The 223,962-nt window shown below is 73.9% G+C and carries 211 protein-coding genes, 6 pseudogenes and 1 riboswitch (2 of these 218 running past the window's edge); of the genes and pseudogenes, 110 read left to right on the top strand and 107 right to left on the bottom strand.

Going from position 1 to position 223,962, the window contains the following annotated elements:
• The 3 genes from ACIQD7_RS11050 to ACIQD7_RS11040 all read left to right on the top strand — a co-directional run.
• A protein-coding gene (locus ACIQD7_RS11050; protein WP_402441325.1) for a cryptochrome/photolyase family protein crosses the window boundary here: on the top strand, nt 1-1,194 show its 3' portion. It extends 180 nt beyond the left edge of the window; only the last 1,194 of its 1,374 coding nucleotides appear in the window; its start codon lies off the left edge, out of view; its stop codon occupies nt 1,192-1,194.
• Between the two features lie 163 nt (nt 1,195-1,357).
• Nucleotides 1,358-2,032 carry a sigma-70 family RNA polymerase sigma factor gene (locus ACIQD7_RS11045; RefSeq protein WP_402441324.1) on the top strand — a complete coding sequence of 225 codons (675 nt, stop codon included), beginning with the start codon at nt 1,358-1,360 and terminating at the stop codon, nt 2,030-2,032.
• Between the two features lie 429 nt (nt 2,033-2,461).
• Nucleotides 2,462-3,118 (top strand): alpha/beta hydrolase, encoded by a 657-nt coding sequence (locus ACIQD7_RS11040; protein ID WP_121833039.1) that lies wholly within the window; start codon nt 2,462-2,464, stop codon nt 3,116-3,118.
• Nucleotides 3,119-3,145: 27 nt separating this feature from the next.
• Here the strand turns inward: ACIQD7_RS11040 and ACIQD7_RS11035 are convergent, their stop codons facing one another.
• Both ACIQD7_RS11035 and ACIQD7_RS11030 read right to left on the bottom strand, forming a co-directional pair.
• On the bottom strand, nt 3,146-4,459 hold the full coding sequence (locus ACIQD7_RS11035; protein ID WP_402441323.1) for a MerR family transcriptional regulator: 1,314 nt from the start codon (nt 4,457-4,459) through the stop codon (nt 3,146-3,148).
• Between the two features lie 38 nt (nt 4,460-4,497).
• A complete protein-coding gene (locus tag ACIQD7_RS11030) occupies nt 4,498-5,229 on the bottom strand; it encodes an adenosylcobinamide amidohydrolase (protein WP_402441322.1) in 732 nt (243 codons plus the stop codon).
• A 226-nt stretch (nt 5,230-5,455) separates the two neighbouring features.
• On the opposite strand from ACIQD7_RS11030, the gene ACIQD7_RS11025 reads away from it, so the two are divergent.
• Both ACIQD7_RS11025 and ACIQD7_RS11020 read left to right on the top strand, forming a co-directional pair.
• Nucleotides 5,456-6,109, top strand: a complete 654-nt coding sequence (locus ACIQD7_RS11025; protein WP_402441321.1) for a fasciclin domain-containing protein — start codon at nt 5,456-5,458, stop codon at nt 6,107-6,109.
• A gap of 274 nt (nt 6,110-6,383) precedes the next feature.
• The gene (locus tag ACIQD7_RS11020) at nt 6,384-8,375 is read left to right on the top strand and encodes a hypothetical protein (protein WP_402441320.1); all 1,992 of its coding nucleotides are present in this window, start codon (nt 6,384-6,386) and stop codon (nt 8,373-8,375) included.
• Nucleotides 8,376-8,395: 20 nt separating this feature from the next.
• Here ACIQD7_RS11020 and ACIQD7_RS11015 read toward each other — a convergent pair whose 3' ends face one another.
• Nucleotides 8,396-8,914, bottom strand: a complete 519-nt coding sequence (locus tag ACIQD7_RS11015; protein WP_402441319.1) for a helix-turn-helix domain-containing protein — start codon at nt 8,912-8,914, stop codon at nt 8,396-8,398.
• 542 nt (nt 8,915-9,456) lie between these two features.
• Between ACIQD7_RS11015 and ACIQD7_RS11010 the strand changes: the two genes are divergently transcribed.
• Genes ACIQD7_RS11010 through ACIQD7_RS11000 form a run of 3 tightly spaced genes read left to right on the top strand, consistent with a single transcriptional unit; the run spans nt 9,457 to nt 12,993 of the window.
• Nucleotides 9,457-10,581, top strand: a complete 1,125-nt coding sequence (locus ACIQD7_RS11010) for an aryl-sulfate sulfotransferase (protein WP_402441318.1) — start codon at nt 9,457-9,459, stop codon at nt 10,579-10,581.
• On the top strand, nt 10,578-11,924 hold the full coding sequence (locus ACIQD7_RS11005; RefSeq protein WP_402441317.1) for a uracil-xanthine permease family protein: 1,347 nt from the start codon (nt 10,578-10,580) through the stop codon (nt 11,922-11,924). Before ACIQD7_RS11010 ends, ACIQD7_RS11005 begins: the two co-directional genes overlap by 4 nt.
• A 58-nt stretch (nt 11,925-11,982) precedes the next feature.
• Complete coding sequence (locus ACIQD7_RS11000) at nt 11,983-12,993, top strand: LacI family DNA-binding transcriptional regulator (RefSeq protein WP_053649021.1); 1,011 nt, start codon at nt 11,983-11,985, stop codon at nt 12,991-12,993.
• Nucleotides 12,994-13,222: 229 nt separating this feature from the next.
• On the opposite strand, the gene ACIQD7_RS10995 is transcribed toward ACIQD7_RS11000, so the two are convergent.
• Entirely contained in the window at nt 13,223-13,498 is a 276-nt protein-coding gene (locus tag ACIQD7_RS10995) for a hypothetical protein (protein ID WP_402441402.1), read from the bottom strand.
• 27 nt (nt 13,499-13,525) lie between these two features.
• Here ACIQD7_RS10995 and ACIQD7_RS10990 point away from each other — a divergent pair.
• The 9 genes and pseudogenes from ACIQD7_RS10990 to ACIQD7_RS10950 all read left to right on the top strand — a co-directional run.
• Nucleotides 13,526-14,145: pseudogene (locus ACIQD7_RS10990) on the top strand (carbohydrate ABC transporter permease); the annotation flags it as partial.
• Between the two features lie 120 nt (nt 14,146-14,265).
• Nucleotides 14,266-14,745 (top strand): annotated as a pseudogene (locus tag ACIQD7_RS10985) (alpha-amylase family glycosyl hydrolase); the annotation flags it as partial.
• A 4-nt stretch (nt 14,746-14,749) separates the two neighbouring features.
• Nucleotides 14,750-15,631, top strand: coding sequence for a HipA family kinase (locus tag ACIQD7_RS10980; protein WP_402441316.1), 882 nt, complete (start codon nt 14,750-14,752; stop codon nt 15,629-15,631).
• The gene (locus tag ACIQD7_RS10975; protein ID WP_030214460.1) at nt 15,628-16,011 is read left to right on the top strand and encodes a DUF3037 domain-containing protein; all 384 of its coding nucleotides are present in this window, start codon (nt 15,628-15,630) and stop codon (nt 16,009-16,011) included. Before ACIQD7_RS10980 ends, ACIQD7_RS10975 begins: the two co-directional genes overlap by 4 nt.
• Before the next feature lie 178 nt (nt 16,012-16,189).
• Nucleotides 16,190-16,951, top strand: coding sequence for a 3-oxoacyl-ACP reductase FabG (fabG, locus tag ACIQD7_RS10970; protein ID WP_121831375.1), 762 nt, complete (start codon nt 16,190-16,192; stop codon nt 16,949-16,951).
• 34 nt (nt 16,952-16,985) lie between these two features.
• Nucleotides 16,986-17,753: an SDR family oxidoreductase gene (locus ACIQD7_RS10965; protein ID WP_121831374.1), complete on the top strand. Its 768-nt coding sequence runs from the start codon at nt 16,986-16,988 to the stop codon at nt 17,751-17,753.
• Between the two features lie 148 nt (nt 17,754-17,901).
• The gene (locus ACIQD7_RS10960; protein ID WP_121831373.1) at nt 17,902-19,482 is read left to right on the top strand and encodes an ABC transporter substrate-binding protein; all 1,581 of its coding nucleotides are present in this window, start codon (nt 17,902-17,904) and stop codon (nt 19,480-19,482) included.
• A gap of 114 nt (nt 19,483-19,596) precedes the next feature.
• Nucleotides 19,597-20,280 carry a uracil-DNA glycosylase gene (gene ung / locus ACIQD7_RS10955; RefSeq protein ID WP_402441315.1) on the top strand — a complete coding sequence of 228 codons (684 nt, stop codon included), beginning with the start codon at nt 19,597-19,599 and terminating at the stop codon, nt 20,278-20,280.
• A 69-nt stretch (nt 20,281-20,349) separates the two neighbouring features.
• The gene (locus tag ACIQD7_RS10950; RefSeq protein ID WP_121831386.1) at nt 20,350-20,823 is read left to right on the top strand and encodes a hypothetical protein; all 474 of its coding nucleotides are present in this window, start codon (nt 20,350-20,352) and stop codon (nt 20,821-20,823) included.
• Nucleotides 20,824-20,854: 31 nt separating this feature from the next.
• On the opposite strand, the gene ACIQD7_RS10945 is transcribed toward ACIQD7_RS10950, so the two are convergent.
• Together ACIQD7_RS10945 and ACIQD7_RS10940 are read right to left on the bottom strand one after the other, a co-directional pair.
• Nucleotides 20,855-21,346 (bottom strand): hypothetical protein, encoded by a 492-nt coding sequence (locus ACIQD7_RS10945; protein WP_402441314.1) that lies wholly within the window; start codon nt 21,344-21,346, stop codon nt 20,855-20,857.
• Nucleotides 21,347-21,503: 157 nt separating this feature from the next.
• Nucleotides 21,504-22,040, bottom strand: a complete 537-nt coding sequence (locus ACIQD7_RS10940; RefSeq protein ID WP_402441313.1) for a DinB family protein — start codon at nt 22,038-22,040, stop codon at nt 21,504-21,506.
• 180 nt (nt 22,041-22,220) lie between these two features.
• On the opposite strand from ACIQD7_RS10940, the gene ACIQD7_RS10935 reads away from it, so the two are divergent.
• Nucleotides 22,221-23,126 (top strand): Gfo/Idh/MocA family protein, encoded by a 906-nt coding sequence (locus ACIQD7_RS10935; protein WP_402441312.1) that lies wholly within the window; start codon nt 22,221-22,223, stop codon nt 23,124-23,126.
• A 38-nt stretch (nt 23,127-23,164) separates the two neighbouring features.
• On the top strand, nt 23,165-23,758 hold the full coding sequence (locus ACIQD7_RS10930) for a flavin reductase family protein (protein WP_402441311.1): 594 nt from the start codon (nt 23,165-23,167) through the stop codon (nt 23,756-23,758).
• Nucleotides 23,759-23,801: 43 nt separating this feature from the next.
• Here the strand turns inward: ACIQD7_RS10930 and ACIQD7_RS10925 are convergent, their stop codons facing one another.
• Entirely contained in the window at nt 23,802-24,674 is an 873-nt protein-coding gene (locus ACIQD7_RS10925; RefSeq protein WP_121833487.1) for an undecaprenyl-diphosphate phosphatase, read from the bottom strand.
• Nucleotides 24,675-24,813: 139 nt separating this feature from the next.
• Complete coding sequence (locus tag ACIQD7_RS10920; protein ID WP_402441310.1) at nt 24,814-25,569, bottom strand: TVP38/TMEM64 family protein; 756 nt, start codon at nt 25,567-25,569, stop codon at nt 24,814-24,816.
• Between the two features lie 96 nt (nt 25,570-25,665).
• Here ACIQD7_RS10920 and ACIQD7_RS10915 point away from each other — a divergent pair, with 96 nt between their 5' ends.
• The 3 genes from ACIQD7_RS10915 to ACIQD7_RS10905 are packed head-to-tail and all read left to right on the top strand — an operon-like array spanning nt 25,666 to nt 28,217.
• A complete protein-coding gene (locus ACIQD7_RS10915) occupies nt 25,666-26,469 on the top strand; it encodes a DNA alkylation repair protein (protein ID WP_402441309.1) in 804 nt (267 codons plus the stop codon).
• Nucleotides 26,466-27,320 (top strand): patatin-like phospholipase family protein, encoded by an 855-nt coding sequence (locus ACIQD7_RS10910; protein ID WP_402441308.1) that lies wholly within the window; start codon nt 26,466-26,468, stop codon nt 27,318-27,320. The genes ACIQD7_RS10915 and ACIQD7_RS10910 overlap by 4 nt, the downstream gene beginning before the upstream one ends.
• A 51-nt stretch (nt 27,321-27,371) precedes the next feature.
• Nucleotides 27,372-28,217, top strand: a complete 846-nt coding sequence (locus ACIQD7_RS10905) for a spermidine synthase (protein WP_402441307.1) — start codon at nt 27,372-27,374, stop codon at nt 28,215-28,217.
• Here the strand turns inward: ACIQD7_RS10905 and ACIQD7_RS10900 are convergent.
• Nucleotides 28,179-29,555, bottom strand: a complete 1,377-nt coding sequence (locus tag ACIQD7_RS10900) for an MFS transporter (protein WP_402441306.1) — start codon at nt 29,553-29,555, stop codon at nt 28,179-28,181. The two genes, ACIQD7_RS10905 and ACIQD7_RS10900, sit on opposite strands and share 39 nt — an antisense overlap.
• Before the next feature lie 259 nt (nt 29,556-29,814).
• Complete coding sequence (locus ACIQD7_RS10895) at nt 29,815-30,990, bottom strand: hypothetical protein (RefSeq protein ID WP_402441305.1); 1,176 nt, start codon at nt 30,988-30,990, stop codon at nt 29,815-29,817.
• 133 nt (nt 30,991-31,123) lie between these two features.
• Between ACIQD7_RS10895 and ACIQD7_RS10890 the strand changes: the two genes are divergently transcribed.
• Both ACIQD7_RS10890 and ACIQD7_RS10885 read left to right on the top strand, forming a co-directional pair.
• Nucleotides 31,124-31,561, top strand: a complete 438-nt coding sequence (locus ACIQD7_RS10890) for a DUF4442 domain-containing protein (protein ID WP_030214413.1) — start codon at nt 31,124-31,126, stop codon at nt 31,559-31,561.
• 233 nt (nt 31,562-31,794) lie between these two features.
• Nucleotides 31,795-32,463 carry a DedA family protein gene (locus ACIQD7_RS10885; RefSeq protein WP_402441304.1) on the top strand — a complete coding sequence of 223 codons (669 nt, stop codon included), beginning with the start codon at nt 31,795-31,797 and terminating at the stop codon, nt 32,461-32,463.
• Between the two features lie 67 nt (nt 32,464-32,530).
• On the opposite strand, the gene ACIQD7_RS10880 is transcribed toward ACIQD7_RS10885, so the two are convergent.
• A complete protein-coding gene (locus ACIQD7_RS10880) occupies nt 32,531-33,058 on the bottom strand; it encodes a gamma carbonic anhydrase family protein (RefSeq protein ID WP_402441303.1) in 528 nt (175 codons plus the stop codon).
• 135 nt (nt 33,059-33,193) lie between these two features.
• Between ACIQD7_RS10880 and ACIQD7_RS10875 the strand changes: the two genes are divergently transcribed.
• Both ACIQD7_RS10875 and ACIQD7_RS10870 read left to right on the top strand, forming a co-directional pair.
• Nucleotides 33,194-33,952, top strand: a complete 759-nt coding sequence (locus ACIQD7_RS10875) for an acyltransferase (RefSeq protein ID WP_402441302.1) — start codon at nt 33,194-33,196, stop codon at nt 33,950-33,952.
• A 170-nt stretch (nt 33,953-34,122) separates the two neighbouring features.
• Entirely contained in the window at nt 34,123-34,686 is a 564-nt protein-coding gene (locus ACIQD7_RS10870; RefSeq protein WP_402441301.1) for a YbaK/EbsC family protein, read from the top strand.
• A 5-nt stretch (nt 34,687-34,691) separates the two neighbouring features.
• On the opposite strand, the gene ACIQD7_RS10865 is transcribed toward ACIQD7_RS10870, so the two are convergent.
• Nucleotides 34,692-35,135, bottom strand: coding sequence for a CoA-binding protein (locus ACIQD7_RS10865; RefSeq protein WP_161372348.1), 444 nt, complete (start codon nt 35,133-35,135; stop codon nt 34,692-34,694).
• Nucleotides 35,136-35,260: 125 nt separating this feature from the next.
• Here ACIQD7_RS10865 and ACIQD7_RS10860 point away from each other — a divergent pair, with 125 nt between their 5' ends.
• The 3 genes from ACIQD7_RS10860 (at nt 35,261) to ACIQD7_RS10850 (ending at nt 40,222) form a co-directional block, all read left to right on the top strand.
• A complete protein-coding gene (locus ACIQD7_RS10860) occupies nt 35,261-35,887 on the top strand; it encodes a YigZ family protein (RefSeq protein ID WP_161372349.1) in 627 nt (208 codons plus the stop codon).
• 115 nt (nt 35,888-36,002) lie between these two features.
• Nucleotides 36,003-37,181: an exonuclease SbcCD subunit D gene (locus ACIQD7_RS10855; RefSeq protein ID WP_402441300.1), complete on the top strand. Its 1,179-nt coding sequence runs from the start codon at nt 36,003-36,005 to the stop codon at nt 37,179-37,181.
• The gene (locus ACIQD7_RS10850; RefSeq protein WP_402441299.1) at nt 37,178-40,222 is read left to right on the top strand and encodes an AAA family ATPase; all 3,045 of its coding nucleotides are present in this window, start codon (nt 37,178-37,180) and stop codon (nt 40,220-40,222) included. The genes ACIQD7_RS10855 and ACIQD7_RS10850 overlap by 4 nt, the downstream gene beginning before the upstream one ends.
• Here the strand turns inward: ACIQD7_RS10850 and ACIQD7_RS10845 are convergent.
• From ACIQD7_RS10845 to ACIQD7_RS10835, 3 genes are all read right to left on the bottom strand, one after another.
• A complete protein-coding gene (locus ACIQD7_RS10845) occupies nt 40,212-40,670 on the bottom strand; it encodes an Lrp/AsnC family transcriptional regulator (protein WP_383402937.1) in 459 nt (152 codons plus the stop codon). The two genes, ACIQD7_RS10850 and ACIQD7_RS10845, sit on opposite strands and share 11 nt — an antisense overlap.
• A gap of 66 nt (nt 40,671-40,736) precedes the next feature.
• Nucleotides 40,737-42,440 (bottom strand): DUF885 domain-containing protein, encoded by a 1,704-nt coding sequence (locus tag ACIQD7_RS10840; RefSeq protein ID WP_202527687.1) that lies wholly within the window; start codon nt 42,438-42,440, stop codon nt 40,737-40,739.
• Between the two features lie 49 nt (nt 42,441-42,489).
• Nucleotides 42,490-42,987, bottom strand: a complete 498-nt coding sequence (locus tag ACIQD7_RS10835; RefSeq protein WP_053649087.1) for an Lrp/AsnC family transcriptional regulator — start codon at nt 42,985-42,987, stop codon at nt 42,490-42,492.
• Nucleotides 42,988-43,046: 59 nt separating this feature from the next.
• Here ACIQD7_RS10835 and ACIQD7_RS10830 point away from each other — a divergent pair, with 59 nt between their 5' ends.
• The gene (locus ACIQD7_RS10830) at nt 43,047-44,264 is read left to right on the top strand and encodes a PLP-dependent aspartate aminotransferase family protein (protein ID WP_121831763.1); all 1,218 of its coding nucleotides are present in this window, start codon (nt 43,047-43,049) and stop codon (nt 44,262-44,264) included.
• Here the strand turns inward: ACIQD7_RS10830 and ACIQD7_RS10825 are convergent.
• From ACIQD7_RS10825 to ACIQD7_RS10805, 5 genes are all read right to left on the bottom strand, one after another.
• Nucleotides 44,185-45,618, bottom strand: a complete 1,434-nt coding sequence (locus ACIQD7_RS10825; RefSeq protein WP_402441298.1) for a GNAT family N-acetyltransferase — start codon at nt 45,616-45,618, stop codon at nt 44,185-44,187. The genes ACIQD7_RS10830 and ACIQD7_RS10825 overlap by 80 nt on opposite strands.
• 88 nt (nt 45,619-45,706) lie before the next feature.
• Nucleotides 45,707-48,412, bottom strand: a complete 2,706-nt coding sequence (locus tag ACIQD7_RS10820) for a DUF6493 family protein (RefSeq protein ID WP_402441297.1) — start codon at nt 48,410-48,412, stop codon at nt 45,707-45,709.
• A gap of 92 nt (nt 48,413-48,504) precedes the next feature.
• Complete coding sequence (locus tag ACIQD7_RS10815) at nt 48,505-49,878, bottom strand: SWIM zinc finger family protein (RefSeq protein ID WP_402441296.1); 1,374 nt, start codon at nt 49,876-49,878, stop codon at nt 48,505-48,507.
• A gap of 112 nt (nt 49,879-49,990) precedes the next feature.
• On the bottom strand, nt 49,991-51,613 hold the full coding sequence (locus ACIQD7_RS10810) for an alkaline phosphatase D family protein (protein WP_402441295.1): 1,623 nt from the start codon (nt 51,611-51,613) through the stop codon (nt 49,991-49,993).
• Between the two features lie 202 nt (nt 51,614-51,815).
• On the bottom strand, nt 51,816-53,297 hold the full coding sequence (locus tag ACIQD7_RS10805; protein ID WP_402441294.1) for a PLP-dependent aminotransferase family protein: 1,482 nt from the start codon (nt 53,295-53,297) through the stop codon (nt 51,816-51,818).
• On the opposite strand from ACIQD7_RS10805, the pseudogene ACIQD7_RS10800 reads away from it, so the two are divergent.
• Nucleotides 53,288-54,181: pseudogene (locus tag ACIQD7_RS10800) on the top strand (EamA family transporter); the annotation flags it as partial. The gene ACIQD7_RS10805 and the pseudogene ACIQD7_RS10800 overlap by 10 nt on opposite strands.
• Nucleotides 54,182-54,226: 45 nt before the next feature.
• Here the strand turns inward: ACIQD7_RS10800 and ACIQD7_RS10795 are convergent.
• Nucleotides 54,227-55,057, bottom strand: a complete 831-nt coding sequence (locus ACIQD7_RS10795; protein WP_402441293.1) for an alpha/beta fold hydrolase — start codon at nt 55,055-55,057, stop codon at nt 54,227-54,229.
• 134 nt (nt 55,058-55,191) lie between these two features.
• On the opposite strand from ACIQD7_RS10795, the gene sigJ reads away from it, so the two are divergent.
• Nucleotides 55,192-56,073 carry an RNA polymerase sigma factor SigJ gene (gene sigJ, locus ACIQD7_RS10790; RefSeq protein WP_402441398.1) on the top strand — a complete coding sequence of 294 codons (882 nt, stop codon included), beginning with the start codon at nt 55,192-55,194 and terminating at the stop codon, nt 56,071-56,073.
• A gap of 74 nt (nt 56,074-56,147) precedes the next feature.
• Here sigJ and ACIQD7_RS10785 read toward each other — a convergent pair whose 3' ends face one another.
• Nucleotides 56,148-56,870, bottom strand: a complete 723-nt coding sequence (locus tag ACIQD7_RS10785) for a S1 family peptidase (protein ID WP_402441292.1) — start codon at nt 56,868-56,870, stop codon at nt 56,148-56,150.
• 482 nt (nt 56,871-57,352) lie between these two features.
• On the opposite strand from ACIQD7_RS10785, the gene ACIQD7_RS10780 reads away from it, so the two are divergent.
• Nucleotides 57,353-58,093: a GntR family transcriptional regulator gene (locus ACIQD7_RS10780; protein ID WP_121831755.1), complete on the top strand. Its 741-nt coding sequence runs from the start codon at nt 57,353-57,355 to the stop codon at nt 58,091-58,093.
• A gap of 51 nt (nt 58,094-58,144) precedes the next feature.
• On the opposite strand, the gene ACIQD7_RS10775 is transcribed toward ACIQD7_RS10780, so the two are convergent.
• The 4 genes from ACIQD7_RS10775 to ACIQD7_RS10760 all read right to left on the bottom strand — a co-directional run bounded on the left by ACIQD7_RS10775 (nt 58,145) and on the right by ACIQD7_RS10760 (nt 62,488).
• Nucleotides 58,145-59,302, bottom strand: coding sequence for an ROK family transcriptional regulator (locus ACIQD7_RS10775; protein WP_121831754.1), 1,158 nt, complete (start codon nt 59,300-59,302; stop codon nt 58,145-58,147).
• A 311-nt stretch (nt 59,303-59,613) separates the two neighbouring features.
• Entirely contained in the window at nt 59,614-60,111 is a 498-nt protein-coding gene (mug, locus tag ACIQD7_RS10770) for a G/U mismatch-specific DNA glycosylase (RefSeq protein ID WP_383416213.1), read from the bottom strand.
• Between the two features lie 62 nt (nt 60,112-60,173).
• The gene (purB, locus tag ACIQD7_RS10765) at nt 60,174-61,616 is read right to left on the bottom strand and encodes an adenylosuccinate lyase (protein WP_205613897.1); all 1,443 of its coding nucleotides are present in this window, start codon (nt 61,614-61,616) and stop codon (nt 60,174-60,176) included.
• A 74-nt stretch (nt 61,617-61,690) separates the two neighbouring features.
• Nucleotides 61,691-62,488 carry an SGNH/GDSL hydrolase family protein gene (locus ACIQD7_RS10760; RefSeq protein ID WP_402441291.1) on the bottom strand — a complete coding sequence of 266 codons (798 nt, stop codon included), beginning with the start codon at nt 62,486-62,488 and terminating at the stop codon, nt 61,691-61,693.
• 64 nt (nt 62,489-62,552) lie between these two features.
• Here ACIQD7_RS10760 and ACIQD7_RS10755 point away from each other — a divergent pair, with 64 nt between their 5' ends.
• Complete coding sequence (locus ACIQD7_RS10755; protein ID WP_402441290.1) at nt 62,553-63,572, top strand: maleylpyruvate isomerase N-terminal domain-containing protein; 1,020 nt, start codon at nt 62,553-62,555, stop codon at nt 63,570-63,572.
• Between the two features lie 82 nt (nt 63,573-63,654).
• Here the strand turns inward: ACIQD7_RS10755 and ACIQD7_RS10750 are convergent, their stop codons facing one another.
• The 7 genes from ACIQD7_RS10750 to bioB all read right to left on the bottom strand — a co-directional run bounded on the left by ACIQD7_RS10750 (nt 63,655) and on the right by bioB (nt 71,045).
• Nucleotides 63,655-64,674 (bottom strand): hemolysin family protein, encoded by a 1,020-nt coding sequence (locus ACIQD7_RS10750; RefSeq protein WP_121833761.1) that lies wholly within the window; start codon nt 64,672-64,674, stop codon nt 63,655-63,657.
• Nucleotides 64,671-66,011 (bottom strand): hemolysin family protein, encoded by a 1,341-nt coding sequence (locus ACIQD7_RS10745; protein ID WP_402441289.1) that lies wholly within the window; start codon nt 66,009-66,011, stop codon nt 64,671-64,673. The genes ACIQD7_RS10750 and ACIQD7_RS10745 overlap by 4 nt, the downstream gene beginning before the upstream one ends.
• 226 nt (nt 66,012-66,237) lie before the next feature.
• Entirely contained in the window at nt 66,238-66,690 is a 453-nt protein-coding gene (locus ACIQD7_RS10740; protein ID WP_402441288.1) for a GNAT family N-acetyltransferase, read from the bottom strand.
• Between the two features lie 66 nt (nt 66,691-66,756).
• The gene (locus tag ACIQD7_RS10735) at nt 66,757-67,422 is read right to left on the bottom strand and encodes a class I SAM-dependent methyltransferase (RefSeq protein ID WP_402441287.1); all 666 of its coding nucleotides are present in this window, start codon (nt 67,420-67,422) and stop codon (nt 66,757-66,759) included.
• Between the two features lie 321 nt (nt 67,423-67,743).
• Entirely contained in the window at nt 67,744-68,472 is a 729-nt protein-coding gene (gene bioD / locus ACIQD7_RS10730; RefSeq protein WP_402441286.1) for a dethiobiotin synthase, read from the bottom strand.
• 19 nt (nt 68,473-68,491) lie between these two features.
• On the bottom strand, nt 68,492-69,772 hold the full coding sequence (locus ACIQD7_RS10725; RefSeq protein ID WP_161371456.1) for an adenosylmethionine--8-amino-7-oxononanoate transaminase: 1,281 nt from the start codon (nt 69,770-69,772) through the stop codon (nt 68,492-68,494).
• Nucleotides 69,765-71,045 carry a biotin synthase BioB gene (gene bioB / locus ACIQD7_RS10720; protein WP_402441285.1) on the bottom strand — a complete coding sequence of 427 codons (1,281 nt, stop codon included), beginning with the start codon at nt 71,043-71,045 and terminating at the stop codon, nt 69,765-69,767. Before bioB ends, ACIQD7_RS10725 begins: the two co-directional genes overlap by 8 nt.
• A gap of 175 nt (nt 71,046-71,220) precedes the next feature.
• Here bioB and ACIQD7_RS10715 point away from each other — a divergent pair, with 175 nt between their 5' ends.
• From ACIQD7_RS10715 to ACIQD7_RS10700, 4 genes and pseudogenes are all read left to right on the top strand, one after another.
• Nucleotides 71,221-72,399, top strand: coding sequence for an 8-amino-7-oxononanoate synthase (locus ACIQD7_RS10715; RefSeq protein WP_402441284.1), 1,179 nt, complete (start codon nt 71,221-71,223; stop codon nt 72,397-72,399).
• A gap of 162 nt (nt 72,400-72,561) precedes the next feature.
• On the top strand, nt 72,562-73,002 hold the full coding sequence (locus ACIQD7_RS10710) for an ATP-binding protein (protein ID WP_402441283.1): 441 nt from the start codon (nt 72,562-72,564) through the stop codon (nt 73,000-73,002).
• 108 nt (nt 73,003-73,110) lie between these two features.
• Nucleotides 73,111-73,956: pseudogene (locus ACIQD7_RS10705) on the top strand (Tn3 family transposase); the annotation flags it as partial.
• On the top strand, nt 73,930-75,210 hold the full coding sequence (locus ACIQD7_RS10700; RefSeq protein WP_402441397.1) for a barstar family protein: 1,281 nt from the start codon (nt 73,930-73,932) through the stop codon (nt 75,208-75,210). The pseudogene ACIQD7_RS10705 and the gene ACIQD7_RS10700, both read left to right, overlap by 27 nt.
• A 46-nt stretch (nt 75,211-75,256) precedes the next feature.
• On the opposite strand, the pseudogene ACIQD7_RS10695 reads toward ACIQD7_RS10700, so the two are convergent.
• From ACIQD7_RS10695 to ACIQD7_RS10675, 5 genes and pseudogenes are all read right to left on the bottom strand, one after another.
• A pseudogene (locus tag ACIQD7_RS10695) lies at nt 75,257-75,463 on the bottom strand (site-specific integrase); the annotation flags it as partial.
• Nucleotides 75,464-75,476: 13 nt separating this feature from the next.
• Nucleotides 75,477-75,870: pseudogene (locus ACIQD7_RS10690) on the bottom strand (DUF6000 family protein); the annotation flags it as partial.
• Between the two features lie 243 nt (nt 75,871-76,113).
• Nucleotides 76,114-76,590: a C40 family peptidase gene (locus ACIQD7_RS10685; protein WP_121833612.1), complete on the bottom strand. Its 477-nt coding sequence runs from the start codon at nt 76,588-76,590 to the stop codon at nt 76,114-76,116.
• Nucleotides 76,591-76,593: 3 nt separating this feature from the next.
• A riboswitch (cyclic di-AMP (ydaO/yuaA leader) is annotated at nt 76,594-76,724 on the bottom strand.
• Nucleotides 76,725-77,123: 399 nt separating this feature from the next.
• On the bottom strand, nt 77,124-77,420 hold the full coding sequence (locus ACIQD7_RS10680) for a hypothetical protein (RefSeq protein WP_402441282.1): 297 nt from the start codon (nt 77,418-77,420) through the stop codon (nt 77,124-77,126).
• A gap of 7 nt (nt 77,421-77,427) precedes the next feature.
• A complete protein-coding gene (locus tag ACIQD7_RS10675) occupies nt 77,428-78,039 on the bottom strand; it encodes an ATP-dependent Clp protease proteolytic subunit (protein ID WP_402441281.1) in 612 nt (203 codons plus the stop codon).
• Nucleotides 78,040-78,097: 58 nt separating this feature from the next.
• Between ACIQD7_RS10675 and ACIQD7_RS10670 the strand changes: the two genes are divergently transcribed.
• The 8 genes from ACIQD7_RS10670 to ACIQD7_RS10635 all read left to right on the top strand — a co-directional run bounded on the left by ACIQD7_RS10670 (nt 78,098) and on the right by ACIQD7_RS10635 (nt 84,854).
• On the top strand, nt 78,098-78,376 hold the full coding sequence (locus ACIQD7_RS10670) for a type II toxin-antitoxin system Phd/YefM family antitoxin (protein WP_121833609.1): 279 nt from the start codon (nt 78,098-78,100) through the stop codon (nt 78,374-78,376).
• Between the two features lie 182 nt (nt 78,377-78,558).
• A complete protein-coding gene (locus ACIQD7_RS10665) occupies nt 78,559-78,861 on the top strand; it encodes an urease subunit gamma (RefSeq protein WP_121833608.1) in 303 nt (100 codons plus the stop codon).
• 13 nt (nt 78,862-78,874) lie between these two features.
• Nucleotides 78,875-79,228 (top strand): urease subunit beta, encoded by a 354-nt coding sequence (locus tag ACIQD7_RS10660; protein WP_402441280.1) that lies wholly within the window; start codon nt 78,875-78,877, stop codon nt 79,226-79,228.
• Complete coding sequence (locus ACIQD7_RS10655) at nt 79,221-80,942, top strand: urease subunit alpha (RefSeq protein ID WP_402441279.1); 1,722 nt, start codon at nt 79,221-79,223, stop codon at nt 80,940-80,942. The genes ACIQD7_RS10660 and ACIQD7_RS10655 overlap by 8 nt, the downstream gene beginning before the upstream one ends.
• Nucleotides 80,942-81,607, top strand: a complete 666-nt coding sequence (locus ACIQD7_RS10650; protein ID WP_390755961.1) for an urease accessory protein UreF — start codon at nt 80,942-80,944, stop codon at nt 81,605-81,607. The genes ACIQD7_RS10655 and ACIQD7_RS10650 overlap by 1 nt, the downstream gene beginning before the upstream one ends.
• A gap of 70 nt (nt 81,608-81,677) precedes the next feature.
• Nucleotides 81,678-82,355, top strand: a complete 678-nt coding sequence (ureG, locus tag ACIQD7_RS10645; RefSeq protein ID WP_402441278.1) for an urease accessory protein UreG — start codon at nt 81,678-81,680, stop codon at nt 82,353-82,355.
• Nucleotides 82,352-83,095 (top strand): urease accessory protein UreD, encoded by a 744-nt coding sequence (locus ACIQD7_RS10640; protein WP_402441396.1) that lies wholly within the window; start codon nt 82,352-82,354, stop codon nt 83,093-83,095. The genes ureG and ACIQD7_RS10640 overlap by 4 nt, the downstream gene beginning before the upstream one ends.
• A gap of 178 nt (nt 83,096-83,273) precedes the next feature.
• Complete coding sequence (locus ACIQD7_RS10635; RefSeq protein WP_402441277.1) at nt 83,274-84,854, top strand: alpha/beta hydrolase; 1,581 nt, start codon at nt 83,274-83,276, stop codon at nt 84,852-84,854.
• 48 nt (nt 84,855-84,902) lie between these two features.
• Here the strand turns inward: ACIQD7_RS10635 and ACIQD7_RS10630 are convergent, their stop codons facing one another.
• Both ACIQD7_RS10630 and ACIQD7_RS10625 read right to left on the bottom strand, forming a co-directional pair.
• Nucleotides 84,903-85,946 (bottom strand): NAD-dependent epimerase/dehydratase family protein, encoded by a 1,044-nt coding sequence (locus ACIQD7_RS10630; RefSeq protein WP_402441276.1) that lies wholly within the window; start codon nt 85,944-85,946, stop codon nt 84,903-84,905.
• A 64-nt stretch (nt 85,947-86,010) separates the two neighbouring features.
• Nucleotides 86,011-86,751: a lysophospholipid acyltransferase family protein gene (locus tag ACIQD7_RS10625; protein WP_383406120.1), complete on the bottom strand. Its 741-nt coding sequence runs from the start codon at nt 86,749-86,751 to the stop codon at nt 86,011-86,013.
• A gap of 146 nt (nt 86,752-86,897) precedes the next feature.
• Here ACIQD7_RS10625 and ACIQD7_RS10620 point away from each other — a divergent pair, with 146 nt between their 5' ends.
• On the top strand, nt 86,898-87,881 hold the full coding sequence (locus ACIQD7_RS10620) for a DUF3048 domain-containing protein (protein ID WP_402441395.1): 984 nt from the start codon (nt 86,898-86,900) through the stop codon (nt 87,879-87,881).
• Nucleotides 87,882-87,896: 15 nt separating this feature from the next.
• On the opposite strand, the gene ACIQD7_RS10615 is transcribed toward ACIQD7_RS10620, so the two are convergent.
• The 5 genes from ACIQD7_RS10615 to ACIQD7_RS10595 all read right to left on the bottom strand — a co-directional run bounded on the left by ACIQD7_RS10615 (nt 87,897) and on the right by ACIQD7_RS10595 (nt 92,568).
• On the bottom strand, nt 87,897-88,139 hold the full coding sequence (locus tag ACIQD7_RS10615; RefSeq protein ID WP_121829980.1) for a hypothetical protein: 243 nt from the start codon (nt 88,137-88,139) through the stop codon (nt 87,897-87,899).
• 174 nt (nt 88,140-88,313) lie between these two features.
• Nucleotides 88,314-89,264: a cytochrome c oxidase assembly protein gene (locus tag ACIQD7_RS10610; RefSeq protein WP_121829981.1), complete on the bottom strand. Its 951-nt coding sequence runs from the start codon at nt 89,262-89,264 to the stop codon at nt 88,314-88,316.
• Between the two features lie 124 nt (nt 89,265-89,388).
• A complete protein-coding gene (locus ACIQD7_RS10605) occupies nt 89,389-90,414 on the bottom strand; it encodes an ATP-dependent 6-phosphofructokinase (protein WP_391054740.1) in 1,026 nt (341 codons plus the stop codon).
• Between the two features lie 158 nt (nt 90,415-90,572).
• A complete protein-coding gene (locus ACIQD7_RS10600) occupies nt 90,573-91,301 on the bottom strand; it encodes a type 1 glutamine amidotransferase (RefSeq protein ID WP_030214258.1) in 729 nt (242 codons plus the stop codon).
• Nucleotides 91,302-91,320: 19 nt separating this feature from the next.
• Entirely contained in the window at nt 91,321-92,568 is a 1,248-nt protein-coding gene (locus tag ACIQD7_RS10595) for a MurT ligase domain-containing protein (protein WP_121829983.1), read from the bottom strand.
• Nucleotides 92,569-92,694: 126 nt separating this feature from the next.
• Here ACIQD7_RS10595 and def point away from each other — a divergent pair, with 126 nt between their 5' ends.
• Nucleotides 92,695-93,255, top strand: a complete 561-nt coding sequence (gene def, locus ACIQD7_RS10590; RefSeq protein ID WP_121829984.1) for a peptide deformylase — start codon at nt 92,695-92,697, stop codon at nt 93,253-93,255.
• 105 nt (nt 93,256-93,360) lie between these two features.
• On the opposite strand, the gene ACIQD7_RS10585 is transcribed toward def, so the two are convergent.
• Nucleotides 93,361-94,008, bottom strand: a complete 648-nt coding sequence (locus ACIQD7_RS10585; RefSeq protein ID WP_121829985.1) for a TetR family transcriptional regulator — start codon at nt 94,006-94,008, stop codon at nt 93,361-93,363.
• A gap of 192 nt (nt 94,009-94,200) precedes the next feature.
• Here ACIQD7_RS10585 and ACIQD7_RS10580 point away from each other — a divergent pair, with 192 nt between their 5' ends.
• On the top strand, nt 94,201-95,415 hold the full coding sequence (locus ACIQD7_RS10580; RefSeq protein ID WP_402441275.1) for an acyl-CoA dehydrogenase family protein: 1,215 nt from the start codon (nt 94,201-94,203) through the stop codon (nt 95,413-95,415).
• 58 nt (nt 95,416-95,473) lie between these two features.
• Here ACIQD7_RS10580 and ACIQD7_RS10575 read toward each other — a convergent pair whose 3' ends face one another.
• The 6 genes from ACIQD7_RS10575 to ACIQD7_RS10550 all read right to left on the bottom strand — a co-directional run bounded on the left by ACIQD7_RS10575 (nt 95,474) and on the right by ACIQD7_RS10550 (nt 101,594).
• Complete coding sequence (locus ACIQD7_RS10575; RefSeq protein WP_121830013.1) at nt 95,474-96,019, bottom strand: flavoprotein; 546 nt, start codon at nt 96,017-96,019, stop codon at nt 95,474-95,476.
• Nucleotides 96,020-96,070: 51 nt separating this feature from the next.
• Nucleotides 96,071-97,282, bottom strand: a complete 1,212-nt coding sequence (locus ACIQD7_RS10570) for a helix-turn-helix domain-containing protein (RefSeq protein WP_161374714.1) — start codon at nt 97,280-97,282, stop codon at nt 96,071-96,073.
• 216 nt (nt 97,283-97,498) lie between these two features.
• Complete coding sequence (locus ACIQD7_RS10565) at nt 97,499-98,443, bottom strand: hypothetical protein (protein WP_402441274.1); 945 nt, start codon at nt 98,441-98,443, stop codon at nt 97,499-97,501.
• A gap of 53 nt (nt 98,444-98,496) precedes the next feature.
• Complete coding sequence (locus tag ACIQD7_RS10560; RefSeq protein ID WP_402441273.1) at nt 98,497-100,128, bottom strand: DUF6801 domain-containing protein; 1,632 nt, start codon at nt 100,126-100,128, stop codon at nt 98,497-98,499.
• Nucleotides 100,129-100,214: 86 nt separating this feature from the next.
• On the bottom strand, nt 100,215-100,850 hold the full coding sequence (locus ACIQD7_RS10555) for a hypothetical protein (RefSeq protein WP_402441272.1): 636 nt from the start codon (nt 100,848-100,850) through the stop codon (nt 100,215-100,217).
• Nucleotides 100,851-100,952: 102 nt separating this feature from the next.
• Nucleotides 100,953-101,594, bottom strand: coding sequence for a hypothetical protein (locus ACIQD7_RS10550; protein ID WP_402441271.1), 642 nt, complete (start codon nt 101,592-101,594; stop codon nt 100,953-100,955).
• Nucleotides 101,595-102,304: 710 nt separating this feature from the next.
• Here ACIQD7_RS10550 and ACIQD7_RS10545 point away from each other — a divergent pair.
• The 13 genes from ACIQD7_RS10545 to ACIQD7_RS10485 are packed head-to-tail and all read left to right on the top strand — an operon-like array spanning nt 102,305 to nt 114,526.
• Entirely contained in the window at nt 102,305-103,318 is a 1,014-nt protein-coding gene (locus ACIQD7_RS10545; protein WP_402441270.1) for an ABC transporter ATP-binding protein, read from the top strand.
• Nucleotides 103,315-104,079, top strand: coding sequence for an ABC transporter permease (locus ACIQD7_RS10540; RefSeq protein ID WP_053645526.1), 765 nt, complete (start codon nt 103,315-103,317; stop codon nt 104,077-104,079). The genes ACIQD7_RS10545 and ACIQD7_RS10540 overlap by 4 nt, the downstream gene beginning before the upstream one ends.
• A gap of 5 nt (nt 104,080-104,084) precedes the next feature.
• Nucleotides 104,085-104,891, top strand: a complete 807-nt coding sequence (locus ACIQD7_RS10535; RefSeq protein WP_053645523.1) for an ABC transporter permease — start codon at nt 104,085-104,087, stop codon at nt 104,889-104,891.
• A 1-nt stretch (nt 104,892) separates the two neighbouring features.
• Nucleotides 104,893-106,146: an MCE family protein gene (locus tag ACIQD7_RS10530; RefSeq protein WP_383410432.1), complete on the top strand. Its 1,254-nt coding sequence runs from the start codon at nt 104,893-104,895 to the stop codon at nt 106,144-106,146.
• The gene (locus tag ACIQD7_RS10525; protein WP_402441269.1) at nt 106,143-107,198 is read left to right on the top strand and encodes an MCE family protein; all 1,056 of its coding nucleotides are present in this window, start codon (nt 106,143-106,145) and stop codon (nt 107,196-107,198) included. The genes ACIQD7_RS10530 and ACIQD7_RS10525 overlap by 4 nt, the downstream gene beginning before the upstream one ends.
• On the top strand, nt 107,195-108,244 hold the full coding sequence (locus ACIQD7_RS10520; RefSeq protein ID WP_402441268.1) for an MCE family protein: 1,050 nt from the start codon (nt 107,195-107,197) through the stop codon (nt 108,242-108,244). The genes ACIQD7_RS10525 and ACIQD7_RS10520 overlap by 4 nt, the downstream gene beginning before the upstream one ends.
• Complete coding sequence (locus ACIQD7_RS10515) at nt 108,241-109,278, top strand: MCE family protein (RefSeq protein ID WP_402441267.1); 1,038 nt, start codon at nt 108,241-108,243, stop codon at nt 109,276-109,278. The genes ACIQD7_RS10520 and ACIQD7_RS10515 overlap by 4 nt, the downstream gene beginning before the upstream one ends.
• Nucleotides 109,278-110,591: an MCE family protein gene (locus tag ACIQD7_RS10510; RefSeq protein WP_402441266.1), complete on the top strand. Its 1,314-nt coding sequence runs from the start codon at nt 109,278-109,280 to the stop codon at nt 110,589-110,591. The genes ACIQD7_RS10515 and ACIQD7_RS10510 overlap by 1 nt, the downstream gene beginning before the upstream one ends.
• On the top strand, nt 110,588-111,868 hold the full coding sequence (locus ACIQD7_RS10505) for an MCE family protein (protein WP_402441265.1): 1,281 nt from the start codon (nt 110,588-110,590) through the stop codon (nt 111,866-111,868). The genes ACIQD7_RS10510 and ACIQD7_RS10505 overlap by 4 nt, the downstream gene beginning before the upstream one ends.
• Nucleotides 111,865-112,395: a hypothetical protein gene (locus tag ACIQD7_RS10500; RefSeq protein WP_402441264.1), complete on the top strand. Its 531-nt coding sequence runs from the start codon at nt 111,865-111,867 to the stop codon at nt 112,393-112,395. The genes ACIQD7_RS10505 and ACIQD7_RS10500 overlap by 4 nt, the downstream gene beginning before the upstream one ends.
• Entirely contained in the window at nt 112,392-113,147 is a 756-nt protein-coding gene (locus ACIQD7_RS10495; protein WP_402441263.1) for a hypothetical protein, read from the top strand. Before ACIQD7_RS10500 ends, ACIQD7_RS10495 begins: the two co-directional genes overlap by 4 nt.
• Before the next feature lie 32 nt (nt 113,148-113,179).
• Nucleotides 113,180-113,722 carry a nuclear transport factor 2 family protein gene (locus ACIQD7_RS10490; RefSeq protein ID WP_121830001.1) on the top strand — a complete coding sequence of 181 codons (543 nt, stop codon included), beginning with the start codon at nt 113,180-113,182 and terminating at the stop codon, nt 113,720-113,722.
• Nucleotides 113,723-113,773: 51 nt separating this feature from the next.
• A complete protein-coding gene (locus ACIQD7_RS10485; RefSeq protein WP_402441262.1) occupies nt 113,774-114,526 on the top strand; it encodes a hypothetical protein in 753 nt (250 codons plus the stop codon).
• A gap of 162 nt (nt 114,527-114,688) precedes the next feature.
• Here the strand turns inward: ACIQD7_RS10485 and ACIQD7_RS10480 are convergent, their stop codons facing one another.
• Nucleotides 114,689-115,474 carry a putative protein N(5)-glutamine methyltransferase gene (locus ACIQD7_RS10480; protein ID WP_402441261.1) on the bottom strand — a complete coding sequence of 262 codons (786 nt, stop codon included), beginning with the start codon at nt 115,472-115,474 and terminating at the stop codon, nt 114,689-114,691.
• Complete coding sequence (locus ACIQD7_RS10475; protein ID WP_121830004.1) at nt 115,467-115,949, bottom strand: glutathione peroxidase; 483 nt, start codon at nt 115,947-115,949, stop codon at nt 115,467-115,469. Before ACIQD7_RS10475 ends, ACIQD7_RS10480 begins: the two co-directional genes overlap by 8 nt.
• Nucleotides 115,950-115,991: 42 nt before the next feature.
• Here ACIQD7_RS10475 and ACIQD7_RS10470 point away from each other — a divergent pair, with 42 nt between their 5' ends.
• Together ACIQD7_RS10470 and ACIQD7_RS10465 are read left to right on the top strand one after the other, a co-directional pair.
• Nucleotides 115,992-116,219, top strand: coding sequence for a DUF6011 domain-containing protein (locus ACIQD7_RS10470; RefSeq protein ID WP_121830005.1), 228 nt, complete (start codon nt 115,992-115,994; stop codon nt 116,217-116,219).
• A 110-nt stretch (nt 116,220-116,329) separates the two neighbouring features.
• Complete coding sequence (locus ACIQD7_RS10465; protein WP_402441260.1) at nt 116,330-117,400, top strand: RNA ligase (ATP); 1,071 nt, start codon at nt 116,330-116,332, stop codon at nt 117,398-117,400.
• Nucleotides 117,401-117,416: 16 nt separating this feature from the next.
• On the opposite strand, the gene ACIQD7_RS10460 is transcribed toward ACIQD7_RS10465, so the two are convergent.
• Nucleotides 117,417-118,280 carry an acyl-CoA thioesterase gene (locus ACIQD7_RS10460; protein ID WP_402441394.1) on the bottom strand — a complete coding sequence of 288 codons (864 nt, stop codon included), beginning with the start codon at nt 118,278-118,280 and terminating at the stop codon, nt 117,417-117,419.
• A 14-nt stretch (nt 118,281-118,294) separates the two neighbouring features.
• Nucleotides 118,295-120,808 (bottom strand): DEAD/DEAH box helicase, encoded by a 2,514-nt coding sequence (locus tag ACIQD7_RS10455; protein ID WP_402441259.1) that lies wholly within the window; start codon nt 120,806-120,808, stop codon nt 118,295-118,297.
• Between the two features lie 131 nt (nt 120,809-120,939).
• Between ACIQD7_RS10455 and ACIQD7_RS10450 the strand changes: the two genes are divergently transcribed.
• Nucleotides 120,940-121,731, top strand: a complete 792-nt coding sequence (locus ACIQD7_RS10450) for a metal-dependent hydrolase (protein ID WP_121830008.1) — start codon at nt 120,940-120,942, stop codon at nt 121,729-121,731.
• A gap of 71 nt (nt 121,732-121,802) precedes the next feature.
• On the opposite strand, the gene ACIQD7_RS10445 is transcribed toward ACIQD7_RS10450, so the two are convergent.
• The 12 genes from ACIQD7_RS10445 to ACIQD7_RS10390 all read right to left on the bottom strand — a co-directional run bounded on the left by ACIQD7_RS10445 (nt 121,803) and on the right by ACIQD7_RS10390 (nt 135,935).
• The gene (locus tag ACIQD7_RS10445) at nt 121,803-123,584 is read right to left on the bottom strand and encodes an ABC transporter ATP-binding protein (protein WP_121830009.1); all 1,782 of its coding nucleotides are present in this window, start codon (nt 123,582-123,584) and stop codon (nt 121,803-121,805) included.
• A complete protein-coding gene (locus ACIQD7_RS10440; RefSeq protein WP_402441258.1) occupies nt 123,581-125,422 on the bottom strand; it encodes an ABC transporter transmembrane domain-containing protein in 1,842 nt (613 codons plus the stop codon). Before ACIQD7_RS10440 ends, ACIQD7_RS10445 begins: the two co-directional genes overlap by 4 nt.
• 362 nt (nt 125,423-125,784) lie before the next feature.
• Nucleotides 125,785-126,669, bottom strand: a complete 885-nt coding sequence (locus ACIQD7_RS10435) for a hypothetical protein (protein WP_402441257.1) — start codon at nt 126,667-126,669, stop codon at nt 125,785-125,787.
• A gap of 512 nt (nt 126,670-127,181) precedes the next feature.
• Nucleotides 127,182-129,017, bottom strand: coding sequence for a PQQ-binding-like beta-propeller repeat protein (locus ACIQD7_RS10430; protein ID WP_402441256.1), 1,836 nt, complete (start codon nt 129,015-129,017; stop codon nt 127,182-127,184).
• A gap of 5 nt (nt 129,018-129,022) precedes the next feature.
• On the bottom strand, nt 129,023-129,436 hold the full coding sequence (locus tag ACIQD7_RS10425) for a hypothetical protein (protein ID WP_402441255.1): 414 nt from the start codon (nt 129,434-129,436) through the stop codon (nt 129,023-129,025).
• A 300-nt stretch (nt 129,437-129,736) separates the two neighbouring features.
• Nucleotides 129,737-130,774: a serine hydrolase domain-containing protein gene (locus tag ACIQD7_RS10420; protein WP_402441254.1), complete on the bottom strand. Its 1,038-nt coding sequence runs from the start codon at nt 130,772-130,774 to the stop codon at nt 129,737-129,739.
• A gap of 54 nt (nt 130,775-130,828) precedes the next feature.
• Nucleotides 130,829-131,932 carry a glycosyltransferase family 4 protein gene (locus ACIQD7_RS10415; protein ID WP_402441253.1) on the bottom strand — a complete coding sequence of 368 codons (1,104 nt, stop codon included), beginning with the start codon at nt 131,930-131,932 and terminating at the stop codon, nt 130,829-130,831.
• A complete protein-coding gene (locus tag ACIQD7_RS10410; protein WP_402441252.1) occupies nt 131,929-132,465 on the bottom strand; it encodes a dCTP deaminase domain-containing protein in 537 nt (178 codons plus the stop codon). The genes ACIQD7_RS10415 and ACIQD7_RS10410 overlap by 4 nt, the downstream gene beginning before the upstream one ends.
• Entirely contained in the window at nt 132,462-133,001 is a 540-nt protein-coding gene (gene dcd, locus ACIQD7_RS10405) for a dCTP deaminase (RefSeq protein ID WP_402441251.1), read from the bottom strand. The genes ACIQD7_RS10410 and dcd overlap by 4 nt, the downstream gene beginning before the upstream one ends.
• Nucleotides 132,998-134,212: a metallophosphoesterase gene (locus ACIQD7_RS10400; protein ID WP_402441250.1), complete on the bottom strand. Its 1,215-nt coding sequence runs from the start codon at nt 134,210-134,212 to the stop codon at nt 132,998-133,000. The genes dcd and ACIQD7_RS10400 overlap by 4 nt, the downstream gene beginning before the upstream one ends.
• Nucleotides 134,209-135,528: a UDP-N-acetylglucosamine 1-carboxyvinyltransferase gene (locus ACIQD7_RS10395; protein WP_402441249.1), complete on the bottom strand. Its 1,320-nt coding sequence runs from the start codon at nt 135,526-135,528 to the stop codon at nt 134,209-134,211. Before ACIQD7_RS10395 ends, ACIQD7_RS10400 begins: the two co-directional genes overlap by 4 nt.
• Entirely contained in the window at nt 135,525-135,935 is a 411-nt protein-coding gene (locus ACIQD7_RS10390; RefSeq protein ID WP_402441248.1) for an ATP-binding protein, read from the bottom strand. Before ACIQD7_RS10390 ends, ACIQD7_RS10395 begins: the two co-directional genes overlap by 4 nt.
• Nucleotides 135,936-136,153: 218 nt before the next feature.
• On the opposite strand from ACIQD7_RS10390, the gene ACIQD7_RS10385 reads away from it, so the two are divergent.
• Both ACIQD7_RS10385 and ACIQD7_RS10380 read left to right on the top strand, forming a co-directional pair.
• Nucleotides 136,154-137,440, top strand: a complete 1,287-nt coding sequence (locus tag ACIQD7_RS10385) for a helix-turn-helix domain-containing protein (RefSeq protein WP_402441247.1) — start codon at nt 136,154-136,156, stop codon at nt 137,438-137,440.
• Nucleotides 137,437-137,964, top strand: a complete 528-nt coding sequence (locus ACIQD7_RS10380) for a flavoprotein (RefSeq protein WP_402441246.1) — start codon at nt 137,437-137,439, stop codon at nt 137,962-137,964. Before ACIQD7_RS10385 ends, ACIQD7_RS10380 begins: the two co-directional genes overlap by 4 nt.
• 231 nt (nt 137,965-138,195) lie before the next feature.
• Here the strand turns inward: ACIQD7_RS10380 and ACIQD7_RS10375 are convergent, their stop codons facing one another.
• The 3 genes from ACIQD7_RS10375 to ACIQD7_RS10365 all read right to left on the bottom strand — a co-directional run bounded on the left by ACIQD7_RS10375 (nt 138,196) and on the right by ACIQD7_RS10365 (nt 143,420).
• Nucleotides 138,196-139,620 carry a Gfo/Idh/MocA family protein gene (locus ACIQD7_RS10375; RefSeq protein ID WP_402441245.1) on the bottom strand — a complete coding sequence of 475 codons (1,425 nt, stop codon included), beginning with the start codon at nt 139,618-139,620 and terminating at the stop codon, nt 138,196-138,198.
• A 236-nt stretch (nt 139,621-139,856) separates the two neighbouring features.
• The gene (locus ACIQD7_RS10370) at nt 139,857-142,781 is read right to left on the bottom strand and encodes an FAD-binding and (Fe-S)-binding domain-containing protein (RefSeq protein WP_402441244.1); all 2,925 of its coding nucleotides are present in this window, start codon (nt 142,779-142,781) and stop codon (nt 139,857-139,859) included.
• 39 nt (nt 142,782-142,820) lie between these two features.
• The gene (locus ACIQD7_RS10365; protein ID WP_402441243.1) at nt 142,821-143,420 is read right to left on the bottom strand and encodes a MarR family winged helix-turn-helix transcriptional regulator; all 600 of its coding nucleotides are present in this window, start codon (nt 143,418-143,420) and stop codon (nt 142,821-142,823) included.
• An 89-nt stretch (nt 143,421-143,509) separates the two neighbouring features.
• Here ACIQD7_RS10365 and ACIQD7_RS10360 point away from each other — a divergent pair, with 89 nt between their 5' ends.
• Both ACIQD7_RS10360 and mltG read left to right on the top strand, forming a co-directional pair.
• On the top strand, nt 143,510-145,360 hold the full coding sequence (locus ACIQD7_RS10360) for an ABC transporter ATP-binding protein (RefSeq protein ID WP_402441242.1): 1,851 nt from the start codon (nt 143,510-143,512) through the stop codon (nt 145,358-145,360).
• A 92-nt stretch (nt 145,361-145,452) separates the two neighbouring features.
• Nucleotides 145,453-146,313, top strand: a complete 861-nt coding sequence (gene mltG, locus ACIQD7_RS10355) for an endolytic transglycosylase MltG (RefSeq protein WP_402441241.1) — start codon at nt 145,453-145,455, stop codon at nt 146,311-146,313.
• 50 nt (nt 146,314-146,363) lie between these two features.
• Here mltG and ACIQD7_RS10350 read toward each other — a convergent pair whose 3' ends face one another.
• From ACIQD7_RS10350 to ACIQD7_RS10330, 5 genes are all read right to left on the bottom strand, one after another.
• Nucleotides 146,364-147,497, bottom strand: a complete 1,134-nt coding sequence (locus ACIQD7_RS10350) for an NAD(P)-binding domain-containing protein (protein WP_402441240.1) — start codon at nt 147,495-147,497, stop codon at nt 146,364-146,366.
• A gap of 105 nt (nt 147,498-147,602) precedes the next feature.
• On the bottom strand, nt 147,603-148,814 hold the full coding sequence (locus ACIQD7_RS10345; protein WP_402441239.1) for an LLM class flavin-dependent oxidoreductase: 1,212 nt from the start codon (nt 148,812-148,814) through the stop codon (nt 147,603-147,605).
• Nucleotides 148,814-149,842, bottom strand: coding sequence for an ABC transporter substrate-binding protein (locus ACIQD7_RS10340; protein ID WP_402441238.1), 1,029 nt, complete (start codon nt 149,840-149,842; stop codon nt 148,814-148,816). Before ACIQD7_RS10340 ends, ACIQD7_RS10345 begins: the two co-directional genes overlap by 1 nt.
• A 134-nt stretch (nt 149,843-149,976) precedes the next feature.
• The gene (locus ACIQD7_RS10335; RefSeq protein ID WP_121831234.1) at nt 149,977-150,708 is read right to left on the bottom strand and encodes an ABC transporter ATP-binding protein; all 732 of its coding nucleotides are present in this window, start codon (nt 150,706-150,708) and stop codon (nt 149,977-149,979) included.
• Nucleotides 150,681-151,556 (bottom strand): ABC transporter permease, encoded by an 876-nt coding sequence (locus tag ACIQD7_RS10330; protein WP_402441237.1) that lies wholly within the window; start codon nt 151,554-151,556, stop codon nt 150,681-150,683. Before ACIQD7_RS10330 ends, ACIQD7_RS10335 begins: the two co-directional genes overlap by 28 nt.
• Nucleotides 151,557-152,001: 445 nt before the next feature.
• On the opposite strand from ACIQD7_RS10330, the gene ACIQD7_RS10325 reads away from it, so the two are divergent.
• From ACIQD7_RS10325 to ACIQD7_RS10305, 5 genes are all read left to right on the top strand, one after another.
• A complete protein-coding gene (locus ACIQD7_RS10325; protein ID WP_402441236.1) occupies nt 152,002-152,433 on the top strand; it encodes a hypothetical protein in 432 nt (143 codons plus the stop codon).
• A 59-nt stretch (nt 152,434-152,492) separates the two neighbouring features.
• Nucleotides 152,493-153,341, top strand: a complete 849-nt coding sequence (locus ACIQD7_RS10320; RefSeq protein ID WP_402441235.1) for a hypothetical protein — start codon at nt 152,493-152,495, stop codon at nt 153,339-153,341.
• The gene (locus ACIQD7_RS10315) at nt 153,341-155,038 is read left to right on the top strand and encodes a hypothetical protein (RefSeq protein ID WP_402441234.1); all 1,698 of its coding nucleotides are present in this window, start codon (nt 153,341-153,343) and stop codon (nt 155,036-155,038) included. Before ACIQD7_RS10320 ends, ACIQD7_RS10315 begins: the two co-directional genes overlap by 1 nt.
• A gap of 361 nt (nt 155,039-155,399) precedes the next feature.
• Nucleotides 155,400-155,954: an FABP family protein gene (locus ACIQD7_RS10310; RefSeq protein WP_402441233.1), complete on the top strand. Its 555-nt coding sequence runs from the start codon at nt 155,400-155,402 to the stop codon at nt 155,952-155,954.
• Between the two features lie 32 nt (nt 155,955-155,986).
• Entirely contained in the window at nt 155,987-158,071 is a 2,085-nt protein-coding gene (locus tag ACIQD7_RS10305; protein ID WP_402441232.1) for a prolyl oligopeptidase family protein, read from the top strand.
• On the opposite strand, the gene ACIQD7_RS10300 is transcribed toward ACIQD7_RS10305, so the two are convergent.
• A complete protein-coding gene (locus ACIQD7_RS10300) occupies nt 158,019-159,005 on the bottom strand; it encodes a LuxR family transcriptional regulator (RefSeq protein WP_161371992.1) in 987 nt (328 codons plus the stop codon). The genes ACIQD7_RS10305 and ACIQD7_RS10300 overlap by 53 nt on opposite strands.
• Before the next feature lie 158 nt (nt 159,006-159,163).
• On the opposite strand from ACIQD7_RS10300, the gene ACIQD7_RS10295 reads away from it, so the two are divergent.
• The 8 genes from ACIQD7_RS10295 to ACIQD7_RS10260 all read left to right on the top strand — a co-directional run bounded on the left by ACIQD7_RS10295 (nt 159,164) and on the right by ACIQD7_RS10260 (nt 167,750).
• A complete protein-coding gene (locus ACIQD7_RS10295) occupies nt 159,164-160,576 on the top strand; it encodes an aminopeptidase P family protein (protein ID WP_402441231.1) in 1,413 nt (470 codons plus the stop codon).
• Between the two features lie 81 nt (nt 160,577-160,657).
• Entirely contained in the window at nt 160,658-161,068 is a 411-nt protein-coding gene (locus ACIQD7_RS10290) for a nuclear transport factor 2 family protein (protein ID WP_351973007.1), read from the top strand.
• Nucleotides 161,069-161,210: 142 nt separating this feature from the next.
• Nucleotides 161,211-161,636 (top strand): STAS domain-containing protein, encoded by a 426-nt coding sequence (locus ACIQD7_RS10285; protein ID WP_402441230.1) that lies wholly within the window; start codon nt 161,211-161,213, stop codon nt 161,634-161,636.
• 57 nt (nt 161,637-161,693) lie between these two features.
• A complete protein-coding gene (locus ACIQD7_RS10280; protein ID WP_163013870.1) occupies nt 161,694-162,209 on the top strand; it encodes a PadR family transcriptional regulator in 516 nt (171 codons plus the stop codon).
• A 149-nt stretch (nt 162,210-162,358) separates the two neighbouring features.
• Complete coding sequence (locus ACIQD7_RS10275) at nt 162,359-163,561, top strand: DUF2306 domain-containing protein (RefSeq protein ID WP_402441229.1); 1,203 nt, start codon at nt 162,359-162,361, stop codon at nt 163,559-163,561.
• Nucleotides 163,558-164,454: a hypothetical protein gene (locus ACIQD7_RS10270; RefSeq protein ID WP_402441228.1), complete on the top strand. Its 897-nt coding sequence runs from the start codon at nt 163,558-163,560 to the stop codon at nt 164,452-164,454. Before ACIQD7_RS10275 ends, ACIQD7_RS10270 begins: the two co-directional genes overlap by 4 nt.
• A gap of 66 nt (nt 164,455-164,520) precedes the next feature.
• Entirely contained in the window at nt 164,521-165,114 is a 594-nt protein-coding gene (locus ACIQD7_RS10265) for an isochorismatase family protein (protein ID WP_121831222.1), read from the top strand.
• Between the two features lie 140 nt (nt 165,115-165,254).
• A complete protein-coding gene (locus ACIQD7_RS10260; protein ID WP_402441227.1) occupies nt 165,255-167,750 on the top strand; it encodes a hypothetical protein in 2,496 nt (831 codons plus the stop codon).
• Nucleotides 167,751-167,759: 9 nt separating this feature from the next.
• Here ACIQD7_RS10260 and ACIQD7_RS10255 read toward each other — a convergent pair whose 3' ends face one another.
• The 3 genes from ACIQD7_RS10255 to ACIQD7_RS10245 form a co-directional block, all read right to left on the bottom strand.
• Nucleotides 167,760-169,475 (bottom strand): hypothetical protein, encoded by a 1,716-nt coding sequence (locus ACIQD7_RS10255; RefSeq protein WP_402441393.1) that lies wholly within the window; start codon nt 169,473-169,475, stop codon nt 167,760-167,762.
• Between the two features lie 240 nt (nt 169,476-169,715).
• Nucleotides 169,716-170,519, bottom strand: coding sequence for a hypothetical protein (locus tag ACIQD7_RS10250; protein ID WP_402441226.1), 804 nt, complete (start codon nt 170,517-170,519; stop codon nt 169,716-169,718).
• A 41-nt stretch (nt 170,520-170,560) separates the two neighbouring features.
• Complete coding sequence (locus ACIQD7_RS10245) at nt 170,561-172,411, bottom strand: serine/threonine-protein kinase (RefSeq protein WP_402441225.1); 1,851 nt, start codon at nt 172,409-172,411, stop codon at nt 170,561-170,563.
• A gap of 328 nt (nt 172,412-172,739) precedes the next feature.
• Between ACIQD7_RS10245 and ACIQD7_RS10240 the strand changes: the two genes are divergently transcribed.
• On the top strand, nt 172,740-174,800 hold the full coding sequence (locus ACIQD7_RS10240; protein WP_402441224.1) for a SpoIIE family protein phosphatase: 2,061 nt from the start codon (nt 172,740-172,742) through the stop codon (nt 174,798-174,800).
• A gap of 19 nt (nt 174,801-174,819) precedes the next feature.
• On the opposite strand, the gene ACIQD7_RS10235 is transcribed toward ACIQD7_RS10240, so the two are convergent.
• From ACIQD7_RS10235 to ACIQD7_RS10225, 3 genes are all read right to left on the bottom strand, one after another.
• Nucleotides 174,820-175,215, bottom strand: a complete 396-nt coding sequence (locus tag ACIQD7_RS10235; RefSeq protein WP_161371999.1) for a molybdopterin-binding protein — start codon at nt 175,213-175,215, stop codon at nt 174,820-174,822.
• Between the two features lie 83 nt (nt 175,216-175,298).
• Nucleotides 175,299-175,778 (bottom strand): Lrp/AsnC family transcriptional regulator, encoded by a 480-nt coding sequence (locus tag ACIQD7_RS10230; protein ID WP_402441223.1) that lies wholly within the window; start codon nt 175,776-175,778, stop codon nt 175,299-175,301.
• Nucleotides 175,779-175,852: 74 nt separating this feature from the next.
• A complete protein-coding gene (locus tag ACIQD7_RS10225; RefSeq protein WP_402441222.1) occupies nt 175,853-176,224 on the bottom strand; it encodes a hypothetical protein in 372 nt (123 codons plus the stop codon).
• Between the two features lie 420 nt (nt 176,225-176,644).
• Here ACIQD7_RS10225 and ACIQD7_RS10220 point away from each other — a divergent pair, with 420 nt between their 5' ends.
• Nucleotides 176,645-178,147: an FUSC family protein gene (locus ACIQD7_RS10220; RefSeq protein WP_402441392.1), complete on the top strand. Its 1,503-nt coding sequence runs from the start codon at nt 176,645-176,647 to the stop codon at nt 178,145-178,147.
• A gap of 125 nt (nt 178,148-178,272) precedes the next feature.
• Nucleotides 178,273-179,337: a lactonase family protein gene (locus ACIQD7_RS10215; protein WP_402441221.1), complete on the top strand. Its 1,065-nt coding sequence runs from the start codon at nt 178,273-178,275 to the stop codon at nt 179,335-179,337.
• 85 nt (nt 179,338-179,422) lie between these two features.
• Here the strand turns inward: ACIQD7_RS10215 and ACIQD7_RS10210 are convergent, their stop codons facing one another.
• On the bottom strand, nt 179,423-180,346 hold the full coding sequence (locus ACIQD7_RS10210) for a sirohydrochlorin chelatase (protein WP_402441220.1): 924 nt from the start codon (nt 180,344-180,346) through the stop codon (nt 179,423-179,425).
• A gap of 166 nt (nt 180,347-180,512) precedes the next feature.
• A complete protein-coding gene (locus tag ACIQD7_RS10205; protein ID WP_402441219.1) occupies nt 180,513-181,517 on the bottom strand; it encodes an N-acetylglucosamine kinase in 1,005 nt (334 codons plus the stop codon).
• Between the two features lie 84 nt (nt 181,518-181,601).
• Here ACIQD7_RS10205 and ACIQD7_RS10200 point away from each other — a divergent pair, with 84 nt between their 5' ends.
• Nucleotides 181,602-182,279 carry a uracil-DNA glycosylase gene (locus ACIQD7_RS10200; RefSeq protein ID WP_121832056.1) on the top strand — a complete coding sequence of 226 codons (678 nt, stop codon included), beginning with the start codon at nt 181,602-181,604 and terminating at the stop codon, nt 182,277-182,279.
• A gap of 22 nt (nt 182,280-182,301) precedes the next feature.
• On the opposite strand, the gene ACIQD7_RS10195 is transcribed toward ACIQD7_RS10200, so the two are convergent.
• A complete protein-coding gene (locus ACIQD7_RS10195) occupies nt 182,302-183,384 on the bottom strand; it encodes a WD40/YVTN/BNR-like repeat-containing protein (RefSeq protein ID WP_402441218.1) in 1,083 nt (360 codons plus the stop codon).
• Nucleotides 183,385-183,482: 98 nt separating this feature from the next.
• A complete protein-coding gene (locus tag ACIQD7_RS10190; RefSeq protein WP_402441217.1) occupies nt 183,483-184,565 on the bottom strand; it encodes an NADH:flavin oxidoreductase/NADH oxidase in 1,083 nt (360 codons plus the stop codon).
• 138 nt (nt 184,566-184,703) lie between these two features.
• Between ACIQD7_RS10190 and ACIQD7_RS10185 the strand changes: the two genes are divergently transcribed.
• Nucleotides 184,704-185,075: an ArsR/SmtB family transcription factor gene (locus ACIQD7_RS10185; RefSeq protein WP_402441216.1), complete on the top strand. Its 372-nt coding sequence runs from the start codon at nt 184,704-184,706 to the stop codon at nt 185,073-185,075.
• Between the two features lie 76 nt (nt 185,076-185,151).
• Here ACIQD7_RS10185 and ACIQD7_RS10180 read toward each other — a convergent pair whose 3' ends face one another.
• The gene (locus ACIQD7_RS10180) at nt 185,152-185,796 is read right to left on the bottom strand and encodes a DUF305 domain-containing protein (protein ID WP_402441391.1); all 645 of its coding nucleotides are present in this window, start codon (nt 185,794-185,796) and stop codon (nt 185,152-185,154) included.
• A gap of 179 nt (nt 185,797-185,975) precedes the next feature.
• On the opposite strand from ACIQD7_RS10180, the gene ACIQD7_RS10175 reads away from it, so the two are divergent.
• Entirely contained in the window at nt 185,976-187,502 is a 1,527-nt protein-coding gene (locus ACIQD7_RS10175; RefSeq protein ID WP_161372004.1) for a hypothetical protein, read from the top strand.
• On the opposite strand, the gene ACIQD7_RS10170 is transcribed toward ACIQD7_RS10175, so the two are convergent.
• The 4 genes from ACIQD7_RS10170 to ACIQD7_RS10155 form a co-directional block, all read right to left on the bottom strand.
• Entirely contained in the window at nt 187,490-188,161 is a 672-nt protein-coding gene (locus ACIQD7_RS10170; RefSeq protein ID WP_402441213.1) for a TetR/AcrR family transcriptional regulator, read from the bottom strand. The two genes, ACIQD7_RS10175 and ACIQD7_RS10170, sit on opposite strands and share 13 nt — an antisense overlap.
• Nucleotides 188,162-188,290: 129 nt before the next feature.
• Nucleotides 188,291-189,004, bottom strand: a complete 714-nt coding sequence (locus ACIQD7_RS10165) for a phosphatase PAP2 family protein (RefSeq protein ID WP_402441211.1) — start codon at nt 189,002-189,004, stop codon at nt 188,291-188,293.
• Nucleotides 189,005-189,086: 82 nt separating this feature from the next.
• Nucleotides 189,087-190,022: a M56 family metallopeptidase gene (locus tag ACIQD7_RS10160; RefSeq protein WP_121832072.1), complete on the bottom strand. Its 936-nt coding sequence runs from the start codon at nt 190,020-190,022 to the stop codon at nt 189,087-189,089.
• A 135-nt stretch (nt 190,023-190,157) separates the two neighbouring features.
• Complete coding sequence (locus ACIQD7_RS10155) at nt 190,158-190,739, bottom strand: DUF5134 domain-containing protein (protein ID WP_402441209.1); 582 nt, start codon at nt 190,737-190,739, stop codon at nt 190,158-190,160.
• Nucleotides 190,740-190,910: 171 nt separating this feature from the next.
• Between ACIQD7_RS10155 and ACIQD7_RS10150 the strand changes: the two genes are divergently transcribed.
• From ACIQD7_RS10150 to ACIQD7_RS10130, 5 genes are all read left to right on the top strand, one after another.
• Nucleotides 190,911-191,462: a GNAT family N-acetyltransferase gene (locus ACIQD7_RS10150; RefSeq protein WP_390755936.1), complete on the top strand. Its 552-nt coding sequence runs from the start codon at nt 190,911-190,913 to the stop codon at nt 191,460-191,462.
• 201 nt (nt 191,463-191,663) lie between these two features.
• Nucleotides 191,664-193,070 carry a DUF6421 family protein gene (locus tag ACIQD7_RS10145; protein WP_402441207.1) on the top strand — a complete coding sequence of 469 codons (1,407 nt, stop codon included), beginning with the start codon at nt 191,664-191,666 and terminating at the stop codon, nt 193,068-193,070.
• Between the two features lie 53 nt (nt 193,071-193,123).
• Nucleotides 193,124-193,885 (top strand): SDR family NAD(P)-dependent oxidoreductase, encoded by a 762-nt coding sequence (locus ACIQD7_RS10140; RefSeq protein ID WP_402441205.1) that lies wholly within the window; start codon nt 193,124-193,126, stop codon nt 193,883-193,885.
• Nucleotides 193,882-194,961, top strand: coding sequence for a low specificity L-threonine aldolase (locus ACIQD7_RS10135; protein ID WP_121832082.1), 1,080 nt, complete (start codon nt 193,882-193,884; stop codon nt 194,959-194,961). Before ACIQD7_RS10140 ends, ACIQD7_RS10135 begins: the two co-directional genes overlap by 4 nt.
• 74 nt (nt 194,962-195,035) lie before the next feature.
• Nucleotides 195,036-195,653, top strand: coding sequence for a transglutaminase family protein (locus ACIQD7_RS10130; RefSeq protein ID WP_402441203.1), 618 nt, complete (start codon nt 195,036-195,038; stop codon nt 195,651-195,653).
• Here the strand turns inward: ACIQD7_RS10130 and ACIQD7_RS10125 are convergent.
• On the bottom strand, nt 195,640-196,359 hold the full coding sequence (locus ACIQD7_RS10125; RefSeq protein WP_402441201.1) for a lysophospholipid acyltransferase family protein: 720 nt from the start codon (nt 196,357-196,359) through the stop codon (nt 195,640-195,642). The genes ACIQD7_RS10130 and ACIQD7_RS10125 overlap by 14 nt on opposite strands.
• A gap of 247 nt (nt 196,360-196,606) precedes the next feature.
• Between ACIQD7_RS10125 and ACIQD7_RS10120 the strand changes: the two genes are divergently transcribed.
• The 5 genes from ACIQD7_RS10120 (at nt 196,607) to ACIQD7_RS10100 (ending at nt 201,215) form a co-directional block, all read left to right on the top strand.
• Nucleotides 196,607-196,918, top strand: coding sequence for a thioredoxin family protein (locus ACIQD7_RS10120; RefSeq protein WP_121832088.1), 312 nt, complete (start codon nt 196,607-196,609; stop codon nt 196,916-196,918).
• A 293-nt stretch (nt 196,919-197,211) separates the two neighbouring features.
• Nucleotides 197,212-197,736: a flavin reductase family protein gene (locus tag ACIQD7_RS10115; protein WP_121832090.1), complete on the top strand. Its 525-nt coding sequence runs from the start codon at nt 197,212-197,214 to the stop codon at nt 197,734-197,736.
• Nucleotides 197,737-197,935: 199 nt separating this feature from the next.
• Entirely contained in the window at nt 197,936-198,721 is a 786-nt protein-coding gene (locus ACIQD7_RS10110) for an electron transfer flavoprotein subunit beta/FixA family protein (RefSeq protein WP_121832092.1), read from the top strand.
• Between the two features lie 89 nt (nt 198,722-198,810).
• Nucleotides 198,811-199,773, top strand: a complete 963-nt coding sequence (locus tag ACIQD7_RS10105; protein WP_402441198.1) for an electron transfer flavoprotein subunit alpha/FixB family protein — start codon at nt 198,811-198,813, stop codon at nt 199,771-199,773.
• A 152-nt stretch (nt 199,774-199,925) separates the two neighbouring features.
• Complete coding sequence (locus tag ACIQD7_RS10100; RefSeq protein WP_402441196.1) at nt 199,926-201,215, top strand: DUF6986 family protein; 1,290 nt, start codon at nt 199,926-199,928, stop codon at nt 201,213-201,215.
• 47 nt (nt 201,216-201,262) lie between these two features.
• Here ACIQD7_RS10100 and ACIQD7_RS10095 read toward each other — a convergent pair whose 3' ends face one another.
• On the bottom strand, nt 201,263-202,297 hold the full coding sequence (locus tag ACIQD7_RS10095; protein ID WP_121832097.1) for a LacI family DNA-binding transcriptional regulator: 1,035 nt from the start codon (nt 202,295-202,297) through the stop codon (nt 201,263-201,265).
• A 152-nt stretch (nt 202,298-202,449) separates the two neighbouring features.
• On the opposite strand from ACIQD7_RS10095, the gene ACIQD7_RS10090 reads away from it, so the two are divergent.
• Entirely contained in the window at nt 202,450-203,439 is a 990-nt protein-coding gene (locus ACIQD7_RS10090) for an ROK family protein (protein ID WP_402441193.1), read from the top strand.
• Between the two features lie 105 nt (nt 203,440-203,544).
• On the opposite strand, the gene ACIQD7_RS10085 is transcribed toward ACIQD7_RS10090, so the two are convergent.
• A complete protein-coding gene (locus tag ACIQD7_RS10085) occupies nt 203,545-203,781 on the bottom strand; it encodes a hypothetical protein (protein WP_163014041.1) in 237 nt (78 codons plus the stop codon).
• A 146-nt stretch (nt 203,782-203,927) separates the two neighbouring features.
• Between ACIQD7_RS10085 and ACIQD7_RS10080 the strand changes: the two genes are divergently transcribed.
• A complete protein-coding gene (locus ACIQD7_RS10080) occupies nt 203,928-204,962 on the top strand; it encodes an NUDIX domain-containing protein (protein WP_402441191.1) in 1,035 nt (344 codons plus the stop codon).
• Between the two features lie 62 nt (nt 204,963-205,024).
• Here the strand turns inward: ACIQD7_RS10080 and ACIQD7_RS10075 are convergent, their stop codons facing one another.
• Nucleotides 205,025-205,723: an MBL fold metallo-hydrolase gene (locus ACIQD7_RS10075; protein WP_402441189.1), complete on the bottom strand. Its 699-nt coding sequence runs from the start codon at nt 205,721-205,723 to the stop codon at nt 205,025-205,027.
• A 96-nt stretch (nt 205,724-205,819) separates the two neighbouring features.
• Nucleotides 205,820-207,184 carry a dipeptidase gene (locus tag ACIQD7_RS10070; protein ID WP_402441187.1) on the bottom strand — a complete coding sequence of 455 codons (1,365 nt, stop codon included), beginning with the start codon at nt 207,182-207,184 and terminating at the stop codon, nt 205,820-205,822.
• Nucleotides 207,185-207,347: 163 nt separating this feature from the next.
• On the opposite strand from ACIQD7_RS10070, the gene ACIQD7_RS10065 reads away from it, so the two are divergent.
• Nucleotides 207,348-208,913 (top strand): geranylgeranyl reductase family protein, encoded by a 1,566-nt coding sequence (locus tag ACIQD7_RS10065; RefSeq protein WP_402441185.1) that lies wholly within the window; start codon nt 207,348-207,350, stop codon nt 208,911-208,913.
• A 196-nt stretch (nt 208,914-209,109) separates the two neighbouring features.
• Here ACIQD7_RS10065 and ACIQD7_RS10060 read toward each other — a convergent pair whose 3' ends face one another.
• Nucleotides 209,110-209,592 (bottom strand): nitroreductase family deazaflavin-dependent oxidoreductase, encoded by a 483-nt coding sequence (locus ACIQD7_RS10060; protein WP_121834010.1) that lies wholly within the window; start codon nt 209,590-209,592, stop codon nt 209,110-209,112.
• A 209-nt stretch (nt 209,593-209,801) separates the two neighbouring features.
• Between ACIQD7_RS10060 and ACIQD7_RS10055 the strand changes: the two genes are divergently transcribed.
• Nucleotides 209,802-210,497, top strand: a complete 696-nt coding sequence (locus ACIQD7_RS10055) for a TetR/AcrR family transcriptional regulator (RefSeq protein WP_121834011.1) — start codon at nt 209,802-209,804, stop codon at nt 210,495-210,497.
• Between the two features lie 106 nt (nt 210,498-210,603).
• On the opposite strand, the gene ACIQD7_RS10050 is transcribed toward ACIQD7_RS10055, so the two are convergent.
• Nucleotides 210,604-212,172 (bottom strand): MFS transporter, encoded by a 1,569-nt coding sequence (locus tag ACIQD7_RS10050; protein WP_402441182.1) that lies wholly within the window; start codon nt 212,170-212,172, stop codon nt 210,604-210,606.
• An 88-nt stretch (nt 212,173-212,260) separates the two neighbouring features.
• Between ACIQD7_RS10050 and ACIQD7_RS10045 the strand changes: the two genes are divergently transcribed.
• From ACIQD7_RS10045 to ACIQD7_RS10030, 4 genes are all read left to right on the top strand, one after another.
• Nucleotides 212,261-212,659 carry a MarR family winged helix-turn-helix transcriptional regulator gene (locus tag ACIQD7_RS10045; RefSeq protein WP_402441180.1) on the top strand — a complete coding sequence of 133 codons (399 nt, stop codon included), beginning with the start codon at nt 212,261-212,263 and terminating at the stop codon, nt 212,657-212,659.
• A 29-nt stretch (nt 212,660-212,688) separates the two neighbouring features.
• Entirely contained in the window at nt 212,689-212,811 is a 123-nt protein-coding gene (locus ACIQD7_RS10040; protein WP_402441178.1) for a hypothetical protein, read from the top strand.
• A gap of 41 nt (nt 212,812-212,852) precedes the next feature.
• Nucleotides 212,853-213,116, top strand: coding sequence for a hypothetical protein (locus ACIQD7_RS10035; protein ID WP_402441176.1), 264 nt, complete (start codon nt 212,853-212,855; stop codon nt 213,114-213,116).
• Nucleotides 213,117-213,223: 107 nt separating this feature from the next.
• On the top strand, nt 213,224-213,553 hold the full coding sequence (locus ACIQD7_RS10030) for a deoxyxylulose-5-phosphate synthase (RefSeq protein ID WP_402441174.1): 330 nt from the start codon (nt 213,224-213,226) through the stop codon (nt 213,551-213,553).
• A 28-nt stretch (nt 213,554-213,581) separates the two neighbouring features.
• Here the strand turns inward: ACIQD7_RS10030 and ACIQD7_RS10025 are convergent, their stop codons facing one another.
• Together ACIQD7_RS10025 and ACIQD7_RS10020 are read right to left on the bottom strand one after the other, a co-directional pair.
• A complete protein-coding gene (locus ACIQD7_RS10025) occupies nt 213,582-214,070 on the bottom strand; it encodes a VOC family protein (protein ID WP_402441172.1) in 489 nt (162 codons plus the stop codon).
• A 95-nt stretch (nt 214,071-214,165) separates the two neighbouring features.
• Nucleotides 214,166-215,398 carry an MFS transporter gene (locus ACIQD7_RS10020; protein ID WP_402441170.1) on the bottom strand — a complete coding sequence of 411 codons (1,233 nt, stop codon included), beginning with the start codon at nt 215,396-215,398 and terminating at the stop codon, nt 214,166-214,168.
• A 555-nt stretch (nt 215,399-215,953) separates the two neighbouring features.
• Here ACIQD7_RS10020 and ACIQD7_RS10015 point away from each other — a divergent pair.
• Nucleotides 215,954-217,180 carry an ROK family protein gene (locus ACIQD7_RS10015; RefSeq protein ID WP_399756877.1) on the top strand — a complete coding sequence of 409 codons (1,227 nt, stop codon included), beginning with the start codon at nt 215,954-215,956 and terminating at the stop codon, nt 217,178-217,180.
• A 22-nt stretch (nt 217,181-217,202) separates the two neighbouring features.
• Here ACIQD7_RS10015 and ACIQD7_RS10010 read toward each other — a convergent pair whose 3' ends face one another.
• Nucleotides 217,203-217,667: an SRPBCC family protein gene (locus ACIQD7_RS10010; protein ID WP_402441167.1), complete on the bottom strand. Its 465-nt coding sequence runs from the start codon at nt 217,665-217,667 to the stop codon at nt 217,203-217,205.
• Between the two features lie 149 nt (nt 217,668-217,816).
• Between ACIQD7_RS10010 and ACIQD7_RS10005 the strand changes: the two genes are divergently transcribed.
• Nucleotides 217,817-218,593: an SAM-dependent methyltransferase gene (locus ACIQD7_RS10005; protein WP_402441165.1), complete on the top strand. Its 777-nt coding sequence runs from the start codon at nt 217,817-217,819 to the stop codon at nt 218,591-218,593.
• Nucleotides 218,594-218,614: 21 nt separating this feature from the next.
• Here the strand turns inward: ACIQD7_RS10005 and ACIQD7_RS10000 are convergent, their stop codons facing one another.
• Together ACIQD7_RS10000 and ACIQD7_RS09995 are read right to left on the bottom strand one after the other, a co-directional pair.
• Nucleotides 218,615-219,214, bottom strand: coding sequence for an ATP-binding protein (locus ACIQD7_RS10000; protein WP_402441163.1), 600 nt, complete (start codon nt 219,212-219,214; stop codon nt 218,615-218,617).
• 205 nt (nt 219,215-219,419) lie between these two features.
• Entirely contained in the window at nt 219,420-219,794 is a 375-nt protein-coding gene (locus tag ACIQD7_RS09995) for a hypothetical protein (protein WP_402441161.1), read from the bottom strand.
• A gap of 211 nt (nt 219,795-220,005) precedes the next feature.
• Here ACIQD7_RS09995 and ACIQD7_RS09990 point away from each other — a divergent pair, with 211 nt between their 5' ends.
• Entirely contained in the window at nt 220,006-221,169 is a 1,164-nt protein-coding gene (locus tag ACIQD7_RS09990; RefSeq protein ID WP_121830874.1) for a PLP-dependent cysteine synthase family protein, read from the top strand.
• Here ACIQD7_RS09990 and ACIQD7_RS09985 read toward each other — a convergent pair.
• The 3 genes from ACIQD7_RS09985 to ACIQD7_RS09975 form a co-directional block, all read right to left on the bottom strand.
• Complete coding sequence (locus tag ACIQD7_RS09985; RefSeq protein ID WP_402441159.1) at nt 221,129-221,629, bottom strand: SRPBCC family protein; 501 nt, start codon at nt 221,627-221,629, stop codon at nt 221,129-221,131. The two genes, ACIQD7_RS09990 and ACIQD7_RS09985, sit on opposite strands and share 41 nt — an antisense overlap.
• Before the next feature lie 257 nt (nt 221,630-221,886).
• A complete protein-coding gene (locus ACIQD7_RS09980) occupies nt 221,887-222,327 on the bottom strand; it encodes an SRPBCC family protein (RefSeq protein ID WP_402441157.1) in 441 nt (146 codons plus the stop codon).
• Nucleotides 222,324-223,142: a DeoR/GlpR family DNA-binding transcription regulator gene (locus tag ACIQD7_RS09975; RefSeq protein ID WP_205613862.1), complete on the bottom strand. Its 819-nt coding sequence runs from the start codon at nt 223,140-223,142 to the stop codon at nt 222,324-222,326. Before ACIQD7_RS09975 ends, ACIQD7_RS09980 begins: the two co-directional genes overlap by 4 nt.
• A 147-nt stretch (nt 223,143-223,289) precedes the next feature.
• Here ACIQD7_RS09975 and ACIQD7_RS09970 point away from each other — a divergent pair, with 147 nt between their 5' ends.
• Nucleotides 223,290-223,962: the 5' portion of a hypothetical protein gene (locus ACIQD7_RS09970; protein ID WP_402441155.1), read on the top strand. The gene runs 1,727 nt beyond the window's last position; only the first 673 of its 2,400 coding nucleotides appear in the window; the start codon lies at nt 223,290-223,292; its stop codon lies off the right edge, out of view.

Below are 223,962 nucleotides of genomic sequence, written 5' to 3'. Positions count from 1 at the left end.
CTGGACACCGGGCTGCGGCGGCGCGGCGGGCGGCTCGTCGTGCGCACGGGCGACACCGTGGCCGAGGTGTGCGGAACGGTGCGGCGGTCCGAGGCCGACGAGGTCCACATGGCCGCCGGGTACTCGGCCTTCGCCCGCGCCCGGGAGGAACGGCTGCGGCAGGCCCTGGAGGAGGACGGCCGCCGCCTCTACGTCCACGACGCCGTGACCACCGCCGTACCGCCCGGCGACGTCACCCCGCAGGCCTCCGACCACTTCGCGGTCTTCACCCCGTACTTCCGGCGCTGGTCGGGCGAGCCGCTCCGGTCGCCCCTCGCGGCCCCCCGGGCGGTACGGGTCCCGGACGGCCTGCGCTCCGACGAACTGCCCGCGCGCTCCTCCGTGCCGGGCGTCTCCGAGGGCCTGGCGAAGGGCGGCGAGGAGGCGGGCCGCCGCAGGCTCGGCGCCTGGCTGTCCCGGCACGCCGACGCCTACGAGACCGGCCACGACGACCTCGCGGGCGACACCACCTCGCGCCTCTCCCCGTACCTCCACTTCGGCGCGGTCTCGGCCACCGAGGCCGTCCACCGGGCGCGGGCGCGCGGCGGCCCGGGCACCGAGGCCTTTGTACGGCAGCTGTGCTGGCGGGACTTCCACCAGCAGATGCTCGCCGCGCGGCCCGCGGCGGCCGTCGAGGACTACCGGCCCCGGCACGACCGCTGGCGGCGGGGCGCGGAGGCCGAGGCGGACCTGCGGGCCTGGCGGGAGGGCCGGACCGGCTACCCCGTGGTGGACGCGGCCCTGCGCCAACTCGCCCACGAGGGCTGGATGCACAACCGGGGCCGGCTGCTCACCGCCTCCTTCCTCACCAAGACGCTCTACCTCGACTGGCGGGAGGGCGCCCGGCACTTCCTGAGCCTCCTCGTGGACGGCGACGTCGCCGAGAACCAGCTCAACTGGCAGTGGGTGGCGGGGACGGGCGCCGACACCCGGCCCAACAAGGTCCTCAACCCCGTGCTCCAGGGCAGGCGTTACGACCCCGACGGCGCCTACGTACGCCGCTGGGTCCCCGAACTCGCCGCCCTGTCCGGCGCGTCGGTCCACGAGCCCTGGAAGCACAAGGACCGGGACCGGGTCGCGGGCGACTACCCCGAACCGCTCGTCGGCCTCGCCGAGGGCACCGCCCGCTTCCGGCACGGCAGGGGTCTGGAGTAGGGCGGGAGGGACGCGAGACGGGAGGGGCGGGAGGGTGAAACGGGAAGCGCTGCGCCGGGAGGGGAGAGACGATGCACAAACGATGCGAGTTGTTCCGCTCCGCTCCCCGGCCGGAGGCTGAGGGAGCCGGGGGCACGGAGCCCCAGCGAGGAGGAGCTTCGCCATGAACGCAGCCCGTACGGCCGTCCTCGGCCCCGCCCCCGCCCACGAACCGATTGCCTCGCCCCACCCCGCGGACCCCCGGAGGGACGGGGAGGCGGACCTTCCCCTCGGCCTCTCCGACGCCGAGGTCGGCCAGGGGCTCGTCCGGGGCGACGAGCGCTGCCTCGCCCTCGCCCACCACCGCTGGGCACGCCTCGTGCACACCCTGGCCTCCCGCGCCCTGGGCGACCCGCGCGAGGCCGAGGACGTCACCCAGCAGGTCTTCCTCGCCGCCTGGCGCGGCCGCGCCGGATACCGTCCCGAGCGCGGCTCCGTACCCGCCTGGCTCGTCGGCATCACCCGGCGGAAGATCGCCGACGCCCTCACCGCCCGCACCCGCCGGCTCGACCTGGTCGCCGCCGCCGGAGCGGCCCTGCCCCCGTCCGACGGCACCGGCGAGGGCCCCGACCACGTCCTCGACCGGATCGTGGTCACCCGCGAACTCGCCCGCCTGCCGCGCGTCCAGCGCGACGTCCTGGCCCTCGCGTTCTTCGGGGACCTGACGCAGACGCAGATCGCCCACCGGACGGGCCTGCCCCTCGGCACGGTCAAGAGCCACGCGCGCCGGGGCCTCCAGCGGATGCGCCGCAGCCTCGCCGTCGCCGAAGCGTCCACCGGCCGGGCGGCCACGGCCTGACCCCGGGCCCTGCCCGACCCAGGCCCCGCCTGATCCCGGCCACGGCCTGACCTCGGGCCCTGCCCGACCCCGGGCACCACCTGAATCCGGCTACCGCCTGAACCCGGCCACCGCCTGACCCCAGGCCCGGCGACCTGACGTTCTCCGCCCCGCGCGAGCCCCGTACGAGCCCCGCGCGCCCGGCGCCCGGACCGCTCCGGGGCCCTCCCGTCCGGTGGGGCCCGTATCTGACAACCCGTGGGACCTGGCAGACTGCGGGCCTCACGGTCGTCTCCCCCTCGTCATGAGCGGACCGCTCATCCGGGGAAGCGGCAAGCGACTCCTGGAGGCCCCCATGGCACAGCGGCCCGGACACGCGGCCCACGAGGCCCGCGCGAGCGGTCCCTCCCCCCGGCCGGCGCGCCGCCGCGCGGGCGGGACGGCCGCGCGGTGAACGTCTGCCGTACCCGGCGCGCCGAGACCGGCGCCCTCCTCGTCCGCAGCGCCCCCGCCGCTCCCGCCACCCCCACCGCCGCCGTCCTGCTGCTCCACGGCGGCCGCGCCGACGGGCCCGAGCCACCGCCCGCCCTCAACCTCCCCGCGCTGCGGATGCGCCCCTTCGCCGCCGCCGTGACCCGTGCCGTCCGGGGCCGCGGCGTCCTCGTCGCCGAGGTCCGCTACCGCCACCGCGGCTGGAACGGGGCGCGCGCCGACGCCGCCAAGGACGCCGAGACCGCCCTGAACGACCTCCGGGAGCGGATCGGGTCCGTGCCCGTCGTGCTCCTCGGCCACTCCATGGGCGGCCGCGCCGCGCTCCGCGCCGCCGGCGACCCCGCCGTGCGCGGGGTCGTCGCCCTCGCGCCCTGGTGCCCGTCCGGCGAGCCCGTCGAGCACCTCGGCGGGCGGCGCCTCTACCTGCTCCACGACGAGACCGACCGGGTCACCTCCGCCCGCGAGTCCTGGGACTTCGTCCGCAGGGCCAGGGCGGCGGGAGCCGACGCGGTCGGCATCCCGATGCGGATCGGCGGCCACGCCATGCTCCGGGGCGCGGACCTCTGGCACCGCCGGGCGGCCGAGCTCACGGCGGCGCTGCTGTCGCACGGCTGAGACCGCCGGTTCCCGTCCCGCGCCCGGTCACACCGGGAGGGCGGCCCGTACCCCCGCGTGGTGGGAGAGCGCGTCGAGCGCCTCCCGCAGGCCGCCCGGGCGCAGCGTCCCCGGTTCCGGCCTCCGGCCCGCCCAGCCGGGACCGGCCAGGAGCATCAGCGGACGCGTCCGCGCCCCCTTCACGCCGAACGAGCTCCCGGCGACGTGCCGGGCGAGGGCGTGGTTCGCGGTGGAGCGCGCCTGCGACCAGAGCACGACCGCGGCCGGGCCCATGCGCCGCACGGCGGCGTCGAGCGCCTCGGCGGGAACGGCCGCGCCGAACATCCGGGTCGGCAGGCCCCGTTCGGAGAGCCCCGCCGCCAGCGCCTCCAGCGGCAGGGTGTGCTGCTCGCCGGGCACACAGGCCAGGAGCACCGGCGGTACGGAGGCCACGGAGCCGTGTCCTGCGGGCACGACCTGCCGGAGCGCGGTCGACACGTGCCAGGACAGCAGGTGCTCCACCTCGACGTAACGGTCCCCGGACGACTCCCACTTGCGCCCCACGGCGTGCAGGGTGGGGGCCATCACCTCCTCCCAGGCGGTGACGAGCCCGTGGTCCGCGACGGCCTCCCGGAGCAGGGCGTCCAGGGCGGGGCTGTCGAGCCGCACGGCGGCCCGCGCGAGCCCCCGGCACTCCCTCCGTACGTCACCGAGCGGAAGCCCGTTGCCGGACCCGGGCTGCCGCTGCCGGGCGGGCCTCGCCCCGTCCACCGGCCGCGACCGCCCGTCCGGGGCGTCCGGGGTACGGGGCCGGGCGTCCGGCTCCTCGTCCCGGTGGTCCTCCGGCCCCGGGGAACGGACGGGACCGGCCGCTTCGGAACGATCCGGCTCCGGACCCCCACGACGGCCCGGGTACGGCTCCGTGGCCCGGCCCCGCGTCTCCGGAGCCGTACGACCGGGGTCCGCGCCGGGACCCGTACTGGAACCCGTACCGGGACCCATTTCGGAAGCCGCGCCGGAGCCCGTCTCGGGGGCCGGGCCGGAGCCCGCGTTGGAAGCCGTTCCTGAGCCCGGTTCGAGACCCGCGCCCGGGCCGAGACCCGCGCCCGGATCCGCGCCCTCCGTCCTGCTCGCCCGCGCGATCCGCGCCGCCTCCGCCGGAGGGGCGCCCGAGGCCGTCAGCCGGCACATCTCCTCCAGCATCGCGACGTCCTCCGGGGCCCACCGCCGGTGCCGCCCGTCCTCGCGGGCGGCGGGCCCGATCCCGTACCGCCGGTCCCACGAGCGCAGGGTGGTCGGGGACACCCCGAGGCGCCGCGCCATCGCCCCGGTGGTGATCCCGTACGTCGCCGAGTCGTTCATACGGCCAGGTTACGACGCACGAACGATGCGAGTGCGCCTCAGACGGCGGAACCGGTGCGCTCGGCGGCCAGCAGGCCCGCGCAGGCCTCCCGGGTCGCCCGGTGCACGGCCCGGGCGAGCCGCGCGCCCCAGAGCGAGCGGGGTCCCGCGAAGGATTCGGCGAGCGGCCCGTCCCCGTCCCCTCCGGGGGAGGGCGCGGCCACGCAGACGGCGTCCGTCGGGGTGCCGGAGGCGTCGGCGCCCAGCTCGACCAGGGCCTGCGTCTTCGCCTCGGTGGCGGTGGCCACCGCGTTCACGAGGGCCGCGTCCGTCAGGGGCACGGGCAGCGACACGATGATGTTGATCGTCCCGGGGCGCGGGACCGCGACCCCGCCGACCCCCGGAGCGGCGGCCCAGCCCCGCACCCCGATCCCGGCCGTGACCACCGCGTGCGCGCCGCCGTCCACCGCGTGGCGCCGGTCCGCGACCGAGGCCGCCGTCATGAGGCCCACGCCCTCGCCCGCGAGCCCCGCGCCCGAGGCGAGTTCGCGGAGGTGGGCGACGGGGTCGAGCCGGTCGTAACCGGGCGGCACCTGGGCGTTGACCACCCACTCCCGCTCCCCGATGCCCCCGCCGAGCACCGCGCTCGACACCATCCGCACGCCCGGCCCCGGGGCCCAGACGAGGAGGGGCCACGCGCGCCCCCGTTCCGTGTGGCCGAGAAGGACGGCGTCGGCGAGGGACGGGTGGGCGGCGAGGGAAGGGCGGGCGGGGAGGGTCCGGGGAAGCACCCCACACCCTAACGCGCGGCCTTTTCTCACTCGAACGGGTGAAAGCCGCCTTCGGACCCATCCGGTCGGCGCCCGGTTCCGAATCACCCGTGACAGCAGGGCCGGAAGCGACCGATTCGCCGCGGACGGCCCGGACGCGCCACCGCGCTCCCCGCAAGGGAGGCGGTGCCGTCTCCTCATACACGTGCGCAGTCCTCTACGCATCCGGACCAAAGAGGTTCCTCCCATGACCACTTCCCGCATCCGCCGCGTCGCCGTCGCCGTGGCCGCCGCGGCCGTACTGCCCTTCTCCCTGGCCGCCTGCTCGGACTCCGGAAAGAACGAGGCGTCAGGGTCCGGTGCCCAGGCCTCCAGCGCGCCGGCGCAGGAAACCTCCTCGGCCCCCGCCGACTCGGACATGACGCCCGACGGTCCCTTCGGCCCGGCCTGTGCCGGCGTGCCGAAGGAGGGCGCCGGTTCCTTCGACGGCATGGCGAAGGACCCCGTCGCCACGGCCGCCTCGAACAACCCGGCCCTGTCCACCCTGGTGACCGCCGTCAAGCAGGCGGGCCTGGTCGACACCCTCAACAACGCCCAGAACATCACCGTGTTCGCGCCCACCAACGACGCCTTCGCGAAGATCCCGAAGGCCGACCTGGACAAGGTCCTCGCCGACAAGGAGATGCTCACCAAGATCCTCACGTACCACGTGGTGGGCCAGAAGCTGACCCCGAAGCAGCTGGAGAACGGCACCTTCGAGACCCTCCAGAAGAGCACCCTGACCACGAAGGGCTCCGGCGAGGAGTACACGGTCAACGACTCCTCGAAGGTCGTCTGCGGCAACGTCCCGACGGCCAACGCGACCGTCTACATCGTCGACACCGTCCTCATGCCCAAGTAGGCGCCCCACGCGCGCGTGGAACCTGCGGCGGGGCGGCCGCGGGACGGACCGAACGGGATCGGTCCCCACGCGCGCGGTACGGCGGGGCATCCGCAGGGCACTCACACGCGGGACCACCGGACTTGGGGCCGGTGGTCCCGTCGCCCTGTCTTCCTTCGTCCCCTCCTGCCCTGCCCTGCCTCGCCGTTCGCTCCCGCCCGCCGGGCCGTCACCGAAGGCGTGGACCCGCCACGGGGGTGGAGTGACGCGGGCCCGCCACACTCGTTTGCCGGTCATGCCGTCCCGTCACGCCACCCCCGGCTCCTCGATATCCGCCCACCGCCCGGCCCGCGAGGCCGCCGAGGCCGCGCTCGTCGAGCACTACCCCGCGCTCGTACGGCTCGCCTACCTCGTCCTGCCGCCCGCGCTCGGCCGCCACCGCCGCGTCCTCGCCGCCCACGCCCTCGTCCAGAACTCCCTGGCCGAGGCGGCCGGTCGGGCGAGATCCGGGACCTCCCGGACCGGGACGCCGCCCGCCGGGGCCGCCCTGCCAGGACAGCGTTCCGGCGAGCGCCCCGCGCACGCGTGGCTGCGGGCGACCGTCGTCCGCGCCGCGCTCCGCCCGCCGCGCCGCTTCGGGCCCCCGTTCCCCCTCGTCCTCGGCCTGCGGCTCTTCCCCCGGGCCGGAGGGACCGACGAACTCGCCCTCGACCGGGCCCTGGCCGAGGCCGCCCCCGCCACCCGGGCCGCGCTCGCTCTGCGGACGCTCGAAGGCCTCCCCGCCGACGCGACCGCCCGGCTCCTCGCCTCGGCCGGCGTCGCGGACCCCGCCGCCGCCCTCCGCGCCGCCGAACGGATCGGCGCGGCGTCCGGCACCGACGTCGAGACGCTCCTCCGCAGCGCCGAGTTCGACCCGTGCACCGTCCACACCCGCCCCACCGACCTCCTGCGCCGCCGCCGGCACACCCGGCTCGCCGCCCTCGCCGGCGCGCTGCTGCTCGTCACGGCGGGCGCCGCCGTCACCGCCGGGATCCGCGTCGGTACGGAACCGGAACCGGTCGCCTCCCCGGTCGCCCCCACCCGGGCGCTCGACCCCACCGCCCTCCTCCGCACGCCCGCCGACCGCTGGGCCGACACCGGCCGCGTCGACCTCACCGCCTGGCCCGCACGCGGCGCCGGGACGGGGGACACGGCCCTGCTCCGGCGGGCCCTGGACACCTGGGCCCGGGGCCCCGGGGACGGCGTCCGGCGGACCGCCACCCCGGGCACGCCCGTCTCGCCGCCCGCCGAACCGCCCCGGCTCCTCTTCGCGGGCACGGTCGACGGCGCGGGCGTGGTGCTCCTGTACGACGGAGCCAGGCTGGCCCGGTACGCCGAACCCCGCGACGGACGCGGGCCCGCCGCCCTCGACCTCGCGCGGGCCGACGACGCCGACGTCACCACCGGCGCCGCCGTGGTCCTCGCCCGCACCCCCGGACGGGCGCGGTACCTCCTCGCGCCCTGGATCGCCGAGGCGGCGGTACGGGACCTCGGCGCGCCCGGCACCGCGGCCCGCCCCCTGGACGTCACCCCGGACGGCGTGACCGGCCCCGTCCCGTACGACATCCCGTCCACCGCGGGGGCCCCGGGGCGTGCGCCCGGCGCGTGCGCGGGCGTGACCGCGCTCCAGCTGCGCTCCTCGTCCCTGATCGTCGAGGACCACGCCTTCCTCCTCGCGGACCTCGGGGAACTCGCCCCGGCGCACCTCACGTGGACGCCCCCGCCGGGCGCGGGCGCCCCGGCCCGCGCGCCCCGCGAGGCGACCGGCGCACGCGGGCTCGCGGCCTGGGCGCGCTCGGCCTGCTCCCTGGCGGCGCTGCACGGCGCCGGGGTCCGGTCGGCCAACCGCTGGGAGTACGCCGAGCAGACCCTGCCCGAGCGGGCGGGCCGGGCCCGGTGGGTCTGCTCCCGCGTGGACACCTGGGAGGGGAGCGGCCGGGCGGCCGTCTCCTTCGAGGCCCCGGGCGGCGGCGCGCCCCGGCCCGTGGCGGAGCTCCCGGACACGGCTGCCTGCGGCCGCTTCGGCCAGCACGTCCTCGCGGGCACGTACTGGACGGCCCGCTCGGGCACGCGCTACCTGCTCGCGGCGGGCAGCCGCCGGCTGACCGGCGTCACCGCCGGGGGAGCGGTCACCGCCACCGCGCGCGGCCCGTTCCTGACGGCCAGGGCCACCGGGGAAGGCCCGGTGCGCCTCACGGGCCGGCTTTCCGACGGCTCCGCCCTCGCGGGACTCACCGGCCTCCCGTAGGGGTCCGGTCGCCGGCCGCGTCAGGGTTCCAGGACCTCCACGTGGTCGGCGACCGCCACCACCAGGACGCGCGCGCCGGGGCCGACGGTCCGCCAGCGGTGGCGCACCCCGCCGGACATCAGCAGCGTGTCCCCGCGCCCGAGCCGGTGGACCCTGCCCTCCGCCTCCACCTCCACCGCGCCGTCCGCGACGTACAGCAACTCGTCGTTGCGGTGCAGGAACTCGCGGTCCGCGTCGTGCTCGCCGGTGAACTCCAGACCGTGCACCTGATGGCGGCCCCGGACCACCGGGCGCACCCGCGCGCCGTCCCGCAGACCGCTGTCGTCGCCCGCGCGGACGACGTCCACCGTGCGGGTCTCGTCCGACGCGGCGAGCAGCCGGACGGCGGTCGTGTCGAGCGCGTCGGCGATCCGCTGGAGCGACCGCATACTCGGGCGGGCCCGGTCGTTCTCGATCTGGCTGAGGAAGGGCGAGGAGAGCCCGCTGCGCTCCGCCACGTCGGCCAGGGTCAGGTCGAGCGACCGCCGCCGCCGCCGCACGGCCGCTCCCACGCGCGGCGGACCGGCCTCCTTCCCCTCCCGGCCCCCGTCTGCCGAGCCCTCCGGCCCTCCACCGCGTGACACGCCCGCCGTCGCTCCGGGCCCCCGGCCGCCCGGCGCGCCCGCCTCCCCGGCCGTTCCCCGGCTCCCGCCAGGGGACGCGCCCGCCGAGGCCTCCGCCCCTTCGCCACGCGGCACGTACCCCGCCGCTCCCGGCCCTCCGCCGCCCGGCGCGCCCGTCTCCCCGGCCGTTCCCCGGCTCCCGCCGTCCGGCGCATCCGTACGCCCGCTCCTCCTCCGGCTCCCGCCGCCCGGCTCCCTCGCCTCCATGGTCGTCCCCGTCCCTCTCCGCCCGGCGGTTCCTGCCGCGATCTTCGCTGCTCCCGGCACCCTACGCGGCGGTCGTGACGGGATCCGGGCACGGTTTCGCACTCCCGACACACGCCCGTCACATGACGCCTCTAGTTTCAAAGCCAGTTGCTCCAGTCAAAGAAAGTTTGACGACGAGCCCCGCAGCCGACCCGGAACGCAGGAGCCCCGCCATGCCCGCGATCGACCAGAACTCCCGCCGCCGACGACCGACCGGTCTCCTCGCCCTGGACGAGACCGCCGCCTACGCCGGCCACACCCTCTACGCCCCGCTCACCGGCACCGGCGAGGTGTACCTCGTCGACCTGCGCGGCGAGACCGTCCACCGGTGGGACCTGCCCTACCGCCCCGGCCGCCACGCCCGCCTCCTCGCCGACGGCACCCTCGCCTACAACGGCGTCCTGCCCGGCGAGGACGCCCTGTTCCCGATGTGGCACAAGTACCGGGGCGGCGTCATGCTCCACGCCGCCCCCGACGGCACGGTGCTGCGCGAGCACCGCGACCCCCTCCAGCACCACGACGCCCACCACCTCGACGACGGCCGGATCCTCTACACCGCCCTCGAACCCCTCCGGGGCGCCGACGCCGAGGCCGTACGCGGCGGAGTGCCCGGCTCCGAGGCCGGCGGCGACACCGTCTGGGCCGACACCATCCGCGAGGTCGGACCCGACGGCGAACTCCTCTGGTCCTGGCGCGCCTCGGAGCACCTCGACCGCGACGCGTACCCGCTGCACGAGGCGTACGCCCGCGAGCACTGGCCCCTGATCAACAGCGTCACCCCGCTCCGCGACGGCAACGTCCTCGCCAGCCTGCGCAGCGTCTCCGCCGTCGTCGTCATCAGCCGCGAGACCGGCGAGATCCTGTGGCGCAGCGCCCCCGGCACCACCAGCCAGCAGCACGCTCCGACCGAACTCGACGACGGCCGGTTCCTCGTCTTCGACAACGGCGTCTTCCGGCCGCACCACGACGTCCCGTACTCCCGCGTCGTCGAGATCGACCGCGAGACCGGCGCGATCGCGTGGGAGTACCACGACCCGGCCCGCGAGTTCTTCTTCGCCCCGTTCATGGGCTCCGCGCAGCGCCTCCCCAACGGCAACACCCTCGTCACCGACTCCCCGTCCGGCCGGCTCTTCGAGGTGACGAAGGACGGCTACCTGTGCTGGGAGTACGTCGTCCCGCACTTCGCCGGATACCGCGAGAGCGAGGTCCGGGGCCTCTTCCCGTCCGAGCCCAACGCCGTCTTCCGCGCCTACCGTTACGCGGCCGCCGACATCCCGTGGCTGGGGGCCGGCGCGTGAACCCGACCACCGCTCCCGCTCCGGCCGCCGAGTCCGGCACCGCCCCGGTCGACGCCCGCGTCCCGGCGCGCCGGCTCCTGCCGCTCGCCGCGCAGCACGTCCTCGCGATGATCGCCGCGCCCGTCTCCACCGTCTTCCTCACCGCGGGCACCCTGCGCCTCGCGCCCGGCACGACGGCCTCGCTGCTCAGCGCCGTCCTGATCCTGTGCGGGGCGGGCGCCCTGCTCCAGTCCCTCGGCGTGTGGCGGATCGGCGCCCGGCTGCCGTTCGTCATGCTGCCCGGCGGCGCCGCCACCGCCCTCTTCCTCCAGATCGCCCAGGACCACGGCACGCCCACCGCCGCCGGTTCCGTCCTCCTCGCGGCGGCGCTGCTCATCGCCGTGCTCCCGCTCTACGCGCGCGTGGTCCGGCTCTTCCCGCCGCTCGTCATGGGCGTCACCGTGCTGCTCATCGGCATCGCGATGATCCGGGTCGCCGCCCGGCTCGTGACCGGACCCGACGGCGAGGGCGAACCTCGCGCCGTGCTCCTCGCGGGCCTCACCGTCGCCGCCACCGTCGGCGCGTACGTCCTGCTGCGCGGGGTCTGGCGGCAGACCGCGATCCTCACCGGCATGGCGGCCGGCGTCCTGCTCGCCGTCGTCACCGGCCTCGGCACCTTCGCGCCCGCGCCCGGCAGCGGCTTCTCGCTCCCCGCCCCCCTGCCGTACGGCACCCCGGTGTTCGACGTCCTGGCCGCCCTCCCGCTGCTGGTCTTCAGCCTCACCACCCTGGCCGAGATCACCGGCCAGACCGTGCTGAACAGCGAGACCGTCGGCCGGACCCCCGACCCCGGCAGGGACGTCCCCCGCGTCGCCCGCGCCGACGCGCTCGTCTCCCTCGTGGGCGGCCTCTTCGGCACGTCCCTGATGGTGACCAGCGCCGAGAACATCGGCATCGGCCGGCTCACCGGGGTCCGCAGCCGCTTCGTCACCGCGGGGGCCGGGGTGCTCCTGATCGGCGTCGGCCTGGCGACCCCGGTCTCCCGCGCCCTCGCCGGCATCCCGGAGGCGGTCGTGGGCGGCTCCTCGCTCGTCGTCTACGCGGTGATCGCCGTGATGGGCGTCGAGATGCTCCGCCGCGCCGAACTCTCCGGCACCGGCACGGGCACCATGGTCGCCGCCCTGGCCCTCGCGGCCGGTCTGCTGCCGCTCCTGACCCCGGGCCTGTACGACGGCTTCCCCGGCTGGGCCCGCACGATCCTGGGCAGCGGCGTCGTCGCCGGCACCCTGACCGCCGTCCTCCTGACCGCACTCCTCGGCCGGTTCGGCCGCCGGGACGGACCACATGACGACGTACGTCCGTGACGCAATCACGGCAAGAAACATGTAACTTCATGACTCCTTTTGCGCTAGAGTTGCGTTCGTGACGCGACGACTTGCTCTGGTAGCGAAAAAAGTGGGAGTCAGCGAGGCCACGGTCAGCCGAGTTCTCAACGGCAAGCCGGGGGTCTCGGAGGCCACCCGCCAGTCCGTGCTCAGCGCACTGGACGTCCTTGGCTACGAGCGCCCCACGCAGCTGCGCGGGGAGCGGGCCCGGCTGGTGGGCCTGGTCCTGCCGGAGCTGCAGAACCCCATCTTCCCGGCCTTCGCCGAGGTCATCGGCGGTTCGCTCGCGCAGCAGGGCCTCACGCCGGTGCTCTGCACGCAGACCAAGGGCGGGGTCTCGGAGGCCGATTACGTCGACCTCCTCCTCCAGCAGCAGGTCTCCGGGGTGATCTTCGCCGGAGGGCTCTTCGCGCAGGCCGACGCACCGCACGAGCACTACCGGCAGCTGGCGGAGCGCAACATCCCCGTCGTCCTCGTCAACGCGCCCATCGAGGAGCTCGACTTCCCGTGCGTCTCCTGTGACGACATCGCCGCGGTGGAGCAGGCCTGGCGCCACCTCTCCTCGCTGGGGCACGAGCGCATCGGCCTGGTCCTCGGCCCCGAGGACCACATCCCCTCGCGCCGGAAGCTGACCGCCGCGCGGACGGCCGCCGCGGCGGCGGGGACGGAGCTGGCGGAGGAGTTCGTGGAGCGCTCCATGTTCTCGCTCGAAGGGGGACAGGCCGCCGCGGGCCGGCTGTGGGACCGGGGCGTCACCGGGGTCATCTGCGCGAGCGACCCCCTGGCCCTGGGCGCCATCAGGGCCGCCCGCAGGCGCGGGCTCACCGTTCCCACCGACGTGTCCGTGCTCGGATTCGACGACTCGGCCTTCATGAACTGCACCGAGCCGCCGCTGTCGACGGTGCGGCAGCCGATCGAGGCCATGGGGCGGGCGGCCGTCGACCTCCTGTGCGCCCAGATCCAGGGGACGCAGGCGCACCCCGGCGAGCTGCTCTTCGAGCCGGAGCTCGTGGTGCGGGGCTCGACCGCTCCGCCCTCCACCGCCTGATCCGCACCGCTCGCCCACCGGCGCGCTCCCCGCGACGATCCCCAGGGCCAGACCTGACGGTCTGGCCCCTTTGTCGTGCCTGTTCGCCGTGCCTGTTCGCCGTGCCCGCCGCCCGCCCTCCTAACGGTCCAGTCGTGTCAGTCCTATGGGCGAAGACGTGGCCTGCTGGAAATCTGCCATTCAGTAATCACAAAAAACTTACTGAGTCACTCAAAAAACTTGCTGACACTCAAATATTCCGATTTGGACATGAAAGGTGTCGTAGTACCCGATGGTCCGGGAGTTCTTCCTCGTCTTCCGGAAGACCGAGGACGGCCGCACCACCTGGGTCGGCCTCGACAACCTGAACACGGTCGTCAACGGCCCGGCCCTCTGGCGGGCGCGGGGCAACACCGCCCTGTTCACCGTGCTCGCGCCGGTCCTCGGCTTCGCGGTGCCCCTCCTCGTCGCGGTGGTCGTCAACGAGTTCCACCACGGCCAGGGCTGCCTCCGGCTCCTCGTCCACCTGCCCGTCATGCTGCCGCCGGTCGCCTCGGTCCTCCTCTTCAACACCCTGTACCACGCCTTCCAGCTCGCCCTCGACGTCGCCGCCGCCTACTCCCTCTCCAAGCTGCGGCCCGTCTTCGGCAAGGCGATCCTCGGCATGATGCTCGCCACCCTGATGATCCCGGCGACCGTCCTCGTCGTCCCCGGTGCCTCACCGTGCTCGACGTGCCCGTCATCGAGCGCAACCTGCTCAACACGCCCTGGGCCATCTGGCTCCCGGCCGTCACCAACGCCTTCGACATCTTCCTGCCGAAGCGGTTCTTCGACTCCATCCCCAAGGAACTGCTCGACGCCGCCTCGATGGACGGGGCCTCGCCCCTGCGGATCCTGTGGTCGATCGTCCTGCCGATCTCCCGGCCCATCCTCGGCATCGTGTCGATCTTCGCGGTCGTCGGGGCGTGGAAGGACTTCCTCCGGCCCGTGCTCACCCTTCCCGACCCGTCCAAGCAGACGCTCGACGTCGGCATCTACTCGCTCTCCAACGGTGCCCCGGTGAACGTGCTGATCGCCGTGCTCGCCATCGCCTCCCTCCCCAGACTGCTGATCCTCCTGGCCTTCCAGCGGAACATCACGAGCGGTCTCACCGCCGGCGGCCTCAAGGGCTGAACAGGCCCGCACCCCCTCCCCGTCACGAGCCCGCACCCACAAGCCTTCGTTGCCGGCCCCTCCGCCGTCCCGCTGTCCGGGCCGGCGGTGAAGAACCACCCTGCCCGAAAGGACCGTCCCGTGGCGGCCCCTCATCCGCCCCGTACCGACGACTGGTGGCGCGACGCCGTCATCCACCAGGTCTACCCGCGCAGCTTCGCCGACGGCGACGGCACCGGGGACCTCGCGGGCGTCCGGGCGGGACCGCCCCATCTCGCCGAACTCGGTGCCGACGCCCTCTGGTTCACCCCCTGGCACGCCTCCCCGATGGTGGGCGGCGGCTACGACGTCGCCGACTACCGGGCCGTAGACCCGGCCTTCGGCACCCGCAACGAGGCCGAGAAGCTCATTGCCGAAGCCGCCGAAGCCACCGAAGCCGCCGAACCGGGCCTGCGCGTCATCGTCGACATCGTCCCCCACCACGTTTCCGACCAGCACGCCTGGTTCCGCGCGGCCCTCGCCGCCGGCCCCGGCAGCCCCGAACGGGAACGCTTCCACCTCCACCCCGGCCGGGTGGCCCGGAAATCCGGGCCGCCGGGCTCGTTCAGGCGGTTAACCTGGGGAAATGCTGACAGAAGTGACAGCGACCCGCTACGTCACGCCCCTGCGTGAAGGCGGCTCGCTCCCCGGGATCGTCGAGGCCGACGACCTCGGTACGTACGTCATGAAGTTCACCGGTGCGGGGCAGGGACGCAAGACCCTGGTCGCCGAGGTGATCTGCGGGCAGCTCGCCCGCCGGCTCGGACTGCGGGTGCCCGAGCTCGTCACCATCCAGCTCGACCCGGTCATCGGGCTCTCCGAGCCCGACCAGGAGGTGCAGGAACTGCTCAAGGCGAGCGGCGGGCTCAACCTGGGCATGGACTTCCTGCCCGGGTCGCTGGGCTTCGACCCGCTGGCGTACGAGGTGGACCCGGCGGAGGCGGGCCGGGTCGTCTGGTTCGACGCCGTGATCAACAACGTCGACCGGTCCTGGCGCAACCCGAACATGCTCGTCTGGCACGGCGACCTGTGGCTCATCGACCACGGCGCCACCATGATCTGGCACCACAACTGGAAGGGCGCCCAGGCGTCGGCCGCCAAGCCGTACGACGCCTCCGACCACGCGCTCGCCCCCTTCGCCCCCGACGTCGCCGCCGCGGCCGCCGAGCTCGCGCCGCTCGTCACGCGCGAGCTCCTCGACGAGGTCGCCGCCGACGTGCCCGACGAGTGGCTGGTGGACGAGCCCGGCTTCACGGGCCCGGACGAGGTGCGCGCCGCCTACGTCGAGGCGCTGCTGCCCCGCGCCGCCACCATCCACGAGCGGATCACGCTCGGACCGCGCACCGAGAACCGGCCCCAGCAGCCGCCCGGCTGGCTCGCCGAGCGCCTCGCGCCCCGGCCGCACCCCACCCAGGAGGCCACTCAGAAGGCCATCGAGAAGGCCATCGAGAAGGACGGCACCACGTGAGCGACCGTGACGTCTTCGAGTACGCGCTGCTGCGCGTGGTGCCGCGGGTCGAGCGCGGCGAGTGCTTCAACGCGGGCGTGGTCGTCTACTGCCGCGCCCGCTCCTTCGTGGCCGCCCGCACGCACCTGGACGAGGCCAAGCTGACGGTGCTCGACCCGGCGGCCGACGTGACCGGGGTGCGGGCGGCCCTCCGTGCCGTCGAGGGGGTCTGCCTCGGCGGGGACGCGGCCGGCCAGGCCGCGCGCGACGACGCGGGGCGCCGCTTCCGCTGGCTGATCGCGCCGCGCTCCACGGTCGTGCAGCCGGGGCCCGTGCACACGGGCCTCACCGCCGATCCCGAGGCCGAGGTGGAACGCCTGCTCGATCTCCTCGTGCGCTGAGCGTCCGCGCCCGGACGGAGCGTGACCAGGTGCACCCGGTGGGCCGTTGACACCGGGTGCCAGGGCTTCTAGCGTCTCGCCTGCGGACGATACTAAGCGGTCGCTCATGTGCGGGACGCAGGAGCGGGCGACGGTCCGGCCGCCACCAGGGACGATCCAAGGGCGAGGAGAACCAAGCATGTCCACCACCGAGCAGCGCGTAGCCGTCGTCACGGGTGCCGCACGGGGCATCGGCGCGGCCACCGCGCTCCGCCTCGCGGCCGAGGGCCGCGCCGTCGCCGTACTCGACCTCGACGAGGCGGCCTGCAAGGACACCGTCGAGAAGATCACCGCCGCGGGCGGCACCGCCCTCGCGGTCGGCTGCGACGTCTCCGACGGCGCCCAGGTGGAGGCCGCCGTCGCGCGCGTCGCCGCCGAGCTCGGGGCGCCGACGATCCTCGTCAACAACGCGGGCGTGCTCCGCGACAACCTGCTCTTCAAGATGTCCGAGTCGGACTGGGACCTCGTCGTGAACGTGCACCTGAAGGGTGCCTTCCTGATGGCGAAGGCCTGTCAGAAGCACATGGTGGACGCGGGCTTCGGCCGGATCGTCTCCCTCTCCTCCTCCTCGGCGCTCGGCAACCGCGGCCAGGCCAACTACTCCGCGGTCAAGGCCGGTCTCCAGGGCCTCACCAAGACCCTCGCCAAGGAGCTCGGCAAGTTCGGCATCACCGCCAACGCCGTCGCCCCGGGCTTCATCGTCACCGAGATGACCGCGCAGACCGCCGAGCGCGTCGGCATGGGCTTCGAGGACTTCCAGGCCGCGGCCGCCTCCATGATCCCGGTCCAGCGGGTCGGCCGCCCCGAGGACGTCGCCAACGCGATCGCGTTCTTCACGGGCGACGACGCCGGCTTCGTCTCCGGCCAGGTCATGTACGTGGCCGGCGGCCCGCTCAACTGACGACCGGCAGCCACAGGAGCAGGAGGAGACGGACATGAGCACCAAGGAGCAGCCGGAGCCGTCCGGCAAGGTCGCCCTGGTCACCGGGGCGAGCCGGGGCATCGGCTACGGCATCGCCGAGGCGCTGGTCGCCCGCGGCGACCGGGTCGTCATCACCGGACGCGGCGAGGAGGCCCTCAAGGAGGCCGTCGAGCGGCTCGGCGCCGACCGGGCGATCGGCGTCCCCGGCAAGGCCCACGACGAGGCCCACCAGGCCGCCGCCGTCGAGGCGGCGATGGACGGTTTCGGCCGGGTGGACTTCCTGATCAACAACGCCGGTACGAATCCGGTCTTCGGCCCCATCGCGGACCTGGACCTCAATGTGGCCCGCAAGGTCTTCGAGACCAATGTGGTCTCCGCGCTCGGCTTCGCCCAGCGGACCTGGCACGCCTGGCAGAAGCGGAACGGCGGGGCGATCGTGAACATCGCCTCGATCGCCGGCGTATCCGCCTCGCCCTTCATCGGGGCGTACGGAATCAGCAAGGCCGCGATGGTCAATCTGACCCTTCAGCTGGCGCACGAATTCGCGCCGGTCGTACGGGTCAATGCGATCGCCCCGGCCGTTGTCAAGACCAAATTCGCGCAGGCGCTCTACGAGGGCCGCGAGGCGGAGGCGGCCGCCTCCTATCCGCTCGGCCGGCTCGGCGAGCCGGAGGACATCGGCGGGGCCGCCGCCTTCCTCACCTCCTCCCAGTCGGAGTGGATCACCGGCCAGACGCTCGTGGTCGACGGCGGGATTTTCCTGAACGCCGGAGTCGGGTGACCGATAACCGGACACTTTCCGGAATTCGTGTCCGGATTGAGCCCGGTTCTGCATCGAATGCCTCAAGTGCCCCGTCGGGCTCGAACATTGACCTGACGGGGTGCTGCGGTATCGTCGGCCGACCCATGGCTGAACGAGGAGCGTGCACGTGTTCAACCGGACCAGTCTGCAGGCAGCTGCAGCCCTTGTGTCCATATCCCTGGTGACCGGATGCGGTGTCTTTTCGGACAGCGAATCCCCCGGGGATCAGAGGCTCGTGATCGGCACGACGAGTTCTCCCACCACGCTTGATCCAGCCGCGTCCTGGGACAATTCCTGGGAACTCTTCCGGAACGTCTTCCAGACTCTGGTGAGTTTCCCCACGGGCAGCACGACGCCGCAGTCGGACGCCGCCGACTGCAAGTTCACGGACACCGCCAGCCGGGTCTTCGAGTGCAAGCTCATTGACGGCCTCACGTTCTCCAACGGGCACAAGCTGGACGCCAAGGCCGTGCAGTACTCGATCGAGCGCATCCGCACGATCAACCACAAGGGCGGCCCCAACGGGATGCTCGGCTCCCTCGGCAAGATCGAGACCGTCGGCGACCGCACGATCGTCTTCCGCCTCAACAAGCCGGACGCCACCTTCCCCTTCGTCCTCGCCACCCCCGCCATGTCCATCGTGGACCCGGCCGACTACCCGGCCGACCGGCTCCGCTCCAAGGACGGCAAGGTCAGCGGCTCGGGGCCGTACGTCCTCGACGGGTACACCGAGGGCGAGACGGCGGAGCTGACGAAGAACCCGACCTACAAGGGCTTCGCGCACCTCAAGAACGGGGGGGTGACCATCAAGTACTTCAAGGAGTCCGAGGCGATGGTCGCGGCACTCCGGAAGAAGGAGATCGACGCCACCTACCGCGGCCTCACCGCCGAGGAGGTCATCTCCCTCCAGGACGACAAGCCCGAGAACAAGGGCCTCCAGCTCGTCGAGTCCACCGGCGCCGACATCCGCTACCTCGTCTTCAACACCCAGGACCCCTCGGTCGCCAAGCTCCCCGTCCGCAAGGCCATCGCCCAGCTCGTCGACCGCGACGAACTGGTCAACCGGGTCTACCAGGGCACCGCCGAACCCCTGTACTCCATGGTGCCCAAGGGCATCGCGACCCACACCACCAAGTTCTTCGACCGCTTCGGCACGCCGAGCGCCGAGAAGGCCACCAAGATCCTCCGCGAGGCCGGCATCGACGAGCCCGTCAAGCTGAGCTTCTGGTACACCACGGACCGCTACGGCTCCTCGACGGCCGCCGAGTTCGCCGAGCTCAAGCGGCAGCTGGAGGAGTCCGGGCTCTTCGAGGTCACCCTGAACGGCAAGCCCTGGACGGAGTTCCAGGCGGCCTACCAGAAGGGCGAGTACCCGGTCTTCGGCCGAGGCTGGTTCCCCGACTTCCCGGACCCGGACAACTTCGTCGCGCCCTTCGTGGGCAAGGAGAACGTCCTCGGCACGCCCTACCTGAGCCCCCGGATCACCGACGAGCTCCTCCCGAAGTCCCGCCGCCAGAGCGACCGCGGGACCGTCACGGACGAGTTCGTGGCGGCCCAGGAGATCATGGTCCAGGACGTCCGCCTGCTGCCCCTGTGGCAGGGCAAGCTCTACATCGCGGCCCGCGAGGACATCGGCGGCGGCGAGCGCGCCCTCGACCCGCAGACGGTCATGCAGCTCTGGGAGCTGCACCGCCGGGCCAGCTGGTAGCGGACACGGAGGGACCGGGAGCGGACACGGTCCGAAGACCTGCGGGGGTCACTGTCAGTGGCCCCCGGTAGGTTCTGGGGCGTAGACAGGAACGTCCACCGGAGGTTGTTGACCGTGACCGACACCAACATGCTGCCCGAGTCCTGGCGGGGTGTCCTCGGCGAGGAGCTGCAGAAGCCGTACTTCGCCCAGCTCACCGAATTCGTCGAGGAGGAGCGCGCCAAGGGACCGGTCTTCCCCCCGAAGGACGAGGTGTTCGCCGCCCTCGACGCCACCCCGTACGACAAGGTGAAGGTCCTGATCCTCGGTCAGGACCCCTACCACGGCGAGGGCCAGGGCCACGGCCTCTGCTTCTCCGTCCGCCCCGGCGTGAAGACCCCGCCCTCCCTGCGGAACATCTACAAGGAGATGAACGCCGAGCTCGGCCTGTCGATCCCGGACAACGGCTATCTGATGCCGTGGGCCGAGCAGGGCGTCCTCCTGCTCAACGCGGTGCTGACCGTCCGCTCCGGCGAGGCGAACTCGCACAAGGGCAAGGGCTGGGAGAAGTTCACGGACGCGGTGATCACCGCCGTCGCCTCGCGCCCCGACCCGGCCGTCTTCGTCCTGTGGGGCAACTACGCGCAGAAGAAGCTGCCCCTCATCGACGAGGAGCGGCACGTCGTGGTGAAGGGCGCCCACCCCTCGCCCCTGTCGGCGAAGAAGTTCTTCGGTTCGCATCCCTTCACACAGATCAACGAGGCCGTGGCGGCCCAGGGCCACGAGCCGATCGACTGGCGCATCCCGGACCTCGGCTGAGCCTCGGCCCGATCCGGGCCGGGTACGGCTAGCGTCGGCCCTCCCAGTGGTGATCTTGTGGAGGTCGCGGTGACCGAGCAGCAGCAGGTGTCGGACGACGGGGTCATGACCAGGATCGGGCAGGCCCTGATGCTGCTCCACGGCGGCGACCGCGAGGAGGCCCGCAACCGCTTCGGGCTGCTCTGGCAGCAGATCGGCCCGGACGGGGACCCCCTGCACCGCTGCACCCTCGCGCACTACATGGCGGACGCCCAGGACGACCCCGACACCGAGCTGGCCTGGGACCTGCGGGCGCTGAGCGCGGCCGAGGACCTCACGGACGAGCGGCTCGCCGCGCACGACGCCTCGGCCGCGGTCCGGGCGCTGTACCCCTCGCTCCACCTCAACCTGGCCGCCGACTACGCGGGCCTCCACCGGCCCGACGCCGCGCGCGCCCATCTCGACCGGGCCCGCGCGGCGTCGGCCCACCTGGACGACGACGGCTACGGGAACGGGGTGCGGGCCGCGATCGAGCGCCTGGAGCTGCGGCTGCGGGGGCGGTGACGGAGGGCCGGCCCGGACGGGCGTCCCCGGTTCACCGGCCGTACGGCTCCGGACAGATCCCCGACCGGTCGCCGCCGGGGCCCAGCGCCCCGTACCGCTCGCCCAGCGCGCAGACGTCGGCCCGGGAGAGCGGCGGGTCCCCCGGCAGGTCCGTCGCCGGCCGGAGCGGTCCGGCCGACGCGGACGGCCCGGCGGGCGCGGACGGACCGGGCGGGTCCGGTACGAACAGGCCCGGCCGTGCCGCCGGGCGCGGACGTGCGCGCGGGGGCGGTACGACGCCGGGGCGCGGGGCCTCCGGGAGCGCCGGGGCCGCCGCCCTCCGGCCCGGCCCGTCCGCGGGGGCCGCGCGGGGCGCGGCGGACGGCGGGGGAGCGGGCAGCGCCGCTTCGAGGGCCTCGCGGGCCGGGCCGTCGACGATCTGCGGCGCGACGTCCTTCCCGGGCCGTACGGGCTCCGCCGCCGGAGCGGGGACGGGCGCCGTCATCGGCGCGTCCACCGAGACGCAGCCGGTCAGGGCGGCCATCGCCGCCCCTAACAGGATCTTCGCTGTGGTTCGGGTTCCATGCACCCGCGCCACTCTGCTGCTCCGGCGGCGATCTTCGCGCCCCTACCGGCGGGGAATGCCCCGCACGGGTGAGCCGGCGCGTGCCCGCTCTTGACCCCGGGGCCGGCCGGGCGGCTCAGTCGCCGGTCGCGCCGTCGATCCGCTCCCGGAGCAGGTCCGCGTGGCCGTTGTGACGGGCGTACTCCTCGATCATGTGGAGGTAGATCCAGCGGAGGTTGAACCTCGTCCCGCTGTGGTGCTTGCCGGAGTCCAGGTCGTCGAGGCCGCGGGTCGCCGCCAGGGCGCGGGCGTGGGCGATCTCGGCCTGCCAGGTGGCGAAGGCCTCCTCGTAGGTGTCCCCCTCCTTGGTGTGGATGTCCCCGTCGTGATCCTCCTCCGACGAGTAGATCCAGTCGGCCTCCTCGCCCGCCAGGGTGCGGCGGAACCAGCCGCGCTCGACCTGGGCCATGTGCCGGACGAGACCGAGCAGGTTGAGGTCCGACGGCGGGGCGGATGGGGTGCGCAGCTGGACGTCGTCGAGCCCCTCGCACTTCCTCGCGAGGGTCGCGCGGTGGAAGTCGAGCCACTGCTCCAGCGCTTCGCGCTCGCCCGAGGTGGTGGACGGGGAGACGCGCGGGGTGGTGTCGATCTGTTCGGTGGTCATGCCGGGCATCGTTCCCCATGGCCGCGGGGCGATGCCACCGGATTCGGCTCTGTTCGGATCGGGTTCGGTTTTCGGACCGGGGCCGCTCGCGACGCTCTCCGCGCGGCGGCCCGACCGGTCCCGCGTAAGCTGACCGGCGCGAACGGCCCGTACCGGCGGGGCCGGCGAACGACGACAAGGGAGACTCCCGTGAAGGTTGGCTGCATCGGACTCGGCGACATCGCGCAGAAGGCCTACCTTCCCGTCCTGGCCACCCTCCCCGGGATCGAACTGCACCTGCAGACCCGCACCCCCGCCACCCTGGCGCGGGTCGCCGACACCCTGCACCTGCCCGCCGCCCGGCGTCACACCACCCTCGACGGGCTGCTCTCCGCCGGGCTCGACGCTGCCTTCGTACACGCGTCGACCGCCGCGCACGCCGAGATCGCCGAGCGGCTCGTCGAGGCCGGCGTCCCCACGTACGTCGACAAGCCGCTCGCCTACGAGTACGCCGACTCCGAGCGGATCGTGGAGCTCGCGGAGAAGCGCTCGGTCTCCCTCGCCGTCGGCTTCAACCGGCGCCTCGCCCCGAGCTACGCCCAGTGCCTGGACCACCCGCGCGACCTGATCCTGCTCCAGAAGAACCGGATCGGCCTGCCCGAGGACCCCCGCACGCTGGTCCTCGACGACTTCATCCACGTCGTCGACACCCTGCGCTTCCTGCTGCCCGGCGAGACCGAGCACATCGACGTGCGGGCCCGGGTCCGCGACGGGCTCATGCACCACGTGGTGCTCCAGCTCTCCGGCGACGGCTTCACCGCCATCGGCATGATGAACCGGATGAACGGCTCCACCGAGGAGATCCTGGAGGTCTCGGGCCGGGACGCCAAGCGGCAGGTCCTCAACCTCTCCGACGTCGTCGACCACAAGGGCCAGCCGACCGTCCGCCGGCGCGGCGACTGGGTGCCGGTGGCCCGGCAGCGCGGCATCGAGCAGGCGGTGCTCGCCTTCCTCGACGCGGTCCGCGAGGGCCGGGTGCTCAGCGCCCGCGACGCCCTCCTGACCCATGAGCTGTGCGAGCGCGTCGTACGGGAGTCCCTGACCCAGGCGTCCTGACGCACGGGGGCACCGGACCTCCGGCCATACTGTCCGACATGCGCGTGAACGTGGATCCCGAGTCGACCGACGGCACCTCCTTCTACCGGCTGCTCACCGCCACCGTGGTGCCCCGGCCGATCGCCTGGGTCTCCACGAGGTCGGCCGACGGGACGGACAACCTCGCCCCGCACTCGTTCTTCACGATCGCGGCGGTCACGCCGCCGGTCGTGCAGTTCACCTCGGTCGGACGCAAGGACTCGCTGCGGAACGTCGAGGAGACGGGGGAGTTCGTGGTCAACCTCGCCCCCGAGCCCCTCTTCGACCGGATCAACGCGACCGCGACGGACTTCCCGCGCGGCGTGAGCGAGTTCGACGCGTGCGGCATCGAACGCGAGCCGAGCCTGCGGGTGAAGCCGCCCAGGGTGGCGCTGTCCCCCGTGGCACTCGAATGCGAACTGCACAGCACCCTGCGGATCGGCGACTCCACGGTGGTCTTCGGCCGCGTCGTCCACGCGGCCGTCACCGACTCGGTCCTCGTGGACGGCCACCCCGAGACCCCCCTGATGCGCCCCCTGTCCCGGCTCGGCAAGAACGAGTGGGGCACCCTGGGCGGCATCGAGGAGATGGCCCGGGTGCCCTACCGGTCCTGAGGACCGGTCCCGAAGGCGGTGTTCGAAGGCCGCTCCCGGGGCGTCAGCCGGCCGACTCGCCCGCGTGCGGGCTCAGGACGTCCGTGCCGACCAGGACGAAGAGCAGGATGCCGAGCAGGATGCGGTAGATCACGAAGGGCATGAAGCTCTTGGTGGTGATGAAGCGCATGAACCAGGCGATGACGGCGTATCCCACCACGAAGGCGACGATCGTCGCGAAGATCGTCGGGCCCCAGGAGACGTGTCCCTCGCCCGCGTCCTTCAGTTCGTACGCGCCCGAGGCGAGGACCGCCGGGATCGCGAGGAGGAAGGAGTAGCGGGCCGCCGACTCGCGGGTGTAGCCCATGAGCAGGCCGCCGGAGATCGTCGCGCCCGAGCGCGAGACGCCGGGGATCAGGGCCATCGCCTGGCAGACGCCGTAGATCAGGCCGTCCCGGACGCCGAGGTCCTTGAGGGTCTTGCGCTCGCGGATCGCCCGGTGGCGGCCGCCGATCTCGTCCCGGGCGGCCAGCCGGTCCGCGACGCCGAGCACGACGCCCATGACGATCAGGGTGGTGGCGATGAGCCGCAGGTCCCGGAAGGGGCCCTCGATCTGGTCCTTGAGCGTGATGCCGAGGACGCCGATCGGGATCGAGCCGACGATCACCAGCCAGCCCATCTGGGCGTCGTGGTCGGACCGCATCGCCTTGTCGGTGAGGGAACGGAACCAGGCCGAGACGATCCGCGCGATGTCCTTGCGGAAGTAGATCAGGACCGCCGTCTCCGTACCGATCTGGGTGATCGCGGTGAACGCCGCCCCCGGGTCGTGCCAGCCCGCGAACGCCGCCGTGAGGCGCAGGTGCGCGCTGGAGGAGATGGGGAGGAACTCCGTCAGCCCCTGGACGAGTCCCAGGATGAACGATTCGAACCAACTCATGGGGCCAGGGCCGTCCCGTTTTGTACGTGTGTGGTCAGAAGGTCGTGCGCAGCGTACCGCTCCGAGGTGAAGAATCCCCCGACGGAGCATGTACGCGAAGTAGCGCCCGCCCCACGCGCCGGGACGTCGTCGGCGGGCCTCAGCGGGCGCTGCCCGCCAGCTCCGGTTCGGGCGTGTCGTCCCGTACGGGGGCCGGGGCCCGCAGGCCGTGCCGCTTGCGCCAGGCCACCACCGCGGCGCCGAGCCCCGACAGGACGATGAAGCCCGCCGAGAAGAGGAAGGCCGGCGAATCCGGCGAACCGGCCTGGGCGCCCGCCACCACGTACGCCGCCGTGTTCGGGACCGTTCCGATCCCGGTCGCCAGGAGGAACGGCACGTACTTCATCCGGGAGACCGCCGCGCAGTAGTTGGCCGCCGCGAACGGCACCCCGGGGAACAGCCGGATCGCCAGCATCGAACGGAACCCGTGCCGGCTCAGCTGCCCGTCCGCCGCCGTCAGCAGACGGCCCCGCAGCAGCGGCCGCAGCGCGTCCTGCCCCAGGTACCGGCCGAGGGTGAACGAGATCCCGGCGCCGAGCACCGTCCCCGCGACCGCCCCCGTCAGACCGGCGGCCGAGCCGAAGAGCGCGCCCGCCGCCAGGTTCAGGACGGGGCGCGGCACGAAGGCCGCCGTGCACACCCCGTACGCCAGGGCGAACAGCAGCACCGCGTCCGCGCCGCTCGTCCGCGGCGGCCAGCCCGAGGCCAGCAGGCGCTGCGGCTCGTAGAGCACCACGAGGGTGGCCGCCGTGAGCAGCAGCAGCGCGAGCAGCGAGAGCCGCGAGCGGGGAGCGAGGAGGGCCCGGGAGCAGCGGACGGCGAGGGAGCCCGGCGGCCGGGGCACGGGAGCGAGCATTCGGGGAGAGTAACGGACCCGGGTGTAGGAGCGCCGTAATGTGCGTCATGTCCGTCCGGGCCGGGTTCCGGAACGCGCCACGACCGAGGAGCCCTCATGACGACCGATCCCGCGCCCGGGGGAGCCCCGGCCGAGAGGCCCCCGGCGACCGGACCCGTGCCCGGCGAAGTCCCCGACAGCGCGCTCGCCGACACCGTCCTCGAACGGCTCGCCGTCGTCTACCCGGCCGCCGGGAACCCCTTCCGGGCGCAGGAGATGGTCGCGTACATGAAGGGCGTCGCACCCTTCCTCGGGGTGCGGACGCCCGAGCGGCGGGCCCTGTCCCGGACCGTCCTCGACGGCACCCCGCGCCCCGACGAGGACGACTGCGCCGCGATCGCCCTGCGCTGCTTCGCGCTGCCCGAGCGCGAGTACCACTACTTCGCCGTCGACTACCTCCGCCGCCACGTGCGGCGCTGCTCCTCCGGCTTCCTGCCCGTCGCCCGCCGCCTCGTCACCACCGTCTCCTGGTGGGACACGGTCGACCACCTCGCCGCCCACGTCGTCGGCGGCCTGGTCGCCGCCGACCCCGCCCTCGCCCCCGAGATGGACGCCTGGATCGAGGACGAGGACCTGTGGGTCGCGCGCACCGCCCTCCTCCACCAGCTCCGCTTCAAGGGGGACACCGACGCGGACCGCCTCTTCGCCCACTGCCTGCGCCGCGCCGACCACCCCGACTTCTTCGTCCGCAAGGCGATCGGCTGGAGCCTGCGCGAGTACGCCAAGACCGCCCCCGCCGAGGTCCGCGCCTTCGTCGCCGCCCACGGGTCCCGGCTCTCCCCGCTCTCCGTGCGGGAGGCCCTCAAGAACCTCACCCCGCCCCCCGGCCTCCCCAACCACCGCGCCAGAATGGGGACATGACACGGGAGACGGAGAAGCGGACGGCACTGGTACTGGGCGCGGGCGGCATGGTCGGGGCCGCCTGGGAGACCGGAGTGCTACGGGGACTCCTCGACGCCGGGCTCGACGTGACCGGGGCCGACCTCGTCGTCGGCAGCTCCGCCGGCGCGGTCGTCGGGGCACGGCTCGGCGCGCTCGGCCCCGACGCGCTGTACGAGCGGGAGCTCGGCGACGAGGACGCGGAACCGGCCGCGCGGCTCGGCGTCCCCGTCCTCCTCCGGTACGCCGTCGCCGTCCTGCGGTCCCGCACCCCGGAGGAGTACGGACGCAGGCTCGGCCGGATGGCCCTCGGGGCCCGCACGGCGGACGGGGCGGCCCGCCGCGAGACCGTGGTCCGGCGGCTCGGACCGGCCACGGAGTGGCCCGGCCGCCCGCTGCTCGTCACCGCCGTCGACGCCGCCACCGGCGAGCTCGTCGCGTACGGCGCCGACGCGGGCGTCCCCCTGGCCGACGCCGTCACCGCGAGCTGCGCCGTCCCCGGCCTCCAGCCCCCGGCCACCGTCGGCGGGCGCCGTCTGATCGACGGCGGCGTCCACTCCACGGCCAACGCCCACCTCGCCGCCGGGTACGAGAGGGTCGTGGTCGTCGCCCCCGACGGACGCGGCAGCAAGGTGATCCCCTCGCCGGACCGGCAGGGCGCCGACCTCGCCGCCGCGGGGGCCCGCGTCGAGGTGATCACCCCCGACGCCGCGTCCCGCGCGGCCTTCGGGCGCAACGCGCTCGACCCCGCCCACCGGGCCGCCGCGGCCCGCGCCGGACGCGCCCAGGCCGCCCGCCACGCGGAGGCCGTCGCCGCCGTCTGGAACGGCTGACCGCCCCCCCCACGAGTCGGGCGGTCGGCCCCGCCCCCTCACAATGGGAGCGTGAACGAGCACATCCCCGTCGTCCGCGAGGTCGACCAGGGCACCGCGCGCCTGATGCCCGACGTCGACCGGGAGCGGGCCTGGCTCCTGACGGTCGACGGCGCGCCCCAGTCGTACGTGGACCTGGACGACCCGGCACACCTGGAGTTCGAGTACGCGCGCCGGCTCGCCCACGTCGTCGACGGCGCGGCTGGCGAGGGCGAACCGCTGGACGTCCTGCACCTCGGCGGCGGGGCGCTCTCCCTGCCCCGGTACGTGGCCGTCACCCGGCCCGGCTCGCGCCAGGACGTCGTGGAGGCGGACCGCGGTCTGCTCGCCCTGGTCACGGAGCACCTGCCGCTGCCCGGGGGCTCCGGGATCGCCGTGCACGGCGCGGACGCCCGGCGCTGGCTGGAGGCGGCCCCCGCCGCCTCGGCCGACCTGATCGTCGGCGACGTCTTCGGCGGCTCGCGCGTGCCCGCCCACCTGACCTCCGTCGAGTACGCGCGCGAGGTCGGGCGCGTCCTGCGGCCCGGCGGCGTCTACGCGGCCAACCTGGCCGACGGCGCCCCCTTCGCCTTCCTCCGCTCCCAGCTCGCCACCTTCGCCACCGTCTTCCCCGAGCTCGCGCTCGTCGCCGAACCGGGGGTCCTGCGCGGCCGCCGCTTCGGGAACGCCGTCCTGGTCGCCTCCGCCCGCGCGCTCGACACCGCCCGCCTCGCGCGCCGGGCCGCGGCGGACGCGTTCCCCGCGCGCGTGGAGCACGGGGACGCGCTCGCCCGGTTCACCGGGGGCGCGGAGCCGGTCGGGGACGCCGGGGCCGTACCGTCACCCGTTCCCCCGGACGGGGCTTTCGGCATCGGCTGAGCGGGGGCTCGGGACGGCCGGGAGTTCCTTTCCGGTGGGCTCGGCCGGCGCGTGCGGGCGCCGGGTCAGGTTCCGTACGTCCGGGACCAGCAGGACGAGGGCGGTGACGAGCACCATCAGCGCCGCCGCGCCCCACAGCGCCCCGCTCCGGCCGAACGCGCCCTCCGCCGGGCCCGTGAGCGCCGTCGTCAGCGGCAGCAGGGCCGTCGAGCCGAACCAGTCGTAGGCGGAGACCCGGGACAGCTTCTCCTCGGGGATCTCCTGGTGCATCGTCGTCATCCACGAGACGCCGAACACCTCGATCGCCACGCCGCTCACGAACATCGCGGCCGTCAGACCGCCCGCGGGCAGCGGCACCGCGAGCGCCGCCGAGGGCAGCGCGATCGGGAAGACGCACAGCGTCCCGACGAACAGCATCCGGCGCGGTTTCCACCGGGTCATCAGGACGGCGCCCGCGACCGTCCCCGCGCCGAACGCGGCGAGCGCGAAGCCCCAGGGGCGCGCGCCGCCCAGCTCCTCCCGGGCGACCAGCGGCCCGTACACCGCCTCGACCGCGCCGATCAGGCCCACCACCACGGAGAACTGCGCGACGATCGACCACAGCCAGGGGCGGCCGGTGAACTCCTGCCAGCCCTCGCGCAGGTCGGCGAAGAGCCCTCCGCCGGGGGCGCGCTCGGGGACGCCCTTCACGTCGAGGAAGGCGCGCATCCCGCCCGCGACGGCGAAGGCGACGGCGTCGACCGCCAGGACCCAGCCCGGCCCGACGAACGCGACGAGCGCGCCGCCGAGCGCGGCACCGCCGATGGAGGCGCCGTGCATCGCCATCCGGAAGACGGCGAACGCCCGGCTCGCCTGCTCCCCGCTGACGGTGGCCAGGAGCATTCCCTCGGCCGCCGGGTTGAAGAAGGCCTGGCCGGTGCCGCAGAGCGCGGTGAGCACCATCATCTGCCAGATCCGGGCCTCGCCGGAGAGGACGAGGGCGGCGAAGACGGCCTGCGAGACGCAGTTGAGGACGTTGGCGGCGACCATCACCCGGTGCCGGGGCAGCCGGTCGGCGACGGCGCCGCCGATGAGCAGGAAGAGGACGAGCGGCAGGAAGCGCGCCATCGCCACGAGACCCACGTCGCCCGCGTCGCCGCCGGAGTCGAAGACCGCCCAGGTGGTGGCGATCAGGGCGCCGTGCGTGCCGAGGTTGGTCACGACCGTGGCGGCGGTCAGCAGGAGGTAGTTGCGCCCGGCCCACTCGGGCCGGCGGGAGCGGGCCGGAGCGGGGGCGGGGGAGACGGGCGAGGGGGAGACGGGCGAGGGGGAGTCGGGGGAGTCGGCGGGTGATGTCACCCCGGGACTATCCCCGCCACCCACCCGAAGTGCCAAACCGATATCCGGACAGACGGTGGCGCCGGACAGGTCGTGACGCCGGGCAGGTCACGGCGTCGGGCCGGCCGTGGCACCGGACGGGCCGTGCCACCGGCCCGGCGGCCCATCCGTCCGCCGGCCCATCCGTCCGCCGGGCCACCGGGACGCCAGGGCCAACGGGACGGTGGGTCCCGGTGGTCCCGGCGGTCAGAAGGTCCCGGCGGTCAGAAGGTCCCGGTCGTCACGAGTCCTCCGCGAGGCGGACCGTGGAGAGGATCTGCCGGATCGTGGCGTCCGGCAGCTCGTCCGCGACGCCGTCGGCCGCGTTGAGGACCCAGGTCGAGAAGTCGTTCTTCGCGTTCTTGAAGGTGAAGGCGATCGCCTTGCCGTCCGACTCGCACTTGTTGCGCTTCTTGACGCCCGGCGCCGTGGCCGTCGACATGCTGCCGGTGAGACCGGACTTCGTCGTGTACGGCACGGCCTTGGTGATCTTGATGGTCTTCTGCGGCATGTGCTGCGCGTAGCCGCCCCACACCCACGTGCCGGCCTCGTTGTACGCGGCCTCGCCCGTGCTCTTGGCGCCCTGGCCGCCCTTGGTGCCGGCCGACGCCAGGCTCCAGGACTCCTCGCTGCCGTCCTTGTTCGTGTCGTAGGTGCACCACTTGCTCTTGAGGTGCGTGGGCCCCGACATCGTGACGAGCGGGCTGCCGTCGCCCTTCTTCTCGTCCTCCAGGAAGCTGATCGTCCCGGGCTTCGACACGTCCCACTCCGGCGGCACGTCGAAGAGGGTGCCGTACTTCGGGTTGTAGACGACCTTCCAGCCGGGGATCGTCGGCTGCCGCGCGGCGTCGTCGCGCGGGTTGTCGAGCTCGGACGACTGGCTCGGCTCGGGCGCCGGGATCGCCGACGGGTCCGCGGGGGCGGTGGCCGTCGCGGACGGCTTCGGGTCGGCGGCGGCCGGGTCCTTGTCGTCGTTCTTGTTCAGCACCAGGAAGCCGGTGACGCCGGCCGCGACGACCACGGCGGTCGCCGCGACGATCGCCACGGCGGTGTTCTTCTTCTTCCCGCCGACACCGCCGACACCGCCGGGACCGCCCGGCCCGCCCGGCTGCCCCGGCCCCGGGACCGCGTACTGCTGCGGCACGGTCGGCTGCTGGTACGGGTTCGGCTGCCCCGGCTGCGGGCCGTACCCCGGCTGCGGGTACCCCGGCGGGGCCGGCGGCTGCTGTCCGTACCCCGGCTGCGTCGGCGGCTGCTGCGGGTACCCGGGCTGGGCCGGCGGCTGCTGCGGGTACCCGGGCTGGGCCGGCGGCTGCTGGTACGGGTTCGGCTGCTGGTACCCCGGCTGCTGATACGGGTTCTGACTCTGGTCCTGCGGGTTCTGCTCGCCCCCGGGCGGCTGCTGTCCTGGCCACATGGCCAGTAACCATAGAGGTGCGGAGGCCGTCCGACCACGCCCGCCCCCGGTCCCGGGAGACCGCGACGGACGCGCGGGGGATGGCCAAGACATCTACCCGTGAGTAACATCGGGTTCCATGAGCGCAGACCAGATGACCGTCGGCGAGATGCTCGCCGCGACGGTGCCCATGGCCGGGACCCTGAACCTGGAGTTCCTGGAGACCACTGCCGAGCGCGCCGTCGTGCGCCTGCCGGACCAGCCCGCCTACCACAACCACGTCGGCGGCCCGCACGCCGGAGCGATGTTCACCCTCGCCGAGTCCGCCAGCGGCGCCATCGTGCTCGCCGCCTTCGGCGACCAGCTGAGCCGCGCGGTTCCGCTCGCCGTCAAGGCCGAGATCGGCTACAAGAAGCTGGCCATGGGCGTCGTCACGGCCACCGCCACCCTGGGCCGCCCCGCCGCCGAGGTCGTCGCCGAGCTCGACGCCGGACAGCGCCCGGAGTTCCCGGTGCGGATCGACATCACCCGCGAGGACGGCGCCGTGACCGGCGAGATGACCGTCGTCTGGACCCTGCGCCCGAACGCCTGACCCGGCCCGGAACACCGCGCCCCCGCCCCCGTACCCCTTCCGGTGCGGGGGCGGACGCGTTCCCGGCGTCCGCCACGGGGCCGGAGGCGAAGGCCGGCCCCGTCCTCGGCGTCGAGGTCCGCCCTCCCCGACCGGGTAGGCTGCCCCGGCGTGCCCGCCGAGGCGCGCACCGGCGCCGCGCCCCCGACCACGGGCGGGGCGCGACAGGGGAGCCGAAACGGGAGGAAGCCGCGTTGCACGTCCAGGAGTGGCTGGAGACGATCCCCCCGATCGCCGTCTACCTCCTCGTGGGGGTGGTGATCGGCCTCGAAAGCCTGGGCATCCCGCTGCCCGGCGAGATCGTCCTCGTCAGCTCGGCGCTGCTCGCCTCGCAGCACGGCGACATCAATCCGTACGTGCTCGGCGCCTGCGCCACCGCCGGCGCGATCATCGGGGACTCGATCGGCTACGCCATCGGCCGCAAGGGCGGCAGACCCCTGCTCGCCTGGCTGGGGAAGAAGTTCCCGAAGCACTTCAGCGAGGCCAACGTCGGACTCGCGGAGAGCTCCTTCCAGAAGTGGGGCATGTGGGCGGTCTTCTTCGGCCGCTTCGTCGCCCTCCTGCGCATCTTCGCCGGTCCGCTCGCGGGCGTGCTGCACATGCCGTACTGGAAGTTCCTCGTCGCCAACGTCTTCGGCGGCATCCTCTGGGCCGGCGGCACCACGGCCGTCGTCTACTCGGTCGGCGTCGTCGCCGAGGCGTGGCTGAAGCGCTTCTCCTGGCTCGGCCTCGTCCTGGCCGTCCTGATCGGCCTCACCTCGATGCTCGTCATCAAGAACCGCGCCAAGAAGGCGGCCGCCGAGCGGGCCTCCGCCGCCCCTGCCGCCGCCGAGGCGAAGCCGGAGCCGGTCCTGGCGGACTGAGCCCGTCCCGTACGGCGAGGAGGACGGCACCCCGACCGGGGCGCCGCCCTCCGCCTCTTCACGGCGCTCAGTCCGCGAAGGCCTCCGCGTGGCCCTTGGCGAGGTGCAGGTACATCTCGGCGTTGAGCCGGATGCCCGCCCGCTCCTCCTCGGTCAGCGGGCGGCGCACCTTCGCCGGGACGCCCGCGACCAGCGAGCCCGGCGGGACCTCCATGCCCTGCGGGACGAGCGCCTGGGCGGCGACCAGCGACCCGGCGCCGATCCGGGCCCCGTTGAGGACCGTGGCGCCCATGCCGACGAGCACGTCGTCCTCGATGACGCAGCCGTGCACGGTGGCGTTGTGGCCGACGGTCACCCGGTCCCCGATCGAGACGGGGAAGCCGGGGTCGACGTGGACCGTGCAGTTGTCCTGGACGTTGGAGTCCTCGCCGATCTCGATCGGGCCGCAGTCCGCCCGCAGCACCGCGTGGTACCAGACGCTCGCGCGGGCGCCGAGGGTGACCTCGCCGAGGACCACCGAGGTCGGGGCGGTGAAGGCCGTCGGGTCGATCCGCGGCTCCTTGCCGCCCACGCCCTTGATCAACGCCTCTGTCATGGTTCTTCGCTCCTGATCGTCAGCGGTCGTGTCGCGCCCGGGGGTGCCCCCGTGCCGCACCCTATGCCGTGCTCATGACGGACATCACAGCGCACGGCGGTGATCGGGCGCGACGGCGCCGACTACCGTGGCCGGGTGCCCAGGAACAGAAACACGTTCTCGTCCCTCGCCGCCCGGCGGCGCCGGATCGTCGCGCACGCCCTCCAGGGCGCCTGGCGCTGGGTGCAGCAGGCCGGTGCCGTCACCGCCGAGCACCAGGGGCGGCTGCGCTTCCGCCGGCTCGGCGAGGGCACCCGGCTCGCCTTCCCGCAGGGCACGGTCTTCGGCGAGCGGTGGATCGAGATCGGGGCGTGCTGCATCATCGCCGAGCAGGTCACGCTGACGGCCGGGATGCTGCCGGACCTCGACCTCGGCACGGAGACGGTCCTGGCCCTCGGCGACGGGGTCGTCCTCGGCCGGGGTAGCCACGTCATCGCCGACGCGAAGGTGACGATCGGCTCGGACACGTACTGCGGCCCGTACGTCTACATCACCTCGACGAACCACAGCTACGACGACCCGGACGAGCCGGTCGGCCGCCAGTGGCCCCGCTCGGCGCCGGTCTCCATAGGCCCCGGCTGCTGGCTCGGCACCGGCGCGGTGGTCCTGCCCGGCGCGCGCCTCGGCCGGAACGTGGTCGTCGCGGCGGGCGCGGTGGTGCGCGGCGAGGTCCCGGACCACTCGGTCGTGGCCGGCGCCCCGGCGAGGGTGGTCCGCAGCTGGGACCCGGAGAAGGGCTGGCAGCCCCCGCTCCGCACCCCCGCCCCCGTCCCGATCCCGGAGGACGTCACCCCCGAGCAGCTCGCGGCGCTCGCGGCGTGGGAGGTCGAGCAGGCGGGCACGGCGGCGTCCTGACGGACGTACGGCCGGACAGACGCCAGACATCGCACACGCACGCCGCCGCACACGGACAGGCGCCGCAGACATACGCCGCCGCACACGGACAGGCGCCGCACACGCACGCCCCCGCCCGCACTCCGAGACGGCGCCCCGTCCGCCCGGCGCCGGTTGTTAGCGTGGCGGACATGCGCGCACCCATCGGAGACTTCACCGACGCCCGGCCCGCCCCGGACGTCCTCGACCTCCTGACCGGACCCGTCGCCGACGCCGTCCGGGCCTGGACCGGTCCCGTCCCGGCCGACCAGGTGCTGTACGTCGACACCGACCCGGCCATCGCGGACACCGCCGTCTTCGTCGAGCACCACGGCGCCGACCTTCTCGACGCCTCCGCGAACTGCGTGGTCGTGGCGGCCAAGCGGGGCGGCGACACGACCCTCGCCGCCTGCGTCGTCGGCTCCGCCACCCGCGTCGACGTCAACGGGGTGGTGCGCCGTCACCTCGGCGCCCGCAAGGCCTCGTTCGCCCCGATGGACACGGCCACCGGCGAGACCGGCATGGAGTACGGCGGCATCACCCCCGTCGGCCTTCCCGCCGCCTGGCCGCTCCTCGTGGACGCCGCCGTGGTCGACATGCCCTGGGTCCTCGTCGGCAGCGGCCGCCGCCGGGGCAAGCTCATCCTCCCCGGCAAGGCCCTCGGGCAGTTCCCCGGCGCGGTCGTCCTGGAGGGCCTCGGCGTCCCCGCCGCCTGATCCCCTCAGCCCAGGCGCGGAATCTCGATCGCGGGGCAGCGGTCCATCACCATCTCCAGGCCCGCTTCACGCGTCCGCGCGAAGGCGGCCTCGTCGATCACGTCCAGCTGGAACCAGACCGCCTTCGCGCCGATCGCCACCGCCTCGTCGGCGACTCCGCCCGCCAGCTCGCCGTTGACGAACACGTCGACGACGTCGACCGGGAAGGGGACGTCCGCGAGGGACGCGTAGCCCGGCTCGCCGTGGACCGTCTCCGCCTTCGGGTGGACGGGGACGATCCGCTTGCCGAAGCGCTGGAGGACGGCCGCGACCCCGTAGGCCGCCCGCGCCCGGTTGTTCGAGAGGCCGACCACCGCCCAGGTGTCGCCCGCGGACGTCAGGATCCGCCGCACCGCCTCCGCGGCGGAGTACTCGGCGGGGCCGGTGGTGGTCGTGCTGTCGGCGCTCATCGTCTCTGCTGCCTCTCCTCGGCGCGGTCCGTCTCCCGGGAGAACGAGCCGCGCCGACCCCTGATTCCCGCCGCCCCGACCGGCCGCCGGAAAGCGCCGGGCCGCACGGAACGTAGGCTGGCCGGATGCAGGAGCAGTACCGCACCCCGGCCCGCGAGGGCGTGCACGAGACCGAGATCAACCGCTCGCGCTTCCTCTGCGCGCTCGCGCCCGTCGCCGACGAGCGGGAGGCGCAGGAGTTCGTGGCGAGGATCCGCCGCGAACACCCCACGGCGACCCACAACTGCTTCGCGTACGTCATCGGCGCCGACGCCTCCGTGCAGAAGGCCAGCGACGACGGCGAACCGGGCGGCACCGCCGGCGTCCCCATGCTCCAGATGCTGCTGCGCCGCGAGATGCGGTACGTCGTCGCCGTCGTCACCCGCTACTACGGCGGCGTGAAGCTCGGCGCGGGCGGTCTGATCCGCGCGTACGGAGGAGTGGTCGGCGAGGCGCTCGACGCGCTCGGCACCGTGACCCGGCAGCGCTTCCGGCTCGTCACCGTCACCGTCGACCACCAGCGGGCGGGCAAGCTGGAGAACGACCTGCGGGCGACCGGCCGCGCCGTCCGGGACGTGCGGTACGCCGACGCCGTCACGATCGAGATCGGCCTCCCGGACGCTGACGTCACCGCCTTCCGCGCCTGGCTCGCCGACGTCACGGCGGGCACGGCCACGTGCGAACTCGGCGGCGAGGCGTACGGCGACGCGTGACGCACGTCCCGGTGACGGGGCACCGGGACGGCCGCGCCCACGCCCCCGCTCGGGATAGCGTGGTGGACGCACACGGACGGGAACCGGGCGGGACCGGTGGGGGAGGGACGGCGACGTGAGGCTCCTGCACACCTCGGACTGGCACCTCGGCCGGTCCTTCCACCGCGTCGGGCTCCTCGGCGCCCAGGCCGCCTTCCTCGACCACCTCGTGGCCACCGTCCGCGAGCAGCGGGTCGACGCCGTCCTCGTCGCCGGGGACGTCTACGACCGGGCCGTGCCCCCGCTGCCCGCCGTCGAGCTCTTCGACACCGCCCTGCACCGGCTCGCGGAGGCCGGGGTCCCCACCCTCATGATCTCCGGCAACCACGACTCGGCCCGCCGCCTCGGCGTCGGCGCCGGACTCATCGAACGGGCCGGCATCCACCTCCGCACCGACCCCGACGGCATCGGCACCCCCGTCGTCCTCGCCGACGCCCACGGCGACGTCGCCCTCTACGGCCTGCCCTACCTCGAACCCGCCCTCGTCCGCGAGCGGCTCGGCGCCGGGAAGGCCGGCCACGAGGCCGTGCTCGCCGCCGCCATGGACCGGGTCCGCGCCGACCTCGCCGGCCGGCCCGCCGGGACCCGTTCCGTCGTCGTCGCCCACGCCTTCGTCGCCGGCGGCACGGCCAGCGACAGCGAGCGGGACATCACCGTCGGCGGCGTCTCCGCCGTCCCCGCCGGGATCTTCGACGGCGTCGACTACACCGCCCTCGGCCACCTCCACGGCAGCCAGACCCTCACCCCCCGGGTCCGCTACTCCGGCTCCCCCCTCGCGTACTCCTTCTCCGAGGCCGACCACCGCAAGACCATGTGGCTCGTCGACCTCGGCCCGGCGGGCCCCGACGGCGCGGAGCTCGACGCCGAACGCCTCGACTGCCCCGTTCCGCGCCCCCTCGCCCGGCTCCGGGGCCGGCTCGACGACCTCCTCGCGGACCCCGCGCACGCCCGGCACGAAGACTCCTGGGTCGAGGCCACCCTCACCGACCCCGTCCGGCCCGCCGACCCCATGAACCGGCTCGCGGAACGCTTCCCGCACACCCTGAACCTGGTCTTCGACCCCGAGCGGACCGAGGACGACCCCGGCGCCTCCTACGCCCGGCGGCTCCGGGACCGCAGCGACCAGCAGATCGCGGAGGACTTCGTGGCCCACGTGCGCGGCGGCGCGGCACTCGACGGAGCGGAACGGGCCGTCCTGTACGGCGCCTTCGACGACGTACGCGTCGACACGGCCGCGCGCGAGGTGGACCGGTGAGGCTGCACCGCCTGGAGATCACCGCGTTCGGCCCGTTCGGCGCCACCCAGACCGTCGACTTCGACGCCCTGTCCTCCGCCGGGCTGTTCCTGCTCCACGGGCCGACCGGCGCGGGCAAGACCTCCGTCCTCGACGCCGTCTGCTTCGCCCTCTACGGAAGCGTGCCCGGCGTCCGCCAGACCCCCGGCGCCTCCCTGCGCAGCGACCACGCCCCCGTCGGCACGTACACCGAGGTCCTCCTCGAACTGACCGTGGGGGACCGGCGGCTGGAGATCACCCGCCGCCCGGCCCAGCAGCGGCCCAAGAAGCGCGGCGGCGGCTTCACCACCGAGAAGGCCCAGACCTGGCTGCGTGAATACGACCCCGCCACCGGCGCCTGGAACGGACTCAGCCGCTCCCACCAGGAGATCGGCGAGGAGATCACCCAGCTCCTCGGCATGAGCCGCGAGCAGTTCTGCCAAGTCGTCCTCCTGCCGCAGGGCGACTTCGCCCGCTTCCTGCGCGCCGACGCCGAGGCCCGGGGCAAGCTCCTCGGCCGCCTCTTCGACACCCGCCGCTTCGCCGCCGTCGAGGAACGCCTGGCCGACCTGCGGCGGGTGGCCGAACAACGAGTGCGGGAGGGGGACGAGCGGCTGCTCGCCCTCGCCCACCGCATGGCCCAGGCCGCCGGCGGCCTCGACGCGGCCCGCACCCCCGTCGAGGGCCGGCCCGGCGAACCCGGACTCGCCGCGTCCGTCCTCACCTGGGCCGCCGTCGCCCGCACCGAGGCGCGCGAGGCCCTCGACATCGCGGACGCCCGGCTCGCCGCCGCCGAACTCCGGCGGACCGGCGCGCGCGCCGCCCTCGACGCCGAGCGCGACCTCGCCGGCCGCCAGGCCCGCCACACCGACGCCCTCCTGCGCCGCGAGCGGATCGCCGGGCGGGCCCCCGAACGCGACCGCCTCCGGGCCGCCCTCGACCGGAGCCTCCGGGCCGACCGGGTCGCCCCCGCCCTGGCCCTGCGCCGGGACGCCGAACGCGAGCACGCCACCGCCCTGTCCGCCCTCGCCCGCTCCCGCGCCCAACTGCCGCCCGACCTGGCCGACGCCGGGACCGCCCAGCTCTCCGCCCTGGGCGACCGGCTGCGCGAGGAGCTCGGCGGACTCGAAGCGGCCCGCCGCGCCGAGCGCCGCGCCGCCGCCGTCGCCGAGGAACGGGCCGCACTGGCACGGGAGGCGCGCGCCGACGAGGACGTCCTGCGGGACGCGGCCGACTGGCTCGCCGGCTGGGAGCCGCGCCGCGCCCGGCTCACCGGGCACGCCGAGGCCGCCCGGGACGCCGTCGCCCGCACCGAGCACCTCGCCGGACGCCTGGAGCCCGCCCGCCGGAGGCTCGACGCCGCCCGCCGCCGCGACGCCCTCGCCCGGGGCGCCGAAGCCGCCGAGAGCCGCCTCGCACGGGCCCGCGAGCGGCGGAACGACGCCCACGAGACCTGGCTCGACGTCAAGTCCCGCCGCCTGGAGGGCATCGCCGCCGAACTCGCGGAGGCCCTCGACCCGGGCGCCCCCTGCCAGGTCTGCGGCTCCACCGCCCACCCGGCCCCCGCCCGCACCGGCGCGGACCACGTCGACCGCGCCGCCGAGGACGCCGCCTACACGGCCTATACCGACGCGGAGGAGACCCGTACGGCCGTCGAGCGCGAGCTGGCCGTCACCCGCGAGTCCTGGACGGCGGCCCGCGCGGAGGCCCGGACCGGACCCGACGACGACCCGGCCGCCGCCGACCCCACCGTCGAGGAACTGGCCGGTGGGGTCGAGGAGCTGACCCGCCTCCACGCCGACGCCCACGCGCTCGCCGGACAGGCGCACGCCGCCCGCCAGGCGCTCGCGCGGGCCGAGCGGGAGCACGAGGAGCGGGTGGCGGCCCAGCGGGAGGCCGAGCGGCGGGTCGCCGCCCGGACCTCGCGGCGCGAGACGCTGGACCGGGAGCGGGCCGCGCTCGACGAGGAGATCGCCCGGGGACGCGGCGCGTTCGCCACCGTGGCCGAACACGCCGACCGGCTGGAGCGGCGGATCGCCCTCCTCGCCGACGCGGCCGGCACCGTGCGCTCCGCCGAACTCGCCGACCGGCGCCTCAAGGAGGCCGACGCCCTCCTCGCCGACGCCGCCTACAAGGAGGGCTTCGCCACCCCCGACGAGGCCGCCGACGCGTTCCTGGCCGAGCGGGCGCGCCGCGAGCTCCAGGACCGCCTGGACGCCTGGCAGGCCGAGGAGGCCGTCGTCGCGGACCGGCTCGCCGAACCGGCCACCGCGGCCGCCGCCGCGCTCCCGCCCGCCGACCCCGCCGCCGCCGAGGCCGCCCACACGGCGGCCGAACGCGCCCTGCGCGAGGCCGACTCCGCCCTCGCCGCCGCCCGCGAACGGGTCGCGGACCTCGCCGGACTCTCCCGGCGGGCCGCCGCCGAGGTCCACCGCCTGGGGCCGCTCCGCGAGGAGTACGAGCGGGTGGCCCGCCTCGCCGCCCTCACCGCCGGCACCTCCGCCGAGAACGAGCGCCGGATGCGCCTGGAGTCGTACGTCCTGGCCGCCCGGCTCGAACAGGTCGCGGCCGCCGCGACCGCCCGCCTCCTGCGGATGTCCTCGGGCCGCTACACCCTCGTCCACTCCGACGCCCGCTCCGGCGCCAAGCGGGCCGGGCTCGGCCTGCACGTCGTCGACGCCTGGACCGGCAACGAGCGCGACACGGCCACGCTCTCCGGCGGCGAGACCTTCTTCGCCTCCCTGGCCCTCGCCCTCGGCCTCGCCGACGTGGTCACGGACGAGGCGGGCGGCGTCCGGCTCGACACCCTCTTCATCGACGAGGGCTTCGGCAGCCTCGACGAGCAGACCCTCGACGAGGTCCTCGACGTCCTCGACTCGCTGCGCGAGCGGGACCGCAGCGTCGGCATCGTCAGCCACGTCGGCGACCTGCGCCGCCGGATCCCGGCCCAGCTGGAGGTCGTCAAGGCGCGGCACGGCTCGGCGGTGCGGCTGCGCACCGGCGGGGACGCGCTCAGCGGCTGAGGGAACGCCGGGGCAGCGGCGAGGAGTAGACGACGCTGGTCGTCACCGAGCCGAGCCCGGAGATCTTCCCGGTGATCGTCTCCAGGTCCCTCATGGAGCGCGCCGCGACCTTCAGGACGAAGCAGTCGTCCCCGGTGACGTGGTGCGCCTCCAGGACCTCCGGTGTGGTGTCGAGCAGGTCGTGGAACGGCTTGTAGTTGCCGTGCGGATAGCGCAGCCGGACGAAGGCCAGGATGGGGAGCCCGAGCCGGTCCTGGTCGACGAGCGCCGTGTACCCGGTGATCACCCCGGCCTCCTCCAGGCGCCGCACCCGGTCGGTCACCGCGGACGGCGACATCGACACGGCGCGCGCGAGTTCGGCGAAGCTGGCGCGGCCCTCGGACTGGAGGGCCTCGAGGATGCGCCAGTCGGTGGCGTCCGGGGTGTGAGCGGTGTGAGCGGTGGTCATGGGGGAGGGATAGCAGGGGAATCCCCGGCCGATCAAGTGGACGGCCGGGGCTGCCCCGCCCCGCGCTCAGAGCCGTGAGATCTCGTCCACCAGGTCGTCCAGGCCGAGCGGCCCCTGCGAGAGGGCCGCCATGTGCCAGGCCTTCGCGTCGAACGCCTCGCCGTGCGCCGCCCGGGCGTTGGCGCGGCCGATCAGCCAGGCGCGCTCGCCCAGCTTGTAGCCGATCGCCTGGCCCGGCACCGACAGGTAGCGGGTCATCTCGCTCTCCACGAAGGCCGGCGGGCGGCTGCTGTGCAGCTGGAAGAACTCCTGGGCCAGCTCCGGGGTCCACCGCTCGCCCGGCCGGAAGGGGGAGTCCGCCGGGATCTCCAGGCCCAGGTGCATCCCGATGTCCACGATGACCCGGCAGGCGCGCATCATCTGGGCGTCGAGGTAGCCGAGGCGCCGCTCCGCGTCGGGCAGGAAGCCGAGCTCGTCCATCAGGCGCTCCGCGTACAGCGCCCAGCCCTCCATGTTGGCGCTGACCTTGCCGATGGTCGCCTGGTAGCGGGAGAGCCGGTCGGCGACGTGCACCCACTGCGCGGTCTGGAGGTGGTGGCCCGGCACGCCCTCGTGGTACCAGGTCGACACCAGGTCGTACACCGGGAAGCGGGTCGTGCCGTCCACGGGCAGCCAGGTGCGGCCGGGGCGCGAGAAGTCCTCGGACGGGCCGGTGTAGTACGGCGCGGCGGCGCCGCCCGGCGGGGCGATCCGGGACTCCACCCGCCGCACCCGGTCGGCGAGTTCGAAGTGGGTGCCGTCGAGCGCCTCGATGGCCTCGTCCATGAGCCGCTGGAGCCAGGCCCGCACCTCGTCGACGCCCTCGATGTGGGTGCCGTGCTCGTCCAGGTGGGCGAGCGCCTCCCAGGGGTCCGCGCCGGGCAGGATCCGCTCGGCCTCGGTCCGCATCTCGCCCAGGAGCCGGTGGTACTCGGACCAGCCGTACGCGTAGGCCTGGTCGAGGTCCAGGTCGGTGCCGTTGAAGAAGCGGGACCAGCGGCGGTAGCGCTCGCGGCCCACCGTGTCCGGGGCGTCGGCGACGGCCGGGGCGTACACGTCCCGCATCCAGTCCCGCAGCGCGCCCACGGCCGCGGTGGCCTCCCCGCCCGCCGCCGCCAGTTCGCCGCGGAGCCCTTCGGGGAGCGTGCCGGGCCCGGCGGCGGCGAACTCCTCGAACCAGCCGGGCCGTCCGTCCTCCCCGCCCGCCCACTCGGTGAGCTGTCCGACGAAGGTGGCGGTGGGGCGGGGGCCCGCGAACAGCTTGCGCTCCAGGCCCAGGGCGAGCGAGGAGCGGTAGCCTTCCAGGGCGGCCGGCACCGCGCGCAGCCGGGCCGCCACCGCCGTCCAGTCCTCCTCGGTCTCCGTCGGCATCACGGTGAAGGCGATGCGGACGCTGTGCGCGGGCGAGCGCATGTTGCTGACGGTACAGAGGCCCTCCTCGGCCTCGTGCACGGCCAGTTCCGCCGTCAGGCGCTCCCGCAGCAGCCGGGCGCACCGCCGCTCGGCGTCGCTGTCGGCCCCCGGCGTCCGCTCGGCCGCGTCGAGCCGGGCGAGCGTGCGACGGGCGAGGTCGGCCACGGCCCGCTGGCCGGCGGGCGAGAAGTCGGGCAGCAGTCCGGCGCTCTCCCTGACGCCCAGATACGTACCGACGATCGGGTCGAGGGCGATGAGTGCGTCGACGTGGTCGTCGGCGACCTGGCGGGGCAGCGGGCTGCTGGAAATCTCTGGCATGGGGGCCATCCTGGCCTCTCCGGCGGGCCGCCGTCACCCTCGTCAGGGCTCAGACGGCTGACAAGGAGGGGCCCGCCGAAGGGGGCAGGAGCGGCCCGCACTCCCACTGCTGGAAGATCAGCCGGGTCTCCACCCGGGCCACCTCGCGGCGGGAGGTGAACTCGTCCAGGACGAGTCGTTGCAGGTCGGTGGGGTCCGCCACGGCGACGTGCACCAGATAGTCGTCGGGCCCGGTGAGGTGGAACAGCGCCCGGGACTCCGGCAGGGCCCGGATCCGGTCGACGAACGGACCGATCAGTTCCCGCCGGTGCGGGCGGACCTGGACGAGGAGGAGCGCCTCGAGCCCACGGCCGAGTTTGGCCGGATCCAGACGTAGTTGGTGTCCGAGGATCACGCCCGTGCGCCGCAGCCGGGCCACCCGGTCCAGGCAGGTCGAGGGAGCGACGCCGACCTCGGCGGCGAGCTCGCGGTAAGTGGTCCGGGCGTCGTTCTGCAGGAGGCGAAGAATGTGCAGATCGACCGGGTCCAGTACGACGGAATCGGCCATCCGCCGAACGTAGCACGGCGATTCCGCGCTACTTGCCGGTATCCGTTCACAGTGCCGCCATGGACGCCATGGATCTCGGCCCCTCGGCCACCCCGAGGGCCCTTGCCACCGAAGCCGTGCACGCGGGCCGCGAGGATCTCGCCGGGCTCGGACTGCACGCCCCGCCGATCGACCTGTCCACCACCTACCCCTCGTACGACGCCCGGGCCGAGGCCGCCCGGATCGACGAGTTCGCCACCACCGGCGCCCGGCTCGACGGCCCGCCCGTCTACGCCCGGCTCGACAATCCGACCGTCGCCCGCTTCGAGGAGGCCCTCGCCCGTCTGGAGGGCACCGAGGCGGCCGTCGCCTTCGCCAGCGGCATGGCGGCCCTGACCGCCGTCCTGCTCGCCCGGGCGAGCCAGGGCCTGCGGCACGTCGTCGCGGTCCGCCCGCTGTACGGGTGCAGCGACCACCTGCTCGACGCCGGCCTGCTCGGCACCGAGGTGACCTGGACCGACCCGGCCGGCATCGCGGAGGCGATCCGGCCCGACACCGGCCTGGTCATGGTCGAGTCGCCCGCCAACCCCACCCTCGCCGAGGCCGACGTCCGGGCCCTCGCCCACTCCTGCGGCTCCGTGCCGCTCCTGGTCGACAACACCTTCGCCACCCCCGTCCTCCAGCGGCCGGTCGAGCAGGGCGCCCGGATCGTGCTGCACAGCGCGACCAAGTACCTGGGCGGCCACGGCGACGTCATGGGCGGGGTCGTCGCCTGCGACGAGGAGTTCGCCCGCGTCCTGCGGCAGGTCCGCTTCGCCACCGGCGGGGTGCTCCACCCGCTCGCCGGGTACCTGCTGCTCCGCGGCCTCGCCACCCTGCCGGTCCGGGTGCGGGCGGCGTCCACGACGGCCGCCGAACTCGTCCGGCGGCTCGCCACCGACCCCCGGATCGCCCGCGTCCACTACCCCCGGATCGGCGGCGCGATGATCGCCTTCGAGGTGTACGGGGAGCCGCACGACGTGATCGCCGGGGTACGGCTCATCACCCCGGCGGTCAGTCTCGGCAGCGTCGACACCCTCATCCAGCACCCGGCCTCCATCAGCCACCGGATCGTGGCCGAGGGCGACCGGCGCTCGGCGGGCGTCAGCGACCGCCTGCTGCGGATGTCGGTCGGCCTGGAGGACGTCGAGGACCTCTGGCGTGACCTGACGCAGGCGCTCAGCGCTCCGCCGGCCGGGTCCCCTCGTGCCGCTGCGTCCGGGCGCCGGGGCGCCGTACCGGGGCCAGCCGGGCGGTGATCACCAGGGTGCCCTCCTCGATCTGGTAGTCGAGGGGCAGGTTGAGCGCCCGCATCGCGGCCACCATCCCCGTGTTGGACGACTGGGTCACGGCGTACACGCTGTCGCAGCCGGCCTCCTCGGCCATCGCCACGAGCCGGCCGAGGAGCTCGCCGCCGATGCCGCGCCGCTGCCAGTCGTCCTCGACCATCAGCGCGACCTCCGTCTCGTCCCCGTCCCACAGCAGGTGGCCCAGGGCGACGAGCCGGCCGGAGGCGGTCTGCACGGCGAGGGTGCGCCCGAAGCGGGGGCTGAGCAGGTGGTCGAGGTAGCGGTCGGCGTCGCCGACCGGACCGTGGTAGCGCAGGCCCAGGGTGCGGGCCGAGCAGCGGTCGTGCATGGCCCGCGCGGCCGTCAGGTCGCGCTGGTCGGCGCGGCGGACGGTGATCTCGTTGCCCTCGGGCAGGGTCAGCACGTCCCGGCCGCGCGGGAGGCGCGGGCCGAGCCGGGCGTCGAGCTCCACCAGGGCGCGCGCCCGGGCGAACTCGGTGGGGGTGAAGGGGAGGTAGGGGCGCTCGACGATGAGCGTGCCGCCGTGCGGGTCGCGCAGCCGCATCACGGTCTCCTCCAGGACCCCTTCGACCGGGGCCTGTTCGCCGGTGGGGCGCCCGGTGAGCGAGACGGCCGGCACGGAGTGGAGGGTGCAGCGGCCGAGGAGCTGGCGCAGCGCGAGCGGCAGTTCGGCCGCGTCGAGCGCCGTGCGGGTGGCGAGCCCGAGGACCCGGGTCGGCGTGTCCACCAGGTCGTGGGCGTCGGCCCGCTCGGTCCAGGTGTCCCGGCCGCCGGCCGCCGCGACCTCGCGGGCCAGCTCCTGGGCGGAGAGGCCGGCGGGGGCGCGCAGCAGGAACTCGTCGACCGTGCCGTCCGCCAGCGGGTGGGTCTGGAGGGTGAGGATGTCCACGTCCAGGCGGGCGAGGACCGTGCACAGGGCGGCGAGGCTGCCCGGGGTGTCCGCGACGGTGGTCCGCATCCGCCACAGCGAGGTCCCGGCGGCCCGGCCGGACTCCTCGTCCGTCCCCGCGCCGGGCTCCGGCCGCGCCGCGGGGACGGCGGTGCGGCGCCCGCCGGGATCACCGGCGGGCGGGGCATGGCTTGCATGACTGCGCCTCCGCGCCCACCAGGTGTGGAAGGTGGCGGTGGCGACCAGCGCGATCGCCGAGAACACCAGCAGGTAGGGGCCCTCCGGGCCCTTGGCGATGGTCTTGGCGATCGTGTCGGCCACCACCACGGCGGTGAACAGCGCGGCCAGCTCGATCAGGTCGTGCCGCCAGTGGTGCGGATGGCGGGCACTCTTCGAAGACGTCACATCGGTCATGACTTCACTGTGACCCAGTGGTGTTGCGTGATCACGAACGCTTTGTGACTGACGGGTTAAGCGCCCGGCTGGCGGCTTAACGGCTGATTCAGGCCTTTTCTGTCGGAGTCTGATCGGCCTTCTGACGGAGTGCGTTCAGCAGCCGCCGGGCCTGCATCACCAGCTGCGAGGAACCCCGCGCCGAGGCCACCGCGTCGAGCCCGGCGACCTCCCCCCGGGCCCCGCACCGCTCCGCGCAGTCGGCCGCGACCGCGAGCAGCTCACCGAGCCCCCGCACCGGCTTCTCCGCGCCGAGCAGCCCCGGCAGCGCCGCCTCCAGGACCGCCCAGACCGTCCCGTACGCCCCGGTGGCCGCCGCCGTCCGGGCCGCGTCCGCCAGCCGGTTCGGCTTGAGCGACCCCTCCGCCACCAGCCACGTCAGCTCCGCCCCGAGCGCCCGCGCGTTCAGCTCGCCCCGCGACGCCAGGACGAGCAGCGCGTCCACCGCGCGCAGCCGGTCGTCGGAGTCGACGCCGCCCAGCCCGAACGCCAGGGCCAGGTGCACCGCACGGCCGACCGGACCCCCGGCCTCGGCCAGCGCGGTCAGCGGCTCGGTCGTCCCGCGCTGGTCCCCGTCGACGGAGTACGCCATGGCCGGAAGCAGACAGGCCGCCAGGACCTCGCGGTCGGCCGGGAGCACCGGCGCCCACTGCGCCCGGTCCCCGATCCAGTGGTAGCAGTGCCGGGGAGTCGCCCGCACGGCGCCGCCCAGCCAGTGGAAGGCTGGCGGGAACTCCTCCCGGACCACGGCACGCTTTCCGAACTCCACCACGGTCCGGTCGATCAGCCACCACTTCCCCGAGAACTGCTTGGCCCCCCGGGGGAAGAACCGCACGGTCGCCCGCAGCGCGTCCTCGTCCCGCAGCCAGGCCGCCAGCCGCAGACCGGCCGGAGTGCCGAGCGCCGCCGCCTCCCCGGCCGCCCGCCCCGCCGACGGGTCGGCCCGCAGGACCCGGACCAGGGCCTGGGCGAGATCCACCGGGGCGGGCTCCACGCCCGCGTCCCGGTAGGCCCGCAGCCGCTCCACGAGGACCAGCGGGTCGATCCCGCCGGTGTGCAGGGTCGGCGTGGCGAGCAGGAACGGCAGCCCGTCCGTGCCCACCAGGGCGGCGGCCTCCCACAGCCGCGCCTGGAGGACGCCCGACAGGCCCTCGTGGGCACAGGAGTCCCGGTCGGGCACCTGCGCCCGGTGGGCGTCGATCACCGACCGCGGCACGAGGCCGAGCAGCGCCGCGAGCACCACGTGGATGCCGTGGCTGTAGTGCGTGAAGTGGTGGGGAGCGTCCCAGGACGCCTTCGGGAACGCCTCTCGCACCGCCTCCGCCACCGCCGCCCGGTCCCGGTGCGCGTGCCGCACCACACCGTCGAGCGCCCGCTCGAACGCCACGGGGTCCTCCATGAGCCCCTTCGCCACCAGCTCCTCCACCAGCGCCCCGACCGTGGCCGCCGAGGGCGCCACCGGCTCCGGCCCCGGCACCGGCGGCAGGATCTCCTCGTACGGCCCGGAGTCCACCGCCACCAGCGCGTCCCCGAACACCTCCGCGGCGGCCCGCCGGTGCGCCGGACCCAGCAGCCCGGCCGCCTCGGCCAGCTCCGCCCGCACCTCCGGGTCGACGGCGGACAGATACCGGCCCACCAGCTTCAGCGCCCGCTCCTGGACGCCGGTGTCCTCGTGCCCGAAGGCCTCCGCGACGGCGGGCAGCAGCTCGCCGGCCGCGCCCCGCTCCCGCGCGAGCACCTTGCCGACCAGGGTCAGCTGGGCCCGCACCAGCTTCTTCTCGGTCCGGAAGAGCACCGCGCCCGTCATCTCGGCCAGCGCCCCGACCGGCAGCCTCCCCGCCCCGGCGAGCCCCGCGAGGACCTCCTGCGCGTACCCGGCGACCGGCGACGGCGCGTCGGCCGTCATCCCGATCCAGTCCGGTATCCGCTCCCGCAGCTCCTCCTCGGTCGGCGCGAGGAGCCGCAGCACCTCCAGCGGGAACTTCAGGTCCCGCGCCCGCCCGCCGCGCAGCAGCCGGGACGCGCACAGGTCCATCACCCCGGCCCGGTCGAGCACTCCCTCCGCGACGAGCGTCGTGAGCGCCGTGGGCCAGTGCGTCGGCGCCTCGGGACCGACCGACCAGACGAGTCGGTCGGGGGTCTCGCCCATCGACAGCGCGTGCGCCACCAGGACCGGCGTCTGCGGGTCCGCGCGCAGCCGCTCCAGGAGCCGCTTGTCGGTGACCTTCCGCGTCCAGCCCAGGACGTAGCCGTCGGTCGCCGGGACCGGACAGCCGGAGCGCACCACGAGCCCGTGGACCAGTTCGTAGGCGCTCTCCGCGACGTTCCGCCGCTTGGCGAGCCGTCCCGCCACGTCCGCCAGCCAGGCCGGGTCCCGGTCGGCGAGCACCGCCAGGACCGGGGTCGCGTCCTTGAGGTCCCAGCCCAGCATGTCGCTGCCGGCCAGCCAGGTCGCGGCCGCCGCCGCGCCCGTGTGGCACCCGGCCCCCGCCACGTACAGGCCGCGCCGGATCCGGGCCGCCTCCTGTCCCCGCTTCCAGTCCCAGGAGCGGACCTCGGCGCGCAGCGCCTTCAGCCTCCCGAGGGCCTCCTTGCGCGCGGCGGCGTCCAGCGGCTCCAGGAGCTTCGGCACCTGCCGGGCCTGCCCGGCGCGCACCGCGTCGAGCAGCCGCCCGACCGCCGCTCCGCCCGGGGCCGCGCCCCGCGCTCCGTCCTCCACCGACACCGCCGCACCGCTCTCCGTACCGGTTCCCACGCCTGCCCCCATTGTCTTCCGTCCCGCCCCTTCGACCCGTGCCCTGATCCCGGCCGCCGCTCCGGCCGCCCACTCCCCAATTCCGATCCCGGTCACGGCGCCGCCCCGGCCGCGACCACCGCGCCCCGCCGGGCCATCCGCACCGCGAGCGCGTGCTTGCACGGCCCCCGGCGCCCCCGGTAGTCCGCCCACCACTGGCAGGTGCAGCTCAGGACCCCGTCCGACTCCCGCACCCGGTAGCGCCGGTCGCCCGAGGCCACCGCCGCCGACTCCCCGTCCAGCTCCACGGCGCCCTCCGCGACCAGTCGGCGCGCGCTCACCAGACGCGGGTTGTGGCGCTCGGCGCGGTCCGCGTCGTAGGGCAGCTCCCGGTGGAAGTAGGCCGCGTCCGCCACGTCGTACCCGACCCGGCCGGCCGTGCCGAGCCGGGTCAGCGCCGCCCGCACCCGGTCGGCCGTCAGGCCCGCCTGCGCCGCGAGGTCGGCCGGGTCGATCCGCGGCTCCCAGGCGAGCAGCACCGCGACCAGCTCGGCGTCCCGCTCCGCCTCCTCCGTCGCCAGCGCCTCCAGGACGCCGCCCTCGCCGGAGAAGCCCCGCGCCGGGTCGGGCGACAGCGTCAGCGTCAGCCGCATCCCCGGCAGGGTCACCTCCCAGGTGCTCGCCGCGGCCGTGCCGTCCGGCACCGGGCCGTACACCCGCAGCCCCGTCGCGTACCGCAGCACCCGCTCCAGGGCGACCAGCCGGTCCGGCCCCGGCAGGCACACCGCGCCCGCGCCCGGCCGGGTCGTCGGGCGCAGGGTCCGGCCCGACTGGACGATCCACAGCGGACCGCGCCCCCGGGACTGCGCACGCGGCAGGGACCGGAGGAACCGCACGGCCTCCGCCCCCGTCAGCTCCGCCCGCAGGTCGAACCGCGCCGAGGCGACCTGGGCCTCGGCGAACCCCCGCAGCCAGCGGTCGGGCAGCGGCACCTTCTTCTCCACGACCGCGCCCGCGAGGGTGCTCACCGCCATCTCGTCGGGGCCGACCCGCAGGTGCAGCGGATCGTCCCCCGTCATCCGCGACAGCGCCTCGCGCAACGGGTCGTTGACGTCGACGTTGGTGGTGCCGTGTCCCGTCTCCGCGCCCGCGAGGCCCTCGTCGAGCACGTCCAGACGCGCGTACACCCCGCCGCAGCCGGAGAAGGACTCGAACCGCAGCCGGTCCCCGTTCCCCGTCACCACCGGATCCAGCGAACCCGGCCGTATCCGCTGGTAGTAGCGGGCCGCCGCCACGTCGGCGACCGCGAGCAGACCGCGGGCGGCGACCTGCGGCGAGGCCAGGAACCCGGAGAAGAAGCGGGGATGGGCCTCGGCCCCGCGGGGCGTGAGGCCGCCCGCCGTCTCCAGACCGAGCAGCCGGCCGGAGCCCGTGGACTCCAGGGCGGACGGGCGTGCGTAGGCGAGTGCCTGTACGGATCGCGTCATGGAAAAACCGTAGGACCCACCACTGACAACGCCCCTGAACAGGGCTTTTCACACCGGGGACCGCCCCTGGCCGGCGTCGTTCGACGACCCTGTGTCACCGGACGCCCCGGCGTCACTGCCCGACGCGCCCCGGCCGCAGCACCTTGCTGAACAGGACCTTCCCGCCCTCCGCCCGCAGCCGCACGGTCAGGTCGCCGCTGTGGCCGTCGATGTCGACCTCGCCGAAGTACGAGGGGCTCTCCATCGGCGACAGGTTCCCCCGCTCCGGAGCCCGCACGAACACCCGGTCGGGCCCGAAGGTCCCGTCCAGAGCGCTCGCCGGGAACGCGCCCGCCGCCAGAGGCCCCGTCACGAACTCCCAGAAGGGGGCGAAATCTTTGAAGGCCGCCCGCTCCGGCGCGTAGTGCTGCGCCGAGGTGTGGTGCACGTCCGCCGTCAGCCACAGCGTGCCGGTGATCCGCCGGTGCTTGACGAACCGCAGCAGCTCCGCGATCTGGAGCTCCCGGCCCAGTGGCGCGCCCGGATCGCCCTGCGCGATCGCCTCGAAGTCCGTCGCCCCGTCCGGGACGACCAGGCCGATCGGCATGTCGGCCGCGAGCACCTTCCACACGGCCGTGGACGCGGCCAGCTCCCGCTTCAGCCAGGCCAGTTGCTCCGCGCCGAGGATGCCGGTGGTGTCCTCGGCCTGCCGGTTGGGCGAGTTGGGGTTCCGGTACGAGCGCATGTCGAGCACGAACACGTCGAGCAGCGGCCCGTACCGCACCACCCGGTGCACCCGCCGCCCGCGCCCGCCGTGACCACCGCGCCCGCCGGGCACGTGGAGGGTGGACACCGGCGTGTACTCGCCGAAGGCGCGCGCCGCGCGGGCGGCGAGGACGTCCACGTCCTTCTCCGTGTACCGGGGGTCGTCCAGGATCTGCCCCGGATACCAGTTGTTCCGCACCTCGTGGTCGTCCCACTGCACGATCGACGGCACGCGCGCGTTGAACGCCCGGACGTTGTGGTCGAGCAGGTTGTACCGGAAGTTGCCCCGGTACTCGTCGAGGGTCTCGGCGACCTTCGACTTCTCCGGCGTCGTGACGTTCCGCCAGATCCGCCCGTCCGGCAGGGTCACGCTCGGCTCGATCACCCCGTCCGCGTAGATCGCGTCGCCGCTGCACAGGAAGAAGTCCGGGTCGAGCCGGCGCATCTCGTCGTACGCGCGGAAGCCGCCGACGTCCGGGTTGATGCCCCAGCCCTGCCCGGCGATGTCCCCGGACCACAGGAACCGGACGCCGTCGCGCCGCCGGTCGGGGGCCGTGCGGAACGTGCCGGTGACCGGCTCGCCCGTACGGCGCGGGTCGTCCGGGTCCGCCAGGGTGACCCGGTAGTGGATCTGCTCGCCGGCCGGCAGGCCGCGCAGGGCGGTGGTGCCGGTGAAGTCCGTGCCCGCCCCGAGCAGCGGCCCGTGGTGGCGGCGCGCCCGCCGGAAGGACTCGGTCGCGGAGGTCTCGACGACCATGCGCGCCGGACGGTCGGAGCGCACCCACACCAGCCCGGAGGAGGCCGTGACGTCGCCCGTCTGCACGCCCCACGCGGCCCGGGGCCGGCCGGAGAGCGCGAACGCGGGGGCCGCGAGGCCGGCGCCGCCGAGGGCGAGCGCGGCCGAGGCGGCCAGCGAGCCGCGCAGGACGCCGCGCCGGGCGGGGGCGGCCGGTACGGGGGAGGGGGAGGGGCCGGACACGGGATGGGACATGGAAGGGCCTCCGGGAGGTGGTCGATTCCGGTCGTGGGCGGTACGCCGCCCCATGCCTAACGGCCGGGAACGGCGCCCGCGCGAACCCCGCGTGAACAGATCGTCCCGCCGGTCCCGTCCCGTCCGGGCCCCCCGTGTGAAGAGCCCACCCCACCGGTCCCGTCCGGGCCCCCGCGTGAACAGTCCACCCCGCCGGCCCCGTTCAGGCCCCCACCGCCCCCGCCAGCAGCCCGACCCCCTCCGCGACCGCCGACGGCGACAGGTGCGCGTAGCCGATGACGAGCCGTACGTCCCCGTCCGAGGGCCGGGCCGTGCCGTACTCCTCCAGGGACCGCAGCGCCACCCCCGCCTCCGCCGCCCGCGCCAGGAACCGCTCCGGCGGCCCGAAACGCGCCGGTACGCGCGCGATGACGTGCAGTCCGGCCGCGATGCCGCTCACCTCGGTGCCGGGGAGGCGCGCGGCGAGGGCGGCGAGCAGCGCGTCCCGCCGCTCCCGGTAGGCGCGCTGGCAGTGGCGCAGCTGCCGGTCGTACCCGCCCCGCGTCACGAACTCCGCGAGGACGGCCTGGTCGAGCACCGGATTGCCCAGGTCCATCGTCCGCTTCCGCTCCACGACCTCGTCGAGCAGCGCCTCCGGGACGAGCATCCAGCCGAGCCGCAGCCCGGGCGCCAGCGACTTGCTGACCGACCCGGCGTAGACGACCCGTTCCGGATCGAGGCCCTGGAGCGCGCCGACCGGCGCCCGGTCGTACCGGAAGTCCCCGTCGTAGTCGTCCTCCAGGACGTAACCGCCGATCGTCCGCGCCCAGTCGAGGAGCGCGGCGCGGCGCTCCGCCGACCAGCCGATCCCGGACGGGAACTGGTGCGAGGGCGTCACGACCACGGCCCGCACCCCCGAGGCGGCGAGCGGCTCCGGCCGCAGTCCCTCCCCGTCCAGCGGCAGCCACACCGTCTCCATGCCGGTCGAGGCGAAGAGCCGCCCGTGCTCCGGGCTGCCGGGGTCCTCGACGCCGACCGTGCGCAGCCCTCGCGCCCGCAGCACGAACCCCAGGAGCGTCGACGCCTGGGCCACGCCCGAGCAGACCACCAGCCGTTCCGGATCGGCCACCACGCCCCGGCGCCGCGCCAGCATCCCGGCCAGCGCCCCGCGCAGTTCGGGGAGGCCGCGCGGGTCGGGGTAGCCGAGGGCCCGGTGGGGGAGCCGCGCCAGGACGGACCGCTGCGCCGCCGCCCACGCGCTCCTCGGGAACAGCGACAGGTCCGGGGTCCCCGGCCGGAAGTCCACCCGCACGTCCGGCGCCCCGGCGACCGCGTCACGGCCCCCGGGCCCGGCCGCCGCCGCGCCTCCCGTCCCGGTCGCGGCGCCGACGCGACCCGCCCTGACCGCCCCGCCCACCCAGGTCCCCGCGCCCCGTTCGCCGCGCAGGTACCCCTCGGCGGTCAGCTGCTCGTACGCCTCGGTGACGAGCCCCCGGGAGACGCCGAGGTCGGCCGCGAGCTCACGGGTGGAGGGCAGCCGGGTCCCGGCCGCGAGCCGCCCCGAGCGGACCGCCTCCCGCAGGGCCTCCTGGAGCGCCCGGCCCCGCCGCCGCGCCGGTGCTCCGGCGGCCGGGAGCAGCAGCTCCCACGCGGGCTGCCCGGCGGGGCCCGGAACCCCGCCCGAAGTGGTCCCCGATGGTGTCATGGAAGTGGACCTTAACCGGGGCCGCGAGGATTCCTAGCGTCGGAACCATGAACGCGAACTCCCTGCGCGGGGTCCTCCTCGTGACCCTCGCCTATGCCCTCGTCGGCGCCTCCTTCACCGCGAACAGCCTGCTCGGCGCCTACCCGTACGCGGGCGGACAGGCCCTCCGCTACGGCGCCGCCTGTCTGCTCCTGCTCCCGCTGCTCGGACGCGGCGGACTCGCCCCGCTCCGGCTCCTGACCCCCCGTCACTGGCTGCGGCTCGCCGCCCTCGCGGCCGTCGGCATGGTCGGCTTCAACCTCGCCGTCCTGGCCGCCGAGCGGACCGCCGAACCGGCCGTCCCCGGCGTCCTGGTGGGCTGCGCGCCGGTCGTCGTCGCCGTCCTGGTCCCGCTGGCCGAGGGCCGCAGGCCGGCCCGCGCCGTGCTGTACGGGGCGCTGCTCGTCGCAGCCGGCGCGTTCACCGTGCAGGGCTGGGGGCGGACGGACGCGGCCGGGATCGGCTGGTCGGTGGCGGCGCTCGCGGGCGAGGTCGGGTTCACGGTCCTCGCCGTCCCGGTGCTGCGGATCCTCGGCCCGAAGCTGCTCACCGCCGCCGTCTGCGGGGTCGGCGCGGCCGAGGCGGCGCTCCTCGGGCTGCTCGTGGACGGCGCCGGTTTCGTACGGACGCCGACGGGCGTGGAGGCGGCGGCGCTCGTCTGGCAGGCGGCCCTGGCCACGGTCGTCGGCTTCGTCCTCTTCTACATGGGCGTGCAGCGGATCGGCATGGAGCGGGCCACCCTCTTCACCGGGGCGATCCCGGTCGCCGCCGCGCTGAGCGCCGTCCTGGTCGCGGGCGCCGCCTTCGGCCTCCCGCAGGCGGCCGGCAGCCTGCTGGTGGGGGCCGGCGCCGCCCTGGGCACCGGCCTGTTCACCCGTACGGGGAAGGCCTCAGCGGCTGCCGTCGAGGATCACGCGCGCGACGAGGGCCGGGTCGTCGTTCATGGGCACGTGGCCGCAGCCGGGCAGCCGGACGAGCCGCGCGCCGGGCAGCGCCTGCTTGGCGCGGACGCCCTGGCGGCGGAGGAGCAGCCGGTCGCGGGTGCCCCAGGCGACGGTGACCGGGACCGCGGACACGTCCTCGCGGAAGAGCACGGTCCGGCCCGCCGCCAGGGTCTGGTGGAAGCCGGTCGCGCCGCGCAGCGCGAGGGTCTCGGCGACGACCGCCTCGGGTGAACGCCGCGCGGGCCGGGCGTAGATGGTGCTGGTGAGGGCGGTGCGCCCGGCGGGCGTGCGGGAGAGCCGCCGGATCACCGGCACGGGCAGCGACAGGGCCGCGCCCCGCATGGCCCGCAGCGTCCCGAAGGCGTACCGGCGCTCGGCCTCCGTCCAGAAGCCGGCGGGGGAGAGGGCGGTGACCGAGCGGACCAGCTTCTCCCGGCCGAGCTCCAGCGCGAGCAGTCCGCCGAGCGAGTTCCCGGCCACGTGCGGCCGCTCCACGCCGAGGGCCCCGCAGAAGGCGCCGAGGACGGGGACGACGGTGGACAGGTCGTACGGGGCGCCCTCCGGGAGCGCGTCGGAGGCGCCGAAGCCGGGCAGGTCGACGGCGATCACGTCCCGCTCGGCGGCCAGGACGTCGAGGACGGGCTCCCAGGCCTGCCAGTGGTGCCCGATGCCGTGGAGGAGCAGCAGCGGCTCGCCCGCGCCCCTCCTCTCGTACGTCAGGGACGTCGTCCGGGGACCCGTGGGGGTCTCGATCGTGAACGTGATCCGTGCGGACATGAGGACTCCCTGTCGTGACACCTCTTAGACGACCCGTCAGTAAGAATTACCGGTCGGTAGCCGGGAGTTCAAGAGCCCGGCCCGAACTGGACAGGCCGGAGGCGGTGGGCTGGGATGGGCGGGTGCCCACCGACATCCCCACCGACACCCTGACCGAACTCTTCGAGGAGCACCGCCCGATGCTCCTCGGCGTCGCCTACCGGATGCTCGGGCGCGCCGCCGACGCCGAGGACGTCGTCCAGGAGGCCTGGCTGCGCTGGACCGCCGGGGACCGGGCCGCCGTCCGCGAGCCCCGCGCCTTCCTCGTGCGGATCACCACCCGCCTCGCCGTCGACCGGCTCCGGCTCGCCCACACGCGCCGCGAGACCTACGTCGGCCCCTGGCTGCCCGAGCCCGTCGTCACCGACTTCGGCCCGGCCGCCCCCGACACCGCCGAGCGCGCCCTGCTCGCGGACTCCGTCTCGCTCGCGGTCCTCGTCGTCCTCGAATCCCTCTCGCCCCTGGAGCGGGCCGTCTTCGTGCTGCGCGAGGCCTTCGGCTTCCCGTACGGGGAGATCGCCGCCGTCCTGGACCGCTCCGAGGCGGCCGTGCGCCAGCTCGCCGGGCGGGCCCGGCGCCACGTCGACGAGGGCAGGCCGCGCTACGACGTCGACCCGGCCGAGCGCCGCGACCTCACCGAGCGCTTCCTCGCCGCGGCCGCCGGCGGCGACCTGGGCGAACTGCTCGCCCTGCTCGCCCCGGACGTGCGCCTCGTCGGCGACAGCGGCGGCAAGTCCAAGGCGCCGCTGCGGATCATCGAGACCGCGTCCAAGGTCGGCCGCTTCCTCCACGCCGTGTCCGCGGACGCGGGCCTCTACGAGTACCGCCTCGTCGAGCTCAACGGCGCCCCGGCCCTGGTCGCGTTCGCCGACGGGCGCCCCGACACGGTGATCCAGCTCGAGGCGAGGGACGGACGCGTCCAGACCGTCCACATCATCCGGAACCCCGACAAGTTCCACGGCCTGAAGGGCGCCTGACCCTCCGGGCACGGCGACGGGCCTCCCACCGCACCACGGTGGGAGGCCCGTCGCCCGTCGGGGACGGAGACGCGTCACACGCCCGCTATCGACCTGATCCAGGAGCGGTACGCCGTGACGTTGGTGTACGCCGTGGTGGTCTGGCGGTCGCTGGTGGAGGCCACGCCGACCTGGACGCCGGCGGCCATCATCGGGCCGCCGGAGTCGCCGCCCGCGGTGATGCCGTCGCCCCGGCGGGCGCAGATCGCGGAGCCGCCGTAGGCGTCGGTGCAGCCGCTGGTGACGGTGACGTTGGCGACCTTCAGGTAGCGGGACTGGCAGTTGGCCTCGGAGCCGCACTGGGACGTGGCGCCCCAGCCGTACACCTGGACGTTCTGGCCGACGCGCACGGTGCCCGGCTGGCCGAGCGTCGCGTAGGTCGCCGAGACGGAGCGGTCCAGGCGGACGAGGGCCAGGTCCGAGCCGTGCGTGTAGGTCTGGGCACCGTTGGCCAGGGTGCCGCCGCTGTGCTGGTCGAGGCTGCCGATGCGGAACGACAGGCCGCCGCCGGTGACGCAGTGCTTGGCGGTGAGGATCCAGGTCGGGGCGATGATCGTGGCCGAACAGGTCTCCCGGCCGTTCGAGAGCAGCCGGGCCGCCCACGGGGCGTTGGAGGCGTAGCCGCCGCCGATGATCGGCTGCACGGCCTGGACGGCCGGGGGCGCGGGCGCGGGTGCCGCGGAGGCGGTGGGGGAGAGGAGGGCGAGGACGGAGACCGCCGCGGCCGCGAGGGCGGGCACGAGCCGTGAGATGCGCAAGGTTCCTCGATTCGGTGGGCGCGCCCGGCGGGCGCGTGTGGGGGGCCGGCGGCCCGGAGGGGCCGCGCACATGCCGGGGTCCCGCCGGCGGGGCGGTGGTTCGGCATGGACATGACCCATGATTCCGAAGGGAAGGGCGCGCGGGGTAATAACACTTGGCCATAACACGGCGCTCTCTCCCGGAAGAGCGCGCTCCGCCGCCGCCCGGCACCGCACGAACGCCCGCCCCCGTCACCCGGCGCCGTACGAACACCGGCCCCCGCCGTCCCGCGACGGGGGTTTTCCGCTACCGGAGCCTCACAGGGGTGCGAACGTCCTGTGAACGATCTAGGTCAGAGGGTCACATTCCGGGGTTTTCGACGGAGGATTGGTCTTGACCAAGGGGGTGGCTCGCCTTATGGTCGCAGAGTTAGTGCAGGAACCTTTAATAAACAAGGGCGCGGAAAAACGCCGCGGGACACGGCGAATTGCGGAGGATCAGGGTGGGGACCACGCAGCTGGCATCGGTACCGGAACCGAAGTACCAGCACCTCAAGACAGTGATCGGCGAAGCGCTCGACTCGGACTTCGCCGTCGGGGAGATCCTCCCCAACGAGCGCGAGCTCGCCGCCCGCTTCGGCGTCGCCCGGGCCACGCTCCGGCAGGCCCTGGAGCAGCTGGAGCTGGAAGGACGCCTCCAGCGCCGCCGCGGCGTCGGCACCACGGTCGCCCCGCCGCGCGTCGGCGTGGACGTCTCCACCACCCAGCACGCCTGGCCGGGCGTCGGCGACGAGGCCTGGCAGTCCCTGGACTCCGCCTCCGACGTCCCCCCGGCCGCCGTCGCGCGCGTCCTGGAGACCGGCGCCGAGGACCGGGTGCACGTCGTCCGCCGCCTCCGCGTCACCCAGGGCCAGCCGGTCGCCGCCGAACTGCTCTACGTCCCGGCCGACTCCGTCCCGGGCCTCAGCGGCATCGACGCCCCGGCCGGCCCCGCCCGCGCCCGCGCCGTGCTCCGCGAACTCCAGCACCTCGCCCTGGACGGCCAGGACCGCTCCGTCGAGCTCGGCTCCGCCCGCGCCGACGACGCCAAGGAGCTCGACCGGCTGCCCGGCGCGCCCGTCCTCGTCGTGACGACCCGCTATCTCTCCGGGGGCCGTACCGCCGCCGTCTCGGTGGCCACCTACCGCGCCGACACCTGCCGCCTCACCTTCGGCGACTCGGTCGACCTGGTCATGGCCTCGTAGCCCGCGCCCCCGACAGGCACCGGCCCGCCCCGGGACCGCCCCTCAGGCGGTTCAGCGGCGGGCCGTCACCGTTCCGTCGACCGCGAAGAGCTGCTCCTCGACGTGGTCGAGAGCGAGCCGCAGCGCCCCCGTGCCCACCGCGGCCTCGCCGAGCAGGGAGAGCACCACCCGGGGCGGCCGCAGGCAGAACCGCGCCAGCTCCTCGCGGAGCGGCTGGAGCACCCCGTCGAGACCGGCCGCCCAGCCGCCCACCACGACCAGCTCGGGGTCGATGGCCAGGACGAGGGCCGCCACGTCGTGCACGAGCCGCTGGATGAACCGCTCCACCGCCGCCCCGGCCCGCGCGTCGCCCTTCTTGGCCAGCGCGAAGACCTCCGCCACCGCCTGCTCGTCCAGCGGGTGCAGCGGCTCGTCCGTCGTCGAGAGCAGGTGCTCGGGGGTGACGTCCCGGCCGAGCAGGTGCAGGGCGCCGATCTCCCCGGCCGCCCCGCCGAAACCGCGGTGCAGCCGGCCGCCGATCAGCGAACCGGCCCCCGGGCTCAGCCCGGCCAGGACGAACACGATGTCGTCGGAGTCGGTCGCGGCGCCCTTCCAGTGCTCGGCCACGGCCGCCGCGTTGGCGTCGTTCTCCACGATCACCGGGCAGCGGAAGGAGCGCCGCAGCCGCTCGCCGAGCGCGAGGCCCGTCCAGCCGGGCAGCGCCGTGCCCAGGCGCACCGTCCCGTCGGCCTCCACGATGCCGGGCGTGCCCACGCCCACGGCCCGCAGATTGGACCGGGCGACCCCGGCCCTGCGCAGCACGTCCGCGACCACCGTGCGCACCCGGTCCAGACGCTCGTCCTCGGGCGCCGTCTCCGACACCTCGCGGGACCCGGCGCCGATGATCCGCCCGTCGAGACCGGAGAGCAGGGCGGCCACCCGGTGCGGGCCGATCTCGATGCCGAGCAGATGACCGGCCTCCGCGCGGAAGCGGAACCTCCGCGCCGGACGCCCCTGCCGCCGGGCCTCGCCCTCCTCGGGCGCCGACTCGACGACGAGCCCGCCCTCCATGAGGCCCTCGACGACCCCTTCGACCGTGGGCCGCGACAGACCGGTGATCCGGGTCAGATCGGTCAGCGTGGGCGCGTCGGCGCCCCGCAGCGCATGGAGTACCACCGCGGAGTTGATCCGCCGCAGCAGAGACGGATCCCCGCCGGTCAGCCGCCCCACCGTGTGTCCTCCCAGCTCGTGAGCCATTCAGCCGGATGGTACTCAATGGGCCTCGCTGCGGCGAGTGCCGCCCCCGTCACGCTTGGGTGACGGTCCGCCCCCGCGGCCCCGCCGCCCCCGCCGACGAACGCGCACGTCAGGCGGGAGGCGGGGCGGAACCCGAAGCGGAACGGGCCGTACGGGGCTCCCGCTCCGCCGCGCGTACGGCCCGCAGCCCGTCGTCGGTACGGGGGCCCCGCCCGCCGCCGGTACGGCCCCGTCGTACGGCGCGCGGGCCCCGGCTCCGGGCCCCACCCCGCCGGACAGGCGCCCTACGCCTCCGCGACCCCCGCCGCCTCGCGGAGCCGGGCGAACTCCTCGGCCATCGCCGCCGTCGACCAGTGGGCGTTGAGACCGCTCGGGCTGGGCAGCGCCCAGATCCGGGTGGTGCCGATCGTGCGCTCCTGCGGCCCGATGACCGCCTTCGGCTCGTCGAAGGCCGCGCGGTACGCGGTGACGCCGGCGATCGCCAGCCAGCGCGGCCTCAGCCGCTCCACCCGCGCGGCGAGCAGCCGCCCGCCCTCCCGGTACTCCTCGCGGGTCAGCTCGTCGGCCCGCGCGGACGGCCGCTCCACCACGTTCGTGATCCCGAGGCCGTACGTCAGGAGCTCCTCCTGCTCGTCCGGCCGCAGCTGCCTCGGGGTGAACCCCGACAGGTGCAGCACCGGCCAGAACCGGTTGCCCGGCCGGGCGAAGTGGTGCCCGGACGCCGCCGTCATCAGACCCGGGTTGATCCCGCAGAAGAGCACCGAGAGGCCGTCCGCGACCACGTCCGGAACGACGCGGTCGCGAGCGGCCTCCAGCTCCTGCCGGCTGAACCGGGGAGAGGGGGTCAGAGGATCGCCCCGGGGGTGTAGGCGGCGGCCTCCGGGTGCTGCTTGAGGATCTCCTCGACACGGGCGACCACGGAGGCGACCTGGTCGGCGGCGGCGCCCGTGAAGGACAGCTTGTCCGCCATCAGCTCGTCGAGCTGCGCCCGGTCCAGCGGGATGCGCTCGTCGGCGGCCAGCTTGTCGAGCAGCTCGTTCTCCACGGTGCCCTGCTCGCGCATGGCCAGGGCGGAGGCCACCGCGTTCTCCTTGATGGCCTCGTGGGCCACCTCGCGGCCGACCCCGGCGCGCACGGCGCCCATGAGGACCTTGGTGGTCGCCAGGAAGGGCAGGTAGCGGTCGAGCTCGCGGGCCACGACGGCCGGAAAGGCGCCGAACTCGTCCAGCACGGTCAGGAAGGTCTCCAGGAGGCCGTCCAGGGCGAAGAAGGCGTCCGGCAGCGCGACCCGGCGGACCACGGAGCAGGACACGTCGCCCTCGTTCCACTGGTCGCCGGCCAGCTCGCCGGTCATCGAGGCGTAGCCGCGCAGGATGACCATCAGGCCGTTGACGCGCTCGCAGGAGCGGGTGTTCATCTTGTGCGGCATCGCGGAGGAGCCGACCTGGCCGGGCTTGAAGCCCTCGGTGACCAGCTCGTGGCCCGCCATCAGACGGATCGTCTTGGCGGTCGAGGACGGCGCGGCGGCCAGCTGGACCAGCGTGGTGACCACGTCGTAGTCGAGCGAGCGCGGGTAGACCTGGCCGACCGAGGTGAAGGCGTGCGCGAAGCCGAGGTGACCGGCGATCCGCCGCTCCAGGTCGGCCAGCTTGCCGGCGTCGCCGCCGAGCAGGTCCAGCATGTCCTGCGCGGTGCCGACCGGGCCCTTGATCCCGCGCAGCGGGTAGCGGCCCAGCAGCTCCTCCAGGCGCGCGTACGCGACGAGCAGCTCGTCCGCCGCCGTCGCGAACCGCTTGCCGAGGGTGGTCGCCTGCGCGGCGACGTTGTGCGAGCGGCCGGCCAGGACCAGCTCGGCGTACTCGGCGGAGAGCCTGCCGAGGCGGGCGAGGACGGCGACCGTGCGGTCCCGCATCAGCTCCAGGGAGAGCCGGATCTGCAGCTGCTCGACGTTCTCGGTGAGGTCGCGCGAGGTCATGCCCTTGTGGACGTGCTCGTGGCCGGCGAGGGCGTTGAACTCCTCGATGCGGGCCTTCACGTCGTGCCGGGTGACCTTCTCGCGCTCGGCGATGGAGCCGAGGTCGACCTGGTCGAGGACGCGCTCGTAGTCGGCGAGGGCCTCCTCCGGAACCTCGATCCCGAGGTCCTTCTGCGCACGCAGCACGGCGAGCCACAGCCGGCGCTCCAGCTTCACCTTCTGCTCGGGGGACCAGAGGACGGCGAGCTCCGCGGAGGCGTAGCGGCCGGCCAGAACGTTGGGGATGCGGGGCTTCGCAGTCACAGCAGTCACGTGGGCAGAGTTTACCTGGCGGTTTCTGCAGGTCGGCGCCGCCGCCCGATGTAGAGCTTGCTACGAGACGCGGGTCACGAACGCTCGGCCCGGACGCTCACCGAGGGCGGGTACGGAAGCAGCTCCGGGCGCTTGGGGGCGCGGCCGTCGCCGGAGGAGCGGCCGGTCAGGCGCCGCCCGATCCAGGGGCCCAGGTGCTCCCTGGCGAAGCGGGCGTCCGCGAGCCGCCGGCTCGCCCAGCGCGGGCGCGCGGTCGGCGGCAGCGGGGTGCGCCAGTCCTCCTCCGGCTCCAGGCCGAGGGTCTGCCACACGGCCTCGGCGACCCGCCGGTGCCCCTCGGCCGTCAGGTGGAGCCGGTCCACGTCCCAGAGCCGGGGGTCGCCGAGCGACGGCGCCCCGTACAGGTCGACGACCAGGGCGCCGTGCCGGGCGGCGAGTCCGTCGATGTGGGCGAAGAGCTCCTCCATCCGGGGCCGGAAGCGCTCCATGACGGGTCCGTTCCGGCCGGGGCTGCGCATCAGGACGAGCTGCCCGCAGGCGGGTGTGAGGCGTTCCACTGCCTCGGTGAGGAGGTCCCTCACCCGGACCATGTCGACCTTGGGCCGGAGGGTGTCGTTGAGGCCGCCGACGAGGGTGACCACATCGGCCTCCATCGTTGCGGCCGGGCCGACTTGCTCCTCGACGATCTGTCCGATGAGCTTCCCGCGCACGGCGAGGTTCGCGTAGCGGAAGCCGGGGGAGCGGGCGGCGAGACGGCCCGCGAGGGCGTCGGCCCAGCCGCCGTAGGAACCGTCGGGCCTCAGGTCCGACATACCCTCGGTGAAGCTGTCGCCGAGGGCGACGAAACTGTTGTACGTGGCATTGATCTCCATGGCGGAGCGATCATACCGCGCGGTATGCGAGGCGTGCCGTGGAGAACCCGGAGGGGGAAACCCGATGAGCGACGCGCTCCTGAGCGCCCTGGCCGAGGCCCTGGCCGAACTGGTGACGGCGGTCGAGACCTCCGACGAGGACGTCCTCGACCCCGACACGGCGGTGGCGTGGCTGGAGTCCACCGGACACACCCTCGCCGGGCTCACGGCGGCCGACCGGCGCACCCTCGACGGACTGTTCCGCGCGGCCGCCCTGCGTGCGCCCGAGGGCCCCCGGCGGGACGAGCTGCTCGAGGTCTCCGGGGGCTTCGGCCTCACCGAGGACACCCACGCCGCCGCCTGCGACGCCGCCCTGGACCACGCCCGCCGCCTCGCCGCCGTCGTCCGCGCCGCCGACCCCGCCACCCCCGTCCCCGGCCGCCCCGACCGGACCCTCGCGGACCTCGCCCGGCACGTCGGCGCCGTCCACCGCTGGGCCGAGCACCTCGTACGGACCCGCTCCGCCGTCCGCGTCCTCACGGAGGACCTTCCCCTCGACCCGCCGGCCGACCCCGCCGCGCACGCCGACTGGCTGGTCGCCGGGGCCGAGCGGTTCGCCGCCACCGCGCGCGCCGCCGACCCGGACGCCCCCGTCTGGTCCCCGGGCGCCGACCCGCACGTCCGCCACTACCCCCGCCGGGTGCTCTTCGAGACCCTGGTCCACCTCGCCGACGCCGAGCTCGCCGTCGACGGGAAGACCGGCCCCCTCGACCCCGGCACGGCCGCGGACGCCGTCGACCACTTCCTGACCGACGCCCCGTACATCGGCCGGATCGCGGAGCCGGTCTCCCGGCTCGGCCGGGACGGGGCGGTCCTGCGCCTCGCCGCCCGCGACACCGGCGCCGTCTGGACCCTCGTCCTCGGCGGGGGCGGCTTCACCTGGACCCGGGGGAGCGGCGGCGCGCAGCCGACCGCCGCCGTCGAGGCGGACGCCGGGGAGCTGCTGCTCCTGCTGCACCACCGGTACGGGGCCGACGAGCCGTGCTTCGCGCACACCGGCGACCGGAGCCTGCTCGACGCCTGGCTGGCCGCCACCGCGCCCTGAACTCCGAAGCCCCTGAAACTCCGAACGGAAGAAGGGCCCCGGGACGGATCCCGGGGCCCTTCTTCCGTTCACGCGGACCGGATTACGACGCCGCGGGGCGTCCCACCAGCTCGCGCAGCACGTCCTCCATCGCCACGAGACCGGCCGGACGGTCGTTCTCGTCGAGCACCGCCGCCAGGTGCGTCCGGCTGCGGCGCATCGCGGTCAGGACGTCGTCCAGCGGCGTGTCCGCCCGCACCCGGGCGATCGGCCGCAGCGACGTCACCGGGAACGGCAGGTCGCGCGGGACGATGTCCAGGGCGTCCTTGACGTGCAGATAGCCCAGGATGTGCCGCTCCGGGTCGACCACGGGGAAGCGGGAGAAACCGGTCCGCGCCGACAGCGCCTCCAGCTCCTCGGGAGTGGTGCCGACCCGGGTGGACACCACCTTCTCCGCCGGCATCACCACGTCCCGTACGGGACGGCGGCCCAGCTCCAGGGCGTCGTGCAGCCGCTCGGCGGCCCGGTCGTCCAGGAGCCCGGCGTCACCGGCGTCGGTGACCATGCGGGCCAGCTCGTCGTCCGAGAAGGTCGCCGAGACCTCGTCCTTGACCTCCACCCGCAACAGCTTGAGCAGGGTGTTCGCGAAGGCGTTGATCGTGAAGATCACCGGCCGCAGCGCCCGGGCGAGCGCCACCAGGGGCGGCCCGAGGAGCAGCGCGGAGCGCGTCGGCTCCGCGAGCGCGATGTTCTTCGGCACCATCTCGCCGAGCAGCATGTGCAGGTACGTCGCGAGCGACAGGGCGATCACGAACGAGATCGGGTGCACCAGGCCGTGCGGGACGCCGACCGCGTCGAAGACCGGTTCGAGCAGGTGCGCGATGGCCGGTTCGGCGACGATGCCGAGGACCAGGGTGCAGAGCGTGATGCCGAGCTGGGCCGCCGCGAGCATCGCCGAGACGTGCTCCAGGCCCCAGACGACACTGCGCGCCCGCTTGTTCCCCGCCTCCGCGAGGGGCTCGATCTGGCTGCGGCGGACCGAGATCAGGGCGAACTCGGCGCCGACGAAGAAGGCGTTGACGACCAGGGTGAGCAGGCCGATCAGCAACTGGATCGCGATCATCGGCCGGCCTCCCCGGTCTCGTCCTCGGTGTCGTGCGCGGGCTCGTGCAGCAGCACGCGGGCCGCGCGCCGGCCCGAGGCGTCCACGACGTCGAGCCGCCAGCCGGCGAGCTCCACGCTGTCGCCGACGGCCGGGATCCGGCCCAGCTCGTGGGCGACCGCGCCCGCCAGCGTCTCGTACGGGCCGTCCGGCACCTTCAGGCCGATCGTGCCGACCTGGTCGGTGCGGGCCGCGCCGTCGGCGGACCACAGCACGCGCCCGTCCGCGTCCTCGCCGGCCCGTGCCAGGTCCGGGGTCTCGTGCGGGTCGTGCTCGTCGCGGACCTCGCCGACGACCTCCTCGACGATGTCCTCCAGGGTCACGACCCCGGCCGTACCGCCGTACTCGTCGATGACGACCGCCATCGTCTGCTTCCCGGACAGCCGGTCGAGCAGCCTGTCCACGGTCAGCGTCTCGGGGACGAGCAGCGGCTCGCGCAGCATCTCCCCGATCGGGCGGCGGTACCGCTCGCCGGCCGGTATGGCGAGGACGTCCTTGATGTGGGCGATGCCGACGACCGCGTCCAGGCTGTCCCGGTAGACCGGGAAGCGGGACAGGCCGGTCGCGCGGGTCGCGTTCGCCACGTCCTCGGCGGTTGCCTGCACGTCCAGGGCGGTGACCTGCACGCGGGGCGTCATCACGTTCTCGGCGGTCAGCTCCGCCAGGTTGAGGGTGCGGACGAACAGCTCGGCCGTGTCCGCCTCCAGGGCCCCCTCCTTGGCGGAGTGCCGGGCCAGGGCCACCAGCTCCTGCGGGGAGCGCGCGGACGCCAGCTCCTCGGTCGGCTCCATGCCGAGCCGGCGCAGGATCCGGTTCGCGGTGTTGTTGAGGTGGCTGATCAGCGGCTTGAAGGCCGCCGTGAACACGCGCTGCGGGGTGGCCACGACCTTCGCCACGGCGAGCGGCGAGGAGATGGCCCAGTTCTTGGGGACCAGCTCGCCGACCACCATCAGGACCACGGTCGACAGGGCGGTGCCCAGGACCAGGGCCACCGAGGAGGCGACCGTGGCGGAGAGGCCGACGGCCTCGACCGGGCCCTTGATCAGGGCGGCGATCGACGGCTCGGCCAGCATTCCGACCACCAGGTTGGTGACGGTAATGCCCAGCTGGGCGCCGGAGAGCTGGAACGTCAGCGATTTCACGGCCTTGAGCGCGCTCGACGCGCCGCGCTCGTCGCGCTTCACGGCGGCTTCGAGCTCGCCCCGCTCGACCGTGGTCAGCGAGAACTCGGCCGCGACGAAGGCGCCGCACGCGAGGGAGAGCAGGAGCGCGAGGAGGAGCAGGAGCACTTCGGTCATCGGTTCACCTCCGTCCCATGATCACGCGGCGGGAGGAGGATCGCTCGGCGTCGGCGGCCGGAGCCGGAGCTTTCGAGTCTGTGGAAACCAGTGCTACTGGGAGGCTCGCCCATGGGCGGACGCTCACACCTTTCGGTCGTCGGGATGAGAGACCATGGTAAAGGAGAGGCAAAGCGGGGTGCCGGTCGCCCCCGGGCTCCTCACCTGGCGCTTCACGCCGTTTTCCCTACCCCTCCCGCTTCTCTCGCCTCGTCCGCTCCGTGAGCGGCTTCACCCAGCGGCGCCAGTGGTCCTCGCGCTCGTACCCGGCGGCCGCCCACAGCATCCGCCCCGTCCCGTTCGCCTCCAGGACCATGGCGTCCACGCGCCGGCCGCCGAGCGCGGTGAACCGCTCCTCGGCCGCCCGCAGGAGCGCGGTGGAGATCCCCCGGCGCCGGTACGCGGGCAGGACGGCGAGCCGGTAGAGGGAGGCGCGCCAGCCGTCCCAGCCGGCGATCACGGACCCCACGATCCGGCCGTCGGCCAGCGCGAGGAGCAGGGCCTCCGGATCGCGCGCGACGAGCCGGGTGACCCCGTCCACGTCGTCCGAGACGGACGTCCCCTCGGCGGACTCCCGCCAGAAGGCGAGAACGGCTTCGGCCTCGTCGGCGGTGGCGGCACGTATCTGCAGATCGATCATGGCCGGATCCCATCACGGGGACCTCGGGCCGTGCCAGGGAGTTCCGGAGGGCGGGACGGCGCCGCCTCACCGGCGCGCCGTGCCCAGGACGCAGGGCGAGGACGGCAGCCGGGGCCCGCCCTCCGGGACGTCGAAGGAGCGGTACGGGCCGAGGGCGAACCCGGCGCCCTCGATCTCCGCCAGCGGAGCGCGGGAGGTGTGGCAGCCGCCGAAGAGCAGCGGCCACACGGTCCGGTCGAGGCCCCGCTGCACCCGCGCGAGCCCCGGGGTGTCCGCCGCCCCGTGCTCGAAGAAGCGCAGTTCGCCGCCGGGGCGCAGGACCCGGCGCAGCTCCGCGAGGGCCGCCGGCACGTCCCGTACCGTGCACAGGACCAGGGAGACCACCGCCGCGTCGAAGGCGCCGTCCCCGGCCGGCAGCGCCTCGGCCGTCCCCGGCACCACGGTCACCGGAACGGCCGCCCGCCGCGCGGCCCTCCCGGCCAGTTCGCGCAGCCGGGCCTCCGGCTCGACGGCCACGACCTCCGTGACCCCGACCGGGTAGTGCCCGAAGTTCAGCCCGTTCCCGGCCCCGACCTCGACCACCCGGCCGGCGAGCCCGCCGAGCAGCTCCGCCCGGAGGGCCCCGATCCCGCCCCGCGTCTCGGCGGAGACGCTGAACCGGGCGTAGAAGCGGGCGAAGAGGGGGTGGTGCACCCGGGACGGCCCCTCGGACCCCGGCCGCGAAGACGTCATCGGAAGCTCCTCACGCCTGGACGCGCACACTCCCAGCCTACGGAGCCGCACGCCCCGGAGCCCGACGACGGGCCGGACCCGCCCGCCCCACCCGTACGGGAGGGTGGGCCCTCGGCCGTGCGAGAGGACCGTGCCCCCGGGGCGCCCAGGACCCGGCCACACCGGGCACGCGGAGGAGACGTGCGGGGCGCGTGGGGCGGGCGGCCGTACGACACCCGGCCACCGGGCACGCGGAGAAGCCCCCCGCGACGCGGCCCGTCGACGCGCGACTGCGCCCCGGCACCCAGAGCCGCGCGGGCCCTGGACACCCCGGACCGGCGGTCAGCCCCCGTACGGCTCCGCGTGCGTCCGTGCGAACGACTCCGCGTCCCACGTCCCGCCCAGGGACGGGGCCAGCCAGCCGCCCGCCGCCGTCCGGAACTCCGCCGGGAGCAGGGCGCCCGAGCCCTCCGGTACGGCTCCGAGAAGGGGGGCGCCCGCCGCCTCCGGCAGGTCGGCCAGGTTGCAGCGGGCCGCCAGGTCCGGCGCGGCCGGCCAGCTGCCGATCACCACGCCCAGCCGCGCGATCCCGCGCGCCCGCAGCGCCTCGGCCGTCAGGGCGGTCGAGTTGAGCGTCCCGAGCCCGGCCGGGGCCACCACCAGGACGGGCGCGCCGAGCAGCGCCGCCGCGTCCGCGAGCGTGCCGCCCTCCTCGTCGAAGCGGACGAGCAGCCCGCCCGCCCCCTCCACGAGCACCAGGTCGTGCCCGGCGGCCAGCTTCCGGGCGGCCTCGGCGACCTCCCCGGGCCCGACCGGCGCCAGACCGGCCCGCCGGGCGGCCGTCCCGGGGGCCAGCGGCTCCGGGAAACGGCCCAGCTCGGCCGAGGCGGCGGCGCCCGAGAGCCGTACGACCTCGTCCGCGTCGCCCCGCTCGTCCGGCCCGACGCCCGTCTGCGCCGGTTTCAGGACGGCGACCGACCGCCCCGCGGCGGTCGCGACGGCGGCCACGGCCGCGGTCACGACCGTCTTGCCGATCTCGGTCCCGGTGCCGCTGACGACGACGATTCCCACAGCCCGCTCCATCCTTCGTTCAGCCCGCCGCCGCGGCGGCCCGTACCGCCGCGCAGATCCGGGCCACGTCCTCGTCGCCGGTCACGTACGGCGGCATCGTGTAGATCAGGTCCCGGAACGGGCGCAGCCACACGCCCTCCCGGACCGCCGCGCGCGTCGCCGCCGCCATGTCGACCTCGTGGTCGAGCTGGACGACCCCGATCGCGCCGAGCACCCGCACGTCCCGCACGCCCGGCAGGGCGGCGGCCGGGGCGAGCCCCTCGCGCAGCCCGGCCTCGATCCGCTCGACCTCGACCCGCCAGTCCCGCGAGAGCAGCAGGTCGATCGAGGCCAGGGCCACGGCGGAGGCCAGCGGGTTCCCCATGAAGGTCGGCCCGTGCGCCAGGACCGGCACCTCGCCCCGCGAGATCCCGTCCGCCACCCGGCTCGTGCAGAGCGTCGCGGCCATCGACAGGTAACCGCCCGTCAGCGCCTTGCCCACGCACATCACGTCGGGGGACACCCCGGCCGCGTCGGCGGCGAACAGCGTGCCCGTACGCCCGAACCCGGTCGCGATCTCGTCGAACACCAGCAGCACGCCGTGCTCGTCGCAGGCCTCCCGCAGCACCCGCAGGTACGCCGGGTCGTGGAAGCGCATCCCGCCCGCGCCCTGCACCACCGGCTCCACGACCACCGCGGCCAGCTCGTGCGCGTGCCGCCCGATCGAGGTCCGCAGCAGCTCCGCGTACGACTCCTCGTACGCGGCCGGCGGGGCGTCCGTGAAGACCTGCGGCTGGAGGACCCCCGACCACAGCTCGTGCATCCCGCCCTCGGGGTCGCACACCGACATCGGCTGCCAGGTGTCGCCGTGGTAGCCGCCGCGCCAGGTGAAGAGCCGCCGCTTCTCGGGGCGGCCGAGCGAACGCCAGTACTGCAGGCACATCTTGACGGCGACCTCGACGGAGACCGAGCCCGAGTCGCTGAGGAAGACGTGCCGCAGCGGCTCGGGGGTGATCTCCACCAGCCGGCTCGCGAGCCGGACGGCCGGCTCGTGGGTGAGCCCGCCGAACATCACGTGGCTCATCCGGTCGAGCTGGCCGCGCACCGCCTCGTTCAGGACGGGGTGGTTGTAGCCGTGCACCGCCGACCACCACGAGGACATGCCGTCGACCAACTCGTCCCGCCCCTCGGCGGGTTCGGCGAGCCGGAGGCGCACCCCGGACGCGGACGCGACGACCAGCGGTTCCGTGCGGCCCGGCATGGGGCCGTACGGGTGCCAGACGTGCGCCCGGTCCAGGGCGAGGAGCTCGTCGTTACGCATTCGGCGCGAGGTCCGTCCCGGCTCCCCGGCGGCGCACCGCCACCAGATCGGTCCGGGCGCCGCCCGGCGCGGCCTCGGCGGCCGGGGTCGCGGCGGGCTCGGGGACCGGGGCGTGACCGCCGCACGGGCCGCAGCCGCCGCCGGAGTGCGAGCCGCAGCCCGCGCCGGCCTCCGCCGCGCCGCCCTCCGCCGGCGCGTGCGAGCCGCAGCCGCCGCCGGCCGCCGGGGCGCCCGAGCCGCAGCCGCCGCCCGCCGCCGCGAGCGCGTCCGCGCGGTGGGCGGGCAGCGTGGGCGTGCCCGTGCCCTCCACCTCGAAGCCCGCGTCCGCGATCATGTCCAGGTCGGCCTGTCCGGCCTGGCCCTCACTGGTCAGGTAGTCGCCCAGGAAGATCGAGTTCGCGATGTGCAGCGCGAGCGGCTGCATCGAGCGCAGGTGCACCTCGCGGCCGCCGGCGATCCGCACCTCGACGTCGGGGCAGACGAACCGCACCATCGCCAGGATCCGCAGACAGCGCTGCGGGGTCAGGTTCCACTCCTTGGCGAGCGGGGTGCCCTCGAACGGGATGAGGAAGTTGACCGGCACCGAGTCCGAGCCCAGCTCCCGCAGCGCGTACACGACGTCGACCAGGTCCTCGTCGGCCTCGCCCATGCCCGCGATCAGACCCGAGCAGGCCGAGAGCCCGGCCGCGTGCGCCTTCTGGACGGTGTCCACCCGATCGGCGTACGTGTGGGTCTTGGTGATCCCCCCGTACGTCGCCTCGGAGGTGTTCAGGTTGTGGTTGTACGCGTCGGCGCCGGCCTCCCGCAGCCGCTCCGCCTGGCCGTCCGAGAGCAGTCCGAGGCAGGCGCACACCTCGACGCCCTCGTTCTCCTCCTTGATGGCCTCGATGGTCCTGCCGACCCGCTCGACGTCCCGGTCCGTCGGACCGCGTCCGCTCGCCACCAGGCACACCCGCTTGGCGCCGCCCGCGACGCCCGCCGCGGCCGCCTTGGACGCCTCGTCCGGCTTCAGCCAGGTGTACTTGAGGATCTCCGCCTTGGAGCCGAGCCGCTGCGAACAGTACGAGCAGTCCTCGGGGCACAGGCCGGACTTCAGATTGACCAGATAGTTGAGCTTCACCCGCCGCCCGAACCACTGACGGCGCACCTTGCCGGCCGCCGCCACCACATCGAGCAGTTCGTCGTCGGAGGTCGCCAGGACGGCGAGCGCTTCTTCACGGGTCGGCGGCTCGCGCCGCAGCCCCTTCTCCACCAGCGTGTTCAGCAGGTCCATAACCGCTGATCCTGGCCTATCGCCCGGCCCCGGGCCAAGGAGGATCCGAACAAACGGCTCCGAGCGGGGTGTGTGGATGACCACACCACGATCCCGGTCTCCTGCGGTTAGGGTCTGTGCGCTGCCTACAAAAGGCGCCGGCCGGCCGGCCGAAGGCGCCGACGGAGGAACCCGTATGCCACAGGCCGACGACGCACGGGCCGCGGGTCCGCGCCGCACCGCGTTCGACTGGACCGACGCCGAGGCGCGCCGCCGGGCCGACGCCGGTCTGGTCCGCACGCTGCGGCCCCGGGCGGCCGAGTCGGACCTCCTCGACCTGGCGGGCAACGACTACCTCGGCCTCACCCGCAGGCCCGAGGTCACCGGGGCGGCGGCCGAGGCGGCCCGGCGCTGGGGAGCCGGCTCCACCGGCTCCCGGCTCGTCACCGGCACCACCCTCCTGCACACCGACCTGGAGCGCGAACTCGCCGACTTCTGCGGCTTCGAGGCGGCCCTCGTCTTCTCCTCCGGCTACGCCGCCAACCTCGCCGTGCTCACCGCGCTCGGCGGCCGGGACTCCCTGATCGTCTCGGACGCCGCCAACCACGCCTCCCTGGTGGACGGTTGCCGTCTGGCGCGCGCCGAGACCGCCGTCGTCCCGCACGCCGACCCCGAGGCCGTGCGCAAGACCCTGGAGGCGCACCCCGGGCGCCGGGCCCTCGTCGTCAGCGACTCCGTCTTCTCCGTCGACGGCGACCGGGCCCCGCTCGCGGAGCTGGCCGCCGCCTGCCGCGCGCACGGCGCGGGTCTCGTCGTGGACGACGCCCACGGCTTCGGCGTCCTCGGCGACGGCGGCCGGGGCGCGGTGCACGGGGCCGGGCTCGCGGGCGACGAGGACGTGGTCGCCACCCTGACCCTCTCCAAGTCCCTGGGCAGCCAGGGCGGCGCGGTCCTCGGCCCGGCCCGGGTGATCGAACACCTGGTGAACGCCGCCCGCACCTTCATCTTCGACACCGGCCTCGCACCGGCCGCCGTCGGCGGCGCCCTCGCGAGCCTGCGGCTGATCGCCGCCGAACCGGGGCTCGCCGGGCGGGCCCGTACCGTCGCCACCACCCTGTACGAGCGGCTGACCGCGGCCGGACTCACCGCGGCCCGGCCCGACGCGGCCGTGGTCTCGGTCCGCGCCCCCTCCCCGGAGGCGGCGCTGCGCTGGGCGGCGGACTGCCGGGAACGGGGCCTGGCGGTCGGCTGCTTCCGGCCCCCGTCCGTCCCCGACGGCGTCTCGCGCCTGCGCCTGACGGCCCGCGCCGACCTGACGGACGCGCAGATCGCCCGGGCGGTGGAGACGGTCCTGCGGACCGCACCCGCCGCCTGACGCCAGGGACGGGGCCGTCCACGGTGCGTACGGTTCACCGCTTCGGGCGACAGACGGGGCGACAGCCTGGTGGAACCGGGTGGGGCGCGGCACCATCGGTGGGACTCTGACGCGCAGGGTGATCCGGGGCGGCGGCCCCGGCGGGAAAGGGACGGAGTCGCCATGGCAGACCATCAGGAAGCATCCGTCACCCTGCCGAGCGAGCCCGCCTCGGTCCCCGCCGCCCGGCGGTACGTCGCGGAGGTCCTCACCGCCTGGGGCCTCGACGACTGCTCCGACCAGGCGGACGCGGTCCGCCTGGTCGTGTCGGAGCTGGCCACCAACGCCGTCCTGCACACCTTCGGCCGGTCGCCCTCCTTCACGGTCGGCGTCCGCCTGGAGCACGGGGAACGGCTCCACGTCGGCGTCACGGACAGCCACCCGCGCCGTCCCCGCCGCCTTCCCGCGGCGGTCCAGCAGGACAACGGCCGCGGCATGGCCATCATCCGCTCCCTGGCGGCGCAGTCCGGCGGCCGCCTCTCGGTGACCCCGACCGAGGACGGCGGCAAGACGGTGGGCGTCACCCTGCCGTGGAAGGCGGCCGTCCCTGTGGCGAGTCGCTAAGACTCCCTCGTCACCGCGTCCCGCGACCGGCCTGAACCCCTGCCGCCGGCCCGGCCTCTCTCGGGACCACGGAACCACCGACCGAAACGGGGCGGCCCGGGGGCTCCGGTGGTGCCGACGGTTCACCGCGCTCCGCCGCCCGCGTGGAGGGCGCCGTTCCCGACGCCCCACCCTTGCCACAGGGAAAGGGAACCGACCTGCCCTGATGAGGCGATGTGCTGCGGATTCGGCGACTCCCTGTACGTGCCGGACGTCCTCTACGACCGCGACGGCGGCAAGCGCCCGGAGACGATCGTCACCGACACCGCCTCCTACAACGACATCGTCTTCGGCCTGCTCGTCCTCGCCGGATTCGCGTACGCCCCGCAGCTCGCCGACCTGCCCGATCAGAAGATGTGGCGCATCGACCGCACGGCCGACCACAGCGCTTTCCAAAGAGCGGCTTGCGGCCGGGTCGACCTCGCCCGCATCGCGCGGCACTGGGAGGACATCCTTCGGATCATCGGCTCCACCCGCACCGGCACCGTCCGCGCCTACGACATGATCCGGATGCTCTCCCGGGACGGGCGCCCGACCCCGCTCGGGGACGCGATCGCGCACTACGGGCGGATCTCGAAGTCGTTGCGCATCCTGCGCCTGGCCGACGAGCCCGGCTACCGCCACCAGATCAAGGTGCAGGCCAACCTCCAGGAAGGCCGACACGCGCTCGCCCGGAAAATCTTCCACGGCCGCGCCGGACAGCTCCACCAGCGCTACCAGGACGGTACGGAGGACCAGATCGGCGCGCTCGGCCGGGTCCTCGATGCCCTGGTGCTCTTCAACCCCCGGTACATGGGTGCCGCCGTCGCCCAGCTCCGCGCCGACGGCTTCGACGCCCGTGACGAGGACGCCGCCCGGCTCTCCCCGTTCGTGCGGTACCACGTCGACATGCTCGGGCGGTACTCGTTCCATCTGACGGTCCTCCGTCTTCCGCGGGCCAGGCGGGTCCGTATCGTTGGCGCGAAGGCTGCTCACATGTTCGGGGGTTGGGTGCGCATCGCAGATCACGCCACGTGGGACCGGGGCTTCCCGGTGAAGTACCTCCTGGTTCGGGAGGACGAGGACGGAGTGGAACAGCTCTGGGGGAGGTGTGCGGGCGTCGAAGGGCTGTTCGCCGACCCGGTCCCGCCCCCACGGGAGGTCCTCACCCTCCGAGGGTGCCTCCCCGACGGCCTCCTGAGCGAGGTCCTGGCTGAGCCCGATGCCTCGCCGCGGGGCCTGGGCGATGTGTGCGTCGAGGTCTGGGACGACGAGAAGCCCGTGCAGTGGTGGACGCTCGTCGATGCCGTCGTGGTGACCCATCAGCCCCACTCGGCCGATCCGGCGCGGTACGACATCGTGCTCGGCGCCGGCGTCAGAAACGAGGAGGGCTTCTTCGAACTGCCTGCGGCACCGCGCTTCGAGCTCTTCGCGGGAACGGCAGCCGCTGCGGCGAGGGCAGGGCAGTGCTCCTCCGTGGACGGCCTGTTCGAAGCACGAGTGGAACCGGCTCCCGCTCCGCTGGAGCTGATCGGCTGCGAGCCCGCGGAGCCCCTGCTCGCGGCGCTGCGGCGGCCCCGTCGAAGGGAGCGGGACCGGGCCTCCCTCCTGGTGCTGGATCGGCAGGGTGCCGTGATGGCCTCCCGCTCCGTGGGCCTGGCCATTACCGGAGCGCGTCCGTCCGTGCTCGGCGGCACGCTCGTCGACATCACCCTCACCGATGGCGGCGACGACCGGCCACCGCCGGCGGCCCGCCCGGTCTGGGCGGAGTGGTATCAGAGCCCGCCGGGAGAGCCCAATCTTTGGGCACCGTACGACTCACAGGGCAGGGCCGCATGGTTGGACCTCACCACACGTGCCTGGCGGGTGCCCGCGCCCCAGCCGGACCGGTCCGGCGGTGAGCACCATCTCGACGGCCGATTCGTCACGGACGTTGCCGGGCTGCACTGCGCGATCGCCGAGGCCCTGCTCGGGCCCGGCCGCTATTTCGGCCGGGAGTGGAACGCGTTCAAGGACTGTCTGGGCGGTGGATTCGGGGTGGCTCCTCCCTTCACCTTGACCTGGCACGACTCCGAGATCGCGCGCCGCGCGCTTCGGGACGTCGTGGAGGATCCGGAGGGCGGGCTCTCCTACTTCGAGGACATCGTGCGGCTCCTCGAACGGTGCGGCGTCACGGTCGTACTCCGGTGAGCCGCAGGCGCCCGAGCGAGTACGGCCCCTAGAGGCCGAGAGGTCTTCAGCGCCTGCTGTTGCCGGGCGCGAGCAGACTGGTGACCTCGGCGATCGTCTCCGGGGGCGGCTTGAAGTAGCGGTGGACGTTCTCCGTCCTCCTGCGCCGTGACTTCGCCATCAGAATCAGCGGACTGGCCCCGGCCCCACCAAGACGGGTCGGCCCGGAGTGACGGTACTCGTGCAGGTCCCAGCCGGAGCCTTCGGCGCGAACGAGACCGATGGAGTCAAATGCCGGCGCATTCGTCAATGACGGCGCAGGCGAGGCGAATGCCGCCCAGGACGGAGTCGGTGTACGCCAGGGCGCCCATGGCCGTCGGCTGGTCGTAGGCGAGGTCGGGCCGGTGCAGGTAGCGGTCCAGGTAGGCGGCGAGCAGGTCGGCATCTCGTGCGATGCCGAAACTCGCCAACGCCACGCAGTAGGCCCGCCCGTGCAGCAGACCTCGCTCTCCAGCAGCAGTGCTCCCAGACGCCCGCGGAACCGGTCACGGCGCGAGACGGCGACGAGAGCCATGCCGCGGTGCGCCGCTCGCGCCGGCTGCCCTCGAGGAGGAGGGTGAGCTCGGCATCGGTCACAGCTCTCGCATCACGGGCCGGGGCATGAAGGAACGGCTCGTACTCCTCCACAGCCGCGAACGCAAGGACGTACGTTCCCTCGTCCTGCCGTGCACGAAGCCTCGTCGAAGGCGGGGTACCGCCGGCAGCCCGAGGGCGGAGCGATCGCGCGGCCGCAGGACGTCCTCGTCCCGCTACCCCTGCGATTCGCTCCCGTTCCGTTCTCCGGCCCCGGTCGGGCGGGAGGGGCGGCGGCGCCACCGCACCCCCCGGTCCGTCTCGAGGCGCCCGGTCAGCGCCCGGGCGGGGTCACCGGACGCGTCCGTAGTAGACCTTCGAGGACCAGATCTTGTCGAGCTTCACCCAGGAGCCGGTCTTGGGCGAGTGCCAGATCTTGCCGCTCCCGGCGTAGATGCCCACGTGGTAGACCTTCCCGCCGGAGTGGAAGAAGACCAGGTCCCCCTTCTGCCTGCTCCCGGCGGAGACGTGCCGGGTCTTGTTGTACTGCTGCTGCGCGGTGCGGGGCAGCGACTTGCCCGCCTTCTTGTACGCGTAGAGCGTCAGGCCCGAGCAGTCGAACCGGGAGGGGCCGGCGGCCCCGTAGCGGTAGGGCGCGCCCTTCTTGGCGGCGGCGATGCTCAGCGCCTTGTTCGCGTGAGCGGTGGCCGCCTGGGCCTCCGGTGCCGCGCCCGGGGCGAGCAGCGTGCCGCCGACGGCGGCGAGGGTGAGAGCCGAGACGGCTCCGGCCCGGGACAGCAGGGACGGGACGTGCATCTGCGCAGTCATGCGCAACCCTTCGTCAGCCGCCTGTGAAGGATGACCTGTCGGGTTCGGGCAGGCGAAGATGCCCGGCCGCGGCTGCGGCTTCACCCCAAGGGCCGGCCCCGCTGCGGAAACAGCGCGTACGGCCCGTACTGCTCGGGTCCTCCACTCCTGCCGATCCAATCCTGTCGACCAGACGTCCGGGACAGCGGCAGGACTCGGCGTCCGCCCGGACCGCCCCGCCTCGGATGGCGGGGGCTTGTCGTCGGCAGGGATCTTGCCCCACAGCGTGGTCGAAATCCGAGCGGAAACAGCGATATGTGAGAGTCCTCACGACTGATCCATTCGAGTGGACAGGATGCTTTCGTGATCGCGGAGGTTTGACCGACGAGCCCCGCACCAGCAAAGGAACGCCCGATTCCGCCAGATGTGTACACCCCGTGCGCAACTCGTCCGAGCCATATGTCGACTCGTCGACTCCATCGAACGGACGAGTGCTTCCGGCGCGGCTGTCGGCCGTCCGGCCCTCGACACGACATGCCGGAATGTCAACTCCGTCATGCCCGGGGGAGCGTGACCCGGCCGGCCCGCCGCTCCCCGTCCAGCACCCGCAGGGCCCGCGCCAGGGTGTCCGCGTGGACCTCGCTCTCGCCCCGCGCGTGCATGAGCGCCAGGGCCTCGCGCAGCACCTCCGCGCGCCCCACCAGGGCCTGAGCCGCCCTCAGGGCCCCATAGGTATGCGTACTTCTGGATGGATTGATCTTCCCCAGGAGGTCGACCACCGCGAGGTACGCGTCGACGAGTTCGCCCTCGGCCCGCGTCAGGGCGGGCAGCGGCGGCGGTTCGGGGACCACGGCCCGCTCACCGCACCGCGTCGCGCCGGCGCGTGATGACGTGGTCCACCAGGCCGTACTCGACCGCGGCCGGAGCGTCCAGGACCGTGAGGCGGTCGAGGTCGGCGTCGACCCGCTCCCTGCTCCGTCCGGTGTGCCCGGCGAGCATCCCGGCCACCAGGTCGCGCTGGCGGAGCAGTTCGCGCGCCTGGATGTCGAGGTCGCTCGGCTGTCCGCGCAGGGGCTCGTCCACGGCGGGCTGCCGGAGCGTGACCCGGGAGCCGGGGAGCATCATGCGCTTGCCCGGGGTGCCGGCGGCGAGCAGGACGGCGGCGGTGGAGGCGGCCTGGCCCAGGCAGGTGGTCGCCACGTCACAGGCGAGCGTCCGGATCGTGTCGTGGATCGCGGTCATGGCGGCGACCGAACCGCCGGGCGAGTTGACGTAGAGCGCGATGTCCTGATCGGGCGCCGCGTACTCCAGGTGCAGGAGCTGGGCGATCACGTCGTTGGACGAGGTCTCGTCGATCCGCGTGCCGAGGAAGACGATCCGGGACTCCAGCAGTTTCGTGTACGGGTCGAGGGTCCGGGTCCCGTGAGCGGTCCGCTCCGTGAACTCCGGCAGGACGTGTCGAGCCTCCATGACGGGCACCTCCATCGGTAAAAAATGTACAGGACGTACAGACCGTAAGATGGGGAGCATGACCTACGAGATCCCGGTGACGCAAGCGCGAGCCGAGCTCGCGGACCTCATCAACCGCGTCGTGTACGGCGGTGAACGCGTCGTCGTCACCCGCCACGGGAAGCCCCTGGTCGCCCTGGTCTCCGCCGCCGACCTGGACGTACTCGAAGCGGCGGCGCAGCCGGAGGAGGAGCGGGTGGTCCGCTCGGTCTCCGGTTTCCACTCCCTCGACTCCGCTCCCGGCGAACAGGGGCACTTCGGCCTCGCCGCCCGCCACCGCGAGCCCGGCGCCCCGTAGCGGCCCGCCGGTCGGATGATCATGGGAACGCAAAGCCGGAGTTAACGAGCCGGAAAAACTTCCGCCCTAACGTGCAATGTCTCGCCGCGGGCCGCATCCGGGCCGTTCAACAGAGTGTTGACGGTCGGTAGGGTCCGCAGCTGTCCGGGTGCCGTCCCGGTCGACGACTGTGAGGTGGAAGAGTGCAACTGAGCCCGCACGAGCAGGAACGCCTGCTCATCCATGTGGCGGCGGACGTGGCCGAGAAGCGCAGGGCCCGGGGCGTACGGCTCAACCACCCCGAGGCCGTCGCCCTCCTGACCTCCCACGTCCTGGAGGGCGCCCGCGACGGCCGGACCGTCGCCGAGCTGATGGCCTCCGGCCGCAAGGTGCTCACCCGCGACGACGTCATGGAGGGCATCCCCGAGATGATCCACGACGTCCAGGTCGAGGCCACCTTCCCGGACGGCACCAAGCTCGTCACCGTCCACGACCCCATCGTCTGAACGGGCGCCGCCGATGATCCCCGGAGAGATCCTGTACGCGGACGACCCCGTCGCCCTCAACGAGGGGCGCCCCGTCACCCGCCTCACCGTGCTCAACGCCGCCGACCGGCCCGTCCAGGTCGGCTCCCACTACCATTTCGCCGAGGTCAACCCCGGCCTGGAGTTCGACCGCGCCGCCGCGCACGGGCGGCGGCTGCACATCGCCGCCGGAACCGCCGTCCGCTTCGAGCCCGGCATCCCGGTCGAGGTCGAGCTGGTCCCGATCGCCGGCCGCCGCGTCGTCCCCGGCCTGCGCGGCGAGACCGCGGGACCGCTCGACGCGGCTCCGGACGGTACGGACGGTACGGACGGAGGCCCCCGTGCCTGAGCTGCGCCGCCCCGTCTACGCCGACCTGTTCGGCCCCACCACCGGCGACCGGATCCGCCTCGCCGACACCGACCTCCTCGTGGAGATCGAGGAGGACCGCTCCGGCGGCCCCGGCCGCGCCGGAGAGGAGGCCGTCTTCGGTGGCGGCAAGGTCGTCCGCGAGTCCATGGGCCAGGCCCGCACCACCCGCGCCGAGGGCGCCCCCGACACCGTGATCACCGGCGCCGTGGTCATCGACCACTGGGGGATCGTCAAGGCCGACATCGGCATCCGCGACGGGCGGATCACCGCCCTCGGCAAGGCCGGCAACCCCGACACCATGGACGGCGTCCACCCCGACCTGGTGATCGGCCCCGAGACCGAGATCGTCGTCGGCAACGGGCGGATCGTCACCGCCGGAGCCGTCGACGCCCACGTCCACTTCATCTCCCCGACCGTCGTCGAACAGGCCCTCGCCACCGGCGTCACCACCCTCGTCGGCGGCGGCACCGGACCCGCCGAGGGCACCAAGGCGACCACGATCACCCCCGGCCCCTGGCACCTGGCCCGGATGTTCGAGGCCCTCGACACCTTCCCGGTCAACATCGGCCTCCTCGGCAAGGGCAACACCACGTCCCGCGAGGCCATGCACTCCCAACTGCGCGGCGGAGCCCTCGGATTCAAGATCCACGAGGACTGGGGCGCCACCCCGGCCGTCATCGACACCTGCCTGGACGTGTGCGAGGAGACCGGCGCCCAGCTCGCCATCCACACCGACACCCTCAACGAGGCGGGCTTCGTCGGCGACACCCTCGCCGCCATCGCCGGCCGCACCGTCCACGCGTACCACACCGAGGGCGCCGGCGGCGGGCACGCCCCGGACATCATCACGGTCGTCTCCGAGCCGTACGTCCTGCCCAGCTCCACCAACCCGACCCGGCCGCACACCGTCAACACCATCGAGGAACACCTCGACATGCTGATGGTCTGCCACCACCTCAACCCGGCCGTCCCCGAGGACCTCGCCTTCGCGGAGTCCCGCATCCGGCCCTCCACCATCGCCGCCGAGGACGTCCTGCACGACCTCGGCGCCATTTCGATCATCTCCTCCGACTCCCAGGCCATGGGCCGGATCGGCGAGGTGATCATGCGGACCTGGCAGACCGCCCACGTCATGAAGAAGCGGCGCGGCGCCCTGCCCGGCGACGGCCGCGCCGACAACCACCGGGCCCGCCGCTACGTCGCCAAGTACACGATCAACCCGGCCGCCGCCCAGGGCATGGACCACCTCATCGGCTCCGTCGAACCCGGCAAGCTCGCGGACCTGGTGCTCTGGGAGCCCGCCTTCTTCGGCGTGAAGCCGCTCGTCGTCCTCAAGGGCGGCCAGATCGCGTACGCGCAGATGGGCGACGCCAACGCCTCCATCCCCACGCCCCAACCGGTCCTGCCCCGCCCGATGTTCGGCGCGCTCGGCAAGGCCGCGGCGGCCGGCTCGGTCAACTTCGTCGCGGAGGCGGCGATCGAGGACGACCTGCCGCGACGGCTCGGCCTGAACAAGGAGTTCACCGCCATCGGGAACACCCGGCGGGTCACCAAGGCCGACATGCGAGAGAACGACGCGCTGCCCCGGGTCGAGGTCGACGCGGACACCTTCACGGTGACCATCGACGGCGAGGCGGTCGAACCGGCCCCCGCCGCCGAACTGCCCATGGCCCAGCGTTACTTCCTCTTCTGATGACGGCGCGATCCGCTCTGCTGGTGCTCGCCGACGGGCGCTTCCCCGCCGGCGGGCACGCCCACTCCGGGGGCGCCGAGGCCGCCGTCAAGGCCGGCCGGATCAAGGACGCCGACGACCTGGAGGCCTTCTGCCGGGGACGCCTGCACACCACGGGCCTCACCTCCGCCGGACTCGCCGCCGGAGCCGCGCACGGGCTCGACCCGCACGCGCTCGACGCGGCGGCCGACGCCCGCACCCCCTCGCCCGCCCTGCGCGCCGCCGCCCGCAGGCTCGGCCGCCAGATGATGCGGGCCGCCCGCGCCGCCTGGCCCGACCCCGGGCTCGACGCGCTCGCGGCCGCCTTCCCGCGCGGCGCCCACCAGCCCGTCGTCCTCGGCGCCGCCGCCCGGGCCGCCGGACTCGGCCCTGAGGACGCGGCGCACTGCGTGGCGTACGAGACGGTCGGCGGTCCCGCGACCGCGGTGGTGCGCCTCCTGGGCCTCGACCCCTACCGGGCCACCGCCGTCCTCGCCCGCCTCGCGCCCGAGATGGACCGGGTGGCCGAGCGGGCGGCGGCCGCGGCCCGGGACGGGGTGGACGCCCTGCCGGCCGCCTCCGCGCCCCTGCTCGACCTCACCGCCGAACAGCACGCGGCCTGGCCGGTCCGCCTCTTCGCGTCCTGACACCTCGGCGAACCCGCCGGCCCCTACCCCTCACCCCCTTTCCGCGACACGACCACCCCGGAGCCGCCCCATGCACCTCGGCCACGCCCACACCCACCACGGCGCCGTCTCCGCCGACGCCCACCGCCCCGACGGCACCCGCCGCGCCCTGCGCGTCGGACTCGGCGGACCGGTCGGCTCCGGCAAGACCGCCACCGTCGCCGCCCTCTGCCGCGCCCTGCGCGACACCCTCTCCCTCGCCGTCGTCACCAACGACATCTACACCCGCGAGGACGCCGAGTTCCTGCTCCGCGAGGCCGTCCTGCCGCCCGAGCGCATCCGGGCCGTGGAGACCGGGGCCTGCCCCCACACCGCCATCCGCGACGATATCTCCGCCAACCTCGAAGCCGTCGAGGAGCTGGAGGACGCCGTCGGCCCGCTCGACCTCATCCTCGTCGAGTCCGGCGGCGACAACCTCACCGCCACCTTCTCCAAGGGCCTCGTGGACGCCCAGGTCTTCGTCATCGACGTCGCCGGCGGCGACGACATCCCGCGCAAGGGCGGCCCCGGCGTCACCACCGCCGACCTCCTCGTCGTCAACAAGACCGACCTCGCCCCGTACGTCGGCTCCGACCTGGAGCGAATGGCCCGCGACGCCAAGGAGCAGCGCGGCGAACTGCCCGTCCTCTTCACCTCCCTGCGCTCGGCGGAGGGCGTCGGCCCCGTCGCCGACTGGGTCCGGGCCCGGCTCGCGGCATGGACCGCGTGAGCCTGCGCGCCACCGCCCGGATCGACGCCGACGCCGACGGCGGGCTGCCGCTCCTGGTGAGCGACGGCCCCCTCGCCCTGCGCCGCACCCGGGCGGCGGGGCCGTACACCCGGGTCACCGTCGTCGGGGCGATGAGCGCCCCGCTCGGCGGCGACCGGCTCGCGATCGAGACCCGGGTACGGGCCGGGGCCCGGCTCCTAGTCGACTCGGCCGCCGCCACCCTCGCCCTGCCCGGCCGGGACGCCGACCCGGCCGCGTACGACGTCCGGATCGACGTCGAGGGCGACGGCCTGCTCCGCTGGCTACCCGAGCAGGTGGTCTCCGTCGAGGGCTCGCACCTGCGGACGCGGACCACCGTCGCACTCGCCCCCGCCGCCCGGCTCGTCCTGCGCGAGGAGCAGGTCCTCGGGCGGCACGGCGAACCCCCCGGCACCCTCGCCACCCGCCTCACCGTCCACCGCGCCGGGCGCCCCCTGCTCGACCAGGAGCTGTCCTTCGGCCCCGGCGCCCCCGGCGGCTGGGACGGCGGCGCGGTCCTCGGCGGCCACCGGGCCACCGGACAACTCCTCGTGGTCGACCCGTCGTTCGCGGAGAAGCCGGTGGAGACCCGGCTGCTCGGGGAGCACGCGGTGATCGCCCCGCTCGCGGGCCCCGCCGCCCTCGTCACCGCCCTCGCCCCGGACGCCCTGGCCCTGCGCCGCCTCCTCGACACCGCCCTGGCCGCGCTCGCCCCGTTCTGAGCCGCACCGCCCGGCCCCGGCGGTTCACCGCTCAGCGGTACACCGCTCTCCGGTTATTGGTTCGGCAAAGAAACAGGCGTTCGCCCTTTCCTCCCGGGTCCCCCTGGCGAAAGGATCCCCTGGACCACCAACACCCGGCGCCACCACGGGAAACGGCGCCCCCACCGGGGGAGAACCCATGAGACGTACGACAGTGCTCGGCTCGGCCGGCACCCTGATAACCGGCGCGCTCGTCGCGGGCGCGCTCGCGGCTCCGACGGCGAACGCCCAGAGCGACCGCCACCACCGCGACGCCGAGTCGATCGGCGTCGCGGTCGCCGCCGCCCGGGCCGCCGCCACGGGCGTCGACTGGAAGGACTGTCCCGCCGACTGGGGCCTGGAGAAGCCCATCCAGTGCGGCTGGGTCACCGTCCCCGTCGACTACGCCAAGCCCCACGGCAAGAAGATCAAGCTCGCCGTGGACCGGATCGACTCCACCGGCACCCCCGCCGAGCACCGGGGCGCCCTGCTCTACAACCCCGGCGGTCCCGGCGCCTCCGGCCTGCGCTTCCCGCGCCGCGTCACCACCAAGAACGCCGTCTGGGCGGGCGCCGCCAAGGCCTACGATTTCGTCGGCTTCGACCCGCGCGGCGTCGGCCACTCGGCCCCCATCTCCTGCGTCGACCCGACCGAGTTCGTCAAGGGCCCCAAGGCCGACCCGGTCCCCGACAGCGAGGCCGACAAGCGCGCCCAGCGCAAGCTCGCCGCCGAGTACGCCGACGGCTGCGCCGAGAAGAGCGGCGCGATGCTGCCCTTCATGACCACGCCCAACAGCGCCCGCGACCTCGACGTCATCCGCGCCGCCCTCGGCGAGAAGAAGCTCAACTTCGTCGGCGTCTCCTACGGCACCTACCTCGGCGCGGTCTACGGGACCCTCTTCCCCACCCACGTCGGCCGCATGGTCCTCGACAGCGTCGTCAACCCGTCCCGGGACAAGATCTGGTACGAGGCCAACCTCGACCAGGACATCGCCTTCGAGGGCCGCCTCAAGGACTGGATGACCTGGGTCGCCCGGCACGACGCCACCTACCACCTCGGCGACAGCTACGCCGAGGTGCGCGGGCAGTGGGACGTCCTGCGCGCCGCCGCCAAGAAGAACCCGCTCGGCGGCAAGGTCGGACCGGCCGAACTCATCGGCTTCTTCCAGAACGCGCCCTACTACGACTCCATGTGGGCCCCGGTCGCGGAGGCCTGGAGCGCGTACGCCGCCGGCGACCCGCAGCCGCTGATCGACTCGGCCGCCGCCGACCCCACCGACACGGCCGGCAACATCTCCTCGGAGAACGGCAACGCCGTCTACACCGCCGTCGAGTGCGCCGACGCCCCCTGGCCGACCAGCTGGAAGAAGTGGGACCGGGACAACACCCGGCTCCACCGGAAGTACCCCTTCATGACCTGGGCCAACGCCTGGATGAACCTGCCCTGCGCCACCTGGTCCGCGCCGAGCCGGCGACCCGTCGAGGTCAAGACCCACCAGGGCCTGCCGCCGGTGCTCATCGTCCAGGCCGAGCGCGACGCCGCCACCCCGTACGAAGGCGCCGTCGAGCTGCACCAGCGCTTCAAGGGCTCGCGCCTGATCACGGAGCGGGACGCCGGCTCGCACGGCGTCACCGGCCTGGTCAACCCGTGCGTCAACACCAAGGTCGAGGCCTACCTGCTGACCGGGAAGCTGGACGCCGGGGACCGGACCTGCGCCCCGCACGCCACCCCGCAGCCGTAACGGCACCGGCGCGGGGGCGGAGGGAGCGTCCCTCCCTCCGCCCCCGCGTCACCCGCGCGCCGCGAGCCAGGCGTCCTCCGCCGCGTAGTCGAACCAGTCCACCCCGTACTTCGCGAGGCCCGGGAACGCCTCCCGCCACTCCCGCCCGCGCACCCGCCCGGCCAGCCACTCCACCGTCTCCGGCAGCGAGTCGGCGTACGACACCACCGGCCGGTACCCCAACTCCCGCTCCGCCGCCGCCATGTCGTAGACGATCGGGTGCGCCGAGGTCCACGGCGTGAGCCCCACCAGACCCCCGGGGCCCTCCGGCGGGCCCTCGATCAGGACCCGCTCGCCCTCCACGCCCAGGACCGCGTCGATCGCGGCCCCGATCTCCGCCACCGTCGGCGCCTGCGGATCGGCGCCGTTGAGCACCCGGCTCCCCGGCTTCGCCGCCGCCAGGCGGACCAGCTCCGCCAGGTTGTCCACGTGCGCCGGATGGAACCGCGACCTCCCGCCGTACGCGAGGACGCGCACCGGCCGCCCGTCGAGCGCCCGCTTCACGAACCACAGCTCGCGCGGCCCCGGGCAGTACGGCCCGTGGATCGCGCCCGCCCGCAGCAGCGTCGTCGGCAGCGCGCCGCCCGCCGCGAGCAACTCCCGCTCCAGGGCGATCTTCCGCGTCCCGTACGTGGTGTCGCCCGGCGCGACCGTCCGCCACTCCTCGGACAGCGGCACCGGATAGGCGGGGAAGCCGTCCGGCTCGTCCTGGGTGTCGAAGCTCCGCCCCCGGTCGTCCTCGTAGACGGCGCCGCTCGACACCACCACCGCCGAACCGATCCGGTCCGCGAGCCCGGTCAACTGCCGGGCGTGGGAACGGTCGTACGCGACGACGTCCACGAGCACGTCGCAGCCGTCGCCGATCCCGGCCGCGAGCGCCCCCTCCTCGTTCCGGTCGAGCCGCACCGACCGGACCTCCTCCGGCCACCTGTCGTCCCTCCCGCCGCCCCGCGAGGCGGCCGTCACCTCCCAGCCGTCCGCGGCGAGGGCCCGCACGGCCGCCCGCCCCACCTGTCCCGACGCACCGACGACGAACGCGTGTCCCTTGGTCATGGACGGGACGCTACGGCCGCCCGGGGCGCGGGCCCAGGGGATTGCGCCGTGCGCGGATCCGCCCTCAGCGTTCCCCGCCGGGGAACTTCCGCGGCTCCCCGTCCGGAGGGCTCCCGGGCTTCCCGCCCTCCGCCTCGGCGGCCTTCACCACCGCCGCGTACGCGTCCACGTACTCCTGCCCCGACAGGCGCAGGATCTCGTACATGATCTCGTCCGTGACCGCGCGGACCACCGCCTTCTCGCCCTCCTGCCCGGCGAACCGGGAGAAGTCCAGCGGCTCCCCGAAGCGGATGGTGACCCGGCGGATCCGGGGCACGACCCGCCCCGGCGGCTGGATCTCGAAGGTCCCCACCATCGCGCAGGGCACCACCGGCGCCCCGGCCCGCAGCGCCATCACCGCCACGCCCACCTTGCCCTTGTAGAGCCGCCCGTCGTGCGAGCGGGTCCCCTCGGGATAGATGCCCAGCAGTTCGCCCCGGCCCAGGACGCCGAGCCCCTCCCGGATCGCCGCCTGCCCGGCCTCCTTGCCCGAGCGGTCCACCGGGATCTGCCCGGCGGCCCGGAAGAAGGCGGCCGTGAGCCGGCCCTTGAGCCCCGGCCCCGTGAAGTACTCCTGTTTCGCCAGGAAGGTGATCCGTCGCTCCAGGACGGCCGGCATCAGGAAGTGGTCCGAGAAGGAGAGGTGGTTGCCCGCCACGATCGCGGCCCCCTCCGCCGGGACGTGCTCCAGTCCCTCGATGCGCGGCCGGAACAGCAGCCTGAGCAGCGGTCCGAGGAGCACGTACTTCATCAGTTGGTAGAACACTCGCGACCCCGTTCGCCGGTCCGTCGGTCCGTCCGTCATGTCTTCGTCTTCCCGCCACGCCCGTTGTATCCGCGCACGGGCCCGTGGTCCACTGGTGGGAGAGCGTCATCCCGACCGACGGGCACCCCATGACCAACGGGCACGGCATGACCGACGGACACGGCACGAGACGACCCGGCCGGATCCTCACCGCGTTCCTCTGCACGCTGACGGCGGCCGGACTGTACGGCTGCTCCGGCACGGCCGCGCCGGACCCGGCCCCCACCACGACGGCCCCGGCCGGCCGCTCGCCCTTCACGGGCCTCCCCGCCGAACCGGGACCCGTCCTCGGCGTCAAGATCGACAACGCGGCGGCGGCCCGCCCCCACACCGGGCTCGGCGCGGCCGACCTCGTCTACGTCGAACAGGTCGAGGGCGGCACCACCCGGCTCCTGGCCGTCTACTCCTCCCGCCTCCCCGAGCGCGTCGGACCCGTCCGCAGCGCCCGCGAGTCCGACATCTCCCTGCTCGCCGCCTTCGGCCGGCCGGCCCTCGCCTACTCCGGGGCGCAGACCGCCCTGAACCCGCTGCTCGCGGCCGCACCGCTGTACCCGGTCACCGAGAGCACCGCGCCCGGGGCCTTCCTGCGCTCCCCGGACCGGGCCGCCCCGCACAATCTCTACCTGCGGCCCGCCCGCGCCCTCGCTGCCGCGCCGGACGCCGGGGACGCCCGGGACATCGGCTTCCGCTTCGGGGCCGCCCCGCCGGACGGCACCCCGACCACCACCTCGACCGTCCGCTATCCGGCGGCCCGCTACACCTTCACCTGGTCCGCCGCCGACCGCGCCTGGCGGGTCGCCACGGACGGCCGCGAGGCCCGGTCCACCGACACCGGACCGCTCACCCCGGAGACGGTCGTCGTCCAGCGCGTCACCGTCCGCCCCTCCGACTTCCGCGACGTGACCGGCGCGGTCTCCCCGTACACCGAGACCGTCGGCGAGGGCACCGCGCTCGTGCTGCGCGACGGACGTGCCCACGAGGCCCGCTGGTCCCGGCCCTCCGCCGCGTCCGGCACGGCCTTCACCACCCCGGACGGGGCGCCCCTGGCCTTCGCCCCGGGGCAGGTCTGGATCGTCCTCGCGCCCCGCTGAGGAGGCGTACGGGGGTCAGATCCCCGTGGGACCCATCGGGCCCGTGGGGCCGCCGGGCCCGGGGCGCTCCGGCGGGCGCCGGCGCGGACCCGCGGGGGCCGTCGCGCTCTCCGACGCGGCCACCCCGATCGTCACCACGATCAGCACCATCAGACCGAACCAGAGCCAGCCGCTGCTGCCGAGCGCCACCGTGTACGCCGTGGTCAGCACCAGCGCGGCGCAGGTGAGCACCGTCATCGTCTTCGTGGGACCGGACATCAGTCCGCCCTCCTCCCGACCGAGGCCGCGGAAGCCGTCCCGACCATCGTCACCCGGGGGAGGGGGCGCGCGCTACTCCCCGGACGCTCCGGCGTGCGCCGGAAAACGCCTTCCGCACGCGGAACGGGTCCGGCGCCGCACCCGGCACCGGACCCGTCCGCGACCTTCCGGAGGTCAGTTCCCCCGCGCCCGGAGCGAGGCCAGGTACGCGTTGTACGCCTCCAGCTCCTTGTCGCCGTCCCGGTCGGCCGCCCGGTCCTTGCGGACCGCCTGCCGCTGCTCGGAGTGGTACCACTGGTAGACGAGGGCGATCAGGACGAGCACGGACGGGATCTCGCTGAACGCCCAGGCGATGCCGCCCGCCGCGTTCTGGTCGGCGAGCACGTCGATCCCCAGCGAGGCCGGCGGGTTCGCGTACGCCTCGACCATCGGCTCCGACGCCATCATCAGCGCGATGCCGAAGAAGGCGTGGAACGGCATACCGGCGAACAGCTCCAGCATCCGCATCACGTACCCCGGCCGGTGCGGGCCCGGGTCCACGCCCATGATCGGCCAGAAGAACACCACGCCGACCATCAGGAAGTGGATCATCATCCCGATGTGACCGGGCTTCGACCCCATCAGGAAGTCGAAGAGCGGCGTGAAGTACAGCGCGTAGAGGCTCGCGATGAACATCGGGATCGTGAAGCCGGGGTGCGTGATCACCTTCACGTACCGGCTGTGCAGCAGCTTCAGGAGCAGCTCGCGCGGCCCGGTCGAGCCCCGGCCCGCCACCGGCAGCGCCCGCAGCGCGAGCGTCACCGGCGCGCCGAGCAGCAGCAGGATCGGCGACAGCATGGAGATCACCATGTGCTGCACCATGTGCACGCTGAACATGACCATGCCGTAGTCGTTCAGCTTGGTGCACATCACGAGGGCGACGGTGAGGACGCCGACCGCGAAGAACACCGTCCGGCTCACCGGCCACGCGTCCCCGCGCCGCCGCAGCCGCGCCACGCCCCACCCGTACAGGCCGAGCGCCGCGAGGCAGCCGACCAGGAAGAAGAGGTCGGGAGAGAACTCCAGGCCCCGCCCCAGCGTGAACGGCGGCAGATCCGTGGTCATGCCGTGCCCGCTGTGATCCATCCGTACACTCCCGGAGCCCGATTCGCGCTTGTTGTCCGCACCAGACTAGAACCGCCCCCGGCCGCGATCGCGACCGGGGGCGGGTGTCACGTACGGGAAGGCGTACGGTCACGCACGGGAGCCGTCAGAGCACGCACTCCGCCTCGGCGTAGCGGTCGGCCGGAACCGTCTTGAGGGTCTCCACGGCCTGTGACAGCGGGACCATCACGATGTCCGTGCCGCGCAGCGCCGTCAGCATCCCGAACTCGCCGCGGTGCGCCGCCTCCACCGCGTGCCAGCCGAAGCGGGTCGCGAGGACGCGGTCGTACGCGGTCGGGGTGCCGCCGCGCTGGACGTGGCCGAGGATGACCGGGCGGGCCTCCTTGCCGAGGCGGCGCTCCAGCTCGACGGAGAGCTGGTTGGCGACGCCGGTGAAGCGCTCGTGGCCGTAGATGTCGGTGCCGGCGGTCTTGAACTCCATCGAGCCCTCGCGCGGCTTCGCGCCCTCCGCGACCACCACGATCGCGAAGCGCTTGCCGTCCGCGAAGCGGGCGCCGACCCGGGCGGTCAGCTCGTCCATGTCGAAGGGGCGCTCGGGGACGACGACCGCGTGCGCGCCGGCCGCCATGCCGGAGTGCAGCGCTATCCAGCCGGTGTGGCGGCCCATGACCTCGACGACCAGGACCCGCTGGTGGGACTCGGCGGTGGTCTTCAGCCGGTCGAGGGCCTCGGTCGCCACGGTGACGGCCGTGTCGAAGCCGAAGGTGACGTCGGTGGAGGCGATGTCGTTGTCGATGGTCTTCGGGACGCCGACGATCGGGAGGCCCGCCTCGGACAGCAGGTTCGCCGCCTTCAGGGTGCCCTCGCCGCCGATCGGGATGATGGCGTCGAGGCCGAGGTCCGCGACGTGGCCCCGGGCGCGCTCGACACCGTCGACCAGGTGCGCGGGCTGGACCCGCGAGGAGCCGAGGATGGTGCCGCCGCGGGCGAGGATGCCGCCCACGGCGTCCAGGTCCAGCTTGCGGTAGTCGCACTCCAGGAGGCCCTTCCACCCGTCGTGGAAGCCGATGACCTCGTCGCCGTGGTCCACCACGGCGCGGTGCACGACGGACCGGATGACAGCGTTCAGACCGGGGCAGTCTCCGCCGGAGGTGAGCACGCCAATGCGCATAGCCCAAAAACCTTTGCAACGTGGGCCGACTCCCGGACCACGTCGTCCGGCTGGATCCCCGCCACCCTATCGCCGCCGGGTGGCGGGGCCGAACCGGATGTCCGCACCGTGGACAACGCACGTGCGTGCGAGCGGCGCGGACGGGCCGTGCGGGCCGGTCAGGCGGGCTGCGTGGCCGCCGCGATGCGCTCGGCGCGCAGCGCCTCGTACCAGCGGTCGTCGGTCGGCGGCAGGGCGTTCACGTCGAGGGCCAGCTTCAGGAGCAGGTCCGCGATCTGCGGGTTGCGGGCCATGACGGGGCCGTGCATGTACGTGCCGAAGACGGTGTCGTTGTACGCGCCCTCGGTGCCGTCGCCGGTGCCGTTGCCCTTGCCGAGGACGGTCCGGGCGAACGGCCGGGCCGTCGGGCCGAGGTGGGTGATGCCCTGGTGGTTCTCGAACCCGGTCAGCTGGGGCAGGCCCAGGCGCGGGTCGATGTCCGCGAGGACGTCGCCGACGCACCGCTCGCCCTCGCCGCGGGTCGAGATCACGTCGATGAGCCCGAGGCCGCCCTCGCGCTCGCCGAGGTCGTTGATGAACTCGTGGCCCAGGATCTGGTAGCCGGCGCAGACCGAGAAGATGATCGCGCCGTTGGAGGCGGCCCGGCTCAGGCCGCCGTCCCGCCGCAGCCGCTCGGCCGCGAGCCGCTGCGGACGGTCCTCGCCGCCGCCGATCAGGTAGATGTCGCCCGAGGTCGGCACCGGCTGGTCGCTGCGGACGTCGACGCGCTCGACGCTGAGACCGCGCTGCAGGGCGCGGCGCTCGACGACGAGGACGTTGCCCTGGTCGCCGTAGGTGCTGAGCAGGTCCGGGTAGACCCAGACCAGGCGCAGGCTGCTGTCACTCATGCTGCATGTCCTCTACGGGTCAGTTGCCGACGCGGCGGCGGACGTCCTGGAAGGCGGTGTAGTTGGCGATGAGCTCGATCTGCCCGGGCGGGGCCATCGCGACGGCCTCGTCGAGGGTCTCGCAGACGCGGAAGTCCACGCCCGCGACCTCCAGGCGGACCGCCAGGTCGAGCCGCCGGTCGCCGATCACCATGATCGGGTGGCCGGCGAGCCGGCCGTAGTCGACGTCCCACAGCCAGGAGGTGTCCGTGCCGTCGGCGCCGCGCGCGTTGACGGAGAGGATCACCGGGGCCGGCGGGCCGTCGATGAGGGAGAAGGTCTCCAGCCAGCCGGCCGGGTTCTTCGCCAGGAGCAGACGCAGGTCGCGGCCCTGGAAGGAGACCACGTCGTAGCGGCCGGCGACGGCCTGCACCTGGTACATGCGCTCCAGGGCCACCTGCGGCGGCACCCCGAAGACGGCGGCGACGGCGGCCGAGGTGGTGGCGTTCGCCTTGTTGGCGCGGCCGGGCAGCTGGAGGCGGATCGGCCAGGCCGAGCCGTGCGGGTCGAGCACGTGGTCGCCGCTGAGCGCCCAGCTCGGCGCGGGGCGCCGGAAGCCGCACTCGCCGCAGAACCAGTCGTCGCCGGGGCGCTGCATCACACCGCCGCAGGCGGGGCAGGACCAGGCGTCGTCCTTCCACTCCTGGCCCGCGGCGACCCACACCACGTTGGGGGAGGAGGAGGCGGCCCACACGATCAGCGGGTCGTCGGCGTTGGCGATGACCACGGCCTTGGTGCCGTTGAGGCCCTCGCGCCACTTCTCGGCGAGCATCCGGGTCTCGGCGGCGCGGTCGAGCTGGTCGCGGGAGAGGTTGAGCAGCGCGATCGCCTTGGGCGTGGTGTCCCGGGCGACGCCCGCGAGGTACTTCTCGTCGACCTCGATCACGCCGTACTTGGAGTCCGAGCCGCCGGCGAGCGCCGAGGTGATGCCTGCGGGCATGTTCGCGCCGAGCGCGTTCGACACGACGGGGCCGGCGGCGCGCAGGGCCTCCGCGATCAGCCGGGTGGTGGTCGTCTTGCCGTTGGTCGCCGACACCAGGACGACGTCCAGATGCTGGGCGAGGCGCCCGAGGAGGTCGGGGTCGAGCTTCAGCGCCACCCGGCCGCCGATCACCGACCCGCTTCCGCGACCCGCCGCCCGCGACACCGCGGCCGCGGCCTTGCCCGCCGTCACGGCCAGCTTGGCGCGCGGCGACAGCGGCTCTGGATTACCGGGGTGTCCTGACATCGTTCTTGTTCCTCCTCGCGTCGGTCCGGGCTCAGCCTATCGAGATCCGGCCAGGAGCCCGAACAGCGGCACCGCCGAGCGATCGTACGAAACAGGCAGGTCACGGCGGACCGTACCCTTACCGACATGCGAAACCGCCCCATCCCCGGCAGTTCCGGGCTGGTCCGAGCGATGACCCTGCTCGGCGACCCCGTGCTGCACGCGCCCTGCGCGCCCGTCACCGACTTCGGGCCCCAACTGGCCCGGCTGGTCGAGGACATGTTCGCCACGATGTACGCGGCGAACGGGGTGGGCCTGGCGGCGAACCAGGTGGGCGTCGGCCTGCGGGTCTTCGTGTACGACTGCCCCGACGACGAGGAGGTCCGCCACCTGGGGCACGTGGTGAACCCGCGCCTGGTGGAGGCGGACGGCGACGTGGTCAGGGGACCGGAAGGGTGTCTCTCCCTGCCGGGCCTGGAGGCCCCGACGCCCCGCTTCGACCGCGCGGTGGTGGAGGGCGTGGACCTGGACGGGGCTCCGGTACGGGTCGAGGGCACGGGTTTCTTCGCCCGCTGCCTCCAGCACGAGGCCGACCACCTGGAGGGCGGGGTCTACGCGGACCACGTCACGGGGTGGCGGAGGTCACGTCTGCTGCGGGCGGTCCGCAGGCAGCCGTGGGGCGGCGGGGTGTCGGTGCTGGAGGGCTGAGGGGGCTTCCGCGGCTCCTCCCTTCCGGATGGCTCTTCCGGGCGGAGGCCTTCCCGGCGGGCCCGCCGGACGGGGCCTTCCGGGCGGGGACCTTCCGGGCGGGTCCTAGAACCCCGGTCCGTCCGCGCGGTCGTCGGCCTCGGCCAGCCGGCCCCAGAGGAGGTCCGCCAGGCTGCGGACCAGCTCGGCGCGGGAGCAGGGGCGCTCGCCGAGCCACCAGTCGCCGGCCGCGTGCATCATGCCGACGATGCCGTGGCCCCAGATCCGGGCCTGGGCCTCGGCGGCGGGGCCCAGGTCGACGCGTTCGGCGATGACCTGGCCGAGCTCCTCGCCCATCCGGCGGAGGAGCGGGGCCGAGTGGCGGCCGACGTCGAAGCCCTGCTCGTTCTGGTGGGGCTCCTCGGCGGGGTGCATGAGGAAGCGGTAGACCTGCGGCATGGCCTCGATCGAGGCGAGGTAGGTGTCGAGCGTGGACTCGACCCGGCGGCGCCGGTCGGAGGGGGCGTCGAGCGCGGCCCGCAGGGCGTCGAGGAGCGCGTCGGTGTGCCGGGTGGCGAGCGCGCGGTACAGACCGCCCTTGTCGCCGAAGTGGCGGTAGAGGATCGGCTTGGTGATGCCGGCCTCGGCCGCGATCGCGTTCATGGACGCCTTGGGCCCGTCCCGGAGCACCACCCGGTCCGCCGCCTCCAGCAGTTCGCGCCGCCGCTGCTCGGCGGGCGTCTGCTGGTCGGTGGTCCGGTGCGCGATGTCCATGTGCCTGTCTCCCCGGCCGTACGGTCGTCGGTCCCGCGGTTGCGCGGTGCTGTGTTTGTCGGGCCGTCGCAACGTAACACCCGGCCCGGTCCGGATGCCGGTCGGGCCGAACCGCTTCCGCGCAGGTTGACAGCCCCTACCCGGCGGTAACAGACTGCTGTTACCGCAAGTAACATACTGCTGGGAGGGAAAATGGGCGAGTTCACGTTCGAACTCAACGAGGACCAGAAGCAGGTGCGCGACTGGCTCCACGGCTTCGCGGCCGACGTCATGCGCCCCGCGGCCGCCGAGTGGGACGAGCGTGAGGAGACCCCCTGGCCGATCATCCAGGAGGCGGCCAAGCTCGGAATCTACTCCCTCGACTTCTACGCCCAGCAGTTCTTCGACCCGACCGGCCTCGGCATCCCCATGACCATGGAGGAGCTCTTCTGGGGCGACGCGGGCATCGCCCTCTCCATCGTCGGCACCGGCCTCGCCGCCGTCGGCGTCCTCGCCAACGGCACCGAGGAGCAGATCGGCACCTGGGTCCCGCAGATGTACGGCGACGCGAACGACGTCAAGGTCGCCGCCTTCTGCTCCTCCGAGCCCGACGCCGGCTCGGACGTCGCCTCCATGCGCACCCGGGCCGTCTACGACGAGGCCAAGGACGAGTGGGTCCTCAACGGCACCAAGACCTGGGCGACCAACGGCGGCATCGCCAACGTCCACGTCGTCGTCGCCGTCGTCGACCCGGAGCTCGGCTCCAAGGGCCACGCCTCCTTCATCGTGCCGCCGAACACCCCCGGCCTCTCCCAGGGCCAGAAGTTCCAGAAGCACGGCATCCGCGCCTCCCACACCGCCGAGGTCGTCCTGGAGGACGTCCGGATCCCCGGCCACTGCCTCCTCGGCGGCAAGGAGAAGCTCGACGAGCGCCTCGCCCGCGCCCGGGAGAAGGCCAAGGCGGGCGGCGAGCGCGTCAAGAACGCCGCCATGGCCACCTTCGAGGCCTCCCGCCCCGCCGTCGGCGCCATGGCCGTCGGCACCGCCCGCGCCGCGTACGAGGTGGCCCTCGACTACGCGAAGACCCGCGTGCAGTTCGGCCGCCCGATCATCGAGAACCAGGGCGTCGCCTTCCAGCTCGCCGACATGGCCACCCGGATCGACGCGGCCCGCCTCCTGGTCTGGCGCGCCTCCTGGATGGCGACGGCCGGCAAGCCCTTCACCTCGGCCGAGGGCTCCATGTCCAAGCTGTACGCCAGCGAGGTCGCCAAGGAGGTCACCGCCCAGGCCATCCAGATCCTCGGCGGCAACGGCTACACCCGCGAGTACCCGGTGGAGCGGATGCACCGCGACGCCGCCATCTACACCATCTTCGAGGGCACCAGCGAGATCCAGCGCCTGGTCATCAGCCGGACGATCGCCAAGTAAGTCAGGTGTCCGCAGCGCGCGTTCGCCCCGCACCCCCTCCGGGTGCGGGGCGTCCGCGTCAGAACGGCCGGAGCGCGTCCGCGACGGCGTCCAGGGCGGTCCGCCACGGGTAGGCCGCCGGGTCCTCCCCGCCCGGCTCGTGCGGTACGAACCCTCCCTCGCCGTACAGCACCCGCACCCCGGCGCCGCGGAGGACGTCGAGCGACCGGTCGAACCGGGGGTGCGCGGCGTACGCGGAGTTCACGCACGGCATCACCGCCAGGGGTGTCCGCTTCCCCATGCCCTCGGTCGCCACCCCGACGAGCCACGTGTCCGTGAGGCCCAGCGCCCACCGGTTGACCGTGTCGAAGGTGGCCGGCGCGACGACGATCGCGTCCGGCTCCGGCCACACGTCCGGCTGGCCCGGGAACGGGTGGTCCCAGCGCACGGGGTGCCCGGTGAGGGCGGCGAGCCCGTCGAGGGAGCCGGCGAGCCAGCGGGCGGCCGTCGGCGTGAGGCCGAGGCACACGTCCCAGCCGTCGGCCTGCGCCTCCTCGACGACCCGGGCGACGTCGAAGACGGGTGGGGCGGCACTGCTGAACAGGTACAGGGTCCGAGCGTTCATGACCTCCATCCGATCATATGAAGGTCATGAGGAAACGCTTCCGGTTCGGACTCAGCCCTTCCGCTTCCTGTCGTGCAGGTGCAGCGAGCGCAGGACCGCCTCCAGGGCGAAGCGGCGGTCGGGGTCGAGGAGCCGGTCGCCGAAGTGGTTGTCCAGGTTCCGGAGCCGGTAGCGGACCGTCTGGGCGTGCACCCCCAGCATTTCGCCGACCTGCTCGGCCGGGGCCCGGGTGGAGACGTGGACGCGCAGGGTCTCGATCAGCCGGTCGCGCCGGCTCCCGGACAGGCCGTCGAGCGGGGCCAGTTCGCGCGCGGCCAGGTGGTGCACGAGCGCCGGGTCGGAGAGCAACCACAACGTTGTCAGGTGGTCCTCGCAGTGCACGAGGGGGGCGTCCGCCACCAGGCCGTCGTCGATGAGCTGGAGGACGCGCCGCGCCCAGCGGACGGAGTGCGCGGCCTGCGCCGGGGGCACGGTCAGGCCGACCACGGCGGGGGTGCCGGCCAGGGCGGATTCGAGCATCGCGAGGCGCTCGGCGGTGAGCGGGCCGGGGATGAGCACGTGCGGCTGGGGGAGGCTGAGGTCGGCGAGGACGTCCCGGTCGAGACCGGCCTGGACGAGCTCGGCGACCGGGGCCCGTAAGGCGATCATCGTGCACTCGGCGGGCAGTTCCCAGGAGGCCTCCCGACACAGCTCGGCGATGGTCGTCCGGGGCAGCGGCGGCCCGGCGAGGACGAGGTGGAGGAGCTGTCTGCGCAGCGCCGCCGTGTCGGACACGGCGCGCCCCTGGACCATGACGTACCCCTCGCGGGAGAGCGCCTCCAGCTCCTCGACGTAGGCGAAGAGGGCGTCCGCGAAGGCCAGGATGAGGGTGGGGGAGAGGTTGTACGTGCGCCCGATGCTCTTGGCCCGGCGCAGCGCGATGCGGGCGCCGAGGCGGTAGGCGCCCTGGAGGGTGTCGAGGTCGCGACCCTCGTAGGCCTCCACCCGGCCGAACTTGCGCAGCAGTTCGTCGCGGAGGGCCGAGTTCGTGCCGGGGTCGGCGACCCGGTCCACGAAGGCCGCCAGGGCCTGCTCCACGCCCTGGCGGATCGCGTCCGAGTGGGGCCCGTTGAAGAGGTGGGCGTACACGGGATAGGTCCGCTGGACCTCCACGCCGATCTCCTTGATGAGCCCGGGGATCTCCGGCCTCATCAGATCGGCGAACTCCCGGGGGAGCGGGTCGAGGGGTTCGCCGACGCTCGGCGGCTGTGCGATAGCGGGCATGAACCGATCCCTTGCTCTTCTGCGCGACCGGTGGGGGAACGGCGGTGCGGCGCCCTGCCCGGAGAACGGGGCGCCGCCACGGCCGTCAGGTGCGTACCTGCGGGGACTGCTGAAGCTAGGACAACTGCTCGGTGGTGTACACAACTTGCGCAGGAGTTGGCGTCCCCGCGAGGGCGTGTGCCGCCGACTAGGCCGGTAATCGCCCTTGGGTGGCCGTTACTTGACGGCCGAGTGCCAGCTCTGGGAGAAGACCTTCCCGGCGTCGGGGGCGACGACGCCTGGCGCGTACAGGCCGGTCAGATAGGTCTGGGTGTTGTTGAGGACGAGGCTGTTCTTCCCGGCGGGGGAGGGCAGGCCCGTCTTGAGGTTGACCGCGCCGTCGATCAGGCCGAGCAGCCCGAGGCCGCAGCCGCTGGCACCGGGGACGGCGAAGGTGTTGTCGCCCTGGGTGGAGCCGAGGAGGTTGATGCGGCTGATGTCGCCCTCCTCGTTCGGGGTGCCGTCGTTGCCGAAGCGGTCGAGGCCGAACTCGGGCGCGGTGAAGTTGCGCGGGCGCAGGAGGATCGGCTTCTCCTTCGTCCCGATGTAGCAGTTGCCGCCCAGGAACGGGTTCTCCAGGCGGATCCGGACCGGGAGGGTGACGATCGGCTGGTCGGTGAGGACGCCCGCGATCTGGTCGAAGTCCGAGGGGCTGCCGGCCGACTCCATGGTGGCGGTGATCTTGTTGAGCTTCCCGTCGGACAGCTGCTTGCAGATGCTGGTGATGAACGGGATGTCGCTCGGACACATCAGGCCGAGCAGGCCGCCGGGGACGGTGGCGGAGTCGGCGATGAGCGCGCCGGCGGGCGGGGCGACGACCGTGCTGGTGCCGTCGGCGTTCTGGACGACTCCCATCTGAAGGTTGGTCTTCCCGGTGTTCACCGTCGTCTTGCCCAGCTTGATGGAGCCGCTGAGCGAGAAGGAGACGATGCACTGCGGCGACCTGTCGAGGCCGTCGGTCGAGAGCATCGCCGGGGCGTCGACGGGGCAGCGGGTGGACGGCCCCCAGCCGCCGTTCAGTTCGGGGGCGGCGGCGGTCGCCGTGCCCATGGAGCCGAAGGCGCCGAGGGCGGTGAGGGCGGAGACGGTGGCCAGCTTCGTGCGGCGGGAGACGAGGGGCATGGCGGAGGCCTTTCCGGGCGAGAGGGGACGAGAGGGGCGGAACGTGCGGGGGATCAGCGTTCGGGCCTGGGCACCTGGCGGGGCTGGAGGTCCTCGGTGCAGTTCTCCATGGTGGGTTCCTCGACGCCGACGTTGCAGGTCTGGCCCTGGATCTGCTTCACGTGGTTGCCGGGGCCGGAGATGGACGCGGTGAGGAGCCGGTCGAGGGACTCGCCCTTGGTGCCGCAGCCCTTGAAGGCGGGGATGGTCACCTCCCCGGTCAGCGGGCCGCCGCTGGAGAGCAGGTAGCCGACGGCGTCGGTGCCGTTGATGAGCCGGCCCTTGCCCAGGAGCACCAGATGGTCTCCGGGGTACTTGGCGGGGTCGGGCTCGTGCGAGGTGAGCGGCTTCTCCGTACGGCAGGAGGGGCCGACGTCCAGCGGGGTGCCGTTCACCTCGACGCCGAGGACGCGCAGGACCAGGGGGACCCGGACGTAGGTCTCGGAGATGTTGTCGGGGAAGACCAGGAGGACGTCCGAGTCGACGGTCATGGGCCCCGTCTGTTCCAGGACCAGGGTCGCCGTGGTGGGGGCGAAGCCGAACGTCAGGAAGGTGGCCTTGAAGGGTGGGGTCTCCTTGCGTCCCTGGTAGGAGAGGAAGCCCTCCGACGGGGTGAGCAGGTGCATACTTCCGTCCGGCCGGACCACGAACTCCGCCTGGCCCTGCTCGATCAGGACGCAGGACACCGGGATGATGTTGGCGCCGTTCAGCTTCCGGACGTTGGAGTATCCGGTGATGTACGCGGACAGCGACATGGGGGTCGGCTTCTCGGTCACGCAGGGCGGCGCGGCCGGCCGGGCTCCCGGGGCGCCGGGAGCGTCCGCGTCGGCCGCCCTCGGCCCCCGGTCCTCCCGCTGGTCGGTCCGCGGGCCCGTAGGAGTCCCGCTCGTCCCGTTCGGGGCGTCCGGCCTCGCCGGGGACGTCCGGTCCGGCGGGAGGGACGGCAGGGGGAGGCCGGGCGAGGGGGCGGGCGACGAGGGGCCGGTCGGTGACGTGGGAGGAGGGCTCGGTTCCGTGCCGGGGGCGCCGGTGGCGACCGGGATCGTGACGAGCGGCGTGCCGCCCTCCGCGTCCGGGTCGGGGGCGCAGGCGAGGGAGAGGGACGGGGGCGTGGTGGCCGCGCCGTCGGCCGTGCTCGGGGCGAGGTCGAGGGCGAGGTTCCCGGCGGTGAGGACCAGATCGCCGGCGGTGTCCGTCGTCAGGGAGGGGACGTCGCCGGTCGTGGTGAGCGCGAGGGGCCCTTCGGCCGGTACGCCGACGGGTTGTGCCGTACCGCTCCAGGTCGCTTCCGCGCGCCGTTCGTTCTGGACCATGCCGACCGTGAGCCGTGACTCCGCCCGTACGGTGACTGCCCCGAGGGCGGTGAGGTCGGCCACGGCCGCCGCGGGCAGTTCCACCGTCGTGGTGACGTCGGCGGGGCGTATCTCCTCGCCGGTGGCGGCCCGTTCGGGGAAGGCCGCCGTGATCCGCACCGTCACGGGCTGCCGTCCCGAGGGCAGGACGCAGACGTAGGGCAGCGCGGTGTCGACCTTCAGCGTCTCCGCCGCGGCGACCGCGGCCGGAAGCAGGGGTGCGAGTGCCACGAACGCGGCGAGCGCCGCGCCGCGCGCGCGGAAGGATCGGGGGAAGGGCCGGAGGCCTCTCATCTGGTGCTCCGCTCGGATCGGTCGTGTGCCGGCGGGACGGGGACCGGCGAAGGGGGCGGACGGCCCGCGAAGGCGGGGGGCGTGCCTTACGGCTGGGATCCGACGATCGTCGGGACGACGGTGGTGCCCGTCTTCTTGACGAGGTAGTCGGCCTTGAGGAGCAGACCGGCGCCGACGGGGAAGGCCGAACCGCCGTTGAGCGACTCGACGATGGGGAGCTCGCCGGCGAAGCTGTCGACGGAGAGCTTGCCCGTCGCGTTGGTGTAGGTGGCGGAGGCCTTGCCCCGCACGCGGAAGACCGTGGCGCCGACGGTCAGTTTCATGTCGACGTCGCCGAGGTGCCCCTTGGTGACGCCGGTCGCGGCCGTGTGGTCCTGCGCCACGAAGGTCCAGGGAGTGGCCGGGACCAGGGTGATGTTGCCCAGCACGCTGCTGCAGGGGGCTCCGGCGGCGGCGAAGGAGAGGGAACCGACGGTGCCGACGGTCGCCGGGTTGCCGGTGGCGCTCCGCAACGCGGCCGTGGCGGTCGACTTCGTACACGTCCAGGCGATGCCGTTGACGCTCATGACGATGTTCGCGCCGTTCGACAGGGAGACGCCGACCGGCGAGGGGCCGACCGTCCAGACGGTCGAGGGCGCCGCCGAGGCCGGGGCCGCCGTGAGGACGAGCGCGGACGTGACCGCTCCCGCGGTGACGGCGAGCTTTCCGGTCGGTTTCTTCATGGTGGGGAGCGTCTCCTCGGAAGTGGCCTGCGTCGGGGGCACGGACAGGCCCGCGTCCGCCCGGCCGGGATCGCCGGCCGGGCGGACGCGGGAGGTCGCGCCTTACGGGTTGGAGCCGACGATCGTCGGGATGACGGTGGTGCCCGTCTTCTTGACGAGGTAGTCGCCCTTGAAGGTCGGCTTGGCGCCGACCGGGACGGCGCTGCCGCAGCCGGTCGACGAGACGACGGTCAGCTCGCCGGCGAGGCTGTTGACGGAGAGCTTGCCCGTCGAGTTGGTGTACGTGCCGGACGCCTTGCCCGTGACGCGGAAGACGCAGGCGCCGACGGTCACCTTGGCGTCGACGTTGCCCACGTAGCCCTTGGTGACGCCGGTCCCGGCGGTGTAGTCCTGCGCCACGATGGTCCAGGGAGTGGTCGCGACGGTGGACACGGTGCCCAGGACGCTGGTGCAGGGCGCGCCGCTGGCGCCGAAGGCGATGGCGCTGATGGAGGCGACGGTCGCCGGGTTGCCCGTGGCGTTGAACATCGAGGCCGTGGCGGTCGACTTCGTACACGTCATGGCGATGCCGTTGACGCTCAGGACGATGTTCCCGCTGTTGGTCGCGGAGGCGGCGACCGGGGACGGCGCCGGGCTGACGGTCCAGACCGTCGAGGGCACCGCCATGGCCGGGGACACCGCGAGGGCGAACGCGGCCGTGGCGGCTCCGGCGACGACGGCGATCTTTCTGATGGGCTTCTTCATGGCTCTGGGACTCTCCTTGGGGATTGACCGGCAGAGGGGTGGCCGCGGTGGAGGGGGACGAGCGGCCGGCGGCACGGGATTCCCGGGCTGCGAAACCTGACGTTACTTGCGGGAAACTTAGCTGAACAATGGCGCAGTCCATGATTCTTTCAAGTTGCCTTATTGCCTGTCAGGCGGGTGAGCGGTAGCGGGAACCGCCTTGGTTCCGGGGTGCGCAATGTCGACAATTATGATCGATCGCCCAAGGGTCGTTAACCAGCCGCATCGCAGCGGTCCGGACAGCCTCGAAGAGGCCCGTATTCACTCGTGCCGCTGACAAGTCGGACGGCGGAACTGTTTCCCCGATGACAAATATCCGGCCGTTCTTCTCCGTCTTCCGAAAACTCGGAACCCAGTATTGCCCCGGGAGGTTACTCGGCCGTAACGTTCCCCCGGCGACGCTCAGTCGCAGGTCGGCGCGTACCCACGGGCCGGTTCCGGCGCCGCGTCGGAGTGGAACTCCGGCGACGGGGAGCCGCTCGCAGGGCCTTGAGGAGAAGCGATGCCCGCTGTATCTCGGCGGAGACAAAGACCGGTCCCGGCTTTGTCTCCGCGGTGACAAGAACGGCAATGGATCAAGGATCTCGGCGACGCGCCTATTGTCCCGGTGATCCGCACCGACTTAACGTGCGCCCGCGGCGCACACCCGACTCACGCCTGCTGGAGGTGGTATGGGAATCGAAGTGGTCGTTGAGGGTCTGACCATGTCCTTCGGCAAGCAGAACATCTGGCAGGACGTGACGCTGACATTGCCGGCCGGAGAGGTGAGCGTGATGCTCGGCCCTTCCGGTACCGGTAAGACCGTCTTCCTGAAATCGCTCATCGGACTGCTGAAACCCCAGCGGGGCCGCGTCCTCATCAACGGGGTCGACATGGTCAGCAGCCCCGAACGCGACATCTACGAGACCCGCAAGCTCTTCGGCCTCATGTTCCAGGACGGGGCCCTCTTCGGCTCCATGACGCTGTTCGACAACATCGCCTTCCCGCTGCGCGAGCACACCCGCAAGCGGGAGTCGGAGATCCGGCGCATCGTCATGGAGCGGATCGAACTCGTCGGCCTCCTCGGCGCGGAGGGGAAACTGCCGGGCGAGATCAGCGGCGGCATGCGCAAGCGCGCCGGCCTCGCCCGCGCCCTCGTCCTCGACCCGCAGATCGTGCTGTGCGACGAACCCGACTCCGGGCTCGACCCCGTCCGCACCGCGTACCTCTCCCAGCTGCTCATCGACCTCAACGCGCGGATCGACGCGACGATGCTGATCGTCACCCACAACCTCGACATCGCCGCCACCGTCCCCGACAACATGGGGATGTTCTTCCGGCGCGAGCTCGTCACCTTCGGACCCCGCGAAGTCCTCCTCACCAGCGACGAACCGGTCGTCACCCAGTTCCTCGCCGGCCGCCGCGAAGGCCCCATCGGCATGTCCGAGGAGAAGGACGCCGCCACCCTCGCCGCCGAGGCGGACGGCGCCGGAGGCGTACGGACGGACGCGCCCCGCGTCATCGTCCCCCAGCTCGAACCCTCGCCCGGCCTGCCGTCCCGCGCGGCGGTCGCGCGCCGCAGGGAACGGGTCCTCGGAATGCTCGACCGGCTGCCGCCCGCCGCCCGCGCCGCCATCCAGGACACCTACGCGCGGAACGCCGGGGCACCCACCCTGCGGATGCCGGCCGCCGGGGGCGGCTCGTGATCACCGGCGCGCTGCGGCAGACCGGCCGCCTCTTCGCCCTCGCCGCCGAGGTGACCCGGGCCGTCTTCCGGCGCCCCTTCCAGTTCCGCGAGTTCATCGAGCAGTTCTGGTTCGTCGCGAGCGTCACCATCCTGCCGGCCGCGCTCGTCTCGATCCCGTTCGGCGCCGTGATCGCCCTCCAGGTCGGCTCGCTCACCCAGCAGCTCGGCGCCCAGTCCTTCACCGGCGGCGCCAGCGTCCTCGCCGTCATCCAGCAGGCCAGCCCGCTCATCGTCGCCCTCCTGATCGCCGGCGCCGGCGGCTCCGCCATCTGCGCCGACCTCGGCTCCCGCAAGATCCGGGAGGAGCTCGACGCCATGGAGGTCATGGGCGTCTCGCCCGTCCAGCGCCTGGTCGTCCCGCGCGTCCTCGCCACCATGGCGGTCGCCGTGCTCCTCAACGGCATGGTCTCCGTCGTCGGCACCCTGGGCGGCTACTTCTTCAACATCGTCCTCCAGGGCGGCACCCCCGGCGCCTACCTCTCCAGCTTCTCCGCCCTCGCCCAGCTGCCCGACCTCTACATCAGCGAACTCAAGGCCCTGATCTTCGGGTTCATCGCGGGCATCGTCGCCGCCTACCGGGGCCTCAACCCCCGGGGCGGCCCCAAGGGCGTCGGCGACGCCGTCAACCAGTCCGTCGTCATCACCTTCCTCCTGCTGTTCTTCGTGAACATGGTGCTGACGGGCATCTATCTGCAGATCGTCCCGCCGAAGGGAGGCTGAGGCCGATGGCCTCCCCGTTCGTCTGGCTCGACCGCTCCGGCGACCAGCTCCTGTTCTACGTCCGGGCCCTGCTCTGGATCCCGCGGACCCTGCGCCGTTACCTCAAGGAGGTGCAGCGGCTGCTCGCCGAGGTCGCCTTCGGCTCCGGCGGCCTCGGCGTCATCGGCGGCACCATCGGCGTGATGGTCGCGATGACGCTGTTCACCGGCACCGTCGTCGGCCTCCAGGGCCACGCGGCCCTCGAACAGATCGGCACCGCCGCCTTCACCGGCTTCGTCTCCGCCTACTTCAACACCCGGGAGATCGCCCCGCTCGTCGCCGGGCTCGCCCTCTCCGCGACCGTCGGCGCCGGCTTCACCGCCCAGCTCGGCGCCATGCGCATCAACGAGGAGGTCGACGCCCTCGAAGGCATGGGCATCCGCTCCATGCCGTACCTGGTCACCACCCGCATCATCGCGGGGGTCGTCGCCATCGTCCCGCTCTACGCGATCGGCCTGCTCTCCTCCTACCTGGCCTCCCGCTACGTCACCGTCCTCTTCAACGGCCAGTCGGCGGGCACCTACGACCACTACTTCAACCTCTTCCTGTCACCGACGGACGTCCTCCTGTCGGTGCTCAAAGTGCTGATCTTCAGCGTGATGGTGATCATCGCCCACTGCTACTACGGCTTCCGCGCCTCCGGCGGCCCCGCCGGCGTCGGCATCGCCGTCGGCCGCTCCGTGCGCAACGCCATCGTGCTGATCAGCGTCACCGACTTCTTCCTGTCGCTGGCCCTCTGGGGCGCGACCACGACCGTGAAGGTGGCGGGGTGAGATGAGCGACACCCGAGGCGCGACCCTGCGCCGCCGGTCCGCCGGCATCGTCTTCCTGCTGGTGCCCGCCCTGCTCGCCTGGCTGGCGGTCGCCGTCTACGAGAAGCGCTTCACCGCGTCCGACCCGGTCGTCGTCGAGACCGGCAGCGTCGGCAACGAGATGCACCTCGGCGCCGAGGTGAAGCTGCGCGGCGTCGTCGTCGGCGAGGTCCGCGCCATCGACACCACCGGCACCGGAGCCCGGCTCACCCTCGCCATGCGCCCCGGCACCCTGGACCACGTCCCCTCCGACGTACGCGCCCAGATGCTGCCCACCACCCTCTTCGGCGAACGGTTCGTGGCCCTCGTACCGCCCGGGAACCCCTCGACGCGCCCCCTCGGCCCCGGAGCCGTCATCCCCGAGGACCGCTCCGGCAACGCCGTCGAACTCCAGCAGGTCCTCGACAACGTCCTGCCCCTGCTGACCGCCGTCCAGCCGCAGAAGCTCTCGGCGACCCTGTCGGCCGTCTCCCAGGCCCTGGAGGGACGCGGCGACAAGCTCGGCGACACCCTCAGCCGGCTCGACGCCCACCTGCGCGAGTTCAACCCCCACCTGCCCACCCTCAACCGCGACCTGAAAGAACTCGTGAAGGTCAGCCACCTCTACGCGGACGCCGCCCCGGACATCGTCACCGCGCTCACCGACTTCACCACCACCAGCGGCACCCTCGCCGAGAAGGAGGCCGAACTGACCGGCACCCTCGGCGCCACCACCCGCACGGCCCAGGACCTGACCGCCTTCCTGCGCCAGAACAAGGACAACATCATCCGGCTCAGCGCCACCAGCAGGCCCACCCTGGAGCTGCTCGCCGAGTACTCCCCGTCCTTCCCCTGCACCCTGCGCACCCTCGCCCAGTTCGTGCCCGCCATGGACAAGGCGCTCGGCAAGGGCACGAACCGGCCCGGACTCCACGTGAACGTCACCACCGTGCCCTCGCGCGGGGCGTACGTCCCCGGCCGCGACGCCCCCTCCTACGGCTCCGGCGGCGGCCCGCGCTGCCACCCCGTGCCCTACCTCGGCGTCCCGGCCGCACCCGCCGCCCGGGCCTCCACCGCCGCCGACCAGGACCTCGGGCCCGCCAACTCCCCGCAGGAGAACGACCTCGTCAACGAACTCCTCGCCCCCGCCGCGGAGAAACGGCCCGGCGACCTGCCGGACTGGAGCAGCCTCCTCGCCGGACCCGCCTTCCGCGGAGCGGAGGTGACCCTCCGATGACGACCCCGTCCGCCCACACCCGCCGGCGCGGCCTGACCGGGACGGTCCTGAAGTCCCTCGTCTTCGTCCTGGTCACGGCACTCGCCACCACCGTCCTCGGCTTCAGCATCGCCAACACCGGCGTCGGCACCGACACCCGCTCCTACAAGGCCCTGTTCACCGACGTCACCGGCCTCGCCGAGGGCGACTCCGTCCGCATCGCCGGAGTGAAGGTGGGCGAGGTGACCGACGTCCGCGTGGTCGAACGGCGCACCGCCCAGGTCACCTTCACGGTCCGCGAGGACCGCTCCCTGCCCCGCTCCGCGACCGCCGCCGTGAAGTACCTCAACATGGTCGGCCAGCGGTACGTCTCCCTCGACCGGGGCAGCGGCGACCTCTCCGGCACCCTCCGGTCCGGGGAGACCATCCCGCTGGAGCGCACCACGCCCGCGCTCGACCTCACCCTGCTCTTCAACGGCTTCAAGCCGCTCTTCGAGGGCCTCTCGCCCGCCGACGTCAACGACCTCGCCGGCTCCCTCGTCCAGGTCCTCCAGGGCGAGAGCGGAACCGTCGACAGCCTCCTGCGGCACATCGGCTCCCTCACCAAGACCGTCGCCGCCAAGGACAAGGTCATCGGCCAGGTCGTCACCCACCTCAACACCGTCCTGACCACCCTCAACAACCGCGAGGCCGGCTTCAACGAGCTCGTCGTCACCCTCCAGAAGCTCGTCACCGGCTTCAACGCCGACCGCAAGCCCCTCGGCCAGGCCGTCCAGGCCATCGGCGACCTCACCACCACGACCGCCGGACTGTTCCGGGAAGGCCGCGCCCCCCTCAAGCAGGACATCCGCGAACTGGGCCGGCTCTCCGGGAACCTCGGCGACCGCACCTCCGACATCGAGGACTTCCTCGCCCGCACCCCCGCCAAGATGACCGCCCTGGCCCGCCTCTCCTCCTACGGGTCGTGGTTCAACCTCTACCTCTGCGAGGCGCGCGTGAGCGGCGTGGGAACCTCCGACGGCTCCAAGCCCCCGACCGGCATCACCGTGACCGAATCGAGGTGCCGCGGATGACCGCCCGCCCCCGGTTCAAGCCGGTCAAGGAACGCAGCCCGGTCGCCGTCGCCGTCGTCGGACTCCTCCTCCTCGCCCTCCTCGCCGCCCTGGCCTACAACGTGGAACGGCTCCCCCTCGTCGGCGGCGACACCGCCTACAGCGCCGACTTCACCGAGGCCGCCGGACTCGACGAGGGCGACGAGGTCCGCATCGCCGGCGTCAAGGTCGGCAAGGTCACCGGAGTCGCCCTCGACGGACCCAAGGTCAAGGTGACGTTCGAGGTCGGCGACGCCTGGGTCGGCGACCGGTCGACCGCCGCCATCGCCATCAAGACCCTCCTGGGCGAGAAGTACCTGGCGCTCGACCCGCTGGGCTCCGCCCCGCAGGACCCCGGGACCCGCATCCCGCGCTCCCGCACCACCTCCCCGTACGACGTGACGCAGGCCTTCCAGGACCTCAGCGGCACCGTCGACGCCATCGACACGAAGAAGCTCGCCGAGAGCTTCGAGACGATCTCCGACACCTTCAAGAACTCCCCGCCCCACGTCCGCAACGCCGCCACCGGCCTCTCCGAACTGTCCCGGTCCGTCTCCAAGCGCGACACCGAACTCGCCCGCCTCCTGGAGAACAGCAAGAAGTTCACCAGGACCCTGGAGGGCAAGAAGTCCAGCTTCGAGACCCTCATCGAGGACGGCGGCTCCCTGCTCGGCGAGCTCAAGAAGCGCCGCGAAGCCATCCGCGCCCTGCTCAAGGGCAGCAGGGAACTGGGCACCCAGCTCAGCGGCCTCGTCGGCGACAACGACCGGCAGCTCGGCCCGACCCTGAAGGCCCTCGGCCGCGTCACCGCCGTCCTGGAGAAGAACAGCGGCCGGCTCGACGAGACCCTCGCCCTCGTCGGCCCGTACTACCGGCTCGTCGGCAACACCCTCGGCAACGGCCGCTGGTTCGACAGCTACCTGTGCGGCGTGGTGCCCCGGAACTACCTGCCCGAAGCCTCGCAGCCCACGACCGGATGCCTGCCGCCGAAACAGACGGCGACGGCCAAGGGGAGCGGTGAACGATGACCAAGCCCAGAACGCCCCTCGTCGCCGGACTCGCCCTCGTGGTCCTCGCCGCCTGCGGATTCGTCGCCGTGCGCGTCCTCGAACCCGACGGCACCCGCATCACCGCGTACTTCGACCGGGCCGTCGGCGTCTACGCCGGATCCGACCTGCGCGTCCTCGGCGTACGGGTCGGGGAGGTCGAGTCCGTCGAACCCCAGGGCACCCGCGTCCGCGTCCGGCTCCACCTCGACGAGGGCGTCCTCGTCCCCGCCGACGTCCGGGCCGCCGTCGTCGCCCCGAGCATCGTCGCCGACCGCTACGTCCAGCTCGCCCCCGCCTACGGCACCGGACCCGCCCTCGCCGACGGCGCCGAACTGCCCGCCTCCCGCAACCGCGTCCCCGTCGAGATCGACCAGCTCTACGCGTCGATCACCGACCTGAGCGAGGCGCTCGGCCCGAACGGCGCCAACTCCGCCGGAGCCCTGTCCGAACTCCTGGACACCGGCGCGAAGAACCTCAAGGGCAACGGCGCCTCCATCGGCACCTCCATCGAGGAGTTCGGCAAGGCCGCCAAGACCCTCGACGGCAGCAGCGAAAAGCTGTTCACCAGCCTCGGACAGCTCCAGACCTTCACCACCATGCTCAAGAAGAAGGACGGCGACGTCCGCACCGCGCAGGAACGCCTGGACGAGGTCGTCGGCTACTTCGCCGACAACAAGGACGACCTCACCGGCGCCCTCAAGGAGCTCGGCAAGGCCCTCGCCCAGGTCAAGACCTTCATCAAGGACAACCGCGGCGAGCTGAAGAAGAACGTCGACCGGCTCGTGCCCCTCACCCAGACCCTCGTCGACCAGCGCGCCTCCCTCGCCGAGGCCCTCGACGTCGGCCCGCTCGCCGCCGGCAACCTCGTCAACGCGTACAACCCGGAGACCCGCACCCTCGACGGCCGCGCCAACCTCAACGAGATCAGCGCGGGCGGACCGCTGCTCCCGCTGCCGGCGACCGGCGGCTCCGCGACCGGCGGCTCCGCCGCGGGCACCGGGAAGGGGGAGTGATGGCACGCTCCGCCTCGACCTCCGGGAAGCTCCTCGGCGCCGGAGCCGTCGGCACGATCGCCCTCGGCCTGGGCATCGCCGTCGTCCTCGGGGTGGTCCCGGCCAACCCGCTCCGGTTCGACGGCATCGAGGACCTGCCGCTGCCCGGCGGCGCCGACCTCGGCCCCCACCCCTACACGGTCACCGCCGAACTCGAGGACGTCCTGAGCCTCGCGCCGCAGTCCGCGGTCAAGGTCAACGACGTCGCCGTCGGCCGCGTCACCGCCATCGAGCTGGTGCCCGGCAGCTGGACCGCCCGGGTCACCCTGAAGATCAACGGCGCCGTCCGGCTCCCCGCCGACGCCGGCGCCCGCCTGGAGCAGTCCAGCCTCCTGGGCGAGAAGTACGTCCAGCTCGTCGCACCGGGCGGGACCGGGACCGGTCCGGGCGGGACCGGCGTCCAGCGGGCCGCCGCGCGCCGGGACGGCGGCGAACTCACCGACGGCAGCGTCATCCCGCTGGCGCGCACCGGCCGGAACACGGAGGTCGAGGAGGTCTTCGGCGCCCTGTCCCTGCTGCTCAACGGCGGCGGCGTCAACCAGCTCAAGACCATCACCCGGGAGCTCAACGCGGCGCTCGGCGGCCGCGAGCCCGAGGTCCGCTCGATGCTGAAGCGGGTGAACACCCTGGTCACCAACTTGGACGCGCACCGCGGCGACATCACCCGCGCCCTCGACGGGGTCAACCGGCTCTCCGCCACCCTCGCCGGCCGCAAGAAGGACGTCGACACGGTCCTCACCGGCCTCTCGCCCGGCCTGAAGACGCTGGAGAACCAGCGGGGCTCCCTGCTGACCATGCTGCGCGCCCTGGACACCCTGTCCGGCGTCGCCGTCTCCACCGTCAACGCCAGCAAGCAGGACATGGTGGCCGACCTGAAGGCCCTCGCGCCGACCCTGAAGGCCCTCGCGGACGCCGGTGCCGACCTGCCCGCCTCGCTCCAGGTCCTGCTGACGTACCCCTTCACCGACGAGGTGATGCGGGGCATCAAGGGCGACTACCTCAACACCTATCTGCACCTCGCCGCCGTCCCCGGCACCGAGGTGATCCCGCCCCTGGTCCCCGGGGCAGACCCCGCCCCCGAGCCCACCCCGTCGCCCCCGGAGACGACCGACCCGGAACCCGAACCGGAGCCGGAGCCGGAACCCGAGCCGGAGCCGGAACCCGAGCCCGAGCCGGGCGCCCGCCAAGGACAGGGCCGGAGTACCGGAACGACCCTGCCGCTGCCCCCGGTCCACACGGGCGGCACCCCGACGCACGGAGGCGAGAACCGGTGATCACCCGTACCGTACGGCTGAAGAATCTCGCGTTCCTCGTCATCGCCGTCCTCGTCCTCGGCTTCGTCGGCATCCGCTACGCGGACCTCGGCCGCCACGTCGGCGTCGCCGACCACTACACCGTCAAGGTCCACCTCGCCCGCACGGGAGGCCTGTTCACCCACTCCGACGTCACCTACCGGGGCGTCTCCGTGGGCCGCGTCGGCGACATCGGCCTCACCGCCGAAGGGGTCGTCGCCGAGCTGCGCATCAAGAAGTCGGCCGCCCGGATCCCCGCCGACGCGAAGGCCGTCGTCGCCGGGCTCTCCGCCGTCGGCGAGCAGTACATCGACCTGCGCCCCGAGAGCGACGGCGGCCCCTACCTCGCCGACGGCGCCCGCATCGAGCAGACCGACACCCAGGTGCCCGCGCCGGTCACCGACGTGCTCACGAGCATGAACGACCTCACCTCCTCCGTGCCGCTGGAGTCCCTGCGCACCGTCGTCGACGAGTTCGGCAAGGCCTTCGAGGGGCACGGCGACGACCTCCAGGTCCTCCTCGACAGCGGCAGCGGCTTCGTCCGGGCCGCCGACCGGGCGCTGCCGTCCACCGTCCGGCTCATCGACGACGGGGAGGTCGTCCTGCGCACCCAGGCCGACGAGAGCCGCGCCATCCGGGGCTTCGCCACCGGAGCGCGCGACCTCGCCGCCGCCCTCAAGGGCTCCGACGCCGACCTGCGGCGCGTCCTGACCGTCGCCCCCGACGCGGCCGGCCAGGTCAGCGGCCTCCTGCGCGACCTCGACCCGAGCCTGGGCGTCGTCCTCGCCAACCTCCTGACCACCTCGGAGGTCGCCGTCACCCGCCAGCGCGGCATCGAGGAACTGCTCGTGAAGTACCCGGCGGCCGTCTCGGCCGGAGCCACCGCCGTCGACGGCGGAAAGGTGAACTTCGGCATGGCCGTCACCTTCTTCAAACCACTGCCCTGCACCTCCGGATACGGCGGTACGCGCTACCGCAACGGCCTCGACCTGGGCACCGCGCCCGCCCTCAACACCGGCGCGGCCTGCACGGGTTCCGCCGCGGCCGGGGTCAACGTGCGCGGCTCGGCGAACGCCCCGAAGGGCGGCCCCGTCCCCGCCCCTGCCAAGCCCGGATCCCTCCTCTCGGGCAGCGCGGGCGGCGGTGCGCCGGGCTCGCCGGGGCAAACCCTGCCCGGCGCGCTCGCGCTGCCGGGCCAGGGCGCCGGACCGGTGGACATGGCCGGGCTCCTCGGCCTGAGCACCGGGAGCGCGCGATGAGGCGGGCGAGGATCCTCGGCGCCGGCGCCCTCGTCGTCGCCCTCGGCTTCTGCGGGACCGGCGCGTGGACCTACGCGCAGGCCCGCGCCGACGAGGGCCTCTCCTTCGGCCGCGAACGGGACGCCGCGCTCGCCGAGGGCCGGCAGCGCCTCGCCGTGCTGAACACGCTCGACGCCTCGTCCCGCGAACGCGCCGCGGCGGGCATCCGGGCCTGGCGCGACGCCTCCACCGGCCCGCTCCGCACCGAACTGGGCCGCACCGAGCCCGTGGTGGGCGCCTCGGCGCGCGCCACGGTCACCGAGGCCGCCCTCACCGCGCTCGACACGCGGGCCGGTACGGCGAAGCTCATCGCGACCGTACGCGTCGACGTCACCCCGCGCGGGAGCGCCGCTCCGACCAGCGACCGCAAGCGCCTGGAAGCCGTCCTGACGCGCACCGGCGAGGACACGTGGAAGGTGGCGGCCCTGAGCGCGGTCCCCGTCACCGGCGTGGCGGACGGCGAACAGAAGGAGGGCGGGGACGAGTGACACGACTCCTGCGCGGAACGACCGACCGGACCCCGGAGACCCCGGAGACCCCGGAGACCTCGGAAACCCCGGAAACCCCGGAAACCCCGGTGGATCCTGAGACCCCGGAGCCCGACGGGAAGGAGACCCGGGACGCACCGGACATCCTCGAAGACGAAGACGAAGACGAAGACGAAGACGAAGACGAAGACGAAGACGAAGACGAAGACGAAGACGCGGGCGGTGACGGCGACAGCGGCGGCAACCGCTTCACCCCCCGATGGCGGACGGTCGTCCTCGTCACGGCCCTCGCCGCCCTCCTCCTCGGCGGAAGCGCGTTCTTCCACGGAGCCCACCAGCTCCGGTCGACCCCGGCCGCCCGCAACCACGCGCTCACCGACACCGCCGCCACCGTCCGCGTCGGCGGCGACGTCGGCGAGGGCCTGGCCCGGATCTTCTCCTACGCGCCCGCCCGGGCCGACGCCGCCGAACGCTCCGCCGCGTCCGTCCTCTCCGGCCGCGCCGCCTGCCAGTACACCGAACTGTTCGCCCAGGTCCGCGAGAGCCTGACCGCACAGCGCCTCACCCTCACCACCCAGGCCGTCCGCACCGGGGTGATCGAGCTCAAGGGGAACACCGCGCGCCTCCTCGTGTTCCTCGACCAGACCTCGCGGCGGGACGGGGCGCCCGCCACGTCCGCCGCCGCCCAGCTCACCGTCACCGCGGAGTTCCGGGACGACCGGTGGCTGATCGTCGACATCAAGGCCCGCTGAGCATGAGCGGCAGCGGGAGACGGGAGCACTCCATGACACGCGCGTTCCGCACCCCGGCGGGGATCGGGCCGGCCCTGGCCGTGGCCCTCGTGCTCACCCTCGTCGCGGGCGCCTTCGCGGCCTGGGCGGGCCGGGACTGGTACGCCGCGGCCCACGACGACTCCGCCGCGTACGGCGCGCAGCGCGACCGGGTGCTCGCGGCGGGGGAGCAGGCCGTGCAGAACCTCAACACGCTCGACCACCGGCGCGTGGACCAGGGCCTCGACCTCTGGGAGTCCTCCACGACCGGCGAACTCCACCAGCAGCTCGTGGACGGGCGCACGGAGTTCGCCGGGCAGGTGAAGGCCGCGAAGACGGTGACCACGGCCCGGGTGCTGTCCGGCGCCGTCACGGAGCTCGACGACCGCGCGGGGCGGGCCCGGCTGCTCGTCGCCCTGCGCGTCACCGTCACGACGCCCGACAGCAAGAGCACGGACAAGGACAGCCGGATGCTGGGCGAACTCACCCGCACCGACGGCCGGTGGAAGCTCAGTGCTCTGGGGCAGGCCCCCGTGGGCGGCACGGCGACCGGCTGACCGGCCCGGACCGTACCGCGAGAGCCGCCCGCACCCGAAAGGACACGCACGATGCCCACGCCCCGCCACCACCTCAACCGCCAGCGCCGCCGCCAGGCCCTCGCCGCCGCGCCCGAGGACACGGCCCCCCGCCCCCGCGCCTCCGTGGGCGTCCTGACCGGGCCCGCCCCCGGTGCCGGTCGGCGACCGGCGGCGAAGCCCGTACGGGAGACGGCCGGGGCGCCGGAGGAGGACACCGCCGCGAGCGGGTCCGGGCCGCGCAGGCTCGTCCCCCTCATGGTCCTCTGCGTCCTGACCCTCCTCCTCGGCGGCTTCGCCGGATGGGCGCACGGCCGGGCGGGCGAGCTCCGCGACGACCCCGCCCGGAGCAACACGGCCCTCACCGACCTGGCCCGCACCAGCGAGATCAAGGGGCAGACTGCGGCGGCCGTCGCCGCGCTCTTCTCCTACGACCACGCCGACACGGCCCCCTTCGAGAAGGCCGGGAAGACCCTCCTCACCGGGAAGGCCGTGGAACAGCACCGGACCCTGCTCGGCGGGGTGCTCGCCCGGGCGGCCGAGCAGAAGACGGTGATCACCACGACGGTCACCGACAGCGCGGTCGAGCGGATCGACGGCGAACGCGCCCGCGTCCTGGTCTACGCCGACCAGAGCAGCGTGAGCACGGCCGGGACCGCCAAGACCGGGGGCAAGCAGTCGAAGGCCCAGGACCAGGGGGTCTACGCGGGCGCCATGTTCGCCGTGGACGTCGTCCACCGCGACGGCCGCTGGCTCGTCGAGAACATCGACACCTTCGGCCGCTGAGCTGCGGGGCTGCTGGGCCACCGGGCCGCCGGAACGCCGAGTCCCTGAGTCACCGGGCCGCCGAGCCGCTGGAACGCCGAGTCCCTGAGTCCCTGAGTCACCGGGCCGCCGAAACGTCGAGCCGCCGCATCACCGAGCCCCCGCCCAGGACACCCCTACGCCTCACCCCGCCCGCCGCGTGGCGATCAGCACCGTCGCGTACCTCTCGCCGCACGTGACGACCTCCGCCGCCAGGCCGTGCGCGGCGACCGTCTCCGCCGCCCGGTCCGCCTGTCGTTCGCTCGTCTCCACCAGCAGGTGGCCGCCCGGCGCCAGCCACTCCGGCGCCCCGGCGGCGACCCGCCGCAGCACGTCCAGGCCGTCCGGGCCGCCGTCGAGCGTGACGAGCGGCTCGTGGTCGCGGGCCTCGGGCGGCAGCAGGCCGATGTCCCCGGTCGGCACGTACGGCACGTTGGCGACCAGGACCTCGACCCGGCCCCGCAGCCCCGGCGGCAGCGGCGCGAACAGGTCCCCCGCGTACACCCGGCCGCCGCGCGGCTCGACGTTCCGCCGGGCGCACTCCACCGCCGCCGGCTCGACGTCCGAGGCGTGCACCTCCGCGCCCGCGACCCGGTCGAGGAGCACCGCGCCCGCCGCCCCCGAGCCGCAGCACAGGTCGACGCAGAGCGCGCCGGGCGCGGCGAGGGCCACGGCCCGCTCCACCAGGAACTCGGTCCGCCGCCGGGGCACGAACACCCCCGGGTCCACGGCGATCCGCAGCCCGGCGAACCCGGCCCACCCCACGACGTGCTCCAGGGGCAGACCGGAGGCCCGCCGCTCGACCATCGCGTCGAGCCCGGCGGGCCCGGGAGCCGCCGCGATCAGCAGCGCGGCCTCCTCCTCGGCGAAGACGCAGCCGGCGGCCCGCAGCCGCTCGACCACCCCCGCGCCGGACACCACGTCAGACAAGCTGCGCCTCGATGGCCGCCACGACCTCGGGGGCGTCCGGCTCGGTGCGCGGACGGAAGCGGGTGACCTGCCCGTCCCGGCCGATGAGGAACTTCTCGAAGTTCCACTGCACGTCACCGGCCTCGCCGTCGGCGTCCGCGACCTTCACCAGCTCCGCGTAGAGCGGGTGGCGGTCCGCGCCGTTGACGTCCGTCTTCTCCAGGAGCGGGAAGGACACCCCGTAGGTGGTCGAGCAGAACGTCCGGATCTCCTCCGCGCTGCCCGGCTCCTGGCCCGCGAACTGGTTGCAAGGCACGCCGAGCACGGTGAGGCCGCGCTCCCCGTACTCCTTCTGCAGCCGCTCCAGACCCGCGTACTGCGGGGTCAGACCGCACTTGGAGGCGACGTTCACCACCAGGACCGCGCGGTCCCGGTAGTCGGCCAGGGAGACGGGCTCGCCGGTGAGGGTCTTCAGGGGGATGTCGTACAGGCTCATGGCCGCTCCTCGTGCGCACGGGGGATGGGGTTTGATCTGACCATGGGTGACGAACCACTGGCAATCTCGATCGATTCCGCCACGGAGGGGGCACCGCGCCGGGTGCGCTGCCGCCTCTGCGGCCGCCCCCTGACGGGCGCGGACTCGCGCCGCACCGGACTCGGCCCGGCCTGCGACGCCAAACTCCACCCGCCGGGCCCGGACATCCGCACCCGCCGCCACGAGGTGGAGCAGGACGTCCTGCCGGGCCTGGACCCGCCGGGAGCCTGAGCCGCGCGACGCTACCAGCCGGGAAAACCGGTGGGCCAGCGGTTTCCCGGCCGGGCAGGGTGGCCGGGATGAGAGCGGCACCCGAGCCACCGGAACCGGAGTACTGAACCGTGTCGACCCTGCGCGTCACCGCCGAAGTCCTGACCGTCCACCCGCATCCCAACGCCGACGCCCTGGAACTGGCCCAGGTCGGCCTCTACCGGGCCGTCGTCGCCAAGGGCGCCTACACGACCGGCGACGCCGCCGTCTACATCCCCGAGCAGGCGGTGCTGCCCGCCGCCCTCATCGAGGAGCTGGGACTGACCGGGCGCCTCGCCGGGGGGAACGCGGACCGGGTCAAGGCGGTGCGGCTGCGCGGGGAACTGTCCCAGGGGCTCGTCTGCCGGCCCGCCGCCCTCGCGGACACCGACCTGGTGCGGGCCGCCGCCGAGGGCACCGACTTCGCGGAGCGGCTCGGCATCGTCAAGTGGGCGCCGCCGATACCGACGCACATGAGCGGAGACGTGGAGGCCGCGCCCGACCTGCTGCCCTGGGTCGACGTCGAGAACCTCCAGCGCTACCCGGACGTCTTCGAGCCGGGCGAGCCCGTCGTCCTCACGGAGAAGCTGCACGGCACGGCCTGCCTGCTGACGTACGGGGCCGGGGACGGGCGCGTCCAGGTCTCCTCCAAGGGCTTCGGGGCCAAGGGCCTCGCCCTCAAGGAGGACCCGCGCAACCTGTACTGGCGGGCCGTCCACGGCCACGGCCTGGCCGCCGTCGCCGAGCGCCTGGCGCAGCGCCTCGGCGCCCGCCGCGTCGGCCTCTTCGGCGAGGTGTACGGCGCCGGGGTCCAGGACCTGGCGTACGGCGCCGACGCCCGGAGCGGGACCGTCGGATACGCCCTCTTCGACGTGTCCGCCGAGATCGACGGACAGGTCCGCTGGCTGGACCCGGCCGAGGTCCTGGAGCCCGGCGAGGTCCCGCTCGTCCCGCGCCTGTACTCCGGCCCGTACGACCTGGACACCGTCCTCGCCCACGCCAGCGGCCGGGAGACGGTCTCCGGCCGGGAGGCGCACCTGCGGGAGGGCGTCGTCGTGCGGTCCGCGACCGAGCGGTACAGCCCGGTCCTGGGCGGCCGGGCCATCGCCAAGGCGGTCAGCCCGGCCTACCTCACCCGCAAGGGCGGCACCGAGTTCGAGTGACGGCCGCCGGGGGCCGTCACAGCTTGCGGAACAGGCCCTCCTGGACCACCGACACCAGGAGCCTGCCCTCGCGGTCGTAGATCCGGCCCCGCGCGAGCCCCCGGCCGCCCGTGGCGATCGGGGACTCCTGGTCGTACAGGAACCATTCGTCCGCCCGGAACGGCCGGTGGAACCACATCGCGTGGTCGAGCGACGCCATGTCGAAGCCGCGCGGGCCCCAGAGGGGCTCAATGGGGATCCGGACCGCGTCGAGCAGGGTCATGTCCGAGGCGTACGTCAGGGCGCAGGTGTGGACCAGCGGGTCGTCGCCCAGCGGCCCCACGGCCCGCATCCACACCGCGCTGCGCGGATCGGCGCCCTCGACCTCCTCCTTCGTCCACCGCAGCCGGTCCACGTACCGGATGTCGAAGGGCTGCCGGCGGGCCATCCGCTCCAGGGCCTCCGGCAGCTCGCCCAGGTGGTCGCGGATCTCGTCCACCAGCATCGGCAGGCTCTCCGGGTCCGTCATGTGCCGGGGCGGCAGCTGGTGCTCGAAGCCCGCCTCCTCCGGCCGGTGGAAGGAGGCCGTCAGATTGAAGATCGTCCGCCCCTCCTGCACCGCCGTGACCCGGCGGGTCGTGAACGAGCGCCCGTCGCGCACCCGTTCCACCTGGTACACGATCGGCACTCCGGGACGGCCCGGCCGCAGGAAGTAGGCGTGCAGCGAGTGCACCGGCCGGTCGTCCTCCACGGTCCGGCCGGCCGCCACCAGGGCCTGCCCGGCGACCTGCCCGCCGAAGACCCGCTGGAGCGACTCCTGCGGGCTGCGGCCCCGGAAGATGTCGACCTCGATCCGCTCCAGGTCGAGCAGGTCCACCAGTCTCTCGGCGGGATTGGTCACCACGGCAACTCCTCCTACAGCTGTCCGACGGACGTGACGCGGACGACCGCGCGCCCCTCCTCGTCGGAGGCCGCGAGATCCACCTCCGCACTGATGCCCCAGTCATGGTCGCCGTTGGGGTCGGCGAAGGTCTGGCGGACCCGCCACAGGCCGTGGGCGGCGTCCTCCTCGATGTTCAGCAGCTTCGGACCGCGCGCGTCCGGGCCCGTGCCGAGGTCGTCGTACTCGTCCCAGTACGCGTCCATCGCCTCGCCCCACGCGTCCGCGTCCCAGCCGGACTCGGCGTCGAGCTCGCCGAGCGCGTCGACGTTGTCCAGGGCGGCCAGCTCCACCCGGCGGAACATGGCGTTGCGCACCAGGACCCGGAAGGCGCGGGCGTTCGCCGTGACCGGCTTGACCTGGTCGGCCTTCTCCTGGGCCTCCTCGGCCGTCTGGACCTCCGGATTGGCCAGCTGCTCCCACTCGTCGAGGAGCGAGGAGTCCACCTGGCGGACCATCTCGCCCAGCCAGGCGATCAGGTCCTCCAGGTCCTCGGTCTTCAGGTCGTCCGGGATGGTGTGGTCCAGCGCCTTGTACGCGCTCGCGAGGTAGCGCAGGACGATGCCCTCGGTCCGCGCCAGCTCGTACCAGGAGGTGAACTCGGTGAAGGTCAGGGCCCGTTCGTACATGTCGCGGATGACCGACTTCGGCGACACCGGGTGGTCGCCCACCCACGGGTGCGAGGTCCGGTAGACGTTGTACGCGTGCCAGAGCAGCTCCTCCAGCGGCTTCGGGTACGAGATCTCCTGGAGCCGCTCCATCCGCTCCTCGTACTCGACACCGTCCGCCTTCATCCTCCCCACGGCTTCGCCGCGCGCCTTGTTCTGCATGGCGGCGAGGATCTGGCGCGGGTCGTCGAGCGTCGACTCCACGACGGACACCATGTCCAGGGCGTACGAGGGGGATTCGGGGTCGAGCAGGTCGAACGCGGCGAGCGCGAACGTCGACAGCGGCTGGTTGAGCGCGAAGTCCTGCTGGAGGTCGACCGTCAGCCGGATCGTGCGGCCCTCGGCGTCCGGCTCGTCCAGCTGCTCCACCACGCCGCCGTCGAGCAGCGAGCGGTAGATCGCGATGGCCCGGCGGATGTGCCGCAGCTGCGCCTTGCGCGGCTCGTGGTTGTCCTCCAGGAGCTTGCGCATGGCCTCGAAGGCGTTGCCCGGCCGGGCGATCACCGAGAGCAGCATGATGTTGGTGACCTTGAAGCGGGAGGTCAGCGGCTCGGGTTCGGCCGCGATCAGCTTCTCGAACGTCGTGTCGCTCCAGGCGACGAAGCCCTCGGGGGCCTTCTTGCGGACGACCTTGCGGCGCTTCTTCGGGTCGTCGCCGGCCTTCGCGAGCGCCTTCTCGTTCTCGATGACGTGCTCAGGGGCCTGCGCGACGACCAGACCGGCCGTGTCGAAGCCGGCCCGGCCCGCCCGGCCCGCGATCTGGTGGAACTCCCGGGCGCGCAGCGTGCGCACCCGGTTGCCGTCGTACTTGGTGAGGGCCGTGAAGAGCACCGTGCGGATCGGGACGTTGACGCCCACGCCGAGCGTGTCCGTCCCGCAGATCACCTTCAGCAGACCGGCCTGCGCCAGCTTCTCCACGAGCCGCCGGTACTTCGGCAGCATCCCCGCGTGGTGCACGCCGATGCCGTGCCGCACGTACCGCGAGAGGTTCTGGCCGAACTTGGTGGTGAAGCGGAAGTTGCCGATCAGCTCGGCGATCTTGTCCTTCTCCTCGCGCGTGCACATGTTGATGCTCATCAGCGACTGCGCGCGCTCGACGGCCTGCGCCTGCGTGAAGTGCACGATGTAGACGGGCGCCTGCCTGGTCTCCAGGAGCTCCGTCAGGGTGTCCGTGATGGGCGTGAGCCGGTACTCGTACGACAGCGGCACCGGCCGGGTCGCGGAGCGGACCACCGAGGTCGGCCGGCCCGTGCGCCGCGTCAGGTCCTTCTCGAACATCGACACGTCGCCGAGCGTCGCCGACATCAGGACGAACTGCGCCTGGGGGAGTTCGAGGAGCGGGATCTGCCAGGCCCAGCCGCGGTCCTGCTCGGCGTAGAAGTGGAACTCGTCCATGACGACCTGGCCGATGTCGGCGTACTTGCCGTCCCGCAGCGCGATCGAGGCGAGGACCTCCGCCGTACAGCAGATCACCGGCGCGTCCGCGTTCACGGAGGCGTCGCCGGTCAACATGCCGACGTTCTCGGTGCCGAAGAGCTTGCACAGGTCGAAGAACTTCTCCGACACCAGCGCCTTGATCGGCGCGGTGTAGAAGGTCACCTGGTCGTTCGCGAGCGCCGTGAAGTGCGCCCCCGCCGCGACCAGCGACTTTCCCGATCCGGTGGGGGTGGACAGGATCACGTTCGCCCCGGAGACGACCTCGATCAGCGCCTCTTCCTGGGCCGGGTAGAGCGTGATGCCCCGCTCCTCGGCCCAGGAGGAGAAGGCCTCGAAGAGGGCGTCGGGGTCGGCGGTCGGCGGGAGCTGGTCGATAAGGGTCACGCCCCCATCTTGCCTGGATTCCGTCCGGAGGAGGGAACCGGCCGGCGACGGTGTTGATCACGAGCGGTAGGCTCGTCCGTCGACCGGACGTCAACCGAGCGCCGGCAGGGGAGAAACGGGGCGGGCCAACCATGATGGGACCGGCGCACTCGCTGTCCGGAGCGGCGGCCTGGCTGGGGGTCGGGGCCCTCGCGGCGGCCTACGACCGCCCGATGCCCTGGCCGGTGCTCGTCGTCGGCGCGCTCATCTGCGCGGGCGCCGCCCTCGCCCCCGACCTCGACCACAAGTCCGCGACCATATCCCGCTCCTTCGGCCCCCTCTCCAAGATCCTCTGCGGGATCATCGACAAGCTGTCGTACGCCGTCTACAAGGCCACCCGCTCCAAGGCCGACCCCCGGCGGACCGGGGGACACCGGACCCTCACCCACACCTGGCTCTGGGCGGCCCTGATGGGCGTCGGGGCCTCCGCGGCGGCGGTCGGCGGCGGCCGGTGGGCGGTCCTCGCCCTCCTCTTCGTCCACGTCGTCCTGGCCGTGGAAGGCCTCCTGTGGAAGGCCGCCCGCGCCTCCAGCGACGTCCTGGTCTGGCTGCTCGGCGCGGCCGGCGCCTGGATCATGGCGGACATCCTCGAAGACCCCGGCAACGGCGCGAACTGGTTCTTCACCGGCCCCGGCCAGGAGTACCTGTGGCTCGGGCTGCCGATCGTCCTCGGCGCCCTCGTCCACGACATCGGCGACGCCCTGACGGTCTCGGGCTGCCCGGTCCTCTGGCCCATACCCGTCGGCCGCAAGTTCTGGTACCCGGTCGGCCCGCCCAAGTTCATGCGGTTCCGGGCCGGCAGCTGGGTCGAGCTGAAGGTCCTCACCCCCGCCTTCATGCTCCTGGGCGGGATCGGCGCGGTCTTCGCGCTCGGCCTGGTGTAGCCCCGCCCGTACGCGAAGGGGCCCGCACCGGACATCCGGTGCGGGCCCCCTCGCGTACGCCCCGGGCCCGGTCACCCGTGCCAGGACCGCCACAGCGCCGCGTACGCCCCGTCCGCCGCGACCAGCTCCTCGTGGCTGCCCAGCTCGCTGATCCGGCCGGACTCGACCACCGCGATCAGATCGGCGTCGTGCGCGGTGTGCAGCCGGTGCGCGATCGCCACGACCGTGCGCCCGTCCAGGACCCGGCCGAGCGACCGCTCCAGATGGCGGGCCGCCCGCGGGTCCAGCAGCGAGGTCGCCTCGTCCAGGACCAGGGTGTGCGGATCCGCCAGGACGAGCCGGGCCAGGGCGATCTGCTGGGCCTGCGCCGGGGTGAGCGACCGGCCGCCCGAGCCCACCTCGGTGTCCAGGCCCCCGTCGAGGGCCCGGGCCCAGCCCTCCGCGTCCACGGCCGCGAGCGCCGCCCACAGCTCGGCGTCGCCGGCCCCGGTCCTGGCGAGCAGCAGGTTGTCCCGGAGGGAGCCCACGAAGACGTGGTGCTCCTGGTTGACCAGGGCCACGTGCTCGCGGACCCGCTCGGCGGGCATCCGCGCCAGCTCGGCCGCCCCGAGGGTGACCGACCCGGCCCGGGGCGCGTACACCCCCGCGAGCAGCCGCCCGAGGGTGGACTTGCCCGCGCCGGACGGACCGACCAGGGCGAGCCGGGTGCCCGGCGCCACCCGCAGGGACACCTCGTGCAGCACGTCGACGCCCTCCCGGTAGCCGAACCGCACCCCGTCCGCCCGCACCGTCCGGCCCTCGGGCCGCACCTTCCCGTCGCCCGCCTCCGGCTCGATCTCCCGGACGCCCACGAGCCGGGCCAGGGACACCTGCGCGACCTGGAGCTCGTCGTACCAGCGCAGCACGATCCCGACCGGCTCCACCAGCATCTGCGCGAGCAGCGCGCCCGTGGTCAGCTGCCCCACGTCCATCCAGCCGCGCAGCACGAACGCCCCGCCGAGCAGCAGCACCACGCACAGCACCACCACGTGCGTGAGGTCGACGACGGGGAAGAGCACCGAGCGCAGGAAGAGCGTGTACCTCTCCCACGCGACCCAGCGCCCGACCCGCCGGTCCGACAGGGCGACGCGGCGCGCGCCGAGGCGGTGCGCCTCGACCGTGCGGCCCGCGTCGACGGTCTCCGCCAGCGCGGCGGCCACCGCCGCGTACCCCGCGGCCTCCGAGCGGTACGCCGAGGGCGCCCGCCGGAAGTACCACCGGCAGCCCACGACGAGGAGCGGCGCCGCGAGGAGCGGGGCGAGCACCAGCGGCGGGGCGGTCACCACGAGGCCGCCGAGCAGCAGCCCCGCCCACACCACGCCGATCGCCAGCTGGGGCACGGCCTCGCGCATGGCGTTGGCGAGCCGGTCGACGTCCGTGGTGATCCGGGAGAGCAGGTCGCCGGTCCCGGCCCGTTCGAGCACGCCCGGCGGCAGGCCCACCGAACGCACCAGGAAGTCCTCGCGCAGGTCCGCGAGCATCTCCTCGCCGAGCACCGCCCCGCGCAGCCGTACGAGCCGCACGAACACGGCCTGGACGAGCAGCGCGACCGCGAACAGCGCGACCGTCCGCTCCAGGTGCAGCTCGCGCGCCCCGGCCGCCAGGTCGTCCACCACCGAGCCGAGCAGGTACGGTCCGGCCATCGAGGCGATCACGGCGACCGCGTTCACCCCGACGAGCAGGGCGAACGCCCGGCGGTGGCGGCCGAACAGCTCGCGGACGTAGCCGCGGACGGTCGCGGCCGTGGCGACGGGCAGCGTCGTCGCCGTCGTCGGGGCCGCCGGGTCGTACGAGGGCGGCGCCAGGCCGATCATGCCGATTCCCCTTCCAGTGCTTCGAGCGCGTCTGCTTCGAGCGCGTCCCCGGGAGCGGGGACGGCGGCGAGCTCCTCGTCCGTCTCGCGGGTGACGACCGCGCGGTAGCGGGGCTCCCGGGCGAGTAGCTCGCGGTGGGTGCCGACCGCGACCGCCGCGCCGTCGTGGACCAGGACCACCCGGTCGGCGCGGTCCAGGAGCAGCGGCGAGGAGGCCAGGACCACGGTGGTCGCGCCCGCCCGCAGCCCGGCGATCCCGGCGGCCACCCGCGTCTCGGTGTGCGCGTCGACCGCCGAGGTCGGCTCGTCGAGGACCAGCACCTCCGGGTCGGCCACCAGGGACCGGGCGAGCGCGAGGCGCTGGCGCTGGCCGCCGGAGAGCGACCGGCCCCGCTCGGTGATCCGGGTCCGCATCGGATCGCCCCCGGTGTCCACGGACGCCTGGGCCAGCGCGTCGAGCACGTCCTCGCAGCGGGCGGCGGCCAGCGCGTCCCCGGCCCGCACCGCGCCCGACGCGGGCACGTCGAGCAGCTCGCGCAGGGTGCCGGAGAGCAGCACCGGGTCCTTGTCCTGCACGAGGACGGCGGTACGGGCAGCCTCCAGCGGCAGCGCGTCGAGTGGGACCCCGCCGAGGAGCACCGAGACGTGCTCGGGACCGGGGTCGGCCGGATGGCCGCCGAGCCGGTCCGCGAGCCGCCCGGCCGCGTCCGGGTCGCCGCAGACGACGGCGGTGAACAGACCGGCCGGGGCGCGCACCCCGGTCAGCGGGTCGTACAGGTCGCCGGACGCCCGGCGCTCCCCGCCCCCGTCCCCGGTCCCGTCCTCGGTCCCGGTGGCGGTGGTCGTGCGCGCGAGCGCGAGGACCCGCGCGGCCCGCTTCGCGGACGGCCGGGAGAAGGCGAAGGCCATCGCGATCTCCTCCACGGTGCGCAGCGGATGGTGGGCCAGGGCCACGGCGCCGTAGACGGTGACCAGTTCGCCGACCGTGATCCGCCCGTCGAGCGCGAGCCGGGCGCCGTACACCACGACCGCGATGAGCAGCAGACCGGGCAGCACGACCTGGACCGCGGAGATCAGCGCCCACATGCGGGCGCTGCGGACGGCCGCCCCGCGCACCTCCTGGGAGGCGGCGCGGTAGCGGTTCAGGAACAGCTCCTCGCCGCCGATGCCGCGCAGCACGCGCAGCCCGGCGACGGTGTCGGAGGCCAGCTCCGTGGCCCGGCCCGCCTTCTCGCGCTGCTCGTCGGCCCGCCGGGTCGCGCGGGGGAGCAGCGGCAGCACGGCGAGGGCGAGGACGGGGACGCCCACGGCCACCACCGCGCCCAGGGCAGGCTGGTAGACGAGGAGGCCCGCGCAGATGGCGACCAGGACGAGGACGCTCGCCGCGAACCGCGACAGGGCCTCGACGAACCAGCCGATCTTCTCGACGTCCCCGGTGGAGACGGCGACGACCTCGCCGGCCGCGACCCGCCGGGTCAGCACGGAACCCAGCTCGGCGGTCTTGCGGGACAGCAGCTGCTGCACCCGGGCGGCGGCGGTGATCCAGTTGGTGACGGCGGTGCGGTGCAGCATCGTGTCGCCCGCCGCGATCGCGATCCCGAAGGCGACGAGCAGCGCCCCGGCGAGCCCGAGCCGCCCGCCGTCGCGGTCCACCACCGCCTGGACGGCGAGCCCGATGCCGAACGGCAGCCCGGCGATGCCCGCGTAGTGCAGCAGTCCCCAGGCCAGGGACCTGAGCTGCCCGCCGAGTTGTCGGCGGCCGAGCCAGACGAGGAACCACGTGCCCGAACGGACGTCGGGGGTCCCCGGGTCGGCGTAGGGAAGATCTCGAATCTGCATGGCGTCCCAGGGTCTCCGGGTCCTTCTGGGGGAACGCGCGCCGGAGGGGTGCGACGGCGTCGGAAACCGTGCAAGGTTCGCTTTTTCGCCGAGAATCGGCAATCGATTTTCCACCTGGGGGAACGGATCCGGCCGTGGTCGCGCTCGGCTGGCGCCGCCACCGGACGGGATGCCGCGCCCGGACATGACCGTGCCTGGCCCCTCACTTATGGGGGCAGGCCTGTGGCCAAGTGCTTAGAAGGCACCTGGTGGGTGGGGGAGTGGTGGCTCTGGCCTGCACGAATGCATCCAAGGGTCTGCCATTCCCCGGAACTTCGGGTGATTTTGGGGCGGCGAAGGAGCGGCGGTCCTGAACGCCGACATTATTTGCCTGGCACAAGCTCCAAGAGGCGACCCACGCGGTGCCAGCCGCCGACCAGGATGGCTGCCAGTACGGAGCATCCGGCGATGAGCCAGGGGCGCAGGTCGTCGTTCGCTCCCAAGGCGGGGAGTGCTGAAGAGGCCCCGATTGCTGCCGTCATGGCAGCGATGATGACCAAAGCCACGTGCGCGGACTCCCGCAGCGCGGTGCGCGTCGCGGACGCGGGGGTGGCCCCTGAGAGGGCCGCTTCTGGCAGCAGGGCTCCGATGCGGCCCTCTGCAGAGCGTTCCGCGATCGTGACCAGCATTGCCCCGAGCTGTGGTAGTGCGCTATCTGGCTCTGCGTCGATCTTCAGGGCTTCGGCTCGCAGGGCTCCGGCAACCAGCGCCGCGTGTGAGCGCGCAGCCGCACGCCTGACTGATCTGCGAGGGATCGTCCCGGCATGACGATGAGCGCGAAGGATGGCATCCTCTGCTGCCCTCAGTCCCCAATCGAGATCCCGAAGCTGCGAGGTACGGTTTCCTGGTGGCTGTCTGTACGCCGCCGCGCAAAGGTTGAGGGCATCCAAGGTCCGCATCGTCGCTTGGTGGCGGAAGATGGCTCCTCGTGCCATCCGGCGTTCCATCAGCCACCACACTGGCACTACCAGAGGCGTGGATACTACGACCACGAAGACGAGGCTGCCCCAGCCGTGGGCGGGTTGGTTCGCGACTTCAGGGCGGAGCTGCCACAGAACGTACTTCGCCGCCCGTGCAGTCGAGTCGGCTCCAGCGGCCTGTGCCAAGTTGTGGAGAAGGATCACCGATGGCTTGATCATCTTCAAGCCCATCAACGCGGCGAAGAGAGCCACGCCCATCGACCCGTATGGCGCTGTCTCGAGAGTCATCCGCGTGTTCCGTAATGCCCTGTGGGTATGCGGGAAAGACCTTTCCGCCACGCGAAGCGTTTGAAGCGAGGACCTGAAGTCGCGTACCCGAGTGCGGATAACCCGCTGGTTGACGCGGAGACGCCAGGACTTGATCTTCGATCGCGCTTGTGAGACATGCGGAGATATCTGTGCTGTGGTCGTCCGTACCAGGCTCAAAGTGTCCCTCTCTCGGCACCCATGGACTGATGGTGCCTGGAACGCGTGACTGCTGTGTCTTCTCTAGAAAAGGATCTTCGGCTGGGCTGGACGTGGACGCTGGCAACTGAGGCGGAGTCAAGGCTGGATGAAGGCCGACCATGCTGTGTCGGACCCTAGCCGCACCCCCGTAGTCGGGCGGAGCGACAGCGCTCCACTCTGCCCGCTCCGGGCGCTCTGACAGGAAACATCCCTTCTGCGCAGGGTGACGCGCCGGTGCGGACGCATTCGACCGTGATTCGGCATCGCATCCTTGTGGAGGCAGTCTGGCGCACTCATATGGGTAGAGCGTGTACATCACCTTGGGAGCTCGTGGCGTACATGACACCGTCGCTGATCGCGGGGGAGCCTTGGGGGTCCGGACTCACAAGAAGGTCTTGCGATCGGATCTTTCGGCCTGTCGGGAGCTTCCAGCTAGCCAACTTTGCGGCACGGTCTGCCGTGAACAAGGTGTCACCCGCAATAAGCGGTTGGTGGAGGAGAAGTCCCTCAGTCTTCTTCTCCTTGGCCCATAGGCGGTCTCCAGTCTTCGTGTCGAGAGCTACGAGCCGCCTTTCTGTGTCGCCGAAGATCAATGTCCCATCTGCCGCGACCGGCGCTGCGGCGAGACGGGCATTTGTATTGAACGACCAAAGAAGTTGTCCGCTCTCAGGGTTCACCGCCACAATCCGCTGAGGCGCTGAGGGGCCATTCGGCTGCACGACCGCGTATACGCCTTGGTCCGTTACTGCCCAATTCGGGGACAGAGGCGCGTCGGTTTTGCACGACCAGACCTCACGTCCCTTGGAGACGGCCACTATGCGATCTGCTCCAGGGTCTGTCGTGGCGCCCGACGCCTGAGATTCCCTGGCCATGAACAACATGTATCCGGCGGCGGGTTTGGGTCTGGAGATGATAGTGAGCTTGTTTGTGGGGAGAGACCAGAGGGGCCTGAGTGTCGAAGGGTCGAAGGCGTACAAGCTGCCATCCTGGGCTGGCGCGTATAGCACATTCTTCGAAACGCTCAGCAATCCGTCGCGGACCAGTACCGGATGAGATGCGCGGGGCTTTCCAGTCCGTAGGTCGACCGCATATAGACGGCCGTCTTTGCCCGGGAAATAGGCGGTGTCCGCATGAATGGCAGGGCTGCCGGGGTACCGCATCTGGATCAGACCGGACCGCTGCCGAGATTTGAGATCGATCACATGCAGCCTGTATGCCTCATGTACCGCCAACAGTCCGTCGGAGAGGACGGGCTGCCGAGCGGGACCGGAGGCGGCACGGGTCTGCCAGGGCTCGGGCTTGTGCCGCGCCCGGGTCCCAGCGGACCTACGAACCCGGCTGTCCGTGCGGTCTGGGGACCGCTGCTTCCGCTTCTTCCGAACCTTGGCCAGTGCGATGTCGTACTGCATCTCGCCACCCATACGAGGGTTTTGTGCAGCCCCCTCCTGATGAAGACGCTCACAGGCATACCGATAGAGCTCTTGGAGAGTGACGAAACCGTCGCCATTGAGATCGGCGGCACCGCTGGACATGCCCTCGATCAGCATCCCTGTGAAGAGGGACGGCGCGGGCGTATCAGCATCGGAGTGGTGCCCTTCCCAAGCCCTCTGTGACCTGGTGCCAGCAGTGATGACGACGCGACCGTGGCCGGCCAGCGCCTCCTCGACTCTCGCCGATTCGTCACTCTTCGCCCCTGGGAGGAAGAGGCCGCTGTAGCAGCAGTCGAGGATCACGACGATGCTCCGTGCGCGGCATTCTTCCATGGCTTCGTGGATGTACGACGCAGGGATTGTCGTATAGGCGGGTCGCTCGGGATCCGTTTGACGAATGGCGAAATGCAGCTTGTCATTACGGTTCAAGATCCCGTGACAAGAAAGGTACAGGAGACGCACGTCGTCGCCCCGAGCGGTGAGGAAGAACTCGTAAATCGCCCGCTCCAGCGTGGAGCGGTCGGCATCGATTAGTGTCTGGGCCTCGAAGGCGCCGATCTCGGGATCACGTAGGAGTGTGCCCAGGCGAGTGCAGTCCACTTCAGGTGAACGGAGCGCTGGCAGGTCCGGATGGTCGTACGTCCCCGTCCCGATGAGCAGGGCACCACGGTTTCCTTTGTCGAACGACTGTGTGGTCATATTTGTCAGGTCTGCTCGGCGGGATGTTCTTCGGTCTGACGCTCGGCTGGGACCTCGTGGTGAGCGAGGAACTGGTCGATCAAACGTTCCCGCTCGGCAGTTGAGGCGTCACTCAACTCGATCACCCGGCCTTCCAACTCCACCTTGATGCCGCGCACAGGCCGGTTCTTCAGCCAGGTGTCGGCGAGGAGGAGAGCTTGACGCAGGGCAAAGGACGCGGCCGTGACGACAACCGATCCGGCAGCAATCAGCTCGCCGCTCTTGGCCCCGTTCGAGATTCCTCCTGCGGACCGCCCCGACCGTACGTCCACTACATCCAGCTCTTCGAGAGCGCGGCGCAACTGGCTCCCAAGACGTAGCAGCTCGTCATCGTCAGAGTCGGCAAGCCCCAGAAGTTCCAACCGTACGATCTTGTGCATAGTTCCACCCCACTGTCAGTGCTCTGTGCGCACGACATTTTACGGAGAGAGCTAGCTGGGCTGGGGCGAGCGTCGGGACTGGACCGACAGCCTTCTCCCGATAGGGTCACCGAGGCCGGATCGGCATTTGCGGGCGTCGGGACGCACCACCCATCAGTTGAAGGATCATCGCTTGCGGTGTCCTGTGCAGGCTTGCCAGCTTCTGACCCACCGAAGGGGCATCCCGGGCGGGAGCCTGCTGCTTGACCTCTGCTAGTTTCCTGCGACGGGAGCGTTGCGGGTGCACCGACCCGGGAAGGTTTAGGGGCGTTCGAAAGCCAGTGCACGGAACACGTCGCGTGCGGTAGCGAGTAGCTCGCGATCGCGTGTGAAGTAGAGCTTGTTGGTGAGGAGGGCCGCCCAGCGTTGCTGCTTCGGGCTGATCCACATACCTGTGCCGGTGAAGCCGTAGTGGACCCAGACATCCTCACGCAGATCGGTGCCGGGTGCGGGGTGCCAGAAGAGGCCGCGGGAGGGGGTGAGCTCGCCGGTACGAATGTGGAGGGAGCCAGCGATCCAGGTCGGGCCGAAGGCGGCCTGCGTCGGGGCGAGCATGTGCTGGAGGAAGCGGCTGAGGTCGGCGAGGGTGGAGAAGGCGCCGGCGACGCCGCAGGTGCCGCCGAGGAGGCGGGCGGAGAAGTCATGGGCGGTGCCTTTGATGTGGGTGCCGGACTCCTCGTCGAGTTCTGTAGGAGCGCAGCGTGCGACCACGTCCGCTGGCAGGGGGCCGAAGCGGGTCTCGGTCATGCCGAGGGGCTCCCAGATGCGGCTGGCCGCCATGACGTCGAGGGGCTGACCGGCGAGGTATTCGGCGAGGTACCCGAGGACGAGGGCGGCTCGGTCGGTGTACTCGACGGCCTCGCTCGGGGCGCGGTGGAGGGCCTCGTGGAGGACACCGTCGCGGATGTCCTGGGGGTCGGTGCCGTAGAGGTTCTTGAGGTTGGCGCGTAGAGGGAGGCCCGCCGTGTGGGTCAGGAGCTCGTGGGTGGTGACCTGGGCGAGCGGATGGCCGGTGACCTCGGGCCAGAAGGTGCCGAGCGGGGTGTGGAGCTGGAGCTTGCCCTCTTCGACGAGGGTGCCGATGACGGCCCACACGGCGACGATCTTGGTGAGGCTGGCGATGTCGAAGACGGTGTCGAGCCGCATCGGCTCGTCGGGGCGGGTCGGGTCGAGGAGGCCGACCGCCCCACTCGCCGTCGTACCGGAGGCGTTGCCGACGGCCCAGACGGCTCCCGGGTAGACCCGGTCGCGGACACCGTCCTGGAGGAGCTGCTCAATGCGCGGGATGTCGAGCGTCATGGTGGTCCGATCGTAGTGAGGCGGCCCGCCCTCTTCGGGGTGCGCCACGGGTGATCAGGCGAGCCGCTTGCCGAGTTCGGCGAGGGCCGTGGCGGTGGTGCTCAGGGGGAAGCGAGCCGCGTTGGTGGCGCCGGCCGCACGGAGCGCCGACAGGAGGCCGGGGCTGGTGCGGAGGCGGTCGAGTTCGCGGGCTACGGCGTGCGGGTCGGCGAAGTCGGTGGCGAGGGCACTGCCGCCCAGGGACTCCTTGAGGCCGGGAACCGGCTGGTGGAGGACGGGTAGGCCGCACGCCTGGGCTTCGAGGGCCACGAGGCCCATGGCCTCCAGCGTCGTGGAGGGCATCACCAGGACGTCGTGGTCGGCGAAGGTCTTCCAGAGCTGCGGCCGGCGGAGCCAGCCGAGGTAGTGGACGTGTACTCCGAGCTGGTGGAGGCGGGGGCGGAGCGCGTGGAACTCGGCTCGGGGTGCCGCGATGGACAGCTCGGTGGACCGGGTGAGAGGGAGGGTCGTGAGGAGGGTGTCGAAGCCCTTCTCGGGGGTGAGGCGGCCGGCGTACAGGATCCGCAGGTGGCTGGTGGGATGGTTTCGGCGCCGTGGGGGAGGGCTGGCGATGAGCCGGTCCGGGATGCCCCACGGGATCTTCTCGATCTTGCGGCGTGGGATGTCCGGGGCGAGGAGAAGCAGTCGGTCCGCCATCGCGCCGGTCGGCACCACGACGACGTCCGCGGCCCGGGCCGCCTCGCGCAGGGTGGCGAGCTGCTCGGGGTGCGTCTCGGCGAAGAGGAGGTCCGTGCCGTGGACGAGGGCGATCCGAGGGCGTTTCGGGAAGGCTCGAAGCAGGGCCGGTGTGGCGCCGAAGGCCAGGTGTTGCAGGTGCAGAACTTCGACGTCGCCCGGGTCGACCGCCTCGGTGAGAGCGCGCTGGAGGGTGGCGACGTACCGGCGGAACGCATACCCGGTCAGGCACTTCCCCGGTGCCCGCACCAGTTCCAGCCCGGCCGGCACGGACGGCCGCAGGCCTCTGTGCTCGGGCGCGAGCATGAAGGACCGCGCGGGAAGGAGGGGACTGCGGCCGGTGTACAGGTCGAGGAAGAGCTCGACGCTTCCGCCGGGGCTCGGGAACGGCAGGTCGAGGGCCGTGACGACGGTGGGGTTCACGCGGGGCCTCCCGGGTTCTCTTCGTAGAGGCGGGACGCTTCGATGCCCTGGCTGGTCCGGTACTTCAGGCCGTGGTCCTGGTAGCTGGCCGTGGCGCCGAGGGCTTGGAGGAAGACGAGCTTGCCGAACGTCATGCGCGGATGGATCCGGACCGGTCGGCTCGCCCGGATCTCCAGCGTCCAGCGGATGGCGTGGCCCTGGTGCCCGAGGGGAGCGGACACGTGGACCCAGATGCCGAGCGCGCCGATCGTCCGGTCGCCGTTGAGGAACTGCGCGTACGCCTCCGAGCCGGTCCGCTCGTACGTCGTCCCCAGGTAGAGGACGTCCGGCCGCAGCACGTAGCCCGCGTCGGGGATCGTCACTTCCTGGAACTCCGTCGGCCTCGCCGCGTCCAGCGAGCCCTCGTGGAAGCGCAGGGTGTCGCCGAGACGCCAGTCGTAGGCGTTGGGGGAGATCCTCCGGGGCTCGTACGGCTCGATGGTGATCTCGCCGGCGGCCCTGGCGGCGGCGATGGCGGGACCGGTGAGGATCACGAGACCACCGCCCCTGGGGCGGCGAGGTCGCGCCAGTACGCGGAGGGCCGGGGGCCGGCGGAGGACTGGTACTTGCCCGCGTAGAGCGCCACCGGGCCGACCGACACGAAGAACATGACCTGGCCGATCCGCATGCCCGGGTACACGCGCAACGGCCGGATCGGGGAGAGCATGAGCGTCCACTGGCCGTGGAAGCCGATGTCCCCGATGGGTGCGGTGATCTCGACGAACAGGCCGAGGCGGCCTACCGAGGAGCGGCCGAAGAGGAGCGGGACGAAGGTGTCCGAGCCGACTTCCTCGATGGTGTGGCCGAGGTAGAGCTGGCCGGGCTGGAGCTCGAAGCCGTCCGGCCCGATCTCGACCGACTCGGTGGCGTTCGGCCGGTGGGCGTCCAAGGTGTCCGCGGTGTAGGTGAGCAGGGTGCTGCCGAGACGGACGTTGTAGCTGTTCGGGTTCACCTGCGCCGGCTCGAACGGGGAGATGCGGATGCGTCCGTCGGCCGTGGCCTGGGTGATTTCGGGGCCGGTGAGGATCATCGGGAGTCTCCATCGGTGAGCGTGCGCTGTACGGCCTGGCTGAGACGGATGCCGGCCTGTCGGGTACGGCCTCCGGGGTACGCGTCGGCGAGATAACCGGTGGTCAGCACGGTCGGCAGGCGGTCCGGCAGGGGACCGGGCGCGGACACGACCGGGCCCGCCTGCTCGGTGAGGTGGGCGAGGAGCGCTTTCGGGTCGGTGGCGAAGCGCTCGGGAACGTGGGCGTGCACGAGCTGGTTGTCGAAGGGTTCGACGGCCAGCAGCCCGCCTCGCGTGAGTACGGTCCCCAGCTCGGGCGACCGGAGCGTGGTCTCGTTCAATAGCACGGCTTCGGCGCCCAGGCCGTGGTGGAGGCGGTCGGCGACGTCGGCGAGCAGGGCGCGACGGTCGAGCGGACCGTTCCTGTACGGGAGCCGGAGCGGGCCGAGCGGAGTGCGCAGTTCCTCGCGGAGGGCGTCGACGGCCTGCCGCACGGGAGTCAGCTCGGGAGGGAGGACGGCCGCCGGCGGGAAGGATCCCACCTGCGCGGCCCAGCCGACGCCCATGGGTTCGGCCAGCGCGTACCCGGTCGCGAGCTCTCCCCCCTTGAGGACCAGCGTGTCCCCGACGGGCACCGGTTCCGGCCGCTCGCTGTGGCAGTGCCCGGCGAAGACGACGTCCAGAAACGGGCACGCTGCGGCCAGCTTGAGGTCCTCGTCGAACCCGGAATGGCTCAGCACGACCCAGGAGTCGGCCTGGTGGTGATGGGCCAGCATCAGCTCGCGCAACGCCCGGACCGGCTCGCCGACACGGTGACCGGCGCGCTGGTCGGCCGGAATGGCGTTGAACGCCTGCTGGCCGATGATCCCCGTGACGGCGACACGTCGTGAGCCGACGCGCACCAGGCGGATCGGGTGGAAGAGCGGCTCGCCGGTCTCGTCGTCGATGGCGTTCGCGCACACCGTGATGTCGTGGAGGCCGGGCTCGAAGTGGTGGACCCAGCCGTGATTGCCCGGGACGACAGCGTCGTAGAGACGAACGAGGACGTCCTGCTCGATCCGGCCTCGGCCGAGCCGGTAGTAGCCCGTGCCCTCGAAGAAGTCTCCGCAGTCGACGACGAAGCTGTCGCGCCTCGCGGCGTGCAGGCGCGCGAGCATCGGTACGGCGTCGTCGAAGGCGGAGTGGACGTCGGTGGTGGCGACGATTCGCCGGAAGCGTCTGGGGGCGGTCACGGGGTGACCTCGCAGATGTCGGCGCCGAGGGCGAGGAGCTTGCCGGGGAGGTCGGCGTGCCCGCGACGGATCTGGTCGACCCCGCCGAGCGTGGTGACGCCCCGGGCGGTGAGACCGGCGACCATCAGCGCCGATCCGGTACGGATGTCGGTCGCCTCCACTCCGGCGCCGGTCAGTCGCTGGGGGCCGGTGAACCGGCATTCGGTGGAGGACAGTTCGGTGATCTCTCCGCCCATGCGGACGAGCTGGGGTACGAGGTTGCTGTGGCGGCCGGGGTTGATCGGGTCCGAGAACAGGTGGGTGCCGGGGAAGCCCAGGGCGAGGCCGAGGAGCGGCGGTTCGAAGTCGGCGTCGAGGCCACCGGGGGCGAGGGAGGCCAAGGCACGCAGGGGGCGGCCGGCCGGCTGGGTGTTCCGGCCGTGGATGACGAGCGCCTCGGCTTCATCGGTCGTGGGGACACCCATCCGGTGCAAGGCTGAGACCAGCGGTGCGACGTCGGGTCCGTGGACGCCCTCGATCCGCGCCGTGCCACCGGTTGCGGCCACGGCACAGGCCAGCGTCCCTGCCTCGATCTTGTCTCCTGGCACCTTCCAGACGGGCACGTCCTCCGAGACGGAATCCGGCGGTACGAGGGTGAGGACGCGCTCGCCGGCACGGCACTCGTACCCCAGGGCCGTCAGCACGTCCACGACACCGAGGACTTCCGGGGAGAGGTTCGGCTGCCCGAGCCGCAGCGGCGTGCCCGCGACCACGGCGCGCAGCACCGCGGCGATCGTCGCCCCGCGCGAGCGGAACGGCAGGACCAGCGACACCGTGCCGGGGACCGACTTGCCGGCTTCGACCACGTACCCGCGATCGTCCACGCGGACGCGGTCGCCGAAGGCTTCGTACACCTTGAAATGCTGCTCCATGCCACGGTCACCGATCCGGCAACCGCCCGGCCAGGGGAGCCGGGCACGGCCGTACAGGGCGATCAGGGCGGGGACGAGGTAGTACGAGGCACGGATGCTGGACGCGGCCTCGCCCAAGCCGTCGGGCGTCAGGGTGGCCTCGCCGGGGAGGACGAGGACGGTGTGGCTGTCACCGGCCGGGTGGGTGATGTTCCAGCCCGCCTGCCCCAGCAGGTCGAGCAGTGTCTGGACGTCCGAGCTGGCGGGGACGTTGTCGAGACGTACGGGGCGAAGGAGGGCGGCCGCAGCGGCGACGAGCGGGAGTGCGGCGTTCTTTGAACCGTCGACCGTCACGGCCCCGGCGAGGGGCCGGCCGGGCCGGATCGCGATCACCTGGGCCGTGACGGCGGGGACGCGGGTGCTCACGTGTAACTCCTCTGTACGGGAAGGGACGCGGTGGCCGTGGCTGTGGCCGCGAGGGACGAGGGCCCGGCCATGTCGATCTCGGCCCAGCAGGACTTGCCGGAGTCCGTGGGCGTCGAGCCGAAGCGGCTGGCGAGCACGCCGACCAGGAAGAGGCCGCGTCCGCCCTCGCTGTCGTCCTCCGGCAGTGTCGGGGCGGGCAACGCGGGGCCGCGGTCGCGGACCTCTACGCGCAGCACCGCGCCGGACAGGCGGACGTCCACAGGGATCGGGTGGTGTCCGGCGTACCGGATCGCGTTCGTCGCGAGTTCGCTGAACACCACTTCGGCCGTGTGGACGACATCGGAATCCGGAGGGGTCTCCGCCCAGTCCTGGATGGTGTCCCGGACCCGTCGGCGTGCCGTGGTCACGGCAGCCGGCGTCGGCAGGACGGAGAAAGTGATCTGGTGCGCTTCCACGAGCAGCCTCCAGGGGTGGGATCGACCAGCCCAAGGAACCGTGGAACGGCGGGTGTTCGCGATGGCCCGTGCCCGTGCTGCATCGGCTATGCAGAAGCTGCATGACGGCCCCGGACGGCTCGCATACGCTCGTTCCCGCGGGCATGCTCGACACGGACGGAAGGGCATGGATGGCCGACGTGAAGACCGAAGCCGAGAAGATCGGCGAGACGATCAAGCGCGCCCGCCGACTCAGCGGACGGTCACAGAGCCACGTCGCTGCCGCCCTGGGCTACCACCAGTCCAAGCTCAGTCGTCTGGAAGGCGGACGAGGCACGGACGACATCCGCGTCTTACGCGCCGTCGCCGCCGAACTCCGCATTCCGCCACACCTCCTCGGCCTGAGCCACACCCACGTGTCCGCCGCGCCACATCCCGACGATCCCGAGACAGAAGACATGCGCCGCCGCACCTTCCTGGCCGCGAGCATCGCCTCCCTCACGGCCCCGGCCACGCCCGCCACCGCCGCCCATGACGACCTCGTAAGTTCACTTCTCCCCGGCCCCAGAGCGGCCACCGCCTCTTCGTGGAACGGCGAGATCCAGCCCCTGCGGGACAGACTCACCACAGCCCGCCGCCTCTTCTGCACCTGCGACTACGCGGAGCTGGAGGCGATGCTGCCCGGTCTCATCACCGATCTGCGGCAGGCAGCCGACGACCACCGCAACGCCGAGGAGACGGCCGGGCTTCTGGCCACCGCGTACCGGACCTCGACGAGCCTGCTGCTCAAGCAGGGCGACCAGGGCAACGCCTGGTTGGCGGTGGGACGCGCCATGGCGGAGGCCGAGAGCTCCGGCGATCCCGTCGTCCTTGCCTCCAGCGTCCGCCTCCACGCTCACGTCCTGACCCGTGAGAAGCACACCGCCCAGGCCGTCACCCTCGTCCGCCACACGGCAGGTCAGCTCGCCGGTTCCTACGATCGGCACTCGTCCCGGTACCTCGCCGCCGTCGGCCTCCTGCTCCTCCGAGGAGCGACTGCGGCCAGCCGCGGCGGCGACCGCGCGGCAACCCGGGAGTTCCTCGACGAGGCACGGGAGGTCGCCCGGTACGTCGCTCTCGACCAGCCCGACGCTTGGGCCAACTTCAGCCCGACCAACGTCGCGATCCACGCCGTCAGCGCCTCGGTGTCGTTCGGTGACGCAGGCATCGCTTTGCATGCCGCGGCGCCCCTCATGCGCCGGCACATCCCCGCCCCCGAACGCAGAGCAGCGCTCTGGGTCGAAGCCGCCCGCGCCTACAGCCAGCAAGGCCGCCTCGCCGAGGGCTACCAGGCCCTCCGCATCGCCGAGACCTGCGCCGCCCAGGACGTACGCCGCCCCGCCGTCCGCGACCTGGTCGCCGACATGGCCGCCCGGGACCGACGACGTACGCTGCCCGAGCTCCACCACTTCAGCCGCCGACTGGGAGTCCCCGCGTGAGCGCACAGCCGTTCCTGTACGTCGTCGTCTGCGCCGCCGGCATCGCGGGCGACGTCCACAAGCTGATCACCGCAGCGCAGCAGCGGGGCTGGGGCGTCGGAGTCGTCGCGACACCGCAGGGACTCGGCTTCCTCGACACCGAGGCGATTGAGGCCCAGACCGGTTACCCGATCCGCTCGGCCTGGCGCAGACCGGGCGACGTGCGCCCGCTCCCGCCCGCCGACGCCATCGCCGTCGCGCCGGCCACGTTCAACACCGTCAACAAGTGGGCCGCCGGCATCGCCGACACCCTCGCCCTGGGCATCCTGTGCGAGGCGTACGGAATGGGGATCTCGACGGCCGTGCTGCCGTACGTGAACGCGGCCATGGCCGCGCACCCGGCGTACGGGCGGAGCCTGGAGCGGCTGCGGTCGATGGGCGTGCTGGTCGGGTCGTACGAGCCGCATCGGCCGAAGGCGGGCGGGGGAGCGGACCGCTTCCGGTGGGAGGAGGCGCTGGAGCTGCTGGAGGCCAAGATCGACTGAACGCGGTCTGGCCTGCCCTCTCAGCGTCGTGGCGAGCGTGCCACCCATCAGAACGCGAGTGCTGCGCCTTTGGGGAACACAGTGGCTGTTCCTCTGGGGAACGTGCTCGGCGTTCCTTGGAAGAACGGCCCCGCTGTGTGCCCCCGGCAAGACTCGAACCTGAGGCCAAGTACTTAGAAGGCACCTGTTCTGCCCGCCCCCCCCATACGCGTCCCAGGCACAGGAAATCCCTCAGTCCGGCTTCACCGAGTCCAGGCCCGGGCGGGTCTTCTGCCACTCCCCGCGCGTGAAGTCCGGGATCTCCTGCGGCGCCCCGCCCGCCTTGATCGAGGCGTGGCTGAGCGGCACCGGCGCCGTCCAGGTCGCGGCGTCGTACACGTCGAAGTCCGGCGGCAGCCCGAGCCTCATGCACTGCATCAGGCGGTAGACCATGATGTAGTCCATCCCGCCGTGCCCGCCCGGCGGGTTGGCGTGCTCCTTCCAGAGCCAGTGGTCGAACTCGGCGGCGTAGGCCGAGAAGTCCCCCCACCGGTCGTCCGTGTGGTCCGGCTCGATGTAGACCCGGGCCGGATAGTCCTCGAAGACCCCGCGCGTCCCGCCGAGGCTGTTGACCCTGCTGTACGGGTGCGGGGTGGACACGTCGTGCTCCAGCCGGATCACCCGGCCCCTGGCCGTCTGGACCACGCTCACCGTGCGGTCGCTCCCGACGTACGTCTCCTTCCAGCTCGGGTCGCCGGACGGCACGTGCTCCTCCCGGTACTCGGCGAGGCCGAGCGCCGGGGTGCCGAAGCTGCTGATGCTCACCGCCCGGTCGCCCCGGTTGATGTCCATGTAGGCGGCGACCGGACCGAAGCCGTGGTTGGGGTAGAGGTCGCCGCGCAGCCGGGTGTGCCACAGCCGCCGCCAGGGCCCCTCGTAGTACGTCGGGGAGAACATCAGGGACCGCAGGTCGTGGTTGTACGCCCCCGCCCCGTGCAGGAGCGTGCCGAACTTGCCCGCGTGCGCCATCCGCAGGACCCGCATCTCGGTCCGGCCGTAGCAGCAGTTCTCCAGCTGCATACAGTGCCGGCGGGTCCGCTCCGAGAGGTCGACCAGCTCCCACAGCTCGTCGAGCCGCATCGCGACCGGACACTCCACGCCGACGTGCTTGCCGTTCAGCAGCGCGGCCCGGGCGATCGCGAAGTGGCTGTCCCAGGGGGTCGCCACGTACACGAAGTCGAGGTCGGCGCGGGCGCAGAGGTTCGCGTGGTCCTCCTCGCCCTTGGTGTACAGGGCGGGGGCCGGCTGTCCGGCGGCCACCACCTTCGCGGCGGCCTTCTCGGCCTTCTCCCGCACCGGATCGCAGACGGCGACCACCCGCACCCAGGGCAGGGACAGATAGAGGCCGATCATGGAGCCGCCGCGGTTGCCGAGACCGACCAGACCGATCCGCACCGTCGAGCGGCCGGGGAAGGGGACGCCGGCCATGGTGGCGCTCCGGCGCCCGGGCGCCACCGGGGCGGCGGGCACGGGGACGGCGGCCGGAGCGGGCCCGGCACGCCCGGCGGCCCGGGCGGTCTCCGTTCCGGCGGCGAGGCCGAGGCCCGCTCCGGCCGCTCCCGCCGTGGTCCTGAGGACCTTGCGGCGGCTCGGGGTGGGCGGGGTCTGCTCGTTCACGGAACCTCCCGGAGCTGTGTGCACGGCCGTCGCGCGCGTCCCGCGCAGGACCCTGGCCCCGGCGGCCCGTGGGGGCGCCGACGGGACACGGGCAGACGGATGATCGGACTGTACTGTTCCGCACCCCGCGCGGAGCCGTACCCGCCTGCGCACCTCACCCGAACGGACGAAGGGCCCCTCACCGTCCGGGGTGAGGGGCCCTGCCGACCAGGGAACACAAGGGTCTTGACGGAGGGTCAGGGACGCGTGGCCCGCTCCAGGGCGATCAGCGCCGACACATAGGTCCGGCCCGTCGCCCGGTCCATCCCGATCTCGCACATCCGGTTGGCCGAGAGGTGCGCGTCGAACGGCCGGGACGTGACCTCGGCCGCCTCCCGGGCCGTCGCCGACGCCGTCAGCTCCGGGTGCAGCATCCCCCGGTCGCCCGCGAAGGCGCAGCAGCCCGCGTCGACGGGGACGACGACCTCCTCCGCGCAGGCCCCGGCCAGTTCGGTCAGCCGGTCCTCGTCGCCCAGGTGCCGCATCGAGCACGTCGGGTGGACGACGGCGGAGCCGACCCGGCGGCGCACGTCGAGCCGGGGGAGCAGCTCGTCCGCCGCCCACACGAGCGAGTCCACCACCGTCAGCCCGGCGTGCAGCTCCCGGTTCTCCTCCGTCAGGTACGGCACCACCTCGTGCGCGATGCCGAGCGTGCACGAGGAGGCGTCCACCACGAGCGGCAGCCGTCCGCCCGCCGTCCACCCCCAGGCAGCCTCGACGATCCGGTTCGCCATCACCTCGTTGCCCCGCTCGTACCCCTTGGAGTGCCAGATCGTCGCGCAGCAGGTGCCGGCCACGTCGTCCGGGATCCACACCGGCCGCCCGGCCCGCGCCGACACCGCCACGACGGCCTCCGGCAGCGAGGGCCCGGGCTCGCCGTCCGGATCGCCGAAGATCCGGTTCACACAGGCCGGGTAGTAGACGGCGACCGCCGCCGGGCGGTGGGTGCGGGGCAGCCGGCGCCGGGCCGCGCCGGGGACCTCCGGCAGCCACTCCGGTACGAGGTCGGGGCGGACGGCCCTGCGGGCGAGGCCGGTCACCGACTCCACGACCCGGTCGCCGATCCGGTCGGCGGCGGCGACCGCGAGCCGCGCGGAGGCCTCCACGGCCCGGAAGTTCCGCGCGGTCAGGGCGGCGATCCGCTCCTCGCGCGGCGAGTGCCGCTCGTGCCGGAACTCCTTCATGAGGGCGCCCGTGTCGATGCCGACCGGACAGGCCAGCCTGCACGTGGAGTCCCCGGCGCAGGTGTCGACGGCGTCGTACCCGTACTCCTCCAGGAGCCGGGTCTCGACCGGCGAGCCGTCGTTCTGCCGCAGCATCTCCCGGCGCAGCACGATCCGCTGGCGCGGAGTGGTCGTCAGGTCGTGGCTGGGGCAGGTCGGTTCGCAGAAGCCGCACTCGATGCAGGGGTCGGCGATCCGCTCCACGGCCGGGATCGTCTTCAGGCCGCGCAGATGGGCCTGCGGGTCGCGGTCCAGGATGATCCTCGGGGCCAGCACCCCGGCCGGGTCGAAGGCCTCCTTGATCCGCCACATCAGCTCGGTCGCCCGCGTCCCCCACTCCAGCTCCAGGAAGGGCGCGATGTTGCGGCCGGTGGCGTGCTCGGCCTTCAGGGAGCCGTCGAAGCGCTCCACGGTCAGCTTGCAGAACTCGTCCATGAAGGCCGCGTACCGCTCGACGTCGGCCGGGTCGGCCGCGTCGAAGGCGAGCAGGAAGTGGAGGTTGCCGTGGGCCGCGTGACCGGCCACGGCCGCGTCGAAGCCGTGCCGGGCCTGGAGGTCGAGCAGCGCGGCGCAGGCCTCCGCGAGCCGGGCCGGCGGCACCGCGAAGTCCTCGGTGATCAGGGTGGTGCCGGAGGGGCGCGAGCCGCCGACCGCCGTCACGAACGCCTTGCGGGCCTTCCAGTAGCCGCCGATCCGCTTGGGGTCGCGGGTGAACGCGTTCTCCACGGACGCCACCGGGGCGGTCAGGTCGAGTCCGGCGAGGACCGCGTCCGCCGCCCGCTCGTACGCCTCCAGCGCGGCGGTGTCCGGCGCCCGGAACTCGACCAGGAGCGCCGTGGTGTCCTTCGGCAGCTCGGCCCAGTCGGCGGGCACGCCCGCCACGCTGACCGAGGCCCGCAGCGTGTTGCCGTCCATCAGCTCGACGGCGATCGCCCCGGCGTCGTTGAACAGCGGCACGGCCGCGGCGGCGGCCGGGAGCGAGGGGAAGAAGAGCAGGGCCGTGGAGACCTCGCGGTCCAGCGGCAGGGTGTCGAAGACGACCTCGGAGAGGAAGCCGAGGGTGCCTTCGGAGCCCACCATGAGGCCCCGCAGGATCTCGACGGGGGTGTCCCCGTCGAGGAAGGCGTCGAGCCGGTAGCCGTTGGTGTTCTTGAGGGTGTACTTGGCCCGGATGCGGGCGGTCAGCTCGGCGTCCGCCTCGATCTCGGCCTTCAGCGCCAGCAGCTCCGCGCAGAGCGCCGGCTCGGCGCGCGCCAGCTCCTCGTCGGCGCCCGGGTCGGCGGTGTCGACCACGGTGCCGCTCGGCAGGACGGCGGTGAGCGAGGCGACGGTCCGGTACGAGTTGCGGGTCGTGCCGGCGGTCATGCCCGAGGCGTTGTTGGCGACGACCCCGCCGATCGTGCAGGCGATGGCGCTCGCGGGGTCGGGGCCGAGGACCCGCCCGTACGGGGCGAGCGCCGCGTTGGCCCGGACGACGGTGGTGCCGGGGCGGATCCGGGCGCGGGCGCCGCCGTCCAGGACCTCGACGCCGGCCCAGTGGCGGCGCACGTCCACCAGGACGTCCTCGCCCTGCGCCTGCCCGTTGAGGCTGGTCCCGGCGGCCCGGAAGACCACCTCGCGGCCCTTGCCGTGCGCGTACGACAGGACGGCGGAGACGTCGTCCAGGTCCTCGGCGACCACGACGACCTGCGGGACGAAGCGGTAGGGGCTCGCGTCCGAGGCGTAGCGGACCAGGTCGGAGATCCTTCCGAGCACCTTCCCCGGGCCGAGGATCCCGGTCAGCTCCTCGCGCAGCCGGCGCGAGGTCCCCTTGGCGTGCAGCTCCGGGACCCGGTCCGGGGCCGGGGTCCGTTCCCGGCCGGGACGGAGGGCCTGCGGGTCGGGTTCCAGCAGCGGCATGGCACGGCTCCCCTTCGGCGCGATCCCGTCCCCGAGGGGTCAGCGGCCGCCCTCCGGGCCGGGGTCGACCAGGGCGGTCAGCAGGCCTCCGAGCACCTCGCGCTGTTCGGCGGTCAATGGAGCAAGGATGTCCTCTGCGGCGGCCCGGCGCGCGCTGCGCAGCTCCCGCAGCGTGGCGCGGCCCGCGTCGGTGAGCTCGATCCGGATCACCCGGCGGTTGTCCGGATCGGGTGCCCTGCGCACCCGGCCGGCCGCCTCCAGGCCGTCGACGAGGCTGGTCACCGCCCTGGGAACGACCTCCAGACGGGCCGCGAGGTCGGCCATCCGGGGCGGCTCCCCGAAGGCGGCGACCGTGCGCAGGAGCCGGGACTGCGCGGGGGTGATGCCGACCGGCTCCAGATGACGCTTCTGGATGCGGTGCAGCCGGCGGGTGAGCCGGAGCAGCTGCTCGGCGAGGAGCCCGTCGGCGTCGGAGGCGCGCGGTCGGCCGACGCGGCCGGGGGCGCGGGCCTCGCCCGTCCCGTTCGTCCCGTCCGCGCGGCTCGGGGAGCCCGCCCCGTCCGTGCTGCCCGCGGCGTCCTCCGTCCCGTCCGTGCGTTCGGGAGCGTCCGGATCACTCGTACGGTCGGTAGTGCTCATGACGGGAACAATATCAGGACGCCGGTCATTGTGAGGATAGGTAACAGTGACCTATGCTCTGATCGACACCGAACCCTTCGAAGGAGCCCATGCGCCCCCACGACCCGCCCGAATGGACGCCCCCGCCCCGCGACCCCGGAGAACCGAAGGAGCCCGCCCAGGTGCGGCGCATCCTGCGGCTCTTCCGCCCCTACCGCGCGCGCCTGGCGCTCGTCGGCCTCCTGGTCGGCGCCGCCTCGCTCGTCACGGTCGCCTCGCCGTTCCTGCTCAGGGAGATCCTGGACGTCGCGATCCCCCAGGGCCGCACCGGCCTGCTCACCCTGCTCGCCCTCGGCATGATCGTCACCGCCGTCCTGACCAGCGTCTTCGGCGTCCTTCAGACCCTGATCTCGACCACCGTCGGCCAGCGCGTCATGCACGACCTGCGCACCGCGGTCTACGAGCAGCTCCAGCGGATGCCGCTCGCCTTCTTCACGCGCACGCGTACCGGCGAGGTCCAGTCCCGCATCGCCAACGACATCGGCGGGATGCAGGCGACCGTGACCTCCACGGCCACCTCCCTCGTCTCCAACCTCACCGCCGTCGTCGCGACCGTCGTCGCCATGCTCGCCCTCGACTGGCGGCTCACCCTCGTCTCGCTGGCCCTGCTGCCGGTCTTCGTCTGGATCAGCCGCCGCGTCGGCCGCGAGCGCAAGCGGATCACCACCCGGCGCCAGAAGCAGATGGCCGCCATGGCCGCCACCGTCACCGAGTCCCTCTCGGTCAGCGGCATCCTGCTCGGCCGCACCATGGGCCGCTCCGACTCGCTGACCAGGGCCTTCGCCGAGGAGTCCGAGCGCCTGGTCGACCTGGAGGTGCGCTCCTCCATGGCCGGGCGCTGGCGGATGTCCGTCATCGGCATCGTCATGGCCGCCATGCCCGCCCTGATCTACTGGGCCGCCGGACTGGCGGCGGGACCGGCCGGCACCGCGATCTCCCTCGGCACGCTCGTCGCCTTCGTCTCGCTCCAGCAGGGCCTCTTCCGGCCCGCCGTCAGCCTGCTCTCCACCGGCGTGCAGATGCAGACCTCCCTCGCGCTCTTCCAGCGCATCTTCGAGTACCTCGACCTGCCCGTCGACATCACCGAGCCCGCCGAGCCGGTCCGGCTCCCGGAGGTCCGCGGTGAGGTCTCCTTCGAGAAGGTCGGGTTCCGCTACGACCCCGGCGCCCCCGGCCGCCCGACCCTGGACGCCGTCGACCTGACCGTCCCCGCCGGCGGCAGCCTGGCCGTCGTCGGCCCGACCGGCTCCGGCAAGTCCACCCTCAGCTACCTGGTGCCCCGGCTGTACGACGTCACCGACGGGCGCGTCACCCTCGACGGGGTCGACGTGCGCGACCTGGACTTCGACACCCTCGCCCGCGCGGTCGGCGTCGTCTCGCAGGAGACGTACCTCTTCCACGCCTCCGTCGCCGACAACCTCCGCTTCGCCAAGCCGGACGCCACCGACGAGGAGATCGAGGCCGCCGCCCGCGCCGCCCAGATCCACGACCACATCGCCTCGCTCCCGGACGGCTACGACACCCTGGTCGGCGAGCGCGGCTACCGCTTCTCGGGCGGAGAGAAGCAGCGCCTCGCCATCGCGCGCACCATCCTGCGCGACCCGCCCGTGCTGATCCTCGACGAGGCGACCAGCGCCCTGGACACCCGGACCGAGCACGCCGTGCAGCAGGCCATCGACGCCCTGTCGGCGGGCCGCACCACGATCACCATCGCCCACCGGCTCTCCACCGTCCGCGACGCCGACCAGATCGTCGTCCTGGAGGAGGGGCGGATCGCGGAGCGCGGGACGCACGAGGAGCTGCTCGCCCGGGACGGGCGGTACGCGGCCCTGGTCCGCCGGGACGGCGCCACGGCCCCGGAGGACGAACCGGTGGGGGCGGCCGTCTCCCGGACCGCGTGAGCGCCCCGGAAGACGGGCGCCCGGCCTCCGTACGGGGGCCGTCGCGTGCGGGGTTCCCCGGATTCCCGTACGGGCCGGGTTAGCGTGCGCCCATGACGTACCGGCCGACACCGTACGCACCCCCGCACCGTCCCCGCCCCCGGCTCACCCGCCGCGGCCGGCTGGTGCTCCTCCTCGGGGCCGTCCTCGCCGTGGCCGCGGCGGTCGCCGTCCCCCTGCTGCTCGCCCGCGACGAGCGCCCGGCCGCCGAGCGGCCCCGCCCCCTGCTCGTCCCGGAGGGCCGCCGCTCCGCCCAGGTCTACGCCTCCGTCGACCGGGCGCTCGGACTGCCCGGGGGCACCGCCCGGAAGACCGCGACCGCGCCCGGCACCGCCCTCCCGCTGCCCGTCGAGGCCCGTGGCAACCCCGAGGGCTACCTCTTCCCCGCCACCTATCCGGTCCTCTCCACCACCACGCCCGAAGGGCTGCTGCGCTTCATGGTGGACACGGCCGGAAAGCGGTTCGGCACCGCGAGGATCGCCGAGGGCGCCAAGGCCCACGGAATGAGCGTGTACGAGGCGGTGACAGCGGCCAGCATCGTCCAGGCCGAGGCCGACAACCCGGACGACATGGCCAAGGTCGCCCGGGTCGTCCACAACCGGCTCGCCCGGGGCATGGCCCTCCAGATGGACTCGACCCTCAACTACGCGCTCGACCGCAGCACCGTGGACACCACCCGCGAGGACACCCGCTCCACGAGCCCGTACAACACCTACGCGCGCAAGGGCCTGCCGCCGACCCCCATCGGCAACCCGGGAGAGCAGGCCCTGGACGCGGTGATCGGTCCGGCGGACGGGGACTGGCTCTACTTCGTCACGGTGGCCCCGGGCGACACCCGCTTCACCGCCGACTACGCCTCCCACCAGGCGAACGTGGCCGAGTTCAACGCCAACCGGAGGTCGGGCCAACCCTGAGCCGACGGGAACGCGTCAGCCGGTGAGGACACATCGGCCGACGGGACGGATCAGCCGGTGGGGACGGCCGCCTGCTCGCCGTCCCGGTCCCCTTCGCGGCGCAGCAGCCGCCGGACGCCGGAGACCGCCGCGCGCCCGGCCCGGTTGGCGCCGATCGTCGAGGCCGAGGGGCCGTAGCCCACGAGGTGGACGCGCTCGTCCCGTACCGCGCGCGTGCCCTCCAGCCGGACGCCGCCGCCCGGCTCCCGCAGCCGCAGCGGGGCCAGGTGGTCGATCGCGGCCCGGAAGCCGGTCGCCCACAGGATCATGTCCACGTCGACGCTCCGGCCGTCCTCCCAGGCCACCCCGGTCGGGGTGATCCGGTCGAACATCGGGAGCCGGTCCAGGATTCCGCGCGCGCGGGCCGCCCGGATCGCGTCGTTGAGGGGGAGGCCGGTGACCGAGACGACGCTCTGCGGGGGCAGTCCGCGCCGCACCCGCTCCTCCACGAGCGCGACGGCCGCCCGCCCCTCCGCCTCGCCGAACGTCCCCTCGCGGAAGACGGGCTCGCGCCGGGTCACCCAGAACGTGTCGGCGGCGACCTCCGCGATCTCCATCAGGTGCTGGGTGCCGGAGGCCCCGCCGCCCACCACGAGCACCCGCTCGCCGGCGAACTCCTCCGGGCCCTGGTATCCGGCGGTGTGCAGCTGCCGCCCCCGGAAGGTCTCCTGGCCCGGATAGCGCGGCCAGAAGGGGCGGTCCCAGGTGCCGGTGGCGTTGATCAGGGCCCGGGCCGCGTAGACGCCCTCCGAGGTCTCCACCCGTAGTCGGCCGCCCTCGCCCTCCCGGACGGCGGTGACGTCCACGGGCCGGTGGACCCGCAGGCCGAAGGTCCGCTCGTACACGTCGAAATAGGCGCCGATCACCTCGGAGGAGGGGCGCGAGGGGTCCGCGCCGGTCAGCTCCATCCCGGGCAGCGCGTGCATCCCGTGGACCTTGCCGTACGTGAGGGAGGGCCAGCGGAACTGCCAGGCGCCGCCCGGGCTCGGCGCGTGGTCGAGGACGACGAAGTCCCGGTCCGGCTCCAGGCCGGTGCGCCGCAGGTGGAAGGCGGCGGAGAGGCCCGCCTGTCCGGCGCCGATCACGACGACGTCCACCGCGCGGGCTTCCCCGACCGCCGCTTCTTCCCTCACGAAATCGTTCACGCTTCTACCAACCGGGGCGGGGGCACGGATCTTCCCGCGCCCCCGCCCGCGCCCCGCCCCCGCCCGCGCCGCGCCCCCGTCCGTACCCCGTCCCCGCCCCGGCTCCTAGCGCCCGCCCGGCACGAGCAGCGGCGCGCCGCCCGGCGCCGAGGCCGGGCGCCCGTTCGTCGCCGGGACGCCCAGGAGCGGGGAGGCCGGGGGAGAGGAGAGCAGCCCGCGCGCCGCCAGCTCCGGCGTCACGCCCTCGCCGAACCAGTACGCCTCCTCCAGGTGCGGATAGCCCGACAGCACGAAGTGCTCCACCCCGAGGTCGTGGTACTCCTCGATCCGGTCCGCGACGTCGGCGTGGCTGCCGACGAGCGCGGTCCCGGCCCCGCCGCGCACCAGACCCACGCCCGCCCACAGGTTCGGCGAGATCTCCAGGCGGTCGCGGTCCAGCGCACCGCCCTGGTGCAGCGCCAGCATCCGCTGCTGGCCGACCGACTCGCTGCGGCCGAGGAGCTCCTGCGCGGCGGCGACCGTCTCGGCGTCGAGGTCGGAGAGCAGCCGGTCGGCGGTCGCCCAGGCCTCGCGGGCCGAGTCGCGGGAGATGGTGTGCAGCCGGATGCCGAACCGGACCGTCCGGCCGCGCTCCTCCGCGAGCCGCCGGATCCAGTCGATCTTCTCCTTCACCTGCCACGGCGGCTCGCCCCACGTCAGGTACACGTCCGCGTGCTCCGCCGCCACCGACCCGGCCGCCTCGGACGAGCCGCCGAAGAAGATCTCGGGCAGCGGGTCCGGCGGCAGGGCCGTGAGCCCGCCCTCGATGCGGAAGTGCTCACCTTCGAAGTCGTAAGGCCGCCCGCCCCACACGCCCCGCACCACCGAGAGGAACTCGGCCGTGCGCGCGTACCGCCGGTCGTGGTCCAGGTGGTCGCCGAAGCGCCGCTGCTCGGCCGAGTCGCCGCCGGTCACCACGTTGAGCAGGAGCCGCCCCCGGGTGATCCGCTGGTACGTGGACGCCATCTGGGCCGCGAGCACCGGCGAGATCACCCCCGGCCGGAACGCCACCAGGAACTTCAGCCGCTCGGTGTGCTGGGCGAGCGCGACCGTCGTCAGCCAGGCGTCCTCGCACCACGTGCCGGTCGGGGTCAGCACCGCCTCGAAGCCCAGCTGCTCGGCCGCCTTGGCGATCTGGACCAGATAGTCGATGTCGGGCGCGCGCACCCCGGACACGGTCCGGTTCCGGGTGATCCCGCCGTCCGTGTACGCGTGCCGGTCGACGAGGGTCCGGCCGTCGCCGCCGGTCGGCAGGAACCAGTGCAGATGGACGCTCATCAGGAGGCCTTTCCGTAGCTGCGCGCCGCGGTGGTCGACGGCGGCAGGTCCTTGTTGAAACGGGTGTCCACGTAGTCCGCGAAGCGGAACTTCCTGGGGATCAGCTTGAGTTCGGCGAAGGTGTCGGCGATCTTCTGCTCGGAGGCGATGGCCGCCTCGTCGAGGGCGACGGGGACGCGGGTGCCATTGCTGCGCTTCACGGAGGCCAGGGCCACCTCGTACGGCAGGCCGGTCTCCTTCGCCCAGGCCGTCGCCCACTCCTCGGGGTGCTCGTACACCCAGTCCTGGGCGCGGCGCAGCCGCTCGACGAAGTCGCCGATGGCCTTCGCCTTCTCCTCGTCGGCGAGCGCCGAGGGGGCGGCGACCTGGAAGTTGAGGCCGTTGACGGTTCCGCGTCCGTCGGTGAGGATCCGGCCCTTCCCGCTGAGCAGGACCTGCGAGGTGTACGGGTCCCAGACGGCCCAGGCGTCCACCTTGCCGGTGGTGAACGCGGCCAGGGCGTCGGCCGGCTGGAGCAGGGTGACCCGGACGTCGGACGGCTTCAGCCCGGCCTTCGCGAGCGCGGCGACGAGCTGGAAGTGGGCGGAGCTGCCCTGGGCGACGGCGACCTTCTTGCCCTTCAGGTCGCGCGCGGTGCGCAGCGGCGAGTCCTTGGGGACGAGGACCGCCTCGCCCGCCGGGTCGCCGTGGCTCGCGGCGATCACGGTGATCTTCGAGCCGGCGCCGGCGGCGAAGACGGGCGGGGTGTTGCCGACGGATCCTATGTCGACGGCCTTGGCGTTCACCGCCTCCAGGAGGGGTGGGCCGGAGGTGAACGTCGACCAGGTGACGCGGTACGGCAGGTCGTCGAGTTCACCGGCGGCACGCAGCAGGGCCTCGGCACCGCCCTTCTGGTCCCCGACGTTCAGGACGAGGGAGCCCTTGCCGTCGGTGTTCGAGGCCTCACCGGCGGCGGAGGCGCCGGAGCAGGCGGAGGCGAGGAGGGCCAGTGGCACGAGCAGGGCGGCGGACAGGCGGAAGGACTTCACGAGTTTTCTCCTCGGGGCGATTTACGGGGACGTGCGGGGATGTGCGGGGATGTACGAGGCCTTACGGGGATGTGCGGGGACGTACGGAGGGGGCGCCGGGAACGTACGAGGGCAGGAGGGGGGACGTATGGAGGTCAAGCCGCCTTCCCGGCCGACTCCCCCTCCTCCACGCCGAGTTCGGCGAGCAGCCGGGTGCGGAGCGCGGCCAGCGCGGGATCGCCGGGGGAGCGGGGCCGGTCCAGGTCGACGGCGGTGTCGTACGCGATGACGCCGTCCCGCATCACGAGCGCGCGGTCCGCGAGCAGCAGCGCCTCGTCCACGTCGTGCGTGACGAGCAGGACCGTGCAGCCGCGCCGCTGCCACAGCTCGGCCACCAGGCGCTGCGCCTTGATCCGGGTGAGCGCGTCCAGCGCGCCGAACGGCTCGTCGAGCAGCAGCAGGTCCGGATCCCGTACCAACGCCCTGGCGAGGGAGGCGCGTTGGGCCTCGCCGCCGGAGAGGGTCTTCGGCCAGGCGCCCGAGCGCTCGCCGAGGCCGACCTCGGACAGGGCCTTCTCCGCGACCTCCCGGCCCGGCTTGCCCGGAAGCCCGAGCAGCACGTTGCGCCAGACCTTCTTCCAGGGCATGAGGCGCGGCGCCTGGAAGGCGACGGCGCGGCGGCGCGGGACGAGGACGGTCCCGGATATCTCCCGGTCGAGCCCGGCCAGGACGCGCAGCAGCGTGGACTTGCCGCAGCCGCTGTGCCCGAGCAGCGCGGTGAACTGCCCGGCGTGGAGGGTCAGGTCGAGCCCGTCGACCACGGGACGGCCGTCGAAGGAGCGGGTGAGACCCCGGACGGTCACTGCCCGGTGAAGGTCGGTCGCCATTGCAGCAGCAGCCTTTCGAGAGTGCGGACGAGGGCGTCGGCGAGCAGGCCGAGGAAGGCGTAGACGACCAGGCAGACGACGATCACGTCCGTGCGGAAGAACTCCCGGGCCTGGTTCATGAGGAAGCCGATCCCGGCGTCGGCGTTGATCGACTCCCCGAAGACGAGCGCGAGCCAGGCGGTGGCGAGCGAGTACCGCAGGCCGGTCATGGCGCCGGGCAGCGCGCCCGGCAGGACGACGTGCCGGACCAGGCCCCACCGGCCGAGCCCCAGGGACTCCCCGGCCTCGACGAGCTGGGCGTCGACGCCCCGGATCCCGGCGTACACGTTCAGATAGAGGTGGAAGGCGACGCCCAGGGCGATGAGCGCGACCTTCGGGGCCTCCCCGATGCCCAGCCAGATGATGAACAGCGGGATGAGCCCGACCCAGGGCACCGTCCGCAGCATCTGCACGGGGGCGTCGACGAGGTCCTCCCCGAGGCGCGAGAGCCCGGAGACCAGGGCGAGTGCGATCCCCACCGTCCCGCCGAGCAGCAGCCCCACGGCGACCCGCCGCAGCGAGACCCCCATCGTGTGCGGCAGCGTGCCGTCCCCGATCAGCTCGCCGGCCGCCCGGGCGATGGTCCCCGGCGAGGCGAGCACGTCCGCCGGCAACACCCCGGCCGAGCTCGACAGTTGCCAGACGAGGAGCAGCAGCAGCGGTCCCACGGTCCGGCGCAGCCAGCGGGGGACGGAGAAGCCGCGCCCGGGTCCCCGTGCGGGAGCGAGGGACTCGACGTCCGGATCGGGCAGAACCGATATGTCGGGCGCGATAGGGGCCGAGGGGGGTGGGGCATGGTCGACCGTCATGACGGACTCCGGGAGGGAGGGGGCGGCGAGGGTACGCGTCAGCGCCCGTGGGCGCGGAACGGGCGCGCGCACACGGCGATCAGGGCGTCAGAAGGGTGCGAAGAGCGGTGAAAGGGCGTCAGCGGCCGCGGCGACACGCGGCGGAGGCCACCCGCAGCAGGTCGATGTGACCGCGCGTGGTGAGCAGGGCTGTACGCAACATGGCGTGAACGTAGCGGCCACCCCGCACCGGGTCAACGGCGTCTCGGAAGCTGGACGCGTCGTCCCGCCGGTCGGAACGGGATGCGGCCGTGCCTCCTCCTCGCGCCGGTGGGCGCCGGGCGCCCGGCAACCGGCGCCCGGATGAACGCGGCGGGAGACCAGGCCAATTGGCGCGTTCGCGGAACACCGGGGCAGCGGCCGGGCCAGAATGGGCGCCGGAGCTCGTCGAACGGGGGAGGGCGCTGTGGCATCGCGGCGTGTACGGGCATGGGCCGGGGCGGTTCTGGGCGGCATCGGCCTGGTCGCCCTCGGCGTGTTCTTCGTCCGTTCCGGTCTGGAGTCCGCCGATCGCCTGGCCAGTGTCATCGGGGTGTTCGTGGGAATCGCCGGCCTGGCGCTCGCCGCCTACGGAACGGTGCGGACCCGCCGGACCCCTTCCGGCCCGCCCGCCGGCCACCACGGGGACGTCACCAACGTCGTCCGTGACGCGACGGTGGAGGGGTCGGTCCTCCAGGCACGGGACGTGACGGCCGGACGGGGTCCCCGGGGAAGGGCCCCGTACCCCGGCGGCGTCTCCAACTCGGTGGAGAACTCGACGGTGCGGGGCGACCTGACGCAGTCCCGCGACACCTTCGGCGACGCCCCGCCCCCCGGCGGCGGGCGAACGGACGAGTGACCTGCCGGGCCACGCGCCCGCGTACAGGGAGTGGTCACCGACGAGGAGAGGCGAGACGCGTGGACCCACGGCGCGAGGAGGACTCCGGCACCCACAACGAAGCCGGGGGAAGGGTCGGCGGCGACCTCATCCAGATCGGGAACTACTTCGACTCCTCCCCGTCCAAACGGTGGCTGGTCTTCGCCGGCCTGCCCGTCCTCGCCGTCCTCGCGACGGTGGGCGGTGTCCTCGCCCTCCGGCAGGACGATCCCGGGCCGCTCCGTACCGTCGACGCCAAGGTGAGGACCGAGGCCGTGGCCGACTCCACCGCGGACAACTGGGAATGCGGCGACTCGGCGGTCGTCCCCGGCCTCGACGTCGGAGCCGAGGGACTGCCCATGGTGCGCACGTTTCCCCGTGGCGGTATCCGAGCCGACGGAAGCATCATCGAGGTCACCCTCCAGGGGACCACGCGGGAGGAGATCGTCCTGACCGGGGCGCGCACGGTGATCGTTTCCCGGCGTCCGCCCGCCGAGGGGGCGCACCTGGGCGTCATCTGCGCGTCGGACGTCCCCGTCCGTGCCTTCGAGGTCGACCTCGACGTCGACGGCGCCCCCCTGGTGCCCGTGCCCGACCCCCGTCCGAGCGCCGAGCAGAAGACGGTCACGAGATGGCCGTACGCCATCAAGGAAGGCGATGCGGAACATTTCGTCATCAGCCCGAAGACCATGAAGTACGACACGGAGTTCCACATCGTCGTCCGCTGGAGCAGCGGCGGGTCCAAGGGGGAGGTCGTCCTGGACGACCACGGCAAGCCCTTCCGCTACACCGCCACCACCGCCGCCGACCCGCTGTGCGTGGCCCAGGACCCGGACGGGGCCTACCGCCACCTGCCGGCGACGTCACCGCGCTGCCCGGGGAAGAGCTGATGCGCGCCGCACCGGCCGCGCGGGGCCGGTCCCGGACCCGCCGGGGCGGACGGCTCCTGGCCCCGGTGGCGGCGGCCCTCCTCCTGGTGCCGGCGTGCCAGGGGTCCGGGGACTCCCGGAAGGACCGCGAGCCGGACCCCGCGAGCATCCAGTGGGTCCGGGTGCCCCAGGAGGACACGTCGTACGTCTTCCACGGACTGCGGCCCCTCCAGGTCACCGCGACCTCGGCGGAGTTCCTCGTCCTGGGCGTTCCGTACCGGAGGACGGGCGGGCTCTACGGCTCCCGGGACGGCCGGACCTGGTACGAGACCGGCCCCGAGGCGGCGTTCGTGAACCACGTCACCGCGACCGCCGACGGCGCCACCCTGGCGGGCAACGCGCCGAACGCCGGCACGACCGTGCCGGCCGTGTGGCGGTCCACCGGGAAGGGCGGGAAGGGGAAGTGGGGCCCCGCGGAGATCCTGGCCGGCGGCGGCCCGTCCGACGAGGTGCTGGGCCTGGCCCGGGGCCCCCGGGGCACCGTCGTCGTCGCTCACGACGGCGGACCGTTCGGCGAGGAGCAGCCTTCCGACGACTCCTACCGGGGAGAGTCCCTGCGTCTGTGGACCGCCGGGAAGGGAGGGGGTTTCGGCCAGCCCCACGTGGTGCCCTGTCCGGCGTCACCGACGCTGGAACCCGAGGTGTCGGTCCTCGCCGACGCGCACGGCTTCGTTGTGTCGGCGCGGTGCGCCGACACAACGTCCGCGTCGAAGCGCGTCGTCCTCACCTCCGCCGACGGCACGACCTGGAAGAGCCGTCCCGAGCTCTTCCGGGGAGAGCTGAACGGCGCCGGGGCGACGGGTCCCCGCGGCAGCGTCCTGATCAGCCACCCCGAGAGCACGGGCGAGGAACCCGGCCTGTACGTGTCCACCTTCTGGAGCCGGGGCGGCGAGGAGGCGTGGACCGCCGGTGAGCCGATGGACGTGGGCCGCCTTCCCGACCGGGGGGTCACCCCGAGGAAGTTCCAGTCCGTCAACGGGGTGAGCGCCGTCACCGGCGGCTACATCGCCTCGGGCCGGGCCCTCGACGCCCTCCACGGGCAGCCCGTCGGCGCCCTGTGGACGTCGGCGGACGGTCGGCGCTGGACCAAGGCGCCGACCGGGAAGAACCTCTTCCACGAGGTCTACGACCTGTACGGCGCCGCCGAACTCGACGGAACGGTCATCGCGCTGGGGGTGGGAGCCGCGCCCGACACCAGCGAGGGATCCCTGCCCGACAGCAGCGAGAAACCCGCGCCGACCCGCCTCTGGATCGGCCGCTACGGCGCCCGGCCCGCATTCGACCGGCCGTCGGGGCTCGCGCCCTTCGTGGGGACCTGGAGCTGGGGCCACGGCAACGTCGTGATCGACCCCGAGGGACGGTTCACCTACCGGTGGCGTCTGTACAAGGACTGCGCCACGGAGCCGGCGCCCTGCGACAACGGGCCGGAGTGGGGCGGCAAGGCCACGGGGAAGCTCGCGCCCGCCGCCGGGGGAGTCCTCCGCGGCCGCCTGGAGACGACGAACAGGCCGGACGAGGAGGGCTACCGCCGGAACGCGGTCGTCGAACTGCGACGGGCGCCCTACAGCGCGGTGTGGATGACCGTGGCGGGCCGGCCGCACGGAATCTTCTGCGCGGGGGGAGAGGCGGACGCCCGCTGCGTCGCCTCGCACGGGTGAGCCCCGCGTCGCCGCGCACGGATGCCTCCCGCTCCGCGCGGGCACATCCGGGCCACGGAGCCGCTCCGTACCGGTCCCCCCGCCCCGGCCCCCCCGCCCCGTTCCCGTCTCCGCCCCGTCCCTGCCCCGTTCCCGTCTTCGCCCCGGTCCCCCGCCCTGTTCCTGTCCCCGCCCCGCTCCCGCCCCCGTCCCGGTCCACCCCGCACAGGCCCGCCCCACCCCCGTCCCGCGCCTTCCCCCCGCGTGCCGCCCGGCCCCCGCGTCGGCCGCACGGGCTACGGTGCGCGTGCGATCCGCGCCCGGCCACGGCGCGCGGCCCGCGCGCCCGACCGGTACGGACCACGACCCAGGAGCACCCGCCATGACCGACCGCGCCCGGACCCACCCCCGTCCCCACCCCTACCCCGACGCCCTCCGGCCGGACGCGGTGCCCGTGCCGCACCCCCTGCTCGCGCCGGTCCTCGGGCTGCTGGGGACCTGGGCCGGCCGGGGACGCGGCGGGTATCCGTCGCTCGACGAGGACTTCGCGTACGAGCAGGAGGTCGTCTTCAGCCACGACGGGCGGCCCTTCCTCCACTACGAGGCGCGCGCCTGGCTGGTCGACGGGGACGGCGTCCCGCTGCGGCCCTCGGCGCGGGAGAGCGGCTGGTGGCGGCTCCAGCCGGAGGGGCGCGTCGAGGCGCTGATCACCCAGCCCACCGGCATCGCGGAGATCTCCGTCGGCCGTGCGGACGGCGGCACGGTCGACCTCGCCACCCACGAGGTCGCCCTCGCCCCCACCGCCAAGCGGGTCGACGCCACCCGCCGCCGCTACGCCCTCGCCGACCCGGACACGCTCGACTTCGTCCACGACCTCGCGGCCGTCGGCCGCCCCCTCCAGCACCACCTGGGCGCACGGCTCCACCGGACCGCCTGAGGCCGGGCGCGCCGGTCGCGCACAATACGGGGGTGAGCGATGACGACCCGTACCTGTGGCTGGAAGAAGTCTCCGGCGACGCCGCCCTCGCGTGGGTGGCCGAGCGGAACGCCGAGACGGCGGAGGCCCTGGCCGCCGATCCCGGGTTCACCCCGCTGAAGGAGCGCCTGCGGGAGGTGCTCGACGCCTCGGACCGCATCCCGTACACCACCCGGCGCGGCGCGCACCTCTACAACTTCTGGCAGGACGCCGAGCACGTGCGCGGGGTGTGGCGGCGCACGACCCTGGAGCAGTACCGCAAGGACCGGCCCGAGTGGGAGGTTCTCCTCGACGTCGACGCGCTCGCCGCCGAGGAGGACGAGAAGTGGGTGTGGGACGGGGCGACCGTGCGCCGGCCCGACCACGACCGGGCCCTGGTGCGCCTGTCGCGGGACGGCGCCGACGCCGCCGTGGTCCGCGAGTTCGACCTGGGGACGAAGGAGTTCGTCGCGGACGGCTTCCGGCTGCCGGAGGCGAAGACGCAGATCGGCTGGATCGACGACGACACCGTCTTCGTCGGCACGGACACCGGACCGGGCTCCCTGACCGACTCCGGCTACCCCCGCACGGTCCGCCGCTGGCGGCGCGGCACCCCCCTGGAGGAGGCCGCGACGGTCTTCGAGGCCGAGGCCGGGGACGTGTCGGCCTGGGGCTACCACGACGACACCCCCGGCTTCGAGCGGGACTTCGTCGGCCGCTCGCTGGACTTCTTCCGCGGCGAGACGTACCTCCTGGAGCCCGACGGGACGCCCGTGCGGATCGACGTGCCCGACGACGCCGTCGTCTACGCCCACCGGCGGCACCTGATCGTCACCCCGAGGTCCGCGTGGCTGGGGCAGCCGAGCGGCTCCCTCCTCGCGTTCGGCTTCGACGCCTTCCTCGCGGGCGACCGCACCTTCGAGGTCCTGTTCGCCCCCGACGAGCGGACCGCCCTCGCCGGGCACGCCTGGACCCGCCACCACCTGATCCTGGAGACGATGCGGGACGTCACCACCCGCATCGAGGTCCTCACCCCGACCGACGCGGGCCCCTGGGACCGGGCGCCCCTCGTCGGCGTCCCGCCCCTCTCCGCGGTCGACGTCGTCGACACCGACCCGGACGTCTCCGACGAGTACTTCCTCGACGTGTCCGGCTTCCTCCAGCCCTCCACCCTCCACCGGGGGAGCGTCGGCGGCGACGCGGAGGTCCTCAAGCAGGCCCCGGACCGCTTCGACACGACCGGCCTGACCGTCGCCCAGCACTTCGCGACCTCCCGGGACGGCACGCGCGTGCCGTACTTCGTCATCGGCCCCGACCACACGGCCACCGGCCCCGGCCCCACCCTGCTCTACGGCTACGGCGGCTTCGAGGTCTCCCTCACCCCCTCCTACGGCGCCGTACGGGGCCTGGCCTGGCTGGAGCGAGGCGGCACCCACGTCGTCGCCAACATCCGGGGCGGCGGCGAGTACGGCCCCGACTGGCACCAGGCCGCGCTCGGCGCCGCACGGCCGCGCGCCTTCGAGGACTTCGCGGCCGTCGCCGAGGACCTGGTCGCCCGGGGCATCACCACCCCGGACCGGCTCGGCGCGGTGGGCGGCAGCAACGGCGGCCTGCTCATGGGCGCGATGCTCACCCGGCACCCCGAGCTGTTCGGCGCGATCGTCGCGCAGGTCCCGCTCCTCGACATGACCCGCTTCCACAAGCTCCTCGCGGGCGCCTCCTGGATCGCCGAGTACGGCGACCCGGACGACGAGGCCGACCTGCCGCACCTGCGGGACCTCTCCCCGTACCACCGCATCGAGGCGGACCGGGCCTACCCGCCCGTCCTCCTGACGACCTCGACCCGCGACGACCGGGTCCACCCCGGCCACGCCCGCAAGACGGCCGCGCGGCTCCGGGAGCTCGGCCACCCCGTCCTGTTCCACGAGAACACCGGCGGCGGCCACGCGGGCGCGGGCGACAACGAACAGGCCGCCCACAACAGCGCCCTCCTGCACACCTTCCTGTGGCAGAACCTCACGAAGGCGGACGGGCCGGAGAGCGGCGTCACAGCCACCCCGAGCGCTGCGCCTGGAGCGCCATCTGGAACCGGCTCGTAGCACCGAGCCGGGCCATCAGGACCTGGATCCGGCGGAAGAGCGTGCGGCGGCTGATCCCGAGCTCCCGGGCGACGACGTCGTCGCCCGCCCCGGCCGCGAGCAGCCGGAGCAGCCGGCGGTCGGCGGGCAGCAGCCCCGCCGGCCGCACCGAGCGGCCGTGCAGGGGCAGGGCGCTCCGCCAGGTCTGCTCGAAGAGCGCCACGAGCGCCGAGAGCAGGCCGCACGGCTGCACGACCACCATGCTGTTGTGGACGTCGGCCTCCCTGATGGAGAGCGACACCAGCGCGTACGCCTCGTCGATGACCAGCAGCTTCACCGGCACCGACGGCAGCACCCGCGCCTGCTCGCCCGCCTCCACGCACGGCTCGATCGACTCCTCCAGCTGCCCGGGGAACTCCAGGGACGCCTGCGAGTAGACGACCCGCTGCGTCACCCCGCGCGCCAGGGTCGCGAGGGCGTCCTCGGTGGCGCCCGGCAGCGGGAAGTACGGGGGCGAGTCCAGCTGCCGGATCTGCTCCCGCGCGCTGGCCCAGGCCTGCCGCATCCGGGGGCCGACCGCCTCCCCGGTCACCACCTCGACCAGGTCGTCGTGGTACGCCGCGAGCCGCTGCCGCCGGAACGCCTCGAACGCCCCGCCGACCGTGATCCGGGACTCGTCCAGCTCGGCCGCCCGGTGCCGGCCCAGGATCTCCAGACCCGCCGCAGGGGGCACCGGCGCCACCGGGTCCCCGCCGTCCGCGACGGCGCTCGCGAGCCCCGCGTCGACCAGCTCGCCGTACGCCGCCGCGAGGCCGTCGCCGGTCAGACCGGCCGCCGCGCCGATCGCCTCCAGCGGCGCGGGCCCGAGTTCCAGGAGGCGCGGATAGAGCCGCCGGGCCCCCTCCCCGACCCCCAGCAGCCGGAGCGCCTCGCCGAGCCTCGCGTCGTTCGCCATGACCGCATTATCGGCGCTCGCCGCACCCCGCCGTGGCCGATCCGTGCCACTGGCGGACCCCGGCCACCGGCGGGCGCCGGGCGCAGTACCGTCCGGGGGCCGTCGACGCCCGGCGGCCGTGGAACGCCTCGAAAAAGAACCGGAAGAAGGAGCAGGACATGGCGAAGGGTCGCAAGAACGGTCTCTACGAAGGCGTCTCCGAGGAGCTCTCCGCCCTGATGAGGACGGGGTGGGCGGACACCGAACGGCACGGGCTCACACCCGGCGAGCAGGCCCCGTACGCGGCCCGCCGCCGTGCCGCGCTCTCCGCGCTCTTCCCCGGCGAGCGCCTGGTCGTCCCCTCGGGCAACCTCAAGTACCGCTCCAACGACGACGTCTACCCGTTCCGCCCGTACTCGGGCTACGCGCACCTGACCGGCGACCGGGCCCGCGACGGCGCCCTCGTCCTCGAACCCCGCCCCGGCGGCGGCCACGACGCGTACTGCTACCAGCTGCCCCGCGACAGTCGGGAGGACGACGAGTTCTGGCTCGGCTACACGGCCGAGCTGTGGACGGGCCGCCGCCCCTCCCTCGCCGAGTCCGGCGCCGTCCTCGGACTGCCCTGCCGCGACGTCCGCACCGCCGCCGCCGACCTGGCCGCCGGCTCCGGCGTCCCGACCCGGATCGTCCGGGGGATCGACCCGGCCCTCGAAGCGGCCGTCACCACCGACGAGGAGCGCGACGAGGAGCTGGAGGAGGCGCTGAGCGGCCTCCGGCTCGTCAAGGACGCCTGGGAGGTCGGCGAGCTGCGCAAGGCGGTCGACTCGACCGTGCGCGGCTTCATCGACTGCGTCGCGGAGCTCTCCCGCGCGGTCGCCACCTCCGAGCGCTGGATCGAGGGCACCTTCTTCCGCCGGGCCCGCCTGGAGGGCAACTCCGTCGGCTACGGCTCGATCTGCGCCGCCGGCGAGCACGCCACGATCATGCACTGGACGGACAACGACGGACCGGTCCGCCCCGGCGACCTGCTCCTCCTCGACGCCGGAGTGGAGACCCGCACGCTCTACACCGCCGACGTCACCCGCACCCTCCCGATCGGCGGCACCTTCACCCCCGTCCAGCGCCGGGTGTACGACGCCGTGTACGAGGCGCAGGAGGCCGGGATGGCGGCGGTGAAGCCGGGCGTCCCCTACCGGGCCTTCCACGAGGCGGCGCAGCGCAGCCTGACGGCCCGGCTCGTCGAGTGGGGCTTCGTCGAGGGCCCGGTGGACCGCGCGTACGCCCTCGGTCTCCAGCGCCGCTTCACCATGGCGGGCACCGGCCACATGCTGGGCCTGGACGTCCACGACTGCGCGCGGGCCCGCACGGAGGAGTACGTCGACGCCGTTCTCGCGCCGGGCATGGTCCTGACCGTCGAGCCGGGCCTGTACTTCCAGCCCGACGACCTGACCGTGCCCGAGGAGTGGCGGGGCATCGGCGTCCGCATCGAGGACGACCTGCTGGTCACCGGGGACGGCCACGAGAACCTGTCGGCGGGGCTGCCGCGCTCGGCGAACGAGGTCGAGGCGTGGATGGCGCGGGTGGCCGGCTGACCGCGCTCCCTGGACGCGGGCGCGTGCCATGCGGTTAGCTGCCCCTGCACCTAATCAACTAGTTGTCTAGGGAGTCGCGCCGTGCACCCGTTCCGCACCGCCGTGGAGAACCGCGACCTCGACGCCGTCGAGGCCCTGCTCGCCGAGGACGTCGTCTTCACCAGTCCCGTCGCCTTCAAGCCGTACCCCGGCAAGGCCCTCACCGCCGCGATCCTGCGCGGGGTCCTCCGCGTCTTCACCGACTTCCGGTACGTCCGCGAGATCGAGGGCGCGGACGGCCGCGACCACGCCCTCGTCTTCACCGCGAAGGTCGGGGACAAGGAGATCAACGGCTGCGACTTCCTCCACTTCGACGAGGAGGGGAGGATCGACGAGTTCACCGTCATGGTCCGCCCCCTCTCCGCCGCCCAGGCGCTCGCCGCCGCCATGGGCGCCGAGTTCGGCCGGATCCAGGAGGAGGCCGCCGCGGCCCTCGCGGCGGACGGGCGCTGAACCGCCGGCCCGATGTCGGGCGGAAGGGATCCGGGCCGGATTTTCACCGATTCAGGTGATGACGGAACGGGGGAAACATCCCTTCCGTACGGGAATCGGCAAGGCTCGACCCGACACGTGGAGCCAACCAGTGGAGGGGCCTGTGCAGCCGATTCCCCGTCATGAACCGCATCTCGTCGTCCGCTCGGCCGACGGACTCACCGTCGTCGCGCTCCGGGGCGAGCTCGACCTCGTCCTGGTGCGCCACCTGCGGCCCGAACTCGACGCCCTGGCCCGGGGGTCCGGGGACCTGACCCTCGACGTCCGCAGGCTCACCTTCTGCGACGCCACCGGACTCGGCCTCCTCGCCCGCTGCGCCGAGCGCACCCGCGAGCGGGGGAGGCGCTGGCGGCTGCTGTGCGACCAGCCGTGGATCCTCCGGCTCATCCGTCTGACCGCGCTCGGCGACCTCCTCCGGCCGGAGACCCTGCTGTCGGGCGTCCCCGTGCCCCGGCGGGAACGGACCCCGGGGACGGGACCGGGGCCGGGGACGGGCGCGGGACCGGGCACGGTGGGCCCCGCCGCGTGAGCGGCGGCCGTGGCGCGGGCCCGCCGGGCGGAAGGGCCCCCGGGGTACGGTCGCCGCATGTCTGAAGTCCGGTTGACCACGCCCTCCTACCTCGTGCTCGGCATCATCGACAAGCTGGGCGAGGCCACTCCGTACGACGTGAAGGTCGAGGCCGCGCGGACCGTGGCACCGTTCTGGTCCATGCCCCACGCGCAGGTCTACGCGCAGTGCGACCGGCTCCTGGAGGCGGGGCTGCTCTCGGAGGTGCGGCAGCCCGGAGGCCGCAACCGGCGGCTGATGAGCCTCACCGGAGAAGGGGCGGCCGCCCTGCGCGACTGGCTCGCCGACCCGGCCTTCGTCCCCGTCGAGGCCCGCGAACGCGGCATCCTCAAGCTGTGGTTCGGCGCCAGCCCCCGCGTCCACGCCCCCGTCCAGGTCGACGAGCACCGGCGGACCCTCGACGCGTACGAGGAACTCGCCCGCGACGTGGGCGAACTGCTGACGCGCGGACAGCGCGAGGCGCTGGAGTTCGGCATCCGCTACGAGCGGATGATGGTCGACTTCTGGCAGTGGGTCGAGAGCCGCGAGCCCTGACGGCCGTCGCGGAGCCCGTCGCGGGATTGTTGTTACCGACCGGTTGACCCCGCCCCGGGGTGGCCCTACCTTCCTCCCTAGTCCCTCCATGGTCCAGACAGGACTATCGCGGTCGTGAGCGCGCGGGGACGGTGACAGGGGGAACCGCCGTGGAACATGGACGTCCGGCAAGCACGAGGTGGGGCCGGGCGGCCGCCCTCGCGGTGACGGTGGTCTGCCTGGCGTACGCGCCGATCGCCGTGACCGAACTCTGGCCGTACGCCAGGCCGGGCGCGCCCGCCCTCGGCGAATGGGCCCTCGGCCGGACCGTCTCACCGGAGTTCGTGGCCGAGGCCGTCCGCGACCGGACGGAACCGTACGCACGCAGCCTGGTCCCGCTGATCGTGCACTCGGTCCTCGGCGGCCTCCTGATGCTCCTCGGGCCCGTACAGCTCCTCTCGGCCGTCCGGCGCCGGATCCGGCTGCACCGGGCCGCCGGGACCGTCTTCGCCGTCACGGTCTACGCGTCGATGGCGGGCGCCGCCCTCTACCTGGTGCGCACCCCGCCGGAGGAGGCGTTCAGCGGGGCCGCGTTCTGGATCGTCCTCGCCACCATCCTGGTGGGCACCGTCGGCAGCGTGACCTTCGGCGTCCTGGCCGCCGTCCGGGGCTTCCCCGACCTGCACCAGCGCTGGACGCTGCTCTGCTACGGCTTCCTGATGACCGCTCCGCTGCTGCGGCTCGAATGGGGCGCGCTGCCCCGGCTCTACCCGGGGCTCGACATCCTCGACGTCAACCGCGTCGCGATCATGCACCTCGGCGCGCTCGTCTCCTTCGGCGCACTGCTCGCCTCCCGCGCCCTCGACCACCGCACCGCCGTCCCCGGCCTGACCGGCACCTGGTGCCCGGCGCCGGTCCTGGCCGCCGCCCACCTCGCGGGCGCCGCGGGCCTGGCCTGGCTCACCGTCCCGTTCCTCGACGGGGGCACGGCGGGACGGCGGCTCCTGCTCGCGTACCTCGTCCCGTACGGCGCGATGTACGCCGTCATCGCCGTGCGGGCGGTCCGCGCCCGCGCCCGGGGGTCCCTCTGGGCCGCCGAGGAGTGGACCCTGCACCTCGCCGCCCTGTGCCTGGCCCCCGCGTTCTCGGCGGTGACGGCCCCGGTCCTGGAGCGGACCTTCGGCCTCGACCGGCCGACGGCCCTGATCGCGGGCGTCGGCATCGGCTGCGGCGTCCTCGCGTACGCGGCCGTCACGGTGGTGAGCCTGCGGATCCTGCACGCCCGGGAGGTCGTGAAACGGCGGGAGGCGCGACCGGCCCTCGTACACACGGGTCCCGCACCGGTCACCGGCGGGGAAGGGGAACGGGCATGAGCACCACCGGAGAACAGGCCGCCGTGGACGGGGGAACACCCGTCGGCCGGGACCTCTCGCCCGGCGTCGTGGTCCTGAGCAAGGTCGTCGGGGGCGTCAGCCTCACCGTCGGCACCCTGCTCGCCGCCACCGCCCTGGCCGGATACGCGGCGGGGGCCTGGGTGTCCCCGGAGGCGCTCAGCCCCGGCCTCCTCGGCGCGGCGATGGCCGGGGTGGCGCCCGCCCTCCTCACCGTCGGCCGGGCCCGCGTCTGGGAGGAGGTCCGCAGCCTCGTCCTGCCGCTCGCGACCGTCCTCGTCGGCCTCTTCGCGGTCAGCCTGCTGAACGGCGGAAGCCTCCGGGCGGCGAAGGGCGGCCCGCTGTTCCTCGTCCTGTTCAGCCTCGGCTGGGTCGCCACCCTCGGCGCCCTCGCGCTCGGCGCCGTCGGCTGCCTCGTCGCGCAGTACCGGGTGCGGGCCCGGCCGGCGGAGACGGGCCGGAGGGTTCCCGCCGCCCCGCTGCCCGGCTGGTCGAAGCCGCCGCTCGCCGTGCTCGGCTCCGGCTGGCTCGGCATCGGGGCCGGACTCCTCGCCTTCCCCGCCTTCTGGGGCCCGCTCGTGCCCTGGACGGTGAACCGCGCCGACGCGCAGGGCCTCGGGGTGTGGGCGCTCGCCCTCGGCGTCGGCGTCCTCGCCTCCCTGGTCGAGGACGACCTGACCCGCCTCCGTCCGGCCCTCGTCGCGGTGCCGTCCGTGGCCCTTGCCGCCGCCGTCGTCCTCGCCGTCCACGCCCCGCAGGTCGACTGGGCGTCGGGCCCCGGCGCCTCCCTCGTCGCCCTGCTCGTCGGCCTCCTGGTCACGGGCGCCTCCGGCCGGTGGCTCCTGACCAGGGCGTCCCGCCCGGCGGACGGCTGACCACCGGTCCTCCCTCCGGCCGAAATCCCGTGGCGGCACGGCCCGGTGGGGGACGAGGATGGCGGGATGACCGACAGCGCGCAGCCCGTGGAGATCCCGCCCGTCGACGCCCTGCTCGTCGTGGACGTGCAGTCGGCGTTCGTCACCGGTGCCGGAGCCGTGCCCGCGGCGGAACGGCTCGTCGACCGGACGGCGGACCTGATCGCCCGGGCCCGGCGGGACGGAGCGCTCGTCGTCCACCTCCAGAACGACGGCCCGCCCGGATCCGAGGACGAACCCCACACCCCCGGCTGGGAGTTGCACCACCCGGTGGAGCCCGGCCCCCTGGAACTGGTGATCCGCAAGCCCGAGGACGACGGCTTCCGGCGGACCCCGCTGGGCGGCGTCCTCACCGGCGCGGGAGTGCGGGCGGTCGCCGTCTGCGGCGTGATGTCGGAGATGTGCGTCCAGGCCACCGCCCGTACGGCCCTGGCGCGGGGCTACCGCGTCGTCGTGCCGCACGACGCCCACGCCACCCAGGACGTCCCGGCGGTACCGGGCGTCAGCGAGACGATCCCGGCCGCGACGGCCTCCCGGGTGGCGGCGTACGCCCTCGGAAGCGACGCGGAGGTCACCGCACCGGCCTCCGCCGTCACGTTCACGGCCCCCGGCAAGGCCTGACCGCCCGGCCCCTAGCGAGCGGAACGCGCCACGAACCCGTCCCGGAACGACGGCGAGCGGGCTGTTCAAAGGCTTGTCGATCTCTCTACGGTGGAGCCGGGACGCCTCGTCGGCGTTCCGCGCGACACGATGGGGGAGCGGTGGAAGAGCTGACGGTGCTCGCCATGTCGGGAGCGACGACCGTGCTCGGGCTCGTCGTCTCGGACCTCTGGGAGCAGGCGAAGGCGCGGGACTGGCGCCTGTTCCGCCGACGGGGCTCCGGCACGCCGGCCGACGGGGAGGACGGGCCGGACGGGCAGGACACCGGCCGGGACGCGGACCGGGTCGTCGCCGAACTGGAGGCGGCCGGACACGAGGTCGCGACCGCCCGGGCCGCCGGGGACGAGGCGACCGCCGCCGCGATCGAGGAGCGGTGGCGGGAGAGGTTCCTCCGGACCCTCCGGGACGACCCGGCCGCCGTGACCGAACTCCAGGAGATCGTCGCCGCCTTCGGGACGCCGGGCACGGTTGCGTACGTCAGCGCCGGGGTGAACCACGGCCCGGTCTTCCAGGGATCGCCGGTCCACGGCGATATCAACGTCTACGTGCCCCAGCCTCCCGCCCCCCGGCCGCGCCCCGACCAGGTGCCCGCGCTCACCGCCGCCTTCGTCAACCGCACCGCCGACCTCTCCGAACTCGACCGCTGGTTCGGCCCGCCCGCCCCCTCCGCCCCGGAAGCGCCGCCCCCGGTCGGCATCGGCGTCCTCCACGGACTGCCCGGCGTGGGCAAGACCGCGACCGCCTGGCACTGGGCCGCCGGCACCCGGGAGCGCTACCCCGACGGCCAGCTGTACGTGGACTTCGCCGCCCTGCGCGGACAGTCCGGCGGCGACGTCTCCGAGGCCGTGGCCATGTGCCTGCGCGGACTCGGCGTCCTCGACACGTACATGCCCGACTCGCTCCAGGAACGCGCCGCGCTCTTCCGCACCCGCACGGCCGACCGGCGCCTGCTCGTCGTCCTGGACGACGTGGGCGACCCGGCCCAGGTCCGGCCCCTCGTGCCCAAGGGCCCCGGCAGCGCCGTCCTCGTCACCAGCACGTCGGCACTCGGCGAACTGGCCCTGGACGGGGCGCGGATCCTCGCCCTCAAGCCGCTCGACCCGGCCGGCGCCCTGCGGCTGCTCGCCGAGCACGGCGGGAAGCGGATCACCGCCGACCCGGACGCCGCCGAGCGCCTCGTCGCCCTGTGCGGCGGCCTGCCCGTCGCCCTGCGGATCGCGGCGGGCCGCCTCGCCACCGACCCCTCGCTCACGGCGGCCGACCTGGCCGGGGAGCTCGCCGACGAGAACCGGCGGCTCGACGCCCTGTCCCTGGGAGAGGAGCACTCCATGTCCGCCGTACTCAACCCCACGTACCGCCTGCTTCCGCCCGACGCCGCCCGCCTCTACCGCTGCCTCGGCCGGTACCCGTGCGCCACCTTCGACGTCGAGTCGGCCGCCGCCGCCCTCGACGCCACGCCCGCCGCGACGGCCCCGCTCCTGCGCCGCCTCGCCGGCGACGGCCTGATCGAACGGACCGCCGACGGCCGCTTCCACATGCACGACCTGGTCCGGCTGCACGCCCGCGAGCGCGCCGACGCCGAGGAGCCGCCCGGCGCGGAGTCCGCACTCGTCGCCCGGGTCCTCACCCACCACCTGCTCCTCACGGCCCTCGCCGACCGGGCGATCCGCGAGGACAGGCTGCGCGTCGCCGACCTCGGGGCGCTCCTGGCGGACGCCCCGAACCCCTTCGCCGGACCCGCCGGCGTCGATCCGCTCGCCTGGCTGGAGAGCCGGAGCGCCGACGTCCTCGCCGTCCTGCGCACCGGAGCCGCCCGGGGCGGCCTGGACACCCCGGTGTGGCAGCTGGCCGAGGCGTACAGCGTGCTCTTCCTCCACCGGCGGGCCCTGGGCCCGTGGCGGGAGTCCCTCGCCCTGGGTGCCGCCGCCGCGGCGACGGCCGTCGCCCCGGCCGCCGAGGCCCGTCTGCGGAGCCTGCTGTCCCGGCCCCTGCTCGACCTGGGGGAGGACGAGCGGGCCCGGACCGAGCTCGACACGGCCCTCGCCTGCGCCGAGGTCGCGGGGGACGCCGTCGTCAGCGCCTCCGTGCGCGAGTTCGACGGACGGTACTGGGACCGGCACGACCCGGCCCGCGCCGTCACCTCCTACCGCGCCTCCCTGGAGCTCAACACCCGGGCGGGGGAGGCGCGCGGCGCGGCCATCGCCACGTACTTCCTCGGCTGCGCCCAGGACGCCGCCGGTGAGCACGCGACCGCCCTGGACACCCTGAACGCCGCCCACCGGATGCTGACGGAGTGCCGGGACCCGCGCATGGCGGCCCGCGCCACGGCCGCCCTCGGCGTCGCGCACGACCACCTCGGCGACCCCGGCGAGGCGATGCGCGCCCTGGAGGACGCCGCCGCCACCCTCCGGGCGGAACGGGCCACCCACTACGAGGCCCAGGCCCTCGTCGCCCTCGCGGACATCGCCGAACGCACCGGCCTGCGCCGCGCCGACGTCCCCGGCTGGCTGGACCGCGCGGCCGGCATCCACGAGGAGGGCGGCAGCCCCCTCGCCCCGGCCCTGCGGGCCCGCCTGCGCGCGTGGGGAGGCGAGTAGCGGGGCCGCTCAGCCGCGCCCCGTCGTCCCCTCCGGGGCGCGGACGCGCAGGACGAAGTCCTCCCCGGGCCGACCGTCGACGCGCAGGGACGCCGTCCCGGTCAGGGGGAGGCCGGCGCGCAGGTACGCGTACACGACCGCCGCCGCGCGTTCGGGGCCGTGCGCGCCGCCGGGGCCGGTCGCCTCGACGACCCGGCCGTCGCGCAGGCCCACCAGACAGCCGCCCGCGCCGAGCGGGACCGCGGCCGCGAGGCAGCCCGGCCGGGAGGTCAGGGTCCCGTCGATCCAGCGCAGCGCGGCCGCCCCGGAGGCGGCGGGCGCGGCGGCCAGGACGACCGACGCGCTCTCGGCGGTCCGCAGGTCGCGCTCCGTGTCCGTGCAGGCGAGGTGCTCGAACGCGCCGGGGGACTCCGGCCGGTGACCGGACGCCACCGCGGCCGGGACCCGCTCCATCCCGACGACCGCGCCCGCCCCGCCGTCCCGGACCGTCACGCGCGTGCGCACCCGCCACGACGTGACCGGCTCGGCCGGGACCCGCACCGGGGCGAGGGCCCGGACCGGCGGTGGCCCCGACGACGGCTCGGGCAGCCGGAGGAGCTCGTACAGGACCGCGCGCAGCCGTACGAGGGCCCGGCCCGGTTCGCTGAACGCCCGCTCTGCCACCCCCGCGTACCCGGCGCGCGCGGCGGGCTCGAACGCGGCCTCCACCTGACCGCGCGCGTCCCGGCCCGGGGCGAGGCGCGGCGCGTGCCGGCCGAGGACCTCGGCCGCCGTCCCCGGCACCGAGTCGCTCCCGAAGGCCCCCAGCAGCACCGGCCGGCCGAGCGCCGCGCCGTACAGGGTCACCGACCCGTGGTCCCCGACGACCAGGTCCGAGGCGAGCAGCACCGAGCGCCACGCGTGCGCCGGCGGCACGAGCAGCAGGCCCGCGTCGAGCGCGGCGGCGAGGTTCCGCCGGAGCTGCCAGGCGCCGTGCGCCGCCCACACGTTGGGGTGCACGATCGCCGCCACCCGGTACGTGTCGTGGGGCAGCGCTGCGAGGAGCCGCGCCGGGAGGTCCGGGTGCTCGCCGAGCAGCGAGGTCGGCCCCCAGGTCGAGCTGACCACGACGAGCCGCCGGTCGTCCCCGACGCCCAGCGCCGAGCGGTACGCGGGGCGCAGCGCGGCGCTCGCCGCCAGCTCGTCGAAGCACGGGTCGCCCACCAGCAGCGTCCGCCCGGCGGCCTTGGGGTGCGCGGCGAGCACCTGCTCGTCCTGGTCCGGGTGCGAGGTGGCCAGCCACGCCCGCCCCGCCTCCAGGAGCGCGTCGGGCACCAGACCCGAGAGCCGCACGCGGTCGGCGCGCGAGTCCGGCACGTACTTCTGGAAGCCGATCCCGTGCGGGAGGACGAGGACGGGGCACGTCCCCTCGGGGACGTCGACGTTCTCGCTCGCCGTGAGGACGAGGTCCGGGGAGACGTCACCCAGCTGCGACCAGGGCATCACGCGGCAGCCGGAGTCGTGGAGCAGGTCGAGGACGCCGTCGTTGAAGGCGGAGGTGGGGTCGTACGCGAAGACGACGCTCACCCGGCTGTCGTCGCGCAGGACGGCGGGCAGGCACTCCAGGACCCGGGTGGTGGAGACGACGGTCCGCGCGGCGACGACGAGCGTCCGCTCGCCGGGGAAGGTCCGCCACCGCTCGGCGTCCCGCCCCACGGGGACGCGGAGGGGCCGTTCAGTGTCCATGGCCACCTCGCCAACGTACGCCCGACTCACCCGTTACGCGCGGCTCGCGGCTCGCGGCTCGCGGCTCGCGGCTCGCGGCTCGCGGCTCGCGGCTCGCGGCTCGCGGCTCGCGGCCATGGTCCGGCTACCTCGATTCGTGGGAGAACGCAATGGATACGGGCCCGGATCCGGGGCCGACCGCCACCTTATCCGTATCCCTTCCACCCCCGGACCCCACGCCCCCGGCCCGCCCGTACGGCGTCAGTACGCCCCGAACGACCAGAAGACGCCGACCTCGTCGTCGTTCACCACGATCACGCCCAGGTCCTCGAAGAGGTCGAGGCCGTTGATGTACTCCGAGGTCAGGAAGGTGTGGGACCGCGTGCCCCGCAGGCCCGCCGCGAGGAAGTCCGGGGCCGGGTCGGTGGCGGCGGCCGTCGCGTTGGTCCAGTGGCGCGCCGTGGGCCCGTACCGGTCGAGCAGGGTACGGGCGTCCGCCAGCAGGGCGTCCCGGTCGGGGCGGGAGCGGACGGGAGCGGGTTCCGCCTGCCACTCCTCGGCCATGACGGCGAGCGCGCCGACCGCCGCCTCCGCCTCCAGAGGGTGGAGGCGCCCCGGGATCTCCGCCGGGCCCGGAGGCGCGAAGGGGTACGAGGGCACCGTGTGGCGGGCGGTGTTGAGGCGGTCCCCGTCCAGTCGGATCCAGCCCCGGGGATCGGGGACCGCCCGGTGCAGCACGGCATGGACGTCGTGCGCCCAGTCCTCGTGCCGCCGGGGCCCGGTGGCCACGAAGGTGTACGTGTCGTCCAGCAGCCGCAGCGCCGCCGCGTTCCAGGGGCAGCGGCGGCCGCGGAACTCCACGAGCAGACCGCCGACGTGACGGACGAAGGCGTCCGCCGGCTCGCGGGGCACGCGCCGGAGCCGGTCGAGGGCCCAGCGGACGAGTTCGTCGCCCCCTTCGCCGACGGGACCGTCCGGACCGTGCCGAAGGTCCTTCCCGTCCCAGAGCGCCTCCAGGTGCGCGTCGAACAGGTCCAGGGCGGCGCGGTCGTCGGGCGGGAGCATTCCGCCACCCTAGGCCGCCCCGGAGCGGCCCGTCCCGGCCGTCAGTCCTCGCGGGGATAGACGGAGGTCACCCGGCCCTTCGCGTCGGCCGCCATGTAGGCCGACCCGTACGCGTCGGACAGGTAGACGCTCATCCCGGCGTCGTTGCCCGTGAGCGTCGAGGCCGGGGTGACGACCAGATAGCGGCTGGTCGGCTCCGCCACCCCCAGCTCCTTCTCGGCGCGCTTCATCAGGGCCGGCAGGGCGTCCCACGCGAAGGAGTCCAGGTCGACCGGGACCGCGCCGGGGAAGGCGGTGCCGCCGGGGCCCTGCCGGACGGCCACGTCCCCGCCCCGGTACATGTACCGGTCGTAGCGCTTCGTGCTGCCCTTCACCATCGCCTCGGCCATCGCGTACTCCGGGTACACGACGAAGCTGGTGACCTTGGTGTTGCCCGAGGCCGCCTGGACCGCCTCGACGGCGGTCCGGATCCCGGCGGGCGTCAGCAGGTCGAGCTTCCCGGCGGTCGCCTCCTCCGCGGGCTCCTCGGCGGGTGCCGTCGTGGGCGCCGTGGACTCCACCGGCTTCTGGGCGCCCGGCCCCTGCCGCGAGGGGGCGGCGGTCGACTTGTCGTCCGGCTCGTGCGCGCCCCGGTCCCAGTTCACGACGGCGACGGGTATCCCCACCGCCAGGACCGCCGCCACGGCGGCCGCCACGAGGGTCCGGCGCCCGCGCCGCCCGGGAGCGTCCTTCACCGGCGCGGTCGCGGAGGACGCGCCCGGGAAGCCCGCCGGTCCCGCCGACGGCGGCGCGAGACGGAACGACGTCGTCCCCCCGGAGCCGGAGCCGGAGCCGAGGCCGGAGTCGGGGCCGGGGCCGGCTCCAGGCCCCCCGAACCCGGCCCCGGGCGCCCCGAACCCCGTACCAGGACCGGACGCCCCGGCCCCGAAGCCCCCGGACCCCAGCGCCTCGAAGCCCCCGGCCCCCGGCGCCCCGAAGCCGACCGCCCCCGAACCCGCTGCTCCCGGACCCGTCCCCGGCTCCCCGAAGCCCGGCACCCGGTCCCGTACCGCCCCGTCGTCCCCCGGCGTCCCCGACGCGACGGCCGCCAGCGCCCGGTCGACCTCCTCCGCGTCCGGCCGCGCCGCCGGGTCCCGTACCAGCAGCCGGGTCAGTACGCCGGTCAGCGCGCCGGCCCGGACCGGCGGAGGCACGTCGTCGGAGATGACCGCCGCCAGGGTCGCCAGGGTGTTCTCCCGGCGCAGCGGATGGCGGCCCTCCACCGCCACGTACAGCAGCATGGCCAGCGACCACAGGTCGGCCGCCGGGCCGCTCGTGCCGCCCCGGATCCGCTCGGGCGCCATGTAGTCGGGCGAGCCGATGATGGAGCCCGAGGCGGTCAGGGCGGTGGACTCCTGGATCGCCGCGATGCCGAAGTCGGTGAGGACCGGCCGCCCGTCGGGCCGCAGCAGGACGTTGGCGGGCTTCACGTCGCGGTGCTCGATGCCCAGGCCGTGGGCGGCGCGCAGCGCCGAGAGCAGCTCGCGGCCGATTCCGGCGGCCTCGGCGGGGCTCATCGTGCCCCGGTCGAGCCGGTCCTGGAGGGAGCCGCCGGTGACCAGCTCCATCACGAGCCACGGGTAGGTGCCCTCGCCCGCGTCCACGATGTGGTGGATCGTCACCACGTTGGGGTGGACGATCCGGGCCAGCGCGCGGGCCTCCCGCAGCACCCGCGCGCGCAGGGTCCGCGCGCCCTCGGTGTCGTACTCGGCCATCGCGGGGTCCGGCGGGCGCACCTCCTTGAGCGCCACGTCACGGTGGAGGGCCAGGTCCCGGGCACGCCACACCGTTCCCATGCCGCCGCCGCCCAGCCGCTCCACCAGTTCGAAACGGCCGTCGATCACTCTGCTCACGCGCGCACCCCTGTACTCGGGTCGTTCTCTGGTCCTCGGAGCGGCACCGGCCCCCCGGCCGGGCCGCCGCCCCGCTTCGCCGTACACGTCGTCCACCCGCCGGCCTCCGGAGGCCCGTACGGGGCCCCGGGAAAGGGGGGCGTACGGGTCCGCCCGGGGGCGTCCGTCCAGATCTTCGCCGCTTCCGGGCCGTACTGTCACCTTCCGCCCCCGAGCGGCCGGGATCACCGATCGGCCGCACGCGCAGCGCCCGCCGTCACTGTCTCCTATAGGGTGATTCGGTAGGGATTGCTCCCCCCGGGGCCGGGCCGAGGCGTAGGGCGATGCGTTGGAGACTCACCAGTCGTCGAGCAGGGTTCCGCAGCCGCCCCGGGCGGTCGTGGGGGACGCCGGCGTGCTCCGCGAGCTGCTGCCGATCGCCCTCTGGCGGGAGGACGCCGGCGGCCGCGTCGTCGAATGGTCCCTCGCCGCCCAGGACCTCCTCGGCCACCGTCCCGAGGACGTGCTCGGCCGGCTCGCCGCCCCGCTCCTGGTCCCCGACGCCAACCGGGAGCTCGCCGACCGGCTCACCCTCCGCGTCCAGGCGGGCGAGACCATCATGGGCACCCTGCCCGTCCGCCACCGCGACGGCCACACGGTCGCCATGGAGATGTGGATCGTGCCGGCGGCCGACCCGGAGGGCCGGACGGGGGCGATGCTCATCGCCGTGGAGACCTCCGAGGTCCTGCGGATGCGCGACAACCTGGCGGCGATGGAGAGCCTCTTCACCCAGTCGCCCATCGGCCTGGCCCTGCTCGGCCCCGACCTGCGCTTCCTGCGCGTCAACGACGCCCTGGCCCGGATGAACGGCGTCCCGGCCGCCGAGCACGTGGGCCGCCGCCTCACCGAGGTCGTGCCCGGCGTCAACGCCGACTCGCTCGAAGCCCTCATGCGCCAGGTCCTCCACGGCGGCACCGCCGTCGTCGACGCCCGCCGGGTCGGCCGCACCCCCGCCGACCCCGGCCGCGACCGCGTCTGGTCCTGCTCGTACGCCCCGCTCCTCGACCGCGGCGACCGCCGGCCCCTGGGGCTCATCGCCTCCCTCGTCGACATCACCGAGAGCCAGGAGGCGCACGACGAGGTCGAGCGGGCCCGCCGCCGCTTCGCCCTGCTCGCGGAGGCCGGCGCCCGCATCGGCACCACCCTGGACCTCGGGCGGACGGCCGAGGAGGCCGTCCGCTTCCTGGTGCCGCAGCTCGCCGACTCGGCCGACGTGCAGATGCTGGAGTCGGTCCTCGCGCCGGACGAGTCGGCCGCCTCCACCCGCGGCGTGCTGCGGCGGCTCGCCGCCCGGTTCCCCGAACCGGCCGCCCCCACCTCCCAGCTCGTGCCGGGCCAGACCTTCCAGATCCCGCTCGACTCCGCGTACGAGCGGGCCGTCGCGCAGGGGCGGCCCACCGACCTCTACGCGTCCGACCTCCCGGCCCTCTTCGGCGGCCCGCGCGCCGAGCCGCTGCGCACCTACTTCGCCGGCCGCATCGGCTCGGCGCGGGTCGTTCCGCTGGTGGCCCGGGGCACGGTCCTCGGCACGGTCACGGTGACCCGGCTGCGGACCCGCGAGCCCTTCGACGCGCAGGACCGGGTGCTCATCGACGAGGTGGTGGCCCGCGCCGCCCTCAACATCGACAACGCCCGTCTCTACACCACCCAGCGGGAGGCCGCCCTCACCCTCCGGCGCTCCCTCACCAACAACGTGCTCCCCGCCGTCACCGGTCTCGAACTCACCGGCCGTTACCTGCCCGCGAGCTCCCACGACGTCGGCGGAGACTGGTTCGACGCCATCGCCCTGCCCGGCGGCAGGACCGGGCTCGTCATCGGCGACGTCATGGGCCACGGCATCCACGCGGCGGCGGTCATGGGCCAGCTGCGCACCGCCGTACGGACCCTGGCCCGGCACGACATCCCGCCGGCCCGGATGCTCAGCTCCCTCGACGCCGTCGTGGCCGACCTCGGCGAGGACGAGATGGCGACCTGCGTCTACGCGGTCCACGACCCGGCCACCGGCCGCTGGACGATCGCCCGCGCGGGCCATCCGCCGCCGGTCGTCGCCACCCCGGACGGGACCGTCCGCTTCCTCGAAGGGCCGCCGGGCACCCCGCTGGGCACGGGGGCCCACGACTTCGGCACGGAGGAGGTCGTCCTGCCCGGGGGCGGACTCCTCGTCCTCTACACGGACGGCCTCGTCGAGGCCCGCGACCGGGACCTCGACGAGGGCATGGGGCAGCTCGCCCGGGCGCTCCGCCCCCTGGACCGGCCCCTGGACGCGCTGTGCGACGAGGTCCTCGTACGGCTCCTCGGGGGCACCGCCCAGGACGACGTGGCGATACTGGTCGCCCGCGGTGTGGGCTGAGCCCGCCGCTCCCGGAGGGTCAGGCCAGGTCGATGTGCACGCTGGTCGACTTCACGCGCGCGGTGGCCCGCATCCCGACCTGGAGGCCCAGCTCCTCCACGGCCTCCCGGGTGAGGAGCGAGACGAGCCGGTGCGGACCGGCCTGGATCTCGACCTGGGCCGCGACGTCCCCGAGCTTGACCGCGGTCACGATCCCGGGGAACGCGTTGCGCGCCGAGGTGTACGGCTCCTCGCCGTCCCCGGCGGCGCCCTGTCCGACCTCGACGGAGAAGGCGGCGAGGTCGCGGCCGTCGATGAGCCGCCGGCCGTTCTCGTCGCGGTGGGTGGTGACCCGGCCCGCGTCGGCCCAGCGGCGTGCCGTGTCGGGGCTCACGCCCAGCAGACGCGCCGCCTGCCCGATGGTGTAGGACTGCATGGGCGCAGATTAAGCAGCGGGCCGTCGCGTATGCAAGGCTAAATGGCCCCGTTTCGCCGCATCTGCGAGCCCGGGTGGGAAGTTCAGGGATTCTCCGGGCCCCGCCCGACCGCCTCGACCAGCGGCAGCAGCCGGTGGGGGACCCGCTCGCGCAGGGCGATCTCGGTCCGGGTGCGGACCACCCCGGGCAGCTGGATGAGCCGCTGGATGACGTCCTCCAGGTGTCCGGCGTCCCGCGCCACCACCCGGGTCAGCAGATCGCCGCCGCCGGTGATGGAGAAGGCCTCCACGATCTCCGGCACGGCCGCGAGGGCGTCCCCGACCTCGTCCAGATGCCCCTGGGTCACCTCGACGTGCACGAAGGCGAGCACCGGGTGGCCGAGGGCGGCGGGGGAAAGGACCGGCCCGGTCGCGGTGATCACCCCGTCCCGCTCCAGCCGGTCGATCCGGGCCTGCACGGTGCCCCGCGCCACGCCCAGGATCCGCGCGTACTCGCGCACGCTCGTCCTCGGCTGCTCGATCAGCAGCCGCAGGATCCGGGTGTCGAGCTCGTCCACCGCCATGCCCCGCCCGCCTCCTTCGGTCCCGCCTGCCCGGGGCCGACTCTACGCTTCCCGGGCCTTCGCGCTCCCGGTCCTCAGTCCTCCGCGCGGGCCGCGTGCCGGGCCCAGAGGACCAGGGGGAGCTGGAGGGGGACGCGGCCGTAGGCGACGGCCCTGGCCGCCGCGGGGCGGTGGCGCCAGTCGTACGCCATCTTCACGTTGGCCGGGAGGACGGCCGCGAAGAAGAGGGCGGTCGCGCGGGCACTCGCCCGGCGCGTGCCCGGCACCACGAGACCGGCGGCGAGCGCCAGCTCGGCGACCCCGCTGACCCGCGTCCACGTCCGCGGGCTGCCCGGCAGGGCGCGCGGCACGATCGAGTCGAACGGCCTCGGGACGAGGAAGTGGGCGGTGCCCGCGGCGGCCATCAGGCCGGCGAGAGCGAGGGCGGAACGTGCGGGCCGGGGCATGGGGATCCTCCGAAACGACGGCGCGGAACTGTTACTGACGGGTAAGTAAGAAGTGAGAATAGGCAGGTGTGGGGCGAACCGTCGAGGCCCGGGACCGCCTCCCGCCGGAATCCGGGCCGCCGCCCCGTCCGCCGCGACGACGGCGATCCGGCGGAAATGGTCCGTTGGCCCACCAGTGGAGCACAAGATGATCGGCGAACCGGGCCAATGGACCAGTGCATCCGCGTTGAGTTGAGCCAATGGGCTCCGGATGTTTTCCTGTGTCGTATCCACGTACTTTCGGCGCCGCGCAGCGCCGGGGCGGCGACGAGGCCGGTCCGGACCGCGGCGCCTTCGTCGTGTCCGCGCGACCCCACCACCCCGGGGTGCCGCGCGGCCGGCGAAAGGCAAGACAAGGGGGCGGCCTTGGCCGTGAAGAAGATGTTCGTGGCCCCGGATCCGGGCCTCGTCCGACTGCGCGTCTCCCTGCGGGCGGTTCTCGGCATCGGCCTCGCGGTCGCGCTGGCCGAGCTCGCGGGGTTCTCCCTCACCGCCTCCATCACGGCCGGCCTCGCCGCGCTGCTCGCCCTCTTCACCGTGGGCGACCCGACCGTGCGCCGCCAGGCCGTCACCACCGCCCTGCTGCCGGCCGCCGGCTTCCCCGTCCTCGCCCTGGCGACCCTCCTCCACGACGCCCCCCTCCTGCGCGATGCCACCTGGCTCCTCGTCGTCTTCGCCGGGGTCTACGCCCGCCGCTGGGGCCCGCGCGGACACGCGCTCGGCATCTTCGCCTTCATGCAGTTCTTCGTGACGCAGTTCCTGCACGCGCTCCCCGCGCAGCTGCCCGAGCTGTACGCGGCCGTGGCCCTCGCCCTGCTCGCCTCCGGCGCCGTCCGCTTCGGCGCCTGGTGCATCGAGCGGCGCGTCCCGCCGCCCGCCGCGCCCGTCCCGCTGCCGGGCGCCGGCCTCGCCCGCCCCACCACCCGCCAGGCCTTCCAGGCCACCGTCGCCTGCGCCGTCGCCCTCGCCGCCGGCCAGCTGATCTCCCCCGAGCGCTGGTACTGGGCCGTCGGCACCGCCTGGTGGATCTTCGTCAACACCGCCTCGCGCGGCGAGACCCTCGTCCGGGGCTTCCGCCGGGTCCTCGGCACCGTGACCGGCATCGCCGCCGGGCTCCTGATCGCCGTCCCGCTGGGCGGCGCGCCCGCCCCGACCGCCCTCCTCGTCGCCGTCTGCGTCTTCGGGATCTTCTACACCGCCCCGCTGTCGTACAGCTGGATGATGTTCTTCGTGACCGTCATGGCCGGACTCCTGTACGGGCTGCTCGGCGTCCTGCACCCCGGCCTCCTCGTCCTGCGCTTCCAGGAGACCGCCGTCGGCGCGATCGGCGCCGCGATCGGCGTCGCCCTGCTGCCCGTGACCACGCACGCCGCCACCAACGCCTGGATCGAGCGGGCCGTGACCTGCGTGCACACCTGCACCACGGCCGCCGCCCGCCGGCTCGCCGGGGACCCGGACGCCGACCCGGCGCCGCACGCCGCCGAACTGGAACTCCTGCTCGGCCGGGTCCGGCTCTCCCTCGCCCCGCTCGTGCACCCGCTGAGCCCGCTGCGCGCCCGCAAGGCCCGCGCCCGCCGGGTCCTCGCCCTCCTGGACGACTGCGCCCGCGAGATCAGGGGCCTCGCCGCCGTCGCCGCCGACCCGGACGCCTCCCACGACGCCCGGCTCGCGGCCGCCGCCTGGCGCGTCGAGGCCGCCGTCCACGCCCTCGTACCCCCGGCGAAGCCCATACGGGCCTCGGTCGCCGAAGCGGCCGGGGTGCCGCGCCACCACCCCGGAGCCGAGGCCGCCCTCGGTCATCTGCACGGCCTGGAGCAGGCGCTCGTCGACCTCGCGGCGCCCCTGCGCACCTCCCCGCGCGCGCCCCTGGTCCCGGCCGCCTGAGCCGGAACGCTCCGACGCGGGGCCGGAACCGATCCCCGGTTCCGGCCCTTTGGTCTAGACCCCTGCTACCGTCGGCCGCGGAACGGCCGGCCGAACGCGACCGGCACCGGGACAGGGGAGACGCCGTGGGCGACACAGGAACGGTTCGGGACCGGGAGCACGAGGGCGCGGTCCGCGCCTACATCGGCTCCTTCACCTCGGCGGGCGGCCGCGGGGTCCTCGTCGCCGAGGTCGACGCGGAGACGGGCGCGCTGACCGTCACCGGCGCCAGCGACGCCGTCGCCGACCCCTCCTTCCTCGCCCTCGCGGGACCCCTGCTGTACGCCGTGTCCGAGACCGACGCGGGCGCCGCGGCCGCCTTCGACGTCACCGGACCCGAGCCCCGGCCGCTCGGCGCGCCCGTCCCCGTCGACGGCGCAGGACCCACCCACCTCTCCCTGGCCGCCGGATACCTCCTCACCGCCAACTACACCTCCGGCAGCGTCACCGCCCTGCCCCTGGCCGCGGACGGCGCCGTCCGCCCCGCCTCGGCCGTCCTGCGCCACGAGGGCGGCGGGCCCGTCACGGACCGCCAGAGCGGCCCGCACGCCCACCAGGTGCTCCCCGACCCCAGCGGCCGCTGGGCCCTGAGCGTGGACCTCGGGACCGACTCCGTGTGGATCTACGCCCTCGACCCCGCCACCGGGGCGCCCGTCCTCCACGGCGAGACCGCGCTGCGCCCCGGCACGGGCCCGCGCCACCTCGCCTTCCACCCGTCCGGCACCCACGCGTACGTCCTGCACGAGCTGGAGCCCGTCCTCACCGTCTGCCGCTGGGACGCGGAGACCGGCACCCTCGAACCGCTCGGCGAGACCCCCGTCGTCCCCGAGGACACCCCCGGCCCCAGCTACCCCTCCGAGGTGGTCGTCGCCCCCGACGGCCGCTTCCTCTGGGCCGCGATCCGCGGCGACGACACCCTCGCCGTCCTCGCCCTCGACCCGGACGGCACGAAGCCCGTCCTCACCGCCACCGTGCCCTGCGGCGGCACCTGGCCCCGCGACCTGACCCTCGCCCCCTCCGGACGGCACCTGTACGCGGCGAACGAGCGCTCCGGCGACGTCACCTGGTTCGCCGTCGACCCCGACACCGGCGTCCCGGCCCGCGCGGGCGCGATCGAGGCCCCGGCGGCCTCCTGCGTCGTCCTCGGCTGAGCGCCGCCCCCGGCCGGACACGCCGAAGGGCCCGCACCGACCGGTGCGGGCCCTTCCGTGGGAGCGGCGAACGGCGTCGCCGCCCTCAGAGCGCGGGCGCGCCCTGCGGCTGCTGCGGCGGGATGCCCAGCGCGGCCGAGTACTGCGAGAGCACCAGCTTGCCGATCGCCGGGTAGGCGCCCAGCGGCTCGGCGGCGGCGCACCCGGCCTCCTTCGAGGCCTCGTCGAGCAGCCCCTCGGCCAGCTCGGGACCGATCAGGTACGGCGCGAGGGCCAGCTGCTCCGAGCCGGCGGCGCGCAGCTGCTCGGCGACGGAGGCGATCGAACCCTCCTGGTCGAGCGCGGCGGCGATCACCGGCACGGCGAGGCGCGCGGCCAGCAACATGCCGGTGATCCCGGCGGCCTGCACGGCCTCCTCGCCGCCGACCGTGGCCAGGATGATGCCGTCGGCGGCCGTCGTGACCGTGAACAGGCGGGCGCGGTCGGCGCGGGCCAGGCCCGCCTCCGACAGGCGCACGTGCAGCGCCTCCGCGAGCAGCGGGTGCGGACCGAGGACGTCGGTCAGCTCGGCGGTGTTGCCGCCGTCCATCACGGCCTGGCGGACCCGGCGCGTCTGGGCGCTGTCCGGACCGGCGAGCAGCGGGACGACGACCGCGGCCGGACCCGTCGGGGCGGTGACCTCGCGGCCGGCGGCCACGGCCAGCTCGTACCGCTCGGTGCGCAGCGCCTCGACGGCCGTCAGCACGTTCGCCAGGGACGGGAACTCGGCGTCGTCGCCCTCCAGGAAGCCGATCACGGCCTCCAGGCCGGGCAGCTCGGAACGGGCGATGCTCACGACCTCTTCGGCCAGCGAGCGTATGGCGGCGGAGGGCACGCCGGGCACGGCGAGGACCAGTGCGGGAGCGCCCTCGGGCGCCGCCGCGGGTTCGGGGCGACGGTGCCGCCCGGACTGGCGGGGTCGAGGCATTCGTACAGGCAGGCCGGAAGCGGGCCCATTGGGGGAGCTCATGGCGCCGCATGTTACTGGTTTCGCCCCCGGCGCCGTTCGCTGAGGTGCGGTCACACGTCTTCTGTCCCCCTATGTCCGGTCCCCGGCGCCGCTTCCGCCCGCGTCCGCCGTCCCCGGACCCCGCCCCGGCCCGCCGCACCCGCTCCCATCTGGGCGGATGTCCCCGCTATACGGGCCCGGGGCCGAACAGCCGGAGCAGCGACGGGTCCTCCGGCAGCCGGAGCGTCCCGGCGGCGAGCGCCGACGCAAGCGCGACCGCCCCGGCCAGCGGGTCCCCGGCGGCCTCCACCGTCCGGGCGTGCGGGAGCAGCTCCCCGAGCGCGGCCCGCAGGGGGACGAGCAGGGGGTCTCCCATCCGGAACAGCCCCCCGGTCAGCGCCACCACCGCCCCCGCCCTGGCCGGGCACGCGGCCCCGGCCGCCTCCGCGATGTGCGTCCCGGCCCGCGCGAGGATGTCCGCCGCCACCGGGTCCTCCGGGGCGCAGTGCCCCACCTCGGGCGCGAAGGAGGCGAGCACCGCGGGCCGGTCCGTCCGCGGATAGAGCATTCCGGGAAGGCCCGTCACCGGTCCGAACAGCTTCTCGGCCCGGTCCAGGAGCGCCGCCGAACCGCCGCGCCGCCCGTCGTGCGCCCGCATCGCCGCCTCCAGACCGGCCCGGCCGATCCAGGCGCCGCCGCCGCAGTCGCCCAGGAGGTGCCCCCAGCCGTCGGCCCGCCGCCAGGCGGCCAGGTCCGTGCCGAGCGCGATCATCCCCGTGCCGCCCGCGACGACCGCGCCCGGCCGCTGCCCGAGCGCCCCCGCGTACGCGGTGACCGCGTCGGCCGCGAGGGCGAGCCGCCGCACCCCCCACGCCTCCGCGAGCGCGCCCGGCAGTCCGGCCCGCAGCTCGTCCCCGAGGGTCGCCATGCCGGCGGCGCCCACGGCCGCGGCGAGCACCGGCCGTCCGCCGAAGGGCCCGGTCAGGTCGCGTACGGCCGGCAGGACCTGCTCCAGGAAGTGGGCGGCGGAGATCCCGCCCGGCCCGGTCCGCACCGGCTCGCGCGAGGCGCGGGAGCCGAGGACCGTACCGGTCGCGGCGTCGGCCAGGGCGATCCGCAGCCCCGAACCGCCGGAGTCCACACCGACGACGAGGTCGCCGGGACCGTGGGAGGGGGCGTTCGCGGAGACCAAGGTGCACCGTCCTCGTACGGGGAGGGGAGGGGCCGGGCGGACGTCCGGGCCCGTTGTCACTGTAGGCCGGTAGAGTGACGGGCCGTGACAGCGCGACCTTTGAACGAACTGGTGGAGCCCGGCTGGGCGGAGGCCCTGAGCCCCGTCGCGGGACGGGTGGCGGCGATGGGGGACTTCCTGCGCGCCGAGATCGCCGCGGGCCGGACCTACCTCCCCTCCGGGCCGAACGTCCTGCGGGCCTTCCAGCAGCCCTTCGACGACGTGAGGGTCCTGATCGTGGGTCAGGACCCGTATCCCACGCCCGGGATGGCGATCGGACTGAGCTTCGCGGTCGCGCCCGAGGTCCGCTCCCTGCCCGGCAGCCTGGAGAACATCTTCCGGGAGCTGCACACCGACCTGGGCCTGCCCCGGCCGTCCAACGGCGACCTGACCCCCTGGACCCGCCAGGGCGTCCTGCTGCTCAACAGGGCGCTGACCACGGCCCCGCGCAAGCCCGGCGCCCACCGGGACAAGGGCTGGGAGGAGGTCACCGAGCAGGCGATCCGCGCCCTCGCGGCCCGGGGCAAGCCCCTGGTGTCGATCCTGTGGGGCCGCGACGCCCGCAACACCCGCCCGTTCCTGAACGGCCTCCCGGCGGTCGAGTCCGCGCACCCCTCCCCGATGTCGGCGGACCGGGGCTTCTTCGGCTCCCGGCCCTTCAGCCGCGCCAACGAACTCCTGCTCGGCCTGGGCGCGCAGCCGGTGGACTGGCGCCTGCCCTGACCTCCCGCGCGGGCGGCGGTCCTCAGACCACCGCCGCCCGGACGCACAGCACGTCCGGCAGGTGCTCGGCGAGGAGCCGCCAGGTGTCCCCGTCGTCCTCGCTCGCGTACAACTCGCCGTTCCGGTTGCCGAAGTAGACGCCCGCCGGGTCCGCGTCGTCCGTGCACAGCGCGTCCCGCAGCACCGTGCCGTAGTGGTCGCCCCCGGGCAGCCCGGCCGATAGCGGCTCCCACGTCTCCCCGGCGTCGGTCGTGCGGTAGACCCGGCACCGGCGGCCCGCCGGGACCCGGTCGGAGTCGGCCGTGATGGGGAACAGGTAGGCGGTGCCGGGCCGGTGGGGGTGCGCGGCGACCGCGAACCCGAAGTCGGACGGGAGCCCCGAGCCGATGTCGGACCAGGCGGCGCCCGCGTCGTCGCTGCGGAAGACGCCCCAGTGGTTCTGGAGGTAGAGCCGGTCCGGATCGCCCGCGTCCTGCGCGATCTTGTGGACGCACTGCCCGAACTCGGGGTGCGGGTCCGGCAGGAACACCGCCGACACGCCCTCGTTGGACGGCTCCCACGCCGCTCCGCCGTCCCGCGAGCGGAACACCCCGGCGGTCGACACCGCGACCGTGAGCGCCTCGGGATCGCGGGGGTCGGTGACCACGGTGTGCACGGCCTCGCCGCCCCCGCCGGGCACCCACCGCGAGCGGGTCGGGTGCTCCCACAGGGGCCGGACCAGCTCGAAGGACTCGCCGCCGTCGGCCGACCGGAAGAGCGCGGCCGGCTCCGTCCCCGCGTACACCACGCCGGGGGAGTGCTCCGGCGCCGGGTGCAGCTGCCAGACGCGCTCCAGGGAGGCCCCGGTGTCCGCGGGGAACCGCACGGCCGGCCGGGCCGGCTCGGTCCAGCTCCGGCCGAGGTCGTCGGAGTGGAAGACGGACGGGCCCCAGTGGGCGCTGTCCCCGCCGGCGAGCAGGCGCGGGGCCGGCCCCCGGGTGTCGACGGCGACCGAGTACACCGCCTGGGCGGGGAACGCCGGATCGTCGAACTCCCACCGCCCGTCGTGCCTGCGGCCGATGAAGAGGCCCTTGCGGGTTCCCACGGCGAGGAGTACGTCGGTCATGACTGCCACCTCCAGGACGTCCTTGTCACGGATGTGGCCAGTCTGCACCCGGCCACTGACAACGCCTCCCGGACGCGCCCCGGGCCCGTGGGACCCGGTCAGATCGCCCAGGCGTACTGCGCCGGCGCGTCGACCTCCGCGCCCAGCTCGCGGGCGGCGCGGCGGGGCCAGGAGGCGTCGCGCAGCAGCTCGCGGCCGAGCAGGACCGCGTCGGCCTCGCCGTTGGCGACGATCTTCTCGGCCTGCCCGCTCTCGGTGATGAGGCCGACGGCGGCCACGGGCAGCCCGGTCTCCGCCTTGACGCGGGCGGCGAAGGGCACCTGGTAGCCGGGGCCCACCGGGATGCGGGCCGGTCCGCCGTTGCCGCCGCTGGAGACGTCGAGGAGGTCCACGCCGTGCTCGCGGAGCAGCGCGGCGAACCGTACGGTCTCGTCGGCCGTCCAGCCCTGCTCCTCCAGCCAGTCGGTGGCCGAGATCCGGAAGAAGACGGGCAGTTCCTCGGGCCACACGGCCCGCACCGCGTCGACGACCTCCAGGGCGAGACGGGTCCGGTTCTCGAAGGAGCCGCCGTACGCGTCCGTGCGGTGGTTGCTGTGCGGGGAGAGGAACTCGCCGATGAGGTAGCCGTGGGCGCCGTGCACCTCGATCACCTCGAACCCGGCGTCCAGGGCGCGACGGGCCGCGTCCGCGAACTGCCCGGTGATCTCCCGGATCCGCTCCTCGGTCAGCTCGGTCGGGACCGGGTGGCCCTCGTCGAACGGGACCGGGCTGGGGCCGACGGGCTGCCAGCCGTCACCGCCGGGCGCGACGGGCCCGCGGCCCTCCCAGGGGCGGTTGGTGGAGGCCTTGCGCCCCGCGTGACCGATCTGGATCCCCGGAACGGTGCCGTGCTCCTTGAGGAAGCCGGCGATCCGCCGCAGCCCCTCGGTCTGGGCGTCGTTCCAGAGCCCGAGGTCCGCCGGGCTGATGCGGCCCTCGGGGGCGACGGCGGTCGCCTCGACCAGGATCAGTCCGGCGCCACCGGTGGCGCGGGCGGCGTAGTGGGCGAAGTGCCAGTCACGGGCGACACCCGCGTCCGGGCCGGTCGGCTCCGCCGAGTACTGGCACATGGGCGCCATCCAGACCCGGTTGGGAAAGGTCAGGGACCGCAGGGTGTAGGACTCGAACAGGGCGACGCTCATGACGGACTCCGTTTCGGGGTGCCTGGGTTTCGGGGTGCCGCGAAGACACTCGTACGATACCCGCCGTAGTACGGCACCTGTCAAACTACGAGGTCCCTCGTACAATGGACGTCTTCCCGGAGAAGTGGAGCCGCCGCCATGACGACCACCGCCAGCCCGCGCGTCCTCGAACACCCCGCGCGCGACCGGATCCGCCTCGAAGAGGTGCTGCACGCGCTCGCGGACGCCGTGCGCCTGCGGATCGTGCGGGACATGGCGCGCGAGGACACCGAGCTGAGCTGCTCGTACTTCGACCTCCCGGTGACCAAGTCCACGACGACGCACCACTTCCGGGTGCTGCGCGAGAGCGGGGTCGTCCGGCAGGTGTACCGGGGAACGGCCAAGCTCAACGTCCTGCGCAGGGAGGACCTCGACGCCCTCTTCCCCGGCCTCCTCGACACCGTCCTCGCGGCGGCGACGGCACAGGCGGACCGCGAGAAGGCGGGGGAGGGCGGGGGCGCGACGGCCTGACGGCCGCGACGGTCTGACGATCGTGAGGGCCCGGCGGCCGTGGGGGGGCCGGCGATCGTGAGGGGAGGCGCCGTCCCTATAGCGACCGCATCCGGTTGATCTCCGACGTCTGCTGGGCGATCACGTCGTTCGCCATCTCCTCCACCAGGCCGTTGTTGCCCGCGCCCAGCAACTCCGCCGCCATCGTCACGGCCCCCTGGTGGTGCGTGATCATGAGCTTCAGGAAGAGCGCGTCGAAGGCCTTGCCCCGGGCCTTCCGCAACTCGGCCAGCTGGGCCTCCGTGGCCATGCCCGGCATCGCGTGGTGGTCGTGCGCCCCCTGTTCGCGCGGCCCGCCGTTGCTCTTCAGCCACCCCTCCATCGCGCCGATCTCCGGCTTCTGCGCGGCCGAGATCCGTTCGGCGACCTTCCTGACCCCGGCGGACTCCGCCCGGTCCGGCGCCAGTTCCGTCATCGTCAGGGCCTGGCGGTGGTGCACGATCATCATCTGCACGTACCGGAAGTCCGCGCCGTTCGGGCTCTCGTCGGGGAGCAGCCGGGCCGCCTCCTCGGGGCTCACCCGCCGGGCCGGCTCACCCGGCTTCCCCGGCGCGATCACCGTCCCCCCGGTCGAGGCCGCCTGCGGAGCGCCCTCGTCCGGCGCCGAGTCGCAGGCGCCCAGGGCGAGTACGACGACGGCGGACAGGGCCACGGCGACGACGGCACGCTGACGGCGGATCAACAACGCGACCTCCAGGTTTTCTCGCGGGGACAGAGACCGTTCCTAGCACTTTTCTCCGGGGGACCGATCAGAATCCTTCATTACGTCTGTGTTGCCATCTGTTGAGATGTGCACGGCAAGGAAGATACTGCCGGGGTCCAACACCCGTTCAAGACTGAACGGACACCAGGGAGGACGGAGTGACTTCGTTGCGTACCCCGCGTACCACGACCGCCGCGCGCGACCCGCGCGGACGGATCAGACGCCTGGGCGTGGCATCCGCCGCGGCCGGACTGCTGGCCACGCTGCTCGCCGCCGGGCCGGTGGCCGCCACCCCCGACCCCGGAGACGCGCCCGCGCGGGCCACGGTCTCCTCGGAGCAGGCGGCCGACGCGCGTTCCGCGATCCGGAGCGGCGACATACCCGGCGTGGACGAGATCGTCCACACCCGGAACATCGAGCACCTCGCGAACATCCCCAAGGACGCTCTGCCGGGGCTCAACACGGACCTCGCCTTCCAGGGCAAGTACGCCTTCGCCGGCAACTACGACGGCTTCCGGATCTTCGACATCAGCAGGCCGAAGTCCCCGAAGACCGTCGCCCAGGTCCTCTGCCCCGGCTCCCAGAACGACATCTCGGTCTCCGGGGACCTGCTCTTCCTCTCCACCGACTCCTCCCGGAGCGACGACTCCTGCGCGAGCACCACCCAGCCCGCCACGGTCAAGGAGTCCTGGGAGGGCATGAAGATCTTCGACATCAGCGACATCAGGAACCCGAAGTACGTCGCCTCCGTCGAGACCGCCTGCGGCTCCCACACCCACACGATCGTGCCGCAGCGCAAGGACGTGTACATCTACGTCTCCTCGTACGGCCCCGGCGCCGCGTTCCCGGACTGCCAGCCCCCACACGACGGCATCTCGGTCATCAAGGTGCCCCGCAAGGCGCCCCAGAAGGCCAAGCTCGTCGGCTTCCCCGTGCTCTTCCCGGGCGAGGGCCCGGACGGCGGCGGCAACCCCGGCGCCCCCACCAACCCGGGCGTCTCCAAGACCACCGGCTGCCACGACATCACCGTGCTGCCCGAGGAGGACCTCGCGGCCGGCGCCTGCATGGGCGACGGCATCCTCTTCGACATCTCGGACCCCGAGCGCCCCCGGGTGATCGACCGCGTCCAGGACAACGTCAACTTCGCGTTCTGGCACTCCGCGACCTTCAACCTGAAGGCGAACAAGGTCGTCTTCACCGACGAGCTCGGCGGCGGCGGCGCGGCCACCTGCAACGCCGAGGTCGGCCCGAACCGGGGCGCCGACGGCATCTACGACATCGTCGGCAAGGGCAAGAAGCGCAAGCTCGTCTTCCGCAGCTACTTCAAGATCCCGCGCCACCAGGCCGCCACCGAGAACTGCGTCGCCCACAACGGCTCCCTGATCCCGGTCAAGGGCAAGGACCTCATGGTCCAGGCCTGGTACCAGGGCGGCGTCTCCGTCTGGGACTTCACCAACTCGGCCAAGCCGAGGGAGATCGCCTACTTCGAGCGGGGCCCGCTCTCCGACACCACCCTGTCGGTCGGCGGCTCGTGGTCCGCGTACTACTACAACGGCCACATCTACTCGAACGACATCGCCAAGGGCTTCGACGTCCTCAAGATCTCCGACCGCCTCACCGATCCCGCGAAGCGGGTCCGTCTCGACGAGCTCAATGTCCAGACGCAGCCGGACTACTTCGACTGATCCGGCCCGTCGCGGCCCTCGGGGCCCGTCGGCGACCTGAGCGACGGCGTGCCGTCGGGCGGACCCCCGTCCGGCGGCACGCCGAGCTCCCAGTCCAGCCCGTACCGGGCGAACAGCTCCGACCGCAGCCGCGTCCACGGCATCGGGGCCCCCGGCAGCAGCACCGCCACCACCGCGCCCATCAGCAGGGCCCGCAGCAGCGGATAGTCCGTGTCCACGTCCTCGGAGCCGTACCGCTCGACCGTGTCGCGCAGCAGGAAGGCGAGGCGCTGCTGCTCCTCGCACCGCACGAAGCCCTCGGCCTGCAGGATGCCCGCCATGTGGGTCCGCATCAGGGTCGGGCGCTCCACCGCGAGCCCCAGGATGGCGTCGATCGCGCGGGCGAGCAGCTCCCGGCCGTCCCCCGTGCGCGGCTCGCGCGCGAGCGCGGCCTCCAGGGTGAGGTGCATCAGCCGGTGCACCGCCGACTGGAGCAGCTGCCGCTTGCCCGGGAAGTAGTACGAGACCAGCCCCCGTGCCGTACCCGCCCGTTCCGCGATGTCGCCAAGCGTGGTCGCCTCGTAGCCCCGCGTGTCGACGAGCTCCACGGTGGCCTGCAGAATGCGCTCCCGCGACCGGCGCCGAAGCTCTTCATTGACCGATGGGCTACGCGGGGACATGCTGGACTCCTGCGTTGACTGGCTGCCGGCCAATATACTCGGCGCATCCCGTCGGCCTGCCTCCGTGGCGGACCGCCGGGGACGCCGTCTGTTCTGGGCGACACGGGGGATCGTCCAGAACAGACGGCTTCAGCGCGTTTCCCCCGCTCCGCTGCTCCCGCTGCCTCCGTCGGCCCCATCGGTCCTCTCGGTCCCCTCGGTCCCGGAGACGGCCGACGCGCCCCGCCGTTCGCTCCGGCGGTACGCGAGGATCGCCACGGCCACGCAGAACCAGCCGAGCAGCCAGCCCCCGACGACGTCCGAGGGCCAGTGGACGCCCAGGTAGGTCCGCGTCCACCCCACTCCGAGCACCGACACCACCGCGGCGGTCGCGAGCACGCCCCAGCCGCGCCACTCCTCCCGCCAGTGCAGCGCGAGGACCCACAGCAGCAGCCCGCAGGTGACCGTCGCCGTCATCGCGTGCCCGGACGGGAAGGCCGCGTAGTGCGCCCAGTCGACCGGATCGGGCCACCGGGGCCGCTCCCGCCCGACGAGCGCCTTCAGGCCCTGCTGGAGCAGGACGGCGAGGGCGCTGGTCCCGACCACCCACAGGGCGAGCCGCCGCTCCCTCCGCCACCACAGCAGCACCGCGGTGCCGGCGGCCAGGGCGCGCATCGTCAACGGGTCCCAGACCCAGTCGCTCAGGACGCGGTTGACCCGGGTGAGGCCGGGGTGGGCGACGGCGCTGCGGTGCAGTTCCTCGGCGACCGACCGGTCGAAGGAGAGCAGCGGCGACCATCCCGCGGCGACGAGCGCGAGCAGCAGGGCGGACAGGACTCCGGAGACCACGGCGGAGGAGCGCATGGGCCGATCCTGCCCCAGGATCGGCCCCGCATGATCCCTCACACGCCCCGCGCGCTTCTCGGGGCGTCCGGCGGGACAGGACCTAGCCCAGTGCGCGGAGGGCCGGGACGAAGGCCACGAGCACCGGGACCACGGGCACCAGGGACGCGGCCGCCGTCAGGCGCAGCCGGCGTCCGGCGGTGAGCCGGGGCGCCGCGGTCAGGAGGCGGTTCACCCGCTGGGGCAGGCCCGCGTCCGGGGCCGGGCCGGGGCCGAACACCCCGCGGTCCTCGTTCAGTTCGACCAGCGCGAGCGCGATCGTCAGCCGCCCGAACCGGCGCGAGGCCACGTCGTCGGCGGCCAGCTCGACGAGCCGGTGCATCTCCTCGCGGAAGGCCGTGAAGACGGGGACCCCGGGGAAACCGGCGGCCAGCGCGGCCGAGCAGTGCAGCAGCCAGTCGTGCCGGGCCCGTGCGTGGCCCTGCTCGTGCGCCAGGACCGCGTCCAGCTGACGCCCCTTCAACCGGCGCAGCGCCGCCGTGGTGATGACCAGCTGGGGCGTGGGCCCCGCCAGCCACCAGGCGTCCGCCCGCTCGCCCTCCAGGACCACCAGGCGCTCGCCGCCCGGCTCCTCCCCGGGCATCAGGGGCGCGCGGACGAGCAGGTCGCAGCGGCGCTGCCGGCGGCGGGCGCGGGCCCGGCCGATCTCCCGGCCCAGCATCGCCCCGGACCACACCCCGCCGGCCGCGAGGACCACCGCGAGCACCGCCGACCAGGGGCCGGTCGTGCCGAGCTCGTACGCCTCGATCACGGCGCTCGGCGCGGGCGCGAAGACCTGCCCGCGCACGGCCTGCCAGGCGGCCGACGCGCTGAACGTCATGGAGAGCGCGAAGCTCAGCAGGACGGCGGCCACCACGCACTGCCAGACCCACAGGGCCACCACGGGTTCTCGCTCGACCCAGTCCGCCCTGGACAGCAGCCGGGGGGCCACGAGGGCGGTCAGGAGGCCGAGCAGGAACAGCGCGAGGGAGACCCACATGACGCCAGCCTATGAGCGCGGTACGGGTCGGGGGTACGGGCGCGGGGAGCAAGTGACGTACGCCACGGTTTCGTTGCCCCCGGCCCCTGGGCTCTCCCGGCACCCGGCCTGCCTCCGCCCCCGGCTCCCGTCCCCTCAGAGCGTCACGAGCATCGCCACCATGCCCAGCGCCATCGACAGCCGGCAGGCAAGGGTCATCTCCGGTCCGCCCGCCCGGCTCACCCGGCCCGCTCCACCCACTGGCGCGGGGGCACCCGCCGAGGCCGCCACCGGAACCAGCCGCGCCCCCGCGCGCAGCACGTACACCGCGTAATAGAGGAGGAGCCCGCCCGTGAGCACGGGTATGCCCCCCGCGCCCGCCGTCATGTGCCCCGTGTGCGCCCCCGGCGCGCCGGGGGCCGCCATCGCGACCGCCATGTAGACCATGGCGAGCGAGCCCACCAGGTGGTGCAGATGGTGGGCGCCGTGCCGGACGGCGAGCAGGCCGTGCAGCGCCGTCGCGCCGAACACCGCCGCGTACACCGCCCAGCTCCACCCCGGCGGCGTCAGGACCGCCGCGGGCAGCGCCATGAACGCCATCCCGAACCCCATCACCGCCTCGCCGCTCGAGGCCCGCCGCTCCTGCCCGGCGCACGCGCGCATCCGCAGCAGGCAGTACGCGCCCGTCACCGCGCACAGGGCGACCAGCAACCACCCGGACAGAGCCGGTCCGTGCACGGCACACCTCCCCCTCGACGCCGTCCCCTCCGGGGAGGGATGCCCGCCCCTCCCGAGCGGTACGCGGGCGCACGGTTGCGCACAGGCGTACGAGGGGGAGCGAAAGGTGCGCGCGTTAGGCTCGGGACGATCGCGCACGCCGATCGTCGACGCCCGAGGGGAGCCCCGTACATGGAGACCGCCACGTCCCAGGAGACCGGCCGGATCAGCTACCGCGAAGCGGTCCTGGAGGACGTCCCCGTCCTCGTGCCGCTCGTGGAGTCGGCCTACCGGGGCGACGCCAGCCGGGCCGGCTGGACCACGGAGGCGGACATCCTCCAGGGGCAGCGCACCGACCCCGAGGGCGTGGCCGCCGTGATCACGGCCCCCGGCAGCCGCCTCCTGGTGGTCGAGCGGGACGGCGAGACCGTCGCCTGCTGCCAGCTGGAGCACCGGGGCGAGGCCGCCTACTTCGGGATGTTCGCCGTCCGCCCCGAGCTCCAGGGCGCGGGTCTCGGCAAGCGGATCATCGCCGAGGCCGAGCGCCGGGTGCGCGAGCTGTGGGACGTGCGCGAGATGCACATGACGGTGATCTCCGTGCGCGAGGAGCTGATCGCCTGGTACGAGCGGCGCGGCTACCGGCGGACCGGCCGGACGACGCCGTTCCCCTACGGCGACGAGCGCTTCGGCCTGCCCCAGCGCGACGACCTGGAGTTCGAGCTGCTGATCAAGCCGCTGGTGTGAACCCGGGTCCGGAGGGCCCGGGCGCACCGGACGCACTCGAACGGACCTGAAGGGCGGAAGCGTGGCCTTCCCCCTGGACGACAGGAAAAACTTCTGTCTTCAGGGGGGTTCAACAGGAGATTTTCTCTTGCTCCCCTTGTGGGAAGGAAGCACCGGTGATTACGGTGTCTTGACGCAAGGTTCTCCTGTGGAGGAAGAGGCATGACGGAAATTCTTGTGCAGGACGTGACCGGTGAGGCGATATCCACCGACGCCCGGGTGATCGACCACCCGGCCTGGCCCGAGCTCAAGAATGCCGTGGAGGAGATCCGCGCCTGGCAGCGCGCGGACGGATCCATCGACTTCGAGGCCGAGGGCGCCCCCGCCCGCTCCCTCGTCGAGCTGGTCCTCGACCGGATCGTCGCCGCGGTCGAGCAGCTCTCCCCCCTGCTCCCGCACGACGCCGCCTACCACCGCGCCCTCGTCGCCGACCTGCGCAAGTGGGCCGAGAGCGGCTTCGCGGTGCCGGACTTCCTGGACGCGCTGCTCGCCTTCCAGCCGGCCGCCGACCGCGCCGACGGGCTCCAGCACCTCGTGCTCTTCCCGATGTACACGCAGAATGGCAACCCGGACCGCAACCTGGAAGCCGTCGTGCTCCGCATGGTCTGGCCCGAGTGGCTCGCCGACCTGGAGCGCACCCGCTACGACAACCCGCTCTTCTGCGGCATCACCTTCGAGGACTTCACCGCCGGGTACGACACCAACTCGGCCGTCCTCTTCCCGGAGACCATCGCCGTCCGCGAGGCCCCCGAGCGCTTCACCTGGGGCGGCATCTTCTGCGACCGCGAGGCCGCCCGCTTCCGCAAGGTCACCGAGGCCGCCGTCGACACCCTGGGCATCGAGCTGCCCGCCGACGTCGCCGCGATGATCGACGACCAGGAGCGCTGCGAGAAGGCCTTCGTGCTCTGGGACATGGTCCACGACCGCACCCACAGCCACGGCGACCTGCCCTTCGACCCCTTCATGATCAAGCAGCGCCAGCCCTTCTGGATGTACGGCCTGGAGGAGCTCCGCTGCGACCTCACCGCCTTCAAGGAGGCCGTGAAGCTGGAGGCCGAGGGCAACGCGCACGGCCGTGACGTGCAGTACGCCGTCCTCTTCGACCGCATGTTCCGCTTCCCGCTCTCCGGCGACCGGAACCGCAACTACGACGGCCTCGGCGGCCAGCTCCTCTTCGCGTACCTCCACAAGCACGACGTGGTGCGCTGGACGGACAACACGCTCAAGATCGACTGGGAGCGGGCCCCCCAGGTCACCAACCAGCTCTGCGCCGAGATCGAGAAGCTCTACCGCGACGGCATCGACCGCCCCAAGCTCGTCCACTGGTTCAAGGCGTACGAGCTGGTCTCCACCTACCTCGCCCCGCACCCGGGCTCGAAGTGGGCCAAGGGTCCCGACGCCCTCGACCTGTCCCTGCCGCCGCGCAAGCTCGTCGACGACGTGCTTCCGGACGAGTTTCCGCTCAGCATGTTCTTCGAGGCCCTCGCCAAGAAGCTGAAGGGCGTGATCGCCGACACCAAGGGGATCACCGCCACCGGCGCCCCGCGCACCGAGCGGGCCGCCGCGTGAGCGCTCCTGCCGAAGGACCGGGGAACGCCGAGCGCACGGAGGAGACGGTGTCCATGAACGCCGAAGGAAACGGCGGGCCGCTCGACGGCGCCGTCATCGCGGTCGCCGGTGCGGCCGGCCCCGCGGGCCGCGCCACGCTGCTGCGGCTCGCCGAGGCCGGCGCGACCGTCGTTGCGTCCGACGCGGACCCGGCCCGCCTCGCGGAGGCCGTCGACGCCGCCCGCTACGCGCACGGCGGCGCCACGGTCGTCGGCGACACCGTCGACCTGCTCGACCCGGCCGCCACCCGCGACTGGGCCGCGAAGACCGAGGGCGAGTTCGGCCGGATCGACGGTCTGGTCCACCTCGTCGGCGGCTGGCGCGGCAGCCCCTCCTTCACGGAGACCGAGCTCAAGGACTGGGACTTCCTGGAGAAGCTCCTGATCCGCACGGTCCAGCACACCTCGCTCGCCTTCCACGACCCGCTGCTCCGCGCGGGCGGCCGCGGCCGCTACGCCCTGATCAGCCAGTCCGGCGCCCACAAGCCGGTCGCGGGCAACGCCGCGTACAACGCGGGCAAGGCCGCGGCCGAGGCCTGGGCCCTCGCCATGGCGGACTCCTTCCGCAAGCTGGGGGGCGACGACGGCCCGCAGGCGGCGGCTGCGATCCTGGTGATCAAGGCGTTGGTGCACGAGGCGATGCGCGCCGAGCGCCCCAACGCGAAGTTCGCGGGCTTCACCGACGTCGACGACCTGGCCGCAGAGATCGCCGGCCTGTGGGACAAGTCCGCCCAGGAAGTGAATGGACAGCGTCTGTGGCTGACCCCCAAGCCGTGACCGCGGCCCTCGGCCCCAGGACCGACGCACGTCGTCACCACGACCCGTCGGTCCGGGGCTTCGCCAGCGACAACTACGCCGGCGCCCACCCCGAGGTCCTCGCGGCCCTCGCCCTCGCCAACGAAGGCCACCAGGTCGCCTACGGCGAGGACCAGTACACCGACCACCTCCAGCGGATCGTGCACAGCCACTTCGGTCCGGGCGCCGAGGCCTTCCCGGTCTTCAACGGCACCGGGGCCAACGTGACCGCCCTCCAGGCGCTCACCGACCGCTGGGGCGCCGTCATCTGCGCCGAGTCCGCCCACATCAACGTGGACGAGGGCGGCGCGCCGGAGCGGATGGGCGGCCTCAAGCTGCTCACCGTGCCGACCCCGGACGGCAAGCTCACCCCCGAGCTGATCGACCGGCAGGCCTGGGGCTGGGAGGACGAGCACCGGGCCATGCCGCAGGTCGTCTCGATCACCCAGAACACCGAGCTGGGCACCGTCTACACGGTGGACGAGATCCGCGCGATCACCGAGCACGCCCACGCCAAGGGCATGAAGGTCCACCTCGACGGGGCGCGGATAGCCAACGCCGCCGCCTCGCTCGACGTGCCCATGCGCGCGTTCACCAACGCGGTGGGCGTCGACGTGCTCTCGTACGGCGGCACCAAGAACGGGATGGTCTTCGGCGAGGCCGTGATCGTGCTGAACCCCGACGCGGTCAGCCACATGAAGCACCTGCGCAAGCTGTCCATGCAGCTCGCGTCGAAGATGCGGTTCGTGTCGGTACAGCTGGAGGCCCTGCTGGCGAAGGACCTGTGGCTGCGCAACGCCCGCCACGCCAACGCGATGGCCCAGCGCCTCGCGGCCGGGGTGCGCGCCCTCGACGGGGTGGAGATCCTCTACCCGGTCCAGGCCAACGCGGTCTTCGCCCGCCTCCCGCACGAGGTGAGCCGCCGGCTCCAGGAGCGCTTCCGCTTCTACTTCTGGGACGAGGCCGCCGGCGACGTGCGCTGGATGTGCGCCTTCGACACCACGGAGGACGACGTGGACGCCTTCCTCCAGGCGCTGAAGGAAGAGCTGGCCCGCTGACTCGGGCTGCATGAATATACGGCCGGACGGAAAGTCATTGACTCCGTCCGGCCGTCTTTCTAGGGTCGTCCCGCATGGAACCCATCCAGCAGGACCCCGACGTCGACGCCTACCTGAGCGCGGGCGAGGCCGTCGACCACGAGCACCCGGTCGTACGGGAGACGGCGGACCGCCTCTCCGCCGGGCACCCCGGCGCGTACGCGTACGCCGAGGCGGCCTTCGCGTACGTACGGGACGAGATCCCGCACTCCATGGACTCCGGCGACCCCCGCGTCACCTGGCGCGCCTCCGACGTCCTGGAGCTGCGCACCGGCATCTGCTACGCCAAGACCGTCGCGTACGCCGCGCTCCTGCGGGCCCGGGGCATCCCGGCCGCCCTCTGCTACCAGCGGCTCACCGACGACGACGGGTCTCACCACGTGGTGCACGGCCTCGCCGCCGTCCTGCTGCCGGGGGAGCGGAAGTGGGCCCGCCAGGACCCGAGGGGCAACGCGCCGGGCGTCGACACCCGCTTCTCCCTCGGGCCGGAGAGCCTCGTCAGGACCGTGCGGCCGGAGCTCGGCGAGGTGGACTACCCGCTGCTCCACGCCGAGCCCCACCCGACCGTCCTGGCGGCCCTGAGGGCCGCCCGCGACCGGGCGCACCTGGAGCGGACGCTCCCCGCCGCGCTCGGGCCGGTCAGGCTTCCTTGACCTGCGCCGGCGTCGGAGCCGTACCGCCGAGGTGCGCGGGCACCCACCAGGTGTCGGCCGCGTCCTTGGGACGGACCGGGTAGGCGCGCTGCGCGGCCTCCAGGAGCTCCTGCACGCGCTCGCGCAGCCGCCGGGTGATCGCGCCCGCGTACTGGTCGGCGGGGGCCTCCACGGCCTCGCCGACGCGGATCGTCACCGGGATGTGGCTCCGCCTGAAGTTCCGCGGCCGGCCCTTCGTCCAGACCCGCTGGGTGCCCCACAGCGCCATCGGGATCAGCGGGACGCCCGCCTCCTGCGCGAGGCGCGCCGCGCCCGTCTTGAAGCCCTTGAGCGTGAAGGACTGGGAGATGGTCGCCTCCGGGAAGACGCCGACGATCTCGCCGGACCGCAGCGACTCCAGGGCGTGCTTGTAGGCGTGCTCGCCCTGCGAGCGGTCCACCGGGATGTGCTTCATGCCGCGCATGAGCGGACCGGAGACCTTGTGCCGGAAGACCGAGTCCTTCGCCATGAAGCGCACCAGGCGCTTCTGCGGCAGCGCGGCGAGACCGGTGAAGATGAAGTCCAGGTAGCTGATGTGGTTGCTGACCAGGACGGCTCCGCCGGTCCGCGGGATGTGCTCCGAACCCTGCGTGTCGATCTTCAGGTCCAGCGCCTTGAACATGGTCAGAGCGGCGCCGACGACCGGCCGATAGACGAGTTCTGCCATCGGAGAGGAACCCCTTCTTCCTGCTTGTCCGGGGAGGGTTCTCCCGGCGAAGTTACGCGGCCGTAGGTTTTCGGCTTTGGGCAGATCGTGCCCCATGAGGGACGCTGTGACCAGCCTGAGCGCCGTCGTGAGGGGAGATTCTCGTCACTAGCGACGGCCGGAACGGGAATCGAATGCCCGCCCCGCGACGCTGTATCCCGTGACGCGCCGGACGGGCGCGCGCGGACGCGGAGGGGAACGGAGAGCGATGAGCGAGGTCCTGGGACCGGAGGCGCTCGGCGCCGCACTGGGGGAGCGGGCCACCCTCGTCCAGTTCTCGACCGCCTTCTGCCAGCCCTGCCGGGCCACCCGCCGCACCCTCGCCGAGGTCGCCGCGATGGTGCCCGGCGTGGGACACGTCGAGATCGACGCCGAGGAACGGCTCGACCTCGTACGCGCGCTCGGCATCGCCCGCACCCCCACCGTGCTCGTCCTCGACCGGACCGGCCGCGTCGTCCGCCGGGCCGCCGGACAGCCCCGCAGGGCGGACGTCATCGCCGCCCTGGGACGGGCGGTCTGACGCAGTGACACCTTCCCGGGCCCGCGCGGCCGTACGCCCTCCGGCCCGTACGGCGGCGCTTCCCCCGATCCGCGCGGCGAAACCCCGCCCGGCCCGCACGGTGACGCTCCTCCCACATCGCGGTACGCACTTGACTGCAACCGCCACCGATCGTCACCCTGACGGGGTGACTCTGGAACTCCTTCTCTACGGCCGGGCCCACGTGGACCTGGCCCGCAACGCGAGCGCGCGCTGTCCGGGCGTCTGACCCACCCCAGGACTCCTCCATGCCGCCCTCGCAGAAGGACAATTCCATGACGGTTTCGCCCGAGCTCCGCACCGTTCCCACGATCGGCGCGCCCCGGCAGGCCTCTCCCGATCTACTCCGCTCCGTCTTCCGCCGGCACGCGGCCGGCGTCGCGGTCGTCACCGCACAGGGCGAGCGCCCCGTCGGATTCACCGCCACCTCGCTCAACTCCGTCGCCGCCGAACCGCCGCTGGTCTCCTTCGGCGTGGGCACCGCGTCCTCCTCCTGGCCGGTGCTCTCCGAGGCCGAGTTCATCGGGGTGCACATACTCGGCGAGCACCAGCAGGAGCTGGCCGCCACCTTCGCGCGCAGCGGCGCCGACCGCTTCGGCGGGGGGACCCGCTGGAGCGTCGGCCCCGAGGGCGTGCCCGTGCTCGACGACGTCCTCGCCTGGCTGGTGTGCCGCGTGGTGGCCCGGGTGCCCGCCGGGGACCACCGGATCGTGATCGCGCAGGCGGTCGCGGGCGACCCGGACGGGGCGGGCCGGCCGCTCCTCTACCACCACGGGCGCTTCAACGCGCTGCGCGACTGAGAGTTCCCGCGCGCGCCGCTCTCCGCGCGTTGGCAAGGTCACACGGCTGAGCGCTTGCTCAGTGGTAACGAACTGGGTGTACTGGCGAGTAATATTTTGGACGGGGCGTCCGGCGCCCCGACCGGAAACCCGCCCTTCAGGCGCCTATGCTGCGAGCAACAAGGCAGCCCAGTTATGACGATGCAGTAGGAGAGCCGGCGTGAGCTTGAGGATCGTTGTCTGTGTGAAGTACGTGCCCGACGCCACCGGCGACCGGCACTTCGCCGATGACCTGACGGTGGACCGCGACGACGTCGACGGCCTGCTGTCGGAGCTCGACGAGTACGCGGTCGAGCAGGCCCTGCAGATCGCGGAAGAGGCGGACGACGCCGAGGTCACCGTGCTCACGGTCGGCCCCGAGGACGCCAAGGACGCGCTGCGCAAGGCGCTGTCGATGGGCGCCGACAAGGCCGTCCACGTCGAGGACGACGACCTGCACGGCTCCGACGTCATGGGCACCTCGCTGGTGCTCGCCAAGGCGATCGAGAAGACCGGTTACGACGTGGTCATTGCCGGCATGGCCTCCACCGACGGCGTCATGGGCGTCCTGCCCGCGATCCTGGCCGAGCGCCTGGGCGTCCCGCAGGTCACGCTGCTCTCCGAGGTCTCGATCGAGGACGGTGTCGTGAAGGGCCGTCGTGACGGCGACGCCGCCTCCGAGCAGCTGGAGGCCTCCCTGCCGGCCGTCGTCTCCGTGACGGACCAGTCGGGCGAGGCGCGCTACCCGTCCTTCAAGGGCATCATGGCCGCCAAGAAGAAGCCGGTGGAGTCCCTGGACCTCTCCGACCTCGACCTGGAGGCCGAGGAGGTCGGCCTGGAGGGCGCGTGGACCGCGGTCGACTCCGCCACCGAGCGTCCGGCCCGCACGGCCGGCACGATCGTCAAGGACGAGGGCGAGGGCGGCAAGCAGCTCGCCGAGTTCCTCGCGAGCCAGAAGTTCATCTAAGGCTTCAGCCGCGCGACCCGGACGCCCGTCCGGCGACTCGCGCGAGCCGCTCAGACCTCCCCCTCACCTTCGCAGGAGATTGAATTTCCATGGCTGAGATCCTCGTCTACGTCGACCACGTCGACGGAGCCGTCCGCAAGCCCACCCTGGAGCTGCTGACGCTCGCCCGCCGCCTGGGCGACCCGGTCGCCGTCGCGCTCGGCAACGGCGCCGCCGACACCGCCCCGGCCCTCGCCGAGCACGGCGCGGTCAAGGTCCTGACCGCCGACGCGCCCGAGTTCGCCGAGTACCTCGTCGTCCCCAAGGTCGACGCCCTCCAGGCCGCCTACGAGGCCGTCTCCCCGGCCGCCGTCCTGGTCCCCTCCTCGGCCGAGGCCAAGGAGATCGCGGCCCGTCTCGCGGTCCGCATCGGCTCCGGCGTCATCACCGACGCCGTGGACCTGGAGGCCGGTGACGAGGGCCCGGTGGCGACGCAGGCCGTGTTCGCCGCCTCCTTCACCACCAAGTCCCGCGTCTCCAAGGGCACCCCGGTCATCACGGTCAAGCCGAACTCGGCCCCCGTCGAGGCCGCCCCGGCCGCCGGCGCCGTCGAGGCCCTGTCGGTCTCCTTCGGTGCCCTGGCCACCGGCACCAAGGTCACCTCGCGCACCCCGCGCGAGTCGACCGGCCGCCCGGAGCTGACCGAGGCCGCGATCGTGGTCTCCGGCGGCCGCGGGGTCAACGGCGCCGAGAACTTCGCCGTCATCGAGGCCCTCGCCGACTCGCTCGGCGCGGCCGTCGGCGCCTCCCGCGCCGCGGTGGACGCCGGCTGGTACCCGCACGCCAACCAGGTCGGCCAGACCGGCAAGTCGGTCTCGCCGCAGCTGTACATCGCGTCCGGCATCTCCGGCGCGATCCAGCACCGCGCGGGAATGCAGACCTCCAAGACGATCGTCGCGATCAACAAGGACGCCGAGGCGCCGATCTTCGAGCTCGTCGACTACGGCGTGGTGGGCGACCTCTTCGAGGTCGTCCCGCAGCTGACCGAAGAGGTCAAGACCCGCAAGGGCTGACCTGCGGTTCTGTCGGACCGGGGGCCGCACGGTGAACTCTCACCGTGCGGCCCCCGGTCGTTTCGGACACCCATTGACTCAGCTCCGGCCGCCCGTTAACTTCGCCATACGGATTGTTGATTCCGTGCAGCGGAAAACAGGAGGGTAGTGGGATGGGTCAGCAGGAGAAGGTGTCGACGAGCCTCGCGGGCACGGTCAGCGAGGGCATCAGCGCCTCCCTCGCCGCGGTGGACGCCGAGCTGGACCGCCGCTACCCGGGAGACCCCGGCACCCGCCAGCCCGTCCACACCGTCTACGTCCCCGGCAACCTCTTCGACGCCGGCACCGTCCGCTCCTGGGGCGACCGGGCCCTCGCCGCCCTCGACGAACACGCCCCCGACGCCGCCTCCTTCGCCGCCGTCCTCGGCCTCTCCGACGACCTCGCCGAGGACGTGTACGGCCGCGTGCGCGCCAAGCTGGAGCGCGAGCCGATCGAGGACCTCCGGGTCGACTTCGAGGACGGCTACGGCGGCGACGACGAGGACCACGACGCGGCCCGCGCCGCCCGGCTGATCTCCGAGGCGTACGCGACGGGCACCGCCGCCCCGTACACGGGCATCCGGATGAAGTGCATGGAGGCCGCCGTACGCGACCGGGGCATCCGCACCACCGACGTCTTCCTCACCGGCCTCCTGGAGCACGGCGGCCTCCCCGAGGGACTCGTCCTCACCCTCCCCAAGGTCACCTACCCCGAGCAGGTCACCGCCTTCGTCCGCCTCCTGGAGGCCTTCGAGAAGGCCCACGGCCTCGACGCCGGCCGCCTCGGCTTCGAGATCCAGATCGAGACCAGCCAGGCCATCCTCGCCGCCGACGGCACCGCCGCGGTCGCCCGCATGATCGGCGCCGCCGAGGGCCGCGCCACCGGACTGCACTACGGCACCTTCGACTACAGCGCCTGCCTCGGCGTCTCCGCCGCCTACCAGGCCAGCGACCACCCGGCCGCCGACCACGCCAAGGCGATCATGCAGGTCGCCGCCGCCGGTACGGGCGTCCGCGTCTCCGACGGCTCCACCAACGTCCTGCCGGTCGGCCCCACCGAGCACGTCCACGAGGCCTGGCGCCTGCACTACGGGCTCACCCGCCGCGCCCTCGCCCGCGCCTACTACCAGGGCTGGGACATGCACCCCGGCCACATCCCCACCCGGTACGCCGCCGTCTTCGCCTTCTACCGCGAGGGCTTCGAGACCGCCGCCAAGCGCCTCTCCGCCTACGCCAACCACGCGGGCGGCGACGTCATGGACGAGCCGGCCACCGCCAAGGCCCTCAGCTCCTACCTGCTGCGCGGCATCGACTGCGGCGCCCTCGACACCGCCGAGGTCGACGCCCTCACCGGCCTGACCCGCGCCGACCTCGACCGCTTCGCGGCCCCGCGCCGCGGCGACCTCACGGCCTCGGCCGAGTAACCGGACGACCGCCTCCCGGCCGGGGCCCTGCGGCCCGTGGCGGGGCGTCAGCCGGCCGGCGGCGCGACCTCGCCCGAGCCCCGGGCGAGGAGCGTCGTGCCGAGCACCACCCGCTCCGGCGCCCCGTCGGCCCCCTCCAGGCGCCGGAACAGCCGCTCCGCCGCCGTCCGGCCGAGCGCGGCGGCGTCCTGCGCGACGACCGTGATGCCCAGGAGGTCGGCCAGCTCGATGTCGTCGAAGCCGACCAGGGCCACCGGCCGGGCCCGTCCCGCGAGGGCCCGGACCGCCGTGACGGTCACCCGGTTGTTCCCCGCGAACAGCGCCGTCACCGGCTCCGGCGCGGCCAGCATCCCCCGTACCGCCGCGTCCACCCGCTCCGGGTCGGTCGACCCCAGCGAGACCCACTCCTCCCGGACCGGGAGCCCCGCGTCCTCCATCGCCGCGCGGTAGCCGCGCAGCCGCTCGGCCGCCGTGTGGATGCGCGGGCGGTCGCCGACGAAGCCGATCCGGCGGTGGCCGTGCGCGATCAGATGGGCCGTGCCCTCGCGCGCCCCGCCGAAGCTGTCGGAGAGGACCGCGTCGGCGTCGATCCGCCCGGCGGGACGGTCGACGAACACCGTGGCGACGCCCGCCCTGATCTCGGGCTCCAGATACCGGTGGTCGTCCCCGGCCGGGATGACGATGAGGCCGTCGACCCGGCGCGCGCACAGCGCGAGCGCCAGCTCCTGCTCCCGGTCGGGGTCCTCGGCGCTCGACCCGTTGATCAGCAGGGCCCCGTGCGCCCGCGCGACCTCCTCGACCGCCCGGCTCAGCGGACCGTAGAAGGGGTCGGCGAGGTCCTCCAGGACCAGGCCGACGGTCGCGGTCCTGCCCTTGCGCAGGACCCGCGCGCTGTCGTTGCGCCGGAAGCCGAGGACCTCGATGGCCTCCTGCACCCGCCGCTCGGTGTCGGGGGTGACGCCCGGCTCGCCGTTCACCACCCGGGACACCGTCTTCAGACCCACGCCCGCCTTGGCGGCGACGTCCTTCATCGTGGGCCGGTTGCCGTAGCGGTGCTCGGGGCGGTGGGCGGTGTCGGCCACGGTCTGCGGCTCCTCCGTCGTGTCGGGACCCCGCCGTGGCCGGGCCGTCTTTCGGACTCCGCACGAGCATAGGGCCTGGACAACGTTGTCATACCGCGTGAGACCATACGGACGCCCGACCGTTCCCGGCCGCCCCCGGAGGTTTCCCGCCCATGCACACCGACCTCGCCACGGGTCTCGTCGTCGCCCTCGACATCGGGGGCACCAAGATCGCCGGCGCCCTGATCGACGGCGAGGGCCGCGTCCGCGTCCGGGCCCGGCGGCCCACGCCCGCGCGTGAGGACGGCGAGACGGTGATGGCGGCGGTCGAGGGCGTCCTCGGGGAGCTCGCCGCCTCTCCGCTGTGGGAGACCGCCGACGCCGTCGGCATCGGCAGCGCGGGCCCGGTCGACGCGGTCCGGGGGACCGTCAGCCCCGTCAACGTCCCCGGCTGGCGCGACTATCCGCTCGTCGAGCGGGTCCAGCGGGCCACCGGCGGCCGGCCGGTCACCCTCGTCGGCGACGGCGTCGCCATGACGGCCGCCGAGCACTGGCTCGGGGCCGCCCGGGGCCACGACAACGCCCTCTGCCTCGTGGTCTCCACGGGCGTCGGCGGCGGCCTCGTCCTCGGCGGCCGCCTCCACCCGGGCCCCACCGGCAACGCCGGTCACATCGGGCACATCACGGTCGACCTGGACGGCGAACCCTGCGCGTGCGGCGGGCGCGGCTGCGTCGAACGCGTCGCCAGCGGCCCGCACCTGGCCCGCCGCGCCCTGGAGAACGGCTGGCGGCCGGGGCCCGACGGCGACGTCTCCGCCGCCGCGGTGGCCGCCGCCGCGCGCGCCGGGGACCCGGCGGCCGTGGCCTCGTTCGAGCGCGCCGCCCAGGCGCTCGCGGCGGGCATCGCCGCCACGGCGGCCCTCGTCGAGATCGACATCGCGGTCGTCGGCGGCGGGGTGGCGGGCGCGGGCGAGGTGCTCTTCACCCCGCTCCGGCGCAGCCTCCGCGGTTACGCCACGCTCTCCTTCGTACGGGACCTGACGGTCGTCCCCGCCCTCACGGGCACGGACGCGGGCCTCCTCGGCGCGGCGGCGGCCGCCGGGCGCACGCGGGAGCGCGGATCGCGCGCCGGCGCGAACGCGGGTGCCGGCACCGGTTCCTGACGCCGCGGGACGACGTACCCGGGACGACGTGCTCAGGACGACGTACGGGAGTAGGGGGCCGCGACGGCCCCCTACTCCCGCACCCGCCCTACTCCCGCACCCGCCCTACTCCCGCACCCGTTCGGCCCTCCGCTCGCCCCGCCTCGGTCCGATCAGCCTCCCCTCGGCCTTCCGCCGCTCCGGCGGTCTCTGTTCGACGACCACCAGGAACGCGTCGGACTCCAGGTCCATCACGACCCGGGCCGGCACTCCCTCGTCGCGCCGCGCGCCGGCGAACTCCTCCGCGGGCCAGCTGCCCCGCGGACCGCCGGCCGGAAAACGTTCGAGAACCGTACGACTCATGTCCACACCCCTCGTGCTTGCCGTTCCCCCCACGGTTTCCCGGAAGTCTCCCGCCCATGCCGGTCCCCACGCGGATCCATACGATCGTGGTTTCCGTGGCAGGGTGTTGCGGGCAAGCCACAGGGGGCTACCGAAGAGGGGGAAACGTGATCGTCTGGATCAACGGGGCGTTCGGCGCGGGAAAGTCCAGCACCGCGCGTGAACTGGTCGAGCTGATCCCGCACAGCACCCTGTATGACCCCGAACTCATCGGCGGGGCGATGGGCCGGCTCCTTCCGGCCAAGCGGCTCGCCGAGGTCGAGGACTACCAGGACCTGCCGATCTGGCGGCGGCTCGTCGTCGACGCGGCCGCCGCCCTGCTCGCCGAGGTCGGCGGCGTCCTGGTCGTCCCCATGACCCTGCTCCGCCAGGAGTACCGGGACGAGATCTTCGGCGGGCTCGCCGCCCGCCGCATCGAAGTGCGCCACATCCTGCTCTCACCCGAGGAAACGATCCTGCGTCACCGGATCGACACCCGGGCGGAGTACGGCGATCCCGAGGCCGACGCCCGCGTCCGGGAGTGGTGTCACGCCCGCGTGGATCCGTACCGCGCCGCCCTCGACTGGCTCGCCGCCGACGCGTACGCCGTCGACAACTCCGCGCTCACCGCGGCCGAGACCGCCCGGACCGTCGCCGACGCGGTCCGGGACGGGCTCGCCGCCCCCTGCGGGATCGTCCAGACGCCCGAACCGACCGGCGAGACCGTCGCCGCCGGCGTGCTCCTCTTCGACGAGCAGAACCGCTTCCTGCTCGTGGACCCCACCTACAAGCCCGGCTGGGAGTTCCCCGGCGGCGTCGTCGAGCCCGGCGAGCCCCCGGCCCGGGCCGGGATGCGGGAGGTGGCCGAGGAGATCGGCCTCGCGCTCGACGCCGTCCCCCGGCTGCTGCTCGTCGACTGGGAACGGCCCGAGCCCCCGGGGTACGGAGGACTGCGCCTCCTCTTCGACGGCGGCACCCTCCGCGCCGCCGACGCCGAGCGGCTGAGCCTGCCCGGCGCCGAACTGCGCGGCTGGCGCTTCGTCACCGAGGAGGAGGCCGCCGACCTGCTGCCGCCCGTCCGCTACCAGCGCCTCCGCTGGGCCCTGCGCGCGCGGGAACGCGGCACCGTCCTCAACCTGGAGGCCGGGACGCCGGTGGGGTGACCCGCCACCGCTCAGGCCGCCGGACCACTCAGGCCGCCTGACCGTTCGGGCCGCCGGACCGCTCAGGCGGCCGGGACCGCCCCGGCCGCCGCGGCCCGCAGCCGGGCCGCCGTGTCCGTCACCACCGGCGCGCCGTGCCCGCAGCAGAGCACCGACGGGTCGAGCCCCGCCAGCCTCCGCATCGACTCCAGGGCGAGGGCGCGGTCGACGTGGAACACGCCGAAGGTGACCTCCCGGACCGAGGCCACCGTGTCCCCGGCGAACAGCACGCCGTGGCGCGGGAGGTGCACGGCGATCGAGCCCGGGGTGTGACCGGGGGTGTGGACCACCACGGCCCCGTCGCCGAAACCGAGCTCCTCGCCGTCCTCGACCTCCCGGTCCACCCGGGTCGGCGGCGCCTCCGGCACGGTCAGGCCGTGCTCGTACAGCGGGAGTTCCCAGTCAAGGAGGTCGGGCTCGGGGACCGGGGCCTCGCCCCGCACCACCGGCGCGTCCAGGCGGTGCGCCACGATCTCGGCCCCGTGGCGGTCCGCCAGCTCCTGGGCCGCGCCCACGTGGTCCCGGTGGCAGTGGGTCAGCACGATGCGGCGCAGCCGGTCCGGGTCCAGACCGGCCGCCCGTACGGCCGCCGCCGTCGCGTCCGCCGTACCCGCCCAGCCCGCGTCGAGCAGGGTCAGCTCCTCCTCGTCCCGCCAGAGGTAGGCCTGTCCGATGGAGTGGTCGAGCACGTACAGCCGCGGAGTCACCATGAGGGGTTCCATGCGGCGAACCTACGCGTCCGCGCGGGTCCGCCGCCCGGTTCTACGCTCTCGGCGATCTTCGCCGAACGCTGAACCCGATCGGGAACCGACGGGCCGTCAGACCTGCTTCGAGCGCGCGTAGTTCACCAGGAAGTGCGCCTCGGCCACCGACAGGCGCTCCAGCTCCTCCGGCGACACGGACTCGTTGGGCGCGTGGATCTGCGCCTCCGGCTCGCTCAGGCCGATCAGCAGGATCTCCGCCTCCGGGTACAGCGAGGCCAGCGTGCTGCACAGCGGGATCGAGCCGCCCAGACCGGCCGTCTGCATCTCCTGGCCGGGGTACGCGACCTCCATCGCCTCGGCCATCGAGGCGTACGCCGGGCTCGACGTGTCCGCCTGGAAGGCCTGGCCCTGGCCGACCTGCTCCAGGGTCACCCGGGCGTTCCACGGGGTGTGGTTCTCGATGTGGGCGAAGAGGAGCTTCGTCGCCTCGGCCGCGTCCTGGCCCGGCGGCACCCGCAGGCTGACCTGCGCGCGGGCCGTCCTCGGGACGGACGGGGTGGCGCCGGCCACCGGGTGGCAGTCGATGCCGACGACGGTGACGGCGGGACGCGCCCAGATGCGGTCCGCGACCGTGCCGCCGCCCGGCAGGTCCACGCCCGGCAGCACCCTGGCGTCCTGGCGAAAGTTCTCCTCCGGGTACTGGAGGCCCTCCCACACCGCGTCGCCGGGCAGGCCGTCGATGACGGTCGAACCGTCCGGGCCGCGCAGCGAGTCGAGCACGCGGATCAGCGCGGCGAGCGCGTCCGGCGCGGCCCCGCCGAACTGGCCGGAGTGCAGGTTCCCCTCCAGGGTGTCGATCTGCACCCGGATCATCGTCATGCCGCGCAGGGTCGCCGTCACCGTCGGCAGTCCCACCCGGAAGTTGCCCGCGTCGCCGATCACGATCGCGTCGGCGGTCAGCAGCTCGGGGTGCTCCTCGGCGTACCGCTCCAGACCGCCGGTGCCCTGCTCCTCCGACCCCTCGACGATCACCTTGACCGTCACCGGGACGCCGCCGTTCGCCTTCAGGGCGCGCAGCGCCAGCAGGTGCAGGATCACGCCGCCCTTGCAGTCGGCCGTGCCGCGCCCGTACCAGCGTCCGTCGCGCTCGGTCAGCTCGAACGGCGGGGAGAGCCACGCCGACTCGTCCAGCTTCGGCTGCACGTCGTAGTGCGCGTAGAGCAGGACGGTCGGCGCGCCGGCCGGGCCGGGCAGTATGCCGTACACGGCCTGCGAGCCGTCCGGGGTGTCGAGCAGCGCCACGTCCTGGAAGTCCTCGGCGCGCAGCGCGTCCGCGACCCAGTTCGCCGCCGCCTCGCACTCGCTGCGCGGGGCCACGTTCTCGTCCGCCACCGACTCGAAGGCCACCAGCTCCGTGAGCTCCGCCTTGGCGCGGGGCATCAGGGACCGTACGGTCTCGGCGATCGGATTCGCGGTCATGGGCACGCTCCTGGTGGGTGCGACGTTACGACGGGAGAAGGGCGTCCGTCGCGTGTCGTGGCGCGGCGAACGCACCGTCGATCCTACGGCCGGGGCCCCGGCTACCGCGCCGTAGGATGCGTCAGGAGCAGACCCCCGGTCGGATCAGGAGCAGAAGCACATCGTGAGCAGCGAGCACGCAGGGAACGCCGGTCCGGAGAACACCGAGCCCGAGGGCGCGGCTCCTGAGGGCACCGGTGCGGAGGCGGCGACAAGGGACGCGGGCCCGGACGGAGCGGCGGCCGGGGCCGTGGGCGGCGGGGAGGGCGCGGACGCGGCCCCCGTCGCGGACGCGGCCTCCGTGACGGACGGCGCGGGCCCGGACCCGGACGGCGCGGCGGACGTCTGGGACGTCGTGGTCGTCGGTGCCGGACCGGCCGGCGCGTCCGCGGCCTACGCGGCGGCGGTGGCCGGGCGCCGGGTGCTCCTCCTGGAGAAGTCCGAGCTGCCCCGGTACAAGACCTGCGGCGGCGGCATCATCGGCCCCTCCCGCGACTCGCTCCCGCCGGGCTTCGAACTGCCCCTCCAGGACCGGGTGCACGCCGTCACCTTCTCCCTCGAAGGCCGCTTCGCCCGCACCCGCCGCTCGCGCCGGATGCTCTTCGGGCTCATCAACCGGCCCGAGTTCGACGCGCAGCTCGTCCAGCACGCGCAGAAGGCCGGCGCCCAGCTGCGGACCGGCGCCACGGTGACCCGGGTGGAGCAGCACGGACCGGCGGTGCCGGACCGGCGGACCGCCGCCGTCGTCCTGGCCGACGGCGAGACGATCCTGGCGCGCGCGGTCGTCGGCGCCGACGGCAGTGCCAGCCGCATAGGCGCTCACGTCGGGGTGAAGATGGGCCAGGTCGACCTGGGCCTGGAGGCGGAGATCCCCGTCCCGCCGTCCGTCGCCGAGGACTGGAAGGGACGCGTCCTCATCGACTGGGGCCCGATGCCCGGCAGTTACGGCTGGGTGTTCCCCAAGGGCGACACGCTGACCGTCGGCGTCATCTCGGCGCGCGGCGAGGGGGCCGCCACCAAGCGGTACCTGGAGGACTTCGTCGCCCGGCTCGGTCTGGCCGGCTTCGAACCCTCGATCTCCTCCGGCCATCTGACGCGCTGCCGCACCGACGACTCGCCGCTCTCCCGGGGCCGGGTCCTGGTCTGCGGCGACGCGGCGGGCCTCCTGGAGCCGTGGACGCGCGAGGGCATCTCGTACGCGCTGCGCTCGGGCCGCCTCGCGGGCGAGTGGGCGGTGCGGGTCGCCGAGGCGAACGACGCCGTGGACGCGCGCCGCCAGGCCCTGAACTACGCCTTCGCCATCAAGGCGGGCCTCGGCGTGGAGATGGCGGTGGGGCGCCGGATGCTCGCCGTCTTCGAGCGGCGCCCGGGGCTGCTGCACGCCACGCTCACGGGCCTGCGGCCGGCCTGGAACGCCTTCGCCGACATCACCCGGGGCTCGGCCACCCTCGGCGGCATGGTCCGCTCGAACGGCCTGGCCCGGCGGGCCCTGGAGGTCCTGGACAAGCGGATGGACACCTCGTCCGGCGTCGGCCCGGCGGGCCGGGGCGTCACGGCGAAGGACCGGGACGCGTCGGAGCCGGAGGGCACGGAGGGCACGGAGGGCACGGACGAGCCCGGGGCCGTGCGGGGCACGGCGGAGGGCACGGAGGGCGCGGGGAAGACGAAGGGCACGGAGACGGGCTTCTGACCCCCCGCGCGGGGCGGTCCGGTGCGGGGCGGTCCGGTGCGGGGCGGTCCGGTGCGGGGCGGTCCGGTGCGGGGCGGTCCGGTGCGGGGCGGTCCGGTGCGGGGCGGTCCGGTACGGGGCGGTCCGGTACGGGCCGGTTCGGTGCGGCCGCCGGGAAGCGCGATCGACTCGTACGGGCTCCGTCGGCCCGGTCCGCTCACGCGGCCGGGGCGGCGGGGCCCGTCGGCGTGATGCGGAAGACGGGGTGCTTCGGCGCGGCGGCGCGCAGCTCGGCGTCGGAGGAGTCCGGGCCGACCCCGTCGAAGAAGATGCCGACCTCGGCCTTCCAGCGCTTGAGGTAGGCGCGGAGCAGCGGGGGCTTGGCGTCGTCGTCGATTTCGACGGCCGTGAACTCCTGCACGTGCTTGCCGAGGTGCAGCTCTCCGCCCCCGGCCGCCCGCATGTTGTGGGTCCACTGGACATGGCCGCGGGGGGCCACGAGGTACTGGGCGCCGTCCACCGTCAGGAGGTTGACGGGGGTGCGGCGCCATTCGCCGCTCTTGCGGCCGCGGACGGCGAGCACGCGGGAGCCCCAGACGCTGATGCCGCGGCGCGTCGTCCAGGCGACCACGCGGTTGAGGACGTTCACGGTGAACCAGCCGGGCTTGAGGACGTGGGTGCTGGCGGGCTGGGCGGACATGGCTGCCTCCTGAGGGGTTCGGGGCGGGGTGGGACAAGGGCGGGGCTTCCGGCGGCGAGTAAATCGTGAGCGGTGCTCTCTCTTGAGATCAGTGTGCACGGTTCGGTGCTCGCAATCAAGAGCGGTGCTCTCGCTTCATTTCGGCGCTCTCGTTTAGTTACGCCGCTCTCTTTTAGTGTCGGTGCTCCGAAAGTGGCACACTGCTCTCCATGACGCCCGTTCAAGGAGCCCGCGCCCGCGCCCGCATCGAGATCACCGCCGCCATCAAGGACGAGGCCCGCACCCAGCTCGCGGCCGAAGGCGCCGCCAAGCTGTCCCTGCGGGCCGTCGCCCGCGAGCTGGGCATGGTGTCCTCCGCGCTCTACCGCTACTTCCCGAGCCGCGACGACCTCCTCACCGCCCTGATCGTCGACGCCTACGACGCGGTCGGCGCCGCCGCCGAGCGGGCCGCCGCCGACTCCGCCGGGCAGCGCCCGCTGGACCGCTGGACCGCCGTCTGCCGGGCGGTCCGCGCCTGGGCGGTCGCCCACCCCCACGAGTACGCCCTGATCTACGGTTCCCCGGTCCCCGGCTACATCGCGCCCCAGGACACGATCGCCCCCGCCGCCCGCGTCGGTCTCGCCCTCGTCGAGATCGTCCGCCTGGCCCACACCGGCGAGGGCCTCGCGCTCCCTCCGCTCCCGGACGCGCTGCGCCCCGAGGCCGAGCGGATCGCCGCCGACATCGCCCCGGACCTCCCCCCGGCCCTCGCCGTCGCGCTGGTCGCCGCCTGGTCGCAGCTCTTCGGTCTGGTCTCCTTCGAGGTCTTCGGCCAGTTCCACCGGGTCGTCGAGGACCGCGACGCCTTCTTCGCCGCGGCCGCCCGCCGCCTGGGCCAGGACGTGGGCCTGCTTCCACGCGGCTGAGGTCCGGCGGGGAAGCGCCCGGTCCCTGCCCGGCCGGGCCCGTCGGCGCGCCGCGCGGCCGCCCGGTCGCCGAAGCGCCGGACGGCCGCGCGTCCCCCCGTACCCCTCACGACGGTCGGTCGTGGAGGGCGACCTTCGCCGGGTCGTCCCCGGTGGCCGGACCGCCGGCGGTCACGTCCTCGCCGACCGCGCTCCCGGTCACCGGACCGCCGTCCGCGGAGCGCGCGACCACGACCGACCCGGTGGCCTCGGCGCCGCGCGGCCTCCGCAGCCCCGGCAGGGTGATGAGCAGTCCGGCGAGGGCGATGACCGTGACCACGGCCAGGCCGGGCCGGAAGCCGTCCAGGACGGCCTGCGGGGAGGCGCTCCCGCCGTGTCCGCCGTCCGCGGTGATGACGGCGGTGGTCACGGCGAGGAAGAACGCGCCGCCGACCTGGATCGAGGTGTTGAGCAGGCCCGAGACCATGCCCTGCTCGCGGTCGGCCACGCCGTTGGTGGCCTGGATGTTGAGCGAGGGGAAGACCAGGGCGCAGGCCGCGCCGATGAGCAGCATCGACGGCAGGATGACGGCCGCGTACTGGGGGACGAGCGAGACGCGCAGGAAGAGCGCGTACCCGACGACGAGCAGGGTGAAGCCGGTCGCGATCGTCCGGGGCGTGCCGAACCGGTCCACGATCCCGCCGATCTTCGTGGACGAGAGGGCCACGAGCACGCCGGCCGGCAGGAAGGCGAGCGCCGTCTGGAGCGCGGACCAGCCGAGCAGCGACTGCATGTACTGGGTCACGATGAACTGGAAGGCGACGTACGAGCCGAAGAACGCCGCCGCGCCGAGCTGGGCCCGGACCTGCGAGCCGGAGCGCAGCACCCCGAGCCGCACCAGGGGGCTCGCGCTGCGCCGTTCGATCAGGACGAAGGCGACGAGGAGGGCGGCGGCCGCCGCGAAGGACAGCAGGGCGCGGAGGGAGGTCCAGCCCGCCTCGGGGGCCTCGACGACGGTGAAGACGAGCAGCAGCATCGCGGCCGTGCCGGTGACGGCGCCCGGCAGGTCGTAGCCGCCGGAGGAGTCGTCGCGCGAGCTGTGCGGGATGAGGCGCAGCGCGAAGACGAGGGCGATCAGGGCGACGGGGGCGGGGAGCAGCATGGTCCACCGCCAGCTCAGCTCCGTGAGCAGCCCGGACAGGACGAGGCCCATGGAGAAGCCGGTGGCGGCGCAGGTGGTGTAGATGGACAGGGCCCGGTTGCGCTGCGGGCCCTCCTTGAAGGTGGTCGTGATGATCGACAGTCCGGCGGGAGCGGTGAAGGCGGCGCTGAGGCCCTTGACGAACCGGCTGGCGATGAGGAGCGGGCCGGAGTCGACGAGTCCGCCGAGCAGGGAGGCGACCGCGAAGACGGCGAGCGCGATCAGGAAGACCCGGCGCCGGCCGAGCAGGTCGGCGGCCCGGCCGCCGAGGAGCAGCAGTCCTCCGTAGCCGAGGATGTAGCCGCTCACGATCCACTGGAGGGTGGCGGTGGACAGGTCGAGGTCGGCGGCGATCGAGGGCAGGGCGACGCCGACCATGGAGACGTCGAGGGCGTCGAGGAACATCGCGGCGCAGAGCACGAGCAGGGTGCCCCAGAGACGCGGACTCCAGCGTTCCTGGGCGGAGTGGGGTGCGTCGGTGAGCGGAGAGGTCATGACCCGAGACAGTACATGCACATGCATTGAATGCAAGCGCATTTAATGCATGTGCAACAAAGGGGGTCGTTTCTGCTAACGTTCGGCCATGGCAGCGAACAAGTCCGAACGCGCGCTCGTGGACGAGTGGCGTGACGTCCTCGCCCTGCACGCCCGTACGACCTGCGAGCTCGACCGGGCCCTCCATCCGCACGGGCTCGGTGCCAGCGACTTCGAGGTCCTCGACGTCCTCGCCGAGGGCGCCTCCGAGGACGGCCCGGCGGCCTGGCGCGTCCAGGAGCTCTCCGGTCGCGTCCACCTCAGCCAGAGCGCGCTGTCCCGGCTCGTCGCCCGCCTGGAGAAGGACGGCCTGGTCGTCCGGGGGATGTCCCCCGAGGACCGGCGGGGCGTCCAGGTGAAGCTCACCGAGGAGGGCCTCGCCCGCCACGCCGTGGTGAAGCCGCTCCAGCGCGAGGTCCTGACCCGGATGCTGGACCGGTCTTCCTGAGGCGCACGCGCGCGTGACACCCTGACGGCGTGATCATCGGGGTGAGCGAGGCGCGGGTACGTCCCGACCGCTTCGAGGCGTTCCACGACGGGGAGGAGTACCTCGTCGAGCCCCTCCGCGTACGGCACTTCACCCTCGCGTCCCTCCGGTGAGGGACGCCCCGCCCGGGGACGACAGGGCCTTGCTCCGCTGGGTGATCGGCGTACCACTGGTGCTCCTCCACCTCGTCGCCGGCTTCTTCTGCTTCTCCGCCGTCCACACCCGCCCGGGACACCCCGGGGACGAGGACGCCCTCTTCGCGATCGACGCCTTCGCCGTCCTGACGCTCGCGACCGGAGCCCTGGCCCTCCTGATCACCCTGGCCCCCTCGCACCGCGCCGCCCTGAACCGCTGGTGGCTGCTGCCCCCGACCGCCCTGATGCTGGTCGCCGGGGCACGCCTGGTCCTTCCGGTGTAGCCCCTGGAGATCTCGGCCGCCCCGGGCGGGCTCTGCCCCTCCGGTCTCGCCGAACGCCACCGGAAACCCCGTCGAGTTCGTCCCGGACGGGCCGTACTCTGGCCCGCATGGCCCACGCGAAGACCTCGTACGTCTGCCTGCCCTGCCGGGCCTCCTACAAGCAGCCCTACGGCGGTGACCGCGAACGGATCTGCCCGCGCTGTGCCGAGCCGTTGATCCACGTGGGTTCCGCCTTCGCGCCGCCGCGGCGGCGCGACACCGCCGCCTGGCGGACCCTGTCGGTGCTCGTGAACGCCGGTGTCCGCTTCCACAAGGGCTGCTGCGGCGGCCCCGGTTATCGCCCGCGCACGCTCGGCGAGGTGCGCGAGCGGATGGCGTACGCGCGAAGGACCGGCGAACCGTTCGCGCGTGCGCTGGTGCGCCAGGAGTTGCCATAGCCCTCGGCGCGCCGGGCGGAGAGGGCCCCTAGTTGGCGAAACCGCCCTTCGGCTGGATGATCTCCAGATTGGTGCCGTCGGGGTCGTTGAAGTAGGCGACCTCGGTGCCGAGGGCCGCGTCCGGGGTGACCTCGCCCGCGAGGAAGGTGTAGGGGGCGCCCAGGAAGTCGTACCCCGCCTCCTCCATCCGCCGGTGCACCGCGTCGAGGTCGTCGACCTTGAAGCAGAGGTGCATGGAGCCGGGGCGGTTCGCCCGGCCGTTCGTGCGCTCGCCCACCGGGTCGCGGAACTCGATGAGGTCGATGCCGAGGCCGTCGATGTTGATCGTCGCGTAGCGCAGTTCCGCCGTCGGCAGCCCCTGTGACCGGCCGAACGGCACGCTGTTCATCGTTCCCTGCGCGATGGGCTCCCGCCCGGTCAGGGCCGTGTAGAACGCGATCGAGGTGTCCAGGTCCGAGACCGAGATCCCGACGTGGGCGGCCTGGGTGAGGTGCATCGAGGTGTCGGTGACAGCCATGGAGGGTTCCCTCTTCCCGGCCCCGTGGGGGGCCATCCGGGACCCATTCTTCCGAGAGCGCGGCCTCGCGCATCTCGTCGTGCCGACGCGGCCGCTCAGACCGTCCGGGCGGACTTGGCGTCCCGGGCCCAGTAGCCCATCGCCGCGGCCCCGGCGGCGAGCACCGCGACCGTGGTCAGCGCGGCCGGCAGCGAGAACCAGTCCGCGAGGAAGCCGATCGAGGGCGGGCCGAGCAGCATTCCGCCGTACCCGAGGGTGGACGCGGTCGCCACCCCGCCGGGGCCGGCGATCGCGCCGGCGCGGGCCACGGCGACCGGGAAGATGTTGGCGAGGCCGAGACCGGTCACGGCGAAGCCGAGGAGCGCGGCCCAGACGGTCGGCGCGAGCGCGCCGAGCAGCATCCCCGCGGCGGCGGTCGCACCGCCCGCGACCAGGGTGCGGGTCTGGCCGAGCCGTTCGAGCAGCGCGGTGCCGGAGAGCCGGCCCGCGGTCATGGTCAGCGCGAACACGGAGTACCCGGCGGCGGCCACCCCGGGGTGGGCGTGCAGGTCCTGGGTGAGGTGGAGGGCGCCCCAGTCGGCGAGCGCGCCTTCGCCGTACGCCGTGCAGAGCGCGATCACCCCGAAGACGAGGACCGTACGGCGCGAGGCCGGGGTGCCCGGTCGCGCGCCGGGCGCGGCGGCCGGTGCCGGAAGGGCCTCGGGCGGGGCGGGGGAGGGGTGGCGCAGGAGCACAGGCCCGGCGACGCCCGTCAGGGCCAGGCCGACGAGCGTGAGCCCGAGGAGGTGGGTGGTGGGGGAGAGGCTTCCGGCGAGCAGCCCGCCGAGCCCGGCCCCCACCATGCCGCCGAGGCTGAACGCGGCGTGGAAGCTCGGCATCACGGGACGCCGCAGCGCGGTCACGACGTCCACGGCGGCGCTGTTCATGGCCACGTTGATGCCGCCGTACGCGGCCCCGAAGACGAGCAGGACGAGGCCGAGGGAGAGCGGCGAGCGGGTGAGCGGCGGCAGGGCGACGGAGAGCGAGAGGAGTACGGCGGTGGCGACGGTGACGGCGTGCGAACCGTACCGGCGGCAGAGCCGCCCGGTCAGCGTCATGGTCACCACGGCACCCGCCGACACCCCGAGGAGCGCGAGTCCGAGGTCCCCGGCCGAGGCACCGGTCTGCTCCTTGACGGCGGGGATGCGGACCACCCAGCCGGCGAACAGGAAGCCGTCGAGCGCGAAGAAGAGGGTCAGGGCGGAGCGGAGGCGGGACAGGGAGCGGGCGGCGGTGTCTCCGCCGGAACCCCCCGATACGGCCGTCCGTACTTTGTTTAGTAGCGGCACAAACTCAGGATAGGGGGCGAGGGGGAGGGGAATCAACCGGGCGTGCCCGCCGGGGGCGGGCTCGCCCCCGGCGGGTGGGCGCGGCGGGCCGTGGGGCTGCGGGGGACGGTGTCCGCCCGGCCGGATCCTCGGGGCGTACGGTCGTGGCTCCTCGCGGCTCGGGGCCGGCGCTCGGGGCCGTGGGAGCGAGGCACTTCCGGACCATGCGGCCGGGTTTCCCCGGACCGGGACCGGATCCCTCGGGTCGGTGGGCCGGGCTGCCCCGGACCAGGAGGCCGGGCCTCTCGGGCCGCTGGGTCGGGTTCCCTCAGGTCAGGAGGCCGGGGCCCCTCAGGTCGGTGGGCCGGGTTCCTCGGGTCAGGGGTCAGGGACCTTCGGGTCGGTGGGCCGGGCTCCCCAGGGCGGGGGTCAGGGACCTTCGGGTCGGTGGGCCGGGCTCCCCAGGGCGGGGATCAAGCACCTCCGGACCGGAAGATCGGCTTCCCTCAGGTCGGGGACCGGGCCCCCGCGCCCGGGAGGTCAAGCGCATCCTCCGATCATGGGAGACTCGCCCCCATGAACGGCAAGGCGACGACGACCCGGACACGGCTGGACAGGGGGCGCAACGCGCTCGGACCCGCGCTCGAGCTGGTGCACACCGGCAGGGCGCCGACCCGGGCCGTCCTCACCGCCGAGCTCGGCGTCACCCGCGCCACCGCGGGGGCCGTCGCCGCCGAGCTGGAGGCCCTCGGCCTCATCAGGGTCGACTCCAACCCCGGTGCCGCCGCGGGCTCCCAGGGCCGGCCCTCGCACCGGCTCGCCGTCGACGAGAAGGGCCCCGTCGCCCTCGCCGCGCAGGTCCACCCGGACGGCTTCCGGGCTGCGCTCGTCGGCCTCGGCGGCACGATCGTCGCCACGGCCCCCGGCAGCGTCGTCGTCTCCGCCGACCCCGCCCAGGTCCTCGGGGCCGTGGTCGACGCCGGAGCGGCCCTCCTCCGGGAGAGCGGCCGCCGCTGCGTCGGCGCCGGCCTCGCCGTGCCCTCCGCCGTGGCCGAGCCCGAGGGCACCGCCCTCAACCCCCTCCACCTCGCCTGGCCCGCCGGGGCCCAGGTCCGGCAGATCTTCGCCGAGCGGGTGCGGGACGCCGGCATCGAGGGCCCCGCCTTCACCGGCAACGACGTGAACCTCGCCGCCCTCGCCGAGCACCGCCACGGCGCGGGGCGCGGCGCCCGGGACCTGCTCTGCGTGGCCACCGGCCACCGGGGCGTCGGCGGCGCCCTCGTGCTCGACGGGCGCCTGCACACGGGCAGCTCGGGCCTCGCCCTGGAGGTCGGCCACCTGACGGTGAACCCGGAGGGCCGCCCGTGCCACTGCGGCGGCCGGGGCTGCCTCGACGTCGAGACCGACCCGCTCGCCTTCCTCACGGCCGCCGGCCGCGTTCCCGGCCCCGAGGTCTCGCTGCTCCAGCAGTCCCGCGACCTGCTGCGCACCGGCCCGGACGACCCCGGCGTCCGGGTCGCCGTGGGGGAGCTGATCGACCGCCTCGGCCTCGGCCTCGCCGGCCTGGTGAACATCCTCAACCCGGACCGGATCATCCTCGGCGGCCTCCACCGCGAACTCCTCGGCGCCGACCCCGAGCGCCTCCGCGCGGTCGTCGCCGACCGCAGCCTCTGGGGCCGCAGCGGCGGCGTGCCGATCCTCCCCTGCACCCTCGACCACAACAGCCTCGTGGGCGCCGCCGAACTCGCCTGGCAGCCGGTCCTGGACGACCCCTTGGCCGCCCTCTCCCGCGAACCGGTCTGAGGAGGCCGGGAGGGCCGCCCGACTACTCCGGGCGCCCTTCGAGCAGCGCCGCGAGCCGGTCCAGGGCCATGCGGGTCCCGGTCTCGTTGTCGGCGGCGGGGATCGCGTCCGGAACGCCCTCGTGGACGACAAGGACCTCCGTGCCGCCGCCCGCCGGGACCAGGGTCGTCGTCAGGGTCATGGCGCCGTGCAGCAGCGGGTCCGCCGTCTCGAACTCGACGATCTCGACGATCCGTTCGTCCGGCACCAGCTCCACGAAGCGGCCGTGGTACGTGTCCGTGCGCGGCCCCGACTTCCCGGCGCCGTCCTCCCCCTCGTACCGCAGCGAGACCCGGAACGCGCCCCCTTCGCGGGCGTCGAACTCGTGCACCCGGCAGGTCATCCCGTAGGGGACCCGCCAGCGGGCGACGGCCTCCGGGTCGAGGAGCGTCCGGTAGACGTCCAGGGGCGGGGCGTCGACGTGGCGGGACACGCGCGTGGTGTACACCCTCCCCAGGCTAGGGCCCGTCCGGCGCTTCCGCCCGGGACCGGGGCGAAAGGGTCGAAGCGAAAGGGTCGAAGCGAAAGGGCCGGGGCGAAAGGGCCGGGGCGAAAACCGGTGGGCCCGTCCGGCCGTACGACGTACCGTTCCGCCCCATGACCCCTTCCGACCCCGCCCTTCCCCCGCGCCTCGGCAGTCTCACCTTCCACGGGCCGCTCTCCGAGGCCCGCGCCGCCCGTCTGCTCGGGCGGCTCGCCGCCTCCGGGCCCGCCGACGTGCTCGACATCGGCTGCGGCTGGGGCGAGTTGCTCCTGCGCCTGCTCGACGCCGTTCCGGGAGCCGAGGGGGTCGGGATCGACGTCAACGGCGAGGACCTGGCCCGCGGCCGGGCCCTCGCCGAGGAGCGCGGGCTCGCCGGCCGCGTGTCCTTCGTCGAGGAGTCGGCGCTCGGCACCGACCGCGGCCCCGTCGACGCGATCCTCTGCCTCGGGGCCAGCCAGGCGCTCTGTGACCCCGACCTGCCGCACGACCCCGCCGCCGCCCTGCGCGAACTCCGCCGGCTCGTCCGGCCCGGCGGCCGCGTCGTCCTGGGGGAGGGCTTCTGGGAGCGCACCCCCACCGCGACCGAACTGGCCGGCATGTGGCCCGGCGCCCGCGCCGACGACCACTTCTCCCTCGGCGCCCTCGTCGACCTCACGATCGAGGCCGGGTTCCGGCCCGCCTGGATCGAGACGGCGAGCGCCGAGGAGTGGGAGGAGTTCGAGTCCGGCTACCGGTACGACACCGAGGTCTGGCTCGCCGCGCACCCCGGCCACCCGCTCGCCGCCGAGACGCGCGCACGCGTCGACCGGCAGCGTTCCGGCTGGCTGAACGGCTATCGGGGCGTCCTCGGCATCGCCTATCTGACCCTCGTGGCCGTGGCCGGGGACTGAGCGCTCCCGCCCGTCGGACCCTCAGCCCGCCCGGCCCGCCAGGACCGGACGGGCGGCGGCCACCGCGGGGGCCGGGCTCAGGATCGGATCGGCCGGGGTGCCGAGGGGCACGGCGGGAACCCGCTCGTACCCGGTGAAGGGACCCTCGGTCGCGGCGCCGTACACGGCTTCCTCGCGCGTCTCGACGGGACCGCCCACGGGCGGCGCCGCGAGGACGAACCACACGACCTTTCCGTCGTCCCCGCACGGCCGGACGCCCCAGCTCTCGCTGACCGCCCCGACCAGGGCGAGGCCCCGGCCGGAGGTCGCGAGGCCGTCGGCCGGATCGCCCGCCCGGTCACCAGCCGGCCCGCCGGCCTGCGGCAGACGGGGATCGTGGTCCCTGACGGAGACCGTGAGGCGGTCGAGCAGCAGCTCGATCTCCACGGTGCACCGCTTGTCCGGCCGGGCGTGCCGGTGGACGTTGGTCAGGAGCTCGGTGACTCCCAGCAGGGCATGGTCGACCAGGGCGTCGAGATGCCAGTGGCGCAGATGCGCCGAGACAATCCTGCGGATCTGTCCGATCCGCTGCGGCAGGGCTTGGAGCTCCACCGCGTAGTACCTGCTCGGTTCGCTGATCACGGCTGCGACTCCCCGAAGTAGTCCGGAAGAAGACGAAGATTCGGATCTCTCATGCGGTACGGCGGGGCGGTGACCACGACGTACTGTCACCACCCGTCAACCCTCGGTGAGGTGATTCCAGCGTGGGCCAGGGGTGACCGTCCCGCAACTCACGGCGAACCGTGCCGGGCCGGCGGGCCGGAGGGGCGCCGCGCGGCCCCGGCCGTCAGCGCCGTCCGGCCGCCCGCTTGAGCGCGGCGAGGAAGCGCCCCGACTCCTCGGGCTCCTCCGACCGATCCGACCGATCCGACCGACCCGGCCGCTCCGACTCCGAGGGCTTTGCCGTTCCGCCGTCGCGGCCCTTCCCGTGCAGCGTCAGCCGGTACCGGGTGCCGTTCACGGTCGCCACCGCCTCGTCAGGCCCCGCGAACCACGGGCGTCCCGCCCGCACCGCCGTCACCGGCGCGCTGTCGATCTCGCTGCCGTAACTGGTGAGCAGGGCGAGCCGCCCGCCCTCGATCCGCACCTCGCCCGCGCGCGTCAGCGAACGCGGCCAGCGGGTGATCCCCACCCCCCTGGCGCTGAACTCGGGTTCCGTCATGCCGATCCGCCCCTTCCCCGCCCGTCTCCCCGGGTCGCCGCTCCCAGTGTGCCGGGCCGTCCGCGACCGCACCAGTGGCCCTCTCGCACACCCTTCCGCAAGTCTTCCCTATGGAAGCCCAAAGGGAACGTTTGCCCAGGTGAGAGCGGTATCGTCGGCAGTGGAGCACCCGGGGGAGCGCCCCCGGGGAAGCGATCGAGGAGAAGCGCGGATGAGCACCACCCGGCACAGTGCGCAGAACGATGCGGCGGCCCCCGCCGGGGGCGCCGCCACGGCCGCGGCGACCGTCGACGTCGACCGCAGCGATCCCGTCTACCGGGCCTGGCTGAAGGAGGCCGTCCGCAAGGTCCAGGCCGACGCCAACCGCTCGGCCGACACCCATCTGCTGCGCTTCCCGCTCCCCGAGCGCTGGGGCATCGACCTCTATCTCAAGGACGAGTCCACCCACCCCACCGGCAGCCTCAAGCACCGGCTCGCCCGCTCGCTCTTCCTCTACGGCCTGTGCAACGGCTGGATCCGGCCGGACCGGCCCGTCATCGAGGCCTCCAGCGGCTCGACGGCCGTCTCCGAGGCGTACTTCGCGAAGCTCATCGGCGTCCCCTTCATCGCCGTCATGCCCCGCACGACCAGCCCCGAGAAGTGCCGGCTCATCGAGTTCCACGGCGGGCGCTGCCACTTCGTCGACGACTCGCGCACCATGTACGAGGAGTCCGCCGCCCTCGCCGAGCGCACCGGCGGCCACTACATGGACCAGTTCACCTACGCGGAGCGGGCCACCGACTGGCGCGGCAACAACAACATCGCCGAGTCGATGTACCAGCAGCTCCGCCTGGAGCGCTACCCGGAGCCGGCCTGGATCGTGGCCACCGCGGGCACCGGCGGCACCTCGGCGACCATCGCCCGCTACGTGCACTACATGCAGCACGACACCCGGATCTGCGTCGCCGACCCGGAGAACTCCTGTTTCTTCGACGGCTGGACCCACCACGACCCGCACGCCACCGCCGACTGCGGCTCCCGCATCGAGGGCATCGGCCGCCCCCGCATGGAGCCGAGCTTCGTGCCCGGGGCCGTCGACCGCATGATGAAGGTCCCCGACGCGGCGAGCGTCGCCGCCGTCCGCGCCCTGGAGACCGCCATCGGCCGCAAGGCGGGCGGCTCCACCGGCACCGGCCTGTGGAGCGCCTTCAAGATCGTGGCCGAGATGGTCGGGCAGGGGCGCACCGGCAGCGTCGTCACCCTGATCTGCGACCCCGGCGACCGCTACCTCGACAAGTACTACTCCGACGACTGGCTGGCCGCGCAGGGCCTCGACATCGCCCCGTACACCGCCGCTATCGAGAGCTTCCTGGCGACGGGGGCCTGGCCGGAGTGAGCCGCCGGTCGAGGCGGCGCGCCGCGCCCCGGAAGGACCGCCCGAGACCCGGCTTCGCGAGCCTCAGCCCGAGGCGGAACGGGGCCGGGCCGTCGGCGGCCATGGTCCACCGCAGCAGCGTGCCCCGCCCGGCGGGGGAGAGGGCCCACTCCTCCGCCATGGCGGTCACCCCGGGGGCGTTCGTCGTGTCCACCCGGTAGGCGTAGCGGACCTCGGGCTCGGCGGCCAGGATCGTCTCCTCCAGGGCGATCCCGCCCCGCAGCCGGACGCTGCGGCCGGCCCCGTCGCCCGTCGGGACGGCGGAGACGAGGGCGGTGAACCAGGAGGGCGTACTCCCGACCTCCACGGCCAGGGAGCGGTAGACGGCCGTGGGCGGGGCGGCCAGCGTCGCCGTGAACACCAGGCGGACGGGCGCGGACGCGGTGAAGTCGATCTCCACCGGCCTCAGTCGGCGTGCCATGGACCGGACCTCCGGGGGCGTGGACGGAAGGAGCACCCTAACTGACTTTCCGTCAACAGCACAGGGAGCGGGAGCGGTTGGGACGAAGGCCACGACGGGGTGCGGGCGGCGGCCGGGCCGAGGGTCCCGGCGGTGGGCGCGCCGGGAGCCCGGCGGCGGCCGCGACGAGGGTTCCGGAAGCGGCCGCGCCGAACGGCCCCGGCCGCCGTCGCGCCGAACGCCCCGCCGCCGCGACCCCCGCCGCCGCGACCCCCGTCTCAGGCCCTCCGCAGCAGCCCGTCCAGCGCCCGGCCGAACACCGCCCGGCCCGCCCGGGCCAGCACCGGATCGAGGGCCCGCGGCACGCCCCGTACCGTCAGTTCCTCCGTCCACAGCACCCGGCAGCCGCCGCCGGGCGCCTCCGTCACCTCGATCAGTGCCCAACCCCGTACGACACGGCCGTACTTCTCCAGGCGACACGCGCCGGGGCGGCCCGCCGTCGGGGGGTCCCAGCGGACCACCTCCATCGGATCGTCGAAGGAGAGGCGGCCGATCCCCGTCCGGGCGGTGAACCGGGTCCCCGCGCCGTTCGGCCCCGGCGTCAGCACCCGCGTCCGCGTCAGCGGCACCAGACGCCCGTGCGCGGGCCAGTCCGTGAGCCGCCGCCACGCCTCCTCCGGCGCCAGCGGCACGGTCCGCTCGACCCGGAAGGGGCTCACGCCCGCTCCTCGCCCGCCACCACGAGCCCCGGCACGTGCTCCGCCACCTCCGCCCGCACCCCCTCGGACAGGCCCCGGTCCGTCACCCAGGTGTCCACCTCGTCCAGGGCGGCGAACGAACTCAGGCCCACCGTCCCCCACTTGGTGTGGTCGGCGACCACCACCACCCGGCGCGCCGAACGCATCAGGCAGGTGTTCGTCTCGGCCTCCGCCAGGTTCGGCGTCGACAGACCGGCCTCCACCGACACGCCGTGCACCCCGAGGAAGAGCAGATCGAAGTGGAGCGAGCGGATCGCCCGGTCCGCCACCGGCCCCACGAGCGCGTCGGACGGCGTCCGCACCCCGCCCGTCAGGACGACCGTCGCCGCCCCCCGCCGCGCCTCGCCGGCCCGCCCCGCCTCGTGGAACACGTCCGCGACCCGCACCGAGTTGGTCACCACCGTCAGGTCCGGCACGTCGAGCAGGTGCCGGGCCAGCGCGTAGGTCGTCGTCCCGCCCGACAGGGCGAGCGCCGTGCCCGGCGTCACCAGGGCCGCCGCCGCCCGCGCGATCTCGTCCTTGGCGCTCGGTTCGAGCACCGACTTGGCCTCGAAGCCCGGCTCGTGGGTGCTCGCCTCGACCACCGGGACGGCCCCGCCGTGCACCTTCGCCAGGACGCCCTGCCGGGCCAGCGCGTCCAGATCGCGGCGGATCGTCATGTCCGAGACGCTCAGACGGCGGGTCAGTTCGTTGACCCGTACACCGCCGCGCCGCCGGACCTCGTCGAGGATCAGGGCGCGCCGCTGCTCCGCGAGGAGGTTCTGGTTGTCAGTCACCGCCGGGGCCGGTCCTTCCGCAGGAGACAAGGGATGGGGATATGGGGATCAGGGTGAAATTCGGTGAGAGGCCGTGCGCGGCCCTCCGGCCGTCCGCGATCCTGTCTCCGACGTCGCATCTTCCCACTCCGCGAGGGAGCCGCCCCAGTGTCCCCTGCCACACCCGCCCCGGAGAGCGGGGACGCGGCGCTCGAACTCCTCGTCCACGGAGTCGGCGGAGCCACCCCCCAGGACATGCTCGACGACCCCAGGACCGTACGGATCACCGGCGACGGCACCGCCGCCGTCTACCGGCGGACCGAGGACGCCGACGCCGAGGACCACCCCGAGCGATACGCCGGGCGCCCGGTCCCGGAAGCGTACTGCTGGTCCAACCTCACCTCCGGCGACGGCACCCGCGCCCTGTGGCTGCTGCTCCTGCCCTTCATGGTCGCCAACCTCGCGCACTGGATGCGCCCGCCCGGCCGGGGCGGATCCCGGCCCGTCCGGTTCTACGGAGTCCTCGTCCGGCTCGTCGCCCTCACCCTCACCGTGCTGCTCACCGCCGCCGCCTGCGAAGTCGCGCTCGACCTGACGGCCTGGCAGTGCGCCGCCGCCCCCGCCTGCGTCGACTCCGCCTCCTGGCTGGGCTTCCTCTCCGCCGAGCGCGGCGGCTGGTGGTCCCCGCCCGGCCGCCGCCTCGCCGTCGCCGCCGTCGTGCCGACCGTCCTCGTCGGCCTGCTCTGGTACCTGTCCAACCGGACCTGGAGCGCCTACGAGGCCCAGCGCCCGCCCACCGGCTACGACGCCCCGGCGGCGGAACCGCGGGACGCCGCCGCCG

This window comes from Streptomyces sp. NPDC093071, assembly GCF_044754545.1.
In the GTDB taxonomy this organism is placed as follows: Bacteria; Actinomycetota; Actinomycetes; order Streptomycetales; family Streptomycetaceae; genus Streptomyces.
The sequence above is the reverse complement of the archived record's forward strand: the minus strand, read 5'-3'. Positions and strand labels throughout refer to the sequence as shown.

Bases quoted from the DNA above. Each gene is read 5' to 3' on its own strand.
- ACIQD7_RS10745 (WP_402441289.1), bottom strand. From the start codon at position 66,011: ATGACCGAAGTGCTCCTGCTCCTCCTCGCGCTCCTGCTCTCCCTCGCG.
- ACIQD7_RS09985 (WP_402441159.1), bottom strand. From the start codon at position 221,629: ATGGCACGCCGACTGAGGCCGGTGGAGATCGACTTCACCGCGTCCGCG.
- ACIQD7_RS10735 (WP_402441287.1), bottom strand. From the start codon at position 67,422: ATGACGTCTTCGCGGCCGGGGTCCGAGGGGCCGTCCCGGGTGCACCAC.
- ACIQD7_RS10965 (WP_121831374.1), top strand. From the start codon at position 16,986: ATGAGCACCAAGGAGCAGCCGGAGCCGTCCGGCAAGGTCGCCCTGGTC.
- ACIQD7_RS10740 (WP_402441288.1), bottom strand. From the start codon at position 66,690: ATGATCGATCTGCAGATACGTGCCGCCACCGCCGACGAGGCCGAAGCC.
- ACIQD7_RS10910 (WP_402441308.1), top strand. From the start codon at position 26,466: ATGACACGGGAGACGGAGAAGCGGACGGCACTGGTACTGGGCGCGGGC.
- ACIQD7_RS10075 (WP_402441189.1), bottom strand. From the start codon at position 205,723: ATGGAACCCCTCATGGTGACTCCGCGGCTGTACGTGCTCGACCACTCC.
- ACIQD7_RS10515 (WP_402441267.1), top strand. From the start codon at position 108,241: ATGACCAAGCCCAGAACGCCCCTCGTCGCCGGACTCGCCCTCGTGGTC.
- ACIQD7_RS10230 (WP_402441223.1), bottom strand. From the start codon at position 175,778: ATGGCGGTGGACGAGCTCGACACCCGGATCCTGCGGCTGCTGATCGAG.
- ACIQD7_RS10045 (WP_402441180.1), top strand. From the start codon at position 212,261: ATGGCAGCGAACAAGTCCGAACGCGCGCTCGTGGACGAGTGGCGTGAC.
- ACIQD7_RS10295 (WP_402441231.1), top strand. From the start codon at position 159,164: ATGGCGAAGGGTCGCAAGAACGGTCTCTACGAAGGCGTCTCCGAGGAG.
- ACIQD7_RS10610 (WP_121829981.1), bottom strand. From the start codon at position 89,264: ATGGATCACAGCGGGCACGGCATGACCACGGATCTGCCGCCGTTCACG.
- ACIQD7_RS10575 (WP_121830013.1), bottom strand. From the start codon at position 96,019: ATGAACGCTCGGACCCTGTACCTGTTCAGCAGTGCCGCCCCACCCGTC.
- ACIQD7_RS10025 (WP_402441172.1), bottom strand. From the start codon at position 214,070: ATGGCTGTCACCGACACCTCGATGCACCTCACCCAGGCCGCCCACGTC.
- ACIQD7_RS10070 (WP_402441187.1), bottom strand. From the start codon at position 207,184: ATGACCGCGAATCCGATCGCCGAGACCGTACGGTCCCTGATGCCCCGC.
- ACIQD7_RS10235 (WP_161371999.1), bottom strand. From the start codon at position 175,215: ATGCAGTCCTACACCATCGGGCAGGCGGCGCGTCTGCTGGGCGTGAGC.
- ACIQD7_RS10005 (WP_402441165.1), top strand. From the start codon at position 217,817: ATGACCCCTTCCGACCCCGCCCTTCCCCCGCGCCTCGGCAGTCTCACC.
- ACIQD7_RS10840 (WP_202527687.1), bottom strand. From the start codon at position 42,440: ATGCCAGAGATTTCCAGCAGCCCGCTGCCCCGCCAGGTCGCCGACGAC.
- ACIQD7_RS10210 (WP_402441220.1), bottom strand. From the start codon at position 180,346: ATGAGCTCCCCCAATGGGCCCGCTTCCGGCCTGCCTGTACGAATGCCT.
- ACIQD7_RS10195 (WP_402441218.1), bottom strand. From the start codon at position 183,384: ATGACCGACGTACTCCTCGCCGTGGGAACCCGCAAGGGCCTCTTCATC.
- ACIQD7_RS10265 (WP_121831222.1), top strand. From the start codon at position 164,521: ATGACCGACAGCGCGCAGCCCGTGGAGATCCCGCCCGTCGACGCCCTG.
- mltG (WP_402441241.1), top strand. From the start codon at position 145,453: ATGACGTACCGGCCGACACCGTACGCACCCCCGCACCGTCCCCGCCCC.
- ACIQD7_RS10545 (WP_402441270.1), top strand. From the start codon at position 102,305: ATGGGAATCGAAGTGGTCGTTGAGGGTCTGACCATGTCCTTCGGCAAG.
- ACIQD7_RS10330 (WP_402441237.1), bottom strand. From the start codon at position 151,556: ATGACGGTCGACCATGCCCCACCCCCCTCGGCCCCTATCGCGCCCGAC.
- ACIQD7_RS10925 (WP_121833487.1), bottom strand. From the start codon at position 24,674: ATGAGTTGGTTCGAATCGTTCATCCTGGGACTCGTCCAGGGGCTGACG.
- ACIQD7_RS10895 (WP_402441305.1), bottom strand. From the start codon at position 30,990: ATGTGGCCAGGACAGCAGCCGCCCGGGGGCGAGCAGAACCCGCAGGAC.
- ACIQD7_RS10530 (WP_383410432.1), top strand. From the start codon at position 104,893: ATGAGCGACACCCGAGGCGCGACCCTGCGCCGCCGGTCCGCCGGCATC.
- ACIQD7_RS10310 (WP_402441233.1), top strand. From the start codon at position 155,400: ATGACCGACCGCGCCCGGACCCACCCCCGTCCCCACCCCTACCCCGAC.
- ACIQD7_RS10130 (WP_402441203.1), top strand. From the start codon at position 195,036: ATGGAACCCATCCAGCAGGACCCCGACGTCGACGCCTACCTGAGCGCG.
- ACIQD7_RS10560 (WP_402441273.1), bottom strand. From the start codon at position 100,128: ATGAGAGGCCTCCGGCCCTTCCCCCGATCCTTCCGCGCGCGCGGCGCG.
- ACIQD7_RS11045 (WP_402441324.1), top strand. From the start codon at position 1,358: ATGAACGCAGCCCGTACGGCCGTCCTCGGCCCCGCCCCCGCCCACGAA.
- ACIQD7_RS10810 (WP_402441295.1), bottom strand. From the start codon at position 51,613: ATGTCCCATCCCGTGTCCGGCCCCTCCCCCTCCCCCGTACCGGCCGCC.
- ACIQD7_RS10750 (WP_121833761.1), bottom strand. From the start codon at position 64,674: ATGATCGCGATCCAGTTGCTGATCGGCCTGCTCACCCTGGTCGTCAAC.
- ACIQD7_RS10145 (WP_402441207.1), top strand. From the start codon at position 191,664: ATGACGGAAATTCTTGTGCAGGACGTGACCGGTGAGGCGATATCCACC.
- ACIQD7_RS10830 (WP_121831763.1), top strand. From the start codon at position 43,047: ATGGACGCCATGGATCTCGGCCCCTCGGCCACCCCGAGGGCCCTTGCC.
- ACIQD7_RS10870 (WP_402441301.1), top strand. From the start codon at position 34,123: ATGCGCGCACCCATCGGAGACTTCACCGACGCCCGGCCCGCCCCGGAC.
- ACIQD7_RS10300 (WP_161371992.1), bottom strand. From the start codon at position 159,005: ATGGCGAACGACGCGAGGCTCGGCGAGGCGCTCCGGCTGCTGGGGGTC.
- ACIQD7_RS10825 (WP_402441298.1), bottom strand. From the start codon at position 45,618: ATGACCGATGTGACGTCTTCGAAGAGTGCCCGCCATCCGCACCACTGG.
- def (WP_121829984.1), top strand. From the start codon at position 92,695: ATGCGAAACCGCCCCATCCCCGGCAGTTCCGGGCTGGTCCGAGCGATG.
- ACIQD7_RS10550 (WP_402441271.1), bottom strand. From the start codon at position 101,594: ATGAAGAAGCCCATCAGAAAGATCGCCGTCGTCGCCGGAGCCGCCACG.
- ACIQD7_RS10660 (WP_402441280.1), top strand. From the start codon at position 78,875: ATGATCCCCGGAGAGATCCTGTACGCGGACGACCCCGTCGCCCTCAAC.
- ACIQD7_RS10015 (WP_399756877.1), top strand. From the start codon at position 215,954: ATGAACGGCAAGGCGACGACGACCCGGACACGGCTGGACAGGGGGCGC.
- ACIQD7_RS10185 (WP_402441216.1), top strand. From the start codon at position 184,704: ATGACGACCACCGCCAGCCCGCGCGTCCTCGAACACCCCGCGCGCGAC.
- ACIQD7_RS10755 (WP_402441290.1), top strand. From the start codon at position 62,553: ATGAGCGACGCGCTCCTGAGCGCCCTGGCCGAGGCCCTGGCCGAACTG.
- ACIQD7_RS10725 (WP_161371456.1), bottom strand. From the start codon at position 69,772: ATGCGTAACGACGAGCTCCTCGCCCTGGACCGGGCGCACGTCTGGCAC.
- ACIQD7_RS09995 (WP_402441161.1), bottom strand. From the start codon at position 219,794: ATGACGGAACCCGAGTTCAGCGCCAGGGGGGTGGGGATCACCCGCTGG.
- ACIQD7_RS10365 (WP_402441243.1), bottom strand. From the start codon at position 143,420: ATGAGCACTACCGACCGTACGAGTGATCCGGACGCTCCCGAACGCACG.
- dcd (WP_402441251.1), bottom strand. From the start codon at position 133,001: ATGATCCTCACCGGCCCCGAAATCACCCAGGCCACGGCCGACGGACGC.
- ACIQD7_RS10450 (WP_121830008.1), top strand. From the start codon at position 120,940: ATGATGGGACCGGCGCACTCGCTGTCCGGAGCGGCGGCCTGGCTGGGG.
- ACIQD7_RS10535 (WP_053645523.1), top strand. From the start codon at position 104,085: ATGGCCTCCCCGTTCGTCTGGCTCGACCGCTCCGGCGACCAGCTCCTG.
- ACIQD7_RS10805 (WP_402441294.1), bottom strand. From the start codon at position 53,297: ATGACACCATCGGGGACCACTTCGGGCGGGGTTCCGGGCCCCGCCGGG.
- ACIQD7_RS10370 (WP_402441244.1), bottom strand. From the start codon at position 142,781: ATGCCGCTGCTGGAACCCGACCCGCAGGCCCTCCGTCCCGGCCGGGAA.
- ACIQD7_RS10595 (WP_121829983.1), bottom strand. From the start codon at position 92,568: ATGTCAGGACACCCCGGTAATCCAGAGCCGCTGTCGCCGCGCGCCAAG.
- ACIQD7_RS10880 (WP_402441303.1), bottom strand. From the start codon at position 33,058: ATGACAGAGGCGTTGATCAAGGGCGTGGGCGGCAAGGAGCCGCGGATC.
- ACIQD7_RS10860 (WP_161372349.1), top strand. From the start codon at position 35,261: ATGCAGGAGCAGTACCGCACCCCGGCCCGCGAGGGCGTGCACGAGACC.
- ACIQD7_RS10920 (WP_402441310.1), bottom strand. From the start codon at position 25,569: ATGCTCGCTCCCGTGCCCCGGCCGCCGGGCTCCCTCGCCGTCCGCTGC.
- ACIQD7_RS10500 (WP_402441264.1), top strand. From the start codon at position 111,865: ATGAGGCGGGCGAGGATCCTCGGCGCCGGCGCCCTCGTCGTCGCCCTC.
- ACIQD7_RS10845 (WP_383402937.1), bottom strand. From the start codon at position 40,670: ATGACCACCGCTCACACCGCTCACACCCCGGACGCCACCGACTGGCGC.
- ACIQD7_RS10980 (WP_402441316.1), top strand. From the start codon at position 14,750: ATGCTGACAGAAGTGACAGCGACCCGCTACGTCACGCCCCTGCGTGAA.
- bioB (WP_402441285.1), bottom strand. From the start codon at position 71,045: ATGGACCTGCTGAACACGCTGGTGGAGAAGGGGCTGCGGCGCGAGCCG.
- ACIQD7_RS10890 (WP_030214413.1), top strand. From the start codon at position 31,124: ATGACCGTCGGCGAGATGCTCGCCGCGACGGTGCCCATGGCCGGGACC.
- ACIQD7_RS10570 (WP_161374714.1), bottom strand. From the start codon at position 97,282: ATGCCCGCTATCGCACAGCCGCCGAGCGTCGGCGAACCCCTCGACCCG.
- ACIQD7_RS10580 (WP_402441275.1), top strand. From the start codon at position 94,201: ATGGGCGAGTTCACGTTCGAACTCAACGAGGACCAGAAGCAGGTGCGC.
- ACIQD7_RS10520 (WP_402441268.1), top strand. From the start codon at position 107,195: ATGACCGCCCGCCCCCGGTTCAAGCCGGTCAAGGAACGCAGCCCGGTC.
- ACIQD7_RS11035 (WP_402441323.1), bottom strand. From the start codon at position 4,459: ATGAACGACTCGGCGACGTACGGGATCACCACCGGGGCGATGGCGCGG.
- ACIQD7_RS10100 (WP_402441196.1), top strand. From the start codon at position 199,926: ATGGGTCAGCAGGAGAAGGTGTCGACGAGCCTCGCGGGCACGGTCAGC.
- ACIQD7_RS10715 (WP_402441284.1), top strand. From the start codon at position 71,221: ATGCCACAGGCCGACGACGCACGGGCCGCGGGTCCGCGCCGCACCGCG.
- ACIQD7_RS10385 (WP_402441247.1), top strand. From the start codon at position 136,154: ATGGCCGACGTGAAGACCGAAGCCGAGAAGATCGGCGAGACGATCAAG.
- ACIQD7_RS10815 (WP_402441296.1), bottom strand. From the start codon at position 49,878: ATGACGCGATCCGTACAGGCACTCGCCTACGCACGCCCGTCCGCCCTG.
- ACIQD7_RS10090 (WP_402441193.1), top strand. From the start codon at position 202,450: ATGCACACCGACCTCGCCACGGGTCTCGTCGTCGCCCTCGACATCGGG.
- ACIQD7_RS10160 (WP_121832072.1), bottom strand. From the start codon at position 190,022: ATGTGGGTCTCCCTCGCGCTGTTCCTGCTCGGCCTCCTGACCGCCCTC.
- ACIQD7_RS10360 (WP_402441242.1), top strand. From the start codon at position 143,510: ATGCGCCCCCACGACCCGCCCGAATGGACGCCCCCGCCCCGCGACCCC.
- ACIQD7_RS10250 (WP_402441226.1), bottom strand. From the start codon at position 170,519: ATGCTCCCGCCCGACGACCGCGCCGCCCTGGACCTGTTCGACGCGCAC.
- ACIQD7_RS10270 (WP_402441228.1), top strand. From the start codon at position 163,558: ATGAGCACCACCGGAGAACAGGCCGCCGTGGACGGGGGAACACCCGTC.
- ACIQD7_RS10120 (WP_121832088.1), top strand. From the start codon at position 196,607: ATGAGCGAGGTCCTGGGACCGGAGGCGCTCGGCGCCGCACTGGGGGAG.
- ACIQD7_RS10615 (WP_121829980.1), bottom strand. From the start codon at position 88,139: ATGTCCGGTCCCACGAAGACGATGACGGTGCTCACCTGCGCCGCGCTG.
- ACIQD7_RS10125 (WP_402441201.1), bottom strand. From the start codon at position 196,359: ATGGCAGAACTCGTCTATCGGCCGGTCGTCGGCGCCGCTCTGACCATG.
- ACIQD7_RS10440 (WP_402441258.1), bottom strand. From the start codon at position 125,422: ATGCAGATTCGAGATCTTCCCTACGCCGACCCGGGGACCCCCGACGTC.
- ACIQD7_RS10650 (WP_390755961.1), top strand. From the start codon at position 80,942: ATGACGGCGCGATCCGCTCTGCTGGTGCTCGCCGACGGGCGCTTCCCC.
- ACIQD7_RS10475 (WP_121830004.1), bottom strand. From the start codon at position 115,949: ATGAGCCTGTACGACATCCCCCTGAAGACCCTCACCGGCGAGCCCGTC.
- ACIQD7_RS10420 (WP_402441254.1), bottom strand. From the start codon at position 130,774: ATGACGCTCGACATCCCGCGCATTGAGCAGCTCCTCCAGGACGGTGTC.
- ACIQD7_RS10435 (WP_402441257.1), bottom strand. From the start codon at position 126,669: ATGACTCTCGAGACAGCGCCATACGGGTCGATGGGCGTGGCTCTCTTC.
- ACIQD7_RS10430 (WP_402441256.1), bottom strand. From the start codon at position 129,017: ATGACCACACAGTCGTTCGACAAAGGAAACCGTGGTGCCCTGCTCATC.
- ACIQD7_RS10915 (WP_402441309.1), top strand. From the start codon at position 25,666: ATGACGACCGATCCCGCGCCCGGGGGAGCCCCGGCCGAGAGGCCCCCG.
- ureG (WP_402441278.1), top strand. From the start codon at position 81,678: ATGCACCTCGGCCACGCCCACACCCACCACGGCGCCGTCTCCGCCGAC.
- ACIQD7_RS10605 (WP_391054740.1), bottom strand. From the start codon at position 90,414: ATGCGCATTGGCGTGCTCACCTCCGGCGGAGACTGCCCCGGTCTGAAC.
- ACIQD7_RS10150 (WP_390755936.1), top strand. From the start codon at position 190,911: ATGGAGACCGCCACGTCCCAGGAGACCGGCCGGATCAGCTACCGCGAA.
- ACIQD7_RS10600 (WP_030214258.1), bottom strand. From the start codon at position 91,301: ATGAGTGACAGCAGCCTGCGCCTGGTCTGGGTCTACCCGGACCTGCTC.
- ACIQD7_RS10795 (WP_402441293.1), bottom strand. From the start codon at position 55,057: ATGTCCGCACGGATCACGTTCACGATCGAGACCCCCACGGGTCCCCGG.
- ACIQD7_RS10635 (WP_402441277.1), top strand. From the start codon at position 83,274: ATGAGACGTACGACAGTGCTCGGCTCGGCCGGCACCCTGATAACCGGC.
- ACIQD7_RS10280 (WP_163013870.1), top strand. From the start codon at position 161,694: ATGTCTGAAGTCCGGTTGACCACGCCCTCCTACCTCGTGCTCGGCATC.
- ACIQD7_RS10105 (WP_402441198.1), top strand. From the start codon at position 198,811: ATGGCTGAGATCCTCGTCTACGTCGACCACGTCGACGGAGCCGTCCGC.
- ACIQD7_RS10190 (WP_402441217.1), bottom strand. From the start codon at position 184,565: ATGAGCGTCGCCCTGTTCGAGTCCTACACCCTGCGGTCCCTGACCTTT.
- ACIQD7_RS10220 (WP_402441392.1), top strand. From the start codon at position 176,645: ATGTTCGTGGCCCCGGATCCGGGCCTCGTCCGACTGCGCGTCTCCCTG.
- ACIQD7_RS10225 (WP_402441222.1), bottom strand. From the start codon at position 176,224: ATGCCCCGGCCCGCACGTTCCGCCCTCGCTCTCGCCGGCCTGATGGCC.
- ACIQD7_RS10710 (WP_402441283.1), top strand. From the start codon at position 72,562: ATGGCAGACCATCAGGAAGCATCCGTCACCCTGCCGAGCGAGCCCGCC.
- ACIQD7_RS10670 (WP_121833609.1), top strand. From the start codon at position 78,098: ATGACCTACGAGATCCCGGTGACGCAAGCGCGAGCCGAGCTCGCGGAC.
- ACIQD7_RS10940 (WP_402441313.1), bottom strand. From the start codon at position 22,040: ATGCCCGGCATGACCACCGAACAGATCGACACCACCCCGCGCGTCTCC.
- ACIQD7_RS10165 (WP_402441211.1), bottom strand. From the start codon at position 189,004: ATGCGCTCCTCCGCCGTGGTCTCCGGAGTCCTGTCCGCCCTGCTGCTC.
- ACIQD7_RS10345 (WP_402441239.1), bottom strand. From the start codon at position 148,814: ATGAGCGTCCATCTGCACTGGTTCCTGCCGACCGGCGGCGACGGCCGG.
- ACIQD7_RS10055 (WP_121834011.1), top strand. From the start codon at position 209,802: ATGACGCCCGTTCAAGGAGCCCGCGCCCGCGCCCGCATCGAGATCACC.
- ACIQD7_RS10835 (WP_053649087.1), bottom strand. From the start codon at position 42,987: ATGGCCGATTCCGTCGTACTGGACCCGGTCGATCTGCACATTCTTCGC.
- ACIQD7_RS10060 (WP_121834010.1), bottom strand. From the start codon at position 209,592: ATGTCCGCCCAGCCCGCCAGCACCCACGTCCTCAAGCCCGGCTGGTTC.
- ACIQD7_RS10315 (WP_402441234.1), top strand. From the start codon at position 153,341: ATGCGCGCCGCACCGGCCGCGCGGGGCCGGTCCCGGACCCGCCGGGGC.
- ACIQD7_RS10445 (WP_121830009.1), bottom strand. From the start codon at position 123,584: ATGATCGGCCTGGCGCCGCCCTCGTACGACCCGGCGGCCCCGACGACG.
- ACIQD7_RS10485 (WP_402441262.1), top strand. From the start codon at position 113,774: ATGCCCACGCCCCGCCACCACCTCAACCGCCAGCGCCGCCGCCAGGCC.
- ACIQD7_RS10470 (WP_121830005.1), top strand. From the start codon at position 115,992: ATGGGTGACGAACCACTGGCAATCTCGATCGATTCCGCCACGGAGGGG.
- ACIQD7_RS10930 (WP_402441311.1), top strand. From the start codon at position 23,165: ATGCGCGTGAACGTGGATCCCGAGTCGACCGACGGCACCTCCTTCTAC.
- ACIQD7_RS11025 (WP_402441321.1), top strand. From the start codon at position 5,456: ATGACCACTTCCCGCATCCGCCGCGTCGCCGTCGCCGTGGCCGCCGCG.
- ACIQD7_RS10255 (WP_402441393.1), bottom strand. From the start codon at position 169,475: ATGGACACTGAACGGCCCCTCCGCGTCCCCGTGGGGCGGGACGCCGAG.
- ACIQD7_RS10030 (WP_402441174.1), top strand. From the start codon at position 213,224: ATGGCCCACGCGAAGACCTCGTACGTCTGCCTGCCCTGCCGGGCCTCC.
- ACIQD7_RS11010 (WP_402441318.1), top strand. From the start codon at position 9,457: ATGCCCGCGATCGACCAGAACTCCCGCCGCCGACGACCGACCGGTCTC.
- ACIQD7_RS10425 (WP_402441255.1), bottom strand. From the start codon at position 129,436: ATGCACAAGATCGTACGGTTGGAACTTCTGGGGCTTGCCGACTCTGAC.
- ACIQD7_RS10565 (WP_402441274.1), bottom strand. From the start codon at position 98,443: ATGCCCCTCGTCTCCCGCCGCACGAAGCTGGCCACCGTCTCCGCCCTC.
- ACIQD7_RS10510 (WP_402441266.1), top strand. From the start codon at position 109,278: ATGGCACGCTCCGCCTCGACCTCCGGGAAGCTCCTCGGCGCCGGAGCC.
- ACIQD7_RS11020 (WP_402441320.1), top strand. From the start codon at position 6,384: ATGCCGTCCCGTCACGCCACCCCCGGCTCCTCGATATCCGCCCACCGC.
- ACIQD7_RS10945 (WP_402441314.1), bottom strand. From the start codon at position 21,346: ATGGCCGCCCTGACCGGCTGCGTCTCGGTGGACGCGCCGATGACGGCG.
- ACIQD7_RS10760 (WP_402441291.1), bottom strand. From the start codon at position 62,488: ATGGAGATCAATGCCACGTACAACAGTTTCGTCGCCCTCGGCGACAGC.
- ACIQD7_RS10115 (WP_121832090.1), top strand. From the start codon at position 197,212: ATGACGGTTTCGCCCGAGCTCCGCACCGTTCCCACGATCGGCGCGCCC.
- ACIQD7_RS10630 (WP_402441276.1), bottom strand. From the start codon at position 85,946: ATGACCAAGGGACACGCGTTCGTCGTCGGTGCGTCGGGACAGGTGGGG.
- ACIQD7_RS10675 (WP_402441281.1), bottom strand. From the start codon at position 78,039: ATGGAGGCTCGACACGTCCTGCCGGAGTTCACGGAGCGGACCGCTCAC.
- ACIQD7_RS10620 (WP_402441395.1), top strand. From the start codon at position 86,898: ATGACCGACGGACACGGCACGAGACGACCCGGCCGGATCCTCACCGCG.
- ACIQD7_RS10685 (WP_121833612.1), bottom strand. From the start codon at position 76,590: ATGACTGCGCAGATGCACGTCCCGTCCCTGCTGTCCCGGGCCGGAGCC.
- ACIQD7_RS10050 (WP_402441182.1), bottom strand. From the start codon at position 212,172: ATGACCTCTCCGCTCACCGACGCACCCCACTCCGCCCAGGAACGCTGG.
- ACIQD7_RS10585 (WP_121829985.1), bottom strand. From the start codon at position 94,008: ATGGACATCGCGCACCGGACCACCGACCAGCAGACGCCCGCCGAGCAG.
- ACIQD7_RS10170 (WP_402441213.1), bottom strand. From the start codon at position 188,161: ATGTCCCCGCGTAGCCCATCGGTCAATGAAGAGCTTCGGCGCCGGTCG.
- ACIQD7_RS10865 (WP_161372348.1), bottom strand. From the start codon at position 35,135: ATGAGCGCCGACAGCACGACCACCACCGGCCCCGCCGAGTACTCCGCC.
- ACIQD7_RS10525 (WP_402441269.1), top strand. From the start codon at position 106,143: ATGACGACCCCGTCCGCCCACACCCGCCGGCGCGGCCTGACCGGGACG.
- fabG (WP_121831375.1), top strand. From the start codon at position 16,190: ATGTCCACCACCGAGCAGCGCGTAGCCGTCGTCACGGGTGCCGCACGG.
- ACIQD7_RS10490 (WP_121830001.1), top strand. From the start codon at position 113,180: ATGACACGCGCGTTCCGCACCCCGGCGGGGATCGGGCCGGCCCTGGCC.
- ACIQD7_RS10555 (WP_402441272.1), bottom strand. From the start codon at position 100,850: ATGAAGAAACCGACCGGAAAGCTCGCCGTCACCGCGGGAGCGGTCACG.
- ACIQD7_RS10700 (WP_402441397.1), top strand. From the start codon at position 73,930: ATGCTCGGGCGGTACTCGTTCCATCTGACGGTCCTCCGTCTTCCGCGG.
- ACIQD7_RS10140 (WP_402441205.1), top strand. From the start codon at position 193,124: ATGAACGCCGAAGGAAACGGCGGGCCGCTCGACGGCGCCGTCATCGCG.
- ACIQD7_RS09990 (WP_121830874.1), top strand. From the start codon at position 220,006: ATGAGCACCACCCGGCACAGTGCGCAGAACGATGCGGCGGCCCCCGCC.
- ACIQD7_RS10085 (WP_163014041.1), bottom strand. From the start codon at position 203,781: ATGAGTCGTACGGTTCTCGAACGTTTTCCGGCCGGCGGTCCGCGGGGC.
- ACIQD7_RS10335 (WP_121831234.1), bottom strand. From the start codon at position 150,708: ATGGCGACCGACCTTCACCGGGCAGTGACCGTCCGGGGTCTCACCCGC.